Consider the following 230,686-nt stretch of genomic DNA (forward strand, 5'->3'; position numbering starts at 1 on the left):
TAGCCGGTAAAAATGTTGTCGTGACCTCAGGTACGACTTCTGAAATTCTGTTGAATCAGTTGAATGATGAAAAAAATATGAAAATGCGCATTATCAGCGCGAAAGACCATGGTGACTCATTCCGTACCTTGGAGTCAGGCCGTGCTGTTGCCTTTATGATGGATGATGCATTGTTAGCGGGTGAGCGAGCAAAAGCGAAAAAACCGGATATCTGGGAAATCGTTGGCAAACCGCAAACTGAAGAAGCTTATGGCTGTATGTTGCGTAAAGATGATCCTCAATTTAAAGCACTTATCGACGAAACCATTGCGAATGCACAGACCTCGGGGGTCGCAGAGAAATCCTTTGACCGCTGGTTCAATCAGCCTATTCCACCAAAAAATCTGAACCTGAAATTTACTTTGTCCGATGAAATGAAAGCCTTATTTAAAGAACCAAATGACAAAGCATTAAACTAATAAAAAGACAAACAGGGTATTACTGAAGTAAGAATTGCAAGGCGGTCGTTCCCCGCCTTGCATCCTCTCTTACGACAGTATTCGGGAATTACATTGCCCACAGGAAGTCAATATTATGTCTATTAACTGGAATTGGGGGATTTTCCTTCAGGAAGCCCCATTTGGGAATACCACCTACTTAGGGTGGTTAATATCTGGCCTCGAAGTCACCGTAACACTTTCTATTTGCGCTTGGATTATTGCATTTCTAGTCGGTTCATTCTTCGGTATTTTACGTACAGTACCTAACCGTTTTTTAGCTTTTTTAGGTACCGCATACGTAGAATTATTCCGTAACGTGCCGCTTATTGTACAATTTTTTACTTGGTATTTAGTTATTCCAGAACTTCTCCCGCGTTCAATCGGGGATTGGTTTAAAATGGATTTAGACCCTAACTATCAATTCTTTATTTCCTCAATGCTTTGCCTTGGGTTATTCACCGCAGCGCGGATGACTGAGCAAGTGCGCGCAGCCATTCAGTCACTACCTAGAGGGCAAAAAAGTGCCGCACTCGCAATGGGGCTGACTTTGCCACAAACCTATCGCTACGTTCTATTACCCAATGCCTATCGGGTTATTTTGCCACCAATGACGTCAGAAATGTTGAACTTGGTTAAAAACTCAGCCATTGCGTCAACCATTGGCTTAGTCGATATGGCAGCACAAGCCGGAAAGCTATTGGACTATTCTGCTCACGCATGGGAATCCTTTACCGCAATTACGTTAGCTTATGTCGGTATTAACGTCATTATCATGATTCTGATGACGTTATTAGAGCGCAAAGTTCGCTTACCAGGCACTCTTGGAGGGCGGTAAAATGATGTATGAATTTGACTGGAGCTCAATTGCTCCGAGTATGCCCTTTTTAATCGATGGCTTTATTGTCACAGCAAAAATCACACTAACCGCGATAGTGGTCGGAATTTTGTGGGGTACCGTCCTTGCCGTGATGCGGTTATCCACATTCAAACCAATTAGCTGGTTTGCGGCCTTGTATGTGAATACATTCCGTTCTATTCCGTTGGTTATGGTTTTACTGTGGTTTTACTTAATCGTACCTAGCTTATTACAAAATGTTCTAGGCTTATCACCAAAAAATGATATTCGTTTAATTTCTGCAATGATAGCCTTCTCTCTTTTTGAAGCGGCCTATTACTCTGAGATTATTCGTGCTGGTATTCAAAGTATTTCACGAGGACAAGCCTCTGCGGCGTTAGCTTTGGGAATGACAAATATGCAAACTATGCGGCTCGTGGTGTTACCGCAAGCCTTTAAAGCCATGGTGCCATTGCTGTTAACTCAAGGGATTGTGCTGTTCCAAGACTCATCCCTCGTGTATGTGCTCAGTTTGACAGACTTTTTCCGTACCGCCACCAATATTGGTGAGCGTGATGGGACACAAGTAGAGATGGTACTGTTTGCGGGTCTGGTGTACTTTATTGTCAGTTTTGGCGCTTCTATGTTAGTGAATTATCTTAAGAAAAGGACTGTTTCATGATAACCCTGAAAAATGTATCCAAATGGTATGGCCAATTTCAGGTGCTTACAGACTGCACAACTGAAGTTAAAAAAGGTGAGGTTGTGGTTGTGTGCGGGCCATCTGGTTCTGGTAAATCCACATTAATAAAAACAGTGAATGGTTTAGAGCCGATTCAACAGGGTGAGATTTTTGTGAATGATATTCAAGTTAATAACAAAAAAACTGACCTTGCAAAACTTCGCTCTAAAGTTGGGATGGTATTCCAACACTTCGAGCTATTTCCTCATTTGTCGATTATTGAAAATTTGACATTAGCGCAAGTTAAGGTATTAAACCGCGATAAAAAAGAAGCGGAAGCAAAAGGTTTGAAATTATTGGAACGCGTAGGTTTATCCAGCCATGCCAATAAATTTCCAGCTCAGCTTTCAGGTGGGCAACAACAGCGTGTCGCTATCGCTCGAGCACTGTGTATGGATCCTATCGCTATGCTATTTGATGAACCTACTTCAGCGCTAGACCCAGAAATGATCAACGAAGTGCTTGATGTTATGGTTGAATTAGCCAATGAAGGCATGACCATGATGGTGGTTACCCATGAAATGGGATTCGCCAAAAAAGTGGCTAATCGTGTTATTTTTATGGATGAAGGCAAGATAGTTGAAGACAGTAAAAAAGAAGATTTTTTTGCTAACCCACAATCCGACCGTGCAAAAGATTTTCTCGCAAAAATCCTCCATTAATATTCAAGAGGGAGCTCATTAGCTCCCTCGTCTTATCACTGCGCTATTAGCAAATAAATCAACAACAACAACCTGAATTCGAAATAGATCAATAAACCACTACCATTTAACAAACTTTTTAGTTAAGTTGTTTGGTTATCAGCGTAAAATATCCTGATCCGTTCCCCGAAAAGCAATATCCAGCCTCCCTCGTAGGTTCAGCTAATCAACTATTGTTGTTTTCGGTGTAGATCCGCTATGCTATGCGATCTCAATTAAGAAAGACATTCACGCTACAGATGTAGCATTTATTCACCATAGGATTATCGGTGCCATGCAAGAACAATATCGTCCAGAAGATATAGAGCCTAAAGTACAGCGTCACTGGGATGAAAAAGCAACTTTCAAAGTGACTGAAGACAACAGCAAAGAAAAATACTACTGCCTGTCCATGCTACCTTACCCTTCTGGTCGACTACACATGGGCCACGTACGTAACTACACCATGGGTGACGTTATCTCTCGTTACCAACGTTTGTTGGGGAAAAACGTTCTCCAACCAATTGGTTGGGATGCGTTTGGTCTGCCTGCTGAAGGTGCTGCGGTTAAAAATAATACTGCTCCTGCGCCTTGGACTTATGCCAATATCGATTACATGAAAAACCAGCTGAAAATGCTCGGTTTCGGTTACGATTGGGATCGCGAAGTCACGACTTGTACCCCTGAATATTACCGTTGGGAACAATGGTTCTTCACTAAATTGTATGAAAAAGGTTTAGTGTACAAAAAAACCTCTGCGGTTAACTGGTGCCCACATGACTTAACTGTTTTGGCGAATGAACAAGTGGTTGATGGCTGCTGCTGGCGTTGTGACACCCCTGTTGAGCGCAAAGAAATCCCACAGTGGTTTATTAAAATTACCGACTACGCAGAAGAGCTGCTCAACGACCTTGACAAATTAGATGACTGGCCAGAGCAAGTCAAAACCATGCAGCGCAACTGGATCGGCCGTTCCGAAGGGACTGAGATCACGTTCAATGTTGCAGACCGTGATGAGACCTTAACAGTCTATACCACTCGCCCTGATACTTTTATGGGGGCAACTTATGTGGCTGTTGCAGCAGGTCACCCTCTGGCTAAAGAAGCCGCGACAAATAACCCTGAATTAGCCCAATTTATTGATGAGTGCCGTAATACCAAAACTGCGGAAGCAGATATGGCAACCATGGATAAAAAAGGTATGGCAACCGGTTTATTCGTTATTCATCCATTAACCCAAGAAAAGTTGCCAATTTGGGTCGCTAACTTTGTCTTAATGGAATACGGTACTGGTGCTGTTATGGCCGTTCCTGCCCATGACCAACGTGACTGGGAATTCGCTCACAAATATAACTTACCCATCAAAGCAGTTATTGCCGATGCTGATGGCAATGAGCCTGATTTATCCCAAGAAGCGATGACCGAAAAAAATGCACTGATTAACTCAGGTGAATTCAGTGGGTTAGACCACCAAGCTGGCTTCAATGCCATTTCAGACAAACTTGTCGCGCTAGGTGCAGGTCAACGTAAAGTAAACTACCGCTTACGTGACTGGGGTGTTTCACGTCAACGTTACTGGGGGGCACCAATCCCAATGGCAACATTGGAAGATGGTACTGTCGTTCCTGTTCCTGAAGACCAGTTACCTGTCATTTTGCCAGAAGATGTCGTGATGAACGGCATTACCAGCCCAATTAAAGCTGACCCTGAGTGGGCAAAAATGACCATTAACGGTCAACCTGCATTACGTGAAACCGATACCTTCGATACCTTTATGGAATCTTCTTGGTACTATGCACGTTATACCTGCCCGCAATATGACGACGGCATGTTAGACCCCGAGGCAGCAAACTACTGGTTACCGGTTGACCAATATATTGGTGGTATCGAACATGCCATCATGCACTTAATGTATTTCCGCTTCTTCCATAAGTTGATGCGTGATGCAGGGTTAGTCAACTCAGATGAACCAGCAAAACGCTTACTGTGCCAAGGCATGGTGCTTGCTGATGCATTCTATTATACGGGCAGCGATGGTCAGCGTGTTTGGGTTTCTCCAGCAGACGCCATTGTTGAACGTGACGACAAAAACCGTATTATTAAAGCCGTAGATAATGAAGGCCATGAACTGGTGTATACCGGTATGAGCAAAATGTCTAAGTCGAAAAACAACGGTATTGACCCACAATTAATGGTCGAAAAATACGGTGCGGATACCGTTCGCCTATTTATGATGTTTGCTGCACCACCAGAGTTAACCCTTGAGTGGCAAGAATCCAGCGTTGAAGGTGCTAACCGCTTCGTTCGTCGCGTTTGGCGTTTAGTACACGAGCACTCACAAAAAGGTGCAACTTCACCTTTAGATATCAGCACATTAACACCTGAACAAAAAGACTTACGTCGTGATCTGCACAAAACAATCGCGAAAGTCTCTGATGATTTCAGCCGTCGTTATGCATTCAACACTGCAATTGCTGCTATCATGGAATTCATGAACAAATTGGTTCGTGCGCCACAAGAAACGGAACAAGACCGTGCATTAGTTCAAGAGTCTCTTGAGGCTATCACGCTGATGTTATCACCAATCATTCCACATGCTTGCTTTGAAATGTGGAAAGCGCTCGGTCACAAAACAGACATCGATTTCGCACAATGGCCTGTTGCTGATGAAAAAGCCATGATTGACGATACCAAACTGGTTGTCGTTCAAGTTAATGGTAAGGTTCGTGGTCGTATCACCGTTCCGGCTGATGCAAACCAAGAATTTGTCCTAGATATGGCAAAAAATGAACCGAGCGTAGCGAAATACCTTGAAGGTGTTGGCATCCGCAAAGTAATCTATGTCCCAGGCAAATTGCTAAACCTTGTTGTAGGTTAATATTAGGTTGTTGGCTGATAAGGAGGCCAGGTGCGTTATCTGATAACTTTATTTTTGAGCCTGGCGGTGCTAGTCACCGCAGGTTGCGGTTTTCGTCTTCAAGGAACAACTCAAATTCCTGAGGAACTGAGAACTTTGCAGCTAAGTTCAAGTGATCCATATAGCTACCTTACAAGGGCGCTTAGGGAACAACTGCGGCTCAATAATGTGACCATTCTCGAAACTGGAAGAGCCGGTGTTCCCATTTTGAAAGTTCTGAGTTCTAATGAAAACACTGAAACTGTGTCCGTTTATCAGGATGGTAAAGCGGCAGAGAAACAATTAACACTGGTAATGAATGTGCAAGTGTTAATGCCTGATGGTGCTATCTATCCTTTACAAAGCCGTGTTGAACGCACTTTCTTCGACAACCCTTTAGAAGCACTGGCGAAAGATGCTGAAAAAGAAATTGTAAGGCAAGAAATGCAAGAACAAGCTGCACGCAATATCGTGCGTAAATTATTGCTTGTTCATTCAGCAGAACTTGAAAAAGCAAAAAACCAAGCGGCTGATACGAATACTCAACCATAATGACACGTATCTATCCTGAACAGCTGGCCTCTTCGTTACAAGAGTCTCTAAGAGGCCGCTATTTAATTTGGGGTAATGAGCCCCTTCTTCTTCAAGAAAGCCAAGATGCCATCCGCAAAGCGGCACAAGAGCAAGGCTTTGAAGAGCATTTTTCGTTTTCTCTAGAGCAAAATACTGATTGGGATGAGATTTTTAGCCTCTGCCAAGCTCTCAGCCTATTTGCTAGCCGTCAAACTCTCACGCTGTTGTTGCCTGAAAATGGCCCTAATGCCGCCATGGCTGAAAAGCTGAACCAACTGGCGCAATTACTGCATTCAGATCTCCTGCTTGTGTTACGTGGTCATAAGCTCACTAAAGCACAAGAAAACAGTGCTTGGTTTAAAGCAATTAGCCAAGATGCTATTTATATCAGCTGCCTAACGCCTGAATATCAGCGGTTACCACAATGGGTTTCTAAACGCGCCTACAGTATGCGGCTTTCGTTAGAAACCGAAGCTAACCAGCTACTTTGTTACTGTTATGAAGGGAATTTACTTGGTTTGGCGCAAGCACTTGAGCGGCTGTCTCTTCTTTATCCAGATGGTAAACTCACCTATCCTCGGGTTGAGAGTGCCGTTAATGACTCTGCGCATTTTACTCCCTACCATTGGGTTGATGCCCTATTGGCGGGTAAATCCCGCCGTTCATGGCATATTTTAGAGCAATTGCAGCAAGAAGATATTGAGCCTGTTATTTTATTGCGATCAATCCAGCGCGATCTAATGTTGCTTATTACATTAAAACGCCAGTCAGCAACAACCGCGTTAAAGACATTATTTGATCAACACAAAGTGTGGCAAAACCGCCGAGGTGTGCTCACGGAAGCCTTACAACGTTTAACATTGCATCAATTACAATCTGCATTAATGTTATTAACGCAAGCAGAAATCAATATTAAACAAGATTTTAGCCATTCTCCATGGCCTGACCTGCAGTCACTGTCTATGCTATTATGTGGTAAAGCATTTGCAGAGAATTTTATTCATGAGTAACTCATTTTCAAAACAACATAACTTGCTCGCATTATTCGGTGGGACGTTCGACCCCATTCACTTTGGCCATTTACGTCCAGTGCAAGCACTTGCTCAACAAGTTGGGCTCGAAAAAGTTATCTTGTTACCTAACCACGTTCCCCCCCATCGCCCACAACCAGAAGCGACGCCATCACAACGTTTAGAAATGGTGAAACTCGCAATTCAAAATGCGCCTTTATTTGCTATCGATACACGTGAATTAGAGAAAAATAGCCCTTCTTACACGATAGAAACACTGGTTGAATTACGCCAAGAAATTGGGCCAGAAAAACCTCTGGCGTTTATTATTGGTCAAGATTCCTTATTGTCGATTAATAAATGGCACGGCTGGGAGCGGATACTTGATAACTGCCATTTATTGGTTTGTTCCCGACCGGGATATGCCACACAGTTTACCGATCCTAAAATGCAAAACTGGCTGTTAGAACATCAAACAACAGACCCTATTGCCTTAAGCCAAGTGGCGAATGGGTATATTTTTATTGGAGATACTCCACTGGTAAATATCTCAGCAACAGAGATCCGCGAAAAATTAAATTCAGGCGACTCTTGTCACGATTTAATTCCAGATGCAGTTCTGCAATATATTCATCAACATCACCTTTACCAGCAATAAGGGAGCTCCCTTATTGAACAACTATTCGGATATGGCTCAAAAATGACTTGCTCTATTAAATAGTTGTCTGGGTATTGAATAAGCAATTGTTTCATCATCTCTAACGGCCTATTTAACGGTAAATTCCCCGCTAAATAGTCGTTAATCAGCCATAATAAGCGTTTTTTCTCATCCTTCGTGGCTTTGTGTTTGAAATAACCTTGCATATGGCTCAGCGCATTAACTTCCGTATTTCTTGCTGGCACTGTCGCCAATATTTCCATTAAACAAGCTTTATATTGATTAAAAAAACACACGAGGTCGGTACTGCTTTTAATACTCGCCACTAAACGCCCTGTATACTGATAGCCAACAGGGGAATACGCCATGATGAGATATTTGTGGCAGCTATGAAATTGAATAATGTTGTGATGTGTTAACTCGTTGTATAAGCCATCTAACCTTTGTAACGTATACAATTTCGTCAAAAAGCAGTCCCAGAACGTTGTATCTTGTAGTTTATCACTGGTTAATATTGGAATGTTAGCAGGGAATAGCCCCTGTAATTCAGGGAGTTGCTGGCCAAAGCAAATAATACCATTAACTTTGTTTTGCCTGTCCTCATGGGAAAAATCCGTGATAAATTCAACCATGGAACTCACTTGTCGATGAATATTAACAGGAAGATGATTAATCCCTTCAAATATAAAAACTTTTGGCTTAATTATTTGCATAATACCTATCTCATCCTAAAATGTTTTTCAGGAGTACAGTTTCTAGAGTTATTTTGTAAAGTTAACACAAACTTCTTGCTCAAATGTACGGATATCCCTATAAATTTCACTCCACAATGAATAAAAAATAATTTAGCCGATTTTTCTTAAAATCTAGGGTAAAATAACAAGGCTGTTAATGTGTTTGATTCGTTATCAGCTATTATTTTATCTACAAACTACAAACAGTGTTTAACGTGATATTCTGTTTATTTGAATAAAAGGTGAACCTTTTGCAAGGAACTGAACTCCAACAATTTATTATCGATCAGCTTGATGATGCTAAAGCAGAAGATATCATTACTATCGATGTTCAAGGGAAATCAAGTATTACCGATCAGATGATCATCTGTACAGGGACATCAAGCCGCCATTTGATGTCAGTCGCTGACAGATTAATCGAAGCTTGCCGAAAAAATGGTTTAATGCCATTGGGTGTTGAAGGGCAAGGCATTTCTGATTGGATTGTCGTCGACCTTGGCGATGCCATTGTTCATATTATGCAAGAAGAAAGTCGTCGTATGTATGAATTAGAAAAGCTTTGGAGCTGAGTTTGAAATTACAGCTCATCGCCGTTGGAACAAAAATGCCGGACTGGGTCCAGACCGGCTTTATGGATTACCTCCACCGTTTTCCTAAAGATATGCCATTTGAATTAACGGAAATTCCAGCAGGAAAACGCGGGAAAAATGCAGATATAAAGCGCATTCTAGAAAAAGAAGGCGAATTAATGCTCGCAGCTGTAGGTAAAGGAAATCGCATCGTCACTTTGGATATTCCAGGGGATCGTTGGGATACCCCAAAACTTGCCGTACAGCTCGATAAATGGAAACAAGATGGCCGTAATGTTAGTTTATTAATCGGTGGTCCCGAGGGTCTTTCACCCGCTTGCAAAGCAGCCGCGGAGCAAAGCTGGTCGCTTTCACCACTTACGCTGCCCCATCCACTGGTTCGTGTCCTTGTTGCTGAAAGTCTTTATCGCGCATGGAGTATTACGACTAACCACCCTTATCACAGGGAATAGTCAGGTTTAAATATGTTCAAAATGGCAATGGGATGAAAACACAACGCACCCCTTTTCGCGACCATACCGCTGAATCAGTTTTGTTTATCCGCCGAGCGCTTATCGCCTTCGGTGTGATTGTCATTTTAACGTCTATTCTTGTGACGAATTTGTATCACTTACAAATTGTCCGTCATGAAGATTACCAAACGCGGTCAAACGATAACAGAATCAAATTGGTGCCTATTGCACCAAGCCGTGGGATTATTTATGACCGTCGAGGAACCCAACTCGCACTTAATAGCACGTTTTACCAGTTAGAAATCGTGCCCGAAAAAGTCAGTAATCTACAAGAAACCTTAGATAATCTTCGTAGTGTGGTCGATTTAACTGACGAAGACATCACTAATTTTGAAAAAGAGCGTAAGCGCTCACGTCGGTTTACCTCTATTGCACTAAAAACACAGCTTAACGAAGTCCAAGTCGCTCGTTTTGCTGTTAACCAGTACCGTTTTCCTGGTTTAGAGGTCAAAAGCTACCAACGTCGTTCTTACCCATACGGTTCTGCACTAACCCATGTGATTGGCTATGTGGCAAAAATTAATGACAAAGATGTTGAACGTCTTGATAAAGAAGGTTTATTACCCAATTATGCCGCTAGCCACGATATCGGTAAATTAGGTATTGAACGTTATTATGAAGACATCTTACACGGCAAAACAGGTTATGAAGAAGTTGAAGTGAATAGCCGTGGTCGTGTTATTCGCCAACTTCATGAACAACCACCGCAAGCTGGTCGGGATATCTACCTTACCATTGACCTCGAATTACAGATTTATATCGAAAAACTGTTAACCACTAGCCGTGCTGCCGTTGTGGTCACTGACCCACGTAATGGCGAAATTTTGGCTTTGGTGTCTAATCCAAGTTATGACTCTAACTTGTTTGTTAACGGTATCTCAAATAAAGATTATCAAGCGTTATTAAATAACCCTGATAGGCCGTTGATTAACCGGACAACTCAAGGGCTTTACCCCCCTGCATCAACAGTAAAACCCTTTATTTCTGTTGCCGCATTAAGTGAAAAAGTAATCACGCCAAATACGACTATTTTTGATCCTGGTTGGTGGCAATTACCGGGTTCAGAAAAACGCTACCGCGACTGGAAGCGTTGGGGGCACGGTAAACTTAACGTATCTAAATCCATTATTGAATCTGCGGATACCTTCTTCTACCAAGTCGCTTATGATATGGGAATTGATCGTATTTCTGAGTGGATGAGCCGTTTTGGTTTTGGCGATTATACGGGTATTGACCTGGCTGAAGAGCGCTCTGGCATCATGCCAACCCGTGAATGGAAACAAAAACGCTATAAAAAACCTTGGTATCAAGGTGATACGATCCCTGTTGGGATAGGACAAGGCTATTGGACAGCAACTCCAATTCAAATGTCAAAAGCATTGATGACATTAATAAATGATGGTCAAGTTAAGACCCCTCATTTACTCTACGGCACAAAGTTGGGTAATGCCATGGTGCCTTATGAAGACAAAGAAACCAAACAAATCGGCGATATTAACTCAGGTTTTTGGGAACTAGCTAAGCATGGAATGTACGGTGTAGCCAATGCACCAAATGGTACTGGCCGCCGCAGTTTCATTGGCACACCATATAAAGCAGCTGCGAAATCCGGTACCGCACAAGTCTTCAGCTATGAAACCTATAACGCCAGTAAGCTGGCAGAGCACTTGCGCGACCACAAATTAATGATTGCTTATGCTCCGTATGATAAACCCACTATTGCCGTTGCGATTATTTTAGAAAATGGGGGCGTAGGCCCAGCAGTCGGTGATATTGTGCGGCAAATATTTGACCACGTTCTTCTTGGTGATAACCGAACCGAAGTCGCAGTGTCAGCAACCAATGCAGGAGAAGATCGCTGATGCGCAATTCCATGAATAACAATGAGCTATAAAGAATATGACAGACGATAAGAAAAAAATTTCGTTATCCACACGTCTGCATATAGATGTGCCTATGCTGCTAATTATTATCGCGTTGCTTGCATACAGCGCATTTATTATGTGGAGTGCTAGCGGCCAAGATCCTGAAATGATGGAGCGTAAATTAGGGCAGATAGCGACAGGCTTCGTCGTCATGATAGTGATGGCGCAGATCCCCCCTAGAATGTATGAAAACTGGGCACCTCACCTGTTTATCTTCTGCGTTATTTTACTGGTTTTTGTTGATGTCTTTGGGCAGATAAGTAAAGGGGCTCAGCGTTGGCTAGACTTAGGGTTCATTCGGTTCCAACCCTCTGAAATTGCAAAAATTGCCGTCCCTTTAATGGTCGCTCGTTTTATGAACCGAGACCTGTGCCCTCCTTCATTCAAAAATACCGTAATTGCACTAGTATTGATTTTTGTACCCACATTATTGGTGGCGGCGCAACCAGACCTTGGTACTTCAATTTTAGTTGCAGCTTCAGGCTTGTTCGTTTTGTTCCTTGCAGGAATGAGTTGGCGGCTTATTACTGTTGCAGCGATTGCGCTCGCGGCCTTCATTCCCCTGCTGTGGTTCTTTTTAATGCATGGCTACCAAAGAGCCCGTGTCATGATGTTATTAGACCCAGAAACTGACCCATTAGGGGCTGGTTACCATATTATCCAGTCAAAAATTGCAATTGGTTCTGGTGGGTTAATGGGGAAAGGTTGGCTACATGGCACGCAATCACAGCTTGAATTTTTGCCAGAAAGACATACCGACTTTATTTTTGCTGTGTTAGCAGAGGAACTTGGCTTAGTTGGGGTGCTCATTTTACTTGGCCTATACCTTTTACTGATTATTCGCGGGCTTTATATTGCTGCTAGCGCACAAAACACCTTTGGTCGAGTTATGGTTGGCGGCTTGATCTTAATCCTTTTTGTCTATGTATTTGTGAATATCGGTATGGTCAGTGGTATATTACCTGTGGTTGGTGTCCCCCTCCCTTTAGTGAGTTATGGGGGCTCCGCATTGATTGTTTTAATGGCTGGATTCGGTATTATCATGTCGATACATACACACCGAAAATTCCTTTCTAAAAGTTTATAAAATGAGGCTTAGTATGCGTTTACAATGGATAATGCTTGGCGTCACAGCCGCGCTACTCAGTGGCTGTGTGACAGATGAAGTTAAACAACCAGCCCAAGTGCCAACCAATGTACCCACTCAAGATGTATTAGGTGCAGAGCCTCATTATGAGCCGTATCATCCAACCGCAAATAATGATTACTCACGTAATGGTCAACAATACCAAATCGTACGTGACCCATCACAATTTAGCCAAGTGGGTTATGCATCCATTTATGGTGCTGAGTCTGCAGGTAATATGACTGCGATTGGGGAACGCGTTAACCCAGTGGAATTAACAGCGGCTCACCCGACTTTGCCAATCCCAAGTTATGTACGTATCACCAATATGATGAATGGCCGCATGATGGTTGTTCGTGTTAATGACCGCGGGCCTTATGTTCCAGGTAAAAGTATTGCTGTCTCAAGAGCTACCGCTGACCGCCTGAATTTAATGCCTACGACAAAAATTAAAATTGATGCCATTCAAGTTGCCCAAGATGGCTCCTTATCAGGGACAGGAACAGTAGGTTCTAACTTTGTGAAACAGAGCTATGCTTTACCGGGACGCCCACAATTAGGCTCTGGCCCAATGGGCACCCCTGTGATGGAAAACTTGCCAACTCCGGAAAATACATTGCCAGTTCAGCAGCCCAAAGAACCGATGCAGCCTACTATGCCAGACATGAACCTGCAAACACCAACACCGCCACCTGCAGCCGTTGTAGCTGAAGAACCGGTTCCAGAGCGTGGTTTTCTTGTTCAAGCTGGTGCCATTAGTAGCCAAGCCAACGCGCAAAATATGCTGAATGAGTTGAAAACACAATTTAATGTTCCAGGCCGTCTACAACCCTATAATGGTATTTACCGAGTACAGCTAGGGCCATTTAGTACAAGGCAACAAGCTGTTGAGGTTCAAGGCCGTTTACAGTCTGAAAAAAACCAATCGTCAATGGTCGTTGCGCCATAGAGCTATGTAACTTTAGGTTGCTCAATCATATTTTGGGCAACCTAAATACAGGCAATATTCAACTGACAAAAAAAATCATTGGTACAGCGCAAAAGTCACTTTTTCCTTATCCCGTTCTTTTGCTAAACTGCGCCTCCTTGTGTTAACCGAATTTCGGATGTAATGGTAAAACCATGAATAATGTCGCTCCATCACGCATCGTGCGTCATACTGTGCTGGGTTCCGCACTCCTTCTTATGACTGCTAACATTGCGAACGCTAATGAAACCTTCCCAAATACATCAATTCCTGCAGCACCCGCTATTGATGCTGAAGCTTATATCTTAATTGATTATAATTCAGGCAAAGTTCTCGCCGAAAGTAATGCTGACCAACGTCGTGATCCTGCAAGTTTGACAAAAATGATGACCAGCTATGTTATCGGTCAGGCAATTAAGTCAGGCAAAATTGGTGAAAATGATATTGTCACGGTTGGAAATGATGCGTGGGCTACTGGTAACCCAGTATTTAAAGGCTCATCATTGATGTTCTTAAAACCAGGCGATCGTGTTAGCGTTTCTCAGTTAACTCGTGGCATTAACTTGCAATCAGGTAATGATGCCTGTGTTGCAATGGCCGACTATATTGCGGGTGACCAAGCCAACTTTGTTCAGCTAATGAATGGTTACGTGAACAAATTAGGGCTGAAAAATACCCATTTTCAAACTGTTCATGGGTTAGATGCTGAGGGCCAATATAGTTCAGCACGTGATATGGCTCTTATTGGGCAAGCGCTAGTACGTGATGTGCCTGAAGAATACGCAATTTATAAAGAGAAAGAGTTTACCTTTAACAACATCCGTCAAACAAACCGCAATGGGCTGTTGTGGGATAAGAGCTTAGCTGTTGATGGCATCAAAACAGGCCATACTAATGCCGCGGGCTATAACCTTGTCGCATCAGCAACTGAAGGTGACATGCGCCTGATCTCCGTTGTTATGGGGGGGAAAAGTAGCAAAGGCCGTGATGCCGAAAGTAAAAAATTACTCACTTACGGTTTCCGCTTTTATGAAACCGTTAAACCATTACAAGCCAATGTGGATTTTGCCAGTGTGCCAGTCTGGTTTGGTGATGAAAATGAAGTAAAATTAGGTGTGACCGAAGATTTATACCTCACTATCCCACGAGGCCGCTTAAAAGATTTAAAAGCCAGCTATGAATTAACGACAACTGAACTAGAAGCGCCATTAACCAAAGGCCAACAAGTAGGGACAATTAGCTTCCAACTTGATGGTAAAATCATCGAACAGCACCCTTTAGCAGTGTTAAAAGATGTTGAAGAAGGTGGTTTTTTCAGTCGGTTAATTGACTACATAAAATTACTCTTTCATCGCTGGTTTGGTTAAGACTTGAAACTAAAATAAGTCGTCCCCATATAGTAAATATCGAAATAGATAAGTACCGAAATGTTTGTTGGGTGAATACATTTCATTGGCTGGTTTAATACCAGCCAATCTTTTTCAGCCAGCAGCCCAATTTAAAAATTAGGAGTGCCCATGAAAACGAAATTAGGTGAACTGCTTGAGTTCCCATGCCCCTTAACCTACAAAGTGATGGGCTTGGCACAGCCTGAACTGGTTGATCAAGTGATTGAAGTGGTACAGCGTCATGCGCCAGGTGACTATAGCCCAGACGTAAAACCAAGTAGCAAAGGCAATTATCACTCAGTTTCTATTACTATCAATGCGACTCATATTGAACAAGTTGAAACCTTGTATACTGAGTTAGGTGCATTAGAGTTAGTGAAAGTTGTACTTTAAACAACAAGTTATCAAAGGCCGAATAGTCTACTGCTATTCGGCCTTTTTCATTTTTATGCCCTACGTTAAAATGCAATATATTCACTCCTCAATAACATTTGTTTCCAATCTAAATCACATTTTATGCAAGCATCCAGTCGTATGTTAACTTGAAGTATGGCAAACATAGGCGTTATACTGCCCGCAACGATAAAGACAACGTGGACACCTAAATTTTGTCAGATAGATGTATAACCATACGCCAACTTGGCCTTGCTCCTTATCAAACTGTTTCTGATGCGATGCACCAATTCACAGAACACCGTACGCCAGAAACCCATGATGAAATTTGGCTAGTTGAACATCCTCGCGTATTTACCCAAGGCCAAGCCGGAAAAGCGGAGCACGTTCTTGCCCCTGGTGATATCCCTGTTATCCAAAGTGATAGAGGCGGCCAAGTTACCTATCATGGGCCAGGGCAACAAGTGATGTATGTTATGCTCGATCTAAAACGCAATAAAATTGGTGTTCGTGAGCTAGTTACCGCATTAGAAAATACCGTCGTAAATACCCTTGCCCATTTTAATATTGCAGCGTATCCTCGCCCTGATGCTCCCGGTGTCTATGTTAATGGCGACAAAATTTGCTCCCTCGGATTACGCATAAGGAAAGGCTGTTCTTTTCATGGGCTCGCATTGAATATTGATATGGATCTTGAACCCTTTAATCGTATTAATCCTTGTGGTTACAGTGAATTAAAGATGACTCAAATGAGTAATCTTGCTCCCAAAGTATCAGTTTCCGATGTTCAGCCTGTGCTAATTCGCCAATTCTGTGACACACTAGGATTTCATATTGTTCAATAATAATGCTATAATTTTTTAACATTTTTAAAAAATATTTTAATGAATGGATAACAGTCTCCATTCGGTTTTATTTAGAATTATCACTTATCCATCAGCATAAAAGATAACTGGAACCGTCATATTATGAGTAAACCAATTCAGATAGAACGCGGAATTAAATATCGTGACGCCGACAAAATGGCGCTGATCCCTGTCAAAAACGTTGTGACTGAACGAGAAGAAATTCTACGTAAACCTGACTGGATGAAAATTAGGCTTCCTGCTGATTCCACTCGTATTCAAGGCATTAAAGCAGCCATGCGCAAAAATGGCTTACACTCTGTATGTGAAGAGGCATCATGTCCTAACCTTTCTGAGTGTTTTAACCATGGTACCGCGACCTTTATGATTTTGGGCGCTATTTGTACCCGCCGCTGCCCATTCTGTGATGTTGCCCATGGCCGTCCAAATGCACCGGATGCCAACGAGCCCGAAAAATTAGCGCAAACTATTAAAGATATGGCACTACGCTATGTCGTCATTACGTCTGTTGACCGTGATGACCTACGTGATGGCGGAGCACAGCATTTTGCTGATTGCATTAGTGCTATTCGTGAAAAAAGCCCATCAATTAAAATTGAAACGCTGGTTCCTGACTTCCGCGGCCGTATGGATCGCGCATTAGAGATTTTAACCGCAACACCACCTGATGTGTTTAACCATAATCTTGAAAATGTGCCACGTGTTTACCGCCAAGTTCGCCCTGGCGCTAACTATGAATGGTCTTTAAAATTACTCGAAAAATTTAAAGAAGCACATCCAAATATCCCAACTAAATCGGGGTTAATGGTCGGTCTTGGTGAAACCAATGAAGAAATTATCGAGGTTATGCGCGACTTACGTCGTCATGGTGTAACGATGCTTACACTAGGCCAATACTTACAACCAAGTCGCCATCACTTACCCGTCAAACGCTATGTCAGCCCTGCTGAGTTCGATGAAATGAAAGAAGAAGCCATGGCAATGGGCTTCACTCACGCAGCCTGTGGACCATTCGTTCGCTCTTCTTATCATGCCGATTTACAAGCTAAAGGCGAAGAAGTTAAATAATCTCAACTGTTTAATTTATAGACAATTTATTGATAAAAAGGTCTGGTTTATATCAGGCCTTTTTTATTTTTATAAATAAAAAAACTCGCCCTAGATAGCTAGGGCGAGTTTTCAGCTGTTCGTTTTAATCTTAATTATAAAAATTACAGAGGAATAACGTTAGCAGCAGATGGGCCTTTAGCACCTTCAGTAATTTCAAATTCCACTTTTTGGCCTTCAGCTAAGGTTTTGAAACCATCGCCCATAATCGCAGAAAAGTGAACAAATACATCTTTGCTACCATCTTCTGGAGTGATAAAACCAAAACCTTTAGATTCGTTGAACCACTTAACGTTACCTTTAACTTTAGACATCAAATATTACCTTTAAAATAAAATAGACACACCATCTGTATCAAGCTCAGTACATCAGATTTCTCAGTTACTTGTCTACAACCTAGATCACGAAAATGGACTAAAAAGATAAAAAAATATTATTTATCGATAGAATAGGTTCTGATTTCGACAATAATTCTTATCAATAGTAATTATTACAACTAATAGTATTACCTATAACTAATTATTCAGTGTTTACTTCTCATGCAAAAGTAACCAATCTTTAATATCTAAGCCTCCTGTATACCCCACTAATTTTCCATCATGCCCAAGTACGCGATGACAAGGAACAATTAATGAGATTGGATTACGTGAGTTTGCCATACCGACCGCACGACAATAATTTACGGAGCCTAACTTTAACGCCAAATCTTTATAGCTCCATCGCTCCCCGTAAGGGATCCCACAAAGATGTTTCCACACTTTTTTCTGAAATTCTGTTCCTTGTGGATTTAATGCAACCGTAAAAACGGTTCTTTTATGATTAAAGTATTCCTTTAATTCTTTCACACAAAGCTTGGAGTGCTCATTCTTCGTTTCTTTTTCTGTTTTTTCATCCACAAAATAGAGGCTCGTTATTCCGTCATCATCAGCCGTAATATGTATCCACGGTTTAGGAAATTTATCCGGTGTTGCTAAATATTGATGGTACATAGTATCTCCTCAAAAGGACTCAATTACCTGATTGTATATACAGTTATAGAGTAAATTATTTCCACTTTGCAATGATCTTTTTTCTTAGAGAGTCTATCTGAATCATCCAATACCATACTTTTTTATTTTCAATGTTAATAACCACCTAGCTAATAATTAGAATAATTATCATTCAATATTTTCTATTCACTACATATTGTGTGGTTGATAAGTTAAAAATCTATATATAGTATTTATATGTCACGCACCTTATTTTTACTGCTATTAAACATTCAAAAGGTAAATAACATGGCTGAGATTACCATTTATAGTAAACCTAACTGCGTTCAGTGTAATGCAACTTATCAAGCCTTAGATCGCAAATCTATTTCCTACCAAATCATTGACCTTACTGAAGACAGCCAAGCTCTTGAATTAGTCAGAAAATTAGGCTACCAGCAAGTTCCCGTTGTTATTGCGGGAGACAAACATTGGGCAGGTTTTCGACCAGACATGATTAGCTTATTAGCCGCTTAGGTGGTGTTATGAAAACGGAATCACTCATCTATTTTTCAAGTCGCTCAGGAAATTGCCATCGCTTTATTGAAAAGCTAGGTGTCCCAGCAACGCGGTTGCCTATTGGAAGCCACGAAAATAGTCTAATTGCGACAAAACCTTATGTTTTATTACTGCCGACCTACGGTGGTGGTGGTAGCAAAGGTGCTGTCCCAAAAGAGGTGATCCAATTTCTTAATATTGAAGTCAACCGCACACTTATCCGCGGTGTTATTGCTGCGGGTAATACCAATTTTGGTGATGCCTATGCGATAGCTGGAAATATCATTGCGCAAAAATGCCATGTCCCCTACCTATATCGTTTTGAACTTCTTGGTACTGATAAAGATGTTCAGTCCGTTCAACAAGGCCTAAAAACGTTTTGGCAACGTACAAACAACTAGAGTTATTCCAAATGGATAAAATGCAAAATATATCAGATGTGGATTATCATGCGCTCAATGCGATGTTGAATTTATATGATAATGAAGGCCGTATTCAATTTGATAAAGACAAAGAAGCGGCTCACCACTATTTTCGACAGCATGTGAACCAAAACACCGTATTTTTCCATGATTTAAAAGAAAAATTAGACTTTTTAGTACAAGAAAATTATTACGAAAACAGTGTATTAGAACAATATGACTTTGAATTTATCAAAGCACTATTTAAACAGGCATACGCTCATAAATTCCGTTTTCAAACGTTTCTCGGTGCCTTTAAATATTACACGAGCTATACGCTGAAAACTTTTGATGGCAAACGCTATCTCGAACGCTATGAAGATCGCGTTTGTATGGTTGCTTTAACGCTTGCGCAAGGGAGTGAATCTCTTGCTAAATTGTATGTCGATGAAATTATTACAGGTCGTTTCCAACCTGCAACTCCCACCTTCCTTAACTGCGGTAAAAAACAACGCGGTGAGCTAATCTCTTGTTTTCTTTTAAGAATCGAAGACAACATGGAATCTATTGGCCGCTCTGTGAATTCGGCTTTGCAGCTATCCAAACGAGGTGGCGGAGTCGCCTTTCTAATGACCAATTTGCGGGAACAAGGCGCCCCAATAAAACTGATTGAAAACCAGTCTTCTGGTGTTGTTCCTGTCATGAAAATGTTAGAAGATGCATTTTCTTATGCCAACCAATTAGGTGCAAGGCAAGGCGCCGGTGCCGTCTATTTGCATGCTCATCACCCTGATATTATGCGTTTTCTTGATACTAAGCGTGAAAATGCAGATGAAAAAATACGGATTAAAACACTTTCTTTAGGGGTCGTTATCCCCGATATTACTTTCCAGCTAGCGAAAGATAACCAGGACATGTATTTGTTCTCTCCTTATGATATTGAGCGCATCTATGGGGTTCCTATGTCTGAAATTAGCGTTACAGACAAATACCATGAGATGGTCAATAACAAAGCGATAAAAAAATACAAAATTAATGCTCGGGAATTTTTCCAAACTTTAGCTGAGATTCAGTTTGAATCTGGATATCCGTATATTTTATTTGAAGATACTGCCAACCGAGCTAACCCTATCGCAGGGCGCATAAATATGAGCAATCTTTGCTCAGAAATACTGCAAGTTAATCGCCCTAGCGTTTATGAAGACGATTTGAGCTATCAACAAATTGGTAAAGATATTAGCTGTAATTTAGGCTCCATGAATATTGCTAAAACAATGGATTCACCGGATTTCGCCCAATCAATAGCTGCGGCAGTCAGAGCATTGAGCGCAGTTTCAGATATGAGCGATATTCGCTCTGTCCCTTCCATTGCTGAAGGTAACCGACAATCGCATGCGATTGGGTTAGGTCAAATGAATTTACATGGCTACTTGGCAAGGGAGCATATTTATTACGGCTCAGAAGAAGCGCTCGATTTCACCAATATCTATTTTTATACGGTCACCTATTACGCAATAAAAACTTCAAACCAATTAGCCATCGAAAGAAAAACTGCATTTGTTGGTTTTGAACATTCAACCTATGCCTCTGGTGATTATTTTGATAAATATATCAACAATATTTGGCTACCAAAAACACAAACCGTTCAGGAATTATTCCGACATTCGGGTATCGAAATTCCAACTCGTGAAGATTGGCAAGCTTTAAAGCAGTCTGTCATTACCTATGGGATTTATAACCAAAACTTGCAAGCAATACCTCCTACTGGGTCCATTTCTTATATCAATAATTCAACATCAAGCATTCACCCGATTGTTTCACGAATTGAAATTCGTAAAGAAGGTAAAATTGGTCGTGTCTACTACCCTGCTCCTTTCATGACGAATGAAAACTTAGAATATTACCAAGATGCTTACCAAATCGGCCCTGAAAAAATTATTGATACTTATGCCATGGCAACTCAGCACGTTGACCAAGGTTTATCTTTGACTCTATTTTTTAAAGATGATGCCACCACACGAGATATTAACCGAGCGCAAATATATGCCTGGCGAAAAGGAATCAAGACATTGTATTACATCCGATTACGCCAAACTGCCCTCGAAGGAACTGAAGTCGAAGGCTGCGTATCTTGCACTTTGTAATAGGAAAATATTATGACCACCAGCGCATCTAATACACCAGTAAAAGCCATTAACTGGAACCGTATTCAGGATGATAAAGACTTAGAAGTATGGAACCGATTAACAAGCAATTTTTGGCTTCCAGAAAAAGTGCCATTATCTAATGATATTCCGTCTTGGAATACCCTAACTGCTGCAGAAAAACAGTTGACGATACGTGTATTTACTGGTCTTACCCTGCTAGATACGATTCAAAATACGGTCGGTGCACCTTGCTTAATGCCAGATGCTCAAACCCCCCATGAAGAAGCGGTTTTGTCGAATATTAGCTTTATGGAAGCAGTACATGCCCGCTCTTATAGTTCAATATTTTCAACACTCTGCTCAACGGTTGATGTCGATGATGCATACCGCTGGAGTGAAGAAAACAATGCATTACAAAATAAAGCTAAGATCATCCTATCTTATTATTGTGATTCACATCCTTTAAAGAAAAAAATAGCAAGTGTCTTTTTAGAATCATTTCTATTTTATTCAGGTTTTTATTTACCAATGTATTGGTCAAGTAGAGGCAAATTAACCAATACCGCAGATCTTATACGCTTAATTATTCGTGATGAAGCCATACATGGCTATTATATTGGCTATAAATTTCAAAAATCATTAGCACAATATGATGAGAATACTCAGAAAGAAATTAAGGATTTTTCTTTTTCATTATTATTCGATTTATATGAAAATGAAGTAAAATATACACAAGAGCTTTATGACACAGTTGGTTGGTCAGAAGATGTCAAAAAATTCCTTCATTATAATGCGAATAAAGCATTAATGAATTTAGGTTATGAAGCCTTATTTCCTGATACGGTCACCGATGTCAGTGCTGCGATATTATCTGCTTTATCTCCTGATGCAAATGAAAATCATGATTTCTTTTCGGGCTCTGGTTCATCTTATATTATTGGTAAAGCAGTCAGTACCGAAGATGATGACTGGGACTTTTAACCAAAGCTTTAATTTAGCTTATTGATAAACATCATTCACAACAAAAACCATACCATGATGAATTATAATGATTTTATTCATCATGGTATTTTTTGGTTCAAAAAATAGACTGATTTATTCGTTTTTTATATGTATATCTGTTTAATTACTCATTTTTAATGAGTTAATCTGGCCATTAATTTCAATTCAATCAAGTTTCACTTCATTTTTCATTAATTTGATTAATCAATAAGCTATTAAATTCAATTTTTTCATCCATCAGTTCAACATCTATCCACCTAAAAATTAAATAAAATCAGTAGTCCCCATATTAATAAAAGCAAAGTGTATTATTTTTGAATAAATTCAACCTCACCAGTAAGTTAACTTTGATATGGAAATCATAAAAATTATCATCCTATAGCTCAATGACACTTTTATTTATATTAATAAAATCATTTTTCACCTCTAACTTTTTTGATTAATTATACTTAACCTAGGGTTGCCAGCTGATTTTATTATGCTAGGGTTTATTGCTTGCAAATTTTACTAATAACTCAAACGGAGGAATTTGAATTTAATCCATAATTAGCTAATCAATTAAACTAAATACAGGAATCTATGCCCTAATAATTTTCAAAGGATAATCATAGTTAGGAAACATAGTGTTAACTATCACTATAGAATTCATCACTCTCAATACAGGTAATTCATTTTCCTTATTGATTGAAAATTGGGTAAATAATATATGGCAATAAAATTACAAGTTAAAAACTTATATAAAATATTTGGGGACAATCCTGATCAAGCATTTAAGCTATTAGAATCAGGTATGAATAAAGATGATATCTTTGAAAAAACAGGCCTAACCGTAGGTGTTCAAGATGTTAATCTGACGATTGAAGAAGGCGAAATCTTTGTTGTCATGGGACTTTCTGGCTCAGGAAAATCTACCTTGGTGCGCCTCCTCAATCGCCTGATAGAACCTACTAGCGGGCAAGTCATGATAGATGGAGAGGATATTTCCAATATCTCTGACAAAGCATTGCGCGAAGTTAGGCGAACAAAAATTAGTATGGTGTTTCAATCCTTTGCATTGATGCCACATATGAACGTCATTGATAACACCGCTTTTGGTATGGAACTTTCTGGTATTCCAAAAGAAGAGCGCCATAAGAAAGCCATGAATGCACTTGAGCAAGTTAATCTTGAAAAATGGGCGAATTCATACCCAGATGAGCTCTCGGGTGGGATGCGTCAGCGTATCGGGTTAGCCAGAGCACTAGCCAATGACCCTGATATTCTGTTAATGGACGAAGCGTTCTCAGCCCTTGACCCATTAATTCGTACTGAAATGCAAGATGAACTGCTATCCTTACAAGGAGATAAACAACGCACTATTGTCTTTATTTCTCATGATCTTGATGAAGCCATGAGAATTGGTGACCGCATTGCCATTATGCAAGGAGGCGTTGTCGTTCAAGTTGGTACGCCTGATGAAATTCTCAATAATCCAGCGAATGATTATGTTAAGACCTTTTTCCGCGGTGTGGATATCAGCCAAGTATTCAGCGCTAAGGACATCGCGCGTAGGCGGCCAAATGCCCTATTACACATCGCACCGGGTTTTGGTCCCCGTTCCGCGCTAAAAGTCCTTAATGATGAAGATCGCTATCACGGTTATTTAATTTCCCGAGGACATACCTTTGCCGGAGTAGTTTCTGTTGAATCCTTAGAAAAAGCGCTTCACGAAAAAGCAGGTATAGAAGCCGCAATTTTAACTGATATCGAACCAATTCAAGGTGATACATCCTTAAATGAAGTTATTTCTACAGTAGCACAAGCCCCTTGCGCCGTTCCGGTTATTAACGAAAAAAACCGGTATTTAGGCGTGATTTCAAAAGGAATGCTGTTACAAGCGCTGGATAAGGAGACACCAAATGAGTAAGCAAAATCAAGAAACAACGACGAACCAGCAAGATCCATGGGCTGATACTGAAGTCACTGAGACACCAACACAAGGTACTGAAAATACACCAGCTGATGACCCATGGGCAGCGACAAGCTCTAGCGAGACAAATACCTCTGCGGATGATCCTTGGGGCAATGCATCAGACACAACAACACCTGCTGATACCAGTTCGAGTGATTGGCTTGATGCCGCACCGACTGATAGCATCGTGCCCGATCAGTTTAATATTATGGACCCCTTCCAACACACACTGATCCCCCTTGATTCATGGGTTACGCATGCTATCGATTGGGTTGTTCTCAACTTTCGTCCTGTATTCCAAGGAATACGCGCCCCCATTGATTTCATTCTGAGCGGGTTTGAACAATTTCTTACATCACTACCAGCTCCTGTTGCCATTATTATTTTCGCATTACTCACTTGGCAATTAGCCGGACGCGCAATGGGTGTGGCCACATTTATTTCGATGATAGCCATCGGGGCGATTGGTGCTTGGTCAGAAGCGATGGTGACACTATCTCTAGTGCTCACATCTTTACTGTTTTGTATTGTGATAGGACTACCACTGGGTATTTGGTTGGCACGTAGTGATAGAGCCGCTAAGATTATTCGCCCATTACTTGATGCGATGCAAACCACACCTGCATTCGTCTATTTAGTCCCGATTGTTATGTTATTTGGTATCGGTAATGTGCCTGGTGTCGTCGTCACCATTATATTTGCTTTACCGCCAATCATTCGTTTGACCATTTTAGGGATCAAACAAGTCCCAGCTGACTTAATTGAAGCCGCTGAATCATTCGGTGCAAGCCCTCGCCAAATGCTGTTTAAAGTGCAATTGCCATTGGCAATGCCAACCATTATGGCCGGGGTGAACCAAACCTTGATGTTAGCACTGTCGATGGTCGTTATCGCCTCAATGATTGCAGTCGGAGGCTTAGGCCAGATGGTCTTACGGGGTATTGGCCGCCTTGATATGGGTCTCGCGTCTGTCGGAGGGGTCGGTATTGTTATTCTGGCTATCATCTTAGACCGTTTTACCCAATCTTTAGGGCAAGATACTCGCGGCAAAACATCATGTCGTTGGTATCAAAAAGGCCCTATTGGGCTAGTCATGCGCCCATTTTGTAAAAAAAACCATTAATCAGAACATCCTCCATTCACCTAAGTGCCACTCACGTGGCACCTAACTTGGCTCTTAACTTTAAAGCCAAGCTCGCTGCGAAAAAACAGAGGGAACAATATAATGAAACATAAAATCATTCTTGCATCTGCACTAACAGCCATGTTTACCGTCCCATTTGCAGGTGCTAACAACCTGCCAGGTAAAGGGGTAAAAATTAACCCTGTGCAAAGTACGATCAGTGAGGAGACATTCCAAACACTGATTGTTGCGAAAGCCCTTGAAGAGCTCGGCTATGATGTCCAACCGATCAAAGAAGTCGACTATAATGTCGCTTACGCATCAATTGCGAACGGTGATGCGACTTACTTAGCCACCAGCTGGGTTCCTTTACATAATGCGCAATATGACGCCGCTGGTGGTGATAATGTGTTCTATCGTCAAGGTAATTATGTTGTCAATGCGGCTCAAGGCTACCTCATCGACAAAAAAACCGCTGAAAAATACAAAATTACCAATGTTGAACAACTCAAAGACCCTAAAATTGCCAAACTCTTTGATTCAAATGGTAATGGTAAAGCGGATTTAACGGGATGTAACCCAGGTTGGGGCTGTGAAGCAGCCATCAATAACCATTTAAAAGCCTATGACTTAGAAAAAACGGTTGACCATAACCAAGGGAACTACGCGGCAATGATGGCAGATACCATTACCCGATATAAAGAAGGTAAGCCTATTTTATATTATACGTGGACGCCTTATTGGATAAGTGATGTCCTCAAGCCGGGCCGTGATGTAGTTTGGTTAGAAGTGCCATTCTCATCAATGCCAAACGGTGAAAAAACAGACACCACATTACCTAACGGAAAAAACTATGGTTTCCCACCAAATACCATGCATATCGTCGCCAATAAAAAATGGGCTGCAGATAACCCTGCTGCAGCAAAATTATTTGAAGTAATGAAACTACCTATTGCCGATATTAATGCGCAAAACTTAAGAATGCATAATGGTGAAGCATCTCAATCGGATATTCAGCGCCACACAAATGCTTGGATCAAAGCCCATCAATCCACTTTTGATGGCTGGGTAAAAGAAGCACAAGAAGCCGCTAAGTAAGTATAAACAGCTCGATTAAGTCACCTTAGCCACCCTAGCCGGTGGCTTTTTTACATCAATGACAAAAAGAAATAAACCAAGGTAATAAATTTTGTTTATAGTAGTCGCCTAGCTAATAATAGGTAATCTTCATGAAACAGACCCAAACTGCAGAGCTAACAACGGGCCTCACTATTTTAATGGCCATTGCCACAGGTCTTGTCGTTGCCAGTAATTACTATGCTCAACCGCTTTTAGACACCATTGCAGGGCAGTTTAATTTAACCACTAATATGGCTGGGTTTATTGTCACCGCGGCCCAACTGGGCTATGCGGCAGGTTTACTTTTTTTAGTCCCGTTGGGAGATTTGTTTGAACGCAAGCGTTTAATTTTAACGATGACCTTTCTTTCGGCATTAGGGCTATTAATTACAGCGCTTTCAAATAATATTTGGCAAATCCTTTTAGGTACCGCCCTTACTGGACTATTTTCAGTTGTTGCACAAGTCCTGATCCCACTAGCAGCATCTATTGCTAAGCCACATAAACGCGGTAAAGCGGTAGGAATGATTATGAGTGGGTTATTGCTGGGCATTTTACTTGCAAGAACGGTTTCAGGTGCTGTTGCTATGGTCGGTGGCTGGCGAGCGATCTATTGGGTGGCCTTTGCATTATTGATGCTGTTAATGATTGTTCTAGCCATTAAACTCCCCCGCTACCATCAAAAAACTAACTTAAACTACTTCCAGCTCATTGGTTCTATTGGCCGGTTATTTTTCGGCACTCCAGTGCTTGCGGTACGCGCTTCTCTCGGTGCATTATCATTTGCCAATTTTGGTTTACTGTGGACCGCAATGGCTTTCTTATTAGCCAGTCCGCCATTCAATTATTCCGAAGGGACTATAGGTTTATTTGGCTTAGTCGGTGCCGCAGGTGCCATTATGGCCTCCCAAGCAGGGCATCTTGTCGATAAAGGCAAAGGAAAGCTCATTACAACTATTGGGTTGGTGTTATTACTATTATCCTGGATACCCATCGGTTTAGCGAAATATTCCCTGGTCGCATTTATCATTGGTATTTTGGTGCTAGACCTTGCAGTACAAGCCGTCCATGTCACCAGTCAGAGTACGTTATATCGAATATTACCTGAAGCTCGTAACCGCCTAACGGCAGGCTATATGACCAGCTATTTCATTGGGGGCGCACTAGGATCTCTACTTTCAGGCTATGCCTATGAACACGCGGGTTGGGAGGGAGTTGCGATTGCAGGTGCAATCTTAACCACTCTAAGTTTAATTATTTGGGCTATCGGTATTCGCTATGATCCCATCATCACCACAACTGATGACTAAACATAACTGATATCTGTATCAATACATTTTATGATGAAAATTTTCGAGATCACATAAACATATAAAGTCTCATAATACATTAAACTTATGTGACTCAATTTTACCCATCAAATCTGTTGAATATTGAATAAATAAACAGTTCATCATAAGGCCAATAATTATCAACCGTAATAGTAAACAAAGTAAATATTAGGGAATGACACAGTTAAACAAATACAATGACTCTATGAAAAGGTAGTATAACTGTTAATAAATCAAATTATTGCTATATCAGATAATGTTTAAATTATACAAAAATAAGTAATTACACCTATCCATTAAAAATATCTATCTAAGTTGTAATTATTGGGTAACAAAAAAAATGGTATTGAGTTAATGTCGTGTGATTATATATTGTTTTGTATGATTGAAATTAACCTTTAATTAAGCATTGGCTTGGTTATTTTATAACCAAAAATGACACTATCAGTGTAAAAAGGTCAGCCTGCTATACAAAAATAGGTAAATTACATTCATAAAATTTATGAATCATGTATCATTATCAAAATAAAATCGGCGATATTAATTAAGTATAATTGCTAATTCTATCTTTTAATATACCATTTAGGTGGTTGATGACAGTTGTAATCTTACCAACTGAAACTAATAAGGTATCCCAATAATGGAAAGTTCATTTACACCAACTGAAGAGCTACTCAATGCTCGTGTAGAACAACAAGATTCACATGAAAGTCCTATTCCGTATCAAGAAATCCTACTGACACGCCTATGCATGCATGTTCATGGGAAGTTACTTGAAACACGAAATAATATGTTAAGGTCTCAAGGTATTAATGAAACCCTGTTTATGGCACTTATGATCCTTGATACAAAAGACTCCCGCAGTATTCAGCCATCTGAACTCAGTGCGGCTCTTGGTTCCTCACGAACCAATGCAACACGAATTGCAGATGAACTGGAAAAAAATGGTTGGATTGAGCGCAAAGAAAGTCACAACGATAGACGTTGCCTTCATCTACACCTCACAGAAAAAGGGACGGAATTTTTAAATGGCCTATTACCACCTCAACACAGCGCATTAATTGATATTTGGTCTGTTTTAGATGCTGATGAGAAACAACAGCTTAACACGCTGATGCGTAAATTACTGACAAAACTGGATACTATAAAAGATTGACCATAACATTTGTAAGGTTAATGTATTTGAGCCATTCTTAAGCTCAAAGGTGAAAAAAAACTTTTCAGCCCATAATATTTCATTATCCTTTCACCCTTATGCTTTACGATATCCCATCAAACAGCAAAATCATTTGTAGTCTCAGTTTCCAGTGGTTATTACCTAACTACTGGAAACAACCGTGATCCTTATCCAGAGAAGTGGAGAAATACGAGTATGAGTTCCCCTGAGGAAATGCAACAAACGCAAACTCCCCAACGAAATAAAAAAAGGCAACGTAAAAGTGCGCTTATCTTGTTGACTCTATTATTTATTATTATAGGCGTTGGCTGGGGGGCCTACTGGTATCTCGTTCTTCGTCACTATGAATCAACGGATAATGCTTATGTCGCGGGAAACCAAGTACAAATACAATCCCAAGTTTCCGGCAGCGTGATGACTGTCAATGTGGACAACACAGATTTCGTGACAAGTGGAACTGTTTTGGTTGAACTGGACCCACGTGATGCTGAATTAGCTCTCGATAAAGCAAAAACAGAATTAGCCAACAGTGTGCGTCAAACCCGCCAGCACATGGTTAACAGCCGCCAGCTACAAGCCAATATTGAGGTCAAACGTTCTGAATTAAACCGGTTGCAAAATGATTTAAAACGTCGAGAAGTTTTAGGTAGTAGCCATGTCATTGGTAAAGAAGAACTACAACACGCAAGAGAAGCTGTCGTCAGTGCTAAAGCGGCATTAGACATGGCAATAGAACAATATAATGCTAATCAAGCCATAGTGTTAAATAGCTCAATTGAAAAACAACCCGCTGTAGAGCAAGCAGCAACACAAGTTCGAAACGCTTGGCTCACCTTGCAACGGACGAAAATCGTCAGCCCTGTTGATGGCTATGTTTCACGCCGCAGTGTACAAGTGGGTTCACAAATCACCCCTTCAACCCCATTAATGGCCATCGTTCCTTCCAATGGTATGTGGATTGATGCGAACTTTAAAGAAACACAACTTGCGGATATGCGTATCGGCCAACCTGCGAAGGTCATTACTGATTTTTACGGTAAAGATATCGTATTTAACGGTACTGTTGTGGGACTTGATATGGGAACAGGTAGCGCGTTCTCTTTATTACCTGCACAAAATGCCAGTGGTAACTGGATCAAAGTGGTCCAACGCCTACCCGTACGTATTGCCTTAAATGAAAACCAACTTGAAGAACACCCATTACGTATCGGTTTATCCACCGAAGTTACGGTTGATACATTAGATAAAAATGGCAAAGTGCTTTCTAAAGGGATGCGTGATACCCCTGCTTACCATACTGCTGCATTAGCTGTAGATATGTCTCCTGCGGACAAAATAGTTACTGAGATAATTAATAATAACCTAGGAAATAAATAGTGGGGGTGCAATCGTGACGACAGCACCTTTAACGGGATCAAAACTCGCATGGATGACAATTGCTCTTTCATTGGCAACATTTATGCAAGTTCTTGATTCCACCATTGCTAACGTAGCTATTCCAACCATTGCGGGAAACTTGGGGGCATCCAACTCGCAAGGAACTTGGGTAATAACCTCTTTCGGCGTTGCCAATGCGATCTCCATCCCCATCACTGGTTGGCTAGCCCGTAGGATAGGTGAAGTCAGGCTATTTTTATGGTCTACAGGCTTATTCGCTTTAACTTCATGGCTGTGCGGTATTTCTGGCAGCTTAGAGATGCTGATCTTATTCCGAGTTTTACAAGGTTTAGTCGCAGGACCACTCATTCCTTTATCTCAAAGCCTACTGCTTAACAATTATCCTCCAGCCAAACGCAATATGGCCCTCGCCCTTTGGTCAATGACTATCGTTATTGCTCCGATTTGCGGACCGATTCTTGGTGGTTATATTAGTGATAACTACCATTGGGGCTGGATATTTTTTATCAATGTACCATTTAGTATTGCGATCATTTTTGCCATCATGCGCACCTTAAAAGGCCGTGAAACTAAAATATCTATTCAGCGCATTGATACTATTGGTTTAGTGCTATTGGTTGTTGGTATTGGTGCTTTACAGATTATGCTTGACCAAGGCAAAGAGCTGGATTGGTTTAACTCGACTGAAATTATCGTCCTGACCGTTATTGCCGTTGTCGCTATTGCCTTTTTAATTGTATGGGAACTCACCGATGACCATCCTGTCATCGACTTATCCCTATTTAAAGAACGCAATTTTACGATTGGCTGTTTGTCCTTAAGCCTTGCTTACATGCTCTATTTTGGAACGATTGTACTACTGCCGCAATTGCTACAAGAAGTTTATGGCTATACCGCAACATGGGCTGGGTTAGCCTCTGCACCTGTAGGATTATTACCGCTATTGATTACACCAATTATAGGGCGTTTTGGTAACCGAATTGATATGCGTTATTTAGTTACATTCAGCTTTATTATCTATGCTGTTTGCTACTATTGGCGTGCTTATACTTTCGAACCTGGGATGAGTTTTGCCGAAGCTGCTTGGCCGCAATTTGTGCAAGGTTTAGCCATCGCTTGTTTCTTTATGCCTTTGACAACCATTACATTATCTGGCCTGCCGCCAGAAAAAATGGCCTCTGCATCGAGTTTATCTAACTTTACTCGTACCCTAGCTGGAGCCATTGGGACATCAATCACCACAACAATGTGGACCCAAAGAGAGTCAATGCATCATGAAAACCTCGCTGAATTTGTTAACCCATATAACCCAAATGCCCAACAGATGTACAGTGAACTGGCGAAAATAGGCATGAATGAGCAGCAAAGTGCAGCCTATCTTGCTAAAACGATTACTGACCAAGGACTGATTATGTCAGCAAATGAGATATTCTGGCTCTCAGCTGGAATTTTTATCCTACTGATGGTCATTGTCTGGTTCGCTAAGCCACCATTTGGGGCAGGTTCAAAAGACGGTGGTGGTGCTCATTAATTAGCCCAACCCAGTGAATAACTTGGTGATAGATATAAAAAAGCCATACATAGCGGGAATACATCCTTTTATGTATGGTCTTATTTTTCTGATAAAGCGTAGGTGGTTATTTAACTTGGTTTTGTTGCCACCACTGGGCTAACATAATTCCTGTTGCAACAGAGACATTCAAGCTTTCCACTTTACCTGTTCCACCGATATAGAGACTCATATCGCCTTGATCCCACGTACTATCACTTAAACCATCACTCTCTTGGCCTAAAACTAAGACCATTTTGGCCGGTAACTTCGCTTTTGCGAGATCTTGACTGCCTTTATGGCTAGAAGTCGTCACAATGGTATAACCCGCTTTGCGGAATTTATCCAAAGTATCTGTTAATCCATCTGCATCAATCGCTTTAATGTGTTCAGCACCACCTTCTGCAGTGCGAATTGCCGCCCCAGACTCTAGCATGCCTGCATCCTGCAAAATCACACCTTTGATACCGAAATGCGCACAGCTACGCATAATTCCGCCCAGATTATGTGGATTTCCCACATCTTCCAGTGCTAATACGCAGTCATTACCTGCCGCTTGCTGCAAGTAAGCATCAGCACTCATTCCACCGCGTTTTTTAATGATAAAACAGACACCACCATGATGTTCAGTTCCGGATGCTTTCGATAACTCTTCGTCATCAACAACGTGGTAAGCTTTGCGATTTGCCGCCATCCATTTTAACGCATCACGAAAACGCGGTGTGACAGATTGCAAGAACCATGCGCGAACAATCGCATCAGGGCGGTTTTTAAACATGGCTTGGCAGGCATTCTCACCATAGATACGGGTTTCTTCTTGGCGCTGCTTACGCAATTGTTCAGGGTCAATCTGGCTCTTACCAACAATTCCGCCATGGTCATTCGTTAATTCTTCGCTATCTGGTTTAGAAACAGTGCGCCATGGTGAACGCTCGCGAGGTGCTTCATTACGGTTATCAGAGCGACGACCTTCACGCCCACCTTCAGGGCGGCTTGAGCGACCACCACGATCTTGACGGGCACCATCTCGTCTATCACCACCACGCTTGTCATTACCGCGCCTATCATCACGGCCACCGCCTCGGCGTTTATCATTACCTTTATTGTTGTCCTGCTCTTCACTGCGGACATACATCACTTTTACTTTGCCGTTTTTACCACTAAAATCATTCGAGTCGTTCATCACTATCCCCTACACTAAGCTATGGCGCGAAGATTACATGATGTTGCATGGCTACGCTACCGATTCGCACTATTATCTCATCTAAAAGTTATTGAATATACTTCTATCGTATAGAAATCGTTTTGCGTACAATATGCGCCTTAATTTTAGGCCTAAAAAATATAATTCAACATGACTTCGAATGCCGTTTATCACCTGCGTCAACAGCGCCTCGCATTATCGACTAAACCGTTTAGGGCACGAGGCTGCCGAGTAAAACGTTGCCAATATTGTTTGTTACCTAACCCACAATGCCTATGCCAAGACACCATATCATCACAAGCAAAAAGCCAATTTTGCTTGATTATGTTTGATGGTGAGGTATTTAAGCCAAGTAATACAGGAAAGTTGATTGCGGATGTTTTGCCCGACACTTTGGCCTTTCAATGGTCAAGAACAGAGCCTGATGCGCAGCTATTGGCGGCACTGCAAGACACCACAAGGCAGCCTTACCTTATTTTTCCAGAAAGCTACGCTCAAAATGAACGCATCGTGGTCAATGAACCGACTTTGTCGGATAAACCCGCTTTATTTATTTTACTCGATGGGACCTGGCCTGAAGCACGAAAAATGTTTCGAAAAAGCCCTTATCTTAATGATATTCCAATGCTTTCAATTAATACCAAAGCAAGAACTGACTACTTACTCCGTACGCCATCAAGGGAAGAACAACATTGTACCGCCGAAGTTGCAGCTACCGTTTTAGAATTAGCGGGAGATTTAGACGCTTCACAACAACTCTTTAGCCACTTCAATCTTTTCCGTCAAAAATACCTTGAAGGGAAACCGCATCACCCTATTGCACAGAAGCTACTTACCGAATCCCACCTCTAACTATTTATTGGTACTGTTTTTCTCTTTCTTTTCGAGCCCAGTACCATTAAATGACAACTTTTAGATCGTCGTGCTGATAAAACGTGAACGTGCTTGTATAAATTAATTAAACTCACCAGATAAACTAGCGCAATCTCAAAGATAAGGCATAGTATTCATAAGTATCACTCAGCCACTTTTTATCTATTGAACGCTTATCTCGTTCAGCAAAGCAAAGGGTTATCAACCATGGGTTTAGTCAGTCAGTTAGAATCTTTATTCCGGCCAAAGTCTATCGTTGTCGTGGGAGCATCTGAAAACCCGAGCCGTGCAGGTTCGGTGATGATGAAAAACCTACTTACCAGCGGTTTTAAAGGTCCTATTTTACCTGTTAATCCAAACCGAAACTCTGTCCTCGGCGTACTTGCTTATCCTTCTATAGATAAATTGCCGCTCAAACCTGATCTTGCCGTTATCTGTACCCATTACTCACGTAATATCTCCTGTTTACAGCAATTAGGGGAAGCTGGCTGTAAAGTGGTTATTATTTTGTCATCCCCTTCAATTCAGTTTAATGAATTAAAAAAAGTCGCCCAGCAATATCAAATTCGCCTATTAGGCCCGAATAGCCTAGGTTTTCTCGCACCATGGCAAGGTTTGAATGCGAGTTTTTCTCCAATACCAATCTTAAAAGGAAAACTCGCTTTTATCTCTCAATCTGCTGCTGTATCGAATACCGTTCTGGATTGGGCAAGGCACCGAGACATCGGTTTTTCTTATTTTATTGCCCTTGGTGATAGCATCGACATAGATATTGACGATTTACTCGATTACTTAGCGCGTGACAGCAAAACCAGCGCTATTTTGTTGTACCTTGAGAGCATTAGTGATGCACGACGTTTCTTATCATCATCTCGCAGTGCCTCACGCAATAAACCTATATTAGTGATAAAAAGTGGTCGAACCCGCAAAGCACAAAAACTACTGGGCGATAAGCCTAGCCTAGATGCCGCTTACGATGCCGCTATCCAGCGTGCAGGTCTTCTTCGCGTGCAAGATACTCACGAAATGTTTTCTGCGGTTGAGACATTAAGCTATATGACTCCATTACGCGGTGAGCGTCTTTCAATCATGAGTAATGGTTCTGCCCCAGCCGCGATGGCATTAGACGAACTTCTCTTACGTAATGGTAAACTTGCAACGCTAAGTGTTGAAACAGAAAATGAATTAAGTTCACTATTACCTCTTGATTTATCAACACAAAATCCGATTGACTTAGGAGATGATTCCACAGTTGAGCGCTATATCAATGTACTGAACAAAATGCTCGATAGCCATGACCATGACGCTTTGTTACTTATCCACACTCCCAGTGCGATAACTGAAAGTAAAACCATGGCAGAAAAAATTATTAAAACTATTAAGCAACACCCACGCGGAAAATGGCTAACCATTTTAACCAACTGGTGTGGAGAATATTCCTCTCAAGAATCTCGTCGCCTATTTAGTGAAGCTGGGATCCCTACCTACCGCACTCCAGAAGGGGCAATCACGGCGTATATGCATATGGTGGAATATCGCCGTAACCAAAAACAATTAAAAGAAACGCCAGCCCTCCCAGTAGGTATCACCGCTAATACGCAACAGGCTCATGAATATATTCAGCAAGCATTAGAAAATGATAAGCTCCACTTGGATACTCATGAAGTTCAGCCAATTTTAAAAGCCTACGGGTTAAATAGCTTACCCACCTGGATTGCGCACTCAAGCAATGAAGCCATTGAAATTGCAGAGAAAATTGGTTACCCCGTCGCTTTAAAACTACGTTCTCCCGATATTGTGCACAAGTCAGAAGTACAAGGGGTCATGCTCTATTTACGCAATGCTAAAGAGGTAGAAGATGCAGCTAAAGCGATTATGGAACGTGTTTCAACAAATTTCCCTAATGCACGAATTGAAGGTCTACTAGTACAAAGTATGGCTAATCGAGCAGGTGCTCAAGAGCTCAGGATCGCTGTTGAACTAGACCCTGTCTTTGGCCCTCTTATCATGTTAGGAGAAGGTGGTATTGAGTGGCAACAAGAGAGCCAAGCTGCTGTAGCTCTTCCTCCGCTAAATATGGCTTTAGCTCGCTACCTAGTTATTAATGCTATTAAAGGTTATAAAATAAAATCCCGAAGTGCTTTAGAACCATTAAACATCATAGGGTTATCTGCTTTATTAGTACGAGTTTCAAATTTAATTATTGATTGCCCAAATATTACAAGGTTAGATATTCATCCATTGCTCGCCTCAGGGGATGAATTTACTTTACTTGATGTCTCCATGGCATTAAGCCCAACAGATGATGCGACAACATCAAGACTGGCAATTCGCCCTTATCCTAGTGAGCTAGAAGAAACAATTCATTTAAAAGAAGATCTTACCTGCTTACTACGACCGATCCTCCCTGAAGATGAACCTTTGCTAAAATCCTTTATAGAGCAAGTGACTAAAGAGGATCTTTATTATCGCTACTTTAGCGAAATCAGCGAATTTACCCATGACGACCTCGCCAATATGACACAGATTGATTATGACCGAGAAATGGCTTTCGTTGCGGTAAAAAACCCAAATACTACGCCTGAAATTATTGGCGTCACGCGAGCAATGGCTGATCCTGATAACCAAGAGGCTGAATTTGCAGTACTGGTTCGCTCTGATATGAAAGGGCAAACGCTCGGTTATCAACTTATGCAAAAGTTACTTAACTATACGCGAAGCCACGGCATTAAAAAGCTAACAGCCATAACTATGCCTGAAAACCGCAATATGATAAGCCTAGCTAAAAAACTTGGTTTTGAGATTGACGTTCAATTTGAAGATGGAGTCGTTAATCTGACACTTCACTTATAGAAATATCTAAGAACACGGCTTAACTTGTATAGTAATTAAACAAGTCGTCAATTTATACTAAATGGTTTAGCTAAATATGCTATCATCCATAGATCATTCGCTTAAAAATGTGCGCAAAGCGAGTTGCTATTAGACTAATAAGAGAAAATTTACACTGTGATGTTGTCAAAATTAAAACAAGCAAAACATCAACAATATTTGTTAAGTTTACCAAAACTCTCTCAAGAAATTGCTGATGTAAAAACGCTATATAAGACAGAAGATTTTCGTGATGAACTGCTTAAACAAATTTCTCAGGCTCAAAATACTATCTACATAACGGCTTTGTATTTAGAGAAAGACGATGCAGGTAAAGACGTACTTCATGCTTTATACGCTGCAAAACAAGCTAATACATCATTGGATATCAAAATTCTCGTAGACTGGCACCGTGCTCAGCGAGGTCGCATCGGGGTTGCAGCAAACGCCACTAATGCCGATTGGTATTATGATGTTGCAAAACATTACCCTGAAATTGAAATCCCTATCTACGGCATCCCTGTAAATACACGGGAAGCTCTGGGTGTTTTGCATCTAAAAGGCTTTTTATTTGATGATACTCTACTCTATAGCGGGGCAAGTATTAATGACGTCTATTTACAACGTCATAGTAAATACCGTTACGACCGCTATCACCTGATCAAAAATAGCCAACTTACCGCATCAATGAAAAAATTTATTGATGACGCATTACTACAAGCTGATGCCATTCATTTATTAAATACGCCAACTCGACCAAAAACAGCTGAGTTTAAGCATTTAATTAAACAATTTCGTTTGGGCTTACGGGGAGCGTCCTATCAGTTTTCAGGGAATGCAACTAATGATGAGCTGTCCGTCACTCCCTTTGTTGGTCTCGGTAAGAAAAACGATTTAAACCGTGTTATCACGCATTTAATGGGTGCAACAAACAATAAACTAACAATCTGTACGCCTTATTTTAATTTGCCTGCGGTGTTAGTTAGGGTTATTAGTCGGTTACTGCGTGATGGCAAACAAGTAGAAATTATCATTGGTGACAAAACTGCCAACGACTTCTATATCCCACCTGAAGAGCCATTTAAAATTATTGGTGCATTGCCATACCTTTATGAGATCAACCTGCGCCGTTTTGTTAGTCGCTTGCAACGCTTTATTGATAACCAGCAGTTAACAGTTAGGCTCTGGAAAGACGCAGACAATACCTATCATCTAAAGGGGATGTGGGTTGATAATCACTGGCAATTGATCACAGGTAACAACTTAAACCCACGCGCTTGGGGGTTAGATCTTGAAAACGCAGTATTAATTCACGATCCAAAACAACAGCTGCAAGAGCAACGCAATCACGAGCTAGAGTGCATTCGAACTCATACTAAGGTTGTTAGCCATTTTCGTGAACTGGATAGCATCCAAACCTATCCTGTTAAAGTGAAGAAATTAATCCGACGACTACGTCGAATACGAGTCGATCGCTTAATTAGCCGCATCCTTTAGAATTTAAACAAAGCGTCACTCCGGTGGCGCTTTTACTTTGCTACTTTAATTTTTTAGGTATCTTACCAAAAATGTTTAAATCACTGATCATTAGCTTACTTATATTCATTTCAACAGGATGTACTGGTTTTCATTGGGCTAATGATAATTGGCAAGGTAAAGATAAAGCGCAGCATTTTGCATTTTCAGCCGCGATGGCTGCGGCTGGTAATGCTTATGCAGATAAACAAAACATGCAACACCGCGATGCTGCCATATTTGGTATTCTATTTTCAGTTTCTCTTGGCGCAGCAAAAGAGCTTTATGACAGCAGGCCTAATGGTACTGGGTGGAGTTGGCATGATTTTGCCTATGATGTTGCAGGGTCAATAGCAGGTTATAGTTTATATCAGTCCTCAAAGTAACCTACTCACTTCTTTCTCATTTTTTATATTCCTCTCCTATTTTTCATATTTCGCTCACCATCGAAGTATCTATAAATTAAACCGTTATAGTTGAGCTTCTACATTAAGGAGAGTTTTATGATTGCCGTAATTTTTGAAGCTATACCAATACCAGCGCAAAAAGAGCGTTATTTTGAATTGGCAGCCAAACTTAAATCTGAACTTATACACATTGACGGGTTTATTGCTGTTGAACGCTTTCAGTCTATTACAACAGAAGGAAAAATTCTCTCACTTTCATGGTGGGAAACAGAAGAAGCAGTAAAACAATGGAAAAACCATTTCATGCATATCGATGCACAAGTTGAAGGACAACAAACCATTTTTTCCCATTATCGAATTCGAGTTGCCCATACCTTAAAGGATTACTCATTCAATAACGAGGATAGCTTTGATGTATGATATTCATGTGATTATTGAAAACCAAGTGGGTACTTTAGCACTATTGGCAACCACATTAGGGAAACATGGTATTGGCCTTGAAGGTGGTGGCGTTTTTTCTATCGAAGAAAAAAGTCATGCTCACTTTCTTGTTACCCAGCCAGAAAAAGCACGAGATGCCTTAACTACTGAGGGTTTACAGGTTGAAAGTATCATACAACCAGTGATCCGCAAATTAAAACAAGAACGTCCTGGCGAACTTGGAGAAATTGTTTCTCAACTCGCACTTCACCAAATTAATATCCTTGTTCAATACAGCGACCACAATAACAGGTTAATATTAATAACAGACAACAATATATTAGCCGCTGAAGTAACAAAGAAGTGGGAAAGCCAACCATGATACCAAGCAAAAATAGTATTCCCATTGAAGAAAAAGAGCCATTAGAACAATCTATCGCAAAAGTTGCCTCTGCGATTGCTGACCCTTCAAGGGTCAGCATTCTGTGTGCATTAATGGATGGCAGGGCTTGGACAGCAACAGAATTAAGCGTAGCTGCAAATATAGCCCCATCAACAACGAGTGCACACTTAACTAAACTTTTAAACAGCCACTTAATTAGTTGTCTATCTCAAGGAAGACACCGTTATTATAGGCTTGCAAGCACAGACATTGCCGAATTATTAGAAACATTAATGGGGGTATCCATGAAATTGGAGTACACTCCACCTATAACAACACCTATTCATCTGCGAAAGGCACGTACTTGCTATGATCACTTAGCGGGAGAAATTGCCGTTCAGATCTACGAATTTATGGATAAAAATGGCTGGTTTACAGCTAGAGAAAATAAATTATCAATGATTGGTGCCAATCAATTTAAAAAATTAGGTATCGATATTGATCCTAATACAAAACGAAAAATAGCGTGTGCTTGTTTGGATTGGAGTGAAAGACGTATGCACCTAGGGGGACTAGCAGGAGCCTTACTATTGAAATTTTTTGCAGAAAAAGAATGGATAGAGAAAACAAAAGGTTATCGAGAAATTACTTTTACTACCTACGGTAAGAAAGCTTTAAAGCGTATTTTTAATATTAATATAGCTTAACCCCCCAACAAAATAACGAACAACCCTAGAACGATTTGATAATATACTTACCAAGCTAATTACTAATTAAAAGCAGACGCAAAACTGTATTTCTCCAAACAATGCCCCAAGTCACCTACAATAGGTTATTATCCATAAAATCCAGTATGTTAGTAATACAAAAAAGCCTCGTGATTTTTATCACGAGGCTTTGATAAGTGGCGGAACGGACGGGACTCGAACCCGCGACCCCCTGCGTGACAGGCAGGTATTCTAACCAACTGAACTACCGCTCCACTTATTCTTTTGCCTTTCGGCTGTTTACTGCTTATTGAGCAATAAACCTTTAATTAATGTCTGGCAGTTCCCTACTCTCACATGGGGAGACCCCACACTACCATCGGCGCTACGGCGTTTCACTACTGAGTTCGGCATGGGGTCAGGTGGGACCACCGCGCTATTGCCGCCAGACAAATTATGTTTCGTTCCCGTTTGCGCTTATTACTCTTCGCAAACCAGAACCTCAATCTCAAACAAGCTGTGTGTCCTTCACCTTTCGGCTTCTCACTTTCTTTGAAAACAACTCTATCTCTCTAAAACACCTTCGGTGTTGTCAGGTTAAGCCTCACGGTTCATTAGTATTGGTTAGCTCAACGTATCGCTACGCTTACACACCCAACCTATCAACGTCTTAGTCTTAAACGTTCCTTTAGGACCCTTTAAGGGTCAGGGAAGACTCATCTCAAGGCAAGTTTCCCGCTTAGATGCTTTCAGCGGTTATCTCTTCCGCACTTAGCTACCGGGCAATGCCATTGGCATGACAACCCGAACACCAGTGGTGCGTCCACTCCGGTCCTCTCGTACTAGGAGCAGCCCCTTTCAATCTTCCAACGCCCACGGCAGATAGGGACCGAACTGTCTCACGACGTTCTAAACCCAGCTCGCGTACCACTTTAAACGGCGAACAGCCGTACCCTTGGGACCTACTTCAGCCCCAGGATGTGATGAGCCGACATCGAGGTGCCAAACACCGCCGTCGATATGAACTCTTGGGCGGTATCAGCCTGTTATCCCCGGAGTACCTTTTATCCGTTGAGCGATGGCCCTTCCATTCAGAACCACCGGATCACTAAGACCTACTTTCGTACCTGCTCGAGCCGTCACTCTCGCAGTCAAGCTGGCTTATGCCTTTGCACTAACCGCATGATGTCCGACCATGCTTAGCCAACCTTCGTGCTCCTCCGTTACTCTTTGGGAGGAGACCGCCCCAGTCAAACTACCCACCAGACACTGTCCGCACCCCGGATAACGGGGCAACGTTAGAACATCAAACATTAAAGGGTGGTATTTCAAGGTTGGCTCCACGCAGACTGGCGTCCACGCTTCAAAGCCTCCCACCTATCCTACACATCAAGGCTCAATGTTCAGTGTCAAGCTATAGTAAAGGTTCACGGGGTCTTTCCGTCTTGCCGCGGGTACACTGCATCTTCACAGCGAGTTCAATTTCACTGAGTCTCGGGTGGAGACAGCCTGGCCATCATTACGCCATTCGTGCAGGTCGGAACTTACCCGACAAGGAATTTCGCTACCTTAGGACCGTTATAGTTACGGCCGCCGTTTACTGGGGCTTCGATCAAGAGCTTCTCCTTACGGATAACCCCATCAATTAACCTTCCAGCACCGGGCAGGCGTCACACCGTATACGTCCACTTTCGTGTTTGCACAGTGCTGTGTTTTTAATAAACAGTTGCAGCCAGCTGGTATCTGCGACTGGCTTCAGCTCCATGAGTAAATCACTTCACCTAATGCCAGCGTGCCTTCTCCCGAAGTTACGGCACCATTTTGCCTAGTTCCTTCACCCGAGTTCTCTCAAGCGCCTGAGTATTCTCTACCTGACCACCTGTGTCGGTTTGGGGTACGATTAATGATAATCTAGAGCTTAGAGGCTTTTCCTGGAAGCGGGGCATGAGCTACTTCATCACCGTAGTGACTCGTCATCGGACCTCAGCATATAGTGAACCGGATTTGCCTAATTCACCTGCCTACATCCTTAAACCGGGACAACCGTCGCCCGGATAGCCTAGCCTTCTCCGTCCCCCCATCGCAATTATCACCAGTACGGGAATATTAACCCGTTTCCCATCGACTACGCATTTCTGCCTCGCCTTAGGGGTCGACTCACCCTGCCCCGATTAACGTTGGACAGGAACCCTTGGTCTTCCGGCGTGCGGGTTTTTCACCCGCATTATCGTTACTTATGTCAGCATTCGCACTTCTGATACCTCCAGCAACCCTCACAGGTCACCTTCACAGGCTTACAGAACGCTCCCCTACCCAACAATATCTAAATATCGCTGCCGCAGCTTCGGTGCATAGTTTAGCCCCGTTACATCTTCCGCGCAGGCCGACTCGACCAGTGAGCTATTACGCTTTCTTTAAATGATGGCTGCTTCTAAGCCAACATCCTGGCTGTCTGAGCCTTCCCACTTCGTTTCCCACTTAACTATGACTTTGGGACCTTAGCTGGCGGTCTGGGTTGTTTCCCTCTTCACGACGAACGTTAGCACCCGCCGTGTGTCTCCCGTGATAACATTCTTCGGTATTCGTAGTTTGCATCGAGTTGGTAAGTCGGGATGACCCCCTAGTCGAAACAGTGCTCTACCCCCGAAGATGAGTTCACGAGGCGCTACCTAAATAGCTTTCGGGGAGAACCAGCTATCTCCCGGTTTGATTGGCCTTTCACCCCCAGCCACAAGTCATCCGCTAATTTTTCAACATTAGTCGGTTCGGTCCTCCAGTTAGTGTTACCCAACCTTCAACCTGCCCATGGCTAGATCACCGGGTTTCGGGTCTATACCCTGCAACTTATTCGCCCAGTTAAGACTCGGTTTCCCTACGGCTCCCCTATACGGTTAACCTTGCTACAGAATATAAGTCGCTGACCCATTATACAAAAGGTACGCAGTCACCCTGATAAATCAAGGCTCCCACTGCTTGTACGTACACGGTTTCAGGTTCTATTTCACTCCCCTCGCCGGGGTTCTTTTCGCCTTTCCCTCACGGTACTGGTTCACTATCGGTCAATCAGGAGTATTTAGCCTTGGAGGATGGTCCCCCCATATTCAGACAGGATAACACGTGTCCCGCCCTACTCGTCGAGTTCACAACACTAACACCTTCGGATACGGGGCTATCACCCTTTACTGCCGGACTTTCCAGACCGTTCTCCTGATGCTAATGCTGATTAAGACTCTGGGCTGCTCCCCGTTCGCTCGCCGCTACTAGGGGAATCTCGGTTGATTTCTTTTCCTCGGGGTACTGAGATGTTTCAGTTCCCCCGGTTCGCTTCGTTTGACTATGTATTCATCAAACGATAGTGCAACGGATTGCACTGGGTTTCCCCATTCGGAAATCGTCGGTTGTAACGGTTCATATCACCTTACCGACGCTTATCGCAGATTAGCACGTCCTTCATCGCCTCTGATTGCCTAGGCATCCACCGTGTACGCTTAGTCGCTTAACCTCACAACCCGAAATTGTTTCAACGTTCACCTTACTGTCATGGCTGTGCGTGCATTCCTTCTTTGTTGGGCAGTGCTCGCAATGCTCACATACTTATGTATGCTGCGCTTGCTGTGCGCTGGCCGCCGCGAAGGACTGACTGCTCGCTCATGCCACTCGCTAAAGTGACCGAAAATTTCAGGTCTGAAATTTTGAGAGACTCTCACATTGTTTAAGCGATAAACAATGTGCGTTGTTTTCAATTTTCAGCTTGTTCCAGATTGTTAAAGAGCATAATTATTCGCAATAGACTATTACTAATCTATTCTGAATAATCAGAAAAATTTATGGTGGAGCTAAGCGGGATCGAACCGCTGACCTCCTGCGTGCAAGGCAGGCGCTCTCCCAGCTGAGCTATAGCCCCATAAAGGTATTTTCGGTATCAATATAAGTCATTAAATGACAAATCGAATTCAGGCAAGGCATAGATTGGCGAAGCTTACTTAGGTAAGTGAGCTAATCTATAACGACGCATCAATTCGATTTTGGTAGGCCTGAGTGGACTTGAACCACCGACCTCACCCTTATCAGGGGTGCGCTCTAACCACCTGAGCTACAAGCCTATCGATACCGCTACTCTATTTCATCAGACAATCTGTGTGAGCACTTCACAAAAACACTTCAATGGTAAGGAGGTGATCCAACCGCAGGTTCCCCTACGGTTACCTTGTTACGACTTCACCCCAGTCATGAATCACAAAGTGGTAAGCGCCCTCCCGAAGGTTAAGCTACCTACTTCTTTTGCAACCCACTCCCATGGTGTGACGGGCGGTGTGTACAAGGCCCGGGAACGTATTCACCGTAGCATTCTGATCTACGATTACTAGCGATTCCGACTTCATGGAGTCGAGTTGCAGACTCCAATCCGGACTACGACGTACTTTATGAGTTCCGCTTGCTCTCGCGAGGTCGCTTCTCTTTGTATACGCCATTGTAGCACGTGTGTAGCCCTACTCGTAAGGGCCATGATGACTTGACGTCATCCCCACCTTCCTCCGGTTTATCACCGGCAGTCTCCTTTGAGTTCCCGACCGAATCGCTGGCAACAAAGGATAAGGGTTGCGCTCGTTGCGGGACTTAACCCAACATTTCACAACACGAGCTGACGACAGCCATGCAGCACCTGTCTCAGAGTTCCCGAAGGCACTAAAGCATCTCTGCTAAATCCTCTGGATGTCAAGAGTAGGTAAGGTTCTTCGCGTTGCATCGAATTAAACCACATGCTCCACCGCTTGTGCGGGCCCCCGTCAATTCATTTGAGTTTTAACCTTGCGGCCGTACTCCCCAGGCGGTCGATTTAACGCGTTAGCTCCGAAAGCCACTCCTCTAGGGAACAACCTTCAAATCGACATCGTTTACAGCGTGGACTACCAGGGTATCTAATCCTGTTTGCTCCCCACGCTTTCGCACCTGAGCGTCAGTCTTTGTCCAGGGGGCCGCCTTCGCCACCGGTATTCCTCCACATCTCTACGCATTTCACCGCTACACATGGAATTCTACCCCCCTCTACAAGACTCTAGCTGACCAGTCTTAGATGCCATTCCCAGGTTAAGCCCGGGGATTTCACATCTAACTTAATCAACCGCCTGCGTGCGCTTTACGCCCAGTAATTCCGATTAACGCTTGCACCCTCCGTATTACCGCGGCTGCTGGCACGGAGTTAGCCGGTGCTTCTTCTGTCGGTAACGTCAATCGCTGATGATATTAGCATCAGCGCCTTCCTCCCGACTGAAAGTACTTTACAACCCTAGGGCCTTCTTCATACACGCGGCATGGCTGCATCAGGCTTGCGCCCATTGTGCAATATTCCCCACTGCTGCCTCCCGTAGGAGTCTGGGCCGTGTCTCAGTCCCAGTGTGGCTGATCATCCTCTCAGACCAGCTAGGGATCGTCGCCTTGGTGAGCCATTACCTCACCAACTAGCTAATCCCATATGGGTTCATCCGATAGCGCAAGGACCGAAGTTCCCCTGCTTTGCTCCTGAGAGATTATGCGGTATTAGCTACCGTTTCCAGTAGTTATCCCCCTCTATCGGGCAGATCCCCATACATTACTCACCCGTCCGCCGCTCGTCAGCGGGAAGCAAGCTTCCCCTGTTACCGCTCGACTTGCATGTGTTAGGCCTGCCGCCAGCGTTCAATCTGAGCCATGATCAAACTCTTCAATTAAAAGTAGCTTGATGCTCAAAGAATGTCTTACTGACCGTAACGTTCTTTTGTTCGGCTAACTTTGTCGGCTTCGCATCGCTTCCCCTCGCCGTACCTAAGTACTGTCTCGGGTTATCTCTGCTTGCCTTCGCGTTATCCTTCCAAAATAAGCGTTACTACCTTATTTCATATATATGAATTAACGTGTTAGTCACTCTTCAAGACTTAAAATCAAATATTTTTTTGATAGTGTCCTGTGAGTGCCCACACAGATTGTCTGATAAATTGTTAAAGAGCGTTGCAGCTTTTCTTTATGAAAACCAACCTTTCGGTCGTTGCTGCGAGGAGGCGTATATTACGTTTTCCTCCGTGAGAGTCAAGCAATTTTTTGCTTTTTCTTTTCAGAATCTCTCGCTGCCGTTTCAGTGTTCATCGCGCTTTGCGTTGTCTTGTTCCCGGTCAGTGGTGGCGCATTATAGGGAGTCAGAAAAATCTGGCAAGTGTTTTTTTACATTTTTTTTCTAACTGCCTATTTACCACCCAAAAAGGCTACTTTTTGATTCTTTTTAGCGTTTCTGGCAACTCTGCGATACTGTTAATAACAATATCTGCATTATTGATTGCTTCATCGGTGACTGGCTCGCCACTTTTCACTAATACAGTTGTACCGACTTTAGCGGCTTTACCTGCCAACATATCAGCAAGTTTATCACCCACCATAATAGATGATGCCATATCTATTTTTAAAAAAGCCTGCGCGTCTAGTAGCATTCCTGGCTTTGGTTTACGGCAATTACAGTCTTGGCGATATTCTTCTACTGTAGCCTCAGTATGATGAGGACAAAAATAAATACCGTCTAAGTCGATACCGCGATCTGCTAATGACCAATCCATCCATTCTGTGAGTTGCATAAACTGGTCTTCTGTATAAATTCCCCGACCAATACCTGACTGGTTAGTTACAATAACTAATGCATAACCCATCTTTTTTAATTCGAGCATCGCTTCAATTGACCCTTCGATAAATTCGAAATCATCAATTTTATGTACATAACCATGATCGATATTAATTGTTCCATCTCTATCTAAAAAGACTGCTGGGATCCCGTTACTCACCTGTTTACTCCTAAAATTTAGTATCTTTTTAGTATCTCATGAAAAGAAATAAAAGGAGAATAGAATAAATAGAACAATCTTTATTGACTTAGACGTCTAGACGCCTTAACATCCAACCTTATTAGATACACTATCTAAAAACAATTCAGATAAAGTTAGAAACTATAAATGATAAAGCTCTCAAATATTAATAAAGTTTTCCAGCAAGGAAGCCGTAACATTCAAGCGCTTACTGATATTAGCTTGCATGTGCCTGCTGGTCAGATCTATGGCGTTATTGGTGCTTCAGGTGCGGGTAAAAGTACGCTTATTCGTTGCGTGAATATGCTTGAACGCCCAACTTCAGGCCAAGTTATTGTTGATGGACAAGATTTAACATCAATGACTGAAAAAACGTTGACGAGAGCACGTCGCGGCATTGGCATGATTTTCCAGCATTTTAACCTGTTATCTTCACGTACCGTCTTTGATAACGTTGCTCTCCCCTTGGAACTTGATAATACGCCTAAAGAAAAAATTATAGAGCGTGTAAGTGAATTACTCGATTTAGTTGGGTTAACTGAAAAGAAAGATGCATACCCAGCAAACCTTTCGGGCGGACAAAAGCAACGTGTTGCTATAGCTCGCGCATTAGCTAATTCACCAAAAGTATTGCTATGTGATGAAGCGACAAGTGCGTTAGACCCCGCAACAACCCGTTCAATTTTAGAATTATTAAAAGATATTAACCGTCGATTAGGCTTAACTATCTTATTAATTACCCACGAAATGGATGTTGTAAAACGTATTTGTGATCAAGTAGCTGTAATAAGTGGCGGTCAATTAATTGAGCAAGACAAAGTGAGTGAAGTATTCTCTCACCCGAAAACACCTGTCGCTCAAGCGTTTATTCAATCAACATTAGTTGTTGATATTCCAGATGATTATAAAGAACGATTAAAAACGGAGCCAGGTAAGGACTTATCACCATTACTCAAGCTCGAATTTACAGGGCAGTCTGTTGATGCACCTTTAATTTCAATGGCTGTACGCAAATTTGATATTGATATTAATATTTTAAGTTCACAAATTGACTACGCCGGCGGCGTGAAATTTGGTGTGATGCTCGCAGAGCTACATGGCATCAATGGTGGGGTTGAATCCACAATTGCATTTTTAAAAGAGCATCATGTGAAAGTAGAGGTTTTGGGTTATGTCTGAGAGAATGATTTACCTGCTGATTAACGGCACAATTGACACTATCACAATGACCTTTGTTTCCGGCTTTTTGGGTTTTGTTTTAGGTTTACCATTAGGTGTATTGCTCTATATTACACGCAAAGACCAAGTAATGGAGAATGTAGGGCTATATCGTGCTCTTGCAGTTGTAGTAAACATTTTCCGCTCAGTGCCATTTATTATTTTACTGGTGTGGATTATTCCATTAACTTCGTTTCTTGTTGGAACGACTATTGGTTTAAAAGCGGCAATCGTTCCTTTAACAATTGGCGCTGCGCCGTTTATTGCTCGCATGGTTGAAAATGCGTTATTAGAAATTCCAAGTGGTTTAATTGAATCAGCCCGTGCGATGGGAGCGACTCCGCTTCAGATTATTCGTAAGATTTTGATCCCTGAAGCATTGCCAAGTTTAATTAATGCAGCCACTATCACGTTAATTATGTTAGTCGGATATTCTGCAATGGGTGGTGCAGTTGGTGCCGGTGGTTTAGGTCAAATCGCACTACAATATGGTTATCAAACTTATAACCCTGTTGTGATGAATACTGTTATTGTTCTCCTCGTCATTTTAGTAAACCTAATTCAGTTTGGTGGCGAGTATTTAATGAAAAAAGTTTCACATCGATAGTTAGTAAAATAGCTGCGCCGTTAAGGTGCTTATAAAGTCCGTTTTAAAGGGGTAAACCAATGTCTATTAAATTAAAATCTATCGCAGTTGTCGGCGCGCTATTAGGCACACTCGTTCTCACTGGTTGTGGTGAAAAAGAGAAAGATGCCAACAGCATCAAAGTTGGTGTGATCATGGGCAAAGAATTAGAAGTTGCTGAAGTCGCACAGAAAGTTGCTAAAGAAAAGTACGGTTTAAATGTTGAGCTCGTTTCATTTAATGACTTCGTTTTACCTAATGAAGCATTAAGTAAAGGCGATATCGATGCGAACGCATTCCAACACAAGCCTTATCTTGATCAACAAATTAAAGATCGTAACTACAAATTAGTTCCTGTTGGAAATACCTTTATTTATCCAATTGCGGCTTACTCTAAAAAAATTAAGTCGGTAGATGAACTCGCTGATGGCTCTCAAATTGCGTTACCAAATGACCCAACTAACTTAGGCCGTTCATTGCTGTTATTACAACAACAAGGTTTAATTAAATTAAAAGATGGTACTGGCTTAATGCCAACTGTTTTAGATGTGGTTGAAAACCCGAAAGACCTGAAATTTGTTGAGTTAGAAGCGCCTCAATTACCTCGTGCTTTAGATGACCAAAAAATTGCATTAGCGATTATCAATACGACTTGGGCAAGTAGTGCTACACCTAAATTAACACCTGCAAAAGATGGTTTATTTGTTGAAGATAAAGATTCTCCGTACGTAAATATTATTGTTGCTCGTGAAGATAATAAAGATAGTGAGAACGTGAAAAAATTTATTCAGGCATATCAATCAGATGAAGTAGCAAACAAAGCTAATGAAGTCTTCGATGGTGGTGCAGTTAAAGGTTGGTAATCTTTTTTATTATTTAAAAAACGATTAAAATACTAGACGGCTTAACGCCGTCTAGTATTTTTTGTAATTTATAGACTATAAAAACAACGCAGCATTATTTTGAATCAGATAAGAAAGGTATAACTTATGAGACTGTTATTGCTCACTTTGGTAACATTTGTGTTAGCCGGGTGTGGAATTAACCAATACACGAGTCCAGGGCAAAATAAAGGTTTCACTAGTATGAAATTGTCTAAACCTGTACCGAAAGTAACAGAGCCAGACACAGCAAACGTTAAATTAATGAATAGCCCAGAAGAATTATTAGGGATGCCTTTCAAAGATTTAGGTGTTGTTTCTGGGGAATCTTGTCGAGAAAGCGTTCAAAGCCCTCCGGCAAATTTGAATACCGCAAAAAACAGTATGTTAACACAAGCTGCCTATATTGCGGCTGATGCCGTACTTTTACACCAGTGCCAAACCATGACCTCTCCAGGTTGTTATCAGGCAACTATCTGTGAAGGCAGTGCATTACAAATTGTTGAATAAATATCTTATGCAATCTTTTCAGTTTAATGTTATTGGGCACATTGAATCACCTTATAAAGAAAAGTTTGCAATCCCTCGCCAACCTGGACTTGTTCAGGGGGGTGCGGGACGCTTACATCTGCATTCTCCATTCAACGACCCCAATGCGGTGCGAGGACTCAGTCAATTTAGCCATGTTTGGGTTCTATTCGTTTTTCATCAAACAATGAAAAATGGCTGGAAACCGCTAGTGCGCCCTCCAAGACTAGGTGGCAATGATAAAATGGGTGTTTTCGCAACCCGTTCAACATTTAGACCAAACCCAATAGGCATGTCTCTTGTTGAATTACATGGAATAACAATAAAAAACAGCCAAGTGATCCTTGAGCTTGGTAGCCTTGATTTAGTAGATGGCACCCCTGTTATCGATATAAAACCTTACTTACCCTTTGCTGAGGCAATACCGACCGCAACTGCAGGGTACGCACAGGACACACCTTCAGATGATATGCAGGTTATATTTACCCCAGAAATAGAAACTGAATTAGATGATTATCAAAATCAGTACCCGAGTATTAAACAATTTATTTCACAAGTTTTAATGCAAGACCCCCGCCCCGCATATAAAAAACAATCTACTGAAACACGAGACTATGCAGTCCATTTATTAGATTTTAATATTCGTTGGCGGGTAATTGATGGTGTGACTGAAGTATTCGCTATCGAACCATACGAAAAATCACGTTAACCCCTTTTGGCAAGCCTCCGTCACTGGTAGACTAGCTCACTATATACCTTGGCAAATAAGTCGTTTGCCATAACTTGTTGTTCTAATGGAACCTATACAATGCGTACTAGCAAATATCTGCTCTCAACTCTAAAAGAGACCCCTGCGGATGCAGAAGTTATCAGCCATCAGCTGATGCTGCGTGCAGGAATGATCCGTAAACTTGCTTCCGGTCTGTATGACTGGTTACCCACTGGTGTTCGTGTTCTACGTAAAGTAGAAACCATCGTCCGTGAAGAAATGGAAAATGCAGGCGCTATCGAGGTATCTTTACCCGTCGTTCAGCCTGCAGATTTATGGCAAGAAAGTGGACGTTGGGAACAGTATGGTCCTGAATTGCTGCGTTTTGTTGACCGTGGTGAGCGCCCGTTTGTTCTCGGCCCGACCCATGAAGAAGTGATCACAGATTTAGTCCGTAACGAAATCACCTCTTACAAGCAATTGCCATTGAATTTATTCCAAATTCAAACCAAATTCCGTGATGAAGTTCGCCCACGTTTTGGCGTGATGCGCTCGCGTGAATTTATTATGAAAGATGCATACTCTTTCCACACTAGCCAAGAATCATTGCAAGAAACCTATGATGCGATGTACGAAGCCTACAGCAAAATTTTCACGCGTATTGGCTTTGATTTTCGTGCCGTTCAAGCTGACACTGGCTCTATCGGCGGTAGCGCATCCCACGAATTCCAAGTATTAGCAAAAAATGGTGAAGATGACGTTATTTTCTCTACCGAATCTGATTATGCCGCTAACATTGAATTCGCAGAAGCATTAGCACCAACAACGCCACGTTGCGCTCCAACAGAAGAGATGCGTCTTGTTGATACGCCTAATGCAAAAACAATCGCAGAACTCGTTGAGCAATTCAATTTACCTGTTGAAAAAACTGTTAAGACATTGATTGTTCATGCGAAAAAAGATTCAGGTCACACGCTCGTCGCTTTATTAATTCGTGGCGACCATGAGTTAAATGAAATCAAAGCAGAAAAACACCCATTAGTGGCTAGCCCATTAGAATTCGCCACGGAAGCTGAAATCAGAAATGCAGTGAATGCTGGCCCGGGCTCTTTAGGCCCAGTCAATATGCCACTTCCGATTGTTATCGACCGTAGCGTTGCAGTAATGAGCGACTTTGGTGCAGGCGCAAATATTGATGGTAAACACTATTTTGGCATCAACTGGGAACGTGATTTGGCGTTACCAGAAGCTTTTGATTTACGCAACGTTGTTGAAGGAGACCCAAGCCCAGATGGTAAAGGTGTACTGCAAATTAAACGTGGTATCGAAGTTGGCCATATTTTCCAATTAGGGACTAAGTACTCAGAAGCAATGAAAGCTTCAGTCCAAAATGAAGATGGACATAACCAAATCGTCACCATGGGCTGTTATGGCATTGGTGTAACGCGTATTGTTGCCGCTGCTATTGAACAAAGCCATGATGACCGCGGAATTATTTGGCCGGATGCAATTGCTCCGTTCCAAGTGGCTATTTTACCAATGAATATGCACAAATCTTATCGTGTTAAAGAAGTTGCAGAAAAACTTTACGCTGACTTAAAAACAAATGGTATTGATGTGATTTTCGATGACCGTAAAGAGCGCCCAGGTGTGATGTTTGCCGATATGGAGCTGATTGGTGTTCCATACACTATCGTTATTGGTGACCGTAACTTAGACAACAACCAAATTGAATATAAATCACGCCGTAGTGATGATAAAGAATTGGTTGGCTTAGAAAATGTCATTAGCTTCCTAAAAGGTAAGCTCGGTAAATAAAATAAGTTAAAAGCTAGAAAATAAAGCCCAAATTTCGGTTATTTGAATTTGGGCTTCTTTTTTAGATGTCTCGGTACGAACCAATCTTAAAACCATCCGCCAAAATCTGTGATTTTAAATTTTCAGATGTTAATACTTCCAATTCATTTAAACGTGGATAAGCATAGTTACTTTTTAATAGCGCATTATCAATAAACGCAGGATGAGTCATAACTTCAATAGAATTATTACCTTGTGCTTTAGCTTCATTAATAATCTTCAAAAATAACGCTTCTGAAATTTGATCACCATAAAACTCACTACTGAAACAGTCAGTGCTTGCCACTTGATAAGATAATGGCGGCCAATTTTTCTCTAATTGGCGATCAACACGTAACGCGACCCCCTTTTCTTGGGCGAAAGCAACTACAATTGGAAAAATACCCTCAATCATATGAACATGATGATGGCTATCGATATGGCTCGGTTTTTGACCAAAAATTTCGATAAACTTTTGATATTGCAGATTTAGCTCTTGTTCAATCTCAATCAATGGTAAATCATTAATATCAATATCCCAAAGCCATTTACCCAATAGCCCATCACGGCTGAGAGTAGGCATTGATGAGAAAGGCTTCCCAGCCGTTAAAACAAAATGCATCCCCACTGCCAGATTCGGATTCTCTTGGCTTAATTTAGCCGCATGGGATATTGCGGGCATATTCATCATCGCGCTTGTTGAATGAACAACCCCATTACGATGAGATTCAATGATGCCGTAATTAACGGCCTCGCAGAGTCCAAAATCATCGGCATTTACAATAAGTAATACAGCCATATGCTCTCCCTTGACACTATAAGCTATTTGGCTAATTAACCTTCTTGCTCAAGCTGTTGTATTGCTTTAGCGAAGTTCGGTAGGTGTTTTTTATGGGCGATTAGTAATTCCTTAGAAATTAAACGCGCATCGTTATCAGAATGAATTAATGGGTTTAGATTCATTGCCAATAAAACATCATTAAACTGACCATTTACTGCAGCTTGGCTAGTGGTAATTTCAAAAGTTTTTAAGGTATAAATTAAACCAAGTACTTTATCATCAAAATGCTTTACTCGTGGGTGCGGTTTTGCGCCATCACGACCTAATAAGCATGTCATTTCGACTGTCCAGTCTTCAGGAATATTATCAATATGCCCATGATGTGGAATATTAACGTAGTGCTCCGTTTGTTTGTCATTGTATATTGCATTGATGACTTCACAAGCGGCATCTGAATAATAAGCTCCACCTCTTAATTCAAGCTCTTTAGGTTTTACATCTAATGTTGGATTTTTATATAGTTCAAAGAGTTGATGCTCAACTTTTTGCACGACTTGAGCCCTAGCCCCCCCTTTATAATACTCGCCAAGCTCAATCGCTAGCATTTCCTTAGGTTTAAAATAGTACAATAAATAAGAGCATGGGATCAGATTTAATCCACGAATTAATCCTTCATCAAAAGCAAGGTCTGTAATATTTTTAACTGAATTTGCGCTTAATGTTCCAGAAGCAATCCCTTCTAATAACTCATTAAACCGTGATGAACCATTTACAATAACGTCTTTGATAAAAACCATATGATTTAAACCAAATAAGTCGATAGATAATTCATCGCTATCGGATAGTTTCAAAACATCGGTAATAAACATTTTCATACCGATAGGTATATTACAAACACCAATAAAACGTTTGAAGTTAGTGTGGCGATAAACAGCTTCAGTTACCATACCTGCGGGGTTGGTGAAATTAATTACCCAAGCATTCGGGCAAATTTCTTCGACATCTTTAATAATATCAAAAATCACAGGTATTGTTCGCAGCCCTTTGAATAAGCCACCAGCACCATTAGTTTCTTGCCCCAAATAACCATGTTTTAAGGGGATTGATTCATCCAACGCACGTGCTTTTAATTGCCCAACTCTTAATTGAGTCGTCACGAAATCAGCGTCTTTTAATGCTTCTCGCCTATCAAGCGTTTTAAATATCTTGAGTGGTATATTGGCATGTTTAACCATGCGCTCGCATAAATTATAGATAATATCTAATTTTTCTTTACCTTCATCAACATCCACTAACCATAATTCAGTAATAGGTAACTCATGGTAACGTTTAATAAAACCTTCTAGTAATTCAGGAGTGTAGCTACTCCCTCCCCCAATGGTGACAACTTTTAATTTCTGATTCTGAGTCATATTAACCTCATTGTACCTTTATAATAGACATAGAAAAGCACGCCATCTTTATAGAAAAAGATGGATATGCTTGAGACGCTTAGAAATGGGAAGATTATTTAGGTAATAATTTAACCTACCATTTTTTGTTCAACACTAAATAGATTTTTTCTGTAATCACTTGGTGTTAATGAAGTTAGCTCTTTAAATTTTTTAACAAATAAACTTGGACTGCTATAACCGGATTCAAAAGCAATATCCGTAATTGAATAATTAGTTATTTCGAGTTGCTTTTTAGCAAAATTAATTCTGATATCATTAATAATCTGCATTGGCGTTTTGCCATAATAGCGTTTTGTTGCCCGAGTTAAGTACTCTTGTGATTTTCCCGTTATCGAAATCATATTTTGTAGAGCACTTTCACTAAACATAGCGATATCATGCATTTCTTCCAATGTATTTTTTAGCCATTGAGGGGCATCATCTCGCATACTTTTTTCACGATAATGGCGTAATCGATTTACGACATTAAATGTAACCAACTCAATAAATTCATTAAATTCACTATCACGAAAATTTAATGATGCAATCACGGACTCTATATAAGCCATAAATTCATTTTTTAATTGATAGCCCTGTGATGCAACAAAATAACTTGGTAATAGTGGTAAATAATGTTTATCAAAAAATGATTTACTAATTCCAACATTGAGTATTCGTGTAGGCCCAAAATCATAAGAGCTTTCATGATGCGACCCTATTGGGAGAAAAATAAAATCTCCCCGCTCTAATAAAACTTTTTTCCCATTAATTATTTGATAACAACGCCCCGTTAGAACAATCATATATTCATAATAATCATGTTGATGCAGTCCACTTGCACTCTCAACTTTATTATAAATAAAGACATGAAAGGTTTTATTATTAAAAAGTTCACTTTCTTGAACGAGTTTAATTTCAGCATTAGTGTCGGTTCTATTCATCAGTGCCTGCATCATGGCTCCCTCTCTAATGGTTTAATTTTTCATGTAACTCAATTAACTCTGTAATTAATTCACGGGCTAACATGGCATTCATTAAATGATCTTGTGCATGAACCAGAACTAAGCTAACTTTGATTCGTCCTTCACCCATATCACTTTCAATCAATTGAGTTTGCACTTTATGCGCCTCATTCAGCGAAGAGTGCGATTGTGCCATTAAACTTTTTGCCGTCACAAAATCACCTTCTTTCGCCTTTTTTAATGCGGTATAAGCCAAGCTTCTTGCTTGCCCTGCATTAATAATCAGCCCCATGACAACTTCTTCAAGTTCATCCATAGTCGCATCTTCTTGGATATCATTAAGTTCAAACATACTTTTATCTCTATTTTGATGGGAGGAGCAAGCTCCCCCTTATTTTAAAACTTAAGTGCGTTAGCAATATCTTCTTCACTCTCTTCTTCATCGATTGTGTTTTGTGCTTTATTAGAAATCACAACGAACGGAAGATAAACGAGTACAGCCACACCAAGGTTAAATAATGCAAGTAGTAAGGCAGCGATACTACCATTAGTATTGAAGAATGCAGCAAGCCCCGTCGGCATTGTCCATGGTGCGATATTCGTCACTGGTGGGATAATCCCTAAATAATAAGCCGCGACCATTATTCCTGCCAATAAAGGCTGAATAAGAATAAATGGAATAAACATAACCGGGTTCATAATGATCGGTAGACCAAAAATAATCGGCTCATTAATTTGGAAAATACCTGCCGGTAATGCTAATTTCGCAACCTGACGATGGTCGGCACGACGTGATGCGATAAAAATAGCGATAATTAATCCTAATGTAGCGCCCGTTCCACCTAAGAATACATAGGAGTCAAGCATCGGTTTTGCCCACATATGGAAGGATTTACCCGCAGCAATCGCAGCATCAACTGAACCATACTCTGCATATAAAGACACGTTTTCTAATGCCCACGGTGTCATTATACCGCTGTCTAATGCGGTTAATGCAAGAGAACCATGGATACCAAAGAACCATAATAGAGAGGTAAATACAACATATGCCCAGCCAACAACATTCCCCATAGAAGCAAGTGGTGTGGATACTGTGTCCATAATGATTTGATGGAAATTACTACTAATACCGCTTAGCGCCCACGACACAATTCCCATAATTGATAAGATGATAAAACCAGGAATAAGTGCAGAGAATGAACGAGATACGGATGGTGGTACGCTATCTGGTAATCTAATCACCCAATTACGGCGAACAATAAAAGTGAACATTTCAGCAACGACTAACCCTAGAATGATCCCTGAAATGATATTAGCCCCACCGAGCCAATTAGCACCAACGGCATAAGCACCATTGACGTCATATGGTGTGACTGTCATAAAAGAAGCAACAGCTAACAAACCAGCAGCAAGTGGATCAACCTTACGTTCTTCCGCCAGTGCCATCGCAATAAAAAAAGGTGCCATTAAGGACATAATTCCCAATGTCCCGTTATAAACGTTTCCACCAATGGCTTTAAAACCATTTAGTGTTTCTATCGTTGAAGGCTCTAGTCTAACCCCCAAAGAATAGAAAAATGACCCTGTATCAAAACTCAGAAAAACATTATTAATTAACACAAACATTGCCCCAACTAAGGTCAGAGGCATAATTCGAATAAAACCATTCTTTATTGCATTAACATGAGGTTGCTTTCCCAATCTAACAGCGAATGGAAGGAGTACCTTTTCAAGCGAAGTGATAAAAAGACTCATAAAAATACCCTCAATTTTTTGAGTATGCTCCATTCTTAACTAATTACGTTATGTTAATAACGTTAATGTTGATGGAGTTATTATGTTGTAGAGGTTGTAAATAGCTTTTTGGTATTAGCTTGCAGTTTGTTTTTTTATAATTGCAACGGCAGCTTTTAGTACACCGAGCCCATCCACTTTTCCGTACAAAAGTGAATCAATAACTTCAACTGGCTTGTTAGGTAATAATTTTTGGATATCCGATAACATCCAAGCAATTTGCGGGCCGAGTAATATCACATCCGCATCTACACCTTTTTCTGAAGCTAAGCTTTCAGGAAAGGCCTCTATATTGACAGGTACATCGTATTTTTCTGCTTGCTGTCTCATTTTGTTAACTAGCAGTGAGGTAGACATTCCTGCAGAACAAAATAGATAAATATTTTTCTTATTCATTCCTTATCCTTTGATTCGTTCTATTTTTTATTACCGCTATAACTTATAAGTTTTCTTATAGACTTATCATCTAACCCAACCCTACACACTAAAGCAATTAATTATCTCTAGTTGAATTGAGTATACTGCCTTCCCAGCATTTTCGATAATTCAAACTAACCAACAATTGTCTCCCATTGACCAACAGCCATGACAATCCTCACATTTATATAAATATTTTGCGTCAATAAAAAAGTTATATTGATATCAAATAATGATAAGAAAAAAATTAAAGATGGGTAATACGGCGTTTTAATTGGTAATTTATAGCCCAAAAAGAAAAAGACCCACTTCAGTTGAAGTGGGTCTTCTTAAGAAAGAAAAAAGTACGAATTAGTTGCAAGAAGCAGATTTGTCGAACTTAATTGCACCTGTTGGGACTAATGCGGAATCAAACTGGCCATCTTCCATTGAAGGACGAATGGTATAATAACCTTCAATTTCAGCATAGACAGGTGTACCACCATCTACCCCAGTTTCTCCATACGCTTTTTCTAATTCAACACCAGAAACAGCGTATTGGCGACCACTATCGCACTCTTTGAAAACAGCTGCATCAGCCATATAGCGGTACTGCCCCACTTTTTTACTTGGCTTAACTTGGTCTAACGTATAATTCATCTGTGTTTCAATCGGGTTACCGTCTAAATCCAGCAAGGTCACTGATTGACCATCTGCTGATTGGGCAAAATAAGTACTTTCACCTTTAGGATTAGTTGCTCGTAGTTTATTATTTTCTATATCCCATTTACCAGTATCATGGAAAGCTGTATCACCATCTTTCGTTCCTAAGTAAACGAGCTGTTCAACATAACTACCATCTTGGTTAACTAACAATGTCGCCTCAATACCAGAGCAATCCGCGCAAGGTAAAACCCCTGTATAGACTTTATCGACTGGTGCTACATCAATATTTTTTGTCGCACTCTGGCAGCCAGCTAACGTAATACTTCCAACCGCCATTAAGACTAACATTAGTGATTTTTTCATTATAATTCCCTTAAAACCATGTGTTTTAACTTGTTAACCAATATAAACATCATAGCATTTCATCTAATAAAAATATGTCAAACATAAGAAAATTCGGACATTACTGATAAAATACGTTGTGTATTGATTTAGTGAATAAGAATTGTCTTTTTCCCTGCGCTGTGATTATAGTTATTAAAGTTACTGTGCTATTATCGTACTAAGCACATTTTTGCTTAGTACAACATGTTCAAGGCGGCAATAACCGCCACTAACACAGTGGTGAGGGAATATGTCTACAGATACTGAATATCAACCTATCAATTGTGATGATTACGAATATCTAGAAATCGCATGCCAACGTCAGCTAAAGTTGCAAATAATACTTAATGACGGCGTGAATATTGAGGGGAAGGCCAGTGATTTACTCCTACGAAAAAAAGTTGAGTACCTGATTGTTGAGACACATGATGGAACCAAGGAGTTAAGATTGGATTGCATAATTTCCTTCAGTCATCCTGAAATCGGCACAATTGTTGTCGACCACTCTCACTAATACTCACGATTTTGAGTCCTTCTATAGCCCCTTATGGTAATCACAGTCATAAGGGGCTTCTCATTAATTTAATACCTTAAATTCACCCTCTTTTTGCCAATCGATGGCAATGCCCAGAGACGCTTCATCAACCAACCCCTCAGGGGTAATAAAGCACCCTACTGCGGTAATGAGCTGGTCGTTATAATAAATTAATGGCACTCTTTCTCTCATCCATGGAGCTACGCCTAATTCTTGCCAGATCTTCTTACTGCTTCTGGAACGATGGCGTCCTACTATTTTCAATGTGCCTTGCAGCCCAAAACGGATTGTCACATTTTCATGCGAAAGTGGTGGCCGTATCTGCCCCTCTCCTTCCATAACTTGTAATATTCCTAAGGATTCAGGTAACTCAATAGCCTCAGGAAAAGCCCATTCAAACTGTTTATTTAATAGACTATTAATGCGCTTAACAACCCACAATGCGCCTTGATAACGACGAATTTCAAATTGCCCTAAGCGGCAAATAGGGTCTGCATCATGCCGAGCTAACGCGACTTCTTGCCAAATACGTTCCAATTGGTTAAATGGCGGCATTGGCAATTGGTGCAAACCAACCCAACGACGAATTAACGCATTACGTTTGGAAGATGAACACCCTTGCAAATCATCTATAAATAGGCCCCCTCGGTAATCCATCATACCTTCAAGGGTATCTTTTAATAACTCATCGAGTAATGATTCTTGCTCAGCACATAGCGCTGCACTGCGCGCGACAGCATGAGAAAAATGTGGCCAGCGCTCAGCCAAAGTTGGCATAATATGAAGACGTAAAAAATTTCTATCGTAACGGTCATCTTGGTTACTATCGTCCTCAACCCACGACAATTGTTGCTCTTGCATATAAGCTTCTAGCGCTATACGGGGTGTTGAAAGTAATGGGCGTAATAGCCATGTTGAACCGCAACACGCTGAAAAACTCAATAATTCAGGCATTGAAGACAACCCTGCTGGCCCACTACCACGCTTTAACGCTAACATGAAAGTTTCTGCTTGGTCATCAAGATGTTGAGCCGTAACTAATACCTCGCCTTCTTGTAATTCTTCTCGGTAAGCCTGATAACGAGCTTCTCGTGCTGCTGCTTCAATACCTTTTTGGCTTGAATCAACCACGACATGTCGGCAAATAAAAGGAATGTCCCATTGTGAACATAATTGAGCACAATGCTGCTCCCATTCGTTTGCTTTTCTATTCAAGCCATGATGAATATGAATAGCACGAATTTCTAGTGAAGGAAGCCGTTGTTGCCGAATAAGATAAAGTGCATGTAATAAAACCGTAGAGTCAATACCACCACTGAATCCCACTAGAATTTTTTGAATACCACTTATTTTATTAAGAACTTGTTCAACAATTACTTGCGAATGCTGCGCCATTTATTCGCCCTTCTTACGACTTCTGGCTTTGGCTTTTTGCGCCAACACACAGAACACCAGAAATAATTACCAGTAATACCCCAATTGCATACGCAATTTCAAAAACATCATTTAAGATTAACACTAACCAGAGTACCGATAATACGGGAGATAAAAATACCACAGAAGCTATTTTCGCTGAATGACCTGTATTCATCGCCTTAAACCACAAAATATAAGACACCCCATTGATTAAAATGCCATTAACCAATGTTGGCCAAAAAGCTGCTTTTGAAGGTAACTGCATTTCACTAAATAGTATCAGTAAGGCAAAAGAAGTTAGCGTTGAAAAAATAAATAACCACACAGTACTAATATAGGGGTCTATCGAATATTGGCGAGAAAAAACTGACATTAGTGCAAAGCAAAATGCACCACTAAAAACCAGTAATAACGCTGTTGGGTTTTCAACATGTAGCTGTGTAATTTGCCCTTTAGTAAAAGTAATAATCACCGCAATAAAACCAACTATGATGCCAATTATTTGTCTTCCAGCTAATTTATCTTTTAGCAATACTACTGATAACAAGATAATAACTAATGGCCAGCTATATTGAATGACCAATACGGCGATACCATTTTCAATGGAATATCCGTAATACAGTAACAAGTAGAATAAACAATCAAGAAAACCAAGAACAAAGACTTTGATTAGTACATCTCTTGGCAAGATAAACAGTTTTGTCAGCCGATACCCAGAAGCAAGTGCAACAATAATTACAGATATCGCTGAAATTAAGTTTGACCAAAAAAGGAATTGGAAGCTATCCATACCTTCTTGCCCAAAACGAGAGACAATAGGAATAAAGCTCCATATCAATACGCAAGTAAAAGCATATAGCAAATAATTATATTGTCGCACCCTAGTTCCTATCTATTATTATTTTCAGCAGATGAATAATTTAAATCAAAACACTCTGTTATCATTAAAAATGACTAGCTTAAAAATAAAAAAACGGGAGCTGGCAAAAAGCAAACTCCCGTTTTTATTAACGATTAGCGGTTAATAATTAGCAATAACCATAGTCCATCAGACGCTGATAGCGGCGGTTTTTCAACGCTTCGGCATCTAATGCATCTAATTCGTTTAAGTCCTCATTCAGGCGTGCTTTTAGCTGTTCCGCAATTTCATCATAATTACGATGTGCACCGCCTAATGGCTCAGGAATAACATTATCAATTAATTTCAGTTCTTTAAGACGTGGAGCAGTAATCCCCATCGCCTCTGCTGCTAGTGGTGCTTTATCTGCACTTTTCCATAGAATGGAAGCACAGCCTTCTGGTGAAATAACAGAATAAGTACTGTATTGCAGCATATTGACTTTATCACCAACACCGATGGCAAGAGCACCGCCAGAGCCACCTTCACCAATAACAGTACAAATGACTGGGACAGATAAACGTGACATTTCACGTAAATTACGTGCGATAGCCTCTGACTGACCACGCTCTTCAGCACCAACGCCCGGATAAGCCCCAGGAGTATCAATAAAGGTAATAATAGGCAAGTTAAAACGCTCAGCCAGTTCCATCAGACGCAATGCCTTACGGTAACCTTCTGGGGCTGGCATACCAAAATTACGACGGATTTTTTCTTTTGTCTCACGCCCTTTCTGATGCCCAATAATCATAACTGGGCGACCATCTAAACGCGCCATTCCACCCACAATGGCTTTATCATCTGCATAAGCACGATCACCTGCTAATTCTTGGAAATCAGTAAAAATGCGAGAAATATAATCCAATGTATATGGACGACGTGGATGACGAGCGAGTTTAGCGATTTGCCAAGCTCCTAGATCAGAGAAAATTTTACGTGTCAGTTCAACACTTTTTTCACGTAAACGAGCAACCTCTTCATCTAGGTTGACTTCTAAGTTGTTATCTTGACGGCTAACCGCTGTTAGAGAATCAATTTTCGCCTCTAATTCCGCGATTGGCTGTTCAAAATCAAGAAAATCCAGACTCATAATATTCCTATTTTAGTCAAATTCTAATTCTACCTGCTCACTACCCAGCAGAGTTCGAAGATCGTTCAGAAGGGGATCCACTGGCGTCACACGCCAAACAACACCAAATTTAAGCTTGGCTCTGGCATCATCCTTCTGGTAATACAGATGAACCGGGATCGTTCCTGAACGATGAGGTTCAAGAGTACTGCGAAGCCGGTTCAGCAATTGATCGTTAATTTGTTTATCTGACAGTGAAATTGCAAGTCCTCGTGCATATTTCTCCCTTGCTTCACTAATATCCATTAACTCACGCACTGTCATTTTATTACCACCATTGAAATCATCAAAGCTGACCTGACCGGTGGCTATCAGGATATTGTCTTTTTCCAACATATGTTGGTATTTATCGAGTGCATCTGAAAATAACATAATATCCAGACGACCGGAACGATCATCAAGCGTACAAATACCTATTCTATTTCCACGCTTGGTTGTAATGACTTTAGCTGAAAGTACTAAACCTACCACAGTTGTCACTTGACCACGAGGGGTGGGGTTCACATCTTTTAATCTAAGCCCATTAGTATAGCGCTCTATTTCGCTCAAGTATCGCGTTATTGGATGCCCTGTTAAATATAAACCAAGCGTTTCGCGTTCACCATCCAATACCACCTGCTCTGGCCATTTAGGCACACTGGCGTATGAACTTTCGACTTGTTCAGGTGCTTCCGCTAATACACCAAACATATCTGCTTGGCCTATTGCCTCTGCTTTAGCGTGTTGGTCAGCCGCTTTTAATGCATCTTCAAGGGAAGACATCAATGCCGCACGGTGAGGGCCTAATCGGTCAAATGCCCCTGCCATGATAAGCTTTTCCATCACACGACGATTAATTTTTTTAATATCGACTCGCGCACAAAGGTCAAAAATCTCTTTAAATATCCCGCCTTGTTGACGCGCTTCAACAATCGCTTCAATCGGGCCTTCACCGACCCCTTTAATTGCACCGATACCGTAAACTATCTCACCTTCATCATTCACATGGAAGTGATAAAGCCCACTATTGATATCTGGTGGCAATACTTTTAAGCCCATTCGCCAACATTCATCAACTAAACCGACCACTTTTTCCGTGTTGTCCATATCAGCGGTCATTACAGCAGCCATAAATTCAGCGGGATAGTGAGCTTTTAACCATAATGTTTGATAAGAAACTAAAGCATAAGCTGCTGAGTGCGATTTATTAAACCCATAACCGGCAAATTTCTCTACCAAGTCAAAGATTTTCATTGATAACTCGCCATCTACCCCGTTTTTGATTGCTCCTTCTTCAAAAACAGAACGCTGCTTCGCCATTTCTTCAGGTTTCTTTTTCCCCATCGCACGACGCAGCATATCTGCACCGCCAAGCGTGTAACCGGCTAAAACCTGAGCAATCTGCATAACCTGTTCTTGGTATAAAATAATACCATATGTGGGCTCTAGAACAGGTTTTAATGATTCATGTTGCCATTGAACATCTGGGTACGAAATTTCTTCACGACCATGCTTACGGTCAATAAAGTTATCTACCATGCCTGATTGCAATGGCCCAGGGCGGAATAATGCTACCAGTGCGATCATATCCTCAAAGCAGTCGGGACGTAATCGCTTAATTAAGTCCTTCATTCCACGGGATTCCAACTGGAATACTGCCGTGGTTTCTGAGCGCTGCAGCATATCAAAGCTTTTTTGATCGTGCAGCGGAATCGCCGCAATATCAACCGGCTCTAAGTTTTTCTTAGCACGGCGCGCGTTGATCATTTCCAACGCCCAGTTAATGATCGTCAACGTCCGTAAGCCGAGGAAGTCAAACTTCACTAGCCCTGCATATTCGACATCGTTTTTATCGAATTGCGTGACGGGGTTATTACCTTCCGCATCACAATACAGTGGCGCAAAGTCAGTAATTTTAGTTGGAGCGATAACCACCCCACCCGCATGTTTACCGGCATTTCGAGTGACCCCTTCGAGTTTACGCGCCATATCGATAAGCGCTTTAACCTCTTCATCAGCTTCATAAATTTCAGGGAGCTGTGGCTCTGCTTCGAATGCTTTTTCTAGTGTCATACCGGGATCTGGCGGCACTAATTTAGAAATTCTATCAACAAAACCATATGGGTGCCCAAGTACACGCCCCACGTCGCGGATAACCGCTTTTGCCGCCATCGTACCAAAGGTAATGATTTGTGAAACGGCATCACGCCCATACATTTGGGCTACGTGATCAATGACTTGGTCGCGTTTTTCCATGCAGAAATCGACGTCAAAGTCAGGCATCGAAACACGCTCAGGGTTCAAGAAACGCTCAAATAGTAAATCGAACTCCAACGGGTCAAGGTCAGTAATTTTGAGTGCGTAGGCAACAAGGGAACCTGCCCCCGAACCTCGTCCAGGCCCAACGGGTACGCCGTTATCCTTCGACCATTGGATAAACTCCATAACTATCAAGAAGTAGCCAGGGAAACCCATTTGGTTGATTACGTTGAGTTCGATATCTAAACGCTCATCATACTCAGGACGCCTTTCTGCCCTGATTTTTTCATCAGGAAACAGAAATTCTAAACGCTCTTCGAGCCCCTCTTTAGAGCGCATGACTAAAAAGTCTTCTGTTTTCATATCCCCTGTTGGGAATTGAGGTAAGAAGTATTCACCTAAACGGATCGTCACATTACAACGCTTAGCAATCTCTACACTGTTTTCTAGCGCTTCAGGGATGTCAGCAAACAGCTCACACATCTCTTCTTCGGAACGTAAATATTGCTGAGGGCTATAATTTTTAGGCCTTTTTGGATCTGCTAATGTAAAACCATCATGGATAGCAACACGTATTTCATGAGCGTCAAAATCACTACTTTCAATGAAACAAACATCATTCGTTGCAACGACAGGTAGGCCTTTTTTAGTCGCTAACTCGACAGCCGCATGTAGATAACTTTCTTCATCAGGCCGCCCTGTTCTGACTAACTCTAAATAGTAGCTATCTGGGAAATGAGTTTCATAGAATGCAAGACACTCATCCACTAAGGATTGGTTTCCCCTTAATAGAAATTGCCCGACATCCCCTTTACGGCCACCGGACAGAAGAATCAAGCCGTCTTTGTGCTTGGCCAGCCATTCTCGTTTTATCGTTGGCCCAACCGCACCATAGCCCTTTTGGTATGCTTCAGAAATCAGTAGGGTGAGGTTTTGATAGCCTTCATTATTACGCGCTAAAACAGTTAGGTGAGATATTTCATCACCTAATAATTCACTTTCCACATAAAAATCAGCGCCAATAATGGGTTTGATCCCCGCACCATGCGCTGCACCATAAAACCGGACTAACCCGCAAAGGTTAGTAAAATCGGTGATCGCGAATGCAGGCATACCCATTGAAGCCACTTTTTTAACCAGTGGCCCCGTTTTGGCTAGCCCATCAATCATGGAATAGTCACTGTGAACACGTAAATGAATAAAACGAGGTGATGCCATCGACCTAATACCTACTTATTGCTGTCTAAAGCTCTTCTCACAGGAGCAAAGCTTTTACGATGGAATTCGGTTGCACCATACTGCGCCAATTTTTCTAAATGATACGCGGTTGGGTAGCCTTTATGCTTCGCAAAACCATATTCAGGAAAAGCTTTGTCCAACTCAACCATTTCCCTATCCCTAATCACTTTAGCTAAAATGGATGCTGCGCTAATTTCTTGTACTAGGCTGTCGCCCTTAATTACTGCTTGTGAAGGCATTGGCAATTCAGGACAACGGTTACCATCAATTAAAACATACTCAGGAATAATGGATAAACCGGCAACAGCGCGCTGCATAGCTAACATAGTTGCATGTAATATATTTATATTATCAATTTCTTCTGGTTCTGCGCGACCAATACACCAACACAATGCTTTTTCTTGAATTTCATCAAATAATTTCTCACGTTTTTTTTCGGTGAGTTTTTTTGAGTCTGCCAACCCTATAATAGGGTTATTGGGATCAAGAATCACCGCTGCTGTCACTACAGCTCCGACTAATGGGCCTCGACCCACTTCGTCAACACCCGCGATTAAATTTGCTTTTGGATAGATAAATTCCATTAATTTTTGACCATATCTAATACAGCTTCAGCAGCTTGTTTATCTGCGTCACAACGAATAAGCTGATGTAATTGTAAAAAAGTTTCTTTCAGGTTTTCAACCCGCTCGCCACCCTCTAGGAGTGGAAGCAACTGCTGTGCAAGTTTATCAGGCTGGCAATCCTCTTGTAGTAACTCTTTGACAATCTCTTTTCCTGCTAACAAATTAGGCAAAGAAACATACGGCGTTTTCACTAACCGTTTTGCCAACCAGAAGGTGAAAGGTTTCATACGATACCCCACCACCATTGGGCATTTTGTTAGCATACATTCAAGTGCTGCCGTTCCTGATGCTAATAAAGTCGCATCTGCTGCAATCATTGCATCACGAGCTTGGCCATCTAAAGTATGAATTTGCAGTTCAGGCGTAGTATTTTGCTTTATCTCATCAAACTGCTGGCGGCGTTTTTCATTCACCAACGGCACCACAATATGTAAATCCGGGATATTACGCTGTAATATTTTCGCTGTATTAAGAAAATCTGCGCTTAGCATTTCGACTTCGGAATGACGACTTCCTGGCAGTAAGGCTAAACATTTAACATGCTCAGGAATATTCAGCCGATGTCGAGCGGCTTGTTTATCAGGGTGTAATGGAATGGCATCCGCCATTGTGTGCCCGATAAAACGGCAAGGAACATTAAAACGATCGTAAAAGGCTTTTTCAAAAGGTAAGAAAGCTAATACTAAATCCGTTGAACGACCGATTTTAAATACCCGTTTTTGACGCCATGCCCAAACTGATGGGCTAACATAATGAATGGTTTTAATCCCTTTCGATTTTAAGCGCCCCTCAAGGGTAATATTAAAATCAGGGGCATCAATTCCAACAAAAACATCTGGCTGTAATTCGGTAAAACGCTGGGTTAGATCCTTACGGATGGATAATAACCGAGGTAGGCGGCCGAGGACTTCAACGATACCCATGACGGCAAGCTCTTCCATTTCATACCAAGCTTCACAACCTTCGGCTTGCATTAAAGGACCAGCAACACCAACAAAGCGAGCATCTGGTATTTGCTCTTTAAGTGCACGGATAAGCCCCGCACCGAGAATATCACCAGATGTTTCTCCGGCAACAAGGCCAATAGTAAGTGGGCGGCTATTATTCACCGAAATTCGCTCCTTATTAAAGGCCTCGATTCATTAATACTAGATTAACGAATAATACCACGTTTAGACTGCGCTGAATCCTCTAAGAAATCACTAAACACTTTAACGTGTTCATTCGCTTTTGCCGCTTCTGCGATTTCTTCACGAGCTTCTTCTAAGGATTTACCTGAACGATATAACACCTTGTATGCATTACGAATAGCATGTAGTGATTCTTTTTCAAAACCGCGGCGTTTTAGACCTTCAAGATTTAAACCAAATGGTGTCGCGTGGTTACCTTGTGCAATGACATAAGGCGGCACATCTTGTGCAACACCAGAGCAGCCACCAACCATAACATGAGCACCAATTTTACAAAACTGGTGAACTGCGGTCATCCCACCAATAATGGCATAATCACCAAGTGTTACATGACCACCTAGAGTACCGTTATTTGCAATAATACAACGGTTTCCAATGATACAATCATGAGCAATATGCACATTCACCATCAGTAAGTTATCATTGCCCACTTTTGTCAGGCCAACATCTTGAACAGTACCACGGTGAATGGTTACGCTTTCACGAATACGGTTTCTGTCCCCGATTTCAACTCGCGTTGGTTCGCCTTGGTATTTAAGATCTTGGTTAATCTCACCAATGGAAGCGAACTGGAAAATCACATTGTCACGACCAATTTTTGTATGGCCATTAACGACAACATGAGATTTCAGTTCAGTGCCTTCACCAATTTCAACATTCGCGCCAATATAACAAAAAGGGCCAATATGAACATTGGCACCGATGATAGCTCCATCTTCTACGATAGAGGATGGATGAATATAGGCTGTTTTATCAATCATATCAGACCTCACGACGACGGGCGCACATCATTTCTGCTTCGCAGGCCACTTCTCCATCAACTTTAGCAACACCTTTAAAACGTGCAACTCCGCGACGTTCTTTGATAAATTCTACTTCTAAGACCATTTGGTCTCCTGGTAGAACGGGACGTTTAAAACGCGCATTGTCTATCGCTGCAAAATAGTACAACTCACCCGGCTCTAATTTTCCAACGCTTTTAAACGCAAGAATTCCTGTCGCTTGCGCCATGGCCTCTAAAATCAATACACCAGGGAAAATAGGTTTACTTGGGAAGTGTCCTTGGAAAAATGGCTCGTTAAATGACACATTTTTCACTGCACGTAATGATTTGCCTTTTTCAAAATCCAATACACGGTCAACCAGAAGGAATGGGTAACGGTGCGGAAGCAGTTCTAAGATTTCTTCTATATTCAGAGTATGATTATCACTCATCGAAATACTCTTCCTGTCTATTAATACGGTTTAATTAATGAATCGGCCTGCTTTAACCTTAAATTAGGTTAACTGGCAGGCCGGAAAACGTAACTCAGATAACTATTTTAGCCTGAATTACAAAATGATTACTGTTTTTTTTGATTTTGGCTATCTAATTCACGCTCAACATGTTTCAGCCGCTTATTCATCTCATTGATATTTAAGACTAAAGAAGCTGTTTTACGCCAAGTTTTATTAGGCTGTAAAGGAATCCCTGAAGAATATACTCCTGGTTCAGTGATAGGTCTCATAACCATCCCCATTCCTGTTACTGTGACCTTATCGCAAATTTCCATATGGCCGTTGATAACACTGGCACCACCAATCATACAGTAACGGCCGATTTTTAAACTACCAGCCATGATAACACCACCAGCAACTGCGGTATTATCACCAATTATGACATTGTGTGCAATTTGGCACTGGTTATCGATAATAACCCCATTGCCAATTACTGTGTTATCTAAAGCACCTCGGTCAATGGTTGTACTCGCACCGATCTCAACACGATCGCCGATGATCACTGTGCCTAATTGAGGAATTTTGATCCAATTACCACGATCATTCGCATAGCCGAAGCCATCAGAGCCAATGACTGTGCCAGATTGAACTAAACAGTGTTCGCCAATCTCAACATTGTGGTATACGCTGACATTCGCCCACAAACGGGTTCCTGTACCAATACGCGTATTTTTGCCCACAAAACAACCTGCGCCAATCACCACATTATCGCCAAGCTCAACACCACTTTCGATAACGGCATTTGCGCCAATTGCGACATTCTTACCAAGTTTTGCATCATCAGCAATTACCGCTGATGCATGGATATCTTCAGCTGGGCTTGGCGTTGTATCCATAATTTGAGCCATGCGTGCATAAGCAAGGTATGGGTTATCCACTACCAGCGCAGCCACTTTGCATGCTTCAAGATCTTTTGCTGTGAGAACCACCGCTGCAGCTTGGCAATCTGCCAATTTGTCACTATAACGGCTGTCAGATAGAAAAGTAATCTGTTGATTATTCGCTGAATGCATTGGAGCAATACCGGTGATGGTAATATCACCATCACCGTGTAATTGCGCATTCAACTGCTGAGCAAGGTCAGCCAATCGAATTGAAGACATCTATTATTTAACCTGTTTTTGAACCTGACTTGTAATGTCAACGCTATCTTTTGCATAAGCAACTGCATTTGCATCGATAACGACATCATAGCCTTCTTTAGCTGCAACAGCCTTAATAGAGTTCTGAATACGAGTTAAAATTTTAGTACGCTCTTCGCCTTGGCGACGGCGGTTGTCTTCTTCAAATTTTTGAGCTTTTTCAGCGAATTGATCACGTTTAGTCATGAGTTCAGATTCAAGCTTTTCGCGCTCACTTTGTTTCATTGTTGCACCATCACGACGCAATTTTTCAACGCGAGTTTGCAAATCTTTTTCTAGATTTTGTAACTCAGTCGCACGACTTTTGAATTCACTTTCAAGCTGTTTAGCAACGGCTTCACGCGCTGGCATATTTTGGAAAATTTCACCAACATTGACGATAGCGATTTTCTCAGCATAAGCCCCCGCAGACATTGCTAAAGCAATACTCACACCCGCTGCACACAACAATTTTTTCACACTAAACTCCTTAACCCATACGTATGGCTGGAAATTTTGGTTGCTCCCACAAAAAATGGGAGCCTTCATAGATAGAAACTGGAATAGATTACCACGTTCTACCAATATTAAATTGGAACTGTTCTGATTTATCCCCTTCGTAGTCCTTAATCGGCTGCGCATAAGAGAAGACCAGTGGTCCAAGTGGAGACATCCATTGTAAAGCCACACCCGCAGAAGCTCGGATATTGCTTGCCTTACCATAGTCAGGCATACCTTCGCGCCAAGCCGCAGGAATACTGTTCCAATTAGTGTCCCATACCGTACCTGCATCAACAAAGAGAGAGGTACGAACGGAGTTCGAATACTTCTCGTCAATAAATGGAGTCGGAGTGATTAACTCAAATGATGCCGCGTACATCGCATTACCACCGACCGCATCACTTGATGGGCTTCCAGGCTCTGGGCCATCTTTTCCATTAATTTTCTTCAAATAAACCGCTTTTGGACCGATATTATTCGAACGGAAACCACGAATGGTGCTTGAACCACCCGCATAGAAGTTTTCATAGAATGGCATTTGCTTACTGCCAATACCATCACCATAACCTGCTTGTGCACGCCCCAGAACTACCCAAGTTTCGTCTTCGTCCAGTGGATAATACTGCGCTGTATCAAAGCGTAGTTTATAGTATTCGTTATCAGAACCAGGAATTGTCACTTTACCCGATACGTTCGTTTTATTACCCGATGTCGGGAAGAAACCACGATTTAACGAGTTATAAGTCCAACCTAAGTTAAGTGTGAAGTCATCCGCATCAAAGCTTTCTTTATTACGTCCGTTCTCTGTAACTGGTGGATTTTTACCCATAGAATCAAGGTAATCCCACATAGCAGCTTGAGCACGCATATCCGAAAGTCGGTTATGAACATAACCCGCACCGACGCGGAAAGAGTTATTTTCATTAAATGGGAAGCTTAAGAAACTGTCTAGGCCATACGTTTTGTTGTTATAGCCTGATAGATCCGCATCTTTCGCACTAAAGTCGTTATAGAAAATACGACCGCCTAAGCTCACACCATTAACGGTGAAGTACGGGTCAGTAAATGAGAATTCAACGTTAGTTGAGTAGTCATTTTTACTTGCGTTAATACCAACTGCGTTACCTGTACCTAACCAGTTATCTTGTGTAACCCCAACTTGGAAGCTCACACCACTTTCAGTACCAAAACCGATACCAAAGTTCATTGAACCAGTATTACGCTCTTTAACCTTGTAGATAACATCTACTTGGTCAGGGCTACCAGGTACACGTTGAGTCTCTACATCAACAGTTTCGAAATAACCTGTACGATTCAGACGTTCTTTACCTAGTTCAACTAAATCATTTCCGAGCCATGCACCTTCCATTTGGCGCATTTCACGACGTAAAACAGTATCTTTACTGGTGTCATTGCCTTGGAAACGAATCTCACGCACATAGAAACGGTTACCTGCATCAATGTTTAAGTGCAATTTAACTGTTTTATCTGCATCGTTGATTTCAGGTTGTGTCATTACTCGAGGATATGCATAACCATAGCGGCCAAACATATCTTTGATTTTGTTTTCCATACTTGTCACTTGAGCACCGTTATATAATTCTCCCGGTGTAATAGTGATAAGCTCTTGGATTTCAGTTAAATGATCAGCCGTATTACCATTAACTTCGACACCCGATATTTTATATTGGTCGCCTTCAGTAATGTTAATAGTAATATAAATACCTTTTTTGTCTGGGGTCAGACTGACTTGCGTGGAGTCTATATTAAAACGCGCATAACCACGATCAAGATAAAAACTGCGCAGAGTTTCTAAGTCACCCGCCAGTTTTTGCTTCTGATATTTCTGGTCAGCAGCGAGGTTCCACCAAGGAACATCATCACGCAATTGCAGCTTATTAACTAATTCTGCTGTAGTGTAATTTTTATTACCTACAATATTAATTTGCTGAATTTGAGCTGAAACACCTTCAGAGAAAACAAATTTTAAATCCACACGGTTACGTGGCAAAGGCGTTACAACAGCTTTTACTGTTGCATTATATTTACCAACGCTATAGTAAAAGTCTTCTAAACCTTTTTCGATATTTGCAATTGTCGTGCGGTCGAGTGCCTCACCAACGCGGATATTTGAAGCTTCCAAGTTCTGCTTGAGCATATCATCTTTAACAGACTTATTGCCTGTAAAGGTGATACTTGCAATCGTTGGCCGCTCTTTAACTTGAACGATCAGCGTGTTTCCATCACGCAGGACCCTAACATCTTCGAAGTTACCGGTTGAAAATAGGGAACGAATCGAACGGCTGATATCATCGTTATCAACTGAATCGCCAACCCTAACTGGCATGTTCAATAATGCTGCACCAACGGCGACGCGTTGTAGACCTTCGAAACGAATGTCTTTAACTACGAATCCGTCTGAACCGTATGCAGTGGCGCTGCCGAAAAGCAGCGACGCTATGAGCAACTTTTTCATCGCCATCGTTGTTATGCGTATTCCTTACTGGTCCCCAGCTTACAAAAATTAGAAGCGAGAGAAATCATTAAAAAGTGCAAGTCCCATTAACAGAATCAATGCCATTGCACCTATCCGAAAACTAAAGTCTTGTACTCGCTCAGACACCGGACTTCCTTTAATTTTTTCAATTAATAAGAAGAGCAAGTGCCCCCCATCTAAAACAGGCAATGGAAACAGATTGATGATACCTAAATTGACGCTAATAAGCGCAATAAACATCAAATAATATACCAAGCCTGACTCGGCGGATACCCCCGCACCTTTAGCGATAGATATCGGACCGCTTAAGTTATTGAGTTTGACATCCCCAACAACCAGTTTACCCATCATATTGACCGTCAACTTCATTAACTGCCACGTCTTATCACTGGCTTGGTAAAACGCAGAAAATGGCCCATATTGTTGCACCATCTTATATTCATCTGCTAACGGTAACACTGAAAGTTCTACGCCTGCAAACCCAATTTTCTCCCCACGCGGCCCATCTTGGCTATCAGGGGTCAAGGTGAGTGAAATCAATTGCTGCGACCGTTGCACTTCGAGTTTTAACGGGACGCCCGGGTTATTACGAATAATTCGTGTAACGGGATCCCACAAGCCCAGAACTTCCCCGTTAACACTCACTATTCTGTCGCCTTTCTGCAAACCTGCTCGTTCACCAGCTAACCCTTGCGTTACTTTTTGGATAACAGGGTCAATTCTTGCAGAGACAGGCATTATACCTACCGACAAAATTGGATCTTGTTTCTCTGGATCAAACTGCCAAGTGGTTAAATCAACCGTTTTAGTAATCGGTTCATTATAACCACTGGGTAATACTTGTGCTGTCAGTTCACGGTCACCGATTTTACCGACCAATGCTAAACGAACTGAATTCCAATCAGGAGTTTCGATGCCATCAATAGATTTTAGTTCCATTTTTGGTTCAAAATTTGCAATTGCCGCAATAGAGCCTGGCTTTACGTCTTCAATGACAGGTTTCACAGAAGGAACACCAATCATAAAGACTATCCAATAGACAACAATTGCTAATAAAAAGTTCGCGATTGGCCCTGCACCAATAATGGCAGCTCGTTGACCGACAGTTTTATTGTTAAACGCTTGATGGCGACGTTCAGGAGAAACGCTACCAACTCGCTCATCAAGCATTTTGACATACCCCCCTAAGGGGATTATCGCCAAAACAAATTCGGTACCATTCTTATCGACTTTGCGCCATAAGGTTTTGCCGAACCCTATAGAAAAGCGCTCAACATAAACACCACAGCGGCGAGCAACCCAGTAATGGCCGAACTCGTGTACTGTAATTAACACACCTATTGCGATAATAAATGCAACTAAACTCCAAATAAATCCCATGTATCTTCCTAAAGACCAAAACCGTTAAAAATTAACAAATTTAGCCCAGCAAAAACTGGGATTGCCGCTGTTAGGCTATCAATACGATCCAAGATACCGCCATGCCCTGGAATTAAGTGGCTACTATCTTTAATACCTGATTGGCGCTTAAACATACTCTCAGTTAAATCACCAAACACAGATACTACAACAACAATAATTGAAGTCACTAGCAAATAATCAGGCATCACGGGGATTGGCGCAAAGGCGCTAAATAACCATGAAATAATCCCAGCAGTTATAAGGCCACCCACCAAGCCTTCCCATGTTTTACCAGGAGATACCTTCGGTGCCATTTTGTTGCGCCCGATAGTACGACCAAATGCATAGGCACCTGAATCAGCCCCCCAAACTAGCAACATGACATACAATAACCACCAAGCTCCAAAGAATGTATCACTTTGATAACCAACGGTTCTTAAAACCATCATTCCACAATAAAATGGGATAATCGTTAACACGCCAAATAATAAGCGAATAACAACTGATTTGCCCCAAGAAGCGGAGGCGGGATAGGTAACAACTAAAATAATCGCTATCCCCCACCAAATAAGGCCAGCCCATAAACCATACAAAATCATAGGCTCAGAGGAGAACTGATTTATATCGGAAATAGAAAATTGCATTGCAAGTAATATTGCAGCAAAAACAACCGCTAAGCCTATGCGCTTAGCTTGAGAGTGCCAGCCGACAAATTGTGCCCATTCCCAAGCACCTAAAGCACAAACCGCAATCACGACAAGCCCAAAATTCGCTGGGGAAAGTAAAAACAGCGCCGCAATAACAATCGGTATTAAAATTATCGCAGTAAGCAAACGATATTTCAGCACATCTTTCCCCTATTCTTTGCCCAGTTCATCATCTGATTCAGCTCCACCATAACGGCGCTCACGCTTACTAAAAGCATCAACTGCACTCTGAAACACCATTTCATCAAAATCTGGCCACAAAACGTTGGTGAAATAAAATTCCGCATATGCGACTTGCCATAATAGGAAGTTGCTTATGCGATGCTCCCCCCCAGTTCTTATGACTAAATCGACATTTTCTTGGTCATGCATACAAATATGGTTATCGATACTTTCTTCATTGATATCATCAATAGAAAGCTCACCACTTTGTACCTTTGCAAATACTTGTTTTACACTGTTACTAATATCCCAGCGGCCACCATAGTTCGCTGCAATATTCAGTTTTAGCCCAGTGTTGTTTTGTGTTAATGCTTCTGCCTTATCAATTCTTTTTCTGAGGCGTTCACTAAAACGGCTAATATCACCAATGACTTTTAGTTTTACATTGTTTTTATGTAGGTTCTTAACTTCATTATCAAGAGCAAAAACAAATAGCTCCATGAGAGAACTGACTTCTTTCTCTGGCCTTCTCCAGTTTTCACTGCTAAAAGCATACAATGTGAGCGAACTAATCTTATTTTTTACCGCAAAGCGCACAGAATTACGGACAGATTCAACGCCTGCCTTATGACCTGTAATTCTGAGCTTCCCTCTTTGTTTAGCCCATCGGCCATTACCATCCATAATGATAGCAACATGCTTAGGCATCATTGAATCAGAGAGATTTTCACCACTAGAGTTCATTAAATATTAATCCTTGTGAGTACCACTTTGAGTATACAGACCAATAATAACTACTATTATTGAATTTGCTGATAAGACACATCCTTAAATCTCTAAGAGGTACTATGTTATTTTTCTTTTTTTAAACACATCACATATTAAAGAGTTATTATGGCTATCAGCAACTAAATAAAACACATACCAGCGTTAAATTGTCTGAGCGATTATTTTTTCTGCATTTTTACGCGCTCGTTCGTCGATTTCTAAGACCTCTTCAATCGAAACAGGTTCAGAAAAAACTTGGCTATCTAATACATTGCGATTAATTTTTGCTATATCCGTAAAGCGTATTTTGCCTTCGAGAAAAGCAGCAACTGTCATTTCATTCGCACCATTAAGTGCCGTCGTAGCGGCTTGCCCTTGGTGGCAGGCATCGATTGCGAGCTTCAAGCAAGGATAGCGTTGATAGTCAGGCTGAACAAATGTTAATGATGAAAGTGTTGCAAAATCAAGAGGTTTCGCACCAGACATGATACGCTTAGGATAAGCCATACTGTATGAAATTGGAGTGCGCATATCAGGTGTGCCCAGTTGTGCTATCACGCTGCCATCTTTATACCGAACCATGGAATGAATAACAGATTGAGGATGGATAATCACTTCCATTTGCTCGGCGCTCGCATTAAAAAAATAGCAAGCCTCAATATATTCTAGCCCCTTATTCATCATTGTCGCTGAATCGACTGATATTTTTCGCCCCATCGACCAATTTGGGTGGTTACATGCTTCATCAGGGGTCACATTATCAAGATGCGATAACGGTGTATCCCTAAATGGTCCACCTGATCCGGTTAAAACAATACTTGAGATACCAGAAGCTGATAAATCGGCAAAACCTAAATTCAGTTGAATAATTTCAGGTAAACTCTGGAAGATAGCATTGTGCTCGCTATCAATAGGAAATACTGTTGCATTGTGCTTACGAATCTCATTAAAGAATAAACGGCCACTAGTAATTAAAGACTCTTTATTCGCTAATAATATTCTTTTACCTTTGCGTATTGCCGCTAAAGTAGGAAGTAAACCGGCAACCCCAGTAATGGCTGACATAACTTGGTCAGCATCATCCAGACCAGCAAGATCAATTGCAGCTTGTTTTCCTGACAAAACTTCAGTTTTACAATTATTCTCAGTCAAAATAGTTTTTAGCGCTTTTGCTGACGATTCATCCGCCATTGAGGCATATTTCGGATTAAACTCAAGGCACTGTTTCGCCATTTCAGTGACATTCTTTCCTGCCACTAGAGCAACGATTTGAAATTTTTCGGGATTTTGGCGAACAACAGAAAGTGTATTTGTACCAATTGAGCCTGTAGAACCTAGGATTGTCAGACATTTCATAGTGATTGAGTACTCTGTATTAATTCAATACTGAGATTATATCAGCTTAGAGGTTAGAAAGGGTTTTTTAATAAGCTTGAAAAATAATAAAGCCACGCTAACGCACACTTTTACAGTTTGCATTGGTGGCTTTATTATTATGATGGATTAAAATTCCATCAACTCTGCTTCTTTTTGCGCTAATGCTTCATCAACTTTTTTGATGTAGCTATCAGTCAGCTTTTGGATATCATCTTGTGAACGACGCTCGTCATCTTCACTGATTTCTTTATCTTTCAGTAATGCTTTCACTTTGTCGTTAGCATCACGGCGAACGTTACGGACTGCGATACGGCCTTGCTCTGCATCACCACGAACCACTTTAATTAAGTCTTTACGACGCTCTTCCGTTAATGGAGGAAGTGGAACACGGATAACAGTACCCGCTGATGATGGGTTTAAGCCTAAATCAGATGCCATGATTGCTTTTTCAATCGCAGGTGACATGCTACGGTCAAAAACAGAAATAGCTAATGTGCGTGAATCTTCAACAGTGACGTTAGCTAATTGGCGCAAAGGTGTCGCTGAACCATAGTATTCAACAGTGATACCGTCTAATAGGCTTGGAGATGCACGGCCTGTGCGAACTTTACTAATTTGGCTTTTGAATGCTTCAAGGCTCTTTTCCATACGGTCTTGAGCATCTTTTTGGATTTCGTTAATCACGTTTTCAACCCTTAAGAACTGGTTATTAAAGGCCGCATGCGACCTCGCTTAAATTGTCTGAATTTATATTAGATAATACATTTAAACTCAGGTCATGTCTCTGAGTATTAATTGTGAGAAATCAGAGTTCCTTCATTTTCGCCCATAACAACGCGACGTAAAGCGCCCGGTTTATTCATATTGAATACGCGAATCGGTAAGTTATGGTCACGTGCTAATGTGAATGCCGCTAAATCCATCACTTTAAGTTCACGTTCCAAAACCTCTTGGTAACTCAGATTTTCATAAAGGACTGCGTCTGGGTCTTTAGCAGGGTCTGCTGAATACACACCATCAACTTTTGTCGCTTTTAACACGACATCCGCTTCAATTTCAATACCACGTAGGCATGCAGCGGAGTCTGTTGTAAAGAATGGGTTGCCTGTTCCTGCAGAAAAAATAACAACACGGCCGTGACGTAACAAGCTAATGGCCTCTGCCCAGCTATAGTTATCACAGACACCGTTAAGTGGGATCGCAGACATCAGTCTTGCATTCACATAGGCGCGATGTAATGCATCACGCATTGCGAGTCCGTTCATCACAGTTGCTAGCATCCCCATGTGGTCTCCGACAACACGGTTCATTCCAGCTTGTGCCAAACCAGCACCACGAAACAGGTTACCACCGCCAATAACCACACCGACCTGTATACCCAGTTCTATGAGTTCTTTAATTTCCTGAGCCATACGATCTAAAACGCTAGCATCGATACCAAAACCTTCTGCCCCTTGTAAGGCTTCGCCACTTAATTTAAGCAGAATACGCTGATAAACGGGTTTTGCATTGGTTGCCATGGTGTTCTGTCCTAACAGATATTTATTGGGGTAACACACGTAGAATTACAGTGTTCTACGTACCTAAATTTTGAATTAGTTTAAATATAATTTTTTTATACACAAGAATTCTAGCGCAATGCCTATGACGCTAACACCGCAGGGAATATACGTATATAAAACAGAGCCGCCAATTGGCGGCCCTTAGTTGATTACTTGCTCATTGCAGCAACTTCTGCTGCAAAGTCAGTTTCAACTTTCTCGATACCTTCACCTACTTCGAAACGAAGGAAACCAGAAACAGTAGCACCTTTCTCTTTCAGTAAGTCACCAACAGATTTGCTTGGGTCCATTACGAAAGGCTGGCCAGTCAGAGAGATTTCGCCAGTGAATTTGTTCATGCGACCGATAACCATTTTTTCAGCGATTTCGCGTGGTTTGCCAGATTGCATTGCGATGTCTAACTGGATTTGGTGCTCATGAGCAACAACATCAGCAGGAACATCATCTGGAGTCACATATTCAGGTTTGCTTGCAGCGATATGCATAGCGATGTGTTTCAGTAATTCTTCGTCAGCGCCTTCAGCCGCAACTAAAACACCAATACGAGCACCGTGCAGGTAGCTACCTACTTGTGCGCCTTCCAGAATAGCAACGCGACGAATATTGATGTTTTCACCAATTTTCGCAACTAATGTTGTACGAGCTTCTTCGAATTTTGCTTTCAGCGCATCGATGTCAGCATTTTTGTCAGCAACAACAGAAGCCAAAACTTCTTTACCGAATGCTAAGAAGCCTGCGTCTTTAGCAACGAAGTCAGTTTCACAGTTCAGCTCAACCAGAGCACCTGTTTTACCACCGTTGAAAACTTCAGTCAGGATAACACCTTCAGCTGCAACGCGACCTGCTTTTTTAGCCGCTTTTGCTTGACCTGATTTACGCATGTTATCAATCGCTAATTCGATGTCGCCATTAGCTTCAACGAGTGCTTTTTTACATTCCATCATACCTGCGCCAGTACGTTCGCGCAGTTCTTTTACCAATGCAGCGGTAATTCCAGACATGTGATTTATTCCTCGATATTCCCCGTGGGAGTCTTCCCCACGTGGATAGTTCTGATTCATATATAAAAGGGGCCTAAATCAGGCCCCTTCTAACATATAGCAGTACCTGTATAGCAATACCTAAATAAGGGTTTGGGCCTTATTACTCAGCTTCTACTAAGCTTTCTTCTGCTTGAACAGCCAGATCTTGTGAACGACCTTCACGAACGGTGCTTGCTACAGCGCCCAGATACAGTTTGATTGCACGGATTGCATCATCGTTACCAGGGATAACGAAGTCGATACCGTCTGGATCAGAGTTAGTATCAACGATAGCAAATACTGGGATACCCAGGTTGTTTGCTTCTTTAATAGCAATGTGTTCGTGGTCTGCATCGATAACGAACAGAGCGTCAGGTAAACCGCCCATATCTTTGATACCGCCTAAGCTGTTTTCTAACTTACCAAGTTCACGAGTACGCATCAGCGCTTCTTTCTTAGTCAGTTTGTCGAAAGTACCGTCTTGTGATTGAACTTCTAAATCTTTCAGACGTTTGATTGACTGACGAACGGTTTTCCAGTTAGTCAACATTCCGCCTAACCAGCGGTGGTTAACGAAATACTGATCACAGCTGTTAGCAGCTTCTTGAACGGCTTCGCTTGCAGCACGTTTAGTACCGACAAACAGAATTTTGCCTTTACGAGAAGCAATTTTAGTCAACTCAGCCAGAGCTTCGTTGAACATTGGAACAGTTTTTTCCAGGTTGATGATATGAACTTTGTTACGCGCACCGAAAATGAAAGGTTTCATTTTTGGGTTCCAGTAACGAGTCTGGTGACCAAAGTGTACGCCTGCTTGTAACATATCGCGCATGGAAACAGTTGCCATTTAATACCTCTGTATTTAAGTAATTGGGGTTATGCCTCCACAAATCCCATGCTACCGACTCCAAAGCTGCGTTAAAACGCATAAGAGCACCCCGGTGCACGTGTCGATTTGTGTGTGTTATTACACAATTGAGTTTTAAGTTTCGCACATCCAACATTTTATCAACGACTTTATCTTGATGCCATAAAATGACATTTCGATGATGGTGATAAGAAATAAATGGATTGCCGGCGCGCTTTATACCATAAAACCAACCTAGAAGCCAACTTTTGTTGCTTTTTTCGCTCACAAAAATGCCTAAAAGTGGTTTTGATTTAAAGCCATTGACCTGAGCAATATTTAACCATTACTCAGGTCAATTATAGACGCTATTCGGTAAGATAAAAAAGCCTTATTTTTGCAATACCTTCTAGATGGTCTTCGTTACTATTTTTTTGCATTTTGTGCTGTTAAAAGCTCAAAATGAACAAGCTCCACTCCTTTCCTTATCTACTATAAAGTGACTTCGACTTTCGAGTCCGCTCGATAGCTAGTTGGCAGAAAATGCGGTGGCTGTTACCATATATCTCATCGATGTAAAATGGGCTACCTATTTTCCCCCTCTTTTTTAACATGCCATCAAATTCAATGTTGGCATGAATGGACTAAATTCATGGCTATTATTATCAAAACTGAAGAAGATATTCAGAAAATGCGTGTTGCTGGCCGCTTAGCAGCAGAAGTGTTAGAAATGATTGCTCCGCACGTTGTGCCGGGAGTTAGTACGGGTGAATTAGATCGCCTATGTCATCAACATATTGTTGACGTACAGCAAGCTATCCCTGCGTGCCTGAATTATCACGGTTTTCCTAAATCTGTTTGTATTTCTGTCAATGATGTCATCTGCCACGGCATTCCTAGTGATGATAAAATCTTAAAAGATGGCGATATTGTTAATATTGACGTCACCGTTATTAAAGATGGTTTCCATGGCGATACCTCCAAAATGTTTATTGTTGGTAAACCAACCATTCAAGGTGAGCGCCTTTGCCAAGTCACACTAGACAGCTTATATTTAGCAATCCGAATGGTTAAACCGGGTATTCGCTTACGTACTTTAGGTAAAGCCATTCAAGAGTTTGTCGAAAAACAAGATTTCTCAGTTGTGCGTGAATATTGCGGCCACGGCATTGGCCAAGGTTTCCATGAAGAACCACAAGTTCTGCACTATGATGCTGACGACAGTGGCGTGGTTCTACAAAAAGGGATGACTTTTACCATTGAGCCTATGGTCAATACAGGCGATCACCGTATTCGCACCATGAAAGATGGCTGGACAGTTAAAACCAAAGACCGCGGTTGGTCTGCACAATATGAACACACGTTAGTTGTGACGGATAACGGCTGTGAAATCCTCACTCTACGTAAAGAAGAAGAGCCGTTTATCTCTGCAGTATTAGTTAACGAATAATCTTCTCCATTGAGCCTTCCTAACCGAAGGCTCTTCCTCTGTTCATTTTTATCAAAAAACCGTAAGCTGGTAGCTACCCCCCTATTGCTATCAATATGGAAAGATAAAGATGACTGTAAATTCAGCTTCCTACCTCCCCCCTAATCAATTTAGTACTCATGACCTTGAACTTAATTTATTAAGACAACATGTCGATGATTTCGATCAGTGGCTGGAAGAGGCTTTCAACCAAGGTAAAGATGTTGTCGACCTTATTCACTTGCGAAGTGATTACCTTGATGCGTTACTCACTCGATTATGGCAATCCTTTCAATTTGATAAGCAGCCTGATATGTCACTAATCGCCGTTGGGGGTTACGGGCGCCATGAACTACATCCACTTTCTGACATTGATATTTTAGTTTTAAGTAAAAAACCGCTTCCAGAACACATCGCTAACGAAATTGGGCAATTTATCACTCTATTATGGGATTTGCGGTTTGATATCGGCCACAGCGTCCGTTCCCTCGCTGAATGCATTGAAGCCGGAAATGCAGATCTAACCACCGCGACTAATCTCATTGAATCACGGTTAATTTGTGGTGATGTCGCCCTGTTTTTACAATTACAAAAAACTATTTTTAGCGATGATTTTTGGCCTTCCGCGGTCTTTTTTGCTGCAAAAATTGAAGAACAACAAGAACGCCATCAACGCTACCATAGCACTAGCTATAATTTAGAACCCGATATTAAAAGTAGCCCCGGGGGATTACGGGATATCCATACCTTACTATGGGTCGGGCGGCGTCATTTTGGTGCAACCACCGTCGATGAAATGGTAGGTTTTGGTTTTCTCACTGAAGAAGAGCGCCAAGAACTCAAAGAGTGCCTAATATTTTTATGGAAAATTCGCTTTGCGCTCCATTTAGTGGTGAAACGTCATGATAATCGCCTGCTATTTGACCGCCAGTTTAGTGTGGCTCGGTTACTGAGTTATGAAGGCGAAAAAAACCAACCCGTTGAACTAATGATGAAAGATTTCTATCGCGTCACTCGCCGTGTTCGGGAACTCAATCAAATGCTATTGCAGTTATTTGATGAAGCTATTTTAACGCTTAACCCCAACGAAAAGCCCCGTCCTATTGATTCTCTATTCCAATTACGTGGATCATTGATTGACGTTATTGATGAAGAGTTATTTATCAAGCAGCCAGCCGCTATTTTAAAAATGTTTTACCAAATGGCTCGCTACCCAAATATTACAGGGATCTATTCCACTACTTTACGGCAACTACGTTATGCGCGGCGCAACCTTTCAGTGCCATTATGTGAAATCCCTGAAGCCCGAAAACTGTTTATCAAAATTCTACGCCACCCTCGCGCCATCAAAGGTGCATTTGTCCCAATGCACCTTCATAGTGTACTGAGCGCTTATACCCCACTCTGGAGCAATATCGTTGGTCAAATGCAGTTCGACCTATTTCATGCATATACCGTTGATGAACACACTATTCGCGTACTGCAAAAAATTGATAGCTTTACGTTAGAAGAAAATCGTCGTGACCATCCACTGTGTGTCAGTGTTTATCCCAAATTATTGCAACCTGAACTTTTACGATTAGCTGCCATTTTTCACGATATAGCTAAAGGCCGATCAGGAGATCATTCCGACCTTGGCTCTGATTTTGTTTATGATTTTGCCTTACTGCATGATTTTTCTGTCAAAGAAGCTGAATTAGCTTCATGGTTGGTTAAAAACCACTTATTGATGTCGGTGACAGCTCAACGGCGTGATATTCAAGACCCCGATGTCATTAAACAATTTGCAGGGGAAGTTAAAACTGTTTCACGGCTTAACTACTTGATGTGTTTAACGGTTGCAGACATTTGCGCGACAAATAGCACACTGTGGAATAGCTGGAAACAAAGTTTAATTCGTGAACTTTTTTTATCTACAGAGCATCAATTAAATCAAGGCATGCAGAGCACCCCTGACTTACGCGAACGCATTCGTCATCATCGTTATCAAGCTTTATCATTACTACGCCAATCATCAATTGATGAAGAAAAACTGCAGGGGTTATGGTCCCGCTGCCATGCCGATTATTTTTTACGTCATACGCCATCCCAATTAGCATGGCATGCTAAGCACTTACTAGCCCATGATTTGAGCCAGCCTTTGGTATTAATCAGCACACAACCTAAACATGGCGGAACAGAAATTTTTATTTGGTGCCATGATAAACCCCATTTATTTGCCGCTGTCGCCAGCGAATTGGATCGGCGAAATTTAAGCATTCACAGTGCTCAAATTTTTACTAACAAAGACAATATGGCCATGGATACCTTCGTCGTTCTTGAGCCTAACGGCAGTCCTCTGTCCAAAGACAGATACGACCACATCCGAAAAATGTTGTTATTAGCCGTTCAGCAACCAGAAATATCACTGCCTAAGCCACGTACTCTACCGTCAAAATTACGTCACTTTACCGTGCCAACAAAAGTCAATTTTCTACATTCCACCAACGACCGTCGCACCTATATGGAACTGTTCGCCTTAGATCAACCAGGTTTATTGGCTCGTATCGGTCATATTTTGGCTCAAATGGAAATTTCTCTATATGGCGCACGCATCACGACAATTGGCGAAAAAGTGGAAGATTTCTTTGTTTTAGCTGATAAGGAACACAAAGCGTTGACTAAAAATATGCAACAAGAGTTATCAGAAAGGTTGACAGAGGCCCTAAAATCGAAGGATAAAATATAGCGTCCATCACATTTTTATGGTGAACGTTCACTTTTTATAACATTCAAGAGGAAAATACAATCAATGCAGCATTTACAAGCGATCATTGAACAAGCGTTCGAAGAGCGAGCCAGTATCACACCAAATACGGTATCAAACTCAGTAAAGCAAGCCGTGTTAGATACCATTGCATTACTCGATAGCGGAGAATTACGTGTAGCTGAGAAAATTGCCGGTGTTTGGGTTACCCATCAATGGCTGAAAAAAGCTGTTTTGTTATCATTTCGCATTCAAGATAACCAAGTGATTGACGGTGCAGAAAGCCGTTATTTCGATAAAGTTCCAATGAAATTTGCGGATTATGACCAAGCTCGCTTCGAAAAAGAAGGCTTCCGAGTCGTTCCTCCTGCCGCTGTTCGTAAAGGCGCTTATATCGCTAAAAATAGCGTATTAATGCCGTCATATGTCAATATTGGTGCTTACGTCGATGCAGGCACAATGGTAGATACATGGGCAACCGTTGGTTCATGTGCACAGATTGGTAAAAACGTGCATTTATCTGGTGGTGTAGGGATCGGTGGCGTATTAGAGCCATTACAAGCTAACCCAACAATTATTGAAGACAACTGCTTTATTGGTGCTCGTTCTGAAGTGGTCGAAGGGGTGATTGTTGAAGAGGGTTCCGTCATTTCAATGGGGGTTTATCTGGGGCAAAGCACCAAAATCTATGACCGTGAAACAGGTGAAATTCATTACGGCCGAGTCCCTGCTGGCTCCGTAGTTGTTTCAGGTAATTTGCCATCTAAAGATGGTCGCTACAGCCTGTATTGCGCCGTCATTGTAAAAAAAGTTGATGAGAAAACTCGCGGTAAAGTGGGTATTAATGAATTATTAAGAACGATTGATGAGTAATTAAACGCCTAAAATCTCACGCCAAACCTGTTACTGGTTTTTATAATAAACTTTTATAGTGAGCCACTGTAATTAGGTTAAAAAACTAAAGCTATCCCGAATCGCATACCCCCGTATGCAACTCGGGTGGCCATATCAGTGTTACTTTTTAATATTAGCGCATTAATTGCAAAGAGAAGTTTGTCAATTTCTACAAATCGCGCATAATATGTCCGTGGCTTTTGCCGTTTACCTCTAATAAAACTGTATTATTTTATTTTTCATTATAATGATGCTGTTTGTGTAATAACATCATTCAATCTATCACCCAAACGAATGGGATAGATAGCTTATTAACGAGAAATAGACCGATATTGTTACGGCCTGCTCACACTATCACTTTGTTCACCGACTCTGTCTCTACAGTAAAGCGAGCTAACATGTACGATAATTTGAAAAGTTTAGGCATCAGTAACCCTCAAGATATTGACCGCTACACCTTACGCCAAGAAGCGAATAATGACATTTTAAAAATTTATTTTCGCAAAGATAAAGGGGAGTTTTTCGCTAAAAGCGTAAAATTTAAATACCCACGCCAGCGTAAAACTATTGCGGATGGTAATAATAATTTCAAAGAAATTAATGAAATTAACACTAACCTACGTTACGCCATTGAAGAACTAGATCAAATTTGCCAAACAGATCAAACTGACATTGATTTAAAACACAAAATTCTCGATGACTTACGCCATCTTGAACATGTGGTTTCAAATAAGATCGCAGAAATTGAAGCAGATCTAGAAAAATTGACCCGTAAATAATTTACAGGTGAAATGATTAATTTACTGCGCCGTAGCACTGCCAATATTTATCATTAATATAGGTAATACTACGGTGCAGACATTTAAAGCAGCTCCGCCCATGCTTCAACCCAAGGCTTAGCAAACTCCTCAGGAACATCCACCTCAATTGCATCAATAAATAAAATATCGCCAATACGGGTCGCTGATTGTTCAGCTAACAGTTCATCGAAACGAATACCTGCGCCACAAAAACTTTCATAGCTGCTATCACCTAAAGCAATTATTCCGTAACGTAAATCAGGTTGATAACCGACAACATCTTTGATTTCACTATATAACGGAGCGATGGTGTCAGGTATATCCCCTTGCCCTGTAGACGAAGTCACAATAAGTGCAATTTCATTGCCTGAATTATAGAGTTGCCAATCGCTCAAGGTGGGCTCATCAAAAACAACCACTTCATGCCCTTGCTGCTCTAAAATTTCTTGTGCTGTTTCCGCAACAGCTAAAGAGTTACCATAGACAGTTCCAACAAAAATGCCTATTTTTGACATAACATTCCCTCTATTTCATAGTTAACTTGATGAGTTAATAACGTTTATCCCTAATTTTGCAACTGTATCTGACCATCCAAATTGCTCAATTAATGATAACCATTGTGTATCCCACGTAGCCACTAACGATATATTTTCTTTTGTTATTGGGTGATTTAAATTTAATAAGCTGGCATGTAACATCAGGCGAGACACTGAAAAATGCGTATTCACCCCTCGGTTTTGGCGTAAGTCTCCATGCTTGCTATCACCAATAATAGGGTGACGAAGATGAGACATATGCCTTCTCAATTGATGTTTACGGCCAGTTTCAGGTTTTAACTCAACTAAACTAAATCTTGATGTTTCATATCGCCCAATCGCAATAGCGCATTCAACTGTCGCTATCGGTTTACAGTGGGTAACGCATTCCTGTAAAACAGGTTCACGTGATGCATGTTTATCCGCAATTTTATCTAACTCTTCTAATAGCGGGTAATCGATGGTTTGCTCTTCGGTTAAATAACCGCGAACGACAGCGTGATACACTTTTTCTAACTGATGGTTTTCAAATTGAGCCGATAACAGCCTTGCGACGTCGCTCGATAACGCAAATAGTAATATACCTGATGTCGGCCTATCGAGGCGATGAATGGGGTAAACATACTGGCCAATTTGGTCACGTAGTGTCTGCATCACAAATACGGTTTCTTTACTGTCCAGCCAACTGCGATGCACTAACATACCAGCAGGCTTATTAACCGCTACCATATATTCATCGTGATAAATAATTTCCAGCATCAATAAATTACCCGCAGGTCTTAGTGGAGAAAAAACCATCTAACTCACGCAAATAATTGATAAGTAGCGTGTATTGTTCTTCTTCATCATGCTTATACGCTTCTTCAAAATAAGGAGCGACCGCAAAATTAGTTGGCAGCGTAGCCCCTTGTTCAATTAACATTTGTAGACGAGGTATTAAAATCCACTGCAGCCACTCTATAGCCTCCATCGTATCAATACAAAAAGGCTCTACGCTGTTAAAAGCCTCGGGTGAAGGTGGCTGTTCATTCCAAAGAGATTTTAATTTCATTTCCTCTTCTAAGTGACGAAGTTTCTCAAAAATACGTTGTTCAATATTCATACTTAAACTCATTTAGTGATGGCTGCAGCAAATATACGGTATTTTCTATCATAATTCTGTCGGATACATGGGGTTAAGCCTCAGCAAATACAAGTTTATTTATTTTGCATATCGATAATAATTATTATCGTAGCTATTAATCGAACAACTCATTTAATAAGATTCGTTTATATTTTGTTGCAGATAGCACATGTAAGATTAAATGTTTTATCAATTTAGTACTTACAGAATAATTAACAACAAAATGGTTTATCTATGGGACGACTAAAACAGTGGCGCAAGGAAAATAAAGTCTGGAAAGCTTTAAACTCTAACTATATTGAATTAAAAAGAAAAATACGCATTTCAAAGCTGCCTTCGTCACAATATCAGCATTATCAAGTTATGTGCCAAAACTACCGTAGTGCGCAATTTTCTTCAGTTATTGAAGGCGTTCCTCATTTTATCGAACGCCCTATAAATAAGTATCTACATAAAAGCTGGAGCGGAAAACAAAAACTATCAACCGCCAGCTACACGCTCAGTTTAATTGAAAGTACATTCAAGCCCGAAGCTATTGAAGCTATGTTTTCTGCTAAGCGAGAAGGGCTTCTCGTGGCAAACATTGAATTAAAATCAGGAGAGTTTGCTCAATTAACATTGATTTACTCTCAATACCCTCGAGAAGGCGACCTCACTTTACACTTGAGAAATGAGACCGGTGACGATATTTATTTAATGAGTTTTTCCTTCGGCCCAGAAGGACAATTGTACGTGTGCTCTTTGCAAGGCCCTTCCACTGAACAAAGTGTCGATCAAGTTAGGTTGATAACTAAGCAAATGCACGGTATGAGGCCCAAAAATTTATTAATGTCAGCGGTTTATGCAGTAGCAGCCTTCTTTGATGTAAAATCAATATTAGGAATTTCAAACCAGTGTCATATTAAGAGCCAGCATTTGAAATCAAGCTATGATACGTTTTGGCAAGAATGCGGTGCCACGAAAACACCTGATGGTTGGTTCCAATTACCTATTCAAGAACCTGTACGAGATATAGAGTCAGTGAAAAGCCAGCGTCGTGCTGAATTTCGCCGCCGAGAAGCGCTCCGAGATTCCATGACCCAAGATATTATTGCTTCGCTAACTAAAAATTCAATTAGATTAGAACATTGATTTAAATAAATTAAAGTATCTTTAATTTTTTCACATCACTCCGCTACAATAGGTATTAACTAAAAAAGCCAGTCAACCGAAGCTGACTGGCTCATACTTTAAAATTTACGCATCCTGCAAATGACTTCCCGTCATTCAACATCCTGTTGATTAAAACAAATTTATAGATTTATCACCTAATCGCGTTCCATCGCCTTGTTTTAAACAATTTTTACACCTCACATGAAGGTATAAAAAGCTAAACGAGTTTACCCTGTCCAGCGCGATAAGAATGCATTAAATCTATTAATGAAACAACCTAGCAAAATAAACAATAACACGGTAAAAATACGCAAAAAGTACAAACCAGATAGTAACGCCATGAAATTAAAAGTTAAATAATTATCATTACAATATAAAGAACATTTTTTAAGAAATTACTTAGCTTAATTGTAGGCATTTACTTACACAAACTCGCTTAAAAACACTTACCCCTGAGGCTCAACAACAACCACTAGCTCATCGAGAAAACTTGTTAAATTCGAAGAAAGTACACGCCTTTCCTGACTACCAAATTTTTCTAATATAATTTCCCCCGTGAGATTGCACATTGATATCATTTCAATCTCTGATTCCAACGTTGCAATGAATAGCGTGGGTGATAGTTTTAAACGCTTTTGAGTCACTAAATGACCAATTAAATTTTCTTGCAAACGAATGAAATCATCTTCATTCCACACCTGTACTAAACTCAGCGTAATATCACGAAATGTGGCTTTCATATCGCCAGCAAGCTGTGCAGTATAAAAAGCATGAATATCACCTTGTAAATTAATCTCCAATGCTGTCGCAACTTTATCTAAGCTCGCATCCTTTATTGGAAATGGTTGAGGTTCCCAGTAAACCCAGTTTTCACCTGTGCGGACAATACATGGCGATGGAATACCATATAAGTCTGTTGAGGCGGGAGGTAACCCCGTTTGTTGGTGCCATTGTGAAACATATTTCTGAGTAAAATTATGTAGTGCGGCAGAATGTGAAGTATTCATAATTATGTGTTTTTTGTCGTCAATTTAAAGAGAAAGGCGTCAATGTTGTCGATAAATGGTATTATGACAGAAGTTCACAGACGAAGAAAATATCCCAATTTTACCTATTAGCCTCATTTTCAGTTTATGAAGTATAAGGACCTATATGTCACACTACCAGAATAATCCCGCACTTAATAATTTAACTCTTGGAAAGAAAACGGATTATCATGATCAGTATGATGCCACATTATTACAAGCTGTCCCTCGTAGCTTAAATCGTGATCCTTTAGCCATTCACGCTAAAGCACTTCCATTTCACGGTGCTGACATTTGGACAATGTATGAGCTTTCATGGCTAAATCAGCGCGGTGTTCCCCAAGTAGCAATCGGCTCGATTAGTGTTGATGCAAATAGCGAAAACTTAATTGAATCTAAGAGCTTTAAGCTTTACCTAAATAGTTTTAACCAAACACGTTTTGAAACTTGGGAAAATGTGCGAAGCGCTTTGCAAAATGATTTAAGCCGCTGTGCTAATGGCCAAGTAAGCGTTACACTTCATAAATTAGAGCACTTTGCTCATCAACCTATCCAGCCATTACTTGGCGAATGTATTGATGAACAAGAGATTGATATTGATAATTATGAGTTTAATCGAGATTATTTGGCGAATAGCACCCAACAACAGGTTGTTGACGAAACGTTAGTGAGCCATTTATTAAAATCAAACTGTTTAATTACCAACCAACCTGACTGGGGCTCTGTGCAGATCCACTATTGTGGACCCAAAATTGATCGTGAAGCCTTATTACGCTACTTGGTCTCATTTCGCCATCATAATGAGTTTCACGAACAATGCGCTGAACGCATTTTCACTGATATTATGCAATTGTGTAAACCTGAAAAATTAAGTGTTTATGCACGCTATACTCGCCGTGGAGGGCTTGATATAAACCCATGGCGTAGTAATGAAGAATTTACGCCAGAACTAGGTCGTTTATCACGACAATAAGTATATATAGTTGAAAAGTAAGTGTAATTAATACATTTGCAGTACAATTCACATATCAAGAACCCATGGGGTAAAGGAGTACTACTTGATTACTCATATCAGTCCATTAGGATCTATGGATCTACTCTCTCAACTTGAAGTTGATATGCTAAAACGCACGGCCAGTAGCGATTTGTACCAATTATTTCGAAATTGTTCTTTAGCCGTTTTGCATTCAGGCAGCTTAACTGATAGCAGTAAAGAGCTATTAGAAAAAAGTAAAGATTTTGATATCAATGTATTACGCCGTGAGCGTGGCGTTAAGCTTGAACTTATCGACCCACCAGAAAAAGCTTTTGTTGATGGTAAAATTATTCGCACCTTACAAGCAAACCTATTTGCCGTATTGCGTGACATTCTATTCGTCCATGCGCAAATTACGCATGCCAAAGAACAATTTAATTTAGACCTCGAAAATGGCACACATATTACCAATATGATTTTCTCTATCTTGCGTAATGCCCGAGCCCTGCATATCGATGAAGACCCGAGTATGATTGTTTGCTGGGGCGGCCACTCAATTAATGAAATTGAGTACCAATATGGCCGTAAGGTAGGTAATGAGCTTGGGTTGCGTGAGTTAAATATCTGTACAGGCTGTGGCCCGGGTGCTATGGAAGCACCGATGAAAGGTGCAGCAGTTGGCCATGCACAACAACAATACAAAAATAGCCGTTTTATCGGCTTAACTGAGCCTTCAATTATCGCCGCTGAGCCACCAAACCCATTAGTGAACGAACTCATCATTATGCCTGATATCGAAAAACGTTTAGAGGCATTCGTTCGATTAGGTCATGGGATTATTATTTTCCCAGGAGGTGTCGGTACCGCCGAAGAGTTACTGTATTTATTGGGTATTTTAATGGACCCAGCCAACAGTGAACAAGTTCTACCACTGATTTTAACGGGCCCAAAAGAAAGTGCAGAATACTTTGAAGTATTAGACGACTTTATTCGACACACTTTAGGTGATGAAGCCAGTAAGCATTACCAAATTATTATTGATGATGCTCAAGAAGTCGCTCGTGTAATGAAACGCAGCATGCCACAAGTTAAAGAAAATCGCCGTAGCACAGGTGATGCCTATAGCTTCAACTGGTCAATTAAAATTGCTCACGATTTACAACATCCATTCGAACCAACGCATGAAAATATGGCATCACTGAACCTCCACCCAGGGCAAGCACCTGAGAAACTGGCTTCAGATTTACGCCGCGCTTTCTCCGGTATTGTGGCTGGTAACGTGAAGGAATTTGGTATGAAAGCCATCGAAAAACATGGGCCATTCAAAATTCACGGCGATAGTGAGCTAATGAAGCGTATGGATGTGTTATTACAAGGCTTCGTTGAGCAACATCGTATGAAATTACCGGGTGGTACGGCATACGAACCTTGCTATGAAATCGTGAAATAAGTAAATGTTGGCGTATTTATGATCCACTTATTAATTATTGATGCATTAAACTTAATACGCCGTATCCACGCGGTGCAAGGAAGCCCGTGTGGAGAAACTTGTTTATCTGCAATATCGCAGTTGATCGCCCATACTGATGCCACGCACATTGTTGCAGTATTTGATGAAGAAGGACGTCACCAAAGCTGGCGCCATGAAAAACTCCCCGATTATAAAGCGGGGCGACAACCTATGCCTGAAGATCTGCATGCTGAACTCCCCACCCTAATAGCCTTATTTAAAGAAAAAGGGGTTCACTGCTGGCAGTCTGAAGGGGATGAAGCCGATGATTTAGCCGCTACCTTAGCAACACGCATTGCGGGATCGGGGCACACAGTTACCATCGTATCCACAGACAAAGGTTACTGCCAACTACTTTCCCCTAACTTAAGAATTCGCGATTATTTTCAAAAGCGCTGGCTAGATATCCCTTTTATCGAAAAGGAATTTGGCGTTTCTCCTAATCAACTTCCTGATTATTGGGGGCTTGCAGGGATCAGTAGTAGTAAAGTTCCCGGTGTTGCAGGGATTGGTCCTAAAAGTGCCACGACACTATTGCAACAATATCACTCTATTGAAAATATATTTGCCAATTTAGATAACCTTGAAGAGAAATGGCAGAAAAAGCTCATCAATCAGCAGGGAATTGCATTGATTTGCCGAGATATTGCGACTTTAAGAACCGATATCGCGATACGAGGGAATCTGAATCAGTTGCGTTATGCACCCAACTAATAGAAAACAGAAAAGCCACTTAATGATGAAGTGGCTTTTTTATTGACTGATTCTATAAATTAATAATACTCACGTGCCATTGGATTTGCCGACCATATCCTCATCACATGTACAGTTACTTCTTCGCGGTCATGATAAAGCTGTTTCGCTTGAATCAACACATTAACGCCTTGCTCTTTAAGCTGTGCTTTCATCTTTTCTAAGATATGTGAAACTTCTTCATAGCGCTTTTTCATCGGCAATTTTAAGTTAAAAATGGCCTCTCGGCACCAACCTTGAGCAAGCCAATCAGTCATTAGCGCAGCAACTTTAGCTGGTTTTTCAACCATATCGCAGACTAACCAAGTAATATTATGGGAAGTAGGCTTAAATTTAAAACCATCTTCACGGTGATGCTTAACTTGCCCTGTATCCATAAGGCTTTCCGCCATTGGGCCATTATCTACAGCATCCACCATCATACTGCGTTTCACTAATTGATAAGTCCATCCCCCTGGGCATGCACCAAGATCGACAGCTTTCATCCCACTTGCTAGACGTTCTTCCCATTCTTCATAAGGAATGAAGACGTGGAAAGCTTCCTCAAGTTTTAAGGTTGAACGGCTCGGTGCATCTGATGGGAATTTTAACCTTGGGATCCCCATATAGAAATTTGAACTATTATTGGTATACGAATACCCGGTATAGCAGCAACCAGGGGCAATAAAGAACACATGAATAACGGGCCGCTTAAAGTTTTCGAGTGGCAATAAGATTTTTTCTTTACGTAATGCATTACGCAAAGGTACCGTAAACTTGCGGCAAAACTTCAAGAGTTCTTTCGATTCATTGGTATCAGCAACTTCAACACGGAGATCTCCTGCCCGCACAACTTGCTGACTCAATGCATTTACAATCGGGGTAATACGGTCTTCAGGCGGTAAATCCTTAAGTAAATCCCCTATTACAATCATTTGACGAGCAAAAATTAATTCTCGAAAAGGCAACGTTTGTGCGAGTTTGTCCGCATCTTCTGCTTGGTAGCACTCAAAAATAACATAACCACTGTTTTCTTTTACGCGGGCAAAACCATAAATTTCTTTTTGCCCTGCTTTATCTGTAATTTCTGCTGCACATTCTTTTTCAAAGCCTGGACGGCAATATAGTGCAATTTTATTACTCATTGCGTGACGCCGATTTCCTTAGACGCATAGCGCCAATAACCACTAACAGCCAACCAATTAGGAAACATACACCACCTATTGGCGTAAAATAAGAGAAGTATTTTACCTGCAATAGTGCCATACAATAAAGGCTACCGCTAAAAAGAAGTATCCCAACAGAGAAAAACACACCTGACCAATAGAACCACAGAATTATTTTACGTAATAAAATTGCCCCTAGCACCATTAGTGCAACAGTATGCAACATTTGATAACGTAGCCCTATTTCAATCCAGTCCATTTGATGGACACTCATAATTGACGATAACGCATGTGAACCAATAGCTCCAAAAGCAACAGTAAAGAAGCCACTAATTCCTGCAAAAATTAACATCAAACGACTATTCACAGTAACACCTTTTATTTAAATACTTGATTACTGAATAAGCGCCACATCTTGGTCACCCGTAATAAAACCTAATTTTTCTTGTTCACTTGCCGCCTGCCCAAGAATCCATTGGCGAAATGCAGCTATTTTGCCTAAATCTGCCTGATTTTCTTGGCAAACTAAGTAGAATGCATTTTTACTAACTAACACCTCACTAAAGGGACAAACTAAGCGCCCTGCGTCAATTTCATTTTTAGCCATAACATTATTCGTCAGTGCAACTCCCTGACCATGAACAGCAGCTTGAATAACCATCGCACTATGACTAAAAATGGGACCTTGCTGTACATTAACGACATTTTGTAACTCTAGTTGCTTAACATATGCTTGCCAGTCTCTTCGTGAAGAATCGTGAAGTAACGTATGTTTTGCTAAATCTTCAGGAATTTTTAGTTGGCTATCTCCAGTTAATAAAGATGGTGAACATACCGGCATTAAATATTCAGCATAAAGCCTATCTGTTCTTAGCCCTGGCCAATTACCTTTACCGTAGAAAATAGCGACATCAACGTCATCTGCCAATTTATCTTCTTCTCTATCTACAGCTTGGATCCGCACATCAATTCCTGGATAGGCCTGGTTAAAGCCTGAAAGCCTTGGCACCAGCCACTGAATCGCAAAACTTGGGGATAAACTAACCGTTAATGCTCCTTTTGCACTTCTGGCTTGTAACTTACGCGTTGCCTCGTTTAAAGAAGAGAAAATCTCTTTAATATCAAGGTAATAACTTTGACCTTCTTCTGTCAATAACAATGATCGGTTGCGCCGACGGAATAATTTCAGCCCAAGGAAATCTTCCAAACTTTTCATTTGGTGGCTAACGGCCGCTTGAGTTACAAATAATTCTTCTGCTGCCTTAGTAAAACTTAAATGACGAGCAGCAGCATCAAAGACTCTCAGTGCATTTAGGGGCGGTAATCTTTTAGACATAATCACTTCTACTTGGCATCTTGTTATGCATTAGTTTTTTTCATCCGAAGCATTATAATTTGTCCCTTGAGGATACGCTAGTAAATACCTATAGTATGCACACTTCCTAAGCCGGAACGAAAAGTTACAGAGTTTAGTTACTTTGAAACTTTTGGCTTTGTGGTTGTGATGTTGTGTTTGCAAGTTGTCTGGTTGAACCAGACCTTTGTAGCTTTAGCTACTGTTTTTTCACTTCCTGTACATTTACCCTGTCTGTCCATAGTGATTTTATATAGTGCACCGCCAACGCGCGGTGCTTTTTTTTACTCTTTTTTTAATGCTATTTCGGTATTTACTTAAGCAATTTAACTTAATAAATACAAATAACTATAGATAATTGTAAGTGTACCGAAAAAACTTTCAGTAAGATATTTAAGATAAATCTTGAAAATTATTTACTAAGTACTTAAAAAAATAAATTTATAAACAAAAGGCATTGCATTGCAACGCAAAACACTGAATCATCTTGAAACCACATCTAGAAGAATTGCTAATAATTAATACCAAACGTAACAAAATATTTCAATGGCTAGATTAAAAAATGATAAGTTTAAATTAATCAGAAAGTAACTATAAATGTACTAATAAATGTACAATCAACTAATACCGCACTCAGTAAAATCAAAACACATTGAAATTTTGACTAAAAAGAAAATACTCATGGATCATTTTAGCGCCACCACATTTCGCCTCACCTTCCCAGCGATAGACTCATCAACACTATTTTTTGATAGTGCGGCAACGGCATTAAAGCCTATCGCCATGATCAATGCATCTAATGACTATTATCGCTTGTCGGGCAGTTCGGTATATCGAGGGCAGTCATCTGAATCATTGAAATTAACACGTGATTATGAGCAGGGGCGAATCCGTGCTGCAAAATATATTCATGCTTCCAGTGAAAAAAATATTATTTGGACACGCGGAACAACTGAGTCAATTAATTTAATTACACAAGGTTATTTTCGCTCAACATTAAAACCTGACGATGAAATTATTGTCAGTGAAATAGAACATCATTCAAATTTATTACCTTGGATTATGCTTTCACAGCAAACTGGCGCAAAAATTATAAAATGGCCAGTTGAAAAGAACCTGACATTGAGTCTTGATGTACTCCAATCTAAATTATCTGAAAAAACGAAAGTCATCGCTATCACTCAAATGTCCAATGTAACTGGCTATCAACCCGATATACAAACGGTGACTCAGCTCGCTCACCAAGTAGGAGCTTTAGTCGTTGTTGATGGCGCACAAGGTGTCGTTCATAGCCCGATTAATGTCAGTGAGCTGAATATTGATTTCTATGCATTTTCAGCACATAAGTTATATGGGCCAACTGGGCTTGGAGTTTGCTACGCCAAAACAGAACTTTTAGAGCAAATGACCCCTTGGCATGGTGGAGGGAAAATGTTGACCCACGTCACATTTGACGATTTCACTCTTGCACCTATTCCACAACGATTCGAAGCCGGAACACCGAATATTGCAGGGGTAATTGCCTTTTCTGCTACCCTAGAGTGGCTGGAAGGAATAAATTTAACACTAGCAGAAACATATACTTGCTCACTAATCGAATATGCCACTAAAAAACTATCGGCACTTCCCGGCTTTATTCGCTATAGTGTGCCTGATTCTCCTTTGCTATCATTTAACTTCAAAGATATTCACCATAGTGATCTAGGTGCCCTCTTGACCGAACAAAATATTGCATTACGCTATGGTCAACATTGCACCCAACCATTAATGGATGCATTAAATATCAGTGGCTGCTTGCGTATCTCAATGATGCCGTACAACAACCGGGAAGACGTCGATAAATTTATCGATGCAGTCACCGTTTCACTTTCTATACTCAATGAATAAATCAATAAAGGAAGCCTAATGACTTCGACTAACCATGAACTTGCTCCGCACCCATTCGGTACAGAGATTAAAATTCAAGAAATAGTTGAACAGTTTTCCACACATAAAGCATGGGAAGATAAATACCGTTTATTAATTCAATTTGCGAGAAAATTGCCGGCGCTGTCTGATGATGAAAAGCTGCAAACTCAAGAGGTTAAAGGCTGTGAAAACCGAGTTTGGATTGGAGCACTTCTCAATGATGATGAAACATTTCATTTTTATGGGGATAGTGAAGGCCGGGTGGTGAAAGGGTTATTTACCATTTTGTTAGCGGCAATAGAGCAAAAAACAGCGAAAGAAATCATGGAAATTGATTTTAATAACTTATTAGCTCAAACCGGCTTACCTAGCCAGCTCAGCGAATCCCGCCAAAATGGTATTCAATCACTCATTACGGCAATTCAAAATATTGCCAATGAAATGACACCTGCGTAATTCATTGAATGAGGCTATCTATCGCAATAGCCTCATTCACTTTACTGCTGTTCCATTTCCCGTTGTGATTTTGCTATCATCTTTTTAAGTGCATGTGAGACAGCAATAAACCCAAAACTGGCTGTAACCATAGTCACCGCACCAAAGCCTGAAGCGCAGTCCATACGCTTAGAGCCATCCGCAGTGCTTTTTGCCGCACACACAGTGCCATCACTTTGCGGATAAACAAGCTGTTCAGTAGAAAAAACACAGTCAATCCCGAGCTTTCCTTTGCCATTTTTAACAACGTTAAAATCGGATTTTAAGCGTTCCCGCAACTTAGCGGCTAAAGGGTCTTGAACCGTTTTAGCTAGGTCTGTCACTTGAATCTGTGTTGGGTCGATTTGTCCACCAGCCCCACCTGTGGTGATAATGGGTATTTTAAAGCGTCTACAATACGCTAACAACGCAGCTTTAGGCCTTACACTATCAATGGCATCAATGACATAATCAAACCCCGTGCTAAGGTAGTGAGCGACATTATCAACAGTAATAAAATCATCAATAACATTCACTACACATTCGGGGTTAATTTCTAAAATGCGATTTTTCATCACATCAACTTTTGGTTGCCCAACTGTCGACTTGATGGCATGTAATTGGCGATTGGTATTAGTCACACAAATATCATCCATATCAATTAATGTGATATGCCCAATACCTGAACGAGCAAGCGCCTCCGCGGCCCACACGCCTACCCCACCAATGCCAATGACACAAATGTGGGAACGTGCAAAAAGATGAAGAGCATGTTGCCCATATAAACGCCCGATCCCAGCAAAACGCTGCATCCAAGCATCAGAAAGCTTAGCTTGCATAATAACGAACAACCTCAGTTAAAACTGTAACTACATTGAACCAAATAGCGGCTGGCTTTTTTTCAGCACCCAAACTCGCCCGTAATGGTTATAAAAACCGGCCATTTTTCCGGCTTCATGGCCTATACCGTGGTAAATATCAAAATGATGCCCTTTAATCGCACCACCAACATCCAAGGCTACCATCATACGCATTTCGTACTGCCCCGTAAATTTCCCATTATTATCTAACACAGGGATCTCCGCGAGTAAGGCTGTTCCCGGTGGAATGAGAGTTTTATCTGATGCAACAGATGCTTTAGCAATTAAAGGAACCGCACTTGCGCCTCTAACAGGGACAAATGATTGCGGTTTAAAAAATACAAATGACGGATTTTCTTCTAATAGCTGGCGAACTTCTTGCTCGCTATGCTGATTCGTCCAATCATGGATAGCTTGTAATGACATTTGGCTCAGAGGAACTTCACCGCGGTCTACCAGCACTTTTCCGATACTTTTATAGGCGTGACCATTTTTACCTGCATAACCAAAGAAATTCAGTGGGCTGCCATCCCCAAAATCAACATAACCACTTCCCTGAACTTCCATCATAAAATTTTCAACCGGCGAATTACTATAAGCTAAAATTAAATGATCACTCAGGGCACCATTATAAATCGCCGCTCGGCTAGGTAAGCGTGTTTTTCCTTTTGGCGGCATACCGTACAACGGATAACGAAATTCACCTTGAGCCATACGGCGCGCCTCGATCACAGGTGTGTAATACCCTGTAAATTGTACGTTTCCATAATTATCAGCGCCTTCCATTTGGAAAGCGGTTAAATTGAAATTTGCCAATTGAGCCGGGTTCCCCCCCGCCATCAACCAGTTTTCTATAGCATGATAGGTATCGTTGTTATTTTTAAACAATCGCGGTGATGCATTTTTAATTTCATTAACTTGTTGATTAAAATCTGGCGCATTTATTGGTCGCCCCTGTACATTCACTTGATTTACTTTCTGTAAATCTTGCACTAAGCGACCATCTTTATATTGTTGGCCTTTATCCGTTGGATGGGTTTGGCATCCAGCTAATAAGGAAAGAAATACGCTGGTTACTAACCATTTTTTTACTATTTGTTTATTTACGATTTTTGTTAGCCCTATATTCATGCTCTACCACCCAAATAAATCCAACAATCCAATATGAAGCGCACAATAGCAAACCCAATTAGGGAATGAAACGTGTAAATATATTTAGTTAGGTTATTTTCCTCTCTCTACTCACTAAAGAGCAAAAAACAGCCAGACAGAACAGATTTTGTTCTGTAAATGCTAAATTTTGAAAAAAAAACACGAAAAAACTTGCATCAGATCTCATCCCGAGTATAGTGCCCGCATCGGACGCGGGGTGGAGCAGCTTGGTAGCTCGTCGGGCTCATAACCCGAAGGTCGTTGGTTCAAATCCAGCCCCCGCAACCAATTACTGATTAAATCAGTAAAGTAACAAAAAATCTGCAGTATAAAGTCGTAAAAATTCAGTCGCGGGATGGAGCAGCATGGTAGCTCGTCGGGCTCATAACCCGAAGGTCGTTGGTTCAAATCCAGCTCCCGCAACCAATTTTTTACCTCTTCAGTCGCGGGGTGGAGCAGCATGGTAGCTCGTCGGGCTCATAACCCGAAGGTCGTTGGTTCAAATCCAGCCCCCGCAACCAATTCTTTCAAATACCCTTTCTAATTCAATTACCTTTTTAGTACCACTATAGTAAATTCTATTTTTACCCATCGATAAAAACAAAAAAAGGCGACTCACACACGTTTATCACCTTTCTTTATTTTAATCTGATTTAAATTAATTAGTTGCGAATTGCTAATGCACCGCCATTACGGAAATAAGCTTTTACCCCTTCAAAAATGGATTCTGCCATTTGTTGTTGGAATTTAGCTGTTTTCAATTTCCGCTCTTCTTCTAAATTACTAATAAAAGCCGTTTCAACGAGAATTGATGGGATCTCTGGAGCCTTCAACACCGCGAACCCGGCTTGATCAACTCTGTTTTTATGCAACTTGTTAACTTTTCCCATCCGTTTTAGTACTTCGTCACCAAATTTCAAACTGTCGTTAATCGTCGCTGTTTGCACGAGATCAAACATCGTATGGTCGAGATACACATCTCCACTTTTACTCACACCGCCCACTAAGTCCGCTTCGTTTTGTGTTTGTGCTAGGTAGCGAGCCGTATTACTGGTCGCACCCTTCGTTGATAGCGCAAAAACAGAAGAACCACGGGCTGAGCGGTTAGTAAACGCATCTGCATGAATTGAAACGAATAAATCAGCCTGCATTTTACGTGCTTTCGCCACTCGGACTTTTAACGGAATAAAGACATCTTCATTACGAGTCATATAGGAACGCATTTTAGGGTCTTTATCTATCAAAGCTTTTAAGCGCCGTGCGATCTGTAAAACCACATCTTTTTCACGTGTCTTATATTTGCCTATCGCACCAGGGTCTTCACCACCATGCCCTGGGTCGATCATAATAATAATGGGGCGATCCGTTCCTGCTTTTCCAGGCTTCTTCGCTTGAGCAGGCATGCTTTCCTCAAGATCACCTTTATTATAATCCTCAAGTAATGCCAATAGAGGATCATCATTGGTGTCAACACCTTTACCTGGATAAAAATCAAGAACTAAGCGGTGCTTAAATTCCGCAACAGGGGCCATCGAGAAGAATTGAGGACTAACTTTATTTTTAACTTCAAATACCAAGCGAACCGTTTTCGGATCAAATTGCCCAACTCTAACCAGTTTAAGGTAAGGATCACGTGTTTGAATTTGGGTTCCCATATCCTTTAATACATTATTTAACTGCACCCCTTCAAGATCGACCACAATACGCTCAGGGTTATTAAGCACAAACTGGCGGTACTTCAATGGAGTACTAGATTCCAATGTTACCCGGGTATAGCTGGATGCAGGCCAAATGCGCACAGCCACCACGCTGCTACTCGCAGAAAAACCGAATGGGCTAATGCTCAGTAACATAACTGCAGCTGCGCCCTGAATAAAACGACGCTTCGATGGGTTGTGATCTTGGTGACTCATCAATAATTCCGAACCTAGAACTGAAAAATAAAGTGATTTTAGGATAATTGCTAATAACTAGACTTGAAATACGCACTCTAACTAATCATTTGCACTCTGTCATTAAGAATATATCAAAGCATCTATAGAGTTACATTAATGAGTATAACCTAATCATACCGAGAGAAAATATTTGTGAGTGACTTTCTGTGTCAATTTTATGCAATTTAATTTTCGTAGAGTATATCTAGTTAAATTTAGAGATATGTAAACGATAAAAATAAAAATGTTACTTTTTTTATCCCATCTTTTACTTGATATTTCCCAACAAAAAGAATAAAAATACATTATTAACGAATAAAAATTCAATTAAGAGGGTTGTTATGAAAGAGCGCAGCACCGAGTTGGTTGATGAGTTTCGCCATTCGGTCCCTTATATAAACGCCCACCGCGGCAAAACATTCATTATTATGCTTGGTGGTGAAGCGATTGCGCATGAAAATTTTCCTAGTATTGTCAATGATATAGGATTATTGCATAGTTTAGGCATCCGAATTATTGTCGTTTATGGTGCTAGGCCTCAAATTGAGGATATCTTAGCTGAACACAAATATGATGCGGTTTATCATAAACATACTCGTGTAACAGATGCGAATACACTTGAATATGTAAAACAAGCTTCTGGAGCTTTACAATTAGATATCACGGCTCGGTTATCTATGAGCTTAGGTAATACCCCGCTTCAAGGCGCACATATTAATGTGGTTAGTGGTAATTTCGTTATTGCTCAACCTCTAGGGGTTGATGATGGCATTGATTATTGCCACAGCGGAAGAATCCGCCGTATTAATGAAGAAGCCATTAATAATCAGTTAGATAATGGTTCCATTGTGTTGATTGGGCCGGTTGCAGTCTCTGTCACAGGAGAAAGTTTTAATCTGACCTCTGAAGAAATTGCAACTCAATTAGCAGTAAAAATGAAAGCGGAAAAACTGATCGGTTTTTGCTCCTCACAAGGTGTAGTAGATAAAGAAGGCAATATTTTGTCTGAATTATTCCCAAATGAAGCAGAAAACCGTATTCAAGAGCTGGAATCTGAAGGCGATTACTACTCAGGAACCGTGCGTTTTCTACGTGGAGCCGCAAAAGCTTGTCGCCGGGGTGTCCGCCGTAGCCACCTATTGAGCTACCAAGAAAATGGTTCTTTAATTCAAGAATTATTCTCTCGCGATGGTATTGGTACCCAAATAGTCATGGAAAGCGCGGAACAAATCCGCCGTGCAAACATTAATGATATTGGTGGAATATTAGAACTTATTCGCCCATTAGAGCAGCAAGGGATTTTAGTTAGACGTTCACGTGAGCAATTAGAAATGGAAATTGATAAATTTACCATTATTGAACGTGATAACTTAGTCATCGCTTGCGCGGCGCTTTACCCTTACCCAGAAGAAAAATTAGGTGAAATGGCATGTGTCGCTGTTCATCCTGATTACCGTAGTTCATCTAGGGGAGAGGAGTTACTGCACCGTATTGCCGTACAAGCAAAACAATTTGGTTTAGACAAGCTATTTGTACTAACAACTCGTAGCATCCATTGGTTTCAAGAGCGTGGTTTTACCCCCGCGGAGATTGAGATGTTACCAATGAAAAAACAGGCTTTATATAACTACCAGCGCCGCTCTAAGATATTGATTTTAGATTTAAAAAACCAAGCTGATAAGTAAATATTAGAATATTCAAAATGATTGCTATTTAGTCAATTACTTTAACCCCAAACTATACAAGGATGCATAGTTTGGGCTATGGCTTTAACACAAATGAATAGCCACTAAGCTATCTGAATAACCCTTGCTTTCTCACACAAAGGAATGGAGTCTAAATGCGGTTGTATTGCAGCTTTCATCTCAGCGAAAGAAGTACCATAAAAATAAAATGCCGTTTCTGTCGGGCCATCCCAGACCCCATGAATACTCCCAATATCTTCCACTGCTTCATCTAGAGTATCGAATACTTCATTGATATCCCCATTTTCATAAACGTCATCAGCGAGCTCTGTCCCGTTGAAATAAATAGCCATACCTTCATCTGAGCCAAAATCGATTCGAACATCTTCGCCATGAATGAATAAACGAGAGCCCTTTGGAGCTAACATTGAAGAAAAAAGTTGAATAATTAAACTGATATTTTCGTCACTAGCTTCTTCAAGTGCTATTTCTATATCGCATTCTTGCGCTTCGCCATTATCACTTAATAATGTTCCACCACCTGTAACATGGATATTTTTACCCATGCTTTTCATGACTTCATTAAATGCATCTTCTAAATCACCACGCCTAATCGGTTCAAGTCTTGCATTTAATGTTACTGTAATTGCCGTCATTGCTTGCTGGTTATCCATCTCATTACCTTTACTTTTGGGTTAAATATTCACGTAACTTACATATAAACTAGTCACATTAATTGGGTCGCTAAACCACTTCGCCGCTTGGTTGGTGTTTCAACTGCTCGACGTAATACCTTTGGGCTGCCATAAAGAGATAGCTCTTTTTTAGCTCGAGTTATCGCCGTATACACCAGCTCACGAGTCATTACGGGAGAATATACATTTGGTAAAACTAATGCGGTATGAGCAAACTCCGAACCTTGTGATTTATGAACGGTCATTGCATAAGCTGTTTCATGTTGTGGAAGTCGGTTAGGTTGTACCCCACGAATAGTCCCATCTGGAAATTGAAAATAGGCTCTCAGTGCATTTTCTTCATCCGGTAAAATGATACCTATATCCCCATTAAAGAGTCCTAATGGGCTGTCATTACGGCTAATCATAATTGGCCGGCCTGCATAGTGTTTATTCAATAAATTATATGGACGGTTTATTATCCCTTGCCTATGAAATAATTTTTCCAATTTATCGTTAAGGCCAATGACGCCAAAAGGGCCTTCTCGCAGAGCTGTTAGTACCCGATATTGGTTAAATTTTTTCAAAACTTGCTCAGGATCTTCTTTATTTTTAACCGCTAATAGATATTCCTTATAATTTTCAGCGGCATCTAATAAAATTTTCGCGTAATCATCTGCGGTTTCTTGAATATAACTATGTACATCTGGCCGCTGCTGATTTAGTAACTGTTGAACTCTAGAAACATTACCTTCATTTACAGCAAAAGCGAGTTGCCCAATCCCTGAATCTGCCGAAAAACGGTAGCTTTTACGTAGCAAACATAGGCTATCACGAATAACTGGGCCGCTTGGTGATGCATAAGGTTCAACTGAATGCCCTGTTAACTCCGAAAGTTGGGACGCTCTTTCTGCACTATAACCGTTATCAGCAAACTGACAGATATCCCCTAATACTGCCCCTGCCTCGACTGAGGCTAATTGGTCTTTATCACCTAGAAATATTAACTTTGCATTTTCAGGTAATGACTCAAGTAATTTGCTCATCATGGGTAAATCTACCATTGAGGCTTCATCAACAATCAGTACATCAAGAGATAAACGATTATCTCGGTTATAGCGAAACTGCTGGCTCTCAGGTTGAGCCCCTAGTAAACGGTGCAATGTTTTTGCATGATTAGGCAAAACAGCGTGTTCTTCATCGGTTAAAGGCATTTTTTTCATCGCCTCTCCGAGGGACTCCGTCAACCTAGCTGCAGCCTTACCGGTTGGAGCCGCCAACTCTATTCTAATTTTATGGTGATACTTAATTTCAAGTTTAATTAATGCAGCAAGGATACGCGCAACTGTTGTGGTTTTTCCTGTTCCTGGCCCCCCTGATATAATTGACACCTTACTCGTTACAGCAACTGCTGCTGCAACTTTTTGCCAATCTATATCATCAGTAATAGGAAATAAGCTGTCTAGTACATTCTTAATTTGAACATTATTTTGCTTATCTATTAATGTATTAGAGAAAAATTTCGCAACATACTGCTCATATTGCCACATCCGTTGAAAATATAAATATTCCCCTGAAAGCACCAAAGGAGAGATTTTGTTTTCTGTTGATAATGACACTGCATTTGCTTGTCTGAGCGTTTGATAGAGCTCTTGCTCACTCGGCTCTCCCATTTTTTGCCAAAACGCAGTTGCTAACTCTGGATGCCTTCCCGCAAACAATTTTTCGGGGTCAACATCCGCCAGTGCTAGGCAAACGTGCCCAGCCATAGTTTCTGCGCTAAGGAGTGCGGCAATCATAAGTACTATAGGACACTTATCATCAGAAATGCTGTAAGCAAATTGTACATCTAGAGGTGTAAAGATATGCTTCTCAATAGCCTGATTAAATAGGGATTTCATTAAGTTGGTTCCCCTTGCTGAACATTTTTAAATAAGCTATCTAACGCTTCAATAAAAGGCTCTATAGGGCGATAAAAGAAAATGCCGTTACTTGAGTGAATATTATCTATGCCTCGTAAAAATAAATAATAAACGCCACCAAAATGAGTTTCATAATCATAATTAGGCATTCTTTGCTTGAGGTAACGATGTAACGCTAACGAATATAGTTGATATTGCAAATCATAGCGGTGGTCTATCATCGCTTCAGCCATGGCTTCTTGGGTATAAAAACTGGCATCTTTCCCTAAATAATTTGATTTATAATCAAGAAGATAAAATTTGCCTTTCCAGTAAAAGGTGAGGTCAATAAACCCCTTTAAAATACCCTGAACTCTCTCAAAATTTAGCGGAGGACAACGTTGTGATAATGGGTCATATTGGTGCGTTATCTTATCTAAATGACTGGCACTCAATAGGGAATCAATAGGGAGATAAAACTGCATTTCATCCAATTGGTCTTGAGCCTGTAATGCAGATAAACATAAGCCGTCTTCTGATAGTGGTGCCTGTACAATTGCATGCAGCCATTCTTGCAGCATTGGTGCCCACTGTATGTCAAACCCTGAGGATTCAAGTTTTTCAGACAACCATTCTTGAGAAACATGCCCACTAAAATCAATCTCCTCCATCAAGTTATGCAAAAATGTTCCCGGTGATGCACCTTTAGGAAATTGATGAGGAGTTAGGATAAGAGACTCGTCTTCCTGTTGCTCCACATCAACACTAGCCTCAATATCCATATTAGGGGCTAATGAATTAGCAAATTGCAATGCTGAAACTGATTCTTCTGCTTCAGTATGGCTTGAACCATAACTTAACCCCGAATAGCTGGTAACACGCCAGTGGTCATTAAAATGACGAGTCACTGCTCTTGCCGATAAGTTTACGCTATCATTTTGTTCTAATAGCACGCGTTCCGACTTAGGTTGATTAATCACTGCAACATCAATAACGTCATTGCTAATTTCAGCTAGCATGTCGTTCAATAGTAGGCTATCTCCTGCTTGCCCTTTTTGGATGACGTAACCCAGCGCAGATAAGTGTAAATCGGTTTCACCACTTTTTTTTCTGTTACCTTTAATTAATGGTGCAATACCGACACTACAGTGATAGATAGCCCTTGTGAGTGCTACATATAATAAGCGTAGGTCTTCTGCTAGACGCTCTTCATCAGCTAGAGCAACATTTTCTTCACTATCGTTTAAATCTAGCCGTACTGCATAATCCGTTCTATCGTGATATAAACCTTTAGATTGGGGTAGAAAATTGCTCGCAAAAGGCAACCAAACAATCTTATATTCAAGGCCCTTAGATTTATGTATTGTACTGATCTGCACCAAATGTTTATCACTTTCAAGACGCATTTGTTGTGCGTCAGATTGATGATCAGGATGGGCAATTTGTTGCGCCAGCCAACGTGTTAGTGTGTGCTCACCTTCAAGCTGTAATGACATTTCTTGTAACAGCTCACCAATATGCATCACATCCATTAAGCGACGCTCTCCATCGGCACCTGATAATAACGTTTCTGCAATTTTCCTCTGTGCCATGACCATTCTAAGCATGGGGAGCACGCCTCGTTTTTGCCACACCATGGCATAACGAGCAAATTCATCTACAATTTTTTCCCACGATTTTTCATCATGGTTTAGGTCATCAATTTGTTTAGCGGTTAAACCCAATATTCCTGTCGCCAATGCACTGCGCAAAACACGTTCTTTTTCCGGTGTTAAAACTGCCTGTAGTAACCACAGTAAATCTCTCGCTTCTGATGTTGAAAATACACTTTCCCGATTAGATTGAAACACAGAAGGGATATTTAACCGATTTAAAGCATCACGGATCAATACAGCTTCACGTCGGCTACGAACCAACACAGTAATATCAGAAGCCTCTACAGGGGTATGTGCTCCTTTATTGTCAAAATAGCTACTACCCTGAAACCCGCCTTGTAAATATTGTGCGATTTGCGCTGCACATTGTGAAGCTGTTGCCTGTTCATATTCAGCAACTGAGACACCTTCTGCTTCCACTTGCCAAAATGTAAGTGCTTTGACCACTTCGCCATCATGAATAAGTTTTTTACCGCTATTTTGCTTAGCGAAATTAACGGGTTGAAAAGGAATTTGCTCAAAAATAAATGGTGACTGACAGTGGCCAAATAAGTGATTAATAGCTTCAACCATATTTTGCGATGAACGATAGTTAGTCTCTAATGTGTAGTGAGCACTAACTTCATTTTTTGCTTCGATATAGGTGAAAATATCTGCGCCCCGAAAAGCATATATAGCTTGTTTAGGGTCGCCGATGAAAAGTAATGCGCTGTCATTAACTTCCCGATAAATTCTTTGAAAAATACGGTATTGCTGTGCATCTGTATCTTGAAACTCATCTATCATCGCAACAGGAAAGCGTTGACTAATAGCTTGAGCTAAAAATTTCCCACTTTCTTGAGCAAGAGCACCGTCTAAACGGGTCAATAAATCATCAAACCCCATTTCACCACGATTATGTTTTTCATTAGTAATCGCTTCCCTCACCTCTGAAATGGCCAGTGGAATAACCAGATCTTTTAGAGTTAATGATTGAGAAAGTAGCTCATCTATACTTTGAAAAACAATATGTTCTGGCCCTAAGCCACTTTTTGATTTTTTATGTAATACCGTTTGTGAGAAACGTTCAAGATCTTTAGGAAGCTGATAATCTTCTGTTTTTTCTTGAGCCCATTCGCCTATTTTTATCAGCCATGTAGGTAGAAAACGAGTACTATAACTTCGTTTATCCACATCTGAATCAGTGATAAGCTTCTCAAAATCCGCTGAGTTTTCTAACCAGGCCGTTTTAACTGACTCAATTAACAAGATTAGCCGCTGATGCCGTTCTTCTAGAGTTTCTACTTGTTTCGGTTGGTTAATAATTAAAGGAATGTCACCCTGCAAGAAAGGTTTAATCTCCGAAAGTAATGCTTCAGGACTAGTCCACAGTGACTGAATGACTTTCGTCATGGAGTAATTCAGAGGATAAAAATGGCGGCGCCAAAAGTCTGCACAAGCTTGTTTTTGAATCGGAAATTCATCTTGAATCATTGTTTGTTCGAACAATACTCCCGACTCAAATGCATTATGAACTAGCATTCTTTGGCAAAAACCATGGATAGTATATATCGCGGCTTCATCCATTTGCCTTTCCGCTGCCTGCAACCATTGCGCAGCGAATTTTCTTTGGGATTCCCCCGAAAGCTCAGCTAATAATTCAAGATACTCAGGCTGCGACTCGAAACCAACGCCATTTCTTAAGCAAACTAAGCGCATATCATGAATACGTTGACGAATACGTCCCCGTAACTCATTCGTCGCAGCCTCAGTAAATGTTACAACTAAAATTTCTTCAACACTTAACGGCCTAGGAAACGCATTAACGCCTCCCAGACCTAATAAAAGCCGCAGATAAAGTATACCAATTGTATATGTTTTACCCGTTCCTGCAGATGCTTCAATTAACCGCTGCCCACGCAGAGGTAAGGAAAAAACATTCAGTAATTGGGACTCTACCTGCACTTTATTCACTCAGCATCTTCCTTTATTGGTAAAATCTTTTGCAACTGAGAAGCTGTTGGGTAAAGCACCCAATCTTTCAGATGAGCATACCCCACTTTAGTATCAACTCCTTGGCCTATAACTTGGGAGCTTACTGCTAACCCCTTGTGCTTTATAACTGCATTTTCATAATACTCAATGACTTGTTCTTTCGTTGCTGTCCCTAAAGTTGCAATAACTTTTTCACGAGTATCAAAACTGAAAATATTTCTAGAAAAATCAGATGAATAACGGCCTACCTCCTCATAGAATGTTTGAGGTGGTTGATTCATCTCCGTGATAATGGATTGTTTATATTGATTAAATTCATCTATCGGCAGCTTTTTCAGTTTCTCTAATGCTTGAAGATAGAATTGTTGATAACGAGTATTCAAGTAACTCGGTGTTTTGGCATTACTTTGAATTAAAAAGCCCATTCCCCACTGATCCCCCAGCCCTGCTTTAAAAGCAAATACTGCGTAACCCAGTTGCTCATTGGTTCTTAATTGGTCATAAAACCAAGGCTGAATTACCTTAGAAAGAATACCTGATAATACTGCGCCATCAATGCGGCTATAACCGTCTGGAATAAAGATTTCAGCAAGTGCATTATCTGAGCTATTCCCCTGTTTATGGAAATCTGCTAGGTAATTTTTGTCGATAACTACAATATCACCACGCCACCAATTGGTACCTTCGCTCTTTAATAATTGCTGTGCATCTTTAATAGTTTTAATGCTTTGCGACTCAGTCATATTACCAAAGACCAGCGCTTGTAATGCTGCACTTTTAACTATCATTTCACGGTAGTTAGTGATGTCTTGCAATGAAATTTTATCTAGCTCGGCTAAACGCTGTTCTTGCTCAAAATAAGGTACACTATTAATACGCTGAAGCGGCTGCATGGCTAGCTCATAAGCTTTCGCATTATTAGCAACTTCAATTTGCTCTTTATACCAAGATTTTGCTTGAGCTAATTCTTGTTCCGTTGGCTCAAAATTCAGGTATAGCTTTATCATGGATAAAAAGAGTTCAGGTAAATGTTGGGTGTAACCACTGGCATTTAATTGCAGACCGATTCCCTGAGAAACAGAGACAGACATGCCAGCTACAGATGCCTGATATTGCAGTTCATCCATTTTCAATGAAGCGATATATTGTAATAAAGAGCCCGTTACTTGTTGCTTAGCATCTTTATCACCTTGGTTAGAACGTAATGATAAAGTGATACTCGCCTTTGGCTCATCTGCAAAATATTGACTTGGCATATATAACACTCGTGTATTGCCATCTTGATAGATGAATTCGGGGTGTTTATAAACCTTATCAGCTTTAATTAGTGATAAATTATCAGCAATATACGGGTTTAAAGCAGGTAATTTAAAATTCATTTTAGATTCTAAACTTGCCCAGGTTTTAAATTGTTTTGCTGTGATTTTATTGACCTGATACGGTGCATCGACAAAATAGGCTTTTTTGTTATTCGGTTCATTTGGACTAATAAACCAAATCCTCGCCTCTTGCGCAGTGAGCTCTGATAAACGCTGTTTAATCGCTTCAGGGTCATACTTATCTGCAATATAATCTGAATCAAGAACATGATTAACAGGAACATCAATCATTTGGTCTGATAACCATTCAATGTAGTTCATATCCCTGACAATTGAACCATAACGGAATGATAAATTGAGAACTTTTGCTATTTCATCAAAGTAACTTTTATTGACCCCATCATTTTTAATTAACTCAAGATAAGAAAAGATAGCTGCAATAATTTCGTCTCTTTCTTGTAACCCTTTATCAGTCAATGTCACATAAATAGAGAATGAACCATAGTTTCTATCTAAATTTGGAGTGGCAGAGGCACTGATACCTTCAGCAAGCCCTTGCGATATTAACCAATCAGCCAATGTTCCGGGGCTTCTATTACCAATTAAGTAACTAATATAGTTGTCACTTTTACTGCGAAAATCTGCCATATTATTTTTAATACTGAATTCAATTTGTATGGCTTTTTGCGGTTGCGCTGGCACATAATGAATAATAATGCCTTTTTCATTATCCGTTACTGCTGGGATATTAACAGCGGGAACACTTGCGTTAAAATTAGGTATACGCCCAAATGTTTCCTGTGCAATATTCGCTAATGATTCGATAGATTGGTCGCCGTAAAGCACTGCATTCATTAGGTTTGCAGAATAATACTGCTTATAAAAACCCACAAGCTCATCTTGTAGTTTGCTATTAGGTTTATCTTTCAGAGTCTCTAAATTCCCCCCCGAAAAACGTGAGTTCGGGTGTAATGGGTTCAATGTTTCAGAACGTACTTGCCATATACGCATCCCGTCACGAGAACGTGCCATTGTAAGTTCTGCATTAACTGCATTACGTTCTCTGTCTGCATTAATCGGGTCTAAAAGTGGCTCAGCTAATGCGTCTGCAAGCCTATCCGTCGCTTCTTTTAATGCACCATTTTCAACTTCAAAGTAATAAGCAGTACGATGAGAAGCGGTACTTGCATTATGGCTACCACCGTGTTTTTGCAAAAATTCAGAGAAACTACTTGGCTCTGGGTACTTTTTGGAACCCATTAAAACCATATGCTCTAAATAATGAGCCAGCCCTAATTGGCTATTTGGGTTTTCAATACTACCAACAGGTATCGATACCGCAGCCAATGATTTTGTTGCTTTGGCATCTGATACCAATAAAACCGTCATATCATTACTAAGTTTGATGGCTTTATATTCCCTAGGGTCTCTTTCACTTTTATTTACTGTTTCAGGCAAAACTTGCCAAAGTGGTTGCGCTGCTATTGCTTGACCACCGAAAAAAATTATCAGTAATAAAAATAGATGAGCGATATTTTTGGATAAATATTGCATCCTTTGTTGCTCTCCTGTCATTTCAAGTATTTTGTCATCGGTAATAAAAACCGTTGAGTGTTTGATAACAAAGATTTAATCATCGCATCATCAATGCTTCTACAAGTTCTTGACACATAATCGTCTTCCATCTCACCTTTTTGCATCTGACTTCCTTGTAAGCTTTGGAGCAAAGCAGATAATGCTTTTTGTTGAATTTCTTCACTCGAAAAATCGTACTGTTTTGTCTTTTTATCAAAGCAAGCTTTAACCCAACTCCAACCACTTTGAGAAAGAAGAATTAACGGGGAATTAAACCCTTCACAGTAGCCTACGACTAAATCTTGTAGATAAGCCAATGCATCTTCTTTGCTAATAGCAGCAAACTGCCAAATACTATTATCTCTTCCTAGTGCAAGGCTTTCCCCTTCACCAATTTGCGAGTTAAATAGCAAATGTTCCACCCATAGCTGTACCCCATCATTAGCAGTTAAGTAAGCCGGGCGATATCGTACCATTCCTGTTTCATGAATATTTTTCAATAAACCAGTAATTTTTATCCCATTTAACTGAAAATCTAATGGATAATCAAATAGCTGCATATCATATTCTTTAACTTTTTCAGCTAATGGCGATATCTCGTTCAACTGCTGTTCCCAAAAAAGTTGACCAAATTGCCTAGCAGGCAGCTGACCCGATGCTTTTAAAGCAGAATAAAAAGGCTCAATGTTCTTATCTTTGACAAGTAAATCTAAAATTTGATCATTAATTTTATATCGTTGTAATCTACCTAAGTTAAATGGCTCTTCTTCTGGCAGTTCGGTTTCTTCAATAGAAAAATGGACTTTCAAACGCTGTTGAAAAAATGCCCTGATAGGGTGACGATAAAATCGTAATAATTGTTCTAAAGAAATTTCAGTAATGGGCTCTCGAGTTTCAAGTATTGAACAAAATGGTTCATCAACTTTATTTGTTGTTTTTGCGGCAGGTAACCACTCACTCGCAAAACTCTGATAAGGCGTTTCAGGCAAGAAATTTTCTTTTGCGAATGGGACTCTATTATGCTGGATGACCAGATGCTCACTTAATCGTTTAGCACTTTCATCAATAGTCAAAGTTTCATCACCAACTAAACAAAAGCTTTGGCAAATATAATCAATTAATTCAGTAACTAATACCGATGGATTACAAGGCTGATTATCACGAATAGAAAGCCCAATATAACTAACATAAAGTTGTTTAGATGCTGAATTTAATGCTTCTAAAAATAGGTATCTATCATCGTCCCGGCGTTTTCGGTCTCCACGAACAGGTTTTTCCGCCATCAAGTCAAATCCTAATGGTGGTATATTTCGCGGATAAGCACCATCATTCATACCCAGTAAGCAGACAACTTTAAATGGTACTGAACGCATTGGCATCAAAGTGCAAAAATTAACGGCTCCAGCCAAGAAACGTTGACTAATTTTTTCATCATCAAAGCGAACTGAAAGTTCATCACGAATTAAACGCAATGGAACTTGTTCTTCATATCCTGAAGTTATCGCATTATCAATGATTTGATACCACTGTTCTGTTAATAGTGCGAGAACAAGTTCAGTTTCCCCATCAACCATAAAGTAGCTATCAAGTAGTTGCTGACAAAGTTCTTTCCACTCTTCAAGTAGGCGTTCTTGTGCTAATAAAGAGCGCCATTCTCTTAGTGTATTAATTAATAGCGCTAATTTCCCGGCAAGCTGGGCGGCTAAGCCACTACACTCATCATAAGGTAAAATACCATTCCACGGGCCATTTCTGCTATCCATTGCATAGCCAAGCAACATTCTACTTAAGCCAAATTCCCATGTGTTTTGCCCTATCACTGGTAAAGCAAAAGAACGTACATTATCGTCATCAAGCCCCCAGCGGATCCCTGATTCATTAACCCAGCGGCGTAATAAACTTAACTCGCTTTCATCAATACCAAAACGTTGAGAAAAAGCAGAAACTTCAAGTAGGCTAAGAACTTGCTCCGTTGAAAAACGACTCTGAGGTAAGTCGAGTAGCATAATAAATGCTTGTAAAATTGGGTGAGCTTGCAGTGCTTTTCTATCTGAAATTGAAAATGGGATATAACGAGTTGATGCCGTATTACCAAAAACAGCCTGAATATAGGGTGCATAGCTGTCAATATCGGCCACCATGACTATCACATCACGCGGTGTTAGCGATGAATCTTGCTCAAAGAGAGAAAGCAAATGATCTTGTAATACTTCAACTTCCCGCTGTGCACTATGACATAAATGGAATGTTATCGAATCATCTAGCTCATTGATTGGTCGTTTGCCAATACTTGTTTCATAATTTTCTAATGTTGTCCCTAATTGAGCATAGTTTTCGAGATCTAAAATATCCTGCTGAACATTCTCTAATAAATTGGCTCGTTCAGTATCAACATAGGCCGAAATTTCATTCGCACTATCGATTTGAGAAATAAAGTATAGGTTGTCTCGACCTAACCTTCCCCACGAGGCTAGCAGTGGGTTTGCGATATCCTGTTCGCCATTTTCATTAAATAAATTAGGAATATGCTCTTCGAGTTTAAAACGTGAAATTTCATGTTTATCAAGATAATGGCGAAGTTTTCTTTGCTGTAACCTAGCTAAAAACGACGCGCTTTGAATGTCCCCCCAATAATAGCGACAAGGGTTAGTAAACATTAAATGAACATCTGTATGTTCTGCTATTGCATTGATAGCTTGTAGATAAACAGGTGGAAGAGATGAGATACCGCAAATAAAAATACGCTTTGGCAGCAATTTTCCTAAATCAGGGTTCAATGATAATGTATCAATAAAATGTTGATATAAATTAGCTCGATGCCAAGGTGGCTGTTTTAGTTCATTTGAATATTCAACAAGACACTGCCATAAACGTTTTTGCCATAGTTGATTTTCACTTAGCCCCTCTATTAGTTCATTTTTTTGCCATACTCCAACCCATTGTGGGCGATAAACCAAATATTGGTCAAATAAATCAGCAATCCTACCAGCAAGCTGATGAAGTTTACGTTTATCTGTATCTTCTTGAAGATAATGCTTTAAAGGTTCAAATTCTTCCTCATCAATGACAGTTGGCAATATTGTCATTAGTTTCCATGTCATAGCTTGCTTGGTATAAGCGCTTTCTTTTGGAATTTCCGGTAAGACTCGCCTAAACATGTCCCAAATGAACGTTGCTGGTAAGGGATAGCTAATATTTGCAGCAATACCAAACTGCTTAGCAAGTTCGATTTGCAACCATTGTGACATTCCAGGACTTTGTACTAAAATTATTTCTTGCTCAAAAGGGTTAGAAAGTGGTTCATTTTTCATTAAATGAGTCATTAGATCTTTTAATAAATCTAATTGATTAGAATGATACACTTGGAACATAGTACTCTCCTGTTGAGCAATACCAACGGCTTAATGAAAATGGCTGTTTTTTTATCGTTAACGATACCATTAACTCAGTACAGTTATCGGCTCGCGGTAAGCGAGTTGTTTGTATTTTCCACTCAGGGTAACGCAAATTTGGATCTATGGAAGAATTTTTCTCCCCTGATATTGGTTCCCCTAACATTGAGCTTTTCTCTAATGTACTATGTAACACCCTAATGGCCGAAGAATTCATATACAATTTATTAAAATTCAATATGATATATTGCGAATAGTTTACCAAAGCTACCAGTGAAATAGCAAAAATAACCACGCCAATCATTGCCTCTACTAATGCAAATCCTTGCTGCTTTGTTTTCATTAGCAAAATCCTTTTTTTATCACTGGGCAATAATCTAACCACCCTTTTTTACGAGAGAAAAACTGTTGCTTATTTGCATCCCATACTACCCATCGATAAACTTTAATATCATTCCCTAAGCGATAATGACTTTGCCCCGACAGCACGAAATCCGCCCCTTTGTAATGTTTTAAGCAACTTTTCCATTGTTGATTTTCCTCTTTCTGGCAAACCCAACGCTTTAATCCTCTATATTGACTATCCCAATGTAATGTCCCCCCCCAAGCAAGAGCTGACTCTGCTTTATTAAAAGCATCGAAATATTTAATTTCCTTATGCAACTCATCCCTAGCTCGTTCTTGGAAAAAATGCACCGATTTAATCAATAATGTGCCTATTGTGATAAAAATAATAACCATAAGCAGAGAAACGTTTCCCTGTTGTTGCTCTATATTCTTCATAGATTTCTAACTAAGACCGCTATCCGGTAATTAAATATTTGATTAGGTAATAACTCTGTTTTAAGGCTTATTTCCATTTCAAGTAATTGGGTATTTTCCCGCCAATCAAATGCTAATTTTTTAACTTTGATTAACTTCTCATCAAATAATGATTGCCAACGAGTCCCATCACAATTTCGGACATTTCGATTGGACTCTAGTTTTTCATTATTTAACCGATAACCAAAATAATCAGAATCTTTAGATTTGGATTTAATATCTTCCCACTTACCCGATAAATCTTGGTCATAAGCAAAAATAATGCACGAGTTATTCCCTTTGCTTAAAAATTTTGATGTGATTTTTAAAGGTTCTTCACCACAATTTAGGCTACTACAGTAACCTATCCTTCTAAAATCTTTTTCCATATTTATCAATGTTTGCCTTATATCCTTGTCTATTTGGTATTGAATGTAAGTTCGATAGGTTTGCTTAAATAATGTAGGAATAGCGCTCATCGCTGATACACAAACAATGCTACTGATAGCCATTGCCATTAATATTTCAATAAGTGTAAATCCCTGCTGTTTTTTTAATTTATCGTTATTTAAGGGATTCAACATTTAGGTACCCCTGTCATTTTTTTATGACTACAGCTTCTAATACGGCCTAATGAAGAAATATAAATTGTGATTTGCTGATTCTGATTTTTTAGCTCTATGCTAAAAGCACGGATCGTTCCCTGCTTACCATATAGCTGAATTGAAGTACGGCTTGCTTTACTAAGTTCTATTCCTTGGTGCCTTTTTGCTGTTAACTTGCCAACCTCTTGCTTGCTGTTCGCATCTTTAACATCAAGCTGCCAATCATTTCTACCAGCCTTAACGGATAATATTTGATACCTATTTAAATAGACACCTTCTGTCATTTGGCTATAAATAAACTCAGATACTTGCCTAGCCGCATCGATTAACCGCTGCCTTTCTACTTGCTGTTGCCATTGATATAAACCAGAAAAAATAACAAAAGAACAAATAAATAAAACAATCATAATCTCAATTAAGGTGAAACCACGCTGCGTTGTATTTAATTCAACTTTCATTTTGTTGTGACCCCACTTTTTATATGCAAGACAGAGATTGCCAAAAAAAATCTGTCTAGCGAGGTTTGTCATTACAAACTGCATAACGCTTCGCAACAAAATAAATAAATGCATAACAATACAAGTCAATTTGCGAGCTGCTTCGCAAAGAAATAGTTAATTCAAAATAAATGCAAGAAAGTAAATTAATTATGAACCAAGATAAAATTCATCAAGAAAGATGGGATAGATAAAGGAGGAAAGTTGATGATAAGTTAAAAAACGATAATAAGATGGTTTTCCGATAAAACCATCTTAGTAAACAATTTATTCGCTAATCAAACAGTAAACGGATATTTGATAGCCTCATGGCACTGGTACCCTTCGAGAGTAAAATCATCCGAAGTCACCCATGTTTCGAGGTCTTCTAATGACTGAATTTTGGGGTTAATAACCAATGAAGGGGAAGCAAACGGCTCACGTTTTAGTTGGACATCACGCATTAAAGGCAGTTGGTTTTCATAAATATGTGCATTCACAATTTTATGGTAAGCCTTACCTGCTTTATGGCCTGAAATACGAGCCATAAGAGCGAGCAAAACAAAACATTGTACTTGGTTGAAATTTAAACCAAGAGGTACATCACAGCTACGTTGGTAAGATGTTAAATGTAGGGTATCACCTAGCAATGAAAAAGTATGAGTATGCATGCAGGGACGCAAGCAACCCATTTCAAATTCACCAGGGTTATAGAAAGTGATAATTTCTGCGCGGTCATCAATTCCATTTTTTAAGTTATTGACGACTTTTTTCAGCTGATCTAAATGTGTTCCATCTGGGCGTTGCCATGAGCGCCCTTGAACACCATATACGCGGCCCATATCATCCTCACCTTTGCGATAAGGGTTATTCAGCCATGCTTGGTTCTCATTTGCATTGGCATTCCATGTATTACAACCAATTTCACGAAATTGAGCCGCATTGTCGTAGCCACGTAGATAACCAAGAAGCTCAGCTATCGCCGCTTTATAAAAGCTTTTACGAGTCGTAATCAAGGGGAATTGATTATTGCCCACATCATATTCAAGGTCAGCGTTAATAACGGTTAAACAACGAACGCCAGTTCGTTTATTTTCAACCCATTGCCCTTCATCAATAATACGTTGGCATAAATCAAGATACGGCTTCATAGTGACTCTCTTTTAAAAAAATAACTTAAGTGGCTAACCTTTGTCTCGTTGTACTTCATTGCTTTATTTACAAAATAGTTATATTCAACAGACTAAGTTAGCCCCAATAATTGTATTTATTAACTCTTTGTAGGCTCTTTTAGTGGCTTATGGGCTGGCACATTTTTGCCATATTTGTAAGCCCAAACAATCATCAGAACGCCAATAATAATCATCGGAATTGATAGAATTTGTCCCATACTAATACCACCAAATAAACCAAGCTGTGCGTCTGGTTGCCTAAAGAATTCAACAATAATCCTAAATGCACCATAACCAATCAAGAATAACCCGGAAACACTCCCCATTGGACGAGGTTTACGCACAAATAAGTTCAAAATAAGGAACAGAACAACTCCCTCTAAGAACATTTCATAAAGCTGTGATGGGTGTCTAGGTAGCACACCATACTGCTCTAATATGGGTAATAACGAAGGGTCCTGTGCGGCAAGTTGAATATCTTCACTGCGTGAATGTGGGAATAAAAATGCCCATGGCGTATCGAGTGTTACTCGTCCCCATAGCTCCCCATTAATAAAGTTCCCAATACGGCCCATGCCTAAGCCAAATGGGATCAATGGTGCAACAAAGTCAGATACTTGCAGGAAACGACGGCGAGTACGGTGAGCAAACCACATCATGGCACATATCACACCGATTAGGCCGCCATGGAAGGACATGCCACCATCCCAAACCTTAAATAGATATAAAGGATCGTCAAGAAAAACAGGGAGATTATAAAAGAAAACGTAACCTAACCGACCACCGACAAATACGCCAACAAAGCCAACATACAGCAAGTTTTCTACTTCGTTTTTTGTCCAGCCACTATTGGGTTTTGCAGCGCGACGCCCTGCTAGCCAAAGGGCAAAAACAAAGCCAACAAGGTACATAAAGCCATACCAGTGTAACGATACTGGCCCAATCGAGAACATAACAGGATCTATTTCCGGAAATGCTAAGTAGTTGTTACTCATTGTTCCCCACTTTTTAATCATTAAGCCAACTACTCGTCGACTATTACATATTCAACAGGCTTCAATTTGTGAAGCCCCTGAAGCATACAACAAAAAGTATAGTCATTTATACTTGATATTTTTCAAACTAAACCAAATTAAATACTTACATCTTGTTGTAAGTTAAATCCCACCACGTACAAAACCGCCTAAATGGTGTTGCTCCATAAATTCACTCGCCTCTAGCCTGACACTATCACTCGTTTCCGCAGCCAATAACTTAGGTACTAACTGCGACATCAAGGCTGGGTCAAGCTGGCGGATTAAATATTTCATGCGAGGAACACTACGCCCACTCATACTTAAGGAGCGATATCCTAGAGCAATTAATACCATTGCGCTGAGTGGCTGCCCTGCCATTTCCCCACAAACACTTACAGGGAGTTGAAGGCGTTGGCACTCTTCACTTACTTTTGCTAAAAAGCGCACAATTGAGGGATGAAGATTATCATATAGCGCCGCTACATGGGTGTTATTACGGTCAACAGCAAGTAAATATTGTGTAAAGTCATTAGTCCCGATAGAGATAAAATCAACGCGTTTTTTTATTTCCGGTAATAGAAATAGCAAAGAAGGAACTTCAAGCATAATACCAATTTGGGGCATCTCAACTGGCATTTTTAATAAAAAACTCACTTCGTCCCTTGCTCTTTTTATCAGCAAAATTGCTTCGTCTATCTCATTAACACTGGTCACCATCGGTAATAAAATACGTAAATTACCTGAAAACATATTCGCCCGTAACATAGCCCTTAGCTGGATTAAAAAAATCTCGGGCTGGTCCAGCATGATGCGAATACCGCGCCAGCCTAAGCTTGGGTTTTCTTCGCTAATTGGCATGTATGGCAACTGTTTGTCCGCCCCTATATCAAGGGTTCTTAACACTACAGGCTTGGTAGGGAAAAGTTGTAAAACTTCTTTATAGAGTTGTTTTTGCTCATCTTCCGAGGGAAAACCATTGTGCAACATAAAAGGCAGTTCAGTACGATACAGGCCAACGCCATCAACCCCTGTGTTAATCTGTTGCTCGTAGCGCGGACTTAAGCCTGCATTAAGGTAAATATGAACTTGTTCGCCGCCTTTAAGTGCTGCATCTTGTTCAAGAGTTCCTTCCGCTAAGCGACTAATAACATTTTCTTCTTCAATGATTTGCTGGTATTCCTGAACAATTAAATTTTCAGGTTCAATAAAGAGCTCACCACGGTAACCATCTAATATTAAATGGCGGTTATGTAATAACGAAGGCTCAATATCCGCCCCCATAATCGCAGGAATTCCCATAGCTCTGATTAAGATAGCTGAATGAGAATGCGTTGCTCCGTCACGCACAACTACACCGGCAAGTTGTTCAATAGGTAACTCAGCCAATACACTAGCACTTAATTCATCAGCAACTAAAATAAAACGTTCTGGCCATTGCTCATTTGCGGTAAGTGAATCATCAAGATGAAATAATAAGCGTTGACCTAATGCTTTTAAATCTGCCCCTCTTTCCCTTAAATAAAGGTCACGCAGGCGAGAAAACTGCTCTACATAATTTTCAATGACTGTTTTAACTGCCCATTCAGCGGTTGCGTTATCATTGATGGCGGCAAACAGGTGTTTTTTTAGCTGTGGGTCACTAAGCAAATGATTGTAGAGATCAAATATCGCCGCACTTTCTTTTGCTGAGCTCGCCATAAAACGTTTACTAATACGACGACATTCCGCTGTAGCACTTTCAAGGGCGACGACAAGGCGTTGTTTTTCTTTATCGATATCAATAGCGCTTGCTTGAAAAATACTATCTAAAGAAGGTTGGGAACTATCTTGCCATCCATAAGCCATTGCAATTCCTTGTGATACAGGAATCGCTTTAATTCTATTTTGTCGATATTGCCCAAAAATACCTTTTGCTTGTGCTTGCGACAAAATCACGGCGAGTTGCATCGACAGCGTTACCATGAAAGATTCTTCGGTTTCATTAAACAAGCGTTTTTCCCGTTGCTGTACGACCAGCACACCTAATAATTGGCGACGGTATACCACGGGAACACCTAAGAAAGCTTTTAATTGTTCTTCTTTAAGCTGAGGCAGGAATTTATATTGAGGGTGTTCACGAATATCGGCTAGATTGAGCATTTCAGATTGGCGCCCTACGGCCCCTACGACACCTTCATCAAAACCTAGACGAATAGCAATCCCGCTAGGTTTTTTTAACCCGCGGGTTGCCATTAAGTAATAGCATTGGCGAGGGTGATCAGCTAAATAAATGGAACAAACGTCTGTTCTCATTGCTTTGCAGGTCTCATTCACCAACACTTCTAGCGCATCAGTCAAACTTGTCGCCATTGCAACTTTTTCGACAATTTCACGTAAACGCGTCAACATAAGCTACTTTGCTCCACGCCTACGGTTATTAAAAGAGGGCCGTTGTGGTAATTTTTGTTCCTGTAAAGGCATAACTACGGGAGCGAATTCTTTCATGACACGCCGATAAACTTCACGTTTGAAAGAAACCACCTGCCTAACAGGATACCAATAACTGACCCATCGCCAGCCATCAAATTCTGGCGATTTACTGCGCTGCACGTTTATATCGGCATCATTGCATTGAAGTTGAAGTAAAAACCAACGCTGTTTCTGCCCAATACAAACAGGTTTTGTATCCCAACGCACCAAACGCTTGGGTAATTTGTAACGTAACCAATTACGGGTAGATGCCAATAACCTGACATCCTTACGCTGTAGCCCGACTTCTTCGTATAGCTCACGATACATCGCCTGTTCCGGCGATTCCCCAGGATTGATGCCTCCTTGAGGAAACTGCCATGAGTGTTGACCATAGCGGCGGGCCCATAAAACTTGCCCTTGCCGATTACAAATTACAATTCCTACATTCGGGCGGTAGCCATCATCATCAATCACAGACTACCTCAATAACCAAATTTGAAAGATGCCTAATTGTTTCACACATACCTAAACTGGTAAACCTATATCAATACAGTTTGCAGATATGTCTGAAGTCACTACAATAGTGAACATCTCAACGGGGTGCCGAAGTTATTTCGGCTGAGAAATAACCCGTAGAACCTGATCCGGTTAATACCGGCGTAGGGATTTGAGCCTCCGTCTGCATATCTGCACCGGTTTCTCCTCAAATCCTGTGTCACTATCTTTTAGCGCAGGAAAAAGCATGTTTAAAAACAAAATTATAGCATCGTTCTTTACCTTTGGTGCACTCAGTTTAAGTCAATTAGCATGGGCGGATAAACCAACGCTTACTGTTTATACCTACGATTCCTTTGCCGCAGAGTGGGGTCCAGGACCACAAATTAAAAAAAATTTCGAAGCGCAGTGCGATTGTGAATTAAAAATAGTGGCGCTGGGGGATGGTGTAGCCCTGCTAAACAGACTCAGAATGGAAGGAAAAAAAAGCAAAGCAGATGTGATTTTAGGGTTAGATAATAATTTATTAGATTCTGCTGAAAAAACAGGCCTGTTTGCTCCTGCCGACATTAATACCAGTGCATTGAAGCTGCCTATTTCGTGGGATAACTCAACCTTCATTCCTTATGACTATGGTTATTTCGCATTCATATATGACACTAATAAAATTAAACAACCACCAACAAGTATGGATGCATTATTAAATAGTGAAAATAATTGGAAAATTATTTACCAAGATCCTCGAACCAGTACGCCCGGACTTGGCTTAATGCTGTGGATTGAAAAACTGTATGGCGACAAGTCTGCGGATGCATGGCAAAAAATGGCAGGCAAAACACTTACCGTAACTAAAGGTTGGAGTGAAGCTTATGGCCTGTTCTTAAAAGGGGAAGGTGATTTTGTACTCAGTTATACCTCATCGCCGGGTTATCAAATGCTTAATGACCAAAAAGATAACTATGCTGCGGCATTATTTAATGAGGGTCACTATATGCAAGTTGAGGTGGCAGCAAGGCTGAAAAATAGCCCACAGCCAGAGCTTGCCAAGCAGTTCTTGCAGTTTGTCTTAACACCTGAATTCCAAAATACCCTGCCAACAACAAACTGGATGTATCCGGTCATTGATATTCCCTTACCTGAGGTATACAACCAGTTACCTCTACCTGAAAAAGCCTTACAATTTAGTTCTCAAGAAGTGGCCAAAGAACGCCAAAATTGGACTCGTTTATGGCAAACCGCCGTCAGTCGCTAATTAATTTGTCTCTACTACCGGGGGCATTGGCCTCCGGATTACTGATTACGGTTGCACTCATTAGTTTTGGTGCACTGTGGTTTTTTGCACCTGAAATTTCAATGGCTGACATTATTAGCGATAGCTATTTGTGGCATGTGATTGGGTTTACCTTTTGGCAGGCTTTTTTATCCGCCATTTTTTCTGTAATCCCTGCTATTTTTCTTGCAAGAGCACTGCACCGCCGTCGTTTTTTTGGACGAACCCTATTTTTACGCCTATGTGCAATGACATTGGTTCTTCCGGTATTAGTTGCCGTGTTTGGTATTTTATCGGTTTACGGGCAGACGGGTTGGCTAGCTAAACTTTGTCAATTACTGGGGCTTGATTACACCTTTTCACCTTATGGCCTAAAAGGCATTTTGTTAGCGCATGTATTTTTTAACATGCCACTGGCAACACGTATGCTATTGCAATCTTTAGAGAATATCGCTATTGAGCAACGGCAGATTGCAGCACAACTGAGGTTTAATGAGTGGCAGCAATTCACTATTTTAGAATGGCCCTATTTACGGCGACAAATATTACCCACTGCCGCATTAATTTTCATGCTGTGCTTTGCCAGCTTTGCGACGGTTCTCGCTCTGGGAGGCGGCCCGGCAGCAACCACCATCGAATTGGCTATTTACCAAGCACTTAATTATGATTTTGATTTAGGACGAGCCACCCTTTTGGCGCTCATCCAGCTGTTTTTCTGTGTCGGTTTAATGTTTATCTGCCATAGAGTAAATAGTGTATTTTCAGTGGGGTTTAGCCAACAAGCGCAATGGGTTGACCCCGCTGATAACGCATTTCGTCGTATTCGTGACCTGCTGCTCATTATTGCTGCCATGTTATTGCTACTGCCCCCGCTGTTCGCTGTTATTTTTGATGGCTTAAATGGGCAACTTTGGGCGGTATTGCAGCAACCTGCCTTATGGCAAGCCACGGCAACCTCTGTGTTTATTGCACTGTGTGCTGGCGCTGTCTGCGTGGCACTTACCTTAATGTTGTTATGGAGCAGCCGTGAATTGCGCTTACGCCAAGCGGCTCGTCTAGGGCAAGCCTTAGAACTTAGTGGGTTAATTATTTTAGCCATGCCCGGTATCGTGCTCGCGACAGGTTTTTTTATCTTTTTTAATGAAACGGTAGGCTTACCTGAATCCCCTTACCCATTAGTTATCATGACTAATGCTTTGTTAGCCATTCCCTATGCGTTAAAAGTATTAGAAAACCCTATGCGAGACAGCGCTGAACGCTATAACCCATTGTGCCAATCACTTGGCATTTCTGGTTTTAATCGTTTCCAACTTATTGAACTTAAAGCATTACGCAAACCTATTTCCCAAGCTCTCGCATTTGCTTGTGTTATCTCAATTGGTGATTTTGGTGTTGTCGCGTTATTTGGCAATGATAACTTCCGCACACTCCCTTATTATCTTTATCAGCAAATAGGGGCTTACCGGTCAAACGATGGGGCTGTTACGGCCATGTTATTATTATTACTTTGCTTTTGCTTATTTAGCTTGATTGAACGTATCTCAGGAAAACACCATGATTAAATTGACTCAGCTAGATTACCAATACGACAACCTGACAATGTCATTTGATTTTTCTGTTCAGTCTGGTGAGTCTGTGGCAGTTATGGGGCCAAGTGGTGCTGGGAAAAGTACGCTATTAAGCCTGATTAGCGGCTTTCAATTTCCCCAAAGCGGAACGATTGTGCTCAATGGCGAAGACCATACTTTTAGCCCTCCAGCTAAGCGCCCTGTTTCTATGTTATTTCAAGAAAATAATTTATTTTCACACCTGACAATCCGGCAAAACATTGGTCTTGGACTGCAACCCAATTTACGTCTGAATAAAACGCAAATTCAGCGAGTTGAGCAAATGGCGAGCCGTGTCAGCCTGAGTGAATGTTTAGATAGGTTACCGGCACAACTGTCGGGGGGGCAACGTCAACGCGCGGCATTAGCACGCTGCATGATCCGCAATCAACCAATTTTACTGCTTGATGAGCCTTTTTCAGCTCTCGACCCCGCATTGCGCCGAGAAATGCTGCTATTACTCAGGGAAATTTGTGCAGAAAAATCAATCACATTGTTAATGGTTTCCCATAATGTCGATGATGCCCTGCAAATTGCCCCGCGGACACTGGTTATTGCAGAAGGGAATATTGCCTACGATGGTGATACTCAATACCTATTACAGGGGCAAAGTGCGGCATCTGCGTTACTGAGTATCACCACCGCTGCCAACAATTAACACTGTATAAATTCACACTATTCGCGTATATTTATCGTAACTATTTTTTATGCAAGTTTTATGCGAGTAGCCTAATGACCCAACTTATCGCTCCAGCAGAAAGAGGCTTTATTCTTAGCCGTCACTGGAAAGACACCCGCCACGGTGTTGAGGTCTCTTATTGGCTACTCACTGATAATCAACCTCAAAAGGTCACCGTTCCCTATCAAAAAGCCATTGGCTTTTTAGCTGAATCTCAATTCCCTCAAGTAAAACATTTATTAGATGAACAACCCAATATTACCTACCGGCCCCTTGAATTAATTGATTTTAAACGCGAAAAAGTCTATGCGATTTATTGCCACCAATATCGACAATTACAGAATCTTGAAAAAAGCTGCAACGAATTGGGTGTCGAATTATTAGAAACAGATATTCGCCCAAGTGAACGGTATCTAATGGAACGCTTTATCGCGGCCTCTGTCTGGTTTTCTCAAAATCAGCAAGGAGAATTTCAACTAAAACCTTGTGAAGGCTACCGTCCCCTAGTCAAAGCTGTTTCCCTTGATATCGAAACCAGCCAACATGGTGAACTCTATTCTATAGGGCTGTCTGGCTGTGGTGACAATGTGGTATTTATGTTAGGGCCAGAACAAGGGCCTGCATTGAGCTCTGAACATCGCTTAATCTATGTGAATAGCCGCCCGCAATTACTTCATAAGCTCAATGAATGGCTTCACCAATATGACCCTGATGCCATCATTGGTTGGAACCTAATCCAATTCGACTTACAAGTATTACAAAAGCATGCTGAGCGTTATGGCATCCCATTATTGTTTGGTCGACAAAACAAAAAATTGGAGTGGCGAGAGCATGGCTTTAAGCAAGGGGTATTTTTTGCCGCTGCTGAAGGCCGGTTAATTATTGATGGTATTGATGCATTAAAAGCAGCAACATGGAGTTTTTCATCATTTAGTTTAGAGTTTGTCGCTCAAGAACTCCTTGGCGAAGGTAAAGCGATTGATACCCCTTATGACCGAATGGATGAAATCAACCGCCGCTTTGCTCACGATAAACCCGCTCTAGCACACTACAATATTCAAGATTGTATTTTAGTCCATCGGATCTTTGAAAAAACCGATTTAATGGCTTTCTTGCAAGAACGTTCAACAGTAACTGGCCTTGCTGTTGATAAAATGGGCGGATCTGTCGCAGCATTCTCACACCTTTATATTCCCCGTCTACACCGCCTTGGCTTTGTCGCGCCCAACCTTACGGAACATAAAATGCAACTGAACCCCGGGGGCTTTGTCATGGACTCCCAACCTGGGCTATATGACTCCGTATTAGTTTTGGATTATAAAAGCCTATATCCTTCAATTATTAGAACTTTTCTCATCGACCCTGCGGGTATGATTGAAGGATTAGCGCATCCAGACCTTGAATATTCTGTTCCCGGTTTTCGCCAAGCTTGGTTTTCTCGTACAACCCACTGTTTACCCGATATTGTCAGCCATATCTGGCAAGAACGGGATAAAGCCAAAAAAGAGCATAATGCGCCACTATCCCAAGCGTTGAAAATTATTATGAACGCATTTGCTGGGGTACTAGGCGCTGAAGGGTGCCGTTTTTTTGACCCAAGACTGACTGCATCAATCACCATGCGTGGCCATGAAATTATGCGTACAACCAAACGTTTGATTGAGTCACAGGGTTACCAAGTTATTTATGGGGATACCGACTCCACATTTGTATGGTTACGAGACGCCCACAATGAAGAGCAAGCGCAAAAAATTGGCTTTGCTTTACGTGATTACGTGAATAGCTGGTGGAAAAAACATTTAGCTGAAGAATGGCAATTAGAGGGGGTTTTAGAACTTGAATATGAAACCCATTACCGCCGATTTTTGATGCCAACGGTACGTGGTGCTGAAATGGGGAGTAAAAAACGCTATGCAGGGCTGAGTAAAGACACCATGGTATTTAGAGGGCTGGAAACCATTCGCTCGGACTGGACCCCCTTAGCACAAATATTCCAAAAAGAGCTCTATACCCGTATTTTTTATCGCCAACCTTACCGTGAATATATTCGTGAATATGTGCAAAATATTCGTTCTGGCCAATATGATGACCGTTTAGTTTACCGTAAACGCCTGCGCCGAAAATTGACTGATTACCAAAAAAATGTTCCTCCGCATGTTCGAGCTGCTCGTACCGCTGATGACTATAATTTAAAATTACAGCGCCCTTTGCAATATCAAAATGGTGGTTGGATAAACTATATTATCACTCAGGCAGGGCCTGAACCGCTGGAAATCATCACGGCAAAACCGGATTACGAACATTATATTTCCAAGCAAATCAAACCAATAGCAGATGCTATCTTGCCTTTCTTACAAGATGACTTTGATACCCTGCTAACTGGGCAAATTACCCTGTTGTTTTAAAATTTATTCTACCTTTGATGTTTTTTTAACAGGTGACGATAGCCTTCGGTTGAATTAATATATCGCCCCTTTGGTGTCTCGCACGTCTGGCTACACAAATTATGCGTGATAATCAACAATACTCATTATAATTCAAACAGACTGACTCATTGTCTCGGCCACAAGCCCAGCAAACGCCTTAGTGCTCACTTTGCTGCAATTTGAATAATTAAATGTGTATAATTAATCATCAGGTAACGACTATTTTTAAAATAATTCGAACTCTTCCTTGTGTAACTATTAATGAGCTACACCAACACTGGGCGAAGACACTGATAAAAATTGTCTTAAAAAATCTAAAAAATAAACTCTCAATTTTATGGAATTAAGTTAAATCTATGCCATTTACTCTTGGTCAACGCTGGATCAGCGATACAGAAAGCGAACTTGGATTAGGTGCCGTCGTGGCAATTGATGCCCGTATGGTAACGTTGCTTTTTCCTGCTAGTGGCGAAAACCGCCTTTACTCTAGCAGTGATGCCCCTATTACCCGAGTGATGTTTAATGAAGGTGATACCATTACCAGCCACGAAGGCTGGCAACTTCAAGTTGAAAGCATTGAAGAAGATAAAGGATTATTGACTTACATCGGCACACGTTTAGATACGCAAGAAACCGGTGTGAGCCTTAGAGAAGTGTTCCTCGACAGCAAGCTCACATTCAATAAGCCGCAAGATCGTCTATTTGCTGGGCAAATTGACCGTATGGACCGTTTCGCTTTACGCTTTCGTGCGCGCAAATTCCAAAGCGAGCAAGTCAAACATCAAGCGACAGGCCTACGCGGTATTCGTGCAAGTCTGATCCCACACCAATTACATATTGCCAATGAAGTGGGAAAACGCCACCATCCGCGTGTATTACTCGCTGACGAAGTCGGCTTAGGTAAAACCATTGAAGCGGGGATGATTATCCACCAGCAATTAATGGCAGGCCGTGCAGAGCGCGTCTTAGTTATTGTTCCTGATAGCTTACAGCACCAATGGCTGGTTGAGATGCTACGCCGCTTTAATCTGCGTTTTTCTTTGTTTGATGATAGCCGTTACAGTGAAGCACAGCATGATAGTGATAACCCATTTGAAACAGAACAACTCGTTCTGTGTTCACTGGATTTCGTCCGTCGTAACAAGCAGCGTTTTGACCAATTAGTTGAAGCGGGCTGGGATATGATGGTCGTCGACGAAGCTCATCACTTACAGTGGAGTGAGACCGCCCCGAGCCGTGAATATCAAGTTATTGAAACATTAGCTGAAAATATTCCTTCTATTTTGCTATTAACGGCAACACCAGAGCAACTTGGCCAAGAAAGCCACTTCGCTCGCCTGCGTTTACTTGACCCTAGCCGTTTTCATGATTACCAAGACTTTATTGCTGAGCAAGAAAACTACCGTCCTGTTGCTGATGCGGTTTCACTGTTGCTGTCGGGTGACAAACTGACTAATGACCAGCAAAATTTACTTAACGAATTAATCAAAGAACAAGATATCGAACCACTGCTAAAGGCTGCAAACCTTGAAGGTGAAGATGGCAATGCCGCGCGCCAAGAGCTGATCAACATGTTAATGGACCGCCATGGTACTAGCCGCCTGTTGTTCAGAAATACCCGAAATGGCGTCAAAGGCTTCCCTCGTCGTGAATTGCATTCGTTAAAAATGCCATTGCCCACCCAATACCAAACCGCAATTAAAGTGGCTGGTATTATGGGCAGTAAAAAAGACGTTGAAACACGTGCAAAAGAAATGCTCTACCCTGAGCAAATTTACCAAGAGTTCGAAGGTGAAAACGCCACGTGGTGGAACTTTGACCCGCGGGTTGAGTGGTTAATGGGCTTTTTGACCGCAAACCGCCATGAAAAAGTGTTAGTGATCTGCGCGAAAGCCGCAACTGCACTACAATTGGAGCAAGTGTTACGTGAACGCGAAGCGATTCGTGCTGCCGTGTTCCACGAAGGGTTATCGTTATTAGAACGTGACCGAGCTGCTGCCTATTTCGCCTCTCAAGAAGAAGGCGCGCAGGTTCTATTATGTTCTGAAATCGGTTCTGAAGGGCGTAACTTCCAATTTGCTAACCAGTTGGTGATGTTCGACCTGCCGTTTAATCCAGACTTACTTGAGCAACGTATCGGCCGTTTAGACCGTATTGGACAAAGCCGTGATATCAGCATTCATGTGCCTTATTTAGAAAATACCGCACAATCTGTATTGATCCGCTGGTATCACGAAGGCTTAGATGCCTTTGAACATACCTGTCCAACAGGCCGAGCTATCTACGATAAATACTACCAACCATTACTGCAATTTATGGCTGAACCGACAGTCACAGAAGGTTTTGATGATTTTATTAAAACCTGCCGTGCAGAGCATGACAGCTTGAAATTGCAATTGGAACAAGGCCGTGACCGTTTACTTGAAATGCATTCAAACGGTGGCGAGTCTGGCAATCTGTTGGCTGAAGAAATTGGTGAAGGTGATAACGATACCGAATTGGTTAACTTTGCACTCAATCTTTTTGATATTGTCGGTATTAATCAAGAAGATAAAAGTGATAACCTGATTATCCTCACACCTTCAGACCATATGTTAGTACCTGATTTCCCAGGACTTCCTCAAGATGGTTGCACCATCACGTTTGATAGAGAGCAAGCACTTTCTCGTGAAGACACGCAGTTTATTAGCTGGGAGCACCCTATTATTCGTAATGGTTTAGATTTAGTGCTATCTGGCGATACCGGCAGCTGTGCGGTTTCTTTATTGAAAAACAAAGCGCTGCCTGTTGGCACCTTATTGACTGAACTGATTTACGTTGTGGAAGCTCAAGCACCTAAGCACCTGCAAATTAGCCGTTTCTTACCCGCAACTCCGGTACGCTTATTAATTGATTTAAAAGGTAATAACTTATCATCTCAAGTTGAGTTTGAAAGTTTTAACCGCCAATTAAATGCCATTAACCGCCATATGGCAAGCAAACTGGTCAATGCAGTACAAAATGAGGTTCATTCGGTATTACGCTTATCTGAGCCAATGATCGAAAAAGAAGCCAAGGCATTGATAGAAAATGCAAAAGAAGCGGCTGATAAGGCGCTAACGTTGGAGCTTTCTCGTTTAGAAGCACTAAAAGCGGTCAACCCAAATATCCGTGATGAAGAACTTGATATTATTGAGGAAGAACGCCAACAACTGATGACTAATATCGACCAAGCTACATGGCGACTAGATGCGATTCGTTTAGTTGTGGTAACTCATCAGTAGCCGACTTGCTGTGAGTACGCTGTCGCTCATTCAAATAGCTTATTATTAGTAATTTGAATTATAGTAAGCGTAAACTAAAATAGTCACTTATTTCTCCCTCATCTGAGGGAGAAATTATTTAAAAGCTTCGGAGTTACACACGTTATGATGGAACCCTACCAACCTGCTGTTGAACCTTGGTTGCATATACTTTACCAAGATGATCACATCATTGTGGTGAATAAACCTAGCGGGTTACTCTCTGTTCCCGGAAAAGCGCCAGAGCACCATGACAGCATTATGAGCCGTGTTCAGCGTGATTTTCCCGCCGCTGAATCCGTACATCGGTTAGATATGGCGACAAGTGGCGTCATGGTTGTGGCACTGCACAAAAAAGCTGAACGCGAACTTAAACGCCAATTTAGAGAGCGTGAGCCGAAAAAATTCTATATTGCTCGTGTTTGGGGTCATTTAGAAAAAGAAGAAGGCTTGGTTGATTTGCCGCTAATTTGTGATTGGCCAAACCGCCCTAAGCAAAAAGTGTGTGTCGAAACAGGGAAATCAGCACAAACCGAGTACCAAGTTTTACAATATGAAGAACAAGCCACTCGCGTAAAGCTTTCCCCTATTACGGGTCGTTCGCACCAACTTAGAGTCCATATGTTAGCGTTAGGTCACCCTATCCTTGGTGATCGCTTCTATGCACACGATGAGGCCAAAGCGCTAGCTACTCGCTTACAATTACATGCTCAGGAATTATACATCACCCACCCTGAATACGGCACGCCAATGCATTTTACCTGCCCACCGGATTTTTAACGGTCTCTAATCGATTGATTAGATTTCAATATTACCAGTGCAGAAATTAACTCACTCTGTTTTTGCGCTGATTATTTTCCCGTTTGTTTTTACCCTAAGAACATACATAACTATGTAACTAGGGTGCGCGAGCGCAGCCAACAAAAAACGGGAGCGAAATAATCCATTTTAATTATTCCCCTGATTTCCCCTAAATAGTTCGTGATGCAGCTAGGCGGCAAGAGAGCAAATCCCTAGGAGCATACACAAGTATGTGACTAGGGTGCGCGAGCGCAGCCAACAAAGCGAGATTTTTTGGTTTTTCTTCGTTAACCTGATTTCCCTTAAATAGTTCGTGTTGCAGCTAGGCGGCAAGAGAGCAAATCCCTAGGAGCATACACAAGTATGTGACTAGGGTGCGCGAGCGCAGCCAACAAAGCGAGATTTTTTGGTTTTTCTTCGTTAACCTGATTTCCCTTAAATAGTTCGTGTTGCAGCTAGGCGGCAAGAGAGCAAATCCCTAGGAGCATACAACAAGTATGTGACTAGGGTGCGCGAGCGCAGCCAACAACGCTGCGGCGCGAAATATGACAGGGAAATTTATTTAAAGCCGAGCTCCTTCTTGACTAAGTCATAAGCTGCTTGGATAGACTGCGCCTTTTGCTTAGCAATCTCCATCATTTCTGGCGGCAAACCTTTCGCAACCAATTTATCTGGGTGATGTTCGCTCATTAATTTACGATAGGCACGCTTAATTTTTGTTGGGTCATCACTCGGGGACACACCAAGGACTTTACAAGCATCTTCAAGGGTTGGGCCATTCGATTGCTGATAATACCCTCCTGATTGCTGCTGAGAGTACCCTTGGCCAAATTGGCGACCACTTTGGATCATATCCAAGAACTGTTCAAACTGAACCTTAGAAATACCTAACTCTTCAGCAATAATAAACAGCACTTTTCTTTCGTTTGGGTGTAGCTGCCCATCTGCAAAAGCTGCCTGTAATTGAATTTCCAGAAACATCTGAATTAAGTCAAAACGGCCATAACAGGCCATACGTAATTGTTTTAATACATCACGTAATGGAAAGTTAGGGGATTTGCCTTCTCTAAATGCTTGTTGAGCCGCTTTTCGTGTTTCTCCGTGTAATTGCATTCTGTCCATTAAATTGGTTGCAAGCTGAATATCTGTCTCGGTTACACGGCCTTTGGACTTCGTTAAATGCCCCAAAATTTGGAAAGTGCTAGCAAAGAAAATAATTTGGCGATCACGCTTATTCATTCTCCCTGCAAATTTACGTTGAATCGATGCTTTATCAAAACCATGTCCAATAATTAACCCAATTAGCGCCCCCCAAAAACCCAATCCAGAGACGATTGCGAGTATAACGCCAATAATTTTGCCCCAATAGTGCATATATCCCTCAATTCTTCAATGCTCAAAATGCAATTTTGCATTATCATACTATTCATTCAGCTCTATGCATAACTACCCGCGCGTAAAGTTTCTTACATTATACTGGCGCAAAGTGGTTGGCTAAGTTAGTCTTTGAGCGTTTGCTGGCGATGCCAATGATGACGGAACCCCATATTTAATGATGAAAAAAAGCTATCCAACACTACTCGCCACCATGGTATGGGCGGCAATTTATAGTCAGCAAGCGCATGCTGACCTTGCACAGCAGTGTATGCTGGGTGTCCCTGTTTACACAAAACCGATTGTAAAAGGTGACCCTAACGACCTGCCGATTCACATTACCGCTGAAGATGTCCGTGGTGAATACCCGAATTTTGTTGAATATGAAGGTAATGTCGATATTCAACAAGGGAACCAAACATTAACCGCTGATAAGGTTAAACTCACGCAAACAGAAACTGCGGGTGAACTTCCTGTCCGTGAAGTAACCGCCACGGGTAATGTTCACTACGATGACCCACAAATTATCTTAAAAGGCCCTTCTGCGTGGTCTAACTTAGATAATAAAAACACTGATGTGAATGATGGTAACTACATGATGGTAGGCCGTCAGGGACGAGGTGACGCAACGAAAATGAAAATGCGTGGTGAAAACCGTTATTCTATTATGGAAAACGGCACATTCACGACCTGTTTACCCGGCAATAATAGCTGGAGCGTTGCGGGCTCTGAAGTGATTATCGACCGCGAAGAAGAAGTGGCTGAAATTTGGCATGCACGTTTTAAAGTGGGTGACGTGCCTATTTTCTATAGCCCATATATGCAATTGCCGATTGGTAATAAACGCCGTTCCGGTTTTTTAATTCCGACGGGAAGCTATTCAAGTAACGATGGGCTAGAGTTCTCATTACCTTATTATTGGAATATTGCGCCAAACTACGATGCCACGATTACCCCACAGTTTATGACCCACCGTGGTGTAAAATTAAACAATGAATTCCGTTATCTCATTGCTCCTGGTACAGGCACCGTGGCCTTTGATTTTCTAAATCATGACCGAGCTTATATCAAGGACAAAGAACGTGGTAAGCGTGAAGACCGTGATAGTGATGACCGTTGGTTATTCTATTGGCGCCATTCTGGGACTTACGCGGAACACTGGAACTTCAGCTCTGACTATACCAAAGTGAGCGACCCTAGCTATTTTACTGACTTTAGTTCCCAGTATGGTAGTACCACTGATGGCTATGCCACTCAAAAATTCAGTGCAGGTTATTCAGATACAAACTGGAATGCAAAAGTTACTCACAAACAATTCCAAATTTTTGCTGATAACCCCAACAAACGAGCTTATAAAGCAGAGCCACAAGTGGACTTCAATTATTATAAAAATAATTTAGGTGCCTTTGATGTGCATACTTACGCACAAGCTGCTCGCTTTACGAGTGTGGGGAAAAATAACCCTGATGCAACTCGCTTACACATCGAGCCAGAAGTAAACCTGCCATTATCTAATGGCTGGGCAAATATGAATAACAGTATCAAATTGTATGCGACTCATTACGACCAAGATATCCCACGCTCGAATACAGATAAAAGCTTAGAAAAAAATGTGACACGTGTTCTACCAATGTTTAAAAGCGATGCAAAAGTTGTCTTCGAACGAGACCTTTTCCAAGGTAGTGATTTCGTTCAAACATTAGAACCACGTGTCCAATATTTATATATTCCGTATAAAGATCAAGATAATATCAATAACTTTGACTCTTCATTGTTGCAGTCAGACTATAGCGGTTTATTCCGTGACCGAATTTACAGTGGCCTTGACCGTATCGCCTCTGCAAACCAGTTCACCACAGGTGTTACAACCCGCGTGTATGATGATGCTTTAGCTGAGCGGTTTAATTTCTCAGTGGGTCAAATTTATTATTTCGAACGCCCACGTGCGGGTGATTCAAATCGCCCAATTGATGATAAAAGTAACACTGGTTCATTATTGTGGGCCACCGACTCTATGTGGCGAATTGATGATAACTGGGGCTTGCGTGGTGGTTTACAATATGACCGCCGCCTCGGTAATGTCACCATGGGGAATGCGGTTGCAGAATACCGTTTAGATGCCGATCGTTTAGTTCAGTTGAACTACCGTTTCGTTGACCGCGATTATATTCAAGCGACCTTCCGTCGTGAAGATACTGCGAATGGCGGCTATACCTATACACTGCCTGAATACCAACGTGGTATTTCACAGGTGGGTACTGTAGTTAGTTGGCCATTAAGCGAGCGCTGGGGTTTTGTGGGCTCATATTATTATGATACCAAACAACAGCAACCTGCGAGCCAACTTGTTGGTTTGCAATACAATACTTGCTGCTGGGCGGTCAACCTTGGCTATGAACGTAAGATAGTTGGTTGGCAAAAAGAGAAGTTCAGCAGTGAATATGACAATAAATGGTCAATCAATGTGGAACTTAGAGGCCTAAATAACAATCATAGTTTAGGTAGTCAGAAGATGTTAGAAAGTGGCATTATGCCTTATCAACGTGCTTTCTGATAAAAATAACATAGAGTTACTGTCAATAACTCAGGTGCAGTTAGGCGACAAGTGACTGAGTCGCTAGGAGCATACACAAGTATGTGACTAGTGCGAGTGAGCGCAGTCAACAACACTGCAACTTGAAGTATGACGAGTAAAAAGAGATTAGCCCGCTTTTGCGGAATCAAAGTCAATATTTATAGGACCATTATGAAGAATTGGAGAACGCTTATTCTGGGACTGATGTTCGCAAGCTCCACTGCTTTGGCTGCGCCTCAGCAAATGGATAAAGTGGCTGCGGTCGTCAATAACGGTGTTGTGCTGGAAAGTGACGTCCAGAATATGATCAACACAGTAAAACTGAATGCTCAGAACGCACGTCAACAGGTGCCTGATGATCAAACTCTGCGTCATCAGATCCTTGAGCGTCTCGTTATGGATAACATCATTTTGCAAATGGCTAGCCAAATGCAAATCAATATTCCAGATGAAGCCGTGGATGCAACTATTACTGATATCGCTCGTCAAAACGGTTTAACACTACAGCAAATGCAACAACGTTTAACCGCTGATGGCATCAATATGAATCAGTATCGTAGCGAAATTCGTAAAGAGATGCTGATTGCTGAAGTGCGTAACAATGAAGTTCGCCGCCGAGTGACCATTTTACCTCAAGAGGTTGATTCTCTTGCTGAACAAATGAGCTCACAAGCAAATTATGAGATGGGCGTTAATTTAAGCCATATCTTGATTCCGTTAGCAGAAAATCCAACACAGGAACAACTAAAAACCGCTGAAGCATTAGTGGATAAAATTTTAGCTGAACTGAAAAAAGGCGGAGATTTCGGTAAGTTAGCTATCGCTTATTCAGCAGATCCTCAAGCACTGAAAGGCGGTAATATGGGTTGGTCACGCCTGCAAGAATTACCCGTTGTGTTTGCTGAACAACTGAAAAATGCGAAAAAAGGTGATGTTGTCGGCCCTATTCGCTCTGGTGTCGGCTACCATATTTTACGTGTTAACGATGTCAGTGGTGGCAGCCAACCTATTTCTGTCACAGAAGTGAAAGCACGCCACATCTTGATTAAGTCATCACCAATTATGGATGATGCACAGGCAAGACAAAAATTAACCAAAATTGCTCAGGAAATTCGTTCAGGCAAAATCTCATTTGAAGATGCAGCAAAAGAAAATTCTGAAGACCCAGGTAGTGCGTTAAAAGGCGGTGAATTAGGTTGGAATATGCCTGATATCTATGACCCAGCTTTCCGCGATGCGCTAATGAGACTGAATAAAGGTGAATTAAGCCAACCTGTTCAATCAAACTTTGGATGGCACCTAATTCAATTAGAAGACACACGCAACGTTGATAAAACAGACGCGGCGCAAAAAGATCAAGCTTACCGTTTACTGTTTAATCGTAAATTTAACGAAGAAGCACAAAGCTGGATGCAAGAACAACGCGCTTCTGCTTACGTGAAAATGGTTGATGGTCGTGACAGCCAATCTACAGATGAAAAAACAAATTAATCCTATTGTTATCACCCCCGGCGAGCCAGCCGGGGTTGGTCCAGACCTACTTATTCAGCTAGCTCAACAGCAATGGCCTGTTGAGTTGGTTGCTTGTGCCGATCCTGATTTATTACTCCAGCGTGCCAAAGCGCTAAATTTGCCTCTGACATTAACTGAATATTCCCCCAATTCAATTAATGAAGAACAGCCTGCAGGTCACTTATCCGTTCTACCTGTTCATTTAGTAACGCCTGCAAAGGCAGGTGTACTTAATGTTGATAATGGCCAATATGTTGTGGAGAGCTTAGCAAAAGCATGTGACGGCTGTTTAAATGGCGAATTTTCAGCGCTTGTAACAGGTCCCGTACATAAAGGGATTATTAATGATGCAGGCATGTCATTTAGTGGTCACACGGAATTCTTTGCACAACGAAGTGGCTGTGAACGCGTTGTTATGATGCTAGCTACCGAAGAACTGCGTGTTGCATTAGCCACAACGCATCTGCCACTCAAGGACGTGTCGGCCGCTATTACCCAACAAAGCCTTCATGAAGTCATCACCATTTTACACCATGATTTACAAACCAAATTTGGTATTGAAAAACCGGCCATCTATGTTTGTGGTTTAAATCCACATGCAGGAGAAGGCGGCCATATGGGTACCGAAGAAATTGATACTATAGAGCCTGCACTTGAAAGCCTACGTACAAAAGGGATTAATTTGATTGGACCATTGCCTGCAGATACCCTATTTCAAGCTAAGTATTTAGACCATGCAGACGCAGTGTTAGCAATGTATCACGATCAGGGCCTTCCTGTGTTAAAATACCAAGGTTTTGGCAGAGCAGTAAATATCACTCTCGGCCTGCCTTTTATCCGTACCTCTGTCGACCATGGGACAGCCCTTGAGCTCGCGGGGACGGGTCATGCTGATGCGGGAAGTTTTATCACCGCATTAAAGTTAGCTATCCAAATGACATCTAAGAATACATGAATAATCGAGTCCATCAGGGGCACTTTGCCCGCAAACGTTTCGGGCAGAACTTTTTAACTGACCAATTTATTATCGACAGCATCGTGGATGCCATGAACCCGCTGCCAGGTCAGTCCATTGTAGAAATTGGTCCCGGCTTAGGTGCCTTAACCGAACCTGTCGGTAGCCGAATCGATAAAATGACCGTAGTTGAACTTGACCGTGACCTTGCTGCACGTTTACACGTTCATCCTCAACTAAAAGATAAATTGACTATCATTCAGCAAGATGCAATGACAGTAGATTTTGGTGAATTAGCCAAACAAGCGGGCCAGCCCCTGCGCGTTTTTGGTAACTTGCCTTACAACATCTCCACACCGTTAATGTTTCACTTATTCACATTCACCAATTCTATTTCTGACATGAATTTCATGTTACAAAAAGAAGTGGTGAATCGTCTGGTTGCAGGACCAGGTAGCAAAGCTTTTGGGCGCTTGAGTGTTATGGCGCAATATTATTGCAACGTGGTGCCTGTGTTGGAAGTACCACCAACCGCATTTACACCAGCGCCAAAAGTAGATTCAGCCATTGTTAGGTTGATTCCTCATCGTGAAAACCCGTATCCGGTAAAAGATATTAAATTTTTAAGCCGTATTACCACACAAGCTTTCAACCAACGCCGTAAAACGATTCGTAATAGTTTAGGGGATTTATTCAGCGTTGAAGAGTTAACAGAACTGGGTATTGATTTAAGCACCCGAGCAGAAAATATTTCTGTTGAACAATATTGTAAAATGGCAAACTATCTCTCTAACCGTTCAGAATAGTCTGTTGAAGGAGGCACTATGCTTAATGAGCCGAATGTAAGCATCCAAGTTCAGAGTGTCTATATAGAAAGCCAATCTCAACCCGATATTGCGAGATATGTGTTTGCTTACACTATCTGCATTCGTAATTTAGGACGAGAGCCTATTCAATTAATGAGCCGTTATTGGCTCATTACTAACAGTGATGGCCATAAGACCGAAGTTCAAGGTGAAGGCGTGGTTGGTGAACAACCGCTTATCCCACCAGGAAAAGAATACCGTTATACCAGTGGCGCAATCCTTGAAACACCAATGGGTACAATGGAAGGTTATTATGTGATGATAAGCACACAAGGGGACAGTTTCCACGTTGATATCCCTGCTTTTCGTCTTGCTATCCCAACACTGATTAATTAATTATGTCGACATATTTAGTAGGTGATATTCACGGTTGTTATCGTGAGCTCCGTGACTTGATGGAAAGCGTCCATTTTGATCCAACCAAAGACACACTGTGGTTAACAGGCGATCTCATTGCCCGCGGAACTGAATCACTGCAAGTTTTACGCTATGTAAAAAGCCTTGGTTCTGCCGCACGTTTAGTGCTTGGCAACCACGATCTCCATCTGTTAGGAATTTACTGTAAAATTAGTCGTAACAAGCCGAAAGATCACCTCGATGAGTTATTACATGCACCTGATCTTGACGAACTGATCAATTGGTTACGTCGCCAACCTTTATTACAAATTGATGAAGAAAAAAAGATCTTGATGACTCATGCAGGTATAACACCACAATGGGATATCGAAACAGCACGAATGTGTGCAAGGGAAGTTGAAGCCGTGCTGTCTAGTGATGCATATCCATTATTCATCGACTCCATGTATGGTGACATGCCAAATAACTGGTCTGAAAGCTTAATGGGGCTAGCTCGTTTGCGTTTTAGTACCAATGCCTTAACACGCCTGCGCTACTGTTTTCCAAACGGACAGCTAGATATGATTTGCAAGGAAAACCCTAAAAAAGCGCCCGCTCCGCTAAAACCCTGGTTCGATCTACCCAGTAAAATTCCTGAGGATTACTCAGTGTTTTTTGGTCACTGGGCATCCCTTGAAGGGAAATGCACTCCTGATAACGTTTATGCTTTAGATACGGGTTGCTGCTGGGGAGGGGAATTAACGCTATTCCATTGGGAAACTAAGCAGTACCACCAGCAAAAGTCATATCAAAAAAGCCGTAAAGAGTAATTTTTTGCCTAGTTAATTGCAAGTTATAGCAAAATGGCGCAATTAAGCGCCATTTTTGCATTCTAACTAAAAATTAGTCTCTTTTAGTTAAGATCTCAAAACAATAACCATGGGTATTGTTTTCGTCAGCTTCATGGTATTCGGTAAAAATAGAATCCCATTCATCAGGCTCATAAGCCGGAAAATGAGTATCTCCGATAACTTCAGCATCAACGTGAGTCAAATATAATTTATTCGCTAGCGGTAAAAATTGTTGATAAACTTTACCACCGCCAATTACCATCACCTCTTCAACATTTTCAATTGCTTGCGCTGCAGCCAATGCTTCTTCAATTGACGTTACCCAAATAACATCAGAATCAGTACCAGGAGCACTACTTAATACAATATTCACACGTTGTGGCAATGGGCGCCCAATTGATTCATAGGTAACACGGCCCATGATAACCGGTTTGTTTAACGTATTTCGTTTGAACCACGCTAGATCCCCCGGCAAATTCCAAGGCATCGCTTTTTCCATGCCGATAACCTGATCGATCGCCATTGCTGCGATTAAGCTAATATTCATCTACTCACCTTAGAAACAAGATATAAAAATTGAGCACACTATACGGAAAGAGAATTGCTTCGTCGACTAAATTTAAACTTCCTTAAACAGGTTTGAATCACTTATACTCGAATTGATAAACTTATGACTAAAAATAACATTTAAAAACAAAATGAACCCTCTAAGACCAGTCTAAATATGAGTGTCATTAGCAGGTCATTTTTATTTACCAACATTGAACGGGAAAAGAGATTATAACATGTACGAAACGAGTATTATGGTTGCGACCATCGCTGCACTCGGTATGCTTTCTCCAGGGCCAGATTTCTTTTTGATTGTTAAAAATTCAGCACGCTATCAACGCTCTGCCGCATTAATGTCTGCATGTGGTGTGATAGTCGCTATCGCTTTGCATATGTCTTACTGTGTTGCAGGCCTCGCTGTCTTGATTACAACTACGCCTTGGCTGTTTAATATCTTAAAATACGCGGGTGCAGCCTATTTAATTTGGATCGGTGTCAAAAGCTTACTTCCGCAATCCGGCCATAGCGTTGATCTAACAACCAGTAAACACGAAATTGTTTCATTCAAAAAAGCCTTTATGCAAGGTTTTCTCTGTAATGTATTAAACCCAAAAGCCACGCTGTTCTTTTTAGCGGTTTTTACCCAAGTGCTAGATATTAATTCCACTGTTAGCGAAAAGCTGTGGTTTGCCTTTATTATTTGGGGTTTAGCCGTCATCTACTGGCCTATTTTAGTGTTTTTAATCCAAAGTGCCCCTGTAAGAAAAGGCCTAGCAAAAGTGCAAAAATATGTTGATAAGGTTCTCGGCGTTGTATTAATCGCCTTTGGTATTCGAGTGGCGCTAAGCTAGCTTTGTCAACAACCTAAAGCAGGCTAAATGCCTGCTTAAGGTTGTTGACAAAGCGGGATAAAAGCGTGGTTTTTCCCGCTTTGTGTTATCAGCCGAAAATCAATAAATTGATTTTCCTAGTTTATTTTCAAAACCTATTCGACTTGCCGCCAAACATAATATGTTTGTCAGCAGTCTGAAGCAGGCTAAATGCCTGCTTATTGGATATTCAATATTGTTGTAATACGAATTATTGCATGGTGTCTTGCGGTGCAACAACCAACTGCCCTACAGACCCTAAATCCGCCTTCTCTAAATTGTGGCTATAAAATAAGAACGGGAAATGGTTATAGGACGGTTGCATCATTTGAACTAATAATTCAACTCGGCTATCAACCCACACTGTATCTTTCCAGCCATAATCTTCTGGCGGTGTTGGTTTACCATTACGGTTTAAGACCTTAAAGCGCACACCTTCAATATGAAATGCTTGCGGTTCATTCGTCGTCACAACCCAACGCTCCCAATTGCCTTGGCGGCTTGAAAAATCAACCCTGTTTGTATCAATAGTCGCATTGTTAATACCAAAACCATCATTAAGGTGAATATTACGTTGTGTAATACTGGATGTGACTTGCGTTTTATCTTCAACTAATTGTGCCGGTAAACCATCCGTTACCAATGACATTAATCCAGTTGCCTTGATAGTTAATACATTGGTTGAAATTAAGCTATTCGATGGTTCAAATAGCCCTTTTAAACGGTCCATAAAGGTAGCCGACTCGCCCGCAGTAATGGTTAACTCTTGCGTTTTCGCCATATCAATCAAGACTTCACGCCGTTCCCCCGGTGCTAATGGGAGTTCCTGAACACTAACAGGTACAGTTAATAACCCTTGATCAGATGCAATCAATGAAAATGGGCGACCATCACTGATTTTCATTACATAATAACGGGAGTTCGACGCATTTAATAATCGTAGACGTACCCACCCTCGAGAAACTTCAATGTATGGATTTTGTACGCCATTAACCAGTAATGAATCGCCTAAAAACCCGTTTTCATCGGCTTTGTATTCAGGGACGCCAAAATTATCTAAACGCTTATCTTGAATAATGACAGGAAAATCATCAACACCATAGTGTTTAGGTAAACGCAGGTTTTTCGTCACATCATCTTCGATGATCCACATCCCCAATAAACCATTGTAGACTTGCTCGCCCATTTTCCCTTGAGTATTTGCATGATACCAAAGCGTTGCTGCATTTTGACGTATCGGGATCACTGGAGACCAGTCCGCATTAGGTGAAATTAACCTTGCCGCTCCACCAATTTGTGTTCCTGGTATTTGCAACCCGCTGATTGTCATCGAAACGGCTTCAGGTAAGCGATTACTATAAATAAGCTTAATATCATCGCCATTTTTTACTTTGACTGTCGGCCCAGGGGAAGAACCATTTACTCCCCAAATATCGGCTGAATATTTTCCATCATAAGACCAATGAATTTTTTGTAATGTTAAAAATAATGGCTGTCCAGACCGTGATTCTAATAATGGTGGCACAGGTAAAGCTGTCGCCCCCTCTGCATTTGCATAAATTGGCACATAGGACAAACATAGAGCCACCCCTGCCGCTATCAGGGCTTGGCATCGATTGAATGACATAAATTCTCCGCTAAACAAAAATTCCAGCGCATTTTATTATTTAGTATTGTAGATTTTCAGCCTATAAAATGGCTAATTTATGATTGGACCCAGCAATATAACAACTTAGATACAACAATTTAAGGTCGCAATAATTTGTAAGCCATGATATCGCGAAAAAAGGCTAAATTCTAAAAATATCTAGCAAATGTGTAAAAATATAATTAATAAGATTATAAATAGTAAGGGTAAGTAATTAAAAAAGGAAATAAGACAGGTAGGAAACAATAAAGTCAATTTATGCTGTATTCAACCTAAAAGAATGAGCAATATTTGTATATTGCCCATTTTTAAATAAATTCAATGAATTAAGTTATTTGCCTTGTTTTGCCATTTCTTCGACTTCGAGATCGAGTTCTTTTATTTTGGCTTCCATTAAAGCATGGCAATGCTCAGATAACTCCCTCACTTGCTCTCGGCTATAAAGCGATGTATCAATAGGGTCTAGCATTTCAATAATGACAGTACCGTTATTCCAACGGTTTAACTTAATTTTACCTTGTGTACTAGAAACGCAAACAGGCACAATCGGTACCCCTGCTGCAATCGCTGCATGAAATGCCCCCGTTTTAAATGGCAGTAAACCACGACCACGGCTGCGAGTACCTTCAGGAAACATCCACACAGAAATTTTACGTTTTTTAATCTGGTCAGCAACTTGCGTGATTGTGTTATGGGCTTTAGAGCGATTAGCGCGGTCAATTAAAATATTACCCGTTATCCAATATAAAAAGCCAAAAAAAGGTATATAAACCAAGCTTTTTTTACCAACGGTTACCGTTCTTGGTAATACCCCATTTGACATAGTCACCATATCGTAATTGTTTTGGTGATTACCAATATAAATACTCGGGCCATAGCTCTTAGCTTTCTCGGGTACACGATTTATAATGTTAATCCCAAAAACGACTGATAACCGCCCGAACATGTGACCAAATGTCATTACGTGTTTTGGGTTACGAGGGCTAAATAGACAGTAAATCCCCCCCCCTACACACACCGCAATCGTATAAATAATAACAATGATCGCTCTAATAAGCGCTAACATACTAACCCCAAATTGTAAGAAGCTTTTCAGCTCCATGATGAATATTATCTACTTATAAACCTTTTGAAGTTCATACTAAAAAAGGTTTATAAGGTTTGTTCTTTGTTAATTATTCAGACTCTACTGGCTCAATATCAATACGCTCAATATTGTGCATTCCACGCGGTAACGACGTCCCTTTACGACCTCGTTCTGAACGATATTTTTGTAAGTCTTCTGCTTTAAACTTCAGCTTCCGCTTACCGAAATGCAAGGTCATTGATGCCCCCACAGGCAAAATCATCAACCAAGTCAATAAATCATCGCCAGTTGCCGCTTGCGCACCTGCAATATTGATAATTTTATTCCCTTTACCTTTTGAAAGTTGGGGTAAATCCGCCACAGGGAATATTAACATACGCCCTGCCTTGGTAATTGCCAATAGCAAATCTTCCTGTTCATTATGCAGTTCAATTGGTGCCAATACTTTTGCATTTTCAGGCAAAGAAATTAAGGCCTTACCAGTTTTATTTTTAGTGACTAAGTCATTGAAGGTACAAATAAAACCGTACCCTGCATCAGAAGCCATTAAATATTTCTGCTCGTCAGGCGCCATCAATACATGTTCAATGGATGCACCTGGAGGCAGAGTTAACTTACCCGTTAGAGGCTCACCTTGACTACGCGCTGAAGGCAATTCAAGCGGATCCACAGAATAACTTCGCCCTGTTGTGTCAAGGAATACCGCCGCCTGATTTGACTTACCTCGCGCAGCCCCTTTAAAACCATCTCCCGCTTTATAATTTAGGTTAGTCGGCTCGATATCATGCCCTTTAGCACTTCGCACCCACCCCATATCAGAAAGCACAACGGTAATCGGTTCTGACGGTAAAATTTCATGTTCGCTCATTGCTTTCGCTTCTTCACGCTCATGCAATGGGGAGCGACGGTCATCACCGTAATCTTTGGCGTCAGCTTGAATCTCTTTTTTAATCAGCGTATTTAAACGTCTTTCAGACCCAAGAATCTCTTGTAAATCATCGCGCTCTTTGGCTAATTCATCTTGCTCGCCACGAATTTTCATTTCTTCAAGCTTGGCTAAATGGCGTAATTTTAACTCTAAAATAGCTTCAGCTTGGGTATCACTGATATTAAAACGTGACATTAAAACCGCTTTGGGTTCATCTTCTGTACGAATAATTTCAATGACTTCATCAATATTCAGATAAGCAATCAATAAACCATCTAAAATATGTAAGCGTCTTAATACTTTTTCTAACCTGTGATTTAAGCGATTACGTACAGTTTGGCGACGGTAAGCAATCCACTCATTTAAGATCTCAACAAGCCCTTTTACCGCAGGTCGGTTATCTAAACCAATCATATTAAGGTTAACGCGATAACTACGCTCTAAATCCGTTGTCGCAAATAAATGCGTCATAACCTGTTCAAGGTCAACACGATTACTACGTGGAACTATCACCAAACGTGTTGGGTTTTCATGGTTAGATTCATCGCGTAAATCTTCAACCATAGGCAATTTTTTCGCGCGCATTTGGCTGGCGATTTGTTCTAAGACTTTCGCCCCAGAAACTTGATGAGGGAGAGCCGTGATAACAGCATTACCATCTTCTTTTTCCCACACCGCACGCATGCGTACAGAGCCGCGCCCATTTTGATAAATCTTACGAATATCATCACGGGAAGAAATAATTTCTGCTTCCGTAGGGAAATCAGGTCCCGGCACAAATGCCATGATGTCATCAAGATTTAGCGTAGGTTTATCCAGTAAAGCAACCAAAGCTTGAGCCACTTCTCGGGCGTTATGTGGTGGAATATCTGTCGCCATCCCAACCGCAATACCCGTTGTACCGTTTAACAAAATATTTGGCAAACGTGCAGGCAACATTTTGGGCTCGTTTAGCGTACCATCAAAGTTTGGTACCCAATCGACGGTGCCATGACCAAGTTCACTGAGTAAAATTTCAGCGTATTTGGATAGTCGTGATTCGGTATAACGCATTGCTGCGAATGATTTAGGGTCATCCGGTGCCCCCCAGTTTCCTTGACCATCCACCAGCGGATAACGGTAAGAAAACGGCTGCGCCATCAAGACCATCGCTTCATAACAAGCTCTATCACCGTGTGGATGATATTTACCGAGAACATCACCCACAGTTCTGGCGGATTTTTTATATTTTGCAGTGTTGCTTAAGCCAAGTTCTGACATTGCATACACAATACGGCGCTGAACAGGTTTAAGCCCATCGCCAATAAACGGTAATGCCCTATCCATGATGACGTACATCGAATAGTTCAGATAGGCATTTTCAGTGAAAGCATGAAGCGGTAAGCGCTCTACGCCATCATGAGTAATTTCACTCATTCAATTCGTTCCTTTCTCATCGCAATTCGGATATTAGACATCAATTTCAGCCATATCGCCTTTTTCTTGCAGCCAATTACGGCGATCTTCAGAGCGTTTTTTCGCAAGAAGCATATCCATGACCGCAAGTGTTTCTTGGTAGTTTTCATCATCGATAATTAGCTGTACAAGACGACGAGTATTTGGATCTAATGTCGTTTCACGTAATTGCAGTGGGTTCATTTCCCCCAGCCCTTTAAATCGCTGAACATTGGGTTTACCTCGCTTGCGGCTAAGGCGTTCAAGTACAGCATTTTTTTCGCTTTCATCAAGGGCGTAAAACGTTTCTTTGCCTAAATCGATACGATATAACGGCGGCATTGCCATATAGACATGCCCTGCTTTTACTAATGTTGGGAAATGACGGACAAATAACGCACATAGCAATGTAGCAATGTGCAAGCCATCGGAGTCCGCATCCGCAAGGATGCAAATTTTCCCATAGCGTAATTGACTAAGGTCTTCGCTATCAGGGTCTATTCCAATAGCAACAGAGATATCATGTACCTCTTGGGAAGCTAAAACCTCATCAGAAGACACTTCCCATGTATTGAGAATTTTACCGCGTAGCGGCATGATAGCTTGGTATTCGCGGTCACGCGCTTGTTTTGCAGAGCCCCCTGCGGAGTCCCCTTCTACAAGGAACAATTCCGTCATACTCAGGTCTTGCGAGCTACAATCGGCTAATTTACCCGGTAAAGCAGGGCCACTGGTGAGTTTTTTACGCACCACTTTTTTCGCTGCACGCATTCGACGCTGCGCGCTAGAAATTGCCATTTCTGCAAGCTGTTCAGCCACTTGCACGTTTTGGTTAAGCCATAAACTGAAGGCATCTTTTACCACGCCCGAAACAAACGCAGCGCATTGACGAGAAGACAGACGCTCTTTGGTTTGCCCCGCAAATTGTGGATCTTGCATTTTAACGGAAAGCACATAAGTACAACGCTCCCAAATATCATCTGCTGAGAGCTTAACACCACGAGGCAATATATTGCGGAATTCGCAAAATTCACGCATCGCATCGAGCAACCCTTGGCGTAAACCATTAACATGGGTTCCACCTAGTGCTGTTGGGATAAGGTTAACGTAGCTTTCCGTCAGTAATTCACCACCTTCAGGCAACCAAAGCAACGCCCATTGTGCGGCTTCTGTTTCCCCTGAAAATTCACCTGTAAATGGCTTTGGAGGTAACGCTTCAAGGCCGTCAATTGACTCCATTAGGTAATCGGTCAACCCGTCACTGTAGCACCAACTTTGCTCTGTATCGTTGAGCTTATCCTTAAACGTGATTTTCACGCCAGGGCATAAAACAGCTTTGGCTTTTAAATTATGAGTTAAACGAGTTACTGAAAATTTTGGACTATCAAAATAGCTGCCATCTGGCCAAAAATGCACGCTAGTCCCTGTGTTGCGTTTTCCACAAGTCCCTATTACATGTAAATCTTCAACCTTATCGCCATTTTCAAAGGCAATTTGATACACTTGGCTATCACGACGAACAGTAACTTCAATACGTTTTGATAACGCATTGACGACAGAAATCCCGACACCATGCAAACCACCTGAGAATTGGTAGTTTTTATTGGAGAATTTCCCCCCCGCATGTAATTGCCCCAGGATCAGCTCAACCGCTGACACTTTCATTTCTGGGTGAATATCGACAGGCATACCGCGCCCATCATCAATTACTTCAAGGGATTGATCGGCATGTAAAATAACCTCAATATGGCTCGCGTGCCCCGCAAGCGCTTCATCGACGCTATTATCAATTACTTCTTGAGCCAAATGGTTCGGTCGACTGGTATCGGTATACATCCCCGGACGACGGCGAACAGGCTCTAAACCACTGAGGACTTCAATGGCCTCTGCGTTATAACTAGATTGAGTCATGTTGTCATTCTGCGGTAATAGGTGATTAATTGAACTATTCAATCAGTGAGTTACTGTTGATAATAACAGTGTTCATACGTTTTGACACTATTTCTCTGCCAATTGTAGGAAATCAACAATTTGAGAAAAGTAAGCGTCAAAACCAATAAAGGCATGATTACCGTCAGGTTCCACAGTTTGTTTGCACTTTGAAAGATAGGCAACAGCCTCTCGATAATCAAGTACTTCATCGCCCATTTGTTGTAACAACCAGATAAGCTGAGGGGAAGTTAATCTTTCAATGTATAAGGATTTTAGCTCATGAATGTGCTTTTCTTCCAACACATATTGTTCATGAGTATATGGGTTTGTATTGTCGCCTAAGTAATCTTGCAGTAAATCAAAAGGACGTACCGCAGGGTTTACGACGACAGCAGGAAGCTGATAACGTTCTGAAAACCAAATTGAAAAATAACCGCCGAGCGAAGAGCCGACTAACCCCATTTTCTCATGCGGATGCTGTTGGACAATATCATCCAACATAGCTTGAGCTTGCTGAGGGTAATTCGGTAACTGCGGTACAATCATATTAATTTGCGGATAATTCACCTCAATCCATTGCTTTAAGTTATTAGCTTTAGCTGATTGAGGGGAACTATTAAAACCATGAATATAAAGTAGAGTTGACATAAGCGAATTAATAACCGTCTGAGTCAAGGTCAGGGCTAAATTCCCTTGTATCTAAGCGATGAACGCGGGTTGTAATATGCCTTTGCCCTTGCTCATTAATACTTAATTCTAAATATCGCCAACCTGGCGCGACGGTATCAAGCGCAAAATTAGTACAGTGAGGCTTAAATTGCACACAGGTAGAAGGCGTTGCCAACAACCGAATACCGTGCCAGTTTTCATCCATTTCTTGGTGAATATGGCCACATAGCATCGCTTTAACATTTGAGTAGCTTTTTAAATAATCAGCTAAAATATGTGAATTTCTCAAACTGTGCTGATCAAGCCAAGTACAACCCGAGGCTAGAGGATGGTGATGCAGCATAATCAATGTAGTACGTTCAGGTTCAGCATCTAAGCTGGCTTTCATCCACTCTAACTGTTGTTCAGAAAGCTCGCCATGAGGTACATCTTGAAGTTGGCTATCAAGCATCAAGATTTGCCACTCATCACCAATTAAAACTTGTTTAGCGCTTGAAATCCCAGCAATTCTGAGTGTTTTGACCATAGCCGGTGGATAGTCATGATTACCAGGAAGCCATACGCAAGGAGCAGGAATACGCGCAATACCATCCGCAAAATGCTGATAAGCTTGTGGTGATTGGTCTTGAACTAAATCCCCTGTCGCCACAATTAAGTCGATTGGGAGATTTTCCTCTGAGATAGCATCAAGTACCGCCTGATAGCTACGGTAAGTATTTACCCCTAAAAGCGTATTTTCTGTATTAGCAAAAAGATGCGTATCAGTAACCTGTAAAATTCTCACAACTTTAGAGTTCTTTGCAGTCACTTCAAGCTGGCTGTCCAAAAGTATTCCTTTTCTTAAATATTATTTAGTACCTAATCTATTCATTACAACTATATAAAAGCTCAACATACTTACAACTATCTTAAAGCTTTACTTTCCAACTTTCTGATAATCAGCACACACTTCATCAGATTAATCGTTATTTAACACAGTTTCATCCACTTTTCATGAAGTTTTTGATAGTGAAGTTGTAACCATTGAATCGCTATCACTGTTGCTGCATTATCAATTGTGCCGTCTTCAACCCATTGAAAAGCTTGCTCTCGACTAACCACATGTACGCAAATATCTTCATTTTCTGACGCTAGCCCATGAACACCTTTCGCTTGGCTGCTATCAACTTCACCGATAAATACATGCATACGTTCAGTCGTACCGCCAGGGCTAGAAAGATAACTTACCGCTTTTTCAGTGCGACCAATAATAAGCCCAGCTTCCTCAACGGCCTCACGACGAATAACCTCTTCCGGTGATTCGTTTTGCTCTATCATTCCAGCTACTGCTTCAAGTAACCAGGGTGTTTCACTAGTCTCAATCGCTGGCAACCGAATTTGTTCAATTAAAACAACACTATCTGCTTTCGGGTCATAGGGTAAAACCACGCCGGCATGACCGCGTTCAAAAACTTCACGGCGAATTTCTTTACTCCATCCCCCCGCGAAAAGGCGATGACGAAATTGATATTCAACCATTTGAAAAAAACCGTTAAATAATTTACGCTTGGATATAATTTCAACATCATTTTTGCCGTATTTAATTGGCTGCTCTATTTGTTTTGTCATTTCATTCTCCAAACCCAATTATTCCATCTTAAGGAAATAATTGTGGATTAAAACAGTTTTTAAGGTTTTTTAACCTTAGATGAGGTAATGTTTAATAAATTGAGACAAAATGGCACAAAAGGCTACCGTTAATAGAAGTGATACTCTGTTACAATAAGCGCCATTATTCAAATCAAAGAGCAACGTAGTGTCTGTTTTTAATAACTGTCTCTAAAACGGATAATTTAATATCTATCGCCTAGTTAGGCATGGTACGTTTTAGGCAACAGACTCAACTTAATTTGCTGTTTAATCAAGGAATCAAAATGAAGAAACTGCTTCCCCTTTTAATTTCGATGAGTTTTGTGGGTCTCAGTACCAATAGCTATGCAGAAGATTTACTACAGGTTTACCAAAAATCCAAAGAAAGTAACCCTGAATTAAGAAAATCATTAGCTGAACGTAATCAAGCTTTTGAAAAAATTAATGAATCTCGCAGCCCATTATTGCCACAATTAGGTTTAGGTGCAGGAGCTAGCTACGGCAGTGGTTACCGTGACGCAAGAAATACTGAAAGCACAGGTTTAAATGCTTCACTGAAACTCACTCAAGTTGTGTTTGATATGTCGAAATGGCGTCAATTGACTATCCAAGAAAAAACCGCGGGTATTTCTGATGTCACATACCAAACAAGTCAACAGCAATTAATTTTAGATACTGCAACTGCGTATTTTAATGTGTTAAAAGCGATTGACGCGTTATCTTATATTGAAGCAAATAAAGAAGCCGTTTATCGCCAATTAGACCAAGTTACACAACGCTTTAACGTTGGCCTTGTTGCCATTACCGACGTGCAAAACGCCCGTGCAAACTATGATAGCGTTATTGCACAAGAAGTCGCTGGCCGCAATGATTTAGAAAATGCGATTGAAAAACTGCGTCAAGTCAGTGGCGTGTACTACAGCCAACTTGCTTCTTTAAATATCGACCGCTTTAAAACCAATGAGTTGGGCGATATCAACGCTATCCTAAAAGAAGCAGAAGAGCGTAACCTCAGCCTATTAAGCGCACGTTTAGCACAAGATGTTTCTCGTGAAAATATTCGCTTAGCAGAAACAGGCCACATGCCAACAGTTAACTTAGATGCATCAACATCAGTCACAAATAGTTACCAACACGGCAGCGGTTATAATACTCCATATGGTGGTGGTGCGACCAACAGCTATAATGGTCAAAATAGCATTGGCTTAAATTTAAGCATTCCACTGTATACTGGTGGCGCAGTCAGTTCTCAAGTTGAACAAGCACAATATGGTTTCCAAGGTGCTAGTGAACAACTAGAAAGCGTTTACCGTAATGTGATTCAGTTAGTTCGCTCATCATTTAATAACGTATCATCGTCAATCAGTAGCATTAATGCCTACAAACAAGTCGTTGTTTCCGCACAAAGCTCATTAGATGCAATGGAAGCTGGCTATCAAGTAGGAACTCGTACCATTGTTGACGTGTTGACAGCAACAACTGCGCTATACCAAGCGAAACAAAACCTGTCTAATGCACGTTATGACTACATGATTAACCAACTGAATATCGAATTTGCTCGTGGCACATTGAACGAAGACGATATTGCCCGCCTAAATGCAAATTTAGGTAAAGAGATTTCAACCTCTGCAAGTAGTATTATTCGTAATACCAACGCGCCAAAAATGAATTAAAATTCTTAGTTTATTTGAAAATGATATAATGACCCGCTTATATAGCGGGTTATTTTTTGAAGGAAGCCAAGTAAATCGTTTAGAATTGCTAATTTGCACTAATTGAACCGCTTACAACCCCTTTTCATTAGCCTCTGGCACAAATTCAGTTAATTCTCACTCTTATTACTGCGCGCTAGAGCAAAAAACAGCCAATAGTTAACACATTGATATAAAATAAAAATATTATTTTTCCCTTTAACTAATACCATGCTAAATAGGAAAAAATAGCAAAAAGTTATCAAAATGATAAATTCAGCTCATTTCTCCTATATTTCTGCTTTAATTTTCAGCGTTTATCCCCTATCCTAGAGCTAACATCTAAAAACATCTTACTTAATTAAATTCAGGGTAATTACCATGACCATGAAGCGTACCAAAGATATTAATCAGAGCGCCTTCCGTAAGTCTTGGCGTTCATACCGTTTAGCGCCTGTGGCTGTTGCGGTCAGTGCCGTATTTATGCTTTCCGCTTGTGAAGAAAGTGATGAAACCGTCTCATTGTACACAAACGCACAAGACTGTAGCCAAGCGAACCCATCACAAGCAGAACAGTGCACTATCGCCTACAATAATGCGCTACAAGAAGCCGCTAAAACTGCACCTAAATATGAAACTCAAGCTGACTGTATTGCTGAGTTTGGTGAAGCTATGTGTACTCAAGCTCCGGCTCAAGCAGGTATTGCAGGCACTAGCTCAACAAATGGTGAACAAACGGCTCAAGCACAAAGCAGCGGCGGTAGCATGTGGATGCCATTAATGATGGGTTATATGATGGGCCGTATGATGGGCGGTAGCGCTGCATCACAACCATTATTCAGCTCAAAAAACCCAGCTAGCCCTGCCAATGGTAAGTTTGTTGACGCTTCAGGTAAAAGCTATGGCCCTGCTGTTGCAGGTGGCCGTTCCATGAGCGTACCAAAAACAGCCATGGCACCTAAACCACCAACAACTTCAACAGTTACCCGTGGCGGTTTTGGTGACACCGTAAATAAACAAGCGATGGCACAGCGTTCATCTTCTTCTGCAAAATCAACCTCTTCTTCCCGTTCGATGGGTGGTTGATAAGTAATGAAACGAGTTCCTATAGTAGAGCGCCCAAACTGGCGCGAAAAAGCTTCTGAGTTTGGCTTTGAATTTCATACTATGTATGGTGAGCCCTACTGGTCAGAAGATGCGTATTACCAATTTACTATGGCACAAATTGAAGAAATAGAAGATGCAACCGAGCAGTTGCATCAAATGTGCCTAAAAGTGGTTGAACGTGTTGTTGAAAGCGATGAGTTAATGGCACGTTTTCAGATCCCTAAGCATTGTTGGGAATTTGTTCGCAGCTCATGGAAAAGCGAACAACCTTCGTTATATTCTAGGCTTGACCTCGCTTACGATGGTATTAACCCTCCTAAGCTTTTAGAAAATAACGCGGATACTCCAACCTCATTATACGAGTCTGCATTTTTCCAATGGATCTGGTTAGAAGATCAAATTGAAGCAGGGAAATTACCTGAAAATGCCGATCAGTTTAATAGTATTCAAGAGCAATTGATCGAACGCTTTACGCAATTAAAAGATCAGTATGGTTTTCGCTTGTTGCATATGTCTTGTTGCCGTGACACTGAAGAAGATCGCGGTACCGTTCAATATCTACAAGACTGTGCAAATGAAGCGGGTATTGCCACTGAATTCTTATATATCGATGAAATTGGCCTAGGTGAAAAAGGTGAGTTTTCGGATACCCAAGATCAGGTGATTAGTAACCTGTTCAAGTTATATCCATGGGAATTTATGCTAAGAGAAATTTTCTCGACTAAATTGCAAGACGCTGGCGTACGCTGGTTAGAACCTGCATGGAAGAGCATCATTTCTAACAAAGCTTTATTGCCTATGTTGTGGGAAATGTTCCCAGATCACCCAAATTTACTGCCTGCCTATTTTGCGGATGGCAAAACCCAGCCAGAACTCGAAAAATACGTTATTAAGCCATTATTTTCTCGTGAAGGCGCTAATATCCGTATTATCGAAAATGGTAAAGAAATTGCAGCCGCAGACGGCCCATACGGCGAAGAAGGTATGATTATTCAACAGTTCCATCCACTTCCACAATTTGAAGGTAACTACACCTTAGTCGGAAGCTGGTTGGTGAATGATCAACCTGCGGGGATCTGTATTCGTGAAGACAAAGAATTGATCACTCAAGACTTATCACGTTTTTACCCACATACGATCATCGACTAATCGTATTTAGCGTTAAAAGGAAAGCCCAAACATAGCAATATGATTTGGGCTTTTTGTTAGTCAATTATATTGCAGAAAACTTACCCTACCTGAATAGACAACATACTTAACGATGCCGACACAATTCCTTCAATCGGTGTACTGATCTCTTCTTGACCATCCCAAGTTCCTAAAATAGGTAAAATAGGCAAGTAATGTTCTGGTGATGGGTTAGATAATTTACCATCCTCCCGTTCTAATCCTTTAGTCAGTGGGTGAGGCGTTTCATGACTTTGCAGATTGTCATATACAAATTTTTCAAAAGATATTGCCCACGGGTACGGCTCAGCATGAGAGTTCTGCCAATTCATCGCCCGTAAATTGTGGACAACATTGCCACTGCCCATAATCAGCACGCCTTTCTCCCTTAAAACACTCAATTTTTTACCGAGTTCATAGTGCCAAGTGGCGGGCTTGCTACCATCGATACTCAGTTGGATCACGGGGATATCCGCTTCTGGATACATACGCAGCAAAATTTCCCATGTACCGTGGTCTAATCCCCACTCTTGTTCATCAAGGTAAATTGGCTCAGGGGCGAGTAATGAAACAACTTGCTGAGCTAATTCAGGAGAACCAGAAGCTGGATATTCGATTTGATACAAGGCTTCGGGGAACCCGCCAAAGTCATGAATCGTTTTTGGTTTTAACATCGAAGTCACAGCAGTACCGCGCGTATACCAATGGGCTGAAATCACCAAAATTGCGCGTGGCCGAGGTAAGGCTTTACCGAGATTTTCCCACGCTTGAGTGTAAGGGTTATCCTCAATCGCATTCATTGGGCTACCATGACCAATAAAAATGGCAGGGATCTTATTTTTTACCATCGAAGTATTTAATGACATGATGATTTCAACTCCAACTCAATTAGTTTCTCCCTACAGCATACGCTTTCCAGCAAAAAACACAGTGGGCTAATTATGAGTATGATCATCAAAAAAATTGAAAAGGCCACGAGGTGTGCAACTCAGTGGCCTTTATAACATTCTATATGCTTAACAGACTATTTATTACCTAAATAACTAAAACCATTACATTAGATAATATTCAAGATATGACGAGAAAAAAGATTAGCTCGCTTTCTTTTCCTGCAACTGACGATACTGAACTAAGTCTTCAATCGTCACTACAGTCAAACCATGTTGCTTACCAAACGCAGCCACTTCAGGGGTACGAGCCATAGAACCATCATCATTGGTTAACTCACACAACACACCAGCTGGCTTGAAACCTGCCAATATTGCTAAGTCGATAGACGCTTCAGTATGACCACGACGCGTTAATACCCCGCCTTCACGGCCACGCAGAGGGAAAACATGTCCTGGGTGGTTAAGGTCTGAAGGAACGGCGTTATCTGCAATTGCGGCACGAATAGTGGTGATACGGTCTGCGGCAGAAACACCTGTCGTCACACCTTGTACGGCTTCAATGGTCACAGTAAAGCCTGTTTGATTTTGGCTCGTATTGTTATCTACCATCATAGGTAGTTTGAGTTGCTTGCGGCGCTCTTCAGTAATACAAAGGCACACGATCCCACTGCTATAACGAATGGTAAATGCCATTTGCTCGGCAGTCATAGTTTCTGCTGCAAAAACTAAATCGCCTTCGTTCTCACGATCTTCATCATCAAGAACAAGAACACCTTTACCTTGGCGTAATGCCTCGATAGCATTTTCAACACGTTCGATAGGATTGCCAAATACAGAAAGTAGCGAATGATCCATGGTAAAAAACCTCTTAAATAGTTATTAACTAGTTACCAGAATCAAGGCAGTCTTAGGAATACGAGAAATGGTGAATATATAAATAGCCAATAAAAGGCATTTACCTATTCAGGTATGCAGAACACTATTGTGCATAATCGCACAAACATGCAGATACTGTTAATTCTCTCCCATCCGGACTATAACCGTCGGCCCCAGATTCACACTGGGTCTGCTGACCTTTACCATAAAAATGATAAAGCGCTCGCGGGCTTCATGCGTGATGCATGTTTACCGCCGGTGGGGACTTTCACCCCGCCCTGAGATATACGCAATTAATATAACGCCAATAATTCAAGTTCGCAACGATGATAATCAAAATTGGCGAATGACTCACACTTTTAGCCAAAAAACATGAATAAAAACTTAGAGTTATCAAGGTTAATTTCACTACCGGCTCTAAACCTCTCTCTAAATAATTCAAGCTAGCGCAAGGCAGCAAGAGGTATTAAACTAGTCCCAACAATTCACAACAATATTTTGATAAACTTAAGGACCCGCGAAATGCTCGATCCGAAAAAAATTGAACAAGTTGCCCGCCAAATTCAAGGCGCTTTACCACAAGGCGTACGCGATTTAGGTGAAGATTTTGATAAAAAACTGCGTTCACTGTTACAATCACAACTCGGCAAATTAGACTTAGTCAGTCGTGAAGAATTTGATATTCAAACTCAAGTCTTATTACGCACCCGTGAAAAATTAGCGAAGATGGAACAACGCGTCAGCGCACTCGAAGCCCATTTAAATGTAGAAGAAAAAACGGCTGAGTAATTAAATTGAAAAAGTGGCACCGATTAAGGCGTCACTTTTGTTATTTGATATTCAGTTCACGCTCAAGCAGCTGAACAATATACTGATTTTTAGAAACATTATGCTCAGTTGTTACCGCATTTAAATAAGCCTCTAAGCGGCTTGGGTAACGCAGCGTAAATGACTTTACCGTTTCTTGTTCTTTGAACGGGTTAATCCCCTCTTCTTGGCAACCTTCGATGTATTCTGCTAAAGAAATTCGCGCTTCTTTTTTTAACCCTTCAATGCTATCAGAAACAAAATCACAGTAACCACTTACATCTAAAAACTTACCACGAAACGCTTTAATTTCAGCTTCATAGATAACAGATGCAGGATGGCCGTCTATCGTCATCACATTACTGCTTTTAATCATATTCCACCCCTATCGTATTTTCCATGACGTCATATTGTGATATCAAAATCTAAAGCAAAAAAAATATGACGTCAATATTTGACGCCATATTGATTTTAAATAAATAAAAACCTCACGGCGTTTTTACATACCCACGTGAGGTTATTAACTTGCTAATTAATAATGATAAATTAACTGGTTTTCATGATATTTTTGATGATATTGGTTGTAGAAATACCATCTTCAAAGTTAAGTACTTTAACTTCGCCTCCCGCGGCCCATACCTCCGCACTGCCCGCGATCTCTTCAGGTCGGTAATCCCCCCCTTTAACTAAGATATCAGGCAAAACTTCTGCGATTAGACGCTGTGGAGTGTCCTCTTCAAAAGCCACGACCCAATCTACTGCCCCTAAAGCCCCTAGTACAGTCATACGCTGTTCTAATGGGTTAACTGGACGTGTTTCACCTTTTAAGCGGCGTGTCGAAGCATCACTATTTACAGCCACAATTAGGCGGTCACCCAATTTACGCGCGTTAGCTAAATAAGACACATGCCCAGCATGGAGAATATCAAAACAGCCATTAGTCATCACTACACGTTCACCGCGCAGTCTTGCATTCTCAACCGCTTGTTTTAATTCACTTTCAGTCATAACACCAAAACCAGTGTCAGCACGGCCACGAATAGCGTTTTCTAATTCAATAGGCGAAACCGTTGAAGTCCCTAATTTGCCCACCACCACGCCTGCTGCGGCATTAGCTAGTGCGCAGGCTTCATGTAATGGGCGGCCAGATGCAATAGAGGCAGCGAGAACACCAATAACCGTATCCCCTGCCCCCGTCACGTCAAACACTTCTTGTGCTTGAGTCGGTAAATGCAATGGGGCTTCATCACGGCGAATTAAGCTCATACCTTGTTCTGAGCGCGTAATTAGCAGCGCTTTAAGCTCCAATGACTGAAGCAGCTTCATGCCTTTTTCTTCAACGTCTTGGTTGTTTTTACATGGCCCAACAATCGCTTCAAACTCAGACATATTTGGAGTCAATAAAGTTGCCCCACGGTAACGTTCGAAATTGTTTCCTTTCGGGTCAATCAAGACTGGAACATTGGCCTTGTTGGCGAGCGCTATCATCTTCTCAACATGAGTTAACGCCCCTTTTGCATAGTCAGACAGCACTAGTGCGCCGATGTGTGGCAGTGCTTGTTCTATGCGCTCCAGTACAGGGGCAACATCCACGTTTTCAAAACCTTCTTCAAAATCGAGGCGAATAAGTTGCTGATTACGTGAAAGTACGCGTAATTTAGTAATGGTTGGATGGGTGGGGATAGCCACAAAATCACAACGAACCTGCACGGCATTTAAATTTTTAGTGAGTGCTTTTGCCGCGTCATCAATTCCAGTTAACCCCACAAGGCGTGAATTTGCACCCAATGACGCAATATTCATCGCGACGTTAGCCGCACCACCGGGACGCTCTTCGACCATTGTGACTTTAACAACCGGGACAGGGGCTTCTGGCGAGATACGGTTTGCGGGACCATGCCAATAACGGTCTAACATAACATCACCAACCACCAGCACACCGGCTTGTTTATAATCCGGAAGAGTTACTTTCATCCTGCACTCCAGTCTTAAAAAGGAAATCTGATAATAATTAGCAACAATACTAGCATATTGCGCTGTTTAGCTAAATAAAATGCGTTTGTTCTTTATTCTTCAAGCCATTTTTGCCAACTTGCTAAAACTTGTTCACGTTGCTGAGAAAATTGGCTTATCTCAACACGGCTTGGCAGTGATTGTAATGCTAAGTGATGGAGCTCATTACGCATTGTGACATACGCTAGAGTTAAAGCATTCGCTTCATCTTCTGGCATAAAACCATACTGCGCCATCAACTCGAAAATACGCACATTATCAGACCAACGTGTTAGCGCATTATTTTCTGCGGCAAAACGCAAAACTAAGTATTGTGCGATAAATTCAATATCAGTGATCCCACCAGGATCCGCTTTTAAGTCGAATTCATTAACTTGATGACTTCCTAGGTGCTGATGCATTTTCAACCGCATATCACGCACTTGCTGTTGCAAAGTTTTAGGGTCTCTTGGCATACACAGAGTTTCGTGGCGAGTCTGTATAAATTGCCGTTGTAAATCCTCATCACCAAACACCATTCGAGCTCGAATTAGCGCTTGATGTTCCCATGTCCAAGCATCATTTTTTTGGTAATCATCAAATGATTGTATGGTACTGACCAACATTCCTGATTCACCAGAAGGCCTGAGTCGCGCATCAACTTCATACAACACACCAGAAGGGGTTCGAGTACTAAACAAATGAATAATACGCTGAGCAACACGCAAGTAAAATTGGCGAGCATCAATGGAACGTTCACCATTGGTGACAACATCTAAAGGGCAATCGAAGAGAAAAACGAGGTCTAAGTCAGAGCCATAGCCCAGTTCCCAGCCGCCTAGCTTTCCATAACCTAATACCGCAAACCCATATTGTTTTTTGTCACTTTGCTCTAGATGCGCTGGCTCACCATAGCGTTTTACCATTTTTTGCCACGCTTGGTGGACCACCGCATCAATAATTGCTTCCGCAAGGTAAGTCAGATGATCACTGACTTTCATTACCGGCAAAACACCTGAAATATCTTCAGCAGCAATACGCAATAATTGAGCTTGTTTGAATTGACGTAATGCTTCAAGTTGTTGTTCTTCGTCATCTTCAGGAACGCGCATTAAATATTGGCGCAGCTCATCACGGTAGGCCGTTAGCGGTAAGGGTTGGTATAATGATTGAGGGTCGAGCAACTCATCAAGTAACAATGGGTGGCGAGCTAATTGTTCCGCTATCATAGGTGAAGCCGCACATAAACGAATAACGTGCGTCAAAACCTCATCAAATTCAAGCATTAACTCTAGGTAAGTTGTGCGGCTAACAATGCTCAGTAACAGTGGTGTGATGCGCTCAATGACTTGCCCTGCATCATCACGCTCACCGACTTTAGCCAATAATTTAGGCATTAATTCATCAAGAACATCTCGCCCTCGAGGACCAATGGTGCGTTTATTGAGATCATGACGGAACATCACTATACCGTGAATGATACGTTGTGCAATCTCTTCACTTTTAGACGGCAAATAGCTGGCTAATTCTTCTTTTGATAATTCACTTTGCCATAATGTGATATAAATTTCATCGAATACATCAATGTTCTCAGAGTCATCTTCCTGGCCTATTTGCTCGGTGAATATTTGATGCACAGCTGCCATTTTCTGACTCAAAACCTGATAAAATGCAGGCCAATCAGCAAAGCCCATCCCCCATGCTAAACGCGCTTGGTTTAAAGCCTCTTCAGGGAGTGTTTGTGTCTGTTGGTCATCGATACTTTGCAGTAAGTTTTCGACTCTACGCAAGAAAAGGTAGCCATCTTGTAGAATATTAACCTGATCTTCGGTTAACAATGCGAGTTCACGGATCCCTTGTAACGTTGAAAATAAAGATTGCGACTGTAAAACAGGTTCTCGTCCACCTCGAATGAGTTGGAAAACCTGTGAAACAAATTCAACTTCGCGGATCCCCCCAGCGCCTAATTTGATGTTATTGACCAAACCACGACGCCTAACCTCTCGCTCAATCATATTTTTCATATTGCGTAAGGATTGGATCACGCTAAAGTCGATATAGCGACGATAAACGAAAGGACGCAAAAGCTTTCGCAAACACTCCTCATAATGGAGGCTATCAGCGCCCATAATACGGGCTTTAACCATCGCATAGCGTTCCCAGTCTCGCCCTTGTTCTTGGTAATAATCCTCAAGTGCAGAAAAGCTAAAAACCAGCGGACCACTATCTCCAAATGGGCGTAAACGCATATCTACCCGATAAACAAAGCCATATTCCGTCACTTGATCGAGTACGCGGATCAATTTTTGCCCTAAACGCGTAAAAAATTGCGCATTATCTAACTCTTTTCGGCCACCTTGGGTAACCCCATTTTCTGGATAAGCAAAAATCAGGTCAATATCAGAAGAAAAATTGAGCTCTCGGCCCCCCAACTTCCCCATCCCTAAAACCAACAGCGGCTGCGGTTTTCCTTCTGCATTACAAGGTGTTCCCCATGACTGACGATATTCTTGATACAACCAGTCTCGCGCTGCAACAACCAAGCTTTCCGCCAATATACTGAGCTGATAAATCGTTTCTTTTTGCGTGCTTATTTCTAGCACTTGCATCCATGCACAGCGCACTAACATATGATGACGAAATGAGCGCAACACTCGCATCAAGTGGTCTTCGTTGCTAACAGATGACAAATCTTGAGCTAACCATGATGCATAACTTTTCCATTCATCGGCTTGTGGTGGTCGAGAGCGAATTTCAAGTAAAAAACGCGGATGTGCTAATACTTGCTTTAACACAAAATCACTGAATGCAAGCACTTGAATTTCTTGTTTATTTAACGGTAATAATTCATTCGCTTGTTCCGCTAACTGGCTTAAAACGCGTTCACCTTGGCTTTGTAATAACTCAGGAAAAGCATGCATATTATCAATACCTTAATGGGCTTCTTGATAGGTTAAAGCACTTAACCACTGGATAAAGGCTAATTTACACTTTAACCACTGGCTGCTATAGCAAAAATCCTCAGCACTAATTGCTTCACCGGCAATATCTGAACGTAATTGTTCCAGTGGAGTGTCATGGATAAAGTGAGGTACAGAATTTTGGTAATGCACTAAAAATGCCTGAACAAAACGTAAAAACTCACTGAAGCCTTGGCGTGCATTGCTGCCATTTGCTAACCAGTAGTCTTCATGCTGCTGGCAAAGTAATTGCATATGCGTTAATGATTTTTCGAGGGGGTACTCTTCATAGTCAAACACCGAATTTGGAGGAGTTAATGGCGCTTTTGTCGGCGATAACAATGAATAACCACGTGCAGCTTTGCTAAGTGATGACAAATGTAAGCCGTCGATATCTGCAAATTTCTTCGCTAAATTGAGTACATCAGCAATAAAGCCTTTTTTTAGTTCTAGTTCAAACTCTTGAATAGGCAAATCCTTTGCGCCAGAGGAAATCTCACCTTGGTCAAAAACCACTTCTATTTCGCTATCTTCAAAAGTCACTAACCACTTTTCACGGGTAAAATTGGTGCTAAAGAGGATATTTAATTCAGACTGAAGCTGTGAAACATCAGTGCCTTCAGGCCAAATTTCAGCCGGTAATGCGGCTAAATCAAGCTCAGGTGAATCAATGTCAACATTATATTCAGGCCGTTGGTGTAAGCCGCCTATCGCCTGCCCAGCCGTTTTCATTGTCATTTCATAACGACCATCACAACCGCGGATACGTAAGCCCATATCCCACTGACGTAACTGCTTATTTGCCGTATCAAAGTAGATATTGGTTAACTTCGTCGGCTCACTGTATTGGTGAGACAATGTCGATAGACACTGTCGTACAGCCTCTATTGCGGAACTCTTAGCGGCAAGTTTGAGTTCAACCTCTACGTGGCTCATACATATCCTTATTTAATTATTTCACTTCACTCATATTACCCCAATCAAGCTAAGCTGAGAAAAGAAACTGTGTGATAAACAAAAATTCTACCTGTCATATTTCTTTCAGTGAGTTATATTGAAAACAAAGTAAAAATAAGGGTAATTTAGACAGTTAGGATAGTTCTCATTCTCCTTTAGACTGTAGAGACATCTGCGTTTAGGATTTGCACCCTCGCGTTTTACTCATTAGTATTCAATTAATATAAAACTCATTCACCATCAAAAGACTGTAAATACCATGCGAAAAATTCCATTATTATTAATTTCAATCATGGGGCTAGGCCTTTCCTTAAATTCACATGCAGCAGAAAAACGTTATGTGTCAGATGATTTATCCACATACGTTCATAGTGGACCTGGCACAAAATATCGTATTGTAGGTACGCTCAATGCCGGGGAAGCGGTTGAACTGCTTTCCACAGATAACAAATTTGCACAAGTTCGCGATGAAAAAGGTAGAACGGTCTGGTTACCTGTTGACCAACTCAGCAATACTCCAAGCATGAAAACCCGCATTCCAGAACTTGAAGCTGAGAATCAAAAGCTACGTCAACAACTCGACAATATCGACAGTACGTGGAATACACGAACTGCAGATATGCAGCAAAAAGTGGCTGATAATGACAATATCGTCAGCCAGCTAAAAGCCGAAAATGAAAAATTAAAAAATGAGTTGATCAAATCCGGTAAAAAGCTAGAGATTGCAGAGGTCAACTTAGATGATCGCCGTCGCGAATTAATCTTACAATGGTTTATGTATGGCGGTGGTGTTGCCGGTGTTGGCTTAATTTTAGGTTTGATTTTACCGCACATTATTCCGCGTCGTAAAAAACGTAATGATGGTTGGATGTAATTGAGGCCATTCAAATGAAAGTCTATCTCGTGGGTGGCGCAGTGCGTGACCAACTTCTTGGACTACCTATTTCAGATAGAGACTACGTGGTGGTTGGTACAACCCCCGAGGCAATGCTATCTCAAGGTTTTCAACAAGTAGGAAAGGATTTTCCGGTTTTCTTGCACCCAAAGACCCATGAAGAATACGCTTTAGCCCGAACAGAGCGTAAAATTGGTGCGGGCTATACTGGTTTTAGCTGCTATAGCGCACCTGATGTGACCATTGAAGATGATTTGCTACGTCGCGATCTGACAATTAACGCGATAGCACAAAGTGAATCAGGTGAAATTGTTGACCCATACCAAGGCGTGAAAGACCTCAAGAGCCGTGTTTTACGCCATGTTTCTGATGCATTTTCTGAAGACCCTTTACGGGTCTTGCGGGTTGCTCGTTTTGCTGCTCGCTACTTTGAGCATGGTTTTACTATCGCACCAGAAACATTAACCTTGATGCAAACAATGGCCGCTACAGGGGAATTATCTTACCTCACCGCTGAGCGCGTTTGGACGGAAACAGAAAAAGCGCTGAAATCAAATTCTCCACAGGTGTATTTTGATGTTTTACGCCAATGTGGTGCATTAGCTGTACTTTTTCCTGAAGTTGATGCGTTATTTGGTGTTCCTGCCCCTGAAAAATGGCACCCTGAAATTGATACGGGTATCCACACTCTAATGGTAATGAAAGTGATTGCCGAGCTATCTAATAATGTGGATATTCGCTTTGCTGCCTTATGCCATGATTTAGGTAAAGCGCTGACACCGCCTGATATTTGGCCGAGTCATCCAAACCACGGTGAGGCAGGTATTCCATTAATAGAAACTCTCTGCGCAAGATTAAAAGTACCCACTACGGCTCGTGACTTAGCCCGTCTAGCGGCACGCTATCATGATAAAATTCATGTTATCAATAAATTACCTGCTAATGAGCTAATTGCGATTTTTGATGGGCTTGATAGCTGGCGTAAACCAGAACGTATTGAACAACTGAGTTTAATCAGTGAAGCGGATGCAAGAGGCCGGTTAGGGCTCGAACAGCAAACGTACCCACAAGGGATATATTTCAAGCAGGCTTTTACTATCGCACAAGCGGTTGATGTCAAACCTATCGTTGAACAGGGATTTAAAGGCCCTGAAATTCGCCAAGAACTTACAGAACAACGCATTGAAGCGGTAACAGATTGGCAGCAGCAACAAATCATCTAACGACCATAAAACTGGCGGCTAAACACCGCCAGTCATCATTTAAGCGGTTTTCATGCCTCTTTCTATAATAACCCCAACCTGCTTGGCTCGCGCCACGGCTCCCGGCTTAGCCACCTTAATACGAACCCATGGGCTAGCAAACTGTGTCATCAATAACTGTGCAACTTCTTCAGCAACACGTTCTACTAACCCAAACTTGTTATTCCCTACATGAGCTAGGATAGCCTGACTAACTTTGGCATAATCTAGGCAATATTCTACATTATCGCTCATAGACGCGCGTTTGTTATCCCATCCCATTTCGATATCGAGCACGAGTTTCTGTTCAATATCTTGTTCCCAGTCATATACACCAATCGTGGTGATGACTGATAATTGCTCAATAAATACGATATCCATCACGTCATTTTCTCATTTATGTACTGAATTGATACCACTTCAGCAAAAATATGCGTATTATCCAAGACTGAAGTGAATTTATGGCCTTAACCGTTTTTGGAGTTAGCTATGAGTGCAACCGCGCTTGGCATGATAATCTTCGCCTATCTTTGTGGCTCAGTTTCGAGTGCGATACTGATCTGCCGTTTGGCGAGACTACCCGACCCCCGTCAACACGGCTCTGGTAACCCTGGTGCAACTAACGTATTACGTGTAGGCGGTAAAGCAGCCGCTGCCGGAGTACTCATTTGTGACGTATTAAAAGGGATGATACCAGTTTGGCTTGCTTATTATTTAAATGTGCAGCCATTCTATCTTGGCTTTGTTGCAATTGCAGCCTGTCTTGGGCATATATATCCCATTTTCTTTCGTTTCAAAGGCGGAAAAGGGGTAGCAACCGCATTTGGTTCAATTGCCGCTATTGGTTGGGATCTTTCTGGTTTAGTCGCAGGGACATGGTTACTTACGGTATTGCTTAGTGGTTACTCATCACTCGGCGCGATTGTCAGCGCCTTACTTGCCCCCTTCTATGTTTGGTGGTTTAAACCTGAGTTCACTTTCCCTGTCGCCATGTTGTCTTGTTTAGTGTTAGTTCGCCATCACGGTAATATACAACGCCTTTGGCGCGGTCAAGAAAGCCGTATTTGGCAAAAACTAAAAAACAAAAAGCAAAAAACCAATAAAGAAATAGCCCAAGAAACCAAAGAACAAGAACTAGATGACTAATCGTTAATATGATTTTTCCTAAGAAGAGCTGATTTCAGCTCTTTTTTTATGCTATTTGCCTTGTTTAAAATTTCCAAAAACTCCTCCAATAACAACCGTTCGATATCTCTCCTTAAAACTGTACTGATAGCAATTTGTGCTACGTTACATTTTTGCCATAACCAGCGCACACTTTTAAAAAAAGTTAAATAATTGCAAATTTATTACTAAGGAATATTTAAAAGCTGTCGACTATATAAAAGGAAAATTAAACAATAATAATGGTATTTATAATGAGCAGAACCCCTTATATCACTCAAAACGAATATGTATTAGATGAAAATATCACCTTGATGACAACCAGCGATTTGCAAGGAAATATTGTCCATGCTAATGATTTCTTTGTACAGGTTAGTGGTTATGAATTAGATGAGTTATTAACACGTCCACACAATATTATCCGCCATCCGGATATGCCCAAGGAAGCTTTTGCCGACATGTGGGCAACACTTAAAAAAGGAGAACCTTGGACTGGTATTGTGAAAAATCGTCGCAAAAATGGCGACCATTACTGGGTTCGAGCCAATATCATTCCAATGGAACGAAAAGGGGCTATTACAGGCTATATGTCTATTAGGACACGCGCAACACGTGAAGAAATTGCTACGGTAGAACTCATTTATGACGCAATGAATGAAAATAAAAGCCAACGAAAAATTTTTAAGGGAATTGTGCTTTCTAAAAAAATGCCATTTCACTTTTCAACATATTCAACGCGTTCGCGTATCCGGCTAATCATGAGTTTGTTATTTATTCTTTGGCTCATCATGGCAAGCTTCATTCCCCAGCCAATCGCACCGCTTATGATGATGAGTGCCTGTACATTTATCACGTTACTGATCGGTAATGTGGTATTTGAAAAAATGCTAGCAGCGCCATTGGAAGACATCACCAAACAAGCACTTGGTATTGCACGAGGAAATCGACATAGCGTTAACCATATGCAGCGCACAGATGAAATTGGCTTAATATTACGTTCTATTGGGCAACTGGGGTTAATCTGCCGCTGGTTAATCAAAGATGTCTCCGAACAAGTTGATAACGTTCGCAAAGGCAGTGAATCTTTGGTTTCTGACTGTCATGAATTAGAAACACATACTCAGAGAACCGTCGGATACATGCAACAAACCGTTGCGACAATGAACCAAATGTCCGTTTCTGTAAAAATGAATGCCGATAATACTATTCAAGTTGATCAACTTTCCAATACCACCAGCGAAACCGCAGTCAGTGGGGGCGCAATGATGGAAGCTGTTGTTGATACCATGAATGAAATTGTCAGTAGTACCAGCAAAATCAATTCCATCACTGATGTGATTAAAGACATCGCATTTCAAACTAATATACTCGCGTTAAATGCGGCGGTAGAAGCCGCGCGTGCAGGTGAACAAGGGAAAGGCTTTGCTGTGGTTGCCAATGAGGTCCGTAGCCTTGCAAGCCGCAGTGCAAGCGCAGTGAATGATATTCGCGAATTAATTAATGATTGTGAAAAGAAAGTCAATTCAGGAAAAAATCAAGTCCATACGGCAGGAGATACCATGAAGGAAATTGTTGACCAAATACAAAACGTCACTCAATTGATCACCCATATTAGCCAAGCGACCTCTGAACAAGCGGCTGGTATCGCCGACATTACCCAAGCAGTCAGTGAGCTCGAAACCATCACACAACAAAGTACATTACTGGTAGAGCAAAGCACAGAGACATCAACGATGGTAAAAGCACGCTCAAGCCGACTTGAAGATGCGGTTGTTGTTTTACATTAATATCTAATTGAATAGCAAAAGGGCTGTCATCCAGCCCTTTTTACAAAAAATATGAATTCATTAACAATGATTATTTTTCTAAGGGTGGTAATTCAGCCAAAGGCCAGCGCGGGCGAACTGTTACACCAAGCCCTGCCGTTGTTCCACCTTTAAGACGAATAAGCCCCGCTAACGCAATCATCGCACCGTTATCTGTACAAAACTCAGGGCGCGCATAAAAAACTTCACCACCGCGCTGTTTGAGAACGTCTTCCATTTTAGCTCTGAGAGCTCGATTAGCACTAACGCCGCCGGCCATCACCAAGCGTTTAAAACCAGTTTGCTCCAATGCACGTTTGCATTTAATCGCAAGCGTATCTACCACCGCATCTTCAAAGGCTCTCGCAATATCTGCACGGGTTTGGTCGTCATCCGCATTTTCACGAATAGTATTGGCTGCAAAGGTTTTTAACCCTGAGAAGCTGAAATCCAGCCCTGGTCTGTCGGTCATTGGACGAGGAAAAACAAAACGACCTGCTGTGCCTTGCTCTGCCATTCGAGATAACACAGGGCCTCCAGGGTAGTCTAAGCCTAATAATTTAGCTGTCTTATCAAACGCTTCACCTGCCGCGTCATCGATGGACTCGCCAAGTAGCTCATACTCACCAATTCCCGTCACACTGATAAGCTGGGTATGCCCACCTGAAACCAGTAACGCAACAAAAGGGAATTCAGGGCTTTTCTCTTCTAACATCGGTGCCAATAAATGGCCTTCCATATGGTGAACGGCCACGGCAGGAACATTCCATGCAAAAGCTAATGAACGCCCAACAGTTGCACCAACCATTAAAGCCCCCACCAAACCAGGGCCCGCAGTGTAAGCTACAGCGTCGATGTCTTCACTGGTTAAATTGGCTTCTTTCAACGCTGCTTGAATTAACGGCACTGTTTTACGAATATGATCACGTGAAGCCAATTCAGGCACGACACCACCATAGTCTGCATGAACTTTAATTTGGCTGTATAATTGATTGGCTAATAAGCCACACTCATCATCATAGATTGCGATACCAGTTTCATCGCAAGAGGTTTCGATACCTAAAACACGCATTGCACTACCCTTGTTTATTGCATAACCGCAAGTCTATCACTATTTTCGTTCAATCGCGTAATTAATGTTGTCAAAAGGCTGACTTTCCTGACTGTATAGTCTATAATCAGTCCCCTGTAATAAAAAATTTCGTGTGGCTAATTCTCATTATTATCTGGTTTTGTTTGCTTTTTCATCAAATGAACTGCTGATCAGGTAATCTTGTGTGATTCAATTTTATACGGCACTTTACAAACCCGTACTCATTGAAGTAAAATTCCGCACCATTTTAAATGAAGGCTGGTGAATCAGTACCAGCAACAAACCGATTTCTATTGAGGTGAGAGGCACATGCCGGTAATTAAAGTACGTGAAAACGAGCCATTCGACGTTGCACTGCGTCGTTTCAAACGTTCCTGTGAAAAAGCAGGTGTTTTAGCTGAAGTTCGTCGTCGTGAATTCTATGAAAAACCAACGACTGAACGTAAACGCGCTAAAGCATCAGCTGTAAAGCGTCACGCTAAGAAACTGGCTCGCGAAAACGCACGCCGTACTCGTCTGTACTAATTGTTTGCGGTGAAAGCCGCATTCATTGCAGACGATAGCTAATACAAAACTTTAGTTTCTCTCGTAGTCACTCAGTTTTTGTAGTAGTAAATAGCTAAGCAGTTAAAGGCCGTGCTTTCCACAAGGAAGCGCGGCTTATTATCGTTCATCAACAGGCGAAAAAGAGGCTTATGGCTGGACGAATTCCGCGTTCATTTATCAATGACTTGTTAGCAAGAACCGACATCATTGATTTAGTCGATGCAAAAGTCCCGTTAAAAAAACAGGGTAAAAACCATCACGCTTGTTGTCCGTTCCATAATGAAAAAACGCCTTCTTTTACTGTAAATGGTGAAAGGCAATTTTATTACTGTTTTGGTTGTGGTGCGCATGGCAATGCCATCGATTTTTTGATGAATTACGACAAACTCGATTTTGTCGAAGCTATCGAAGAATTATCTGCACTACACGGCCTTGATGTCCCATATGAAAAAGGAACGGGTTCAAGCCAAATAGAACTTCATCAACGGCAAAATTTATATCAGTTGATGGAAAAAATTAATCAATTTTACTGTGCTGCCTTAAGTCATCCTTCTGCTAATAAAGCGAAAGATTATTTAAGCCAACGTGGTTTAAGCACTGAAATTATAGAGCATTTTTCGATTGGCTTCGCCCCTGCGGGCTGGGACAACTTGCTCAAAAAGTTTGCTGTAAACCCAGAAAGTCGCAAACAGCTTGATGATGCTGGCATGTTAGTGACAAATGATAATGGCCGAGTCTATGACCGCTTTAGAGAGCGTGTCATGTTCCCAATTCGGGATAGGCGCGGTCGTGTGATTGCCTTCGGTGGACGCGTATTAGGAGATGCTCTTCCTAAATACTTGAACTCCCCTGAAACCGATATTTTCCATAAAGGTCGCCAGTTATTTGGCCTTTATGAAGCAACACAAAACAGTAATGAATTATCAAAATTACTGGTAGTTGAAGGTTATATGGACGTTGTTGCACTTGCTCAGTACGATATCCGCTATGCGGTTGCTTCACTGGGTACATCAACAACCTCAGAACATATTCAGTTACTTTATCGTTCAACAGATACGGTTATTTGTTGCTATGATGGTGACCGCGCTGGCCGAGAAGCGGCATGGCGAGCACTTGAAACAGCCCTACCTTATCTGACGGACGGCCGTCAATTGCGTTTTATGTTTTTACCAGACGGCGAAGACCCAGATTCATTAGTACGTAAAGAAGGCAAAGACGCTTTTGAGCAACGCATGAAGGATGCTCAAACCCTTTCTGCTTTTTTATTTGATTCACTTGTGCCACAGGTAGATTTAAAAACGCAAGAAGGGAAAGCAAAATTTAGTAAACTGGCTATCCCTTTGATTAAGCAAATACCTGGTGAAACGCTGCGCCTTTATATGGCACAAGAGCTAGGAAATTTTATTGGTATACCGGATATTTCTCAAGTTCTTGCTATGATTGATAGAGAGAGCACAGAACAAGTTAACTATCAGGCTCCCAAATTAAAACCAACCACAATGCGAATACTTATCGCGCTGTTGGTACAGAATCCGAACTTTTCGGAGCTTGTTCCCTCATTAGAGGGAATTGCCCATATTCAAATGCCGGGGCTTTCTCTATTTCAGGAATTGGTTGATGTCTGCCGTTCCACCCCCGGAATGTCAACTGGGCAGTTGCTAGAGCGTTATCGTGATAATAAATTTGCGAAACAGCTTGAAAAACTGGCAACGTGGAACGATATAGAAATAGAGGAGATAGCGGAAAATACTTTTATAGATGCCTTAAACCATCTATTTAATAGCGCACTCGACGAACGTTTCGACTATTTGATAGCAAAAGAACGAACTGAAGGGCTGACCCCAGAAGAGCGCGAAGAAGTCCGCTTAATCACTCTTTCCAGAGTGAAAACATAATCTAACCCAAAACAGAATTAATATTTTAAACGGCTTAAGTGCCGATAAACACAAGGCAAATGCCTGTAAAATGCTACGAAAATAAAGGGCGTAGCGAATAATAAATATTCCCTTTGTATGTTCTTGTTGGCCGAATGTTTCGCCGACCGACACCAATCTAAATACTCAGAAGTGTGGATACCGTCTTATGGAGCAAAACCCGCAGTCGCAGCTTAAGCTACTCGTAACCAAGGGTAAAGAGCAAGGTTACTTAACCTATGCTGAGGTCAACGACCATCTGCCGGAAGATATCGTCGATTCAGATCAAATCGAAGATATCATTCAGATGATTAATGACATGGGCATCCAGGTCATGGAAGAAGCACCTGATGCCGATGATTTAATTTTGGCTGAAAATACTTCCGATACTGATGAAGATGCAGCAGAAGCCGCTGCACAAGTGCTGTCCAGTGTTGAAAGTGAAATCGGCCGTACAACCGACCCTGTTCGCATGTATATGCGTGAAATGGGAACCGTCGAGCTTCTCACTCGAGAAGGCGAAATCGACATTGCAAAACGTATCGAGGATGGTATTAATCAGGTTCAGTGCTCTGTTGCTGAATATCCTGAGGCTATCACTTATCTTCTTGAGCAATATGACCGTGTTGAAGCAGGAGAAAGCCGTTTATCTGATTTAATTACTGGCTTTGTTGACCCTAACGCGGAAGAAGATCTTGCACCAACAGCGACTCACGTTGGCTCTGAATTACCACAAGAAGAGCTTGATAAAGACGATGACGAAGACGAAGAAGATGAAGACGGCGATGACAGCGATAGCGATGACGATAACAGCATCGATCCTGAATTAGCGCGTCAAAAATTCTCTGATCTTCGTGAGCAATATGAAAAAACGCGTCAACATATTAAACAATATGGCCGTAGTGATGCAAAAACGGCTGCCGCTATTGAGCAGCTTTCCGAAGTATTTAAAGAATTCCGTTTAGTTCCTAAGCAATTTGACTATCTGGTCAATAACATGCGTGAAATGATGGACAGAGTTCGCTTACAAGAGCGTACCATCATGAAACTATGTGTTGAGCAGTGCAAGATGCCGAAGAAAAACTTCATTACTTTATTCAGTGGTAATGAGACCAGTGAAACTTGGTTAACTGCTGCAAAAGCAATGAACAAGCCTTGGTCAGAAAAACTACTTGAAGTTGAAGAAGAAATTCTGCGTTGCCTACAAAGACTGCGTCAAATTGAAGAAGAAACGGGTCTGACTATCGAACAAGTTAAAGATATCAACCGTCGTATGTCTATCGGTGAAGCGAAAGCACGCCGTGCGAAGAAAGAGATGGTTGAAGCAAACTTACGTCTGGTAATTTCTATCGCTAAGAAATACACCAACCGTGGCTTGCAGTTCCTTGACCTGATTCAAGAAGGTAACATCGGTCTGATGAAAGCCGTTGATAAGTTTGAATATCGCCGTGGTTATAAGTTCTCAACTTATGCAACTTGGTGGATCCGTCAAGCTATCACGCGTTCAATTGCTGACCAAGCACGTACTATTCGTATCCCGGTTCACATGATTGAAACTATCAACAAACTGAACCGTATCTCTCGCCAAATGCTGCAAGAAATGGGCCGTGAGCCATCGCCAGAAGAACTGGCAGAACGCATGCTAATGCCGGAAGATAAAATTCGTAAAGTACTGAAGATTGCTAAAGAACCTATCTCTATGGAAACCCCTATCGGTGATGATGAAGATTCACATTTAGGTGATTTTATTGAAGATACAACTTTAGAGCTGCCTTTAGACTCTGCAACGTCAGAAAGCTTACGCTCTGCAACTCACGAAGTGTTAGCAGGCTTAACCGCTCGTGAAGCAAAAGTGCTACGCATGCGTTTTGGTATCGACATGAATACTGACCACACCCTTGAGGAAGTTGGTAAACAGTTTGATGTTACCCGTGAGCGTATCCGTCAGATCGAAGCGAAAGCGTTACGTAAATTACGTCACCCAAGCCGCTCAGAAGTTCTGCGCAGCTTCCTTGACGAATAATTGATTTATTTATATCTAAAAACACCTGCTCCGGCAGGTGTTTTTTTATGGTCACTAAAACCATGGAAAGCTACACTACCAGTGTTTCATGCAAATAAACCCAAACACACTTTTCGGGTTCGACCCTGATACATGCAGTCGAAATTCTTAACGACTCAATACCATTTATTTGCTGTTTTTCTTGATACTGAACCCAGCAATAGCCATTGTCTTCGCGCAATGGAATCAGATTAATACACTCTGTAGAAAATGATGTTCTAGCCCCTACATTCTGACTAAATAACTGAGTCACTGCATTTAATCCAATACAATGGCCTTGTGTGGTAACCATTTTGAAGTTGTCATCGAAGCTGGCTAATAACGGCGCCAAACTTTTATTACCACGACGCCCTGTAAAAATATCCTCAATAAGAATATGTAAATCCACCACGCTTTGCTGCGCTCTTTCCATTGTTTCACTCATTTATTTTTCCTTGATCACTGAAATTAATGAAAGTAACCCGAGTATTGATGCAATAAGAAACGTAAGTTGATAACGTAATAAATCACTCGAGAAAGTCATTAAGCTAAATATAGAAATAAATACGACTGCACCAACACTAAATGCGACTTGTCGATTAATATTCCATAACACGCTACCTTGAAGTAAATCTTTGTCTTTGAAATCCATCAACGAGCTAATTTGTGCAGTATTGGCGCTCAACCCTCCACCCATCCCCATCAATAAATAAGCAATTATCAATAAACTGAGCTGGCTGGAAGATGAGACCCAATAAAGCAGAAAAATACCAAGGCTATGTAATGTAATACCAATAATAAATAATCGTTTTTTTCCTATCTGTAAGTAAAGACGTCCACCAGTTAACATTGATATTACCGCCCCCAATGCATATAGCACCATAAATAGCCCGGTTTTTGCTGCACTGAACCCCATGTTCTCTTGTAGATTAAAAATATTGAGTAAATTAACTCCCGTAAAAATACCGGGAACAGCATAGTAAACAATAAAAGCATTACGCAGATTGCTATTTTTCAATAACTGAAAATTTAAAATAGGTTCTCGACATTTTTGGGCATATTTAAGGTAAACAATAAATACGAATACAGAAGTAAAAAAGCTCGCCAAAGCCAATAGTAAATTGTGATAATCATTATAAAAAGAAAATGATAATAATAGGCTTAACAAACTTAAACTCACCATTATTAGCCCCAAAATATCTGGCTTTTCTCTTATTTTTTTCCCATCATTTTTTATCCATATCCAAGCGAGTACTGCCGTTAGTAATGAGAAAGGTAAATTAGAATAAAAGACCCAATGCCAAGACAAAGAATCAATAATTAGGCCGCCAATTGCAGGTGAAAATGCGGGAGCAATTAACGCGACTGTCATAATCAATGTTGATATACGCTGGCGATCATTATTTGGAAATAATGCAAAAACTAACGCCTGACCTACCGGAATTAATAACCCTCCCGCAGCCCCTTGGATAAAGCGCCAAAAAATTAAGCTATATATTGAATCACTGCTTCCACTGAGCCAAGCTGCAATAGAAAAAAGTAGCATGGAATAACACAGTAATTTTTGGTTACCTAACCTACCTGCTAACCATAAGCTGATTGGCATCACCAGAACTAAACCTAAAATATAGGCATTGGCAACCCAAGCCACTTGAGATTGGCTTGCTGAAAATGATGCAGCAATGTCAGGCAATGCTATCGCTGACATAAAAATATTAATACAATCAATAAAGAAACCGAGTAAAAATACTGTGGCAATTTTGTATCGATAAGTCATGGACTTCCTCCGGTGGCAAAGAATAGGTTTAAGTACTTTCTTTGTCGATACAAGGGAGGTAACATGATTGTTTAATAAAAAAGAACAATCGTTATCATTATGCAAAGAAATCTTAAAAAGATTATCAGTTTTCTACAGGTTGTTGATTCGGGTTCATTCACTAAAGCCGCAGATATTTTAGGGCTAAGTCGCTCTATGGTTAGTGTCGATATCAAACAATTAGAAGGTCAGCTTAATGTAAGCTTGCTAACACGAAACACGCGAAATATTGCATTAACAGAGGTAGGAAAACATTTTTATGACGACTTTAAACGTATTCAAAATCAAATAGATGAAGCATTCGAAAAAAGCCAAAATTTAGGAACGAATATTGCTGGTTTGCTACGTTTTTCATCAACGAGTGAATTTGGCCAACGTTTTATTTTGCCGCTACTCCCTGAATTTTGCCGCCTTTATCCTAAGTTAAGGTTACAATATTCATTTAACTCATCATTAGATGACCTGATCACAGAAAAACTCGATTTATCTATTCGATTAGGTAATTTAAAAAATTCATCTCTTAAAATGAAAAAACTAGGTGAATATGAGATTTACTTAGTCTCCACTCCTGAATTTCTAAAAAAATACCCAATCAAACAACTCACTGATTTAGCAAATGTCCCATGGATTAACCATGCGCTATTAAACTGGCAAGATCCTCAATATTTTTTACAGAATTCAAAAAATGAAAAATATTACTTACCTTTAATTAAAAACCAATATGAGTCTAATTCTGCGGCCGTTATTCACCATATGGTGCTAGCCTCTTTAGGTATTGCTATCTGCCCTGCTTGGATGGTTGACGACGACTTGCAGCATGAGCGTTTAGTTCATGTGTTACCCGAATACCGTTTACCGAAACAAAATATTCAATTACTTTATCCAAATACTTTTGTTTTACCGGCTAAGACACGTGCATTTATCGATTTTTTAGTCGATAAATTAGCTGTAAATAAATAAAGATATAAAGATATATCGATTCAATGTTTCTAAAGTGTAGTTTCTAATCTACCACAGTATAAAAACTCATTTTTCTCATTGTTAATGGCTATTATGCCCTCCATGGCATAATAGTTAGCATTATTTCTTAGATGCTAAATAATCTTGCAGAGTGCCTTCCGGTTTTTTCTTACAAAACTCAACAATCTGAGGGACCTCAGCAACACTTTGCTCTGTTAGCGCAACATAATCTCCACCTTTAAATTGCGTTTCTTGGTTTGTTACCCATAACGCAACAGGTGCCCAGCTTTGAGGATCTAAATTAATAAATTGCTGGCAAGTCATATTCTCAGGTGTAACCGTATTTTTGTCTGCTGCCATTGAGTTAAATGAAATTGTAGATACAGCAAATAATACACTAGATATAATAACCTTTCTCATTTTAAACTCCTTTGGAAAATTAAAAACATATAATCATGTGGCTGGTTATTATTAGCATATTATTTATTAGAATTACATATTCCAATTTTGATGATTAAATTTATACTGAATTAAAGAATCGAATAACAAACAATAAAAACAATCAATTACAAATAATGACCTAATTAGAGCATCAATATAAGATTTGTTTTTTATAGAAAAGCCACTTATAAAAAGTGGCCATAAAATTTAACTATACTACTTTTACTTCCATCTCTGCAGGGTCTTTAATTGGTTCATTAACAAAGAAGAAATAAACCAATGATGCAAGGAATGCGACCGTTGCACAAACAACAAGAGCTAAGGTAAATGAATGTGTTTGGTCAATAATAATACCGGTAATAATCGGAGCAAATGACCCTCCAATAAAACCACCGAAATTTTGAATACCACTCACTGAGGTAATTAAACGAGAAGGCACTGAAACTAAAATCAATCCCCAAGCAGAAGTCCCTGCAAAGTGAATAGAAAACAAGGCCATACTAATACAAGCAACAGCTGAAAATGTGCTGTCAGTATAAGCAGCAGGTAGTGTAAACATGGCAGCAAATAATAAGCCTAAGCAAATCATCCATTTACGGCTTTTCATTTTGTCAGCGCCACGTTTCACCACATAGTCTGCAACAACACCATTTACGAGCATTCCAAGCGCACCAAATAAAAAGGGTATTGCGGCAACCCAGCCAGTTTTTTCTAGACTTAAACCTCTGGAGTTTTCAAGATAAGCGGGCAACCATGTTAGATATAGCCAAACCATATAACCCACACCATTAAACCCAATAATCATTCCCCATAAAGAGCGTTGTTTAAATAATGATGCCCATTCTTTGAAAGAAACTTTATTCGTTGAAGATGGTGGAGCTCCGTCATTTAAATAGTTTAATTCATCATCTGTTAATTCTAATTGTTCACGATTACGATAGAAAATAAACCAAAGTATAGACAGAATAATCCCACTAATACCGATAATAATAAACATTGTACGCCAGCCAAAAGCTAACATTAATGCAATGAGCAAAGGTGGAGCCAGCGCTTGAGCTAACGTAGAGGACATATTAACAATCCCCATAGGTAACCCTCGTTCACGAATATTATACCAATCATTAACGACTTTAACGCCTGTAGGTAAATGTGGGGCTTCACCAATACCTAAAATAACTCGCGCAATAATTAAATGGGTAAATGAAGATAATAGCCCTGTAACCGTTTGTGCTAACGACCATAAAAACAAACCAAAGCCATAAATCTTTTTAACTCCAAAGCGCTCCATTACCATACCTATAGGTAATTGGCATAACGCATAGCCAAATGAAAATACTGATAACAGTAATCCCATTTGGGTTGCACTAAATCCTAATTCTTTACTTATTGTAGAGTTAGCAATAGAGAGTGATGCTCTATCTAAAAAGTTAATGATACCTGCTATCAACAAAAATGTAAGCGCAATAAGCTGCCAGCGCTTTAGTCTTTTACTCGCATGTAGTGACATAATTAAGTACCTTTAAGACGTAACAGGACCCTGCGGAATAATATTTACTCCGCAGATTTATTTTATTAATAATCTTTAGTTTTTATCTATTATTTACGACTTTAGCTTTAATATTAATTCTATTTCCACTGGCGTATCAAAAGGCAATGTATTCGTACCTATTGCTGAGCGTGCGTGCTTACCTTTATCACCGAGTATTTCAATTAAAAAATCTGAAGCTCCATTCATGACTTGTGGCTGATTTTTAAAATCATCAGTGCTTTGTACAAAGCCCAATAATTTTATACATTCATCAATTTTATCTAAATCTCCTAAATAGGCTTTTAACGAGGAAAATATATTAACAATACACTGTTTTGCTGCTTCTTGGCCTTGCTCGACTGTTAATTCTTTACCTAACGTACCGCTATAAATTAATACGCCATCTTTTTGACAATCATGGCCTGATGTATAAAGTAAATCACCATACTGCTTAATAGATACATATGAAAACTTTGGTGCCCCTGGTGTGGCAAGTTTAATTCCTTTTTCTTCTAATTTCTTCTCAATATTCATTCACTTTTCCTATTTATTCAGCAATATATTTGCCATGTCATAATAAATTTCAGCCGCAAGATATAACTCTTTTATTTCAACAAACTCATCTTTAACATGAGCTTGAGCTAGTCCCCCAGGCCCCATAATAAGTGTAGGGATCTGGCTGGTAACCGAGAAAAAAGGCGCCTCACATGTCGCTTCAAATATTTCCGGTAGCGCTGTTTTTTCTGTGAAACGGCTCACTGTATCTAATGCAACTTTAGTTAATTCGTGATCCGCTGGGATATCTGAAGCGGGAATAAATAAGTAATTATCTAAGTGATAATCTATCTCTTCACCTTTGTTATATTGCGCGATAGCTTGATGTAAGCTCGCTTCTATTTCTTGTTTTTCTTCCCCTGGAACGAGTCTTCTATCTATTTCAATATCACAATGCTGAGGAACAATATTCGGAGCTGTACCACCATTAATAGTGGTTATAATCATTGAAGCACTACCTAATAGTGGATGACTAATTTCCTCAACAGAAGCGCGATGTTGTTCTATAGCAGGTAGTATTTTAGACATCTTAGAAATTGCACTATCAGGATAACGAGTTTTTGCTGCATGGCCTGCAGTGCCTTTAGTACTTAAATTATAGCGGCTAACGCCTTTATGTGCGATGCATACACCAAGAGAAGTTGGCTCACCAATAATGGCATAATCTGCAGAAATTCCATCTTTAATATAATGCAGCATGCCAAGATTAATTCTCTCCTCATCCACATTAAATACTAAAGTTAAATTACCTGAAAATGTATCTTGATTACGTTTTAATAATGTTGCCGTATACATCATTGCAGCAACACCAGATTTCATATCTGCAGCCCCTCTCCCAAAAACCTTTCCATCTTTAATCACAGGGTCGAATGGCTCGGTACTCCAACCACAGCCACAAGGCACAACATCTATATGACCGTTAAATAATAAATGTTTACCTTTTCCTGAACCTTTTAAATGTGCAATAACATTTGGACGACCAGGAGCTACCTCTTGCATTTCAACATCAATATTTTCTTGTTTAAAATAATGATATATAAATTCAGCAACTTGTTGTTCTTCCCCTGGCGGGTTTTCGGATTTATGCCGAATTAAGGCACAAAGAAGCTCTAGCAACTCATGTTGTTGCTGTTCATTTAATTTATACATTTTATTCTCCGATATTTAATATCGTGCGTCTGGTGTAATAATATGGTCTATTTCATTATTATTTAATGCATATATTTTGTTTGTTAAATTAGGAATGACACAACTGTGATTCGGTATAATATTTAATACATCACCAATATTTAATTTAATTTGTTTTGAGTCATAGCGAAGATAGCCATGTTCTTCATTTAATTTAACTAGTTTTATAGTTGGGTCTTCCACTATATAACCAAAGCCTGGTTCTGCAGATTGGTCAGAAGTTAATGTTTTTGTCCCTGCATCTACTGTTGCATACCCCTCAATAGGAATACTCACAACAGTTGTTCTTATTGTTAAAGCGCAATCTTCAGGCGTATAAATACCACCATAGATAGCATTCATATCTCCAAAAATAAAGTTCCCAGCCCGTGACTCTGTAATCCCTTTTAATTCATCAGCATAGAATGAAGATAGTGTTGACCCGCCAGATGTCCGAGGCGCTGTAATACCCAATTTTTCTAACCGTTCTTGGCAAGATAATAAAAGATCTGCTTCTGCTTTTGCCGCTTTACGTATTTCAGGCTCGGTTCGGTATTGGTATATTGTTCCTGCATAAGTAAATACACCAATAATTTTCAAATTAGGTAATTTTTGTATTGCCAGTGCAAATGGCTCTAAGTCATCTAATTGAATACCTTCCCGGTGAGCACCATAATCAACAGCAATATAGACCTCAATAATTTGGTTTTCTTGCTTTGCTGCTGCTGATAATTGTTCAGCACCTTGTAGGCTATCAATAATCGTTCTTAATTTTATTTTTTTAGCTAACTCAATAAATTGCTGACATTTTTGTTCACCAATCATTGGGTAAGCAAGCAGAATATGATCAATTCCGCCTTTCGCCATAACCGTCGCTTCTTGCAATGTGGCACATGTAATTCCTTTTGCACCACAGGCGATCTCAAATTTCGCTAATTCTACTGATTTATGTGTTTTTATATGCGGCCAGTGTTCAATACCTTGCTGTGTTAGCTTGCCTGTCATGCCTCTGACATTTTTTTCAAGTTGCTGTAAGTCTAAAGCAACATAAGGCGTTATTGGCATAAAAACCTCTCTTATTCTTCATTATTGTCTTCCCCTTTTAATTCCGCTAAATAGGTATAAAGGGTATATTTGGAAATATTTAAAAACTCACAGATTTTCTCACCTGCTTTTTTGATTAAGAAAGCACCTCTATCATCAAAGAATTTAATTGCATCCATTTTTTCTTTTTTACCCATATTGATGACAGGGACTTTGATAACCTGCATGCATTCTTGAATAAGGTGATCTAAAATTTCATTAACGTCCGTGACAAAAACTTCCTTAACCGTATCTTGCTCAATACTATTACGTTGTGTAATGCCTTGAATGGCTTTTTCTGCGGCAATAAATTCTGAGATATCTTGATTAATACAAAGCGCCCCAGAAACTTTGCCAGTTTCATCACGTAAATAAATTGAAGTTGAACGCAACATTTTCCCATCTTTGGTTTGGGTAAAATAATTGTATTTGTCGCCATCAACATCTGTCCCACGCAGTACCTCAAGCCCTAAATTACTACTTGGGTCTCCCACCTTTCGTTTCGTAACATGGCCATTAATAATTGCAACAATACTACTTTCTAACCCTTTGCTATGGTCATGTAATACCACTTCACAATTGTCGCCAAATTGGCCCGCAATTCCTTTCATAACTGCCAATAACATTTCAAAGTTGTCTTGAATAATTTTCATTTTCTACCAAACTTATTTTAATCCTAACTAAATATTAGTTAGATAATAATGGAGACTCAATCAAGATTTGAGCAATTTGTGATCTATCTCTTGATTCTAGCTAACAAATTTTTAGTTGCCATGACTAACATAGCAATACTCCCAGTTTATAAAAAAACTGGGAGATATGATAGAACAAGGGGTTTCAGAGAGTTTATTGATAAATGGGAAGCTATGCAGAGACAAATTAGCAACCTAACTTTTTGTTAGTTTCTATTACCAACAAAAAGTTAGCAGCCCTATTTTTATAAACTCACCCAAAACACGCCAGTTTCTCGGATCTCTGTAAATTGATTTTGGAATTCGACTAAGTTTTGTTCTGGATTTAATGTGCTAAATCGTTCTGGATGCATAAATTTAGCCATAGCTTCAATGGCAAATATATTCATCGGATTGTTGTAAAAATTATGGTAAATCGCCATAACGCGCTTTTCTTTAACTGCCGTTAATGATGAGATCCCTTGTCTATCCATTAATACTGATAACTGCTTCTGCACGTTAGCTTTATTTGCATTATATCCTAAGCTTACTGCGAGCGAACGACGATTAAAGTTGTGCCAATCGGCGCCTGTCAGTAAATAATATTCTGGGTTTAATGTAATAATATTCTCAATGGAACTTTCAGCCCCTTTTGCAGGAAAGCTATCTGCAACTAGATTATTTCCACCTGCCAGGGCCGCTAAAGAACCGTAACCTGAACGCCCATAAAGTTGACAACAATTATCGCTAAATAACCCTGCATTCGCTTCAATCAAAACAGTTGGAAACGGCTGAGCTAATTGGCTTTCAATCGCATCTAATTTTTCTTGGTACAGTTTCGCAAACTGTTCAGCTCTTTCTTGTGTTCCTAATAATTTCCCTAATAATAAAATGCTTTTCGGCGTGTTTTTCGCGATATCCATTCGAAAATCAATAAAAATAACTTGAATACCGGCGGCTTCAAGTTGCGGTAAAATTTGGCTATCACGCATCGCACCATAATTAGCCTTATGCATAATTACCACATCAGGCATTAATTCGATCAATTTTTCAACTTGAAGACCCGCTTCACGAGTTTTCTTTAAGGTTGGAATTTTGTCTAATTCAGGCAACACACTGAAATAAGCTTGTTTTAAATCTGGCGCGTACTGCGTAAGCGAATCACTCCAACCCGCAATACGAGATATCCCACTTTTACCCGCAGCAATATCCACTGGCAAAATATCACGACTATCCACCAAAAATAATTTTTCAACGGGAAGATTAACTGTGACTTCACGACCTTGTAAGTCGGTAATCACCGTTGGCGTTTTTGCCTGCCCCCAAAAGCTTAGTAAGCACAATAATCCTGTGAGAAATAATTTCATGGAAAATCTTTTACCTTAAATTTAAATAGGTTGGTATGAATAAAGCCACTGTACAGTGGCTTATCATTAGTTAAAATATCAAATTAGAAAGTCACACTGTAATTAAGGGCAAAAGTTCGGCCACGGCCTTTATAATCGTACAGGTTTGCAGCGCCATATTTAGGGCTATATAAGCTTTGTGCCCGCTGTCCCCAAATTGTGGAGTAATTTTTATCCAGCAGGTTTTCGACAGCAAAGCTAACTTTACCCACTGGTAGCATATAACTTCCTAATAAATCAACGGTATTATAACCATCGAGTTTCTTACCAGCCGCATCCGTTAAATTGAACGTTTGCTGGCTTTGTAAGCGTAGCGCCCAGTCATTCGGCTCCCAACCAATATAGGCATTCACTTTTGATGGGCTCGCGAAATCAACGCTCCATTTTTCCCAACTACCATCCACTTTAGTTTCTGATTTTTGTAGATTGAAGTTACTTCCAACACTCCAATCTGAGTCAGCAAAGAAGTAATCCACCGCACCTTCTACCCCATAGATACGGCGTTTATCGGTTTTCATATAGATGGTCATGTCATCTTTATTAATGCCATAGCTTCTATCAGACAAAGAATAATAGGTAGCAACTTGTGTGCGTAAGTTTTCCCCTGTGTAACGCCATCCTAACTCGAAAGAGTTAACCTTAATTCCTTTTACCTTGGTATCATTAATGTTAACACTTTTATTGAGATGATAGTGGCCATTGGCATCTGGGGTCTTCGCATAATCACCTGTTCCGTAATACTTAGCAATATCAGGAATTTCAAAGCCTTGAGAGAAATTAAACCATGTTTGTTGCTCTTCGGTTAAGTTAACCAGCAGCCCTGCGTTAAACAGTAAGTTGTTGTAATCCGTTTTCCCACCCGGTACTGCATCTGCTGATTTACCTTTTCCGTTAGCAATCGCTTCTTGCTGTGCATAACCAATAAAATCATCGACTTTATTTTCTGTGTACTGATAACGTACACCACCGCTTAACGTGAACATTGGCGTAATGTCATAACTACTTTGTAAAAATGTCGCCATATTCGTCGTGGTATAGCTTGGATAGCGGCCAATTTGGAAAGCTTTAGTTAAGTCCATTCCCCCGGATTCTTTCGCTTTATCTAAATCAAAAAACATTTGGTTCGCACGAAATTGCTCATGCTCTGCATCCACACCATAAGTTAACGTTAATTCATCGATAGGTTGGCTATTGAACGTCAGCTTAGTTCCATAAAAATTGGTTTTTTGATCCGATGAGCTGATACTTGTAACATCTTTGCCTGTAAGGGTTGGGAAAGGATAAAACTTTTGTGATTCATCACGATAATAAACTTGTGCAACAAAATCCTGCCCAAATACATCTGCATTTGAATATTGTAAATTGAGCAAATTACGCTCAGTTCCCGGCAAACGGTCAGAACTTAATTTACTGCTGTTATAAGCTTCACCTTGTCCTTTAACTGCGGAAAAATCTTTTCCTAAATAGAGGCCGTGTTTACCATCAGACTCACTTTTATAATGCTGATAAACAGCTTGAACCTGTTGTTTTTCATCGATTTTGATAGTACCTGACGCCATCACATCCAAACGATCAGAAAATTGCAGCCCTGTTTGGGTATTATCAATATTAATCGCATTACCTTTGCCATCATACCAACCGCCATAGCGTTGATAAGCAACAGAAACACGTCCGTGAGCGTTCTCATTACCACCACTTACTGCTGCAGCAATATTTTCATCGTGATCTTTACCACTGTTAAAGCCTGTTTTTCCACCTAATTGCAGGGAAACTTGTTTTTCTTCTTGGCCTTTTTTCGTCACAATATTAATCAAGCCACCACTGCTACCACCACCGTACATCGCCGTTGCGCCTGAAATAACTTCGATATGATTAATATTAAAAGGATCGATAGAATCTAATTGGCGACTATCACTACGAGAAGAGTTAAGGCGTACTCCATCCACCATCACAATCATTGAACGGCCACGCATATTCATGCCATAGTTTGTCCGCCCTTGGCCACTGACACTCATTCCTGGAATAAGCTGCGCTAAAATATCTTTTAATTCTTTTCCACCTTCAGCTTGCTGCTCAATTTCAGCATTATCAATCACCCATGTGGTTTGTGCCATTTCTGAAACGGTTTTATAACCACGTGTAGCAGATACGGTTATGGACTCTTCTTTTTTATCGGCGCCAAATACGGAGGGGGAAATAAAAGGGAGAAAGCAAGGAGAGATAATAAAAAAATGCTTTATTTTCATTAAATTAAACCTTTACATTATTAGAATTGCTGTTATTGAATCTAAAAAATAAATCACAATGCATAACTAAATTACTGTTTATTATTTTATCAAATAATTATTATCAACAGTAACTAATAATCAAGATAAATATAAGAATTATTATTATTAACAATAGGTAATGAAAGGTTATTCAGTACTAGCCACGCATCCTTGCGCAAGATATTCCTATTAATTACTTCACGCTAACGACTGCGATATAATTCAATTTTCCACGATTTTGCCGAAAATGACGGAACATACGCAAAAATTGGGGACGATTTTCTTTCTTCAATGCATTACGGATAATCTTTAGGGCACCCAAAATGCCTTCATCGTAAATCAACCCTTTTGGTGATAGCAACGTCATTCGCCCAGTGTGAGATACCACTTGCTGGAAGCCCGCTTGTTGAAATAATTCTATCCATTGCGCTTCAGGTAATGGCTGCGCTTTAACATTAATCGCTTGCTGCATTTGGGAAACCACACTTTGAACAGCTTGGGCATCCTTAAATGCAATATCATGGGTTAATAAACAGCCACTCGGTTTTAGTACTCGATAATACTCCTGCAATAGCTTCGCTTTCGCTTTATCGCCGTACATGGTTAGCATGGCTTCATTAATAACCACATCAAAACTGTTGTCCTCAAACGGTAGTTTTGATGCATCCGCCATTTGGATTGTCACTAAATCTGTTAGCCCTTTATTCGCAACATTCTTTTGTGCTTGTACGAGCGCCTGCTTGTCCATATCAATACCCGTAATATGACAATGGAATTGGGAGGCAATTTCAATGGCAGTGGTTCCCATATTACACGCGACTTCAAGAACTTGGCTGTTCTTGTGTAACCCTGATTGGCTAAGTAACCATTCGGTTGCTTCTTTTCCCCCTGGGCGTAAACGTTTTTTCCCCAAGCGTGCTAGAAATTTGTGCCCTGCTTCGTGGGCGGTAAATGATTGGTCCATTTTCACCTCCAAGTTAATGTGTACAAGCCGTTTCAGGCTCACGTAACATAACTAACAGCATTTTTGCGGGCTCAAGCGCATCTACCGCATGAGGAATATTAGCAGGCATTCTGACAACTTCCCCCGGTTTAGCCATTACAGGCTTTCCTTCGATGGTAAGTTGTAAGCTCCCTTCAACAACCATCACAATCGCATCAAAAGGGGCGCTGTGTTCAGACAGCGCTTGGCCTTTATCAAAAGCAAATAAGGTGATATTTCCCCCGCCATTTTTCGCTAATACGCGGCTTGCAATACCTTGTTCAGTATAATTAATTAACTGATTGATAATCAGCGCTTCTGAAGGTGTTATTGTGTTATTGCTCATCGTTTAATATTCCTTAATTCAATCGTTTTCATTCAGTTATCTAAATAGCGGAATGACCCCTTGGGTCTGCCGGCCTTGATAATCCATTGGCGTAATTGCGACGGGTAATTGGTACAGTTGTGTCAGGTTTTCTTCCGTTAAAATTTGTTCAGTTTCACCAAATAAACAACCGCTGCCGTTAAATAACAACAGTGAATAATCAGCGATATGCAGCGCATGTTGTGGATAATGACTCGTGAATAAGATAGTCATTCCGCGATGTATGGCTAAATCACGTAAAACGCTGAGCACACTGTCTTGGTTGGCAAGGTCCAATGCGGATGTCGGTTCATCAAGAATCAGAATTTCTGGTTCGCTGGCTAATGCCCTCGCAATCATGACCATTTGTTTTTCCCCGCCACTGAGGCAGTTAAAGGGTTGGTCAGCAAATTTGCTTATGCCTAAGTACGCTAAACACTGTTCTACAATTTGGTTATCTTTTTCATTGGGTGAGGCATACCAAGGTAAATGACGAATACGCCCGAGACTCACCATAGTGCGAACAGAGTAATGAAACAGTGAACCACTAAGCTGTGGAACATAAGCGACGGGTGCATTTAGGGAAATATTGCCTGTTGATCCTTTTTGTAAGCCGAGTAGTAGTTTTAATAAAGTTGTTTTTCCGCGGCCATTTGGCCCTAAAATCGCGCCAATACTGCCCTTTGGTTGCCGAAAACTAACATTCGTAAATAATTGGCGTTGGGCTATTTTGAAATTAAGGTGTTCAACTTGGATCATAAATCGGCCACCTTTTTATTCAATGTGTGGATCAGTAGTGCAAAAATAGGGGCGCCGATCAGTGCGGTGATCACACTTAATGGAATTTCTGCGTTCGTCATACTGCGTGCAAAGGTGTCGACAGCTACCATATAAATCCCACCAATGACCGCACTGGCAGGCAGTAATATCCGGTGATCATGCCCTACCATTAGCCGTGCAATATGTGGAACAATCAGCCCTACCCAGCCGATGGTGCCGGATACCGCCACTGTCGCACTGGTGATCAAGGTTACGCTGAGTAACACAGCCCAGCGGGTTCTATTAATTTTCATCCCTAAGGCTTGTGCATTTTCTTCCCCAAGAGACAGCACATTGATACGAAAACGCAGCGCAAAAATGACCAAGACACAGACTAATACCACAGGAAAAACAATATTGAGTTTGAGGTAAGACGCACTGGCAAAGCTGCCCATAAGCCAAAAAACAATGGTTTGTAACGTGTTATTTGGGTCTGCAAAATAGGTAATTAACGAAATTAATGCGGCAAAAAAAGCATTAATAATCACCCCCGCAAGGATTAACATTAATAGCTGGCTGCCTTGGCGATTCAAACCCAATAAGAAAACCAGCACGATAGCTAGCAACCCACCGATGAAAGCCAATGAAATGGTGATCAACAAAGAAGAAAATAATAAAATAGCTAGCGCGCCACCCAATGCAGCCCCTGATGAAACACCAATAATTTGCGGCCCAACTAATGGGTTGCGGAAAATACCTTGCAAAGCAGCCCCCGCAACCGCCAGCCCAGCCCCTGCCGTTCCTGCTATCAGAACACGCGGTAAGCGCACATTCAGCACCACATTTTGTTCCGTTCGGCTATAGTTCCCCATCATTTCATTACCAAAAATAGTGTCATAGAGAATATGCCAAACCGCGGAAAACGAAACTGGGTAACGCCCACAGCTTAGGGCCAAAACAAAAGTCAACAATAAGCAAATGGCAAAAACGAACCAAAGATATTGGGGCTTACGCATGCGGTTCCCCCATTAAAGAAAGGTAGTGTTGGCTACTTTTGTTCATCTCTATTTGCAAAATTCCGTCAATTTGCTCATCTGACACGTCATAGCCATAAAGTTGCTGATATCTAAGGCGAATTTCCTCACGCAATGGCATTTTCATCGTTTCTGGGTGAAAAATCATCGATAACCATTGCCAGTACAGTGGTGTTTCTTGGTTTGGTGCATCCCAGATAAAACCACCAATAGGGAGCTTATACACACGCTGATTTTTCACGGCGGTGACTTCACTTAGCATAGGGTTGCGGTAAACATCAGCTGGCGATAACCCTTCTTCGAAATTACCCAATAGAATAATGTCAGGGTCCCAAACCAGAATTTGCTCAATATTAAGGGTTCTTGGCCCAGTGAGGTCGCGGTTTAAGCTCACCCCACCCGCCAGTGCAAAATCTGCATTATTGTGTGATGTTGAGCCAAATGTTTGAATACTTTGGTTAAAATGGGATAGGTACAGGACTCGGGGCTGCTGCGCTTCTGGGATTTTAGCGGTGGTTGCCGATAATGCATCGACAACTTGTTGCCGCCACTGGATCATCTTTTGCGCTTTATCATTGTGGCCAAGTGTTTGCCCCATTAGGCGAACCCACTCTTGCGTATAGCGTTCTTGCCCATAATCTAACGTAGCAACGGTGAGCCCTGCATCACGCATAGGAGAAATAATGTCATCTCCTCTATGCCCCCATTGCCACACTAAATCGGGCTCCACATTAAGTAATGCTTCAATGTTTGGCGTAAAATTGTTACCCACCACATTTGAATTCACTTGTAGAACAGGAGAAAACATTTGGCTTAGCATGCCATCTCGCGCAGCAACCTTTGCAAAAGGATGCATTCCGACTAATTTTTCGCTGCTTTCATCCATGCCAACTAACATCGAAGCGGCAGGGATTGGGATCACGACAATACGTTTTGCAGGGGCTGATAAATGAATTTTATCACCTGACATATCTGTGAAATCAACAGCTTGTGATGCATATACATTGGCTATTCCACCGAAAGTTAGAAAAACGGCGGCGAGTCTAAAAGCATTATTTATCATAGGGTTATTCAGCTCTCTGCTAACGTCTCAATTGATAATGTGTATGATTATCATTTATACTTAAGCCATTCTAAGACGGCGTAAGAGGATGACCTATGACATTTGTCAAAAACGTTTTCCCCCATGCACAATCACTCAATGCCCTTAAATCGTGCTTACTGTTTAATGGGGTAGAAGATGAGAAACTGGCATTACTGCTGGAAAATTGTGGCCATATTCGCTTTAAAAGTGGTGAAATTCTGAACCATGAAGGGGAACCATTTAAGCATTGCCCCTTGATGATCAGCGGGCAAATGGAAGTGTATCGCCACACCTATTTGGGTGAAGAAAAAATTTTTGGTTTGTTTTGTACGGGGGAAATTGTTGCCATCGCAGCCGTTTTTATGCCTCACAACCGTTATCCCATGAGTTTACGGGCAAAAACCGACGGTGAAGCTTTGCTACTTGATAAACGCGATATTTTACGACTATGCCATGCCTGCCCGCAAATTATGGAGAAACTGCTAAGGCGTTTTAGTAGCAAACTATATGAGAACATTAACCATATCGACTGGCTAACTTCGAGTTCTGCTGAACAACGGCTAGCGGCCTATATTCTCGATTTAAAACATAAGCAACTGACTTCAAATATTGTTTTGCCTTTATCTCGGGGCCAGCTCGCGGCTAAATTAGGCATACGTTACGAAACACTCAGTCGGTTAGTTTCTGGATGGCGGCAAAAAGGGTTTATTGATATCGAGAAAGACACTGTGCATATCCATAATGAAAACTACTTAACGAAATTATCTATTTCTGCACAGCGCCCATTTTAAGAATAACGCATTAACGAATATTAATGCGTTTATTCATTATTAGAAGTTATAGGTTACACCACCATTCACATTAAAGCCCATACCGGGGAACAAGGTGCTATCTTTTGCTGTGACGGTCTGATTAGCAACTGATGTTGTCGCATAACGTTCATCCGTTAAATTATCCATCGATAAATACACAGACCACTGCTCTGTTGGTTTATAGCTACCTTTAAGCCCTAATACGGCGTAATGTTTACGTTTTTGAATATCGAGATTGTTTTGGTGATCAACAGCCATATCCGTTGGCGCCCAATGAATATTTGGCCCGAAGCTCCAATCCCCAATTTCATATAACACCTCGGCAGCGACAATATTGCGAGGAATACCTGCGATATAGTTGCCGTTATACTCTCCCCCCATAAAACGGAAATCATTATAAGTCCATGAAACTCGGTAATTGATATCCCCCGGCCCTGCGCCAACACGTCCTGTCAGCCCAGCTTCTAAGCCTTGATGGCGGGTTTTCGCGGCATAATTAAACACGCCAACAACCGTCCCTGCACTGTCATAAGTGGTAATATACTCATCTTTAATTTGGCTACGGTACAACGCAAGGTTCCATTTCAACCCATCAGTGACATCCCCTTCTCCACCAATTTCATAAGTAATGGCTTTTTGTGGTGAGAGTTTCGTCAGCTTTCCATTGCTAGAGTTAATAATTTCCCAAAATGTTGCAGGTTCTTCACTCGCACTGATATTAGCAAAGTAGCGCTGGCTTTCCGTTGGGCGCCAAATAACCCCCGCTTTTGGTGTCCAAAATGTCCAACTTTGGTCTAACGACAAATGACTTTGTCGTTTTTCTACGTCACGGCGTGCATGCGTACCTTTGACATCTAAGTTAACTGTCACTGTTGGTGTAATATGTAAGTCTACCCCCACACTGCCATAGAGGTTTTCAGCTCGGCCATCATATTTGCCTATTTTTGTTTTGTCTGCCGGTGTCCCTTTACGGTTTTGCATTAATTCAGTCTGCAAGGTCATTTGGTCCCATGCAAGTGCCGTACGGTATGTCACGGGTTCAGTTTCAATATTATAGGTGAATTGTAGCCCTTCACTGTGGCTGCGGCTAAAACGGTAGTAAGCGGGAGTAGTAAAATTATCATGAGTACGAATGTGCCAAACTCCAGCGCCAATCGCTTGGTTATCCACTTGCCAGTCTGAGCGGTTAGCCACTCGGAATTGCTCAACATTACGGTGTGGGTCACGTAGCCACACCATCGGGTACACATCTGTAGGGTTATTATTGAGTACCTCTTCAGAAACAGGCCCCGCAACGTCAAAGCGCAAATCTGTCCAACTCAACCAAGTTCGGTTTTCAAAGTTATTAGTCACATAACCAAAGTTGCTGCGTAACGTTTTACGTTGAGAAGCAGAGTGTTTGCGATAGCCATCAAAATGGTCATAAGTGAAATTTACACGACCATCAAATACCCCATCGTCAGAAACGCCACCAAATGCCGTTTGTAACCCTTCGCGACCATGGGAGCCGTACTCATAACGTAGGCGGCCTTGCTCGTTTCGCCCCGTGTAAGAGAGCACATCCAATTCACCTCCCAAACTATTACTTTGTGGGTTAAGGCTATTTGCGCCGCGGCGTACACTTACCATCCGCGCATCACGCATTTCTAAGGTGCTGATGTGAAAACTGCCGTCTGCATCTGTTGCAGGTAAGCCATCTTGGAGCAGCAATACGCCACGAGCAAGCGGTGCGCTTTGTACTCCAGACCCACGAATATTCAAACGTGGCTGGTCAATCCCCCCAAAGAAATTTTGAATCACTAGCCCTGGCTGATAATCAAGAGCATCTTGTAAGGTCGCAAGGCGAGTCTCTTTTTCGATAACAACTAAATTTGTTCCGCCAGCCACTTTTTCAAGCTTGCCTTTTTCTTGCTGTTCACTCGGTGACAAACGGCTTTGACCTGTTGAAGACGTGACGATCAGTTTGTCCGATGTCACTGCTGGTGCAGCGAACCCAATTGGTGTCGCCAAAGTTCCTATACCTAAAGTGAGTGCAATACAATGCGCCAATTGGTGCCGTTTTAAACGATAAGACATATATTCACCCCAATAACAGTAATGGTTATCATTTTTATTTAAGGGGTTTAAAATAGAAGATGGGTTTAGATATCCCTATGACATTTGTCAAAACCAAAATAAATTAATTTATTATTTATATTAAAATTATAGTTTCCATTAAATTCTATTAAATTATCAATCTTGTCGTAAATTCATTTTCACTTTTAAATAACGTACCCAACCTAATGCTTAAATAATTAAAAACATATCAACATATGTTATATAAAAAGAGAATATATGAATATAAAAACCTTTAAATTTATCGATAAGGATTCAAATGGTATTGTCGTTAATTTTGATAATAGAAACAAAAAAACAGTCACCATTAGCTTATTTTTAGATAATGAAAATATAGAAACCATATCAACTAATAATGACCATTATCTTTTCAAGGTAAGTAAGTCGGGAAACTACCATGTAACTATCTCATTTGTTGATAGTAATAAAAATATTTTACACTTAATTGATAGCCCTGTTAGCTATCGTCTTCCCCATCAGGAAATCAATAAAAAAATTAAAGCAGAAGTAAAATCGAAAACCATCAACCATAAAATAGATGGGATTGATAATTATTTTTTAGAAATTAAATCTGAAATAAAAAGTTTGCATTTTATTATGAATGCTTTATCAAATGAATTAGTTAATTCAAAATTAATTTTGATTAAATTAAATATTCGCTCTTCCGTTACGCAATGGGAATATTTTAACCTTTATGGAGAAAATAATTATGACGATTTGCTTGAACTATCGCAACGGCTTGAAAAATTAGATTGTGTCAGCTACTGCTGCATCTGCCCCAACACAACAGGCTACCAGCCCCCCAAACTCCCTATAAATAGCCAAACTATTGAAGAAAAGATTAGCAGTGATGAGATAACCCCCGATTTCACCGAGTTACAAAAATATTTAGATGCACCAATGGGCATGAATGTGAGAGAGGCATGGGCAAAAAATATTGATGGCTCGCTAGCGGTTGTTCGCCATATGGATTTTGGTGTATACCAAAACCACGAAGACTTTAAAGATGCAAACCTTGCTGTGGTAAGTAGTCGGCCTGAAACGCAAGATTGTAACCATGGTACCGCTTCAACAGGTTGCATAATTGCGACTAAAAATGAATTTGGTGTCACTGGCATTGCACATGGTTGCCAATTTTATTTCTATGATACCGACGACTTGGATCAACTTACGGATGATACTCAGCCGGGTGACATTGTTAGTTTCGACCTCCAATTTCGCATTGAGAATAAATTGCTTCCTATCACATCCATCCGTAATTGGTGGGAAAGAATTAAAATTATGGTCGATAAAGGTGCAACCGTTCTTCTAGCAGCAGGGAATGGTGGCTTGGATTTAAGCAAACCCGAGGTTATGGATGATTTCGGTGACAATGGCAGCATGTTAGTAGGCGCTTGCTACCACCATACAGGTAAACGTGCGCTTTTTTCAAATTATAATCAAACAAGCTCACTGATTAATTCATGGGGAGATTGGAGTGTGACCACCACAGGCTATGGAAAACTACAAAAACACCCCGGCAATGAACGCAATTATACCGACCGTTATTCAGGAACATCGAGTGCAACACCACTATGTTCAGGTGCACTCGCATTAATTCAAAGCTATGCTAAACAGCATCAAATTATTCTGTCAGCGTGGGGAATGCGCGAACTGATAAGAAAATCGACCTATACGGAAGGTGTTAACGATGGGATAGGCTATCGGCCCAATGTAAATCAGTTATTAAACGAAATTGATAAGCTTGCCCAAATTACTGAATAATTCTGTTATCGTTAAGCCATAATATCGGCCTATTATTTGACTAGTGAGATAACCCGGCTACACACTTTCTCTAATAACGCTTTGTTATGGCTAAAAATAACCATTGCGAGTGGTCGCTCTTCGGATAATTTCACTAACAACTGCCAAATTTCTTTTTGCAAATTGGCGTCTAACTGTGCGGTGATTTCATCGGCAATTAAAATTTTCGTTCGCGGGTCAAGGGCTCGCAGTAACGCAATACGAGCAAGTTCACCACCCGATAACTCACTGGGAAGCCTTTCAAGCCAAGCAGGTTTAATCGAAAAGCGCTCTAACCAATGGGTTTCTGGCTGCCAAGCATCAAATAAACTCGCCCCCACCTTGCGATAGGGGTTAAAGCTTTTTTCGGGATGTTGGGGGACTAATTGAATTGGGCAATAACCTTGTTGAGGTAACGGTTGCCCTTCAAACAAAATGGTTCCTTGGGATGCCTTTTGCCACTGAGCTAATACTCGGCCCAACGTGGTTTTCCCAAAACCACTGGGCGCAGATATCCCAAGACGTTCACCGCTAGTCAGTGATAAGCTAAAGCCATCCCACAGCCGCTGCCCACCTTGTTCAATGCATAAATTATTTACTTGTAAAATAGGTTCAGTGATACTCATTTACTTGCCATAAATTGATGTTCCGGTAACGCATTCCACAACGATTGCAGCCATTTTCCACCGCCGCCTTGTTGTAGCTTTTGGCTGCTTAACACTTCTTCCAACGCTCCGTTACGCAATAAGGCAATACGGTCAGCAAAACGCACAGCCATGGATAAATCATGGGTGACCCATAAAACACCTCGGCCATCGTGGCAAAGCGATTTAATGTTTTCGAGCAGTTGTGTAGCATGGTCATCATCCAGCCATGATGAAATTTCATCCGCTAAAATATATTGCGCGCAAGAGAGTGTCGCACTGCTGGCGAGTACCCGCTTTGCCATTCCACCGGATAACTGGTTTGGGTAGCTATCCACTAGTGAGCTTTGCAAATTATATTGCTGTAAGTGCCGCGCAACATCGTGCATTTTAATATGCTGCCCACTTAACACTGCGGCACGTTCTAATTGTGGCCCGATACGAATTAATGGGTTAAGTGCGCTAACTCCTTGAGGTATATAGCATAATGTATTACCACGGTGCTGCGCTTTGTTTTGTTCGGTCAGTTTTTTACCATTAAGGTGAATACCGCCACGACAGCGCATATTATGGGGAAGTAACCCCAAAACACTCTGTAATAACAAGCTCTTGCCTTCCCCGCTCCCACCCACCAGTGCAACCATCTCACCGGGCCGAATATCCAAGGAAATTCCGTGTAGTAACGGAGCCCAACGCTTGCGCCCTAACCAACGAAATTGCGCGACATCCACGGTGAGATTATCAAGACTCAACATACGGCCCCCTTCAACCAAAGCTGCTGCAAAGCTTTAGCAAATTGGTCAAATAATAACACTAGCCCAACTAAGGCAATGCCTGGGAAAACCACCAGCCACCAAGCTCCTGTGCTGAGATAACGCAATGCATCGGACAATAAAATACCCAATGAGGGCTCATGGGGCGATAAACCAAAGCCTAAGAAACTTAACGCCGCACTGTGTAAAACCGCATGGGGAAACATTAACAACGTTCCTACCATCCATTGAGGCAAAATCATCGGTAAATAGTGATAACGCCAGCGATAAAACGCACTGTTACCAATACGTTGAGATAACATAATATAATCTGACTGGCTAACTCGTTGTAACTCTGAACGTAAAATTAGGGCTAATTTTGGCCAATGTGTCAGTGCAACGGCCCAAATCACCCCCATTTTTCCACCACCCAACGTAAAACAAATCAATACCAGTAATAAAAGATGTGGCAATGCCAACATGGCATCAATAACGCCACGCACTACATAGTCCATCACTTTGCTTATTGAAGATAAACCGGCCATGACAAGTGCAATAAAACCACTGGTAACCGCTGCCATAAGGCCGATTTGCAAGCTAGTTGCCACCCCTTGAAAGGTTCTGGCAAATAAATCACGCCCTAAATTATCTGTACCAAATAGATGAGCCCACGAAGGTGGCAAACGCCTATCAAGTAAATTCATTTCAATATCATTGAGGGAGAGACCAAACGCATAGATACTGACAACAACCAGCAAAAGCAACGAAAAAGCTAACTTAAATAAAGCGCGATTAGGGTTATATGTCATGACGCTCTCATCACTCCCTTATTCACTTTTTTTAGTAGGCTGTCAGCTACCGTATTGCTAAAAAATATTATCGCGGCACATAACATGACGATCCCCATCAACAAGGGAATATCTCCACGTAGCCCCGCATCTATCGTCGCCTGACCTAAGCCTGGATAGGCAAATACTTTTTCTGCTAATAATGCCCCACTTAGTAATTCACCAATAGAAGCAAACTGTAAACAAATTGCCGGGGTAATAGCATGTTTTAGTACATGAAACCCAATCATCGACCAACCATTATCCCCTTGAGCCTGTGCGTAATGAATAAATTCACTGCTCATCACTTCAACAACTTTGGCACGTGTATGCAATGCGATATTACCTACGCCTAACATACCCAACGCAATGACAGGTAAAACTAGGTGATGAAGTTTCTGTGAAAATGTTGCCGTTTGCTCATCCAAGCCTATCGGCCAAGCACAGCATATCGGAGCCCACTGTAATGTCACCGCAAACAAAGACAACAACAGCAAGCCTACCCAAAAAACAGGAATTGAAGCCAGTAAATAGCATAATGTTGAGATGAGTTTGTCTGGCCAGCGGTTTAAATAACGCCCAGCCACTAAACCCAACGCAAAACCAACAACTCCAGAGAACAGCCAAGAACTAATAAGTAGAGCTAAAGAAGGCGCAAGGCGGTCAGCAATCACTTGAATTACTGGGGTGTTATAGAGCATGGAATAGCCAAAATCCCCCTGTAACACTTGTGAAAACCAACGCCAGAACTGTACCCATAATGGCTGATCAAGCCCCCATCGCGCGGCAATTAGCGCATATTGCTCAGGGGGAACATGCAGTAAGTCATTGCCGATATAGGCTTTTATTGGGTCGATAGGCGAGTAACTCAGCAGGATAAAAATTCCCGCTGCCGTTACGGTTAATAAACAAATAAATCGCAATAAAAGCCCGAGTGCGGTTCGCATTACTGACAGGTCCACGCCCATTCATCGACATTATTTAATACTGACCAAGAACCATGAATTTCAGGGGCACTAGTCCCTAAATCAACACAATTATTCAGTAAATAAATATGTTGCAGGTTCATCAACCAAGCCCATGGGGCATCGCCTTTAATACCAACACCCGTGTTACCATTCCAATCCACTTGTTGCCATAATGGAATCGCTGCGTCTTGGTCAGCTTGTGCTAACGCTTTTTCGATTAGTTCATCAACTGCCGCATTTTTATAATAACCGGGGTTATAAAAACCAACACCAGCTGCTTTGCTGCTGTAATTATGGACAATTTCCATCGGGTCTAAGCTTCCCCAACCAAACAGTGTTGGGTTAGCATGCATCTGTAGTTCAACGGTTTCCCAACTTCCCGATTTTAAATCCATTTCGATACCAATCGGTTTTAAGCTTGAACGGATTGCCTGAGCAAGGTCACGACGTGTGGTATCACCACTGGCATACCATAATGTCAGTTTCGCCACTTTACCATTTTTCTCACGTAGGCCTTCTTTATTCAGCTTCCACCCCGCCTCTTCTAAAATAGATTTGGCTTTCTCAAGGTCACCATCTTTAAAAGCGGAGTCTGGGTTATTCCATGGCAGCCCTGCGACGCCAGTATAAGCCGGTACGGCAAAGCCTTCCAATACGGATTCTGCCAATAGTTTACGGTCAAGTGCATAGTTAATCGCTTTACGGACAGCAACATCAGAAGTGATGTCGTTACCGATAGGGTTACCTTGAGCATCTTTCTCACCCGCGGGTGGAATCGGGAAAGAGATACCGCGGTTTTCCACGCTATAGCGCTCAACCAATTTCATGTTTTTCACATCATTAACATTCGCTGCTACTGCGGCAGGGATACGAACGATTTCCAGTTGATTGCTTTGTGCCGCAGCAAAGGCCGCATCTTCATCAAGGAAGACAAAGACCATTTTACCAAAGTCATTTTTTGGCCCTGCATAATACGGATTTTGCTCGACAATCAATTGCTGCCCCGGCTGGAATGCGACTAAGCGATAAGGGCCTGCGCCAATCGGGTTATGTGCATAGGTTTTCGCATCATATTTATCTGCACAAACAATCCCTAGCGAGCCTAGTACATTAACAAAGGTACTTTGTGGGGAAGATAACGTGATCTTCACGGTTAACGGGTCAACTTCTTCTGCTTTGGCAAAGTTGCCCATATCCACCTTACCGCCACTTGCCGCGGCATTGTTATAAGTAAAAACCACATCTTTGGCGGTCAATGGTGAGCCATCGGAAAATTTTAAGCCTTTTTTCAGCTTAAGTGTCCACTGTTTACCATCGGCATTATGTTGATAACTTTCAAGCACATAGCTATGCCATGAGAGGTCAGCCTTTTGTTTCAATAATGGGCTATGCAACAGTAGATAGCTGCCATGGCTCCACCCAAGCATAGGGTCAAATCCTTCAGTGGGCTCTGAACCAATAGCTAAACGTAAGGTTTGTGATTGAGTAGGTTCCACGGCTTGAGCTTGCAGTGTGAGCCCCATCAGGCACATTGCTGCAACGATATTTTTAATCATACATCCCTCTATAGATAGGTTTTATTTTTTATTTCAAACCACCAATGCCGTTATTTTCATTGGTGTCGCTATCGGTGAGATATTCGCTATGTGTAGAGTAACCAATATGAGTTATATTAAATTTAATGCCCTGATTGCTAGGCGCTACATCAATAGAACAGCGAATTTATTAGAGAAACCGTCAAAATTAAGTGGTTATTTGACCTATCTTAACAACTACTCATCAATTTCTTTGTCAAATTCAATTGGGTTAGATCGCAAGGACAAATTAGTAATAAAATTAGGGTCGTTCGACTGCCTTGATTGCAACCGAAACTGAGAAGGCGTCATATTATATTTTCGCTTAAAGACATCACAAAAATAAGCATTGCTACCAAAACCGCAGCGATGACTAATTTGAAAAACAGAATAATTCGAAAACGTTAAATAATTCAATGCCATCCCCATACGAACATCTAACAATAATTGGCGAAAAGACACCCCTTCGCGGTTCAAATGGCGGCGCAACGTTGAAGGGGTCGTAAATAACGCTTTCGCAACATCGTCTAAATGCCATTTTTTTTGCGGTTCTTGGGTTATCAAATGGGTGATCGCTTGGTTTTTCGGTTCATCGTAATTGAAACGAAAAAGATTCAGAATATCGATACCTTCTTGATATATCGCCATTAAAATAAAATATAGGCTCTGTTTCATTAACAATGCTTCTTGGGATGCACTCTGTTTTTTTAATGGTAAGCATTGTTTTAGCAAACTAAAGTTATCTCTCACAGTTTCTGGGGGAGAAATATGGTAGATGGGTTGGTGGCTAGTCAGAGGCGCACCGGACTTCATCAATGTTTTCAGTAATAAAAATACCGCTTGTAATTCTTCTGCTGACATCGATAACGTGTGCAACTCAAGCGGCTGCTTCACGGTATTACACACAATATTGCAGGAAACTTGGCTGTATTTAGGAATAATTAAGGTGACATCGCTTTCAATTTCAATGGATTGGCCATTGATCACGATATTTCCTTTCGCGCCAGTTAGCATGGCTATCATCGCGCTTTCAATATAAAACGCTTTTAACACCATCTGGCTTTCTGAAAGAAAGAATTTATATTCCATAATCTCTATAAACTGCTGTTAATGTCAGAATGACTTCCCAAGAAAAGGGATTGTTGAATAGATATAAAGTAATGAAACAAAACATATCAGCTCTATATCAGTGCGGCTGAGAATATAGTCCGGTTGCGTTGAAATCGCAATATAGATATACGTTCATTTTTTACTGTTATTTTGATGGTTGTTATATTTTCTAAATAAAATGCTGTTTAATTGAAAGGCAATTTTCGATATAAGGTGTAGAATCGCGCGGCATACACATGCAGCCTACGACACTGCATAATAATAATGATTTTTGGCGTTCATTCACATCCTACCCTACTTGCATTAGCTTTTACATCACAAATACCCAATTTTGGCTGGGGTATAGCTAAACATGTTCGCGTATTTTTAGTTGACTGAGTTGCAGGAGAAAGTATGTCTGATTTTTCAGGATCAGGCTGGTTAGCTGAAATCTTCTTACGATATGAACTAAAACGTGGCGTCACCCGCTTAACGGATAAACAACATATCGGCCCTTTAATGGTTCAGCGGCCATTCTACCCCGAGCAAGGAATTGCACACACCTATTTACTTCATCCACCCGGTGGCGTTGTCGGGGGGGATAAACTCCTTATTAATATTGATGTTCAACCATACGCCCATGCGTTATTGACCACGCCCGGTGCGACAAAATTTTATCGCAGTGCGGGCGGTGTTGCGCGACAAGTACAAACATTAACTGTTGCGCCCAATGGGTTCTTAGAATGGCTACCTCAAGAAAATATTTTTTTCCCTGAGGCTCAAGTTCGCTTAGAAACCCACGTTCGAATCGCTAGTTCATCAAAATTTGTCGGCTGGGAAATCCAATGTTTAGGGCGCCCAGTATTAAACGAGCAATTCGACAACGGTGATATTCGGGGCCGCTTGCAGTTTTATATTGATGACAAACTCACCTTGGCGGAATCCATATTTATCGAAGGTTCGCAAAAACAATCAGCCGTCATGCGTGAATTTCCTATGGTCGGTTCCTTGTATATCTACCCCGCTAGCGATGAGTTAAAAGCCGAACTTCACGAGAGTTTGGCCGTGTTTTTCTCTACGGAAGTGAGACCGCTTGAATATGGGCTAACTGATGTAGACGGCATTTTAGTATTACGGTTATTAGGTTCTCAAACCGAGCCGATGATGGCTTGCTTTGCCCATATTTGGCAGGCAACAAGACAATATTGGTTAGGTTATTGCCCAGAACCACCGCGTATTTGGGCAACTTAAACGTTTTTTAGGAGCAAAAAATGGAATTAACCCCAAGAGAAAAAGATAAATTATTGCTTTTTACAGCAGGCCTCGTAGCTGAAAGGCGTTTAGCCCGTGGGCTAAAGCTCAATTACCCTGAAGCCGTCGCGCTGATCAGTTGTTCGATTATGGAAGGCGCACGTGATGGTAAAACTGTCGCCCAATTAATGAGCGAAGGCCGAACCCTGTTAACCGCAGAGCAGGTAATGGAAGGCGTGCCAGAAATGATCAAAGACATCCAAGTGGAATGTACATTTCCTGATGGCACAAAACTGGTTTCTATTCACGACCCGATTGTATAGGTAACAAAATGATCCCCGGTGAAATTAAAGTCAACCACGCTTTGGGTGATATCGAACTAAATGCAGGCCGAGAAACCCAAACGATACAAGTTGCCAACCATGGTGACCGCCCGATTCAAATTGGCTCTCACTATCATTTTTATGAAGTCAATGACGCCCTAAAATTTGAACGCGAAAATACACTCGGTTTTCGTTTGAATATCCCTGCGGGCATGGCGGTACGTTTTGAACCAGGACAAAGCCGCACAGTTGAACTCGTGGCTTTTAGCGGCAAGCGAGAAATATATGGTTTCCATGGCAAAGTCATGGGTAAATTAGAGAGTGAGAATTAATAATGAAAACAATCTCTCGTCAAGCGTATGCAGATATGTTTGGTCCAACAACAGGTGACCGTTTACGCTTAGCTGATACAGAATTATTTCTAGAGATCGAAAAAGATTTCACCACGTATGGTGAAGAGGTCAAATTTGGTGGCGGTAAAGTTATTCGTGACGGCATGGGCCAAAGCCAAGTCACCAGTGACCTGTGTGTCGATGTGCTAATCACCAACGCCATTATTTTAGACCATTGGGGCATTGTTAAAGCGGATATCGGGATCAAAAATGGCCGTATTGCGGGGATTGGTAAAGCAGGTAACCCTGATGTTCAACCCAATGTCGATATCGTTATCGGCCCCGGTACCGAAGTGGTTGCAGGCGAAGGTAAAATTATCACCGCGGGCGGCGTTGATACCCACATCCATTTTATTTGCCCACAACAAGCAGAAGAAGGTCTTGTTTCCGGTGTTACCACCTTTATAGGCGGTGGAACTGGCCCTGTGGCTGGCACTAATGCCACTACCGTCACCCCCGGTATTTGGAATATGTACCGCATGTTAGAAGCTGTTGATGAACTACCGATCAACGTCGGGCTATTTGGTAAAGGCTGCGTCAGTAGGCCCGAAGCGATTCGCGAACAAATTGAAGCGGGTGCCATTGGCTTAAAAATTCACGAAGACTGGGGCGCTACCCCAATGGCTATTCACAACTGCTTGAATGTGGCTGATGAAATGGATGTGCAAGTGGCTATCCATTCAGATACGTTAAATGAAGGCGGTTTTTATGAAGAAACCGTGAAGGCCATTGCAGGACGAGTGATCCACGTATTCCATACGGAAGGTGCTGGCGGTGGCCATGCCCCTGACGTGATCAAATCCGTCGGAGAACCGAATATTCTGCCTGCATCGACCAACCCAACTATGCCATACACCATCAATACCGTTGATGAGCACTTGGATATGTTAATGGTTTGCCACCACTTAGATCCATCAATTCCAGAAGATGTGGCTTTTGCGGAATCTCGTATTCGCCGTGAAACCATTGCTGCGGAAGATATTTTGCACGATATGGGCGCAATTTCTGTGATGTCTTCAGACTCACAAGCCATGGGGCGCGTTGGTGAAGTTATCACTCGCACTTGGCAGTGCGCCCATAAAATGAAATTACAGCGCGGAACTTTAGAAGGTGACACACCAGAAAGCGATAATAACCGTATCAAACGTTATGTGGCGAAATACACCATTAACCCCGCTATCGCTCACGGTATCGCCCATGAAGTCGGTTCGATAGAAATAGGCAAGTTAGCTGATATCGTATTATGGGACCCTGCATTTTTTGGCATCAAACCCGCCCTAATTATGAAAGGGGGAATGGTCGCCTATGCGCCAATGGGTGACATTAACGCCGCAATCCCAACACCACAGCCTGTACATTACCGCCCGATGTTTGGAGCGTTAGGTAAAGCAAAATACCATACCTCAATGATTTTTATGTCAAAAGCAGGTATTGAAGCAGGTGTTCCTGAAAAATTAGGCTTACAGAGCCAAATAGGCCGAGTTGAAGGCTGCCGAAGCATTAGCAAAGCCTCTATGGTGCACAACAGTTATGTGCCACATATCGAACTTGACCCGCAAACTTATATCGTCAAAGCCGATGGTATCCCACTGGTATGCGAACCTGCGACTGAGTTACCGATGGCACAACGTTACTTTTTATTCTGACCCCTAATTAAAAGAGCCAGAAAATGAAAAAATTTATTAAAGTGGTTGCCCCACAACCCCATTCACCAAGCGCATTAACCCTGTGCTTAACCATGGATGAACGCACCAAAAGCCGTTTAAAAGTTACCTTAAGTGATGGGCAAGAAGCGGGGCTATTTTTGCCGCGCGGAACCATCCTGAAGGAAGGCGACGTTTTATCCACTGAAGATGGTGAGTTAGTCACAATCGAAGCCGCGAAAGAGCAAGTTTCTACCGTTTACAGCGATGACGCTCTGTTGCTCGCCCGCGTTTGCTATCACTTAGGCAACCGCCATGTTCCTTTGCAAATTGAAGCGGGTTGGTGCCGTTATTTTCATGATCATGTGTTAGATGATATGGCGCGTGGGTTAGGTGCCACGGTTAGTGTCGGTTTAGAAAAATACCAACCGGAACCGGGGGCTTATGGCGGCTCATCAGGTGGTCACCACCACCATCACGGCCACGATGATCACCATCACTAATCAGGTTCAGGGAGTGTGCCTATGTTAGCAGATCTGCGCTTATACCAGTTAGTTAGTCCTTCTTTACCTGTTGGCTCGTTTACCTATTCACAAGGCTTAGAATGGGCGATTGAAAAAGGCTGGGTAACAACACCAAATACCCTTGCAGGCTGGCTAACCGCACAAATGACGCATGCCATTGCAACATTAGAGCTTCCCGTTTTACGGCAAATTCAGGCTTCCCTTTCCCTTGGTGATATTGAAGCGGTGAAATATTGGTGTGAATTTATGATTGCCAGCCGTGAAACCAAAGAACTACGCCAAGAAGAGCGGCAACGAGGAATTGCTTTTGCACGATTGCTGCCTCAACTAGGCATTGAACTGGATGCTAACCTGCAAACCTGCGTGAAACAAACCCAGCTAATGGCCTTCGCCCTCGCCGCGGTAAATTGGCAAATTGACGTTGAAAAATTGTGCACCGCGTATGCATGGGGTTGGCTAGAAAACACGGTGATGTCCGGTGTTAAGCTTATCCCTTTAGGGCAAAGCGCGGGGCAAAATATTTTATTTACCCTTGCTGAGCGCATACCCGAAGTGGTTGCGCAATCGGCAATCTGGCCATTAGACGATATTGGTAGTTTTACACCTGCACAAATTATTGCCAGTAGTCGGCATGAAACCCAATACACACGACTTTTTCGTTCATGAGAAAATGCTATGCAAGAATATAATCAACCCTTAAGAATTGGTGTCGGTGGGCCGGTTGGCTCAGGAAAAACCGCATTATTAGAAGTGTTATGTAAAGCCATGCGCGACACTTACCAAATTGCCGTTGTCACCAATGATATTTACACCCAAGAAGATGCCAAAATTTTAACCCGTGCCGAAGCACTAGATGCAGACCGCATTATTGGTGTTGAAACTGGCGGCTGCCCTCATACCGCTATTCGTGAAGATGCATCAATGAATTTAGCGGCAGTTGAAGAGTTAGCCATCCGCCATAAAAATCTTGATATCGTATTTGTGGAAAGCGGCGGCGATAACCTCAGCGCGACGTTTAGCCCAGAGCTGGCAGACTTAACCATTTATGTTATTGATGTTGCTGAAGGCGAAAAAATTCCACGTAAAGGTGGGCCAGGGATCACCCATTCCGATTTACTGGTGATTAACAAAATTGACCTTGCTCCGTATGTCGGCGCTTCATTAGAAGTGATGGAAGCCGATACCGCAAGAATGCGACCAGTAAAGCCCTATGTGTTTACTAACTTAAAGAAAAAAGTCGGCTTAGAGACCATTATCGAGTTTATCATCGATAATGGCATGTTAAGACGTTAATAAATTTGGACGCCCTATAGGTTTTATTTATAGGGCGTTTTCAATTAACAAATACGGGGTAAAGGCTCGCTGTGAGGCAAATCTAATAACCTTGATGTACCGAAGATCCCAACTAATTTGACTTGTTTTTGCTCAGTCACACAGCCAATCGTGGCGGCATCTTTCCCTAATGGGTGTTGGTGTAGTGCAGCAAGCACTGCATTTTCCGCTTCAGGTTTCACCACAATCACTAGTTTACCTTCATTGGCAAAGTTTAACGGTTCCAAACCCAATAGCTCGCACACGCCCCTAACTGCAGAAGAAACTGGTAAATCCCCCTCATTTACGGCAATTCCATAACCACTGGCTTGGGCAAATTCATGTAGGATTGCCGTTACGCCACCACGAGTTGCGTCTCGTAATGCCCGAATGCCGTCAATTTCACGCAGCGGAGCTATCAATGGCGTTAATACAGCACAATCACTGCAAAGCTCCGCTTCTAACCCGAGTTGTTCGCGCAGGTTTAAGATAGTCGCGCCGTGGTCACCCAACGTACCGCTAACAATCACTTTATCCCCAACTTGAATATGCTGAGCTCCCCACTGGATATTGGACGGGATCACGCCAATACCTGCCGTATTGATAAAGATTTTATCTGCGGCCCCGCGCTGCACTACCTTGGTATCGCCAGTCACAATATCCACACCGACCGCTTTTGCCGTTGCCGCCATAGATTCGACAATGACCTGCAATTCAGTCAGGGAAAAACCTTCTTCCAAGATAAAACCGCAAGAAAGGTATTTTGGGGTAGCCCCACTAACTGCAACGTCATTCACTGTGCCGCAAACAGCTAATTTACCAATATTGCCTCCCGGGAAAAAAATCGGGTCGATGACATAGCTATCGGTACTAAATGCCAAACGGTCACCCAATGCGGTCATTTCCGACAAGGCAAGTCGAGCTTGGTCCTCCCTCTCATTCAACGCTGGGTTTGCAAACGCCTGCAAAAACAACTGTTCAATCAATTGCTGCATCGCCTGCCCACCACTTCCGTGGGCCATCGTCACCACATTGTTAGCATCACGACTCATTTATGCCTCCCGACGATATTGGTAATAAGCTGCACAGGCACCTTCAGAAGAAACCATTAATGCGCCAAAAGCCGTTTGTGGCGTACAACGGCGCCCAAACAACATACATTCGTTCGGTTTACAGCGCCCTGTTAACACCTCACCGCAACGTGCTTGCGGGTCATCCGCCACTTTATGGGGTTGTACCTGAAAACGCTTCTCAGCATCAAAAAATTGGTAAGCTTGAGTTAATTGAACCCCTGAACCTGCAATTTCCCCCAACCCGCGCCATTCACTGGTTTGTTTAAGTTCAAAAACTTCCTCTAACGCTTTAAGTGCCAACAGGTTACCTTCATCGGCCACAACGCGTTTATATTGGTTTTCTACCTCACAACGACCATCAGCGATTTGGTCAACTAGCATGGCTAACGACTGCAAAATATCTAAGGGTTCGAACCCTGTGACCACCAAGGGTTTATGGAAGTCTTCGCTAATAAACTGGTAGGGATGCGCCCCGATTACCATACTCACGTGTCCTGGTGCTAAAAAGCCGTCAATACGGACATCCGGTTGCTCAAGTAAGCTACGCAAGGTAGGAATGATCGTAATGTGCTGGCAAAATACACTAAAGTTTGTCAACTGGCGGCGCTTTGCTTGCTGCAAGGTGATTGCCGTGCTTGGCATAGTGGTTTCAAAGCCTAAGCCAAAGAAAACCACTTGGCGATGGGGATGCTGCTCTGCCAATGCCAAGGCATCTAGTGGTGAATAAACGATACGGACATCCGCTCCATTACGCTTGGCGTCAAGTAAAGAGCCCTTTTCCCCCGGAACACGCATTGCATCGCCATAAGTACAAAAGATAACCTCAGGGTGCTGTGCAATTTCAATACAACTATCAATTCGTCCCATTGGCAAAACGCACACAGGGCAACCGGGCCCATGAACAAATTCAATGTCAGCGGGTAATAACTGGTCAATACCAAATTTAAAAATCGCGTGGGTGTGGCCACCACAGACTTCCATGAGTTGTAATGGGCGTCGTTTCGCTTGGGGTATTTCATTCACCCGTTGATGAATATGCGCCAACAGCGCTTTTGCAAGAACAGGGTCGCGAAATTCATCGACGTACTGCATCTGCCGCTCCTGCATTTAAACCACTAAAATCGCTGACCTCGTGGTCTAGCTGGCTCATCGCGGTTAACGCATCCAAGGTAGATTGCGCTTCTTCTTCATTGATGATACTCATGGCAAACCCGACGTGTACCAATACCCATTGGCCTAATAAATCGGCGGTTTCCCCTTCACAAATGAGGCCAATATTCACATCGCGTTTTACACCACAAACATCCACTTGAGCGAGTTGGTGAATATCTTCACCAACGGCAACTATTTTGCCCGGAATACCTAAGCACATAGCTGTGTCTCCAACCATGCCAGCCATGCATCCATCCCTTCGCCGCATGTCGCAGACACTTGGATAACTTGGATATTGGGGTTCACTTGCTTAGCATTGGCGATACAAGCATCAACATCAAAATTCAGGTATGGCAGTAAGTCGATTTTGTTCAATAACATGATATCTGCTGCCGCAAACATATGTGGATATTTGAGAGGTTTATCTTCCCCTTCCGTGACTGACAGTACCGCTACTTTATGGCGTTCCCCTAAGTCAAAACTGGCAGGGCACACGAGATTCCCGACATTTTCAATAAATAACAAACTGTTATCGGCTAACTCTAAACGTGCTGTTGCATCGTGGACCATTTGTGCATCTAAGTGACAGCCTTTTCCTGTGTTCACTTGAATCGCAGGCACACCCGTTTCGCGGATCCGTTGTGCATCATTAGTGGTTTGTTGGTCACCTTCAATCACTGCGCAATTAATTCTGTCACGCAGTCTTAACAACGTTTCTGTCAACAAGGTGGTTTTTCCTGAACCGGGGCTAGAAACGAGGTTTAGCGCTAAAATATTCTTCTGGCAAAAATCCTCACGGTTATGTTCCGCCAGATGGTTATTTTTATCTAACACATCCATCTCAATTTGTAGCATGCGTTTTTGGCTAATCCCCGGTGCATGGGTACCTGCTTCACCGTGGCCATAATCAAGGTCATGGTGTTCCCCAGCTGGTTTAAAACTTGCCTCAGCCGTTTGATAAATATGTTTATGTTTATGCTTATGTTTGTGTTTATGCTTTTTAGACTTGCTTTCAGCAGGTGCGGGTTCATATTGGTGATAATGGTTGTGGACATCACCTTGATGATAATAATGGTGATGAATGATCACCGTTTGCCCATTAGGTTCATGATCATGGTCGTGATCATGATCATGGTCGTGATCATGATGATCGTGACCGTGGTGGTGATCATGGCCGTGATGGTGGTCATGATGATGGTCATCCCCCTCAATTTTGCGCTCTCCCGACGCACATCCACAAGTACTACACATAAGTTTCACTCCCAACCGCTAAATTGTTAAATTAGATTAATACATAGTCCATTGAGTCTAGTTGATACACCTCAAGCTCAGCTCAAAAAGCTACTCCACTTCCAACTCTTTGATGCGCAAACTATCCCCACTTTCCACTTTCAGGTTCAACCCCTGACAGCATGGACAAACCGATTGGTGGCTGTCTATTTCCACTATTTCACTGCAATCCCAACACCATGCTTGTGCGGGCTGGTAAATAATGTGGAGCTGGCAGCCTTCTGCAACCGTACCACGGCAAACGACATCAAAACTGAAGCGAAACGCACTCTCTTCAACACAAGAGAGTGCGCCAATTTCAAGCCAAACACCGGTGACTCGGTTAACTGCATTTTTTTTCGCCTGCTGTTCAATAATTTCTATCGTACTTTGGCATAACGAAACCTCATGCATCCTGCCCCCTTAAGTGGCGGGCAAACAATGCTCTACGTTCAGGTGCTTGAGGAATATTCGGGTCACTAACTGGGAGCGATAACAATATTCGCTGGCAATCATCCGTTAGGTGAATACCTTGTTCTGGTGTCATTTTTTTTTCTAATGGCGACATTAATGAGCAAGCAAAATATTGAGTTAAGCCGTCTAATTCACCTACGGTATAAGTCATTTCGCCATAGGGGAGGATTAACCCAACCTTGTCACCGACCACGCGGCGAGGCCAATATTGCTCAGGCCCCGGTAGAATAATCGCGCTGAGCATCCATGGTGTGATCACCGCGCCCACCCATTGCCCTTCAAACAGGGCAAACTCACTGGCGTGCACAGGCATCGTTGGATGCAAAAATGACAAATCATGCATCGATTGTTCAGCAACGCGCGTAAATGCGGCCTCAACCTGAGGCCGAGGGTTAGTTTCATAACCTAATATGTCATCCGGCATGCAAACTCTCTTCTTTCGCTATGATTTCCAAGCCTTCGCTTCGCAAAACCTCAATAACCTTTTGTAAAGCTGGCTCTAAAGCGGCCTGCCCTGTTGCAGTCAAACCGATATGCGGTTCGAGGGATTCAGGTACAACGCCAACTAATGTTAGCCGCTGTGGGAATTCATCGGTTAAATGCAAAGCGGATAGCACATCTGATAAACCGAGTTGATGTGGGGAAATTTTACGTGTAAACAGCGCAGGGACTTCGTCATCACGCAAGACTAAAATCGAGCCAGCCTTCTGGCTCGATAACACAACATCGGCAATGATCAAATGGTCTCTATCTGCCATTGGGCCAATTAGCTCCATTCCAGCAGTTCCACCATCAAGCACTTCTACGCATTCAGGTAGGTGATAGCGCTGTTCTAAAGCCTCAACGATGCGTACCCCAATCCCTTCATCGCTCAACAGTATATTGCCAACACCTAAGACTAAAATACGCATTACAGCACCTTAACCTTAGTGACTTCGCCACCTTCAGGGTCAACAATGTGCACTGCACAAGACATACAAGGGTCAAATGAGTGAATGGTCCGCACCACTTCAAGAGGTTTAGATGGGTCAGCGACAGGAGTTCCTACCAATGCTTGCTCATAAGGGCCTGGCTCATCATTGAAATTACGTGGGCCTGAGTTCCAAGTCGATGGCACTACCGCTTGGTAATTTTCAATTTTACCGTCTTTGATCACGACCCAGTGAGATAATAAACCTCGAGGTACTTCACCAAAACCGACACCTTTAATGGTGGCATTTTCTGGGAATACGGGTTTTACAAAGGTGGTGTGATCCCCTTTTGCGATATTGTCCACCAGCGCTTGCCATTGAATTGACAAGGTTTCATTCAGTACACAGCAGCGAACACTACGCCCGATAATCCGCCCCAATGTGGAATGCAGTTGGTCCACACTAATATTGTTACCTGTCAATGTTTGATACAGGTTTACCACATCATTAAAGTGTTTTTCTGTCGGTTCATGTTTTGCCGCTAATTTACACAACAAATCAGCGAGCGGCCCGACCTCAACGGTTTTATCATAGAAAGTTGGTGCTTTTACCCATGAATATTTACCGTCATCATCCCAGCCGGTGTAATCCGGGTTCGTGGTGCCTTCCCACGGTGCTTGTGGCTCATTTTCTTTGTACCATGCATGTTTGCTACTTTCTTTGATGCCGTTGATCAAATACTCATCTGTATGGCTAGTAATGGGGCGATAAGTACTAAAGTCACTGTTCTCTAGATACCCGCCAGGTAATAGGAAACTCCCATTTTTACCGTCCATTGGCATTTCAGGCATACACATGTAATGTTTCGCACCTTGACCGACTTCGAGCCATTCAGGGTAGCCTGCTGCAATCACCGCTGCGTCAATCTTATACACTTGCTCGATAAAATCCCCTAAACGGTCAATAAAGGATTTTACATACATCAAGCGTTCAAGGTTCAAAACCCCGACACCATCAAGGTTGATAGGGTTTGCGACACCACCAACGGCAAGGTTTTGAATATGCGGCGTTTTACCTCCTAATAACGCCACAATACGGTTAGCATCACGCTGACATTCGAGGGCTTGTAAGTAGTGAGCTACAGCAATTAAGTTCACCTCAGGCGATAGTTTCATCGCTGGGTGCCCCCAATATCCATTAGCAAAAATACCCAATTGCCCACTGGCAACCAGTTTTTTAATTTTATCTTGAACTCGCGTGAACTCTTCTGGGCTATTCAGTGGCCACGTCGAAACGCCTCTCAAGATTTCTGCTGCTTTATTTGGGTCTGCATTCAGCGCAGAGGTGATATCCACCCAATCTAACGCCGATAATTGATAAAAATGGACAATATGGTCTTGAATAGTATGCGCGGCTAAAATCATATTACGGATATACTGCGCATTCACTGGCACATCAATATTTAAGGCGCTCTCAATCGTGCGTACCGACACAATACCGTGCACGGTGGTACAAACCCCACAAATACGCTGCATGATCATCCATGCATCACGAGGGTCTTTTCCTTTGACTATCTCTTCCATACCACGCCACATCGTGCCTGAAGCCCAAGCCTTGGTGACTTTTCCATCTTCAATTTCACAATCAATGCGTAAGTGACCTTCGATACGAGTGACTGGGTCTATTGTTATACGTTGGCTCATGCTTTACCTCGGGCCTCTGAATGGCTCATCGTTGTTTTTTTCAATGCTGGAATAACAGGTAATAAGCGGATCAATAAGATATAAGCGCATACCTCTATTGCCACGAAACCTATTGAAATTAAAAGTTCTTCTGTTGTTGGGAAGTAGTCGTATCCGCCCCCTGGGTTGAATGCAACGAGGGAATAGCTCATCCGCCACATGGCAGCACCAATCAACATGCTTAAACCGCTTGCATATAACCACCGTGAATCATTCCTCAGTGATGGCATGCGGAAAATAACCAATGGGAAAACCATTAATGCGGTTTCTATCCAAAACATCATGGCGTAGAAATCGGTGTTGAAGATATGGTGCAACTTATCTCGATAAATCAGCTCACCAAAACGACAGACCAAAAACAGCACTAACAGTACCTGCAAGATCCGAGTGATACGAACAAACAATGGCCGTTCATCAGCACCCTGCCCACGTAATGCGGCTTGAAGTAATGACCCTTCAAAAATGACGATAGAAAAGCCCATAATAAATGCGGTCAACAATGAGAGTAGTGGTAGCATTTCATAGCTTTGCCAAATAGGATGGACTTTATACCCTGCTGAAATCATCAATGACCCCATTGATGACTGGTGCATCATCGGCAATAACGCCCCTAGCGCAATGATAAAAAACATCACTTTATTTAAGCGTTTTAATGAAACCTTCCAACCAAAACGTTCACACAGTGCAGGAGCAAACTCCAGTGCCATCACACCGATATAAATCGTCATACACACTGCCGTTTCAAATAGCACCGAATTGGTGTTAAAGAAACCGGGGATGTAAAAGTAAGGCAAGTTCCAGTAACGACCTACGTCAATGGTAATGGATAAACCACCGAGGGAGTAACCGAACAAACTGGCTAATAACGCAGGGCGCACTAACGGGTGATATTCACCGCGGTTAAATACATACACCGCCCAAGCCAGCGCCCAACCGCCACAAGCAAAACCGGTACCAATTAGTAAGTCAAAAGCAATCCAGATCCCCCAAGGATAGCCACCATTTAGGTCAGAAACTGAGCCTAAGCCGAAGACCAAACGTTTAACAATCAAGATGACACAAATCAGCACTAATGGCCCAAAGACCATAATTGGCCAACTGACTAAACGCCCGCCTAACGGCTGCTCTTTATGATGCGTCGTCATTTGAGTCGTCTCCTTCGTGTTTATCATTCTTGGTATTGCGATACACCAAGAAACTCAACCCTGCCAACGCCGCGAGCGGCAATACCATCCCTTTATAAAGGGTGTGCTGGACATATTCAGAACGAGCCCCAGTAGACAACTGCTCCAATTCAGGCAACCCAAGATTTTGATAGGGCACACCTGAAAGAACAATGACTTGTGTGCCACCGCCTTCAAGCTCCCCATAAACATGAGACTCATATTTCGGCACTTTAATCACATTCGGGTCATTGCTATGTAAGGTTTGTCTTGGGTAACCGTACTCATCCCCCACTTTGAGTGTTAAGCGTTTTTTGGCTTCTGCGAGCAATTCTTCCCGCGTCCCGAAAATTACCGCTCCCGTTGGGCAAACTTCGACACAACCGGGCAAGCCACCCTTGTCTAAACGTTCGACACCTTTTTGGTTGCATAACTCGCATTTATGAATCGCACCAAATTTGTCATCGTAAGCATATTTCGGAATATTAAAGGGACACGCCACCATGCAATAGCGGCAGCCAGTACATACGCTGGCATCGTAATGAACAATGCCGGTTTTTGGGTCTTTTTTCAGCGCTTGAACAGGGCAAACCGACACGCAATTAGGGTCAACACAGTGCATACACTGCTTTTTAATGTAGGCATAGCCATCTTTTTCTTGGTCTTTATGAACACCTGTTCCACTGCTCCAAACCTGAATAATATTGTTGGTATAAGGGGTGAGTTTGTCATTATTTGACCAAGTTTGTTCCCCGACCGGGTTACGCTCTGGGTGGTTAATATCTTGGCATTTTGTCACACACGCCTGACACCCAATACACAGGGTCGAGTCATATAGCATCCCCAAAGAATTGGGAATCGGCGGACGGTTTTCAGGCCCCGCCAAACTGGGTGAACTTCCCGCAAGTAATGCTCCCCCTGCGGAGAGTTTAAGAAAATTTCGTCTATTCACGGTTATTCTCCCCGTGAGTCAGTATCTTGTTGGCGTTTTTGACGACCTAATTCACGTACTGCCATCACGCTAACTCCAGCCACTAACCCGACAACACCACCAATTAACCCCACAGCTGTAGATGAAATTTGGCCACCTTCGCGATTATTGACATCCGGTTTATCCACCCGTGGTGTTGGGTTTTCCACGCTCGCCAACTGATGTATCGCTTTGTGAAAGCCGACATTTTCCTCATTACAGCCATAACAAGGGTGACCAATCGCCACAGGCCAGACGCCACCGACATCACAGAATTGCAATGTGGAACAGTTCCCGTAAGTTTCAGGCCCCTTACAGCCTAAATGGTATAAACACCAACCTTCACGATGACCATCATCACCGAACTCTTTTGCGAAGCGGCCCGCATCAAAATGAGGGCGACGTTCGCAGTGTTCATGAATTAATCGACCGTACGCGAACATTGGGCGATTTTTGCTATCCAGTTTTGGTGGACGATTAAACGTAATTAAGTGCGCGACCGTCGCAAGGAAGTTATGTGGATTAGGCGGGCAACCTGGAATATTGATAACGGTTTTATCTTTAATGACTTGATCTAAACCCACGGCTCCTGTTGGGTTATCTCCTGCCGCAGCAACACCGCCCCACGAAGCACAAGAACCAATCGCAATCACGGCCGCGGCGTGTTCAGCCACTTCACGAATATGCTCAACAATCGGTTTCCCCGCCACCATGCAATAAATACCGTTATCTTTTAGTGGGATAGAACCATCGACGACTAAAACATATTTTCCTTTGTACTTTTCAATTGCATCATGTTTATTTTGCTCAACTTGCTCACCAAAGGCGGCAGACAACACCTCGTGGTATTCCAATGAAATAGTATCGAGAATTAAATTTTCCAAAGTTGGATGGGTTGAACACAGCAAAGATTCCGTACACCCCGTACACTCTTGGGCACCAATCCAAATGACAGGAGGTCGAGCTGGATCACTAATAGATTCAGCTATTTGGGCAGCAGCCTTCCCGCTTAATCCCATTGTCGCTGCTAATGCTGTACATAACTTCATAAAATCACGGCGGTTAATGCCATGCGAAGAAATAATAGAGTTATCTCCTATCATTCTTTTTTCCTATTATTATGGGTGGCTTAAAACCTATTCATTAGAAGGAAATTTTTGTTTATTATCTTAAGGTTATAAATACCACAAGGCCCTATACACAAATGATGCATACGCTTTTTGTTTGTATTTATCTATTTAAGAAGCCAACAAAACCAACTCTAATGAAATAAATTCTTATTTAAGTAACCTGATGCATAAATATAAAATAAGATCCTATTCCTACCGCTCCTAAATCATTTGATCTTCATCAATAGGCAATAAGAAATTTTATTTTTTTTATATATTTGCTAGAAAAATCGATTCAGTAACCTGTGTTAAAACAAGAGGAAAAATATAAAAAAAATAGATTTGATTTTCAATACTGCGTTATACATCACATCATTTAAAATAAAAAACCATTTATTTTTCATTATGATACTTAGATTTATTGTCGTAATATAATTAATTAAGCAGAATAGGTGTATTAATAACAATCCAACTATTAATATAAAAACAAATATGTCAAATAAGAATCAATATCAAAAAGACAATATAATCTATTAAAATGAAAAGCTGAAAAATAGGTAGATATACAATCCTATAAATATAATACTGCCCATCAGTAATAGATTAATTTTTCAACATCGCAGAAGCGATAGCGACTTGCCCCAATGATAGCCCACCATCTCCCATAGGAAATTGTTTTGCATATAACACATCGAACTCAGATAGATTATTCATTAATAGTTCTCGCAATAGTTGGTTATGAATCACACCACCTGACAAAACAATTTTCTTAGTACCATATTGGTTCGCTGATTTCCTTGCTAGCTCAGCAAAACCTTCCGCTAACGCTACATGAAATGCATGTGCGCGTTGTGGTTTAGGCGCACAGTACGCCATCCATTGCTGCCAAAATGTATGTAAATCTAATTGTTGACCAACTAACGGCATAGTGACCGGATGTACGCTCACGGGAGATTTCATTGCAATCGCTTCCAGTTGGCAAGCTGCCTCCCCTTCCCAACTAGTTTGTGCCGTACAAATACCTAACGCCGCAGCAACCGCATCAAAAAGCCGCCCAGTAGATGAAGCCGTTGGGCTATTAATTCCTTTATCAATCGCCTTTTGTAAGCCTTGCCAAGGAAATGACATTAAATAAGCAACGCTCTCTTGCTTTTGCCACTGGGGGACAAATTGTAAACAATGCGCAAGGAAATTACGCCATGGCTGCCGAGAAGCTAATTCCCCTCCCGGCAGTGCAACTGGGGGCAAGCCTCCTAGGTATTGACTGGATTTATAATCCACTAGTAAGCATTCACCTCCCCATAGCCGGTGGTCATCACCATACCCCAAACCATCCAAAGCTAACCCAATGACTTTACTTCCATTTAGTGGTAAACCATGCTCAACCATTACCGCTGCGATATGCGCATGATGATGCTGCACTTTTATCAATGGGATTCGTAATTGCTGTGATAACGCCTCGCCATAGCGCGTACTCACATAATTAGGATGCATATCAGAAACTATAGCGGTTGGCGTAAAACGATAAATAGATTCAAATAATGCAATCGCAGACTGGTATTGTTCAAAAATATCCATGTCATCAAGGTCGCCTAGGTGTTGGCTCATTACTGCACTTTTGTCTCGCAATAAACAAAAGGTATTTTTAAGATCAGCCCCTAAAGCCAGTATTGGTGGGGAATTTTCAAACCCTTTAGGTAAATCAATCGAATCAGGGACATAGCCCCGCGCACGACGGAGCATTTCCGCTTGCCCATCATGATAACGCACCAGTGAGTCATCTGCACGTTGGACAATATCGCGGTTATGAGTGAGGAAAAAATCAGCAATATCCGTTAAATCAGCCAGAGCAGCTTGCTCACTCAATACAGGGGGCTTTCCTGATACATTTCCTGATGTCATCACTAATGGGCAATTAACTTGTGCCATCAATAGGTGTTGCAACGGATTAGAAGGTAACATAACACCTATTTCCGCTAGCTTTGGCGCAATATATTGGCTTAATACATGATTTTTCCAATTTTTAATCAACACAATTGGTGCGGCAGGGCTTTTTAATAATGCACATAGGCCATCACTAAGCGGCATATTGTGCAACTCTAACCAATTCAGTGATGGAACCATTACCGCAAGTGGCTTAGTTGGGCGGCATTTACGTACGCGCAAAGCTTCTACCGCCTGATCATTACTCGCATCACAAGCAAGGTGAAACCCCCCGAGCCCCTTAATGGCAACAATTTTACCTGCCAATAACTGCTGAGCTGCCAAGACTAATGCGTTCTCTTTATTTGCAATCGTTTTTCCTGATGGGTCGCACAATTTAATTTCAGGGCCACACACCGCGCACGCATTAGGTTGCGCATGAAATCGTCTATCTGCGGGGGATTGATATTCCTCTAAGCAATTAGGACACAAAGGAAAATCGGCCATTGCGGTATTGGGTCTATCATAAGGCATATGACGAATAATAGTGAAACGGGGGCCGCAATGCGTACAGTTTGTAAACGGGTAATGAAAACGCCGATTTGATAGGGCAAAAAGCTCTTGTTGGCACGCATCACAAGTGGCAGCATCTGGAATTACTTGCGTGTCCATTTTACCTTCACCACTACGGCGAATAGTAAAAGTATCGGGTAATTTATCCCATTGAAAAGGTTGCGGCTCAATACTTTCTATATGGGCTAATGGCGGACAATGTTGGTACAATAACTGAGTAAATTCAGTGATATCCGAATCAATGCATAAGCGCACTAGCACTCCTTCGCCATCATTACAGACATCACCTAATAATTTGCATTGGTGGGCTAACTGCCAAATATAGGGGCGAAACCCCACACCTTGCACTTTCCCTTTGATGCGTAACTGTATACCACTTTTCACTGAGATATCCTCTTACCACTGTAAGGATATTTTCGCGCTAAAACATAAAAAAAGCTTCACTTGAGATCAAGAAAATACGTGGAAGTACAATTGACCGATTCATTTTTCAAAAACCGATTCATTAATTAGCAATACAATAATGATTACATTAAAAAATAGTGCCCATTGTTTACTCATTAAGAATTCTAAACAGAGTTAAATATAAATTTAAAATCCAATTTAAATAGGATGAGCAAACAATATAACTTTCTCTATTAAATAATATTAGAATTATAGTTAAATTGAATAATTATTTTCAGAACTATTCTCTATTAATTAACATAAATAATCTTCTAAATCATTCACCTAGTCCATAAGAACGATAGTATCCCACCACACATAAACGTAGAGTTATTCATATGTTAACAATATACCAATACCCTGCAATGAATAAATATTATTCATAAAACTCAATCTATTAATAATATAAAGAGGTGATATTTTGAAACTAAAACAACTCTTCGTTTCTCTTTCTATCGGTGCTGCGCTATTTGGTGTTAGCCATCTTACTAGTGCAGATGAAATTATTACGCTTGGAACAAAAGGCGGTCCTTCCTTATTAAAGGAAAAACGCTTGCCGCAATCGACGGCATTTATCAAGAACGATAAAATATACTTATTTGATGCGGGATACGGAGCAAGTTTGCGATTAGTTCAATCAAAAGCCCCATTAAAAAATCTTGATTCTATCTTTATTACCCACCTCCACAGTGATCATGTTGCCGATTACCCAGCCCTACTGTTAAATGCATGGAACAGTGGTTTAAATCATAATATCGCTGTTTATGGCCCTGTTGGAACGGAAAGTATGACAAAAGGTGTTTGGGATACTTTTAGTCGCGATATTGATTTACGCGTTAAAGATGAAGGTAAACCTGATTTGCGCCAAATAGTTACAGCAAAAGATATTCAAGAAGGCCCTGTACTCAAAAATGATGATGTCGAAATTAGTGCCTTATTTGTTCCACACCCACCTTTTAACTCAGACGAAGCTCTCGCTTATAAAATACAATCTGGCGGAAAAACTATCGTTATTACTGGTGATATGATTGATAATAGCCAAATTATTGAATTTGCTAAAGATGCTGATTACTTAATTAGTGAAGTCGTCTTAGTCTCTGGTGTGGAAAATTTAGCCAACCGTATCGGCAACGGTTCAACGCTGGCAAAAGCGATTATTTCTCACCATACAACAGCAGAAGATGTCGGAAAAATAGCCAAGCAAGCTAATGTAAAACACCTTGTCCTAACCCACTTAGTCCCCGCGGATGACCCATCGATTACTGATGATGTGTGGATTAATGAAGTCAGAAAACAATACTCAGGCCCTGTGACGGTCAGTAAAGACTTGCAACGCTTTGAGGTGAAATAAGTTATTTGAATATACCATCAATAGGATATTAAGAGCTTATATGCAATATCCTATTGATATTAATTTATATATTGAGCTTATTATTCTATAGATTATTTTTCACATTTCTCCATGACTTCCTTCCCAAACACCATAAACGAGTAGTCCTATTTGAATAAACCTATCGAAAGTTTCTCATATGAAACCAAACTCCATCATAACCTCGACACACCCCACATTTTGAAACGAATATTTTACATTTAACCAACATTTGATTGACTAATAATCACCCATACAATTAATCTGGTTTTAAATAAAAAACAATGTTTCACATATGAAACAAAATGTTACAACACATTCAAAAGGAGAAAACCATGAGCTGGATTGCTGTCTGCGATGTCTCACAAGTTCAAGAAGAATTTCCTTTTTCAGCCAAAGTTGATGATGCCGAAATTGGGATCTTCTTAGTTGAAGACCAATATTATGCCTTAGAAGATGTTTGCCCACATGCCTATGCCCTGTTAAGCCAAGGTTTTGTTGAAGATGGCAAAGTGGAATGCCCATTACATGAAGCCGTTTTCGATATTAAAACGGGTAAATGTTTACGCGAACCTGGTGGGCGAGATCTCAAAACCTACCAGACACGCATTCACGATAACCGAATCGAAATCAGTTTGATTGAGGAGTAGAAATGGAACCTATTCAAAATATTAATCCGTATTTACCAGCAAATAATCAAATTATCCCAGCACGAGAAGGTGGTAAAGGCAGTATCCAAGCGCCAGGAAGTGCACCAAATATCGTTTGGCAAACACGTTCACGTATGCCTGATGAGTATGAAAACAAACTCATTTTTGCACTGGAAACGCTATTCGCTGCTGGCACTGAATCACTTGAAGAATTAGTTAGTGCATTAAATCAACAGCAATTATATGACCGACAAGGGCAACCTTGGTCCACAAGCAGTTTCCGCGAATTTCTTCTCGTCAATGGTTACTAGCACATTGTCATACTAAGAAAAGAAAACAAAAACACCTTTGATAAACGGAAGCAAATGATGATGACAAATACACAACTTCAAAACTACCAAGATTATTTGGATGTCGGATTACGTGGGCAATGGTACCCCATTTTATCCAGTTGGGAAGTCAGTAGTAACCCTATCGGTATTACTCGCTTAGAAGAACAAATCGTGCTTTGGCGTGATGATAAAGGCCAAATTCATGCTTTAGAAGATAGATGCCCTCACCGTGGTGCCCGTTTATCAATGGGTTGGAACTTAGGTGAACGCATTGCCTGCTGGTATCACGGTGTCGAAGTCGGTGGAGATGGCGTCGTTAAAGATGTTCCAGCGGTCAGTCAATGCCCTCTTGAAGGCCAAAAATGTTTAAAAACCTATCCCGTTCAAGAAGTTCATGGTGCTATCTTTCTCTATTTTGCGGTAATTGATGGTGAAACACCTCCTGCCCTTGAATTCCCTGAAGAATTAGCTGATGACGAAAACCACAGCAATTTCCTCTGTACCGCATCGTGGAAGTGCAATTACCAATATGCACTCGAAAACGTGATGGACCCAATGCATGGCACCTATCTCCATTCATCATCACACTCAATGGCGGAAGGTGACAAACAATCAGAAATGATCCTAGAAGCAACAAAAAATGGCTTTATTTTCCGTAAAAATGACCAAATAGGTGTCAACTTTGACTGGGTGGAATTCGCGAGCACGGGTGCAAATTGGCTACGTTTATCTATCCCATATCAAAAACGCTTCGGCCCTGGTGGGCACTTTTGGATTATCGGCATGGTCGTACCTGAAGACCGTCACCACACTCGTGTTTTCTTTTGGCGTATTCGCAAAGTGAAAGACTGGCAACGTGATTTATGGCGCTTTATGTACCGCAACCGCCTAGAAGGACTGCATTGGGATGTTTTAGAACAAGATCGCATTATTTTAGAAAACCTCACACCAAATGCACGTGATAAAGAATTTCTTTATCAGCACGATGTGGGTTTATCCCGCCTACGCCGCATTATGCAACGCGAAGCGAAGAAGCAGTTTGACTTAATCAGCAATAAGGAAACTGAAAATGCATGATATCTTGGCAGGAAAACGCATTGTAATCACAGGAGCTGCAAGAGGGCTTGGCTTGAGTTTCGCACAAGCCGCCGCAGAACAAGGTGCTCAAGTTATCTTGTGTGACATCCTAGAACAACGATTACAAGAAAGTGTCGAGTCCTTACAACAACAAGGGTTTGAAGCCCAAGGTGTTTCTCTCGACTTAGCGGATCCTGACTCAATCACTCATGCATTCAACAGTATTGGTCAACAAGGCGCAATTGATGGGCTGATTAATAATGCAGCTCTGGCAACCGGAGTGGGTGGGAAGCTGCTCGACGAATATGACTTGGCGCTATGGGATAAGGTCATGACAGTGAACGTCAGAGGAACGTGGCTAGTCACCAAAACCGCTCTCCCCTTTTTAAAGCAGAGTTCCCGCGGCAAAATTATCAATATTGCCTCTGATACCGCACTTTGGGGAGCCCCCAAGCTAATGGCTTATGTCGCCAGTAAAGGGGCTATCATCAGTATGACACGCTCAATGGCACGTGAACTCGGTGTTCACCGTATTTGCGTCAACGCAATTGCGCCAGGGCTCACTAAAGTCGAAGCGACCGAATACGTTCCCGCTGAGCGCCACCAGCTATATGAAAATGGCAGAGCATTACAAGGAGAGCAGATGCCCGAAGACGTTACGGGAACCGCTTTGTATTTGCTTTCGCCCATGGCTGATTTTGTCACAGGCCAGCTAATCCCAGTTAATGGTGGCTTTATTTTTAACTAATTTCGCCATTCAGTTGGTAAAGAGGTGAGGACCATGAATTCAACGTGTAAATATCTAGTACCCGGTTTGGAAAAAGGGCTACAGCTTCTTCTGTTACTCGCTCAACAGCATCGCGAATTGACATTTGCAGAGATCCTCCGCTTAGTCGATATGCCCAAAGCAACGGCTTACCGTGCGATCCAAACCTTAGTGCACTTGGATTTCCTCGTCCAACATCCACGTACTGGAGCATTTTCATTAGGCCGCAAAGTACTCAGCCTTGGTCTTGGCTATATTGCATCACTCGATTTAACCCAGTTAGGCCAGCCCATTATCGAGCAACTCAGAGACCGAAGCCAATGTAACAGCCATTTAGTCATTCGAGATGGTCGGGACATTATTTATATCGCCAGAGTCAGTGGCGCAGAATCAAAGATTAACCATGTTAGCGTAGGCACGCGTTTATCAGCGCACCGAACCTCACTGGGTCGAATGCTACTCAGCGGGTTAACTCGCGCTGAATTTGATGCGCTTTACCCTGATGATGAACTCCCCGATAACGCAGGCTGTAAGCAGGAATTTTGGCAAATGATCCAAGCTGACAAACTGCGAGGCTATGTGATTGGTGAATCATTTTACCGTCGGGGGATTTCATCCATTGTTTACCCTGTTTATAACCAAACGAATGGCGTAGAAGCGGTAATTAGCATCATGGTGCCAATGAGTAGCATCCCTGCACAAGAGTGCCGGCGATTACAAAATGAAGTGAGCTATGCAGCCCAAAAACTCACTGAATTTATTGGTGGTATGAGCCAAGCAAAAGCCGTTTAGCGTTAACCAAATATCATCCACACATTTTTAGGTTTATTGCCATAAGCCTCAGGTTCTTTTTGTCCAAAAAAACCTTTGGCAATAACACCAATCGATAGAGGACTTTACAATGTCAGTGATTGGAATAGAAAAATTAGAATTTGGTGTTGAAAATATCCCTAGCTGCCAGAAATTTTTACATGATTTTGGCCTCAAAGCGGCCTCTGATAACGCCTCGTTATTCACGACCTTATCTGGTGCAGAAATACAGTTATTTTCACACCAAGACCCAAATGGCATGACTGTCGCTTTCACCATCAGCAAACAAAAAACGGTTGAATTAGAAGTCACCGCTATCAACCAATGGGGGGATATTCGCCGCATTGATAAACCTAGCCCGGTTTACGAAAAAGCCACCCCTATTAACGTCGGCCACGTGGTGTTCTTTGTTGATGACTTACCTTCTACAGAAGCGTTCTATTGCCAAAAACTGGGTTTTCAAGTTTCTGACCGTTATATCGACCGTGCCGTCTTTTTACGGACACAAATAAACGGTTGCCACCATAACCTGTTTTTGCTGAAGCTTCCTCATCGTAGCAGCGGCCTCAACCATGTCGCTTTTACGGTTCGTGATATCCATGAAGTGATTGGCGGCGGCCTAGCAATGAACCGCCATCAATGGAGCACCTTTATTGGCCCAGGCCGCCACCCTATCTCATCCGCTTACTTTTGGTATGTCAACAGCCCAACAGGTGGTGCTTTCGAATATTACACCAATGATGATTACCTTACCGATAAGTGGCAACCGCGCGAACTGGAACATTCCTTAGTTTCATTTACGGAATGGGCTGTAGAAGGCGGTCTCGATTATGAAACTCGCCGCCAAGTTAAGGAGTAACACCATGAGCTCATTAATCCAAGGCGGTATTGTCATTATCGGTGGGGGCCTGGCAGGTGGCTGGGCGGCAAAAACCCTACGAGATGAAGGCTATCAAGGCATTATTTCGGTGATTAGCGATGAAAACCATGATTTTTATGAGCGCCCACCGCTGTCTAAAGCGGCACTGACGCAGGAGAGTTTATCGTTATCACGTTTATTCAGCGAACAAGAAACTCACGCCTTAAATTTACAATGGTTTCGCCCACTACGTGCCACTAAAATTGATAGTCAAAACCAATACGTTCATTTAAGTGATGGCCGTGTCATTACGTTTGACAAATTACTGCTCGCGACAGGCGGCCGACCTCGCTACCTGTCAAGCCGCTGGCAGCAACACCCAAAAGTCTTTGCCTTACGTTCGTGGGATGACGCTCAGAAATTACGCACTGCACTACTATCAGCACAAAAAATTGCCATTATTGGTGGTGGTTGGATTGGCTTAGAAGTCGCTGCTTCCGCACGAAAAATGGGTATTGATGTCACAATTTTTGAGCGGCAAAGCCGATTGTGCGAACGCAGTGTGCCGCAAAATGTTTCAGAGGCTCTGGTACTACGTCATACACAAGCGGGCGTTCATGTCATAACCGATTGTGGAAATATCGAACTTGGCGAGCCGACAACAACTGGATTACAAATTAGTTGCCAAAAGCAGCCTTCGCAAAACTTCGATCTCGCTGTTATGGGGATTGGTGTTGAATTAAATCTCGAACTAGCCAAAGAAGCAGGGCTTGATGTCACCCACGGTATTGTGATTAATCACCAAGGGCAAACTTCTCACCCCAATATTTATGCTGCGGGGGACGTCGCTTGCCATCCCACACTGTCTTTATGTTTACAGTCATGGGCTTATGCGCAAAACCAAGCTATCACCACAGCAAAAGCCATGCTTAACCCACAATCTGAAGGGTTTAATGAACTCGCTTGGTTATGGTCAGATCAATACCAAGACAACATCCAAATTTTAGGTGTCCCAACCTCACAAAAATTAAATCATATTCAACGGCATACTCCTGATTCAGAGGTTCATTTTGCTTTAAATGAAAGCAATGAATTGGTGCAAATGATTGCATTTAATGATGCTCGTGCCATCAAGCTAGGTAAACGTTGGATACAAGGCCACCGCAAATTGGACCCTTCACAACTTGCTGATCCCACATTTTCACTAATGTCACTGAAATAGTGTTCAGCAAGGAGAAATCTCATGGCTAACCAGACTATAACCTTACGAAACTCAGAACCTGATCAAATCGAGCAAGATGTTCCTGAAAAGATCAATTGGTTGATCCCAATTGGCCTGTTTTCCTGTGTACTACTGGCTTTCTTCGATAAAATCAGTATTGCGGCTCTATTTTCTGACGAAAAATTTCAGCAAGCTCTGGGAATTGATTTTGACCCAACCCGTTTAGGGTTACTGATGAGCGCATTTTTATTCGCTTATGGTGTTTCTTCCATGCTGCTAAGCGGCATTGGTGATAAATTTCACCCCACCAAAATGCTGTTATTTATGGTCAGTAGCTGGTGTTTTCTCATGATTTTTATGGGATTCACACACCACTATGGCACGATGGTTTTTCTGCGTGTATTGCTAGGAATTGCCGAAGGGCCTTTGCTGGCAATCGCTTATGCCATTGTGCGCCGTACCTTTCCGCCAAAAATGCAAGCTCGAGCCACTATGATGTGGTTATTAGGCACACCGTTAGGCGCAGCGTTAGGCTTTCCTATCTCATTGTATTTACTTAATAACTATGGTTGGCAAAGTACATTTTTTGTCATGGCGGCCTTTACCGTTCCTGTTTGGTGGTTAGTGGTCATTGGTATCCGTCACCCTAATTTAGTCAACCGCCAAGCACAAACGAAAAATACAGCGGGTGAAGCACTGCCTGCCGAGCAACTGGCCGCGATGCGAGCCCATAAAAAACGCTTATTCCAAAATAGCCATTTTTGGATTATCTGCATGTTTAATATCGCTTTTCTTATCTATCTTTGGGGGATGAATGGTTGGTTACCTAGCTATTTAATTAAAGGTAAGTCTATCCACTTGGAACATGCTGGGATCCTGTCATCCCTTCCCTTTATCGCCATGTTATTTGGTGAGGCTATCGGAGCATGGTTATCAGATCGCTACGATCGCCGCGCACTCGTTTGTTTTATTTCATTACTTGGTGCCGTCCTAGGTCTTGCTGGCGTGTTATTTCTCACTGGCACCTACAGCATCATTCTTATGATGGCGTTTAGCATGTTCATGTGGGGGGCAGGCGCACCAAATATCTTTGCCCTACTCGCAAAAGCCACACA

Annotated in this window: 201 protein-coding genes, 6 tRNA genes, 3 rRNA genes and 2 riboswitches (2 of these 212 only partly in view); of the genes, 99 read left to right on the forward strand and 111 right to left on the reverse strand. The window is 41.4% G+C overall.

The features are described from left to right. The 8 genes from P3L40_RS16585 to nadD form a co-directional block, all read left to right on the forward strand. Positions 1-458, forward strand: partial view of a glutamate/aspartate ABC transporter substrate-binding protein gene (locus tag P3L40_RS16585; RefSeq protein WP_004257033.1) — the 3' portion only. Its footprint begins 409 nt before the window's first position; only the last 458 of its 867 coding nucleotides appear in the window; the start codon falls outside the window, past its left edge; its stop codon occupies positions 456-458. Between the two features lie 115 nt (positions 459-573). Next, positions 574-1,314 carry an amino acid ABC transporter permease gene (locus tag P3L40_RS16590; protein WP_004257036.1) on the forward strand — a complete coding sequence of 247 codons (741 nt, stop codon included), beginning with the start codon at positions 574-576 and terminating at the stop codon, positions 1,312-1,314. A gap of 4 nt (positions 1,315-1,318) precedes the next feature. Further along, positions 1,319-1,996 (forward strand): glutamate/aspartate ABC transporter permease GltK, encoded by a 678-nt coding sequence (gltK, locus tag P3L40_RS16595; protein ID WP_036958176.1) that lies wholly within the window; start codon positions 1,319-1,321, stop codon positions 1,994-1,996. Continuing rightward, positions 1,993-2,718 (forward strand): amino acid ABC transporter ATP-binding protein, encoded by a 726-nt coding sequence (locus P3L40_RS16600; protein WP_004257041.1) that lies wholly within the window; start codon positions 1,993-1,995, stop codon positions 2,716-2,718. Before gltK ends, P3L40_RS16600 begins: the two co-directional genes overlap by 4 nt. Before the next feature lie 313 nt (positions 2,719-3,031). Continuing rightward, positions 3,032-5,614 (forward strand): leucine--tRNA ligase, encoded by a 2,583-nt coding sequence (leuS, locus tag P3L40_RS16605; RefSeq protein ID WP_140172811.1) that lies wholly within the window; start codon positions 3,032-3,034, stop codon positions 5,612-5,614. Positions 5,615-5,644: 30 nt separating this feature from the next. Then, on the forward strand, positions 5,645-6,184 hold the full coding sequence (gene lptE, locus P3L40_RS16610; protein ID WP_036957952.1) for an LPS assembly lipoprotein LptE: 540 nt from the start codon (positions 5,645-5,647) through the stop codon (positions 6,182-6,184). Next, positions 6,184-7,215, forward strand: coding sequence for a DNA polymerase III subunit delta (holA, locus tag P3L40_RS16615; protein ID WP_004257053.1), 1,032 nt, complete (start codon positions 6,184-6,186; stop codon positions 7,213-7,215). The genes lptE and holA overlap by 1 nt, the downstream gene beginning before the upstream one ends. Continuing rightward, positions 7,208-7,873: a nicotinate-nucleotide adenylyltransferase gene (gene nadD, locus P3L40_RS16620; protein WP_206277454.1), complete on the forward strand. Its 666-nt coding sequence runs from the start codon at positions 7,208-7,210 to the stop codon at positions 7,871-7,873. Before holA ends, nadD begins: the two co-directional genes overlap by 8 nt. Here nadD and P3L40_RS16625 read toward each other — a convergent pair. After that, positions 7,861-8,586 carry a YbgA family protein gene (locus P3L40_RS16625; protein WP_210853476.1) on the reverse strand — a complete coding sequence of 242 codons (726 nt, stop codon included), beginning with the start codon at positions 8,584-8,586 and terminating at the stop codon, positions 7,861-7,863. The two genes, nadD and P3L40_RS16625, sit on opposite strands and share 13 nt — an antisense overlap. Positions 8,587-8,849: 263 nt before the next feature. On the opposite strand from P3L40_RS16625, the gene rsfS reads away from it, so the two are divergent. From rsfS to lipA, 9 genes are all read left to right on the forward strand, one after another. After that, positions 8,850-9,176 carry a ribosome silencing factor gene (gene rsfS / locus P3L40_RS16630; RefSeq protein ID WP_004257063.1) on the forward strand — a complete coding sequence of 109 codons (327 nt, stop codon included), beginning with the start codon at positions 8,850-8,852 and terminating at the stop codon, positions 9,174-9,176. A gap of 2 nt (positions 9,177-9,178) precedes the next feature. Further along, positions 9,179-9,649, forward strand: coding sequence for a 23S rRNA (pseudouridine(1915)-N(3))-methyltransferase RlmH (rlmH, locus tag P3L40_RS16635; protein ID WP_036957956.1), 471 nt, complete (start codon positions 9,179-9,181; stop codon positions 9,647-9,649). Between the two features lie 32 nt (positions 9,650-9,681). Then, positions 9,682-11,571, forward strand: coding sequence for a peptidoglycan DD-transpeptidase MrdA (gene mrdA / locus P3L40_RS16640; protein ID WP_004257068.1), 1,890 nt, complete (start codon positions 9,682-9,684; stop codon positions 11,569-11,571). A gap of 37 nt (positions 11,572-11,608) precedes the next feature. Continuing rightward, positions 11,609-12,721 (forward strand): peptidoglycan glycosyltransferase MrdB, encoded by a 1,113-nt coding sequence (gene mrdB / locus P3L40_RS16645; protein WP_004257071.1) that lies wholly within the window; start codon positions 11,609-11,611, stop codon positions 12,719-12,721. A gap of 13 nt (positions 12,722-12,734) precedes the next feature. Then, entirely contained in the window at positions 12,735-13,709 is a 975-nt protein-coding gene (gene rlpA, locus P3L40_RS16650) for an endolytic peptidoglycan transglycosylase RlpA (protein ID WP_036957957.1), read from the forward strand. A 173-nt stretch (positions 13,710-13,882) separates the two neighbouring features. Then, on the forward strand, positions 13,883-15,094 hold the full coding sequence (gene dacA / locus P3L40_RS16655; RefSeq protein ID WP_094961795.1) for a D-alanyl-D-alanine carboxypeptidase DacA: 1,212 nt from the start codon (positions 13,883-13,885) through the stop codon (positions 15,092-15,094). A gap of 150 nt (positions 15,095-15,244) precedes the next feature. Continuing rightward, entirely contained in the window at positions 15,245-15,508 is a 264-nt protein-coding gene (gene ybeD, locus P3L40_RS16660; protein WP_004257083.1) for a DUF493 family protein YbeD, read from the forward strand. A 281-nt stretch (positions 15,509-15,789) separates the two neighbouring features. Continuing rightward, on the forward strand, positions 15,790-16,353 hold the full coding sequence (lipB, locus tag P3L40_RS16665) for a lipoyl(octanoyl) transferase LipB (protein ID WP_004257086.1): 564 nt from the start codon (positions 15,790-15,792) through the stop codon (positions 16,351-16,353). A 123-nt stretch (positions 16,354-16,476) separates the two neighbouring features. After that, positions 16,477-17,442: a lipoyl synthase gene (lipA, locus tag P3L40_RS16670; protein WP_004257088.1), complete on the forward strand. Its 966-nt coding sequence runs from the start codon at positions 16,477-16,479 to the stop codon at positions 17,440-17,442. Positions 17,443-17,585: 143 nt separating this feature from the next. Here lipA and cspE read toward each other — a convergent pair whose 3' ends face one another. Then, positions 17,586-17,795, reverse strand: coding sequence for a transcription antiterminator/RNA stability regulator CspE (cspE, locus tag P3L40_RS16675; RefSeq protein WP_004257099.1), 210 nt, complete (start codon positions 17,793-17,795; stop codon positions 17,586-17,588). 216 nt (positions 17,796-18,011) lie between these two features. Next, on the reverse strand, positions 18,012-18,470 hold the full coding sequence (locus P3L40_RS16680) for a methylated-DNA--[protein]-cysteine S-methyltransferase (RefSeq protein ID WP_004257101.1): 459 nt from the start codon (positions 18,468-18,470) through the stop codon (positions 18,012-18,014). A 288-nt stretch (positions 18,471-18,758) separates the two neighbouring features. On the opposite strand from P3L40_RS16680, the gene nrdH reads away from it, so the two are divergent. The 11 genes from nrdH (at position 18,759) to emrB (ending at position 32,187) form a co-directional block, all read left to right on the forward strand. Further along, a complete protein-coding gene (nrdH, locus tag P3L40_RS16685) occupies positions 18,759-18,986 on the forward strand; it encodes a glutaredoxin-like protein NrdH (protein ID WP_036957963.1) in 228 nt (75 codons plus the stop codon). Between the two features lie 8 nt (positions 18,987-18,994). Beyond that, a complete protein-coding gene (gene nrdI / locus P3L40_RS16690) occupies positions 18,995-19,408 on the forward strand; it encodes a class Ib ribonucleoside-diphosphate reductase assembly flavoprotein NrdI (protein ID WP_004257105.1) in 414 nt (137 codons plus the stop codon). A gap of 11 nt (positions 19,409-19,419) precedes the next feature. Beyond that, a complete protein-coding gene (nrdE, locus tag P3L40_RS16695; protein ID WP_153674169.1) occupies positions 19,420-21,552 on the forward strand; it encodes a class 1b ribonucleoside-diphosphate reductase subunit alpha in 2,133 nt (710 codons plus the stop codon). A 12-nt stretch (positions 21,553-21,564) separates the two neighbouring features. After that, entirely contained in the window at positions 21,565-22,536 is a 972-nt protein-coding gene (nrdF, locus tag P3L40_RS16700) for a class 1b ribonucleoside-diphosphate reductase subunit beta (protein WP_112307280.1), read from the forward strand. 727 nt (positions 22,537-23,263) lie between these two features. Next, positions 23,264-24,463, forward strand: coding sequence for a glycine betaine/L-proline ABC transporter ATP-binding protein ProV (gene proV, locus P3L40_RS16705; RefSeq protein WP_004257111.1), 1,200 nt, complete (start codon positions 23,264-23,266; stop codon positions 24,461-24,463). Then, positions 24,456-25,631 carry a glycine betaine/L-proline ABC transporter permease ProW gene (proW, locus tag P3L40_RS16710; protein WP_004257114.1) on the forward strand — a complete coding sequence of 392 codons (1,176 nt, stop codon included), beginning with the start codon at positions 24,456-24,458 and terminating at the stop codon, positions 25,629-25,631. Before proV ends, proW begins: the two co-directional genes overlap by 8 nt. Positions 25,632-25,733: 102 nt before the next feature. After that, the gene (gene proX / locus P3L40_RS16715) at positions 25,734-26,729 is read left to right on the forward strand and encodes a glycine betaine/L-proline ABC transporter substrate-binding protein ProX (protein ID WP_094961792.1); all 996 of its coding nucleotides are present in this window, start codon (positions 25,734-25,736) and stop codon (positions 26,727-26,729) included. A gap of 131 nt (positions 26,730-26,860) precedes the next feature. After that, positions 26,861-28,060: an MFS transporter gene (locus tag P3L40_RS16720; RefSeq protein ID WP_136134943.1), complete on the forward strand. Its 1,200-nt coding sequence runs from the start codon at positions 26,861-26,863 to the stop codon at positions 28,058-28,060. A gap of 661 nt (positions 28,061-28,721) precedes the next feature. After that, on the forward strand, positions 28,722-29,237 hold the full coding sequence (gene mprA, locus P3L40_RS16725) for a transcriptional repressor MprA (RefSeq protein ID WP_004257124.1): 516 nt from the start codon (positions 28,722-28,724) through the stop codon (positions 29,235-29,237). Between the two features lie 216 nt (positions 29,238-29,453). Continuing rightward, a complete protein-coding gene (gene emrA, locus P3L40_RS16730; RefSeq protein ID WP_180312096.1) occupies positions 29,454-30,635 on the forward strand; it encodes a multidrug efflux MFS transporter periplasmic adaptor subunit EmrA in 1,182 nt (393 codons plus the stop codon). 52 nt (positions 30,636-30,687) lie between these two features. Further along, the gene (gene emrB / locus P3L40_RS16735; protein ID WP_050763760.1) at positions 30,688-32,187 is read left to right on the forward strand and encodes a multidrug efflux MFS transporter permease subunit EmrB; all 1,500 of its coding nucleotides are present in this window, start codon (positions 30,688-30,690) and stop codon (positions 32,185-32,187) included. 106 nt (positions 32,188-32,293) lie between these two features. Here the strand turns inward: emrB and P3L40_RS16740 are convergent, their stop codons facing one another. Beyond that, positions 32,294-33,388, reverse strand: a complete 1,095-nt coding sequence (locus P3L40_RS16740) for a tRNA/rRNA methyltransferase (RefSeq protein ID WP_004257138.1) — start codon at positions 33,386-33,388, stop codon at positions 32,294-32,296. A 171-nt stretch (positions 33,389-33,559) separates the two neighbouring features. Here P3L40_RS16740 and P3L40_RS16745 point away from each other — a divergent pair, with 171 nt between their 5' ends. From P3L40_RS16745 to P3L40_RS16775, 7 genes are all read left to right on the forward strand, one after another. Beyond that, a complete protein-coding gene (locus P3L40_RS16745; protein WP_096864974.1) occupies positions 33,560-34,261 on the forward strand; it encodes a tRNA-uridine aminocarboxypropyltransferase in 702 nt (233 codons plus the stop codon). Positions 34,262-34,489: 228 nt separating this feature from the next. Beyond that, positions 34,490-37,135, forward strand: a complete 2,646-nt coding sequence (locus P3L40_RS16750; protein ID WP_094961789.1) for a bifunctional acetate--CoA ligase family protein/GNAT family N-acetyltransferase — start codon at positions 34,490-34,492, stop codon at positions 37,133-37,135. 159 nt (positions 37,136-37,294) lie between these two features. Continuing rightward, positions 37,295-38,650: a CDP-diacylglycerol--serine O-phosphatidyltransferase gene (gene pssA / locus P3L40_RS16755; RefSeq protein WP_094961788.1), complete on the forward strand. Its 1,356-nt coding sequence runs from the start codon at positions 37,295-37,297 to the stop codon at positions 38,648-38,650. Between the two features lie 71 nt (positions 38,651-38,721). Next, the gene (locus P3L40_RS16760; protein ID WP_196732575.1) at positions 38,722-39,054 is read left to right on the forward strand and encodes a YfiM family lipoprotein; all 333 of its coding nucleotides are present in this window, start codon (positions 38,722-38,724) and stop codon (positions 39,052-39,054) included. 117 nt (positions 39,055-39,171) lie between these two features. Then, positions 39,172-39,495, forward strand: coding sequence for an antibiotic biosynthesis monooxygenase family protein (locus P3L40_RS16765; protein ID WP_196732577.1), 324 nt, complete (start codon positions 39,172-39,174; stop codon positions 39,493-39,495). Then, positions 39,488-39,877 carry an amino acid-binding protein gene (locus P3L40_RS16770; protein WP_210853472.1) on the forward strand — a complete coding sequence of 130 codons (390 nt, stop codon included), beginning with the start codon at positions 39,488-39,490 and terminating at the stop codon, positions 39,875-39,877. The genes P3L40_RS16765 and P3L40_RS16770 overlap by 8 nt, the downstream gene beginning before the upstream one ends. Further along, positions 39,874-40,584 carry an ArsR/SmtB family transcription factor gene (locus P3L40_RS16775; RefSeq protein WP_196732579.1) on the forward strand — a complete coding sequence of 237 codons (711 nt, stop codon included), beginning with the start codon at positions 39,874-39,876 and terminating at the stop codon, positions 40,582-40,584. Before P3L40_RS16770 ends, P3L40_RS16775 begins: the two co-directional genes overlap by 4 nt. Positions 40,585-40,782: 198 nt before the next feature. On the opposite strand, the gene P3L40_RS16780 is transcribed toward P3L40_RS16775, so the two are convergent. The 7 genes from P3L40_RS16780 to gmhB form a co-directional block, all read right to left on the reverse strand. Continuing rightward, a tRNA-Asp gene (locus tag P3L40_RS16780) sits at positions 40,783-40,859 on the reverse strand. 59 nt (positions 40,860-40,918) lie between these two features. After that, positions 40,919-41,034, reverse strand: a 5S ribosomal RNA gene (rrf, locus tag P3L40_RS16785). 143 nt (positions 41,035-41,177) lie between these two features. Further along, a 23S ribosomal RNA gene (locus P3L40_RS16790) occupies positions 41,178-44,086 on the reverse strand. Positions 44,087-44,412: 326 nt separating this feature from the next. Continuing rightward, positions 44,413-44,488 (reverse strand) — tRNA-Ala (locus P3L40_RS16795). 122 nt (positions 44,489-44,610) lie between these two features. After that, positions 44,611-44,687: transfer RNA gene (locus P3L40_RS16800), tRNA-Ile, on the reverse strand. Positions 44,688-44,752: 65 nt separating this feature from the next. Next, positions 44,753-46,292 (reverse strand): 16S ribosomal RNA (locus P3L40_RS16805). The 16S, 23S and 5S rRNA genes sit together here with 3 tRNA genes alongside, the layout of an rRNA operon. 528 nt (positions 46,293-46,820) lie before the next feature. After that, positions 46,821-47,387 carry a D-glycero-beta-D-manno-heptose 1,7-bisphosphate 7-phosphatase gene (gene gmhB / locus P3L40_RS16810; RefSeq protein ID WP_094961152.1) on the reverse strand — a complete coding sequence of 189 codons (567 nt, stop codon included), beginning with the start codon at positions 47,385-47,387 and terminating at the stop codon, positions 46,821-46,823. A gap of 168 nt (positions 47,388-47,555) precedes the next feature. Here gmhB and metN point away from each other — a divergent pair, with 168 nt between their 5' ends. The 6 genes from metN to proS all read left to right on the forward strand — a co-directional run bounded on the left by metN (position 47,556) and on the right by proS (position 53,187). Then, the gene (gene metN / locus P3L40_RS16815; protein ID WP_094961151.1) at positions 47,556-48,587 is read left to right on the forward strand and encodes a methionine ABC transporter ATP-binding protein MetN; all 1,032 of its coding nucleotides are present in this window, start codon (positions 47,556-47,558) and stop codon (positions 48,585-48,587) included. Next, the gene (metI, locus tag P3L40_RS16820; protein WP_004257375.1) at positions 48,580-49,233 is read left to right on the forward strand and encodes a methionine ABC transporter permease MetI; all 654 of its coding nucleotides are present in this window, start codon (positions 48,580-48,582) and stop codon (positions 49,231-49,233) included. The genes metN and metI overlap by 8 nt, the downstream gene beginning before the upstream one ends. Positions 49,234-49,292: 59 nt before the next feature. Then, entirely contained in the window at positions 49,293-50,114 is an 822-nt protein-coding gene (locus tag P3L40_RS16825) for a MetQ/NlpA family lipoprotein (protein ID WP_004257378.1), read from the forward strand. A 126-nt stretch (positions 50,115-50,240) separates the two neighbouring features. After that, the gene (gene rcsF, locus P3L40_RS16830; protein ID WP_004257380.1) at positions 50,241-50,642 is read left to right on the forward strand and encodes an Rcs stress response system protein RcsF; all 402 of its coding nucleotides are present in this window, start codon (positions 50,241-50,243) and stop codon (positions 50,640-50,642) included. 7 nt (positions 50,643-50,649) lie between these two features. Then, the gene (tsaA, locus tag P3L40_RS16835) at positions 50,650-51,369 is read left to right on the forward strand and encodes a tRNA (N6-threonylcarbamoyladenosine(37)-N6)-methyltransferase TrmO (protein ID WP_210853212.1); all 720 of its coding nucleotides are present in this window, start codon (positions 50,650-50,652) and stop codon (positions 51,367-51,369) included. A gap of 99 nt (positions 51,370-51,468) precedes the next feature. After that, positions 51,469-53,187 carry a proline--tRNA ligase gene (gene proS, locus P3L40_RS16840; protein WP_140171681.1) on the forward strand — a complete coding sequence of 573 codons (1,719 nt, stop codon included), beginning with the start codon at positions 51,469-51,471 and terminating at the stop codon, positions 53,185-53,187. A gap of 61 nt (positions 53,188-53,248) precedes the next feature. Here proS and chbG read toward each other — a convergent pair whose 3' ends face one another. The 7 genes from chbG to P3L40_RS16875 form a co-directional block, all read right to left on the reverse strand. Then, a complete protein-coding gene (gene chbG / locus P3L40_RS16845; RefSeq protein ID WP_136134305.1) occupies positions 53,249-54,004 on the reverse strand; it encodes a chitin disaccharide deacetylase in 756 nt (251 codons plus the stop codon). Between the two features lie 35 nt (positions 54,005-54,039). Continuing rightward, positions 54,040-55,398: a 6-phospho-beta-glucosidase gene (locus tag P3L40_RS16850; protein ID WP_004257387.1), complete on the reverse strand. Its 1,359-nt coding sequence runs from the start codon at positions 55,396-55,398 to the stop codon at positions 54,040-54,042. 110 nt (positions 55,399-55,508) lie between these two features. Continuing rightward, positions 55,509-56,375 carry a transcriptional regulator ChbR gene (gene chbR, locus P3L40_RS16855; protein WP_094961147.1) on the reverse strand — a complete coding sequence of 289 codons (867 nt, stop codon included), beginning with the start codon at positions 56,373-56,375 and terminating at the stop codon, positions 55,509-55,511. Positions 56,376-56,385: 10 nt separating this feature from the next. Then, positions 56,386-56,733: a PTS N,N'-diacetylchitobiose transporter subunit IIA gene (gene chbA, locus P3L40_RS16860; protein WP_004257393.1), complete on the reverse strand. Its 348-nt coding sequence runs from the start codon at positions 56,731-56,733 to the stop codon at positions 56,386-56,388. Positions 56,734-56,777: 44 nt separating this feature from the next. Next, positions 56,778-58,136 carry a PTS N,N'-diacetylchitobiose transporter subunit IIC gene (gene chbC, locus P3L40_RS16865; RefSeq protein WP_036957985.1) on the reverse strand — a complete coding sequence of 453 codons (1,359 nt, stop codon included), beginning with the start codon at positions 58,134-58,136 and terminating at the stop codon, positions 56,778-56,780. Positions 58,137-58,250: 114 nt separating this feature from the next. Next, the gene (locus P3L40_RS16870; protein WP_094961145.1) at positions 58,251-58,571 is read right to left on the reverse strand and encodes a PTS sugar transporter subunit IIB; all 321 of its coding nucleotides are present in this window, start codon (positions 58,569-58,571) and stop codon (positions 58,251-58,253) included. 372 nt (positions 58,572-58,943) lie between these two features. Beyond that, positions 58,944-59,600 (reverse strand): copper resistance protein NlpE N-terminal domain-containing protein, encoded by a 657-nt coding sequence (locus P3L40_RS16875; protein WP_004257413.1) that lies wholly within the window; start codon positions 59,598-59,600, stop codon positions 58,944-58,946. A 271-nt stretch (positions 59,601-59,871) separates the two neighbouring features. On the opposite strand from P3L40_RS16875, the gene rof reads away from it, so the two are divergent. After that, positions 59,872-60,135: a Rho-binding antiterminator gene (rof, locus tag P3L40_RS16880; RefSeq protein WP_004257417.1), complete on the forward strand. Its 264-nt coding sequence runs from the start codon at positions 59,872-59,874 to the stop codon at positions 60,133-60,135. A gap of 63 nt (positions 60,136-60,198) precedes the next feature. On the opposite strand, the gene tilS is transcribed toward rof, so the two are convergent. The 19 genes from tilS to rpsB all read right to left on the reverse strand — a co-directional run bounded on the left by tilS (position 60,199) and on the right by rpsB (position 82,135). After that, positions 60,199-61,551 carry a tRNA lysidine(34) synthetase TilS gene (gene tilS, locus P3L40_RS16885; protein ID WP_136134307.1) on the reverse strand — a complete coding sequence of 451 codons (1,353 nt, stop codon included), beginning with the start codon at positions 61,549-61,551 and terminating at the stop codon, positions 60,199-60,201. Between the two features lie 13 nt (positions 61,552-61,564). Next, complete coding sequence (locus P3L40_RS16890; protein WP_094961142.1) at positions 61,565-62,452, reverse strand: DMT family transporter; 888 nt, start codon at positions 62,450-62,452, stop codon at positions 61,565-61,567. 148 nt (positions 62,453-62,600) lie between these two features. Next, positions 62,601-63,560: an acetyl-CoA carboxylase carboxyl transferase subunit alpha gene (accA, locus tag P3L40_RS16895; RefSeq protein ID WP_004257429.1), complete on the reverse strand. Its 960-nt coding sequence runs from the start codon at positions 63,558-63,560 to the stop codon at positions 62,601-62,603. A gap of 12 nt (positions 63,561-63,572) precedes the next feature. Next, positions 63,573-67,055: a DNA polymerase III subunit alpha gene (gene dnaE / locus P3L40_RS16900; protein ID WP_036957990.1), complete on the reverse strand. Its 3,483-nt coding sequence runs from the start codon at positions 67,053-67,055 to the stop codon at positions 63,573-63,575. A gap of 11 nt (positions 67,056-67,066) precedes the next feature. Beyond that, the gene (rnhB, locus tag P3L40_RS16905) at positions 67,067-67,660 is read right to left on the reverse strand and encodes a ribonuclease HII (RefSeq protein ID WP_004257437.1); all 594 of its coding nucleotides are present in this window, start codon (positions 67,658-67,660) and stop codon (positions 67,067-67,069) included. Next, a complete protein-coding gene (gene lpxB / locus P3L40_RS16910; protein WP_004257441.1) occupies positions 67,660-68,811 on the reverse strand; it encodes a lipid-A-disaccharide synthase in 1,152 nt (383 codons plus the stop codon). The genes rnhB and lpxB overlap by 1 nt, the downstream gene beginning before the upstream one ends. A gap of 44 nt (positions 68,812-68,855) precedes the next feature. Then, complete coding sequence (gene lpxA / locus P3L40_RS16915; RefSeq protein ID WP_004257444.1) at positions 68,856-69,653, reverse strand: acyl-ACP--UDP-N-acetylglucosamine O-acyltransferase; 798 nt, start codon at positions 69,651-69,653, stop codon at positions 68,856-68,858. A 1-nt stretch (position 69,654) separates the two neighbouring features. Further along, positions 69,655-70,107: a 3-hydroxyacyl-ACP dehydratase FabZ gene (gene fabZ / locus P3L40_RS16920; RefSeq protein WP_004257450.1), complete on the reverse strand. Its 453-nt coding sequence runs from the start codon at positions 70,105-70,107 to the stop codon at positions 69,655-69,657. A 128-nt stretch (positions 70,108-70,235) separates the two neighbouring features. After that, the gene (gene lpxD, locus P3L40_RS16925) at positions 70,236-71,273 is read right to left on the reverse strand and encodes a UDP-3-O-(3-hydroxymyristoyl)glucosamine N-acyltransferase (protein WP_136134308.1); all 1,038 of its coding nucleotides are present in this window, start codon (positions 71,271-71,273) and stop codon (positions 70,236-70,238) included. A gap of 3 nt (positions 71,274-71,276) precedes the next feature. After that, complete coding sequence (gene skp, locus P3L40_RS16930) at positions 71,277-71,771, reverse strand: molecular chaperone Skp (RefSeq protein ID WP_036957991.1); 495 nt, start codon at positions 71,769-71,771, stop codon at positions 71,277-71,279. Between the two features lie 88 nt (positions 71,772-71,859). Next, positions 71,860-74,274: an outer membrane protein assembly factor BamA gene (bamA, locus tag P3L40_RS16935; RefSeq protein ID WP_004257462.1), complete on the reverse strand. Its 2,415-nt coding sequence runs from the start codon at positions 74,272-74,274 to the stop codon at positions 71,860-71,862. 42 nt (positions 74,275-74,316) lie between these two features. After that, entirely contained in the window at positions 74,317-75,669 is a 1,353-nt protein-coding gene (rseP, locus tag P3L40_RS16940; RefSeq protein ID WP_004257481.1) for a sigma E protease regulator RseP, read from the reverse strand. 8 nt (positions 75,670-75,677) lie between these two features. Continuing rightward, entirely contained in the window at positions 75,678-76,538 is an 861-nt protein-coding gene (gene cdsA, locus P3L40_RS16945; RefSeq protein ID WP_094961137.1) for a phosphatidate cytidylyltransferase, read from the reverse strand. Positions 76,539-76,547: 9 nt separating this feature from the next. Then, positions 76,548-77,303, reverse strand: a complete 756-nt coding sequence (uppS, locus tag P3L40_RS16950) for a polyprenyl diphosphate synthase (RefSeq protein WP_004257489.1) — start codon at positions 77,301-77,303, stop codon at positions 76,548-76,550. 186 nt (positions 77,304-77,489) lie between these two features. Beyond that, the gene (gene ispC / locus P3L40_RS16955; protein WP_094961136.1) at positions 77,490-78,683 is read right to left on the reverse strand and encodes a 1-deoxy-D-xylulose-5-phosphate reductoisomerase; all 1,194 of its coding nucleotides are present in this window, start codon (positions 78,681-78,683) and stop codon (positions 77,490-77,492) included. 147 nt (positions 78,684-78,830) lie between these two features. Continuing rightward, entirely contained in the window at positions 78,831-79,388 is a 558-nt protein-coding gene (frr, locus tag P3L40_RS16960; protein ID WP_004257496.1) for a ribosome recycling factor, read from the reverse strand. Between the two features lie 107 nt (positions 79,389-79,495). Beyond that, entirely contained in the window at positions 79,496-80,224 is a 729-nt protein-coding gene (gene pyrH, locus P3L40_RS16965; RefSeq protein WP_004257499.1) for a UMP kinase, read from the reverse strand. A 191-nt stretch (positions 80,225-80,415) separates the two neighbouring features. Continuing rightward, positions 80,416-81,267 carry a translation elongation factor Ts gene (gene tsf / locus P3L40_RS16970; protein ID WP_004908761.1) on the reverse strand — a complete coding sequence of 284 codons (852 nt, stop codon included), beginning with the start codon at positions 81,265-81,267 and terminating at the stop codon, positions 80,416-80,418. Positions 81,268-81,409: 142 nt separating this feature from the next. Beyond that, positions 81,410-82,135, reverse strand: coding sequence for a 30S ribosomal protein S2 (gene rpsB / locus P3L40_RS16975; RefSeq protein ID WP_004257504.1), 726 nt, complete (start codon positions 82,133-82,135; stop codon positions 81,410-81,412). 652 nt (positions 82,136-82,787) lie between these two features. Between rpsB and map the strand changes: the two genes are divergently transcribed. The 4 genes from map to P3L40_RS16995 all read left to right on the forward strand — a co-directional run bounded on the left by map (position 82,788) and on the right by P3L40_RS16995 (position 88,022). After that, a complete protein-coding gene (gene map / locus P3L40_RS16980) occupies positions 82,788-83,585 on the forward strand; it encodes a type I methionyl aminopeptidase (RefSeq protein WP_036957992.1) in 798 nt (265 codons plus the stop codon). Between the two features lie 109 nt (positions 83,586-83,694). Further along, complete coding sequence (gene glnD / locus P3L40_RS16985; RefSeq protein WP_210853210.1) at positions 83,695-86,331, forward strand: bifunctional uridylyltransferase/uridylyl-removing protein GlnD; 2,637 nt, start codon at positions 83,695-83,697, stop codon at positions 86,329-86,331. Positions 86,332-86,394: 63 nt separating this feature from the next. Beyond that, complete coding sequence (gene dapD, locus P3L40_RS16990; RefSeq protein WP_144141028.1) at positions 86,395-87,222, forward strand: 2,3,4,5-tetrahydropyridine-2,6-dicarboxylate N-succinyltransferase; 828 nt, start codon at positions 86,395-86,397, stop codon at positions 87,220-87,222. 419 nt (positions 87,223-87,641) lie between these two features. Continuing rightward, positions 87,642-88,022, forward strand: coding sequence for a DUF3461 family protein (locus P3L40_RS16995; RefSeq protein ID WP_004908747.1), 381 nt, complete (start codon positions 87,642-87,644; stop codon positions 88,020-88,022). 83 nt (positions 88,023-88,105) lie between these two features. Here P3L40_RS16995 and P3L40_RS17000 read toward each other — a convergent pair whose 3' ends face one another. The 3 genes from P3L40_RS17000 to P3L40_RS17010 are packed head-to-tail and all read right to left on the reverse strand — an operon-like array spanning position 88,106 to position 89,681. After that, complete coding sequence (locus P3L40_RS17000) at positions 88,106-88,558, reverse strand: flavodoxin (RefSeq protein ID WP_004257522.1); 453 nt, start codon at positions 88,556-88,558, stop codon at positions 88,106-88,108. A 21-nt stretch (positions 88,559-88,579) separates the two neighbouring features. Continuing rightward, positions 88,580-89,338, reverse strand: coding sequence for a tRNA pseudouridine(65) synthase TruC (gene truC, locus P3L40_RS17005; RefSeq protein WP_004257524.1), 759 nt, complete (start codon positions 89,336-89,338; stop codon positions 88,580-88,582). A gap of 7 nt (positions 89,339-89,345) precedes the next feature. Next, positions 89,346-89,681 (reverse strand): YqcC family protein, encoded by a 336-nt coding sequence (locus tag P3L40_RS17010; RefSeq protein ID WP_196725194.1) that lies wholly within the window; start codon positions 89,679-89,681, stop codon positions 89,346-89,348. Between the two features lie 255 nt (positions 89,682-89,936). On the opposite strand from P3L40_RS17010, the gene P3L40_RS17015 reads away from it, so the two are divergent. Then, positions 89,937-90,833: a DUF535 family protein gene (locus tag P3L40_RS17015; protein ID WP_210853208.1), complete on the forward strand. Its 897-nt coding sequence runs from the start codon at positions 89,937-89,939 to the stop codon at positions 90,831-90,833. A gap of 467 nt (positions 90,834-91,300) precedes the next feature. On the opposite strand, the gene syd is transcribed toward P3L40_RS17015, so the two are convergent. Further along, the gene (gene syd, locus P3L40_RS17020; protein ID WP_004257535.1) at positions 91,301-91,861 is read right to left on the reverse strand and encodes a SecY-interacting protein; all 561 of its coding nucleotides are present in this window, start codon (positions 91,859-91,861) and stop codon (positions 91,301-91,303) included. 145 nt (positions 91,862-92,006) lie between these two features. Between syd and queF the strand changes: the two genes are divergently transcribed. From queF to xni, 3 genes are all read left to right on the forward strand, one after another. Further along, positions 92,007-92,852, forward strand: coding sequence for an NADPH-dependent 7-cyano-7-deazaguanine reductase QueF (gene queF, locus P3L40_RS17025; protein ID WP_136134311.1), 846 nt, complete (start codon positions 92,007-92,009; stop codon positions 92,850-92,852). A gap of 85 nt (positions 92,853-92,937) precedes the next feature. Beyond that, on the forward strand, positions 92,938-94,305 hold the full coding sequence (gene ppnN, locus P3L40_RS17030) for a nucleotide 5'-monophosphate nucleosidase PpnN (protein ID WP_036957994.1): 1,368 nt from the start codon (positions 92,938-92,940) through the stop codon (positions 94,303-94,305). A gap of 18 nt (positions 94,306-94,323) precedes the next feature. Next, the gene (xni, locus tag P3L40_RS17035; RefSeq protein ID WP_196732527.1) at positions 94,324-95,079 is read left to right on the forward strand and encodes a flap endonuclease Xni; all 756 of its coding nucleotides are present in this window, start codon (positions 94,324-94,326) and stop codon (positions 95,077-95,079) included. Positions 95,080-95,138: 59 nt separating this feature from the next. Here the strand turns inward: xni and rlmM are convergent, their stop codons facing one another. Genes rlmM through P3L40_RS17050 form a run of 3 tightly spaced genes read right to left on the reverse strand, consistent with a single transcriptional unit; the run spans position 95,139 to position 97,599 of the window. Further along, on the reverse strand, positions 95,139-96,242 hold the full coding sequence (rlmM, locus tag P3L40_RS17040) for a 23S rRNA (cytidine(2498)-2'-O)-methyltransferase RlmM (RefSeq protein ID WP_196732529.1): 1,104 nt from the start codon (positions 96,240-96,242) through the stop codon (positions 95,139-95,141). Next, positions 96,235-96,630 carry a DUF423 domain-containing protein gene (locus tag P3L40_RS17045; RefSeq protein WP_004908716.1) on the reverse strand — a complete coding sequence of 132 codons (396 nt, stop codon included), beginning with the start codon at positions 96,628-96,630 and terminating at the stop codon, positions 96,235-96,237. The genes rlmM and P3L40_RS17045 overlap by 8 nt, the downstream gene beginning before the upstream one ends. Positions 96,631-96,657: 27 nt before the next feature. Further along, complete coding sequence (locus P3L40_RS17050; protein WP_004257564.1) at positions 96,658-97,599, reverse strand: transcriptional regulator GcvA; 942 nt, start codon at positions 97,597-97,599, stop codon at positions 96,658-96,660. Between the two features lie 699 nt (positions 97,600-98,298). Between P3L40_RS17050 and csdA the strand changes: the two genes are divergently transcribed. Beyond that, positions 98,299-99,504, forward strand: coding sequence for a cysteine desulfurase CsdA (csdA, locus tag P3L40_RS17055; RefSeq protein WP_036957995.1), 1,206 nt, complete (start codon positions 98,299-98,301; stop codon positions 99,502-99,504). An 18-nt stretch (positions 99,505-99,522) separates the two neighbouring features. Next, the gene (csdE, locus tag P3L40_RS17060; RefSeq protein ID WP_004257574.1) at positions 99,523-99,981 is read left to right on the forward strand and encodes a cysteine desulfurase sulfur acceptor subunit CsdE; all 459 of its coding nucleotides are present in this window, start codon (positions 99,523-99,525) and stop codon (positions 99,979-99,981) included. Positions 99,982-100,022: 41 nt separating this feature from the next. Here csdE and tcdA read toward each other — a convergent pair whose 3' ends face one another. Beyond that, positions 100,023-100,838: a tRNA cyclic N6-threonylcarbamoyladenosine(37) synthase TcdA gene (gene tcdA / locus P3L40_RS17065; protein WP_004257579.1), complete on the reverse strand. Its 816-nt coding sequence runs from the start codon at positions 100,836-100,838 to the stop codon at positions 100,023-100,025. A 30-nt stretch (positions 100,839-100,868) separates the two neighbouring features. Then, positions 100,869-101,990 carry a murein transglycosylase A gene (mltA, locus tag P3L40_RS17070; RefSeq protein WP_004257581.1) on the reverse strand — a complete coding sequence of 374 codons (1,122 nt, stop codon included), beginning with the start codon at positions 101,988-101,990 and terminating at the stop codon, positions 100,869-100,871. Positions 101,991-102,222: 232 nt separating this feature from the next. Between mltA and P3L40_RS17075 the strand changes: the two genes are divergently transcribed. The 3 genes from P3L40_RS17075 (at position 102,223) to P3L40_RS17085 (ending at position 102,532) form a co-directional block, all read left to right on the forward strand. Continuing rightward, positions 102,223-102,299, forward strand: a tRNA-Met gene (locus tag P3L40_RS17075). 61 nt (positions 102,300-102,360) lie between these two features. Further along, positions 102,361-102,437 (forward strand) — tRNA-Met (locus P3L40_RS17080). A gap of 18 nt (positions 102,438-102,455) precedes the next feature. Then, a tRNA-Met gene (locus tag P3L40_RS17085) sits at positions 102,456-102,532 on the forward strand. A gap of 141 nt (positions 102,533-102,673) precedes the next feature. Here the strand turns inward: P3L40_RS17085 and amiC are convergent. Continuing rightward, positions 102,674-103,924 (reverse strand): N-acetylmuramoyl-L-alanine amidase AmiC, encoded by a 1,251-nt coding sequence (gene amiC, locus P3L40_RS17090; protein ID WP_004257585.1) that lies wholly within the window; start codon positions 103,922-103,924, stop codon positions 102,674-102,676. Positions 103,925-104,286: 362 nt separating this feature from the next. Between amiC and argA the strand changes: the two genes are divergently transcribed. After that, positions 104,287-105,630 carry an amino-acid N-acetyltransferase gene (argA, locus tag P3L40_RS17095; RefSeq protein WP_036957996.1) on the forward strand — a complete coding sequence of 448 codons (1,344 nt, stop codon included), beginning with the start codon at positions 104,287-104,289 and terminating at the stop codon, positions 105,628-105,630. A 104-nt stretch (positions 105,631-105,734) separates the two neighbouring features. On the opposite strand, the gene P3L40_RS17100 is transcribed toward argA, so the two are convergent. From P3L40_RS17100 to rppH, 13 genes are all read right to left on the reverse strand, one after another. Then, positions 105,735-106,304 carry a hypothetical protein gene (locus P3L40_RS17100; protein ID WP_094961122.1) on the reverse strand — a complete coding sequence of 190 codons (570 nt, stop codon included), beginning with the start codon at positions 106,302-106,304 and terminating at the stop codon, positions 105,735-105,737. Between the two features lie 53 nt (positions 106,305-106,357). Further along, positions 106,358-108,205: an exodeoxyribonuclease V subunit alpha gene (gene recD, locus P3L40_RS17105; protein WP_196732533.1), complete on the reverse strand. Its 1,848-nt coding sequence runs from the start codon at positions 108,203-108,205 to the stop codon at positions 106,358-106,360. Then, positions 108,205-111,813 (reverse strand): exodeoxyribonuclease V subunit beta, encoded by a 3,609-nt coding sequence (gene recB, locus P3L40_RS17110; protein WP_196732535.1) that lies wholly within the window; start codon positions 111,811-111,813, stop codon positions 108,205-108,207. The genes recD and recB overlap by 1 nt, the downstream gene beginning before the upstream one ends. After that, positions 111,810-114,707, reverse strand: a complete 2,898-nt coding sequence (gene ptrA, locus P3L40_RS17115) for a pitrilysin (protein WP_196732538.1) — start codon at positions 114,705-114,707, stop codon at positions 111,810-111,812. The genes recB and ptrA overlap by 4 nt, the downstream gene beginning before the upstream one ends. A gap of 17 nt (positions 114,708-114,724) precedes the next feature. Next, positions 114,725-118,099 carry an exodeoxyribonuclease V subunit gamma gene (gene recC / locus P3L40_RS17120; protein ID WP_272693281.1) on the reverse strand — a complete coding sequence of 1,125 codons (3,375 nt, stop codon included), beginning with the start codon at positions 118,097-118,099 and terminating at the stop codon, positions 114,725-114,727. Continuing rightward, positions 118,077-118,463, reverse strand: coding sequence for a prepilin-type N-terminal cleavage/methylation domain-containing protein (locus P3L40_RS17125; protein ID WP_110591275.1), 387 nt, complete (start codon positions 118,461-118,463; stop codon positions 118,077-118,079). The genes recC and P3L40_RS17125 overlap by 23 nt, the downstream gene beginning before the upstream one ends. Then, positions 118,463-118,903 carry a DUF2509 family protein gene (locus tag P3L40_RS17130; protein ID WP_094961116.1) on the reverse strand — a complete coding sequence of 147 codons (441 nt, stop codon included), beginning with the start codon at positions 118,901-118,903 and terminating at the stop codon, positions 118,463-118,465. The genes P3L40_RS17125 and P3L40_RS17130 overlap by 1 nt, the downstream gene beginning before the upstream one ends. Continuing rightward, complete coding sequence (locus P3L40_RS17135) at positions 118,900-119,505, reverse strand: prepilin peptidase-dependent protein (RefSeq protein ID WP_136134318.1); 606 nt, start codon at positions 119,503-119,505, stop codon at positions 118,900-118,902. The genes P3L40_RS17130 and P3L40_RS17135 overlap by 4 nt, the downstream gene beginning before the upstream one ends. Further along, positions 119,499-119,984 carry a prepilin-type N-terminal cleavage/methylation domain-containing protein gene (locus tag P3L40_RS17140; RefSeq protein WP_164455929.1) on the reverse strand — a complete coding sequence of 162 codons (486 nt, stop codon included), beginning with the start codon at positions 119,982-119,984 and terminating at the stop codon, positions 119,499-119,501. Before P3L40_RS17140 ends, P3L40_RS17135 begins: the two co-directional genes overlap by 7 nt. A 317-nt stretch (positions 119,985-120,301) precedes the next feature. Continuing rightward, positions 120,302-121,153 carry a thymidylate synthase gene (locus tag P3L40_RS17145; protein WP_004257622.1) on the reverse strand — a complete coding sequence of 284 codons (852 nt, stop codon included), beginning with the start codon at positions 121,151-121,153 and terminating at the stop codon, positions 120,302-120,304. A 119-nt stretch (positions 121,154-121,272) separates the two neighbouring features. Next, positions 121,273-122,169, reverse strand: coding sequence for a prolipoprotein diacylglyceryl transferase (lgt, locus tag P3L40_RS17150; protein WP_036957999.1), 897 nt, complete (start codon positions 122,167-122,169; stop codon positions 121,273-121,275). A 162-nt stretch (positions 122,170-122,331) separates the two neighbouring features. Next, entirely contained in the window at positions 122,332-124,578 is a 2,247-nt protein-coding gene (gene ptsP, locus P3L40_RS17155; RefSeq protein ID WP_004257635.1) for a phosphoenolpyruvate--protein phosphotransferase, read from the reverse strand. A 3-nt stretch (positions 124,579-124,581) separates the two neighbouring features. Continuing rightward, positions 124,582-125,115, reverse strand: coding sequence for an RNA pyrophosphohydrolase (gene rppH, locus P3L40_RS17160; protein WP_004257639.1), 534 nt, complete (start codon positions 125,113-125,115; stop codon positions 124,582-124,584). A 112-nt stretch (positions 125,116-125,227) separates the two neighbouring features. Beyond that, a riboswitch (TPP riboswitch) is annotated at positions 125,228-125,325 on the forward strand. Positions 125,326-125,383: 58 nt separating this feature from the next. Between rppH and thiB the strand changes: the two genes are divergently transcribed. The 6 genes from thiB (at position 125,384) to rluA (ending at position 135,179) form a co-directional block, all read left to right on the forward strand. Beyond that, the gene (gene thiB, locus P3L40_RS17165) at positions 125,384-126,388 is read left to right on the forward strand and encodes a thiamine ABC transporter substrate binding subunit (protein WP_144139812.1); all 1,005 of its coding nucleotides are present in this window, start codon (positions 125,384-125,386) and stop codon (positions 126,386-126,388) included. Then, positions 126,364-127,968, forward strand: coding sequence for a thiamine/thiamine pyrophosphate ABC transporter permease ThiP (gene thiP / locus P3L40_RS17170; RefSeq protein ID WP_210853206.1), 1,605 nt, complete (start codon positions 126,364-126,366; stop codon positions 127,966-127,968). The genes thiB and thiP overlap by 25 nt, the downstream gene beginning before the upstream one ends. Beyond that, positions 127,961-128,671 (forward strand): thiamine ABC transporter ATP-binding protein ThiQ, encoded by a 711-nt coding sequence (thiQ, locus tag P3L40_RS17175; protein ID WP_094961109.1) that lies wholly within the window; start codon positions 127,961-127,963, stop codon positions 128,669-128,671. Before thiP ends, thiQ begins: the two co-directional genes overlap by 8 nt. Positions 128,672-128,745: 74 nt before the next feature. After that, the gene (locus P3L40_RS17180) at positions 128,746-131,097 is read left to right on the forward strand and encodes a DNA polymerase II (RefSeq protein WP_210853204.1); all 2,352 of its coding nucleotides are present in this window, start codon (positions 128,746-128,748) and stop codon (positions 131,095-131,097) included. A gap of 377 nt (positions 131,098-131,474) precedes the next feature. After that, positions 131,475-134,381, forward strand: a complete 2,907-nt coding sequence (gene rapA, locus P3L40_RS17185; protein WP_004257655.1) for an RNA polymerase-associated protein RapA — start codon at positions 131,475-131,477, stop codon at positions 134,379-134,381. A gap of 144 nt (positions 134,382-134,525) precedes the next feature. Further along, positions 134,526-135,179, forward strand: a complete 654-nt coding sequence (gene rluA, locus P3L40_RS17190; protein ID WP_196732548.1) for a bifunctional tRNA pseudouridine(32) synthase/23S rRNA pseudouridine(746) synthase RluA — start codon at positions 134,526-134,528, stop codon at positions 135,177-135,179. Between the two features lie 579 nt (positions 135,180-135,758). Here the strand turns inward: rluA and djlA are convergent. After that, on the reverse strand, positions 135,759-136,574 hold the full coding sequence (gene djlA / locus P3L40_RS17195) for a co-chaperone DjlA (RefSeq protein WP_004257658.1): 816 nt from the start codon (positions 136,572-136,574) through the stop codon (positions 135,759-135,761). 178 nt (positions 136,575-136,752) lie between these two features. Between djlA and lptD the strand changes: the two genes are divergently transcribed. The 6 genes from lptD to apaH all read left to right on the forward strand — a co-directional run bounded on the left by lptD (position 136,753) and on the right by apaH (position 143,648). Beyond that, positions 136,753-139,128 carry an LPS assembly protein LptD gene (gene lptD / locus P3L40_RS17200; protein WP_153674097.1) on the forward strand — a complete coding sequence of 792 codons (2,376 nt, stop codon included), beginning with the start codon at positions 136,753-136,755 and terminating at the stop codon, positions 139,126-139,128. Between the two features lie 192 nt (positions 139,129-139,320). Continuing rightward, positions 139,321-140,640 (forward strand): peptidylprolyl isomerase SurA, encoded by a 1,320-nt coding sequence (gene surA / locus P3L40_RS17205; protein ID WP_094961104.1) that lies wholly within the window; start codon positions 139,321-139,323, stop codon positions 140,638-140,640. After that, the gene (gene pdxA / locus P3L40_RS17210; protein WP_094961103.1) at positions 140,624-141,616 is read left to right on the forward strand and encodes a 4-hydroxythreonine-4-phosphate dehydrogenase PdxA; all 993 of its coding nucleotides are present in this window, start codon (positions 140,624-140,626) and stop codon (positions 141,614-141,616) included. Before surA ends, pdxA begins: the two co-directional genes overlap by 17 nt. Continuing rightward, the gene (gene rsmA / locus P3L40_RS17215; RefSeq protein WP_004257672.1) at positions 141,613-142,422 is read left to right on the forward strand and encodes a 16S rRNA (adenine(1518)-N(6)/adenine(1519)-N(6))-dimethyltransferase RsmA; all 810 of its coding nucleotides are present in this window, start codon (positions 141,613-141,615) and stop codon (positions 142,420-142,422) included. Before pdxA ends, rsmA begins: the two co-directional genes overlap by 4 nt. A gap of 18 nt (positions 142,423-142,440) precedes the next feature. Beyond that, complete coding sequence (gene apaG / locus P3L40_RS17220; protein ID WP_004257676.1) at positions 142,441-142,818, forward strand: Co2+/Mg2+ efflux protein ApaG; 378 nt, start codon at positions 142,441-142,443, stop codon at positions 142,816-142,818. Positions 142,819-142,820: 2 nt separating this feature from the next. After that, entirely contained in the window at positions 142,821-143,648 is an 828-nt protein-coding gene (gene apaH / locus P3L40_RS17225) for a bis(5'-nucleosyl)-tetraphosphatase (symmetrical) ApaH (RefSeq protein ID WP_036958002.1), read from the forward strand. Positions 143,649-143,721: 73 nt separating this feature from the next. Here apaH and folA read toward each other — a convergent pair whose 3' ends face one another. Beyond that, a complete protein-coding gene (gene folA / locus P3L40_RS17230) occupies positions 143,722-144,216 on the reverse strand; it encodes a type 3 dihydrofolate reductase (RefSeq protein WP_004257684.1) in 495 nt (164 codons plus the stop codon). A 238-nt stretch (positions 144,217-144,454) separates the two neighbouring features. Here folA and P3L40_RS17235 point away from each other — a divergent pair, with 238 nt between their 5' ends. Then, the gene (locus tag P3L40_RS17235; protein ID WP_136134328.1) at positions 144,455-145,069 is read left to right on the forward strand and encodes a LysE family transporter; all 615 of its coding nucleotides are present in this window, start codon (positions 144,455-144,457) and stop codon (positions 145,067-145,069) included. Positions 145,070-145,298: 229 nt separating this feature from the next. On the opposite strand, the gene ftsP is transcribed toward P3L40_RS17235, so the two are convergent. From ftsP to nudF, 7 genes are all read right to left on the reverse strand, one after another. Beyond that, on the reverse strand, positions 145,299-146,714 hold the full coding sequence (gene ftsP, locus P3L40_RS17240) for a cell division protein FtsP (protein ID WP_004257690.1): 1,416 nt from the start codon (positions 146,712-146,714) through the stop codon (positions 145,299-145,301). 352 nt (positions 146,715-147,066) lie between these two features. Next, positions 147,067-147,801, reverse strand: a complete 735-nt coding sequence (locus P3L40_RS17245; protein ID WP_036958188.1) for a 1-acylglycerol-3-phosphate O-acyltransferase — start codon at positions 147,799-147,801, stop codon at positions 147,067-147,069. Positions 147,802-147,910: 109 nt separating this feature from the next. Beyond that, complete coding sequence (parC, locus tag P3L40_RS17250) at positions 147,911-150,166, reverse strand: DNA topoisomerase IV subunit A (RefSeq protein ID WP_210853202.1); 2,256 nt, start codon at positions 150,164-150,166, stop codon at positions 147,911-147,913. 33 nt (positions 150,167-150,199) lie between these two features. Continuing rightward, positions 150,200-152,095: a DNA topoisomerase IV subunit B gene (gene parE, locus P3L40_RS17255; protein ID WP_094961099.1), complete on the reverse strand. Its 1,896-nt coding sequence runs from the start codon at positions 152,093-152,095 to the stop codon at positions 150,200-150,202. An 87-nt stretch (positions 152,096-152,182) separates the two neighbouring features. After that, complete coding sequence (gene yqiA, locus P3L40_RS17260; protein WP_196725184.1) at positions 152,183-152,764, reverse strand: esterase YqiA; 582 nt, start codon at positions 152,762-152,764, stop codon at positions 152,183-152,185. Between the two features lie 7 nt (positions 152,765-152,771). Beyond that, positions 152,772-153,611, reverse strand: coding sequence for a 3',5'-cyclic-AMP phosphodiesterase (cpdA, locus tag P3L40_RS17265; protein WP_004257710.1), 840 nt, complete (start codon positions 153,609-153,611; stop codon positions 152,772-152,774). 143 nt (positions 153,612-153,754) lie between these two features. Beyond that, complete coding sequence (gene nudF, locus P3L40_RS17270; RefSeq protein WP_004257715.1) at positions 153,755-154,393, reverse strand: ADP-ribose diphosphatase; 639 nt, start codon at positions 154,391-154,393, stop codon at positions 153,755-153,757. Positions 154,394-154,698: 305 nt separating this feature from the next. On the opposite strand from nudF, the gene tolC reads away from it, so the two are divergent. The 3 genes from tolC (at position 154,699) to P3L40_RS17285 (ending at position 158,361) form a co-directional block, all read left to right on the forward strand. After that, complete coding sequence (gene tolC, locus P3L40_RS17275; RefSeq protein ID WP_036958003.1) at positions 154,699-156,087, forward strand: outer membrane channel protein TolC; 1,389 nt, start codon at positions 154,699-154,701, stop codon at positions 156,085-156,087. Between the two features lie 399 nt (positions 156,088-156,486). Continuing rightward, positions 156,487-157,191: a DUF1190 family protein gene (locus tag P3L40_RS17280; protein WP_004257725.1), complete on the forward strand. Its 705-nt coding sequence runs from the start codon at positions 156,487-156,489 to the stop codon at positions 157,189-157,191. Positions 157,192-157,197: 6 nt separating this feature from the next. Beyond that, positions 157,198-158,361, forward strand: a complete 1,164-nt coding sequence (locus P3L40_RS17285) for a glutathionylspermidine synthase family protein (protein WP_004908587.1) — start codon at positions 157,198-157,200, stop codon at positions 158,359-158,361. Between the two features lie 80 nt (positions 158,362-158,441). On the opposite strand, the gene ygiD is transcribed toward P3L40_RS17285, so the two are convergent. Together ygiD and ribB are read right to left on the reverse strand one after the other, a co-directional pair. Continuing rightward, a complete protein-coding gene (gene ygiD, locus P3L40_RS17290) occupies positions 158,442-159,245 on the reverse strand; it encodes a 4,5-DOPA dioxygenase extradiol (protein WP_405029955.1) in 804 nt (267 codons plus the stop codon). Positions 159,246-159,470: 225 nt separating this feature from the next. Beyond that, a complete protein-coding gene (gene ribB, locus P3L40_RS17295; protein ID WP_210853199.1) occupies positions 159,471-160,124 on the reverse strand; it encodes a 3,4-dihydroxy-2-butanone-4-phosphate synthase in 654 nt (217 codons plus the stop codon). 158 nt (positions 160,125-160,282) lie between these two features. Further along, a riboswitch (FMN riboswitch) is annotated at positions 160,283-160,435 on the reverse strand. Between the two features lie 232 nt (positions 160,436-160,667). Between ribB and ubiK the strand changes: the two genes are divergently transcribed. Further along, positions 160,668-160,934 (forward strand): ubiquinone biosynthesis accessory factor UbiK, encoded by a 267-nt coding sequence (gene ubiK, locus P3L40_RS17300; RefSeq protein ID WP_004257742.1) that lies wholly within the window; start codon positions 160,668-160,670, stop codon positions 160,932-160,934. A gap of 40 nt (positions 160,935-160,974) precedes the next feature. Here the strand turns inward: ubiK and P3L40_RS17305 are convergent, their stop codons facing one another. From P3L40_RS17305 to P3L40_RS17320, 4 genes are all read right to left on the reverse strand, one after another. Beyond that, the gene (locus P3L40_RS17305) at positions 160,975-161,328 is read right to left on the reverse strand and encodes a type II toxin-antitoxin system HicB family antitoxin (RefSeq protein WP_004257748.1); all 354 of its coding nucleotides are present in this window, start codon (positions 161,326-161,328) and stop codon (positions 160,975-160,977) included. A gap of 170 nt (positions 161,329-161,498) precedes the next feature. After that, positions 161,499-162,926 carry a bifunctional D-glycero-beta-D-manno-heptose-7-phosphate kinase/D-glycero-beta-D-manno-heptose 1-phosphate adenylyltransferase HldE gene (gene hldE, locus P3L40_RS17310; RefSeq protein ID WP_096864068.1) on the reverse strand — a complete coding sequence of 476 codons (1,428 nt, stop codon included), beginning with the start codon at positions 162,924-162,926 and terminating at the stop codon, positions 161,499-161,501. Positions 162,927-163,018: 92 nt separating this feature from the next. Further along, positions 163,019-165,865 (reverse strand): bifunctional [glutamate--ammonia ligase]-adenylyl-L-tyrosine phosphorylase/[glutamate--ammonia-ligase] adenylyltransferase, encoded by a 2,847-nt coding sequence (gene glnE, locus P3L40_RS17315; RefSeq protein WP_210853197.1) that lies wholly within the window; start codon positions 165,863-165,865, stop codon positions 163,019-163,021. Positions 165,866-165,877: 12 nt separating this feature from the next. Continuing rightward, positions 165,878-166,840 (reverse strand): inorganic triphosphatase, encoded by a 963-nt coding sequence (locus P3L40_RS17320; protein WP_004257758.1) that lies wholly within the window; start codon positions 166,838-166,840, stop codon positions 165,878-165,880. A 280-nt stretch (positions 166,841-167,120) separates the two neighbouring features. Between P3L40_RS17320 and P3L40_RS17325 the strand changes: the two genes are divergently transcribed. Both P3L40_RS17325 and P3L40_RS17330 read left to right on the forward strand, forming a co-directional pair. Then, on the forward strand, positions 167,121-167,735 hold the full coding sequence (locus P3L40_RS17325; protein WP_036958005.1) for a TIGR04211 family SH3 domain-containing protein: 615 nt from the start codon (positions 167,121-167,123) through the stop codon (positions 167,733-167,735). A 14-nt stretch (positions 167,736-167,749) separates the two neighbouring features. Next, positions 167,750-168,979 carry a multifunctional CCA addition/repair protein gene (locus P3L40_RS17330; RefSeq protein WP_210853194.1) on the forward strand — a complete coding sequence of 410 codons (1,230 nt, stop codon included), beginning with the start codon at positions 167,750-167,752 and terminating at the stop codon, positions 168,977-168,979. A gap of 39 nt (positions 168,980-169,018) precedes the next feature. On the opposite strand, the gene folB is transcribed toward P3L40_RS17330, so the two are convergent. Next, on the reverse strand, positions 169,019-169,378 hold the full coding sequence (gene folB / locus P3L40_RS17335; protein ID WP_004257772.1) for a bifunctional dihydroneopterin aldolase/7,8-dihydroneopterin epimerase: 360 nt from the start codon (positions 169,376-169,378) through the stop codon (positions 169,019-169,021). Positions 169,379-169,486: 108 nt separating this feature from the next. Between folB and plsY the strand changes: the two genes are divergently transcribed. After that, positions 169,487-170,143, forward strand: coding sequence for a glycerol-3-phosphate 1-O-acyltransferase PlsY (gene plsY / locus P3L40_RS17340; protein WP_004257775.1), 657 nt, complete (start codon positions 169,487-169,489; stop codon positions 170,141-170,143). Positions 170,144-170,415: 272 nt separating this feature from the next. Next, positions 170,416-171,948 (forward strand): methyl-accepting chemotaxis protein, encoded by a 1,533-nt coding sequence (locus tag P3L40_RS17345; protein WP_196732494.1) that lies wholly within the window; start codon positions 170,416-170,418, stop codon positions 171,946-171,948. A gap of 70 nt (positions 171,949-172,018) precedes the next feature. Here P3L40_RS17345 and tsaD read toward each other — a convergent pair whose 3' ends face one another. Further along, positions 172,019-173,038 (reverse strand): tRNA (adenosine(37)-N6)-threonylcarbamoyltransferase complex transferase subunit TsaD, encoded by a 1,020-nt coding sequence (gene tsaD / locus P3L40_RS17350; RefSeq protein ID WP_196732484.1) that lies wholly within the window; start codon positions 173,036-173,038, stop codon positions 172,019-172,021. 330 nt (positions 173,039-173,368) lie between these two features. Between tsaD and rpsU the strand changes: the two genes are divergently transcribed. From rpsU to rpoD, 3 genes are all read left to right on the forward strand, one after another. Continuing rightward, a complete protein-coding gene (gene rpsU, locus P3L40_RS17355) occupies positions 173,369-173,584 on the forward strand; it encodes a 30S ribosomal protein S21 (RefSeq protein ID WP_001144069.1) in 216 nt (71 codons plus the stop codon). Between the two features lie 170 nt (positions 173,585-173,754). Then, complete coding sequence (gene dnaG / locus P3L40_RS17360) at positions 173,755-175,500, forward strand: DNA primase (RefSeq protein ID WP_110591259.1); 1,746 nt, start codon at positions 173,755-173,757, stop codon at positions 175,498-175,500. 106 nt (positions 175,501-175,606) lie between these two features. Then, positions 175,607-177,541 carry an RNA polymerase sigma factor RpoD gene (gene rpoD, locus P3L40_RS17365; protein ID WP_071585863.1) on the forward strand — a complete coding sequence of 645 codons (1,935 nt, stop codon included), beginning with the start codon at positions 175,607-175,609 and terminating at the stop codon, positions 177,539-177,541. Positions 177,542-177,611: 70 nt separating this feature from the next. Here the strand turns inward: rpoD and P3L40_RS17370 are convergent, their stop codons facing one another. Together P3L40_RS17370 and P3L40_RS17375 are read right to left on the reverse strand one after the other, a co-directional pair. Further along, positions 177,612-178,004 (reverse strand): hypothetical protein, encoded by a 393-nt coding sequence (locus P3L40_RS17370; RefSeq protein ID WP_196732474.1) that lies wholly within the window; start codon positions 178,002-178,004, stop codon positions 177,612-177,614. Next, positions 178,005-179,336: an MFS transporter gene (locus P3L40_RS17375; RefSeq protein WP_153674090.1), complete on the reverse strand. Its 1,332-nt coding sequence runs from the start codon at positions 179,334-179,336 to the stop codon at positions 178,005-178,007. It lies immediately after the preceding gene. Between the two features lie 99 nt (positions 179,337-179,435). On the opposite strand from P3L40_RS17375, the gene P3L40_RS17380 reads away from it, so the two are divergent. Then, positions 179,436-180,335, forward strand: a complete 900-nt coding sequence (locus P3L40_RS17380) for a LysR family transcriptional regulator (protein WP_094961088.1) — start codon at positions 179,436-179,438, stop codon at positions 180,333-180,335. A 120-nt stretch (positions 180,336-180,455) separates the two neighbouring features. On the opposite strand, the gene P3L40_RS17385 is transcribed toward P3L40_RS17380, so the two are convergent. The 13 genes from P3L40_RS17385 to P3L40_RS17445 form a co-directional block, all read right to left on the reverse strand. Beyond that, the gene (locus P3L40_RS17385; RefSeq protein ID WP_036958008.1) at positions 180,456-180,755 is read right to left on the reverse strand and encodes an HdeA/HdeB family chaperone; all 300 of its coding nucleotides are present in this window, start codon (positions 180,753-180,755) and stop codon (positions 180,456-180,458) included. 232 nt (positions 180,756-180,987) lie between these two features. Continuing rightward, the gene (locus P3L40_RS17390; protein ID WP_004257818.1) at positions 180,988-182,283 is read right to left on the reverse strand and encodes an MFS transporter; all 1,296 of its coding nucleotides are present in this window, start codon (positions 182,281-182,283) and stop codon (positions 180,988-180,990) included. 93 nt (positions 182,284-182,376) lie between these two features. After that, positions 182,377-182,838, reverse strand: a complete 462-nt coding sequence (locus tag P3L40_RS17395; RefSeq protein ID WP_110591255.1) for a RidA family protein — start codon at positions 182,836-182,838, stop codon at positions 182,377-182,379. Between the two features lie 9 nt (positions 182,839-182,847). Further along, a complete protein-coding gene (locus P3L40_RS17400) occupies positions 182,848-184,008 on the reverse strand; it encodes a M20 family metallopeptidase (RefSeq protein WP_110591254.1) in 1,161 nt (386 codons plus the stop codon). A gap of 15 nt (positions 184,009-184,023) precedes the next feature. Further along, positions 184,024-185,091, reverse strand: coding sequence for an alanine racemase (locus P3L40_RS17405; RefSeq protein ID WP_210853191.1), 1,068 nt, complete (start codon positions 185,089-185,091; stop codon positions 184,024-184,026). 11 nt (positions 185,092-185,102) lie between these two features. Next, positions 185,103-185,762: a transcriptional regulator gene (locus P3L40_RS17410; RefSeq protein WP_004257829.1), complete on the reverse strand. Its 660-nt coding sequence runs from the start codon at positions 185,760-185,762 to the stop codon at positions 185,103-185,105. A gap of 284 nt (positions 185,763-186,046) precedes the next feature. Further along, complete coding sequence (locus P3L40_RS17415) at positions 186,047-187,147, reverse strand: ABC transporter substrate-binding protein (protein ID WP_136134336.1); 1,101 nt, start codon at positions 187,145-187,147, stop codon at positions 186,047-186,049. 83 nt (positions 187,148-187,230) lie between these two features. Then, entirely contained in the window at positions 187,231-189,432 is a 2,202-nt protein-coding gene (locus tag P3L40_RS17420) for a TonB-dependent siderophore receptor (protein WP_164565464.1), read from the reverse strand. Positions 189,433-189,646: 214 nt separating this feature from the next. Beyond that, positions 189,647-190,417: a class I SAM-dependent methyltransferase gene (locus tag P3L40_RS17425; RefSeq protein WP_210853190.1), complete on the reverse strand. Its 771-nt coding sequence runs from the start codon at positions 190,415-190,417 to the stop codon at positions 189,647-189,649. 13 nt (positions 190,418-190,430) lie between these two features. Further along, complete coding sequence (locus P3L40_RS17430) at positions 190,431-190,781, reverse strand: cupin domain-containing protein (protein WP_004257847.1); 351 nt, start codon at positions 190,779-190,781, stop codon at positions 190,431-190,433. 36 nt (positions 190,782-190,817) lie between these two features. Further along, a complete protein-coding gene (locus tag P3L40_RS17435; RefSeq protein ID WP_004257851.1) occupies positions 190,818-191,558 on the reverse strand; it encodes an ABC transporter ATP-binding protein in 741 nt (246 codons plus the stop codon). Beyond that, on the reverse strand, positions 191,555-192,574 hold the full coding sequence (locus P3L40_RS17440) for a FecCD family ABC transporter permease (protein WP_196732470.1): 1,020 nt from the start codon (positions 192,572-192,574) through the stop codon (positions 191,555-191,557). The genes P3L40_RS17435 and P3L40_RS17440 overlap by 4 nt, the downstream gene beginning before the upstream one ends. Further along, a complete protein-coding gene (locus P3L40_RS17445; RefSeq protein ID WP_096864055.1) occupies positions 192,567-193,655 on the reverse strand; it encodes an ABC transporter substrate-binding protein in 1,089 nt (362 codons plus the stop codon). The genes P3L40_RS17440 and P3L40_RS17445 overlap by 8 nt, the downstream gene beginning before the upstream one ends. A gap of 95 nt (positions 193,656-193,750) precedes the next feature. Between P3L40_RS17445 and P3L40_RS17450 the strand changes: the two genes are divergently transcribed. Beyond that, a complete protein-coding gene (locus P3L40_RS17450; protein WP_004257865.1) occupies positions 193,751-194,467 on the forward strand; it encodes a Crp/Fnr family transcriptional regulator in 717 nt (238 codons plus the stop codon). Between the two features lie 39 nt (positions 194,468-194,506). Here P3L40_RS17450 and P3L40_RS17455 read toward each other — a convergent pair whose 3' ends face one another. After that, positions 194,507-196,564, reverse strand: coding sequence for a TonB-dependent receptor family protein (locus P3L40_RS17455; protein WP_164565468.1), 2,058 nt, complete (start codon positions 196,562-196,564; stop codon positions 194,507-194,509). A 258-nt stretch (positions 196,565-196,822) separates the two neighbouring features. Between P3L40_RS17455 and P3L40_RS17460 the strand changes: the two genes are divergently transcribed. After that, positions 196,823-198,367, forward strand: coding sequence for a S8 family serine peptidase (locus tag P3L40_RS17460; RefSeq protein WP_210853188.1), 1,545 nt, complete (start codon positions 196,823-196,825; stop codon positions 198,365-198,367). A 32-nt stretch (positions 198,368-198,399) separates the two neighbouring features. On the opposite strand, the gene P3L40_RS17465 is transcribed toward P3L40_RS17460, so the two are convergent. The 6 genes from P3L40_RS17465 to P3L40_RS17490 all read right to left on the reverse strand — a co-directional run bounded on the left by P3L40_RS17465 (position 198,400) and on the right by P3L40_RS17490 (position 204,239). Continuing rightward, on the reverse strand, positions 198,400-198,993 hold the full coding sequence (locus P3L40_RS17465; RefSeq protein WP_228677443.1) for an ATP-binding cassette domain-containing protein: 594 nt from the start codon (positions 198,991-198,993) through the stop codon (positions 198,400-198,402). A 14-nt stretch (positions 198,994-199,007) separates the two neighbouring features. Next, on the reverse strand, positions 199,008-199,784 hold the full coding sequence (locus tag P3L40_RS17470) for an ATP-binding cassette domain-containing protein (protein ID WP_136135461.1): 777 nt from the start codon (positions 199,782-199,784) through the stop codon (positions 199,008-199,010). Further along, entirely contained in the window at positions 199,778-200,590 is an 813-nt protein-coding gene (locus tag P3L40_RS17475) for an ABC transporter permease (protein WP_004257889.1), read from the reverse strand. Before P3L40_RS17475 ends, P3L40_RS17470 begins: the two co-directional genes overlap by 7 nt. Then, positions 200,587-201,555, reverse strand: a complete 969-nt coding sequence (locus P3L40_RS17480) for an ABC transporter permease (protein ID WP_072503031.1) — start codon at positions 201,553-201,555, stop codon at positions 200,587-200,589. The genes P3L40_RS17475 and P3L40_RS17480 overlap by 4 nt, the downstream gene beginning before the upstream one ends. Then, positions 201,555-203,108 carry an ABC transporter substrate-binding protein gene (locus P3L40_RS17485; protein ID WP_247605836.1) on the reverse strand — a complete coding sequence of 518 codons (1,554 nt, stop codon included), beginning with the start codon at positions 203,106-203,108 and terminating at the stop codon, positions 201,555-201,557. The genes P3L40_RS17480 and P3L40_RS17485 overlap by 1 nt, the downstream gene beginning before the upstream one ends. Positions 203,109-203,348: 240 nt before the next feature. Then, positions 203,349-204,239 carry an AraC family transcriptional regulator gene (locus tag P3L40_RS17490; protein ID WP_004257901.1) on the reverse strand — a complete coding sequence of 297 codons (891 nt, stop codon included), beginning with the start codon at positions 204,237-204,239 and terminating at the stop codon, positions 203,349-203,351. Between the two features lie 414 nt (positions 204,240-204,653). Here P3L40_RS17490 and P3L40_RS17495 point away from each other — a divergent pair, with 414 nt between their 5' ends. Genes P3L40_RS17495 through ureG form a run of 7 tightly spaced genes read left to right on the forward strand, consistent with a single transcriptional unit; the run spans position 204,654 to position 209,665 of the window. Then, positions 204,654-205,490 (forward strand): urease accessory protein UreD, encoded by an 837-nt coding sequence (locus tag P3L40_RS17495; protein ID WP_210853186.1) that lies wholly within the window; start codon positions 204,654-204,656, stop codon positions 205,488-205,490. A gap of 20 nt (positions 205,491-205,510) precedes the next feature. After that, complete coding sequence (locus tag P3L40_RS17500; protein WP_136135464.1) at positions 205,511-205,813, forward strand: urease subunit gamma; 303 nt, start codon at positions 205,511-205,513, stop codon at positions 205,811-205,813. An 8-nt stretch (positions 205,814-205,821) separates the two neighbouring features. After that, positions 205,822-206,145 (forward strand): urease subunit beta, encoded by a 324-nt coding sequence (locus tag P3L40_RS17505; protein ID WP_004257906.1) that lies wholly within the window; start codon positions 205,822-205,824, stop codon positions 206,143-206,145. 2 nt (positions 206,146-206,147) lie between these two features. Further along, positions 206,148-207,851 (forward strand): urease subunit alpha, encoded by a 1,704-nt coding sequence (gene ureC / locus P3L40_RS17510; RefSeq protein WP_112307494.1) that lies wholly within the window; start codon positions 206,148-206,150, stop codon positions 207,849-207,851. Between the two features lie 23 nt (positions 207,852-207,874). Continuing rightward, positions 207,875-208,351: an urease accessory protein UreE gene (gene ureE / locus P3L40_RS17515; RefSeq protein WP_072503027.1), complete on the forward strand. Its 477-nt coding sequence runs from the start codon at positions 207,875-207,877 to the stop codon at positions 208,349-208,351. A gap of 21 nt (positions 208,352-208,372) precedes the next feature. Further along, a complete protein-coding gene (locus tag P3L40_RS17520; RefSeq protein ID WP_136135465.1) occupies positions 208,373-209,038 on the forward strand; it encodes an urease accessory protein UreF in 666 nt (221 codons plus the stop codon). 9 nt (positions 209,039-209,047) lie between these two features. Continuing rightward, on the forward strand, positions 209,048-209,665 hold the full coding sequence (ureG, locus tag P3L40_RS17525; RefSeq protein ID WP_210853185.1) for an urease accessory protein UreG: 618 nt from the start codon (positions 209,048-209,050) through the stop codon (positions 209,663-209,665). Between the two features lie 44 nt (positions 209,666-209,709). Here ureG and hypE read toward each other — a convergent pair whose 3' ends face one another. From hypE to hypF, 12 genes are all read right to left on the reverse strand, one after another. After that, a complete protein-coding gene (hypE, locus tag P3L40_RS17530) occupies positions 209,710-210,735 on the reverse strand; it encodes a hydrogenase expression/formation protein HypE (protein WP_136135466.1) in 1,026 nt (341 codons plus the stop codon). After that, positions 210,736-211,848 (reverse strand): hydrogenase formation protein HypD, encoded by a 1,113-nt coding sequence (gene hypD, locus P3L40_RS17535; RefSeq protein WP_210853184.1) that lies wholly within the window; start codon positions 211,846-211,848, stop codon positions 210,736-210,738. Next, positions 211,832-212,128, reverse strand: coding sequence for a hydrogenase maturation factor HybG (hybG, locus tag P3L40_RS17540; RefSeq protein ID WP_004257928.1), 297 nt, complete (start codon positions 212,126-212,128; stop codon positions 211,832-211,834). Before hybG ends, hypD begins: the two co-directional genes overlap by 17 nt. Then, positions 212,119-213,159: a hydrogenase nickel incorporation protein HypB gene (hypB, locus tag P3L40_RS17545; protein ID WP_210853182.1), complete on the reverse strand. Its 1,041-nt coding sequence runs from the start codon at positions 213,157-213,159 to the stop codon at positions 212,119-212,121. Before hypB ends, hybG begins: the two co-directional genes overlap by 10 nt. A gap of 90 nt (positions 213,160-213,249) precedes the next feature. Continuing rightward, positions 213,250-213,591 (reverse strand): hydrogenase maturation nickel metallochaperone HypA, encoded by a 342-nt coding sequence (gene hypA, locus P3L40_RS17550; protein WP_004257935.1) that lies wholly within the window; start codon positions 213,589-213,591, stop codon positions 213,250-213,252. Further along, on the reverse strand, positions 213,584-214,075 hold the full coding sequence (gene hybE, locus P3L40_RS17555; protein WP_004257937.1) for a hydrogenase-2 assembly chaperone: 492 nt from the start codon (positions 214,073-214,075) through the stop codon (positions 213,584-213,586). The genes hypA and hybE overlap by 8 nt, the downstream gene beginning before the upstream one ends. Continuing rightward, positions 214,065-214,562: a HyaD/HybD family hydrogenase maturation endopeptidase gene (locus tag P3L40_RS17560; RefSeq protein WP_072503048.1), complete on the reverse strand. Its 498-nt coding sequence runs from the start codon at positions 214,560-214,562 to the stop codon at positions 214,065-214,067. Before P3L40_RS17560 ends, hybE begins: the two co-directional genes overlap by 11 nt. After that, positions 214,562-216,265 (reverse strand): hydrogenase 2 large subunit, encoded by a 1,704-nt coding sequence (gene hybC, locus P3L40_RS17565; protein ID WP_136135469.1) that lies wholly within the window; start codon positions 216,263-216,265, stop codon positions 214,562-214,564. Before hybC ends, P3L40_RS17560 begins: the two co-directional genes overlap by 1 nt. After that, positions 216,262-217,449 carry a Ni/Fe-hydrogenase cytochrome b subunit gene (gene hybB, locus P3L40_RS17570; RefSeq protein WP_004257947.1) on the reverse strand — a complete coding sequence of 396 codons (1,188 nt, stop codon included), beginning with the start codon at positions 217,447-217,449 and terminating at the stop codon, positions 216,262-216,264. The genes hybC and hybB overlap by 4 nt, the downstream gene beginning before the upstream one ends. Further along, entirely contained in the window at positions 217,433-218,419 is a 987-nt protein-coding gene (hybA, locus tag P3L40_RS17575; protein ID WP_094961065.1) for a hydrogenase 2 operon protein HybA, read from the reverse strand. The genes hybB and hybA overlap by 17 nt, the downstream gene beginning before the upstream one ends. A 2-nt stretch (positions 218,420-218,421) precedes the next feature. Continuing rightward, positions 218,422-219,540 (reverse strand): hydrogenase 2 small subunit, encoded by a 1,119-nt coding sequence (hybO, locus tag P3L40_RS17580; protein ID WP_004257951.1) that lies wholly within the window; start codon positions 219,538-219,540, stop codon positions 218,422-218,424. 609 nt (positions 219,541-220,149) lie between these two features. Beyond that, positions 220,150-222,426, reverse strand: coding sequence for a carbamoyltransferase HypF (gene hypF / locus P3L40_RS17585; protein ID WP_210853180.1), 2,277 nt, complete (start codon positions 222,424-222,426; stop codon positions 220,150-220,152). Between the two features lie 481 nt (positions 222,427-222,907). Here hypF and P3L40_RS17590 point away from each other — a divergent pair, with 481 nt between their 5' ends. The 9 genes from P3L40_RS17590 to P3L40_RS17630 all read left to right on the forward strand — a co-directional run. Then, entirely contained in the window at positions 222,908-223,837 is a 930-nt protein-coding gene (locus P3L40_RS17590) for an MBL fold metallo-hydrolase (protein ID WP_136135497.1), read from the forward strand. A gap of 353 nt (positions 223,838-224,190) precedes the next feature. Then, on the forward strand, positions 224,191-224,505 hold the full coding sequence (nirD, locus tag P3L40_RS17595) for a nitrite reductase small subunit NirD (RefSeq protein ID WP_094961062.1): 315 nt from the start codon (positions 224,191-224,193) through the stop codon (positions 224,503-224,505). A gap of 2 nt (positions 224,506-224,507) precedes the next feature. Then, entirely contained in the window at positions 224,508-224,816 is a 309-nt protein-coding gene (locus P3L40_RS17600) for a recombinase-like helix-turn-helix domain-containing protein (RefSeq protein ID WP_004257971.1), read from the forward strand. Between the two features lie 57 nt (positions 224,817-224,873). Then, positions 224,874-225,914 (forward strand): aromatic ring-hydroxylating oxygenase subunit alpha, encoded by a 1,041-nt coding sequence (locus P3L40_RS17605; protein ID WP_196732510.1) that lies wholly within the window; start codon positions 224,874-224,876, stop codon positions 225,912-225,914. Then, entirely contained in the window at positions 225,907-226,662 is a 756-nt protein-coding gene (locus P3L40_RS17610; protein ID WP_140171536.1) for an SDR family oxidoreductase, read from the forward strand. Before P3L40_RS17605 ends, P3L40_RS17610 begins: the two co-directional genes overlap by 8 nt. 33 nt (positions 226,663-226,695) lie before the next feature. Further along, entirely contained in the window at positions 226,696-227,472 is a 777-nt protein-coding gene (locus P3L40_RS17615; RefSeq protein WP_004257979.1) for an IclR family transcriptional regulator, read from the forward strand. A 109-nt stretch (positions 227,473-227,581) separates the two neighbouring features. After that, positions 227,582-228,349, forward strand: coding sequence for a VOC family protein (locus tag P3L40_RS17620; protein ID WP_210853178.1), 768 nt, complete (start codon positions 227,582-227,584; stop codon positions 228,347-228,349). Between the two features lie 4 nt (positions 228,350-228,353). Then, positions 228,354-229,571 carry an NAD(P)/FAD-dependent oxidoreductase gene (locus P3L40_RS17625; RefSeq protein WP_210853177.1) on the forward strand — a complete coding sequence of 406 codons (1,218 nt, stop codon included), beginning with the start codon at positions 228,354-228,356 and terminating at the stop codon, positions 229,569-229,571. Between the two features lie 21 nt (positions 229,572-229,592). Beyond that, a protein-coding gene (locus P3L40_RS17630) for an MFS transporter (RefSeq protein ID WP_004257987.1) crosses the window boundary here: on the forward strand, positions 229,593-230,686 show its 5' portion. The gene runs 187 nt beyond the window's last position; 1,094 of the gene's 1,281 nt are visible here — the first part of the coding sequence; it begins with the start codon at positions 229,593-229,595; the stop codon falls past the right edge of the window.

It is taken from the genome of Providencia sp. PROV040 (assembly GCF_032706145.1).
Classification (GTDB): domain Bacteria; phylum Pseudomonadota; class Gammaproteobacteria; order Enterobacterales; family Enterobacteriaceae; genus Providencia; species Providencia hangzhouensis.

What these genes read in the sequence shown, in the direction of transcription:
- surA (WP_094961104.1), top strand. Translation starts at nt 139,321, where the DNA reads ATGAAGAATTGGAGAACGCTTATTCTGGGACTGATGTTCGCAAGCTCC.
- P3L40_RS16770 (WP_210853472.1), top strand. Translation starts at nt 39,488, where the DNA reads ATGTATGATATTCATGTGATTATTGAAAACCAAGTGGGTACTTTAGCA.
- P3L40_RS16775 (WP_196732579.1), top strand. Translation starts at nt 39,874, where the DNA reads ATGATACCAAGCAAAAATAGTATTCCCATTGAAGAAAAAGAGCCATTA.
- P3L40_RS16740 (WP_004257138.1), bottom strand. Translation starts at nt 33,388, where the DNA reads ATGAACGACTCGAATGATTTTAGTGGTAAAAACGGCAAAGTAAAAGTG.
- P3L40_RS17605 (WP_196732510.1), top strand. Translation starts at nt 224,874, where the DNA reads ATGATGACAAATACACAACTTCAAAACTACCAAGATTATTTGGATGTC.
- map (WP_036957992.1), top strand. Translation starts at nt 82,788, where the DNA reads ATGGCTATTATTATCAAAACTGAAGAAGATATTCAGAAAATGCGTGTT.
- accA (WP_004257429.1), bottom strand. Translation starts at nt 63,560, where the DNA reads ATGAGTCTGGATTTTCTTGATTTTGAACAGCCAATCGCGGAATTAGAG.
- P3L40_RS17560 (WP_072503048.1), bottom strand. Translation starts at nt 214,562, where the DNA reads ATGCGTATTTTAGTCTTAGGTGTTGGCAATATACTGTTGAGCGATGAA.
- yqiA (WP_196725184.1), bottom strand. Translation starts at nt 152,764, where the DNA reads ATGTCAACTCTACTTTATATTCATGGTTTTAATAGTTCCCCTCAATCA.
- P3L40_RS17620 (WP_210853178.1), top strand. Translation starts at nt 227,582, where the DNA reads ATGTCAGTGATTGGAATAGAAAAATTAGAATTTGGTGTTGAAAATATC.
- P3L40_RS16625 (WP_210853476.1), bottom strand. Translation starts at nt 8,586, where the DNA reads ATGCAAATAATTAAGCCAAAAGTTTTTATATTTGAAGGGATTAATCAT.
- emrA (WP_180312096.1), top strand. Translation starts at nt 29,454, where the DNA reads ATGAGTTCCCCTGAGGAAATGCAACAAACGCAAACTCCCCAACGAAAT.
- pdxA (WP_094961103.1), top strand. Translation starts at nt 140,624, where the DNA reads ATGAAAAAACAAATTAATCCTATTGTTATCACCCCCGGCGAGCCAGCC.
- proX (WP_094961792.1), top strand. Translation starts at nt 25,734, where the DNA reads ATGAAACATAAAATCATTCTTGCATCTGCACTAACAGCCATGTTTACC.
- hypA (WP_004257935.1), bottom strand. Translation starts at nt 213,591, where the DNA reads ATGCATGAGGTTTCGTTATGCCAAAGTACGATAGAAATTATTGAACAG.
- pyrH (WP_004257499.1), bottom strand. Translation starts at nt 80,224, where the DNA reads ATGGCAACCAATGCAAAACCCGTTTATCAGCGTATTCTGCTTAAATTA.
- hybG (WP_004257928.1), bottom strand. Translation starts at nt 212,128, where the DNA reads ATGTGCTTAGGTATTCCGGGCAAAATAGTTGCCGTTGGTGAAGATATT.
- P3L40_RS17445 (WP_096864055.1), bottom strand. Translation starts at nt 193,655, where the DNA reads ATGATAAATAATGCTTTTAGACTCGCCGCCGTTTTTCTAACTTTCGGT.
- mrdA (WP_004257068.1), top strand. Translation starts at nt 9,682, where the DNA reads ATGAAAACACAACGCACCCCTTTTCGCGACCATACCGCTGAATCAGTT.
- P3L40_RS17450 (WP_004257865.1), top strand. Translation starts at nt 193,751, where the DNA reads ATGACATTTGTCAAAAACGTTTTCCCCCATGCACAATCACTCAATGCC.
- syd (WP_004257535.1), bottom strand. Translation starts at nt 91,861, where the DNA reads ATGAATACTTCACATTCTGCCGCACTACATAATTTTACTCAGAAATAT.
- rluA (WP_196732548.1), top strand. Translation starts at nt 134,526, where the DNA reads ATGATGGAACCCTACCAACCTGCTGTTGAACCTTGGTTGCATATACTT.
- glnD (WP_210853210.1), top strand. Translation starts at nt 83,695, where the DNA reads ATGACTGTAAATTCAGCTTCCTACCTCCCCCCTAATCAATTTAGTACT.
- P3L40_RS17430 (WP_004257847.1), bottom strand. Translation starts at nt 190,781, where the DNA reads ATGAGCAATAACACAATAACACCTTCAGAAGCGCTGATTATCAATCAG.
- P3L40_RS17435 (WP_004257851.1), bottom strand. Translation starts at nt 191,558, where the DNA reads ATGATCCAAGTTGAACACCTTAATTTCAAAATAGCCCAACGCCAATTA.
- P3L40_RS16745 (WP_096864974.1), top strand. Translation starts at nt 33,560, where the DNA reads ATGACTTCGAATGCCGTTTATCACCTGCGTCAACAGCGCCTCGCATTA.
- cspE (WP_004257099.1), bottom strand. Translation starts at nt 17,795, where the DNA reads ATGTCTAAAGTTAAAGGTAACGTTAAGTGGTTCAACGAATCTAAAGGT.
- P3L40_RS17610 (WP_140171536.1), top strand. Translation starts at nt 225,907, where the DNA reads ATGCATGATATCTTGGCAGGAAAACGCATTGTAATCACAGGAGCTGCA.
- amiC (WP_004257585.1), bottom strand. Translation starts at nt 103,924, where the DNA reads ATGAGTCACCAAGATCACAACCCATCGAAGCGTCGTTTTATTCAGGGC.
- P3L40_RS17125 (WP_110591275.1), bottom strand. Translation starts at nt 118,463, where the DNA reads ATGAAAACAAAGCAGCAAGGATTTGCATTAGTAGAGGCAATGATTGGC.
- P3L40_RS17305 (WP_004257748.1), bottom strand. Translation starts at nt 161,328, where the DNA reads ATGATTAAAAGCAGTAATGTGATGACGATAGACGGCCATCCTGCATCT.
- P3L40_RS16600 (WP_004257041.1), top strand. Translation starts at nt 1,993, where the DNA reads ATGATAACCCTGAAAAATGTATCCAAATGGTATGGCCAATTTCAGGTG.
- folA (WP_004257684.1), bottom strand. Translation starts at nt 144,216, where the DNA reads ATGAATATTAGCTTAATCGCAGCAATGGCGATCGATCAGGTTATCGGC.
- tcdA (WP_004257579.1), bottom strand. Translation starts at nt 100,838, where the DNA reads ATGCAAGCTAAGCTTTCTGATGCTTGGATGCAGCGTTTTGCTGGGATC.
- P3L40_RS17280 (WP_004257725.1), top strand. Translation starts at nt 156,487, where the DNA reads ATGACCATGAAGCGTACCAAAGATATTAATCAGAGCGCCTTCCGTAAG.
- rpsU (WP_001144069.1), top strand. Translation starts at nt 173,369, where the DNA reads ATGCCGGTAATTAAAGTACGTGAAAACGAGCCATTCGACGTTGCACTG.
- rlpA (WP_036957957.1), top strand. Translation starts at nt 12,735, where the DNA reads ATGCGTTTACAATGGATAATGCTTGGCGTCACAGCCGCGCTACTCAGT.
- folB (WP_004257772.1), bottom strand. Translation starts at nt 169,378, where the DNA reads ATGGATATCGTATTTATTGAGCAATTATCAGTCATCACCACGATTGGT.
- P3L40_RS17460 (WP_210853188.1), top strand. Translation starts at nt 196,823, where the DNA reads ATGAATATAAAAACCTTTAAATTTATCGATAAGGATTCAAATGGTATT.
- pssA (WP_094961788.1), top strand. Translation starts at nt 37,295, where the DNA reads ATGTTGTCAAAATTAAAACAAGCAAAACATCAACAATATTTGTTAAGT.
- mrdB (WP_004257071.1), top strand. Translation starts at nt 11,609, where the DNA reads ATGACAGACGATAAGAAAAAAATTTCGTTATCCACACGTCTGCATATA.
- ureG (WP_210853185.1), top strand. Translation starts at nt 209,048, where the DNA reads ATGCAAGAATATAATCAACCCTTAAGAATTGGTGTCGGTGGGCCGGTT.
- ureE (WP_072503027.1), top strand. Translation starts at nt 207,875, where the DNA reads ATGAAAAAATTTATTAAAGTGGTTGCCCCACAACCCCATTCACCAAGC.
- tsaA (WP_210853212.1), top strand. Translation starts at nt 50,650, where the DNA reads ATGCAATCTTTTCAGTTTAATGTTATTGGGCACATTGAATCACCTTAT.
- ygiD (WP_405029955.1), bottom strand. Translation starts at nt 159,245, where the DNA reads ATGTCATTAAATACTTCGATGGTAAAAAATAAGATCCCTGCCATTTTT.
- P3L40_RS17520 (WP_136135465.1), top strand. Translation starts at nt 208,373, where the DNA reads ATGTTAGCAGATCTGCGCTTATACCAGTTAGTTAGTCCTTCTTTACCT.
- ribB (WP_210853199.1), bottom strand. Translation starts at nt 160,124, where the DNA reads ATGGATCATTCGCTACTTTCTGTATTTGGCAATCCTATCGAACGTGTT.
- djlA (WP_004257658.1), bottom strand. Translation starts at nt 136,574, where the DNA reads ATGCACTATTGGGGCAAAATTATTGGCGTTATACTCGCAATCGTCTCT.
- lptD (WP_153674097.1), top strand. Translation starts at nt 136,753, where the DNA reads ATGATGAAAAAAAGCTATCCAACACTACTCGCCACCATGGTATGGGCG.
- P3L40_RS17145 (WP_004257622.1), bottom strand. Translation starts at nt 121,153, where the DNA reads ATGAAGCCGTATCTTGATTTATGCCAACGTATTATTGATGAAGGGCAA.
- P3L40_RS16995 (WP_004908747.1), top strand. Translation starts at nt 87,642, where the DNA reads ATGTACGATAATTTGAAAAGTTTAGGCATCAGTAACCCTCAAGATATT.
- argA (WP_036957996.1), top strand. Translation starts at nt 104,287, where the DNA reads ATGAAAGAGCGCAGCACCGAGTTGGTTGATGAGTTTCGCCATTCGGTC.
- P3L40_RS17505 (WP_004257906.1), top strand. Translation starts at nt 205,822, where the DNA reads ATGATCCCCGGTGAAATTAAAGTCAACCACGCTTTGGGTGATATCGAA.
- recC (WP_272693281.1), bottom strand. Translation starts at nt 118,099, where the DNA reads ATGTTCCAAGTGTATCATTCTAATCAATTAGATTTATTAAAAGATCTA.
- P3L40_RS17500 (WP_136135464.1), top strand. Translation starts at nt 205,511, where the DNA reads ATGGAATTAACCCCAAGAGAAAAAGATAAATTATTGCTTTTTACAGCA.
- nirD (WP_094961062.1), top strand. Translation starts at nt 224,191, where the DNA reads ATGAGCTGGATTGCTGTCTGCGATGTCTCACAAGTTCAAGAAGAATTT.
- P3L40_RS16680 (WP_004257101.1), bottom strand. Translation starts at nt 18,470, where the DNA reads ATGTACCATCAATATTTAGCAACACCGGATAAATTTCCTAAACCGTGG.
- P3L40_RS17385 (WP_036958008.1), bottom strand. Translation starts at nt 180,755, where the DNA reads ATGAGAAAGGTTATTATATCTAGTGTATTATTTGCTGTATCTACAATT.
- P3L40_RS16765 (WP_196732577.1), top strand. Translation starts at nt 39,172, where the DNA reads ATGATTGCCGTAATTTTTGAAGCTATACCAATACCAGCGCAAAAAGAG.
- dnaG (WP_110591259.1), top strand. Translation starts at nt 173,755, where the DNA reads ATGGCTGGACGAATTCCGCGTTCATTTATCAATGACTTGTTAGCAAGA.
- xni (WP_196732527.1), top strand. Translation starts at nt 94,324, where the DNA reads ATGATCCACTTATTAATTATTGATGCATTAAACTTAATACGCCGTATC.
- P3L40_RS17135 (WP_136134318.1), bottom strand. Translation starts at nt 119,505, where the DNA reads ATGTTGAATCCCTTAAATAACGATAAATTAAAAAAACAGCAGGGATTT.
- uppS (WP_004257489.1), bottom strand. Translation starts at nt 77,303, where the DNA reads ATGAACTCTAGTGGTGAAAATCTCTCTGATTCAATGATGCCTAAGCAT.
- parC (WP_210853202.1), bottom strand. Translation starts at nt 150,166, where the DNA reads ATGAGTGAAATTACTCATGATGGCGTAGAGCGCTTACCGCTTCATGCT.
- P3L40_RS17485 (WP_247605836.1), bottom strand. Translation starts at nt 203,108, where the DNA reads ATGTGCCTGATGGGGCTCACACTGCAAGCTCAAGCCGTGGAACCTACT.
- P3L40_RS17390 (WP_004257818.1), bottom strand. Translation starts at nt 182,283, where the DNA reads ATGTCACTACATGCGAGTAAAAGACTAAAGCGCTGGCAGCTTATTGCG.
- truC (WP_004257524.1), bottom strand. Translation starts at nt 89,338, where the DNA reads ATGCTGGAAATTATTTATCACGATGAATATATGGTAGCGGTTAATAAG.
- P3L40_RS17325 (WP_036958005.1), top strand. Translation starts at nt 167,121, where the DNA reads ATGCGAAAAATTCCATTATTATTAATTTCAATCATGGGGCTAGGCCTT.
- P3L40_RS17425 (WP_210853190.1), bottom strand. Translation starts at nt 190,417, where the DNA reads ATGGACCAATCATTTACCGCCCACGAAGCAGGGCACAAATTTCTAGCA.
- csdE (WP_004257574.1), top strand. Translation starts at nt 99,523, where the DNA reads ATGACTTCGACTAACCATGAACTTGCTCCGCACCCATTCGGTACAGAG.
- P3L40_RS17625 (WP_210853177.1), top strand. Translation starts at nt 228,354, where the DNA reads ATGAGCTCATTAATCCAAGGCGGTATTGTCATTATCGGTGGGGGCCTG.
- nrdF (WP_112307280.1), top strand. Translation starts at nt 21,565, where the DNA reads ATGACCACCAGCGCATCTAATACACCAGTAAAAGCCATTAACTGGAAC.
- rseP (WP_004257481.1), bottom strand. Translation starts at nt 75,669, where the DNA reads ATGGGATTTATTTGGAGTTTAGTTGCATTTATTATCGCAATAGGTGTG.
- hybC (WP_136135469.1), bottom strand. Translation starts at nt 216,265, where the DNA reads ATGAGCCAACGTATAACAATAGACCCAGTCACTCGTATCGAAGGTCAC.
- P3L40_RS17235 (WP_136134328.1), top strand. Translation starts at nt 144,455, where the DNA reads ATGTACGAAACGAGTATTATGGTTGCGACCATCGCTGCACTCGGTATG.
- P3L40_RS17180 (WP_210853204.1), top strand. Translation starts at nt 128,746, where the DNA reads ATGACCCAACTTATCGCTCCAGCAGAAAGAGGCTTTATTCTTAGCCGT.
- dacA (WP_094961795.1), top strand. Translation starts at nt 13,883, where the DNA reads ATGAATAATGTCGCTCCATCACGCATCGTGCGTCATACTGTGCTGGGT.
- P3L40_RS17395 (WP_110591255.1), bottom strand. Translation starts at nt 182,838, where the DNA reads ATGAATATTGAGAAGAAATTAGAAGAAAAAGGAATTAAACTTGCCACA.
- lpxD (WP_136134308.1), bottom strand. Translation starts at nt 71,273, where the DNA reads ATGTCTTCAATTCGATTGGCTGACCTTGCTCAGCAGTTGAATGCGCAA.
- hypB (WP_210853182.1), bottom strand. Translation starts at nt 213,159, where the DNA reads ATGTGTAGTACTTGTGGATGTGCGTCGGGAGAGCGCAAAATTGAGGGG.
- P3L40_RS17130 (WP_094961116.1), bottom strand. Translation starts at nt 118,903, where the DNA reads ATGAAGAATATAGAGCAACAACAGGGAAACGTTTCTCTGCTTATGGTT.
- rlmM (WP_196732529.1), bottom strand. Translation starts at nt 96,242, where the DNA reads ATGAGTAATAAAATTGCACTATATTGCCGTCCAGGCTTTGAAAAAGAA.
- fabZ (WP_004257450.1), bottom strand. Translation starts at nt 70,107, where the DNA reads ATGAGTGATAATCATACTCTGAATATAGAAGAAATCTTAGAACTGCTT.
- hybO (WP_004257951.1), bottom strand. Translation starts at nt 219,540, where the DNA reads ATGATAGGAGATAACTCTATTATTTCTTCGCATGGCATTAACCGCCGT.
- hybB (WP_004257947.1), bottom strand. Translation starts at nt 217,449, where the DNA reads ATGACGACGCATCATAAAGAGCAGCCGTTAGGCGGGCGTTTAGTCAGT.
- P3L40_RS17400 (WP_110591254.1), bottom strand. Translation starts at nt 184,008, where the DNA reads ATGTATAAATTAAATGAACAGCAACAACATGAGTTGCTAGAGCTTCTT.
- P3L40_RS17330 (WP_210853194.1), top strand. Translation starts at nt 167,750, where the DNA reads ATGAAAGTCTATCTCGTGGGTGGCGCAGTGCGTGACCAACTTCTTGGA.
- hldE (WP_096864068.1), bottom strand. Translation starts at nt 162,926, where the DNA reads ATGAAAGTAACTCTTCCGGATTATAAACAAGCCGGTGTGCTGGTGGTT.
- plsY (WP_004257775.1), top strand. Translation starts at nt 169,487, where the DNA reads ATGAGTGCAACCGCGCTTGGCATGATAATCTTCGCCTATCTTTGTGGC.
- P3L40_RS17440 (WP_196732470.1), bottom strand. Translation starts at nt 192,574, where the DNA reads ATGCGTAAGCCCCAATATCTTTGGTTCGTTTTTGCCATTTGCTTATTG.
- tilS (WP_136134307.1), bottom strand. Translation starts at nt 61,551, where the DNA reads ATGGCGCAGCATTCGCAAGTAATTGTTGAACAAGTTCTTAATAAAATA.
- nrdE (WP_153674169.1), top strand. Translation starts at nt 19,420, where the DNA reads ATGGATAAAATGCAAAATATATCAGATGTGGATTATCATGCGCTCAAT.
- bamA (WP_004257462.1), bottom strand. Translation starts at nt 74,274, where the DNA reads ATGGCGATGAAAAAGTTGCTCATAGCGTCGCTGCTTTTCGGCAGCGCC.
- thiP (WP_210853206.1), top strand. Translation starts at nt 126,364, where the DNA reads ATGGCAAACCGCCGTCAGTCGCTAATTAATTTGTCTCTACTACCGGGG.
- rpsB (WP_004257504.1), bottom strand. Translation starts at nt 82,135, where the DNA reads ATGGCAACTGTTTCCATGCGCGATATGTTACAAGCAGGCGTACACTTT.
- P3L40_RS16720 (WP_136134943.1), top strand. Translation starts at nt 26,861, where the DNA reads ATGAAACAGACCCAAACTGCAGAGCTAACAACGGGCCTCACTATTTTA.
- dapD (WP_144141028.1), top strand. Translation starts at nt 86,395, where the DNA reads ATGCAGCATTTACAAGCGATCATTGAACAAGCGTTCGAAGAGCGAGCC.
- P3L40_RS17320 (WP_004257758.1), bottom strand. Translation starts at nt 166,840, where the DNA reads ATGAGCCACGTAGAGGTTGAACTCAAACTTGCCGCTAAGAGTTCCGCA.
- P3L40_RS16870 (WP_094961145.1), bottom strand. Translation starts at nt 58,571, where the DNA reads ATGAATAAGAAAAATATTTATCTATTTTGTTCTGCAGGAATGTCTACC.
- tolC (WP_036958003.1), top strand. Translation starts at nt 154,699, where the DNA reads ATGAAGAAACTGCTTCCCCTTTTAATTTCGATGAGTTTTGTGGGTCTC.
- P3L40_RS17050 (WP_004257564.1), bottom strand. Translation starts at nt 97,599, where the DNA reads ATGTCTAAAAGATTACCGCCCCTAAATGCACTGAGAGTCTTTGATGCT.
- glnE (WP_210853197.1), bottom strand. Translation starts at nt 165,865, where the DNA reads ATGCATGCTTTTCCTGAGTTATTACAAAGCCAAGGTGAACGCGTTTTA.
- P3L40_RS16825 (WP_004257378.1), top strand. Translation starts at nt 49,293, where the DNA reads ATGTCTATTAAATTAAAATCTATCGCAGTTGTCGGCGCGCTATTAGGC.
- P3L40_RS17405 (WP_210853191.1), bottom strand. Translation starts at nt 185,091, where the DNA reads ATGCCAATAACGCCTTATGTTGCTTTAGACTTACAGCAACTTGAAAAA.
- P3L40_RS17285 (WP_004908587.1), top strand. Translation starts at nt 157,198, where the DNA reads ATGAAACGAGTTCCTATAGTAGAGCGCCCAAACTGGCGCGAAAAAGCT.
- proV (WP_004257111.1), top strand. Translation starts at nt 23,264, where the DNA reads ATGGCAATAAAATTACAAGTTAAAAACTTATATAAAATATTTGGGGAC.
- thiB (WP_144139812.1), top strand. Translation starts at nt 125,384, where the DNA reads ATGTTTAAAAACAAAATTATAGCATCGTTCTTTACCTTTGGTGCACTC.
- rapA (WP_004257655.1), top strand. Translation starts at nt 131,475, where the DNA reads ATGCCATTTACTCTTGGTCAACGCTGGATCAGCGATACAGAAAGCGAA.
- mltA (WP_004257581.1), bottom strand. Translation starts at nt 101,990, where the DNA reads ATGAATATAGGGCTAACAAAAATCGTAAATAAACAAATAGTAAAAAAA.
- P3L40_RS17420 (WP_164565464.1), bottom strand. Translation starts at nt 189,432, where the DNA reads ATGAAAATAAAGCATTTTTTTATTATCTCTCCTTGCTTTCTCCCTTTT.
- apaH (WP_036958002.1), top strand. Translation starts at nt 142,821, where the DNA reads ATGTCGACATATTTAGTAGGTGATATTCACGGTTGTTATCGTGAGCTC.
- gltK (WP_036958176.1), top strand. Translation starts at nt 1,319, where the DNA reads ATGTATGAATTTGACTGGAGCTCAATTGCTCCGAGTATGCCCTTTTTA.
- tsaD (WP_196732484.1), bottom strand. Translation starts at nt 173,038, where the DNA reads ATGCGTGTTTTAGGTATCGAAACCTCTTGCGATGAAACTGGTATCGCA.
- P3L40_RS17015 (WP_210853208.1), top strand. Translation starts at nt 89,937, where the DNA reads ATGGGACGACTAAAACAGTGGCGCAAGGAAAATAAAGTCTGGAAAGCT.
- tsf (WP_004908761.1), bottom strand. Translation starts at nt 81,267, where the DNA reads ATGTCTGGAATTACCGCTGCATTGGTAAAAGAACTGCGCGAACGTACT.
- metN (WP_094961151.1), top strand. Translation starts at nt 47,556, where the DNA reads ATGATAAAGCTCTCAAATATTAATAAAGTTTTCCAGCAAGGAAGCCGT.
- P3L40_RS16875 (WP_004257413.1), bottom strand. Translation starts at nt 59,600, where the DNA reads ATGAAAAAATCACTAATGTTAGTCTTAATGGCGGTTGGAAGTATTACG.
- P3L40_RS17375 (WP_153674090.1), bottom strand. Translation starts at nt 179,336, where the DNA reads ATGACTTATCGATACAAAATTGCCACAGTATTTTTACTCGGTTTCTTT.
- csdA (WP_036957995.1), top strand. Translation starts at nt 98,299, where the DNA reads ATGGATCATTTTAGCGCCACCACATTTCGCCTCACCTTCCCAGCGATA.
- lgt (WP_036957999.1), bottom strand. Translation starts at nt 122,169, where the DNA reads ATGAGTAACAACTACTTAGCATTTCCGGAAATAGATCCTGTTATGTTC.
- ybeD (WP_004257083.1), top strand. Translation starts at nt 15,245, where the DNA reads ATGAAAACGAAATTAGGTGAACTGCTTGAGTTCCCATGCCCCTTAACC.
- P3L40_RS17100 (WP_094961122.1), bottom strand. Translation starts at nt 106,304, where the DNA reads ATGGATAACCAGCAAGCAATGACGGCAATTACAGTAACATTAAATGCA.
- P3L40_RS17490 (WP_004257901.1), bottom strand. Translation starts at nt 204,239, where the DNA reads ATGGAATATAAATTCTTTCTTTCAGAAAGCCAGATGGTGTTAAAAGCG.
- rsmA (WP_004257672.1), top strand. Translation starts at nt 141,613, where the DNA reads ATGAATAATCGAGTCCATCAGGGGCACTTTGCCCGCAAACGTTTCGGG.
- nadD (WP_206277454.1), top strand. Translation starts at nt 7,208, where the DNA reads ATGAGTAACTCATTTTCAAAACAACATAACTTGCTCGCATTATTCGGT.
- metI (WP_004257375.1), top strand. Translation starts at nt 48,580, where the DNA reads ATGTCTGAGAGAATGATTTACCTGCTGATTAACGGCACAATTGACACT.
- P3L40_RS16750 (WP_094961789.1), top strand. Translation starts at nt 34,490, where the DNA reads ATGGGTTTAGTCAGTCAGTTAGAATCTTTATTCCGGCCAAAGTCTATC.
- nrdI (WP_004257105.1), top strand. Translation starts at nt 18,995, where the DNA reads ATGAAAACGGAATCACTCATCTATTTTTCAAGTCGCTCAGGAAATTGC.
- ptsP (WP_004257635.1), bottom strand. Translation starts at nt 124,578, where the DNA reads ATGTTGACGCGTTTACGTGAAATTGTCGAAAAAGTTGCAATGGCGACA.
- P3L40_RS17410 (WP_004257829.1), bottom strand. Translation starts at nt 185,762, where the DNA reads ATGAAAATTATTCAAGACAACTTTGAAATGTTATTGGCAGTTATGAAA.
- P3L40_RS17415 (WP_136134336.1), bottom strand. Translation starts at nt 187,147, where the DNA reads ATGAAATTATTTCTCACAGGATTATTGTGCTTACTAAGCTTTTGGGGG.
- hypD (WP_210853184.1), bottom strand. Translation starts at nt 211,848, where the DNA reads ATGCAGTACGTCGATGAATTTCGCGACCCTGTTCTTGCAAAAGCGCTG.
- P3L40_RS17470 (WP_136135461.1), bottom strand. Translation starts at nt 199,784, where the DNA reads ATGTTGAGTCTTGATAATCTCACCGTGGATGTCGCGCAATTTCGTTGG.
- nudF (WP_004257715.1), bottom strand. Translation starts at nt 154,393, where the DNA reads ATGACAAAACAAATAGAGCAGCCAATTAAATACGGCAAAAATGATGTT.
- chbC (WP_036957985.1), bottom strand. Translation starts at nt 58,136, where the DNA reads ATGAGTCTTTTTATCACTTCGCTTGAAAAGGTACTCCTTCCATTCGCT.
- P3L40_RS17480 (WP_072503031.1), bottom strand. Translation starts at nt 201,555, where the DNA reads ATGCGAACCGCACTCGGGCTTTTATTGCGATTTATTTGTTTATTAACC.
- mprA (WP_004257124.1), top strand. Translation starts at nt 28,722, where the DNA reads ATGGAAAGTTCATTTACACCAACTGAAGAGCTACTCAATGCTCGTGTA.
- thiQ (WP_094961109.1), top strand. Translation starts at nt 127,961, where the DNA reads ATGATTAAATTGACTCAGCTAGATTACCAATACGACAACCTGACAATG.
- chbR (WP_094961147.1), bottom strand. Translation starts at nt 56,375, where the DNA reads ATGATGCAGGCACTGATGAATAGAACCGACACTAATGCTGAAATTAAA.
- emrB (WP_050763760.1), top strand. Translation starts at nt 30,688, where the DNA reads ATGACAATTGCTCTTTCATTGGCAACATTTATGCAAGTTCTTGATTCC.
- ispC (WP_094961136.1), bottom strand. Translation starts at nt 78,683, where the DNA reads ATGAAATGTCTGACAATCCTAGGTTCTACAGGCTCAATTGGTACAAAT.
- lipA (WP_004257088.1), top strand. Translation starts at nt 16,477, where the DNA reads ATGAGTAAACCAATTCAGATAGAACGCGGAATTAAATATCGTGACGCC.
- holA (WP_004257053.1), top strand. Translation starts at nt 6,184, where the DNA reads ATGACACGTATCTATCCTGAACAGCTGGCCTCTTCGTTACAAGAGTCT.
- P3L40_RS17455 (WP_164565468.1), bottom strand. Translation starts at nt 196,564, where the DNA reads ATGTCTTATCGTTTAAAACGGCACCAATTGGCGCATTGTATTGCACTC.
- ureC (WP_112307494.1), top strand. Translation starts at nt 206,148, where the DNA reads ATGAAAACAATCTCTCGTCAAGCGTATGCAGATATGTTTGGTCCAACA.
- hybE (WP_004257937.1), bottom strand. Translation starts at nt 214,075, where the DNA reads ATGCCGGATGACATATTAGGTTATGAAACTAACCCTCGGCCTCAGGTT.
- nrdH (WP_036957963.1), top strand. Translation starts at nt 18,759, where the DNA reads ATGGCTGAGATTACCATTTATAGTAAACCTAACTGCGTTCAGTGTAAT.
- P3L40_RS17370 (WP_196732474.1), bottom strand. Translation starts at nt 178,004, where the DNA reads ATGAGTGAAACAATGGAAAGAGCGCAGCAAAGCGTGGTGGATTTACAT.
- P3L40_RS17140 (WP_164455929.1), bottom strand. Translation starts at nt 119,984, where the DNA reads ATGAAAGTTGAATTAAATACAACGCAGCGTGGTTTCACCTTAATTGAG.
- P3L40_RS17380 (WP_094961088.1), top strand. Translation starts at nt 179,436, where the DNA reads ATGCAAAGAAATCTTAAAAAGATTATCAGTTTTCTACAGGTTGTTGAT.
- P3L40_RS16850 (WP_004257387.1), bottom strand. Translation starts at nt 55,398, where the DNA reads ATGACTCAGAATCAGAAATTAAAAGTTGTCACCATTGGGGGAGGGAGT.
- P3L40_RS17000 (WP_004257522.1), bottom strand. Translation starts at nt 88,558, where the DNA reads ATGTCAAAAATAGGCATTTTTGTTGGAACTGTCTATGGTAACTCTTTA.
- dnaE (WP_036957990.1), bottom strand. Translation starts at nt 67,055, where the DNA reads ATGGCATCACCTCGTTTTATTCATTTACGTGTTCACAGTGACTATTCC.
- queF (WP_136134311.1), top strand. Translation starts at nt 92,007, where the DNA reads ATGTCACACTACCAGAATAATCCCGCACTTAATAATTTAACTCTTGGA.
- ftsP (WP_004257690.1), bottom strand. Translation starts at nt 146,714, where the DNA reads ATGTCATTCAATCGATGCCAAGCCCTGATAGCGGCAGGGGTGGCTCTA.
- P3L40_RS17615 (WP_004257979.1), top strand. Translation starts at nt 226,696, where the DNA reads ATGAATTCAACGTGTAAATATCTAGTACCCGGTTTGGAAAAAGGGCTA.
- rnhB (WP_004257437.1), bottom strand. Translation starts at nt 67,660, where the DNA reads ATGGAATTTATCTATCCAAAAGCAAATTTAATCGCGGGTGTTGACGAA.
- parE (WP_094961099.1), bottom strand. Translation starts at nt 152,095, where the DNA reads ATGACTCAATCTAGTTATAACGCAGAGGCCATTGAAGTCCTCAGTGGT.
- rof (WP_004257417.1), top strand. Translation starts at nt 59,872, where the DNA reads ATGTCTACAGATACTGAATATCAACCTATCAATTGTGATGATTACGAA.
- rcsF (WP_004257380.1), top strand. Translation starts at nt 50,241, where the DNA reads ATGAGACTGTTATTGCTCACTTTGGTAACATTTGTGTTAGCCGGGTGT.
- P3L40_RS17345 (WP_196732494.1), top strand. Translation starts at nt 170,416, where the DNA reads ATGAGCAGAACCCCTTATATCACTCAAAACGAATATGTATTAGATGAA.
- proS (WP_140171681.1), top strand. Translation starts at nt 51,469, where the DNA reads ATGCGTACTAGCAAATATCTGCTCTCAACTCTAAAAGAGACCCCTGCG.
- P3L40_RS17495 (WP_210853186.1), top strand. Translation starts at nt 204,654, where the DNA reads ATGTCTGATTTTTCAGGATCAGGCTGGTTAGCTGAAATCTTCTTACGA.
- P3L40_RS17245 (WP_036958188.1), bottom strand. Translation starts at nt 147,801, where the DNA reads ATGTTAGCGCTTATTAGAGCGATCATTGTTATTATTTATACGATTGCG.
- ptrA (WP_196732538.1), bottom strand. Translation starts at nt 114,707, where the DNA reads ATGCAATATTTATCCAAAAATATCGCTCATCTATTTTTATTACTGATA.
- P3L40_RS17010 (WP_196725194.1), bottom strand. Translation starts at nt 89,681, where the DNA reads ATGAATATTGAACAACGTATTTTTGAGAAACTTCGTCACTTAGAAGAG.
- lpxA (WP_004257444.1), bottom strand. Translation starts at nt 69,653, where the DNA reads ATGATTGATAAAACAGCCTATATTCATCCATCCTCTATCGTAGAAGAT.
- P3L40_RS16590 (WP_004257036.1), top strand. Translation starts at nt 574, where the DNA reads ATGTCTATTAACTGGAATTGGGGGATTTTCCTTCAGGAAGCCCCATTT.
- P3L40_RS17600 (WP_004257971.1), top strand. Translation starts at nt 224,508, where the DNA reads ATGGAACCTATTCAAAATATTAATCCGTATTTACCAGCAAATAATCAA.
- P3L40_RS17475 (WP_004257889.1), bottom strand. Translation starts at nt 200,590, where the DNA reads ATGACATATAACCCTAATCGCGCTTTATTTAAGTTAGCTTTTTCGTTG.
- ubiK (WP_004257742.1), top strand. Translation starts at nt 160,668, where the DNA reads ATGCTCGATCCGAAAAAAATTGAACAAGTTGCCCGCCAAATTCAAGGC.
- chbG (WP_136134305.1), bottom strand. Translation starts at nt 54,004, where the DNA reads ATGGCTGTATTACTTATTGTAAATGCCGATGATTTTGGACTCTGCGAG.
- lipB (WP_004257086.1), top strand. Translation starts at nt 15,790, where the DNA reads ATGCACCAATTCACAGAACACCGTACGCCAGAAACCCATGATGAAATT.
- proW (WP_004257114.1), top strand. Translation starts at nt 24,456, where the DNA reads ATGAGTAAGCAAAATCAAGAAACAACGACGAACCAGCAAGATCCATGG.
- P3L40_RS16760 (WP_196732575.1), top strand. Translation starts at nt 38,722, where the DNA reads ATGTTTAAATCACTGATCATTAGCTTACTTATATTCATTTCAACAGGA.
- leuS (WP_140172811.1), top strand. Translation starts at nt 3,032, where the DNA reads ATGCAAGAACAATATCGTCCAGAAGATATAGAGCCTAAAGTACAGCGT.
- hypE (WP_136135466.1), bottom strand. Translation starts at nt 210,735, where the DNA reads ATGAGTCGTGATGCTAACAATGTGGTGACGATGGCCCACGGAAGTGGT.
- apaG (WP_004257676.1), top strand. Translation starts at nt 142,441, where the DNA reads ATGCTTAATGAGCCGAATGTAAGCATCCAAGTTCAGAGTGTCTATATA.
- chbA (WP_004257393.1), bottom strand. Translation starts at nt 56,733, where the DNA reads ATGTTTGAACTTAATGATATCCAAGAAGATGCGACTATGGATGAACTT.
- recD (WP_196732533.1), bottom strand. Translation starts at nt 108,205, where the DNA reads ATGAAATCCCTATTTAATCAGGCTATTGAGAAGCATATCTTTACACCT.